The following is a 230,686-nucleotide window of genomic DNA, read 5'->3' as shown; positions in this document are numbered from 1 at the left end:
AGCTCATCCAGTGTTAACGGCGGCAATTACAGCTATAACAGTTGCAATTGGTATACTTGTTGGTATTTGCGCAGCACTTGCTCCGGTAATATTCTTAGCCACATCCGGTGCTATAACATTTGCAGGAGTTATGGCTGTTCTAACAAGCCCAATTACTTTAGTAGTTGCGGCAATTGCAGGATTAATTGCTATATGGGTATTATTCGGCGATAAAATAATGGCCATATACAACGAATATTTCAAACCTACAATAGATCAAATAGTAGCCATAATTGTTGGGACGTTACAGCCAGTATTTGATAAAGGATTTACACTCATAAAAGATATTGTTCAAGATGCATTTTCAATTATCCAGCGAGTTTGGAATGAAATACTATCACCTGTTTTCTCAAAAATTTCATCGATTATAGAAAATGTTCTTTTGCCGGCTTTTAAATTTGTATTTAGTGCTATTGGTAGCGTTGTATCAGATGCGTTCGATGGTATCAGAGTTGTATGGGATACTGTTTTAAAACCTATTCTAAATGGGATTATCGACTTCATTTCTGGTGTTTTCTCAGGAGACTGGGACAAAGCTTGGAAAGGAATAGTACAGATTTTTGATGGAGTTTTTAATGGGATAAAAGCAGCTGCCAAAGCACCGATAAATGCCGTAATTTCAATGATTAATGGATTAATAGAAGGGATTAACAGCATAGAAATGCCGGATTGGGTTCCGTTTGCAGGTGGAAGCAAACCGAATATCCCTACAATCCCAATGTTAGCGACAGGTGGACATGTTCTTGGTGACGGATCGTTTATTGCTGGTGAAGCTGGACCAGAGTTATTTACTAAGAGAGGTAATCGTGTTTCTGTAACACCTTTATCCTCAAGCGAAAAGTCCCTTGGCATTACAGGCACTATGAGTCGATTAATAGGTGATATGAGTTATTCAATGGCTAATTCTATGAAAGAATTATCTGGTTTGAAGAGTGTCATCAGTAATGTATATGGCAGTATGGCTAGTAGTTCACAAGCGATGAGTCGTAATGCAGCAAATACGGATGGAGCTTCCTCTACAAACGCTAGTAAATCTGATTCCTATAACTTTGCTGATATGTTTAGAGGTTCAACATTCGTAATTAGAGAAGAAGCGGATGTACAAAAATTAGCAGTAGAACTAGGAAAATATGTGAAGGCATCAGGAAGAAGGGTGGGACAACTGTGAGTTTAACGATAGACGGAAAACCTTTAAAACAATTAGGTTTAGCACTTTTACCTGGATTCCAACATCCCGCAGCTCCACCAATTCGCGACTATACTGTTTCTATTCCAGGTCGTCCTGGTGCTTATTACTTTGGTTCGGACATAGATCCTTTAGAGTTTAACTTGCCGTTAATTATTAAACCACAAGAGGATAGATATCAATTAGCGGCAGCTATCAGAAAAATGGTAGCTGTCTTTATTAATCCTTATGGCAAGCCAAAAGAAGTGAAGTTGATTTATGATTACGAACCAGATAAATATTATCTAGCTAGATATAGTGGCTCAATGCCGATTGAACGTTATTTAAGGATGGGTAAGTTTGAATTACCTATGATAGCCTATGATCCACATGCTTATTCAGTTATAGAAAGCGATAAGGATATCCTGTGGGAGGACGAAATTCCATTCATGTCGGATATCACTTTTGATTTTGGCGCTAATTCTTATACGATTACAGCCCCACAAATATTAAATATAGACAACCAAGGTTCTTTGGTTGTTAGACCAATCATTGAAATTACAGGCGATGCTGCAGCTTTAACTCTCATCATTAATGGCGAGAGTTTTTCTTTTGGAAGTTTTACAAATTCAACATTTTTAATCGATGCAGATCGATACGCAGCAATAAAAAATGGACAGAACTTCTTATTTCAACTTCAAGGTAACTTAGAAAATTTAGAACTTATGCCAGGCGCTAATGCAATACAAATAGGCGGTTCCAACCTCAATATAAACATTGCATTCAAATACCGCGCTAAATATATATAAGGTGGTGAAGGATATGGCTGATGCGCCTAAGTTATTACCAAAGGATACCCTAAAAACAGGCTATCCGAAAATAAACCAAGCGATTGATAATGCCAATGAAGCGATAAAACCAGCAACAAGAGGACGAATCGCTGATAACGCTGTTAACTTTGAAAAATTGAATGTTCCTGAAGCTCAAGTAATTAATAGGAATTACATTGAAGTTAACTATAAAACTCGAAAAATCACGATTCTAAGGAATTGTTATATAGCTTTAGAGAAATATGCATTTAATATATCACCTACACAGGTTGAAATACCTTTGCCTGATCCAGTGGATGATGGGGCACTACATTTATTGGTTTATAACCATCGTACAAGTGAATTAAGTTGTAAAAGATTTACTTTGGTAGGAGATAATGAAGTATCAATTGTTCGTCTTTATGCAAAGAAAGTATACGGTTCAAACTTTGAATTCATTACATTTATTAGTGATGACGACAATTACAACTATTTAACCGATAGAAAAATAATCGTTACAAATACCAATATCGCCTCAGATACGCTAGATTACACTCGTATCAATATGTATGAGACGACGATTATAGAAAAAGATAAAATTATAGTTGATTTGAAGAGTAAAAAGCTAGTCATTAAACCCAATACATTTTCTACTATGGGTAACGATATTTTTAATTTAAATCAAACAGGTACAAGTCTTTACATTGATCTCCCTTCTGACGCAAGATTATATGCACTTGTGGTAGATATAACAAAATCTCCTTATACAGTCTCGTTTGAAGTGTATAATGACAAGGCTAAATTTAAGAATAAACGGCTATTATTTTATTATTACAACAATGTTCCTTTAGGGAAAAATACAAGCTTTATTAAGGTAATAGGAGAAATGGGCGAGATTCTAACAATTAAGGAAATCATTCATAAACACTTGAATAACCCATTTGTTCGAACAATCATTAAGTTAATTGGAGATTCTATTACGGCTGGGTTATGTGGCACAGGATATAGTGCTACAGATAAACCTATTGGCAATACCGGGTATAAAACAAACGTTACGACTGCAGTATGTTGGGCTAATATGCTCAGGGATCATATTTTAGCTGAGTACAACCGTGAATTCGATGTTTCAGTTAATGACCCCAACATAGCTTTCTTAGCGGCAACGCATCAAATTGTTGAAAATAATGCAGCAACGTTTAAATGACAAGCTTTCTTCTCTAATACAACAACAAATAACGGCATACAGTTCACTTTTTATGGCGATCATTTCAGTATTTATCATGCTACTGTCGGCGGTGGTGGCATAATGGATATTTATATCGATGGGGTTAAGTGGGGAGAATTAGATACCTACGGAACGTATGCAGATAACGTCGAAAAACAAATTTCCGGTTTAACTCTAAGTGATCACTTAGTAGAAATTCGAGAAACGAATAGAAGGAATGCTGGTGCTTCAGGTAATTCGGTATATATTCAGGGGTTAAAAATTCCTAAAACAGCTGATGTTGTAAACTTCGGAATCAGTGGTAAACACTCTCAGTATTTGTATCAAAACAGAACGCAATTAATTGAAACTGATGATGATTTAATTATCATGCAAATTGGTACAAATGACCGTCATAATTTTAAAACAACAGCTGTAACAAAAAGTTACCAACGAGAGCTGATTAAATACATTCGTAAATTAGGAAAAGATGTAATCGTTATGGCGGCAAATCCAGTATCTGTTGCGAATGATATGGAACCAGTACGAAATTTCAAAATGGATGATGTAGACAGATCAATTCATCAGGTGACCAAAGAATTTAAGATGGATTACATTTCGAATTATAAAGGGTATATGGAATATGCAGTTAATACAAGCATAACTATCGACTCCCTGTTATTCGATGGATTACATCCGAACGATGAAGGCTATAAGGTCATGTTTGAACTTATAGCAAAGGGGCTTGGTTTAACATTATTAAGAGATGGTGTAAGCTATGCGTAAAATAAAACTCTACAACAAACAAATGCAGCACAAGGCATATCTTGAAAATGCATATAACATAAAGTACAGCCCGCCTCTCAATGAACTTTGGACGGCGGGTTTTTCATTACCTTTTACCGATCCTAAGCGAGAAGAAATTCAAACATTTGATTACGTAGAGATATTTGAAAACGGTAAACGTATCGGTTTGTTCCGTATTATGGATAGTGAAGAAGAAAGAGAAGTAAGTCAAAAAATAATAACTTATGACTGTGAGCACGTTTTATCCACTTTAATGGATAGCGTGCTTTTTGGTTATCACGAAAGAATTAATTTAACCACAAGAGAGAATATTGAGTATATCCTTAGCAAACAAAGGATAAAGCATTGGAAACTTGGTCAATGTGATTTTACAAAATATTTTCAATATAGTTGGGAAAACGAAGACACATTATTAGGCCCATTATATAGCATACCGAAGCCATTTGACGAGAAATTCCAATGGACATGGGACGATACTTCCTATCCTTGGACTTTAAATCTCGTGAAATATTCCGATGAAATTACAGGTGAACTTCGATACCGAAAGAATATGAAGGGGATTAAGCGCAAAGTAGAAGCTAAAGATGTCATGACAAGGATTTATCCGCTTGGTTATGGTGAAGGGGTAAACCAACTTACAATAAAAAGTGTGAATAATGGTCTTCCCTTTATTGATGCTCCTGATTTTGTCAGAGAGTTACATGATGGGTTTGATTATATTTGGGTAGATCGACGATTCGAGGACCCAAAAACCCTTTACGCTTCAGCAAAAGCGCTGTTATTAAAAGCGTGTATGCCAAAAGTTACGTATGAAATTGATGCAATAGATTATGAATTGATCGATCCATACAAAATAGAAAAGTATGAGACTGGCAAGCTAGTTCGATTATTCGATGAAGATTTTAATATATATGTCGATTTACGAGTAATGGACCGTCAAAAAGATGATGTCACCGGTAATCCTCTTGATGTAAAGCTTGTCTTAGAAAATAAGGTAACTGATTTAGGAACAATACAAGCTGATATTGAAAAACGTCAGAAAGTGAACGAGGTATATTCCCAAGGAACAACTAATATTGATAGTCAACCTTTCCAAGATAACTGTGACCCAGAACATCCAGCTATTATAAGGTTCCAAATACCTAATGATGTGAAAAATGTAAATCAATTGATACTGACATTTGAAACATTAAGATTTAGAGCATATGAGCGAGCTATTAAAGGTGGAGGAGCTGTTGTTGCTTCAACATCTTCTGGTGGCGCGACAGTTGGTTCTACAAGCTCTGGCGGAGCTACTGTTGGTTCAACAAGTTCAGGCGGAGCAAATGTTAGCTCAACGAGTGCTGGTGGTGGTACGGTGAGAGCATCAAGTAGCGGGGGAGACCATGTGCATAAGATGTTTCATGGCGGTGGTATTGTTCCTGCTGAACCTACAACTATTGGATTGTATACAGCTTTTTCTGATCCTGGAAGAAATACAGCAGCCTCCTTTTATGCTAAAGGAACTGGTTCTAGTTTCTATACACACGGTTCTAGCGGAAATCATACACACGATATATCGTTACCGGATCATAGCCATAATATTAGTATTCCTAACCATAGTCATAACATTAGTATTCCAAATCATACGCACGACATCAGTATTCCAAATCATACACACAATATAACTCTGCCAGATCATACACATGAAATCGAGTTTGGCATTTTCGAATTATATCAAACTCCATCAAAAGTGATGATTGAAGTTGATGGGAATATATTACCTTTTGATTCAATACGCGGACAAGATATTAATTTAATTCCTTATTTAGCAAAGGATAGCGAAGGGAAACTTCAGCGTGGCCGTTATGTGGAAATTAAAATTACACCAAATAGTTTAGCTAGAATAAACGCTACTGTTACAGGTCGTCTTTTTATTCAATCAAGAAGTGGTGGTACGTATTAAGATAAATCATCAAAATACAGAAGGAGATTGATAATATATGCAAACAATTGAAATCCATACACAAGGCGGATTAAAGCATAAAGTGCAGACTGAAGTATACAATGCAGAAACATTGAATACGAAACTAAATGACAACGATTTAATCACAGTATTAATTGGTGATTTCATTATCCAACGTATTGATGTTAAACGTATTATTCCATTAAATATCATTGATGTGGAAGGCGCTAAAAGGGTAGAAGTTCATACAAATGCTGGGAAAGTGATTGAGATTACAACAAACGATTATGATCCAATCTATCTAAACGAGCAATTAAACAATAATAATACAATTACAGTCGTAATTGGTGATTACATCTTCTCACGAATCGATGTGAAGCAAGTTGTCCCTGTCAAAGAAGAACCGAAAGAGCCGGAACAACCACCTGTAACAAAACCTGAGCAACAAAATGATTCAGTTCCTCCAACAGAATCTAATAGATCACAAAACGATGGCACGGGTGTAACGGAAGACCAAAACGAAACAATTACAACATCTAATTAACACTAAAATTTCAGGGTTCAGAAAAGAAAAAATATTTGTTGAAAAATAGTTGATTCTCCTTCTAAATGGAAATATATTGATGTAATATCAAAAAGTGAGATTTATTTCTAAAGGGGGCGTTATTAATGATGCTACATGAAGTTATTGCCGGGTATAAAGAAGGTAAATTCAAAGATGGAGAATTATTTCTCTATCAAAATAATTCAAGGATGTCAGCTACATTTAAATCGGGGAGTTTCATTTGGAGTGATGATCATGTAGCTGTTAGTTGTAAAAATCTTTTACAAGATGTGTGGACTTATCAGGAAAGAATAACAAATCAAAATTAAAATAGATTTCTAAACAAAGAGAGGCGAACTATCGTCTTTCTTTTTATTTTAAAAGGAGGTGAACAATTGGAGCGAGTTCATGATATCTTCAGAAGTCTTAACATAATTGATGTTTTTAACTCTACAACATTCAAACTTGGTTCACTAGTTGGCGGGGGATTAGGAACATTTTTAAGTATCATATATGGAAAATCTAACTTAATCTGGATTTGCATTCTGATGATGGTAGTTGCATTAGATTGGATCACAGGAAGTAAAGCATCTAAAATAGACGGATCGTATTCATCAGCATATGGAGTAGAAGGCATCGCGCGTACCGTGGTGCTTTTTTTATTGCCGTGTTTAGCTCACATGTTTGACATTGCCTTTAAATTACCTGATTTCTTTTTCTTTATGGTAACTGGCGGTTTAACATATCACATTTTTAACAGTTTCACGGCTAACTGTGTTCGTGTCGGGTGGGATAGATGGATTCCAACATGGTTATTAGAAAGTGTAGCAAGTGAAATTGAAGCGAAAATAAAACGTTCTGATACAAGAAAACGGAGGAAATAACGACGCAAGAGAAATTTAAGAATTATGGATTGTGGGTAGCATTGTTCGCACTGTTAGGGATGGTATTAATGGATACTGTCCCTCATTTTAATTTAGGAAGATATCAAGAATACGTAGATATGATTCTATACATTTTGATTGCTGCAGGTGTTGTATCTAATCCTACAGCTGGCAAATGGTTTGCTGATAAGAATAAAAAAGGAGATGTTGAATAATGGGTTGTTTTGCAGGATCAGGTGGTCATAATGAATTTGTTCCAGGTGCAAATAGTGAATATGGGATTGAGCATGTAGAAGATAGACGTTTCTTGGATGCTGTAGCGAATTATGTACAAGCAGCAGGATGGAAATATGTTAACTGTTCTGATGAGGTAGGGACGACTAAAACAGCAGTTTGGAGCAATGCAGCAAATAACCATTTACGTGTAGCAGATAGTGATGTAGATTTACAGTTTCATTTAAATGCCACTCCAGGCGGTACAGGTTGTGAAGTGTGGTTACATCCTTCATACGGAAATAGAGAATTGGCAGCAAAGATTTCAAAGGCAATGGCTGACGCATTTGGATTGAGAGACCGAGGCATTAAATTTTCTACTGACTTAGGTTGGATTAATAAAACTAAGACTGGATTACTTCCTGAAATTTGCTTTATCGATAATGAAACAGATATGCAAAAATATCGCGCTAACTTTGACAAGGCAGCTAAAGCGGTAGCTGAGGTTATTGTTGGCAAAACAATTCAATCAAGTGTAAATAATGAAGGGGTGGCGATTAGCGTGAATAAATTTAACAAAGTTGTTACGTATGAATTTGGGACAGCATTAGTACCTGAGATGTTAGGAATGATGGATGCTCTAGGTTATGAATCTCGTATCATTTCTGGCGGGGACAAGCAAGGTCTAGTAAGATTTGAGACAAATTACCGCCAAGGTAATGAACTAGATCGAGCAACAGCATGGTTAGACGCTAAAGGACTTAAATACTTCTATACAAAAGAATAGTTTGATGTATAACAAAGTCGCCCTTAATTGGACGGCTTTGTTATGTAATACGAAGAAAAGACCGCCTATTACAGGCGGTCGATTTTTACTAATGATTTTTTAATGCTTGTTTTAACGTTTCAACTGTTTGTTCAAGCCATTCTATAGGATTAAGTTTTAAAGAAGGAAAATAAATTTCAGTATAATATTCAATGAACGCTTCTTTTTCTTGCGTGGATAAATCACTTTTTAAAAATTCAGTTATGTACTTTACAGTATTTTCTATACACACTTTGTGAGCTTCTTCTATAAATTCATTTAAGGCTTTTTCTACTGTTCCCATATCTTGATGAAATGTTCCGTCTAAAAAATCACTTACTTCTTCATACATATAATCTTTATCATTCATAAGTATCCTCCTAAATTTCTATCTTACGGGATATCCTGTTCGAATATAACTTCCTTGTCCGTCTTTTTTTAAGATAATTTTAGCATTAGTTACCTCTAAAATATTTTCAGATCCTCTTACAATAGATCGACCAATAATTTCATCACCTCTATACCTAAACGCTAGAGTTGGCGGGCTGTAGGGATCATCTAACCATCTTTCTATTTTACGTATATTTCGAGGATTGGTTAACACTTCATCAGCAATTTTTTGGGCTATTTCTAAATTATTAAAAGATGAAGACCCTGTGATATCGGGATCGTCTTTTAAGCGTTGAGCCAATGCTTCATTAGATATTTCAACATGCTTTTCCATTAAATGTCCACCTTTGTCTTCGTGTTGCTTTAAATCACCATCAAATACACGTGGACTATATTGAGTTGATCTATCTATGTTTTCAGCAGATAAAATAGTATCTTCAGCTTTTCTAAAATCAGGTGTATCAAATGCAGAGCGTATATTATTTCCACCAGCTAAAGCAAACTCATTGCGATTACGATTGAATAAGGATGCAGCGTCTTGCAAGCTTTGATTAGCAGTTCGTGAAATCTCAGCTAATTTTGTGCCAGGGTTCAACATTGCAATTTTATCCACGCCTTTTGTTCCTACGAATAGTTGTCCAACAGCCAATATAGTATGACCAGCCGCGCTTCCATACCATTCTGCACCACTATACGAGTTACCATTGGTAACATCACGATTCCAAGAATCAGAAATTGTTTGTTTTATCGCATTGAACGTCTCGACTGGGTGAGAAACGGCCTCAATCGTGTTATTAAATGTGTCAATTGGATGGATAACTGCATCTGCAAGTCCTAATAATTCATCACCTATAGCGTCGCCCATTCCCTTTTTTAAGTGATAGGGGACACCTAATCCAGATTTTTCAAAAGCAGATTCGATTTCATCATCTATAGTGTCTTTTATTTTATTCACATCTTTATAAGCTACATCGATACCATGTTTAAATTTATCATATAAAGACTCATCGGAATTTTTTACTTTACTAAGATCCTCATAAGTTTCCTTGAGACCATGCCAAACCTTGTCACGTAAAGATCCATCATTTTTCTCACTATTTAACTTACCACACATTGCTCCTTCTTCAAGATTTCCGTCATATGAAGCATCTGTGGTACGGAATTTTTCGGCAATTCGTTTCAAATCCTCTTCCACTTGTATAATTGAATTGATAGCTGTAAAAGCTTTTGGTCTCGCATCATTGAACATTTGAACGAATTGTTGATTAGAGGCACCGATCCATTGAAAACACAAATGATCAATTTCATTACATAAATTATTATGTATAGATTCTAATGCGATTCTGGTATTACTTGCACGATTTGCGACTTCTTCTAGCATTTCAGGTGTTACTTTGATTTGAACCATTTTTTCCTCCCTTCCTCAATTAAAATTATGAGACAAAAAGAAAAAAATGTAAATACAGAAACTTTAGATTAATATAATAATATTCGCGTGAAATAGAATCTGCTTAATTGTAAATGAAGCCTATATATGTTAAATATTTCCTTACAAAAGAATAGTTTTATGAACAAAATTATTATCTGGTTCTATATGTAGATAATTATATATTGATTTTCATCTTTATAAATGTTAGGGTAAATATACACCGTTTCTTATTTATCTATGAGTACTGTCTGTAGAACGAATAGAATAATTTGGAAAAAATCCCCTTTTGTACCTATATGCAGAAGGGGATTTTAATATTTATGAGATTTAAAATTTACTTTTAGATAATGCTTTAAGTACTGGCTTTACAATTAAACCTATTAAACGAAAGCCTTTAAATATAGAGCGTACAACTTTCATGAAGATGCCCCCTAAAAGAAATTATATATTAAGTATGTATTATTTCTTTTCTTTAACTTCGTATTTAGCTTCAATAAAATTTAATACTTTACCTTTTGGATCATCATTTTCAAATTGAACTGCTGTAACTGTATGTACCCCTGGTTTTAATGTATCTTCACTTAAAATAATTGACGTTTGAGTTAATTCTGCGACTTGTAATGTTTCTTTGAAAATCTTATCAACATAAACAAATGTTTGTTTGTCTCCTTGGAAGTTAGCATAATCTATACCAAGATGCAGCATTAAATCATTATTATTTGCAAATAAAACTGGTGCATTTCCATTTTCAGAGTTTCCTGCGGGTGTACTAACTTTTATCTTTCCTTCTCCAACTGATGTGGCATCTTTAGGGAAAGGATACTTACTTGTTTTTTTATTACTAGTTTCTGATGTGCTACTTTGTGTTGTATTGTCTTTAGCTTCACTCTTGCTATCTGTAGAACCACATCCAGCTAAAAGTCCTATTGATAGTCCTGCAATAATTAATTTTTTCAAAGAATGTTCCTCCTAGTTGATGTTAATAACTGTATTATTATATCAAAAAACAAAGATATAGAGATTGTTTATGAAATAATAAAATGAATACTTTATGCTTAGAAAATTTTTCTTCCATATAAAATTATAACAATTTAACAAAACATGATTTCCATATATAATAGAAGAAATAAAAAAATCCTTCTTTTGTTATCACCCTGTTGGCGTCAACCTCATGCGCCTAATGGCAACAAAAAACATCTACTTCGTCCCATTCGGTCAAGATGCACCAGAGAAAAAACCGAACTCAATGGTAGCTCGCATGGAGCTACTGGAAGATACAGTGTTAGAAGCGCTGCAAGGGAAGCAATTGCAACCGGTTGTCGTAGAAAAATTCAGATATATGAATTAAAAAACGAAAAAAAACGGACAATTTTTGATGAAACCATCATTCTTACTGTAGAATATGATAAAATTAACGTTATTAAGATTAGAAGGGGTATTGTATACTCCTTCTGATTCTAAGTTATAGAAGGATTGGTATCTAGAAAGGGGCATAGTGATGGAAAAGCAAAAAACTTTTCATGTCGCTGTAGTTGGAGCAACCGGCGCAGTTGGTGAACAAATGTTAAATACTTTAGAGAAACGAGAATTTCCAATCGGGAAATTAACGTTACTTTCATCTAAACGATCTGCAGGTAAGAAACTTGTATTTAAAGGCGAAGAATTTACAGTTCAAGAGGCAACTCCTGAAAGTTTTGAAGGAGTAGATATCGCACTATTTAGTGCTGGTGGATCTGTATCAAAACAATTAGCGCCAGAAGCAGCAAAGCGCGGTGCGATTGTTGTTGATAATACAAGTGCATTCCGTATGACAGAAAACGTGCCACTTGTTGTACCTGAAGTAAATGAAAATGACTTAAAAGAACATAATGGTATTATTGCAAATCCAAACTGTTCTACAATTCAAATGGTAGTAGCTCTTGAGCCAGTTCGTCAGCAATATGGTTTAAAACGAGTAATCGTTTCCACATATCAAGCTGTATCAGGTGCTGGTGCGGCAGCGATTGAAGAACTTCATGAACAATCACAAGCAATCTTAAATGGTGAAGAAGTGAAGGCAAATGTTTTACCTGTATCAGGTGATAAGAAACATTTCCCAATCGCTTTCAACGCGATTCCACAGATTGATAAGTTCCAAGATAATGGATTTACATTTGAAGAAATGAAAATGATTAATGAAACGAAAAAAATTATGCATATGCCTGAATTAGAAGTAGCGGCAACATGTGTACGTTTACCAGTTGTATCAGGTCACTCTGAGTCTGTTTACATCGAAGTAGAAAAAGAAAGCGTAACAGTAGAAGAATTAAAGAACTTACTTGCAAATGCGGAAGGTATCGTTCTGCAAGATAACCCAGAAGAGCAATTATATCCAATGCCAGCTACTGCAGTAGGTAAAAACGAAGTATTCGTTGGAAGAATCCGTAAAGATTTAAATAACGATAAAGGATTCCATCTTTGGGTCGTATCTGATAACTTATTAAAAGGCGCTGCATGGAATTCTGTTCAAATTGCAGAGCGCTTAGTAAAATTACAATTAGTGTAAACGGCTAAGAGAAGGTGCAAAATATGAAAATTATTGTTCAAAAATTTGGTGGCACATCTGTACGTGATGAAAATGGACGTAAGCATGCGCTTCATCATATAAAAAAATCGCTAGATGCGGGTTATAAAGTAGTTACTGTCGTATCTGCTATGGGTCGTAAAGGTGAACCGTATGCAACGGATACTTTGTTGAGCCTTGTAAATCAAGAGGAATCTCACATTTCTAATCGTGAGCAAGATTTGTTATTATCATGCGGAGAATTAATCTCAGCAATCGTTTTCTCTAACATGTTAAATGAGAACGGTATAAAAGCAGCGGCATTAAATGGTGCACAAGCTGGTTTTGTAACAAATGATGATTTTACAAATGCTAAGATTATTGAAATGAATTGCGATCGTATACATGAAGAGTTAGAAAATGTAGATGTAATCGTCGTTACGGGATTCCAAGGGCAAACGAAAAAAGGTGATACGACAACACTTGGACGCGGGGGTAGCGATACTTCAGCTTCAGCGTTAGGTGTTGCGCTTCATGCTGAATTTATTGATATCTTCACAGATGTAGAAGGTGTTATGACTGCGGATCCTCGCATTGTAAAAGATGCACGTCATCTTCAAACTGTAACGTACAACGAAATTTGTAACATGGCATATCAAGGTGCAAAAGTCGTTCATCCACGTGCAGTTGAAATTGCGATGCATGCAAAAGTGCCTCTTCGTGTACGTTCTACGTATTCTGATAGTGAAGGTACACTTATTGCGGCATACGATGGTGCTACAAAAGGGCAGGATGTAGAAGAACGTCCTGTGACAGGTATCGCACATGTATCAAATGTAACGCAAATTAAAGTGCTTGCAAAAGAAACGGCATATGATTTGCAACAGCATGTATTTAAAGAAATGGCAAACGAAGGTATTAGTGTTGATTTAATTAACATTTCTCCTACTGGTGTAGCTTACACAGTAAATGATAATGTATCAGCTCGTGCTGTCGAAGTGTTAAAACAACTTGGATATGAGCCAATTGTGACAGAGCATTGTGCGAAAGTATCTATCGTTGGAGCAGGAATGGCAGGTATCCCAGGGGTTACTGCGAAAATCGTTACAGCTTTAGCTGAAAAAGGTATTCAAATTCTGCAATCGGCAGATAGCCATACGACAATTTGGGTTCTTGTAAAAGAAACGGATTTAGTGGAGGCTGTAAATGCATTACATAGTGCGTTTGAGCTTTCAAAAGAAAAGCAACTGGAACAATAAGGAGTGAGACCATGATAGATTTTGGGACAATTGCAACCGCGATGGTAACTCCGTTTGATAAAAACGGAAATATCGATTTTGCAAAGACAACGAAATTGGTAAATTATTTAATAGATAACGGTACAACAGCAATCGTGGTAGGAGGAACGACAGGAGAATCTCCTACATTAACTTCAGAAGAAAAAGTAGCGTTATATCGCCATGTCGTATCTGTTGTCGATAAAAGGGTGCCCGTAATCGCTGGAACAGGTAGCAATAATACGCATGCTTCTATTGACTTAACTAAAAAGGCGACAGAAGCTGGTGTTGATGCAGTAATGCTAGTAGCACCGTATTATAACAAACCGAGTCAAGAAGGAATGTATCAGCACTTTAAAGCAATTGCTGAAAGCACGCCACTTCCGGTTATGCTATATAACGTTCCAGGACGATCTATTGTACAAATCTCCGTTGATACAGTTGTTCGTTTATCAGAAATAGAAAACATTGTTGCGATTAAAGATGCAGGCGGCGATGTGTTAACAATGACAGAAATCATTGAAAAAACAGCGGACGACTTTGCAGTATACAGCGGTGATGACGGTTTAACGTTACCAGCTATGGTAGTTGGAGCGAAAGGTATCGTTTCTGTAGCATCTCATGTTATCGGAAATGAAATGCAAGAAATGATTGCAGCATTCCAAGCAGGTGAATTTAAGAAGGCGCAAAAATTACATCAATTACTTGTAAGAGTAACGGATTCATTATTTATGGCGCCAAGCCCAACACCAGTAAAGACAGCATTACAAATGGTTGGATTAGATGTAGGTTCTGTACGTTTACCACTTCTTCCATTAACAGAAGAAGAAAGAGTAACGTTACAATCTGTTATACAATCTATCCCTCGTTAATACAAAATGACCTAGTGTAGAACTAGGTCATTTTTTTATAGGATGAAAATCTTTTCTCACCTATATGTGTTCTTATTTAGATCATTAACCGTTTCTTCATTATGAATTGCAACATGTATAAGAAAATAATCGTCCTCTTGAAATGAAGCAAAAACGAAAGTGATTATAGAATAAACATTTGTACAAACGTAATAAACCACCACTTCTGTTTTTTTAGAAAAATCCCCTCAAATGTGACGTAATTCATAAAAAAACTCCATTTTGTAAGTGTTTTTGTTCAATTCTAGGAAAATAAGTCTTGAAAACACATATTATGAAATTAATTTAGTGTAATTATGGCTATTTCTTCAAAATAATATGGAGTATAAAATCGAAGTAAATATAAAGGAAATACGTTCAATACTTTTGTTATAATTCCGTTCTTTTACTTATTCTTTCGCACGATTTAACTTGTGTTCTATTTCTTGTATCAGGTATAATATGGCTAAGTAGCTTAGTACGGGTATGCTTAGCAAAATTGGTAAAAATTATAATTTGATTACATTTTCATATCATATCGAATAAGATATTTGATTTATATAATGAAAGAGAGGTGAAACCTGGTTTAAAAAATAAACAAGGACATGATATCGCATAACGGTAAGGACATTCGTCTTGGACGGTGAATATATGGTGGTTGTAGAGTTTCCCCTGGTGTCTCTGCAATTTTAGTGAAATCAGTGTTTGAAAGATTTTTAAACCAGGCAACAACATGAAGAGAAAAGAGAATGAGTCTGTTAAAGTATTTGCTCTTGGTGGAGTAGGTGAAATCGGGAAAAATATGTACTGTGTTGAAATTGATTCTGAAATCTTTATTGTGGATGCAGGGTTAATGTTCCCAGGAGATGAGATGTTTGGAATTGATATCGTTATTCCTGATATTACATATTTAGTGGAAAACCAAGAGCGAGTTAAAGGTTTATTTATTACTCACGGTCATGAAGATCATATTGGTGGTATTGTTTACGTACTTCGTAAATTATCTATTCCAGTGTATGCAACGAAATTAACAGTAGGACTTATACAAGAAAAACTTGGCGAAGCGGGTATGTTAGGCCGTGTAGACTTAAAAACAATCGATTCAAATTCAACAGTAGAGTTTAATACTACAACGGTGTCATTCTTTGGAACGACACATAGTATTCCAGATTCTGTTGGTGTTTGTTTCCATACATCAAAAGGTGCGATCGTATATACAGGAGACTTTAAATTCGATCAAACCCCAATTGGAAATAGTGGGGCAGACCTTGGGAAAATGGCTCAAATCGGAAATGAAGGCGTATTATGTTTATTATCTGATAGTACAAATGCTGAGCGTCCAGGCTATACAGGTTCTGAAAAAGAAGTTGGTGTAGAAATTTCTAAAGTGTTCTACGGCGCAGAAGGACGTATTATCGTTGCTTCATTTGCATCGAATGTACATCGCATTCAACAAGTATTTGATGCAGCTGCAGAAACAGGACGAAAAGTAGCGGTTGTAGGACGTAGTATGGTGAAGGTAGTAGATATTGCAAGACGTCTTGGTTATTTAGATGTTCCAGAAGGTATGGTTATTTCACTACAAGAAGTAGACAATTTCCCAGAGAAAAAGGTAGCTATTTTAACGACAGGTAGTCAAGGTGAACCGATGGCGGCCCTTTCTAGAATGGCGAAGCAAGCTCATAAACAAATTTCAATTCGTAAAGGTGATACGGTTATTATCGCGGCATCTCCAATTCCAGGTAATGAAATATCTGTATCGAAAATTATTGATTTGTTATTTAGAGCGGGAGCTGAAGTTGTTTATTACGGTGAAAGAAAAGTTCACGTTTCAGGTCACGGTAGCCAAGAAGAATTAAAATTAATGTTAAATTTAATGAAACCGAAATATTTTGTACCCGTACATGGTGAGTTCCGTATGCAAAAAGCACATGCATACTTAGCTGAAGATGTAGGTATTGCAAGAGAAAATATCTTTATCGTAGAAAAAGGCGATGTAATTGGTTTTGGTGACGATGAAGCGAACTTAGTTGGCAAAGTACAAGCTGGCAATGTGTTAATTGATGGATTAGGTGTAGGTGACGTTGGTAATATCGTTCTTCGAGATAGAAAAATGTTATCTCAAGATGGAATATTAGTAGTTGTTGTAACACTTGGTAAAGATGAAAAGAAAATTATCTCTGGTCCAGAAATCATTTCACGTGGATTTGTATATGTACGTGAATCAGAAGCGTTAATTGACCGCTCTACAGAGATTGTACGTATGATTGTTGAGCAATCAATTAAAGAATATTCAATTGAATGGTCTATGTTAAAACAAAATATTCGTGAATTATTAGGACAGTTCTTGTACGAAGAGACAAAGAGAAAACCTATGATTTTACCGATTATTATGGAAGTATAAAAAAGATCACCTTTACGGGTGATCTTTTTTCTTTTTAAACTCTATCGAATGAAATTTATAACTTAAGAAATAATAGTGATATACGAGTGAAAGGGGATGCGATATGACAGAACGTGATCGTTATACAAATGAAGAGAAAGAGGCTGAACCGAAAGAAACTGGAAAAGAAGCTTCAATAGTGGAAAAAATTCAACAGCTTGGACAAACGAATGTACCACAAATGAATGAATCACGTATTCATTGTTTAACAATTGTTGGACAGGTGGAAGGTCATGTTCAGTTGCCACCGCAAAATAAAACAACGAAATATGAGCATATTATTCCGCAAATTGTTGCGATTGAACAAAATCCGAAAATTGAAGGCTTGCTTTTAGTGTTAAATACAGTTGGAGGTGACGTTGAAGCTGGGCTAGCAATTTCTGAGATGGTCGCTTCACTTTCAAAACCGACAGTATCTTTAGTTTTAGGCGGAGGGCATTCTATTGGTGTACCGATTGCCGTTTCTACGGACTATTCATTTATTGCGGAAACTGCGACGATGACAATTCATCCGATTCGTCTAACAGGTCTTGTTATAGGTGTGCCGCAAACATTTGAGTATTTAGATAAAATGCAAGAAAGAGTCATTCGATTTGTGACGAAGCATTCGAAAGTAACGGAAGATCGTTTTAAAGAGCTTATGTTTGCGAAAGGGAATTTAACGCGAGATATTGGTACGAATGTAATTGGTGGAGATGCAGTGAAGTATGGCCTTATAGATGATGTCGGTGGTATCGGAAATGCGATTCGAAAATTAAACGAATTAATAGATGGTCGCGCGGATGATAGTGCAGAAGGGAAAATGTTACAATGATTTTATATACAATTATGCCAGAGCAACTCGTGTATCCAGCCGATTATTCGCAATGTGAAAGTCAAAAAGTCGTAAATATAAATGGTGTTGAATTAATGGTTTCAGAAGAAGAACATGGGTATTATTCGATTGTGCGTGTACTAAGTACGGATCCGTTTCACTACTTAGAGTTTGAGCCTGGACAGAAAATAACCTTTTAGCAAAAAGAAGGATTTTGTTTAGAAGCTATGGTATAATATAAAAAACAAGACGGTTGAGCAGCCATGAGAGGGCTGCTTTCTTCTGTTTATTTAACATTTTACAAGAAGTGTAAAAATAGAAGATATAGAGACCTGAAAAAATAGAGAAAACAGACATATAAGTAGAGTTTTTAGGAGGCTTTACATATATGTAGAACACGAGGTGAAGAAATGGCAAAACAAAAGCAAAGAGGGACGAAGGCAAAGGCAAGACGTACGATAAAGCCAACTTTGTATTATGAAATCGTCGGTTTAACTCTTTTTGCACTTTCAATCATTACGATTTTACAGCTAGGTGTTGTAGGGAAATCGTTTGTGTTATTTTTTCGCTTCTTCTTTGGTGAGTGGTACATAATTGGTGTGTTAGGTGTAATAGCTTTATCAGTTTCATTCGTTATAAAACGTGGATGGCCGAACCTTTTAAATAAACGGCTAATCGGTTTTTATTTAATAGTATTGGCGATATTAATGTTTAGTCATATTACATTATTTAACCTTCTTACGAAAGATGGAGCAGTGCAAAATACTTCTGTTATTGTGAGTACAAAAGATAATTTCTTTCTTGAAATGAAAAAAGGACCAGATAGTGTTCATTTAGGTGGTGGCATGTTTGGTGCGCTTATGTTCGCGACTTGTTACTTCTTATTTGACGAAGTAGGAGCCTATATTATTGGTATTATTTTAGTTATTCTCGGTATACTTTGTATAACAAATAAGCATATTGGAGAAGTATTAGCTCCAGTTGGTAGAATCCTTAGAAGTCAATTTCAAGTGATGCAAGGGGACTATAAAGACTGGAGAGCGAAAAGAACGGCTGAACAAACAGAAAAGAAAAAAACAACGAGAAGCACAAGGAGTAAACGTGCTGCAGAACAAGAAGAAATTGTTGAGCCGATGGAAGAAATCTCAATTGATCCTCCGATTATTTCAAATTTCACTGAAAATTATCCGGTAAATGAAGAAGAGGATAAACGAATTGAAGTAGAGGAAGAGGAGTTAATCACTTCGCCATTTGTCGAAGAAGCTCCGCCAATTGAAGAGCCGAAGAAAAAGCGTGGAGAAAAAATCGTTGAATCGCTAGAGGGAGAAACACAAGCTCCTCCTATGCAATTTTCAAATGTAGAAAATAAAGATTATAAGCTACCTGCACTTGATATATTGAAATTTCCAAAGAATAAGCAAGTTACAAATGAAAACGCGGAAATTTATGAGAATGCTCGTAAATTAGAACGTACTTTCCAAAGCTTTGGAGTGAAAGCGAAAGTAACAAAAGTACATAGAGGTCCTGCAGTTACAAAATATGAAGTGTATCCTGATATGGGAGTAAAGGTAAGCAAAATCGTCGGTTTAAGTGATGATTTAGCGCTTGCTTTAGCTGCGAAGGACATTCGTATTGAAGCACCTATTCCCGGGAAATCAGCTGTAGGAATTGAAGTTCCGAACTCAGAAGTTTCTATGGTAACGCTTAGAGAAGTTCTTGATTCTAAAGCTAATAATCATCCAGAAGAGAAATTATTAATTGGTCTTGGACGAGATATTACAGGTGAAGCTGTATTAGCCCGCTTAAACAAAATGCCTCATTTACTAGTGGCCGGTGCGACAGGTAGTGGGAAAAGTGTATGTATTAACGGTATTATCGTTAGTATTTTAATGCGTGCAAAACCACATGAAGTAAAATTAATGATGATCGATCCGAAAATGGTAGAGTTAAATGTATATAACGGTGTGCCTCATTTATTAACACCAGTTGTAACGGATCCGAAAAAAGCATCACAAGCATTGAAAAAAGTTGTGAGTGAAATGGAGCGCCGTTATGAGTTATTTGCTCATAGTGGCACGCGAAATATTGAAGGATATAATGACTATATAAAAGAGCATAATAATCAATCAGAAGCGAAACAACCGGAATTACCTTATATTGTCGTAATTGTGGACGAGTTAGCAGATTTAATGATGGTTGCTTCATCGGATGTGGAAGATGCGATTATGCGTCTAGCACAAATGGCTCGTGCGGCTGGTATTCATTTAATTATCGCAACGCAGCGTCCATCAGTTGATGTTATTACGGGAGTTATTAAAGCGAATATTCCATCGCGTATTGCATTCGCTGTATCTTCTCAAACAGATTCTCGTACAATTCTTGACGGTGGTGGTGCAGAGAAACTACTAGGTCGTGGAGATATGCTGTTTATACCAATTGGTGCATCGAAGCCTGTACGTGTACAAGGTGCGTTTTTATCAGATGATGAAGTTGAGAGAGTTGTAGAATATGTTATTGGTCAGCAAAAAGCGCAATATCAAGAAGATATGATTCCGCAAGATGTTCCTGATACGAAGCAGGAAGTAGAAGATGAATTATATGATGAAGCAGTTCAGCTCGTAGTGGAAATGCAAACAGCATCTGTTTCTATGTTGCAACGTAGGTTTAGAGTTGGTTATACGCGAGCTGCCCGTTTAATTGATGCAATGGAAATGAATGGTGTAGTAGGTCCGTATGAAGGTAGTAAACCACGAGAAGTGCTCATTAATGATGTACAAGAAAAAAGTTCATAAAAAAAGCCTAATTGTTTTTACAATTAGGCTTTTTTATATGCTGGTTTTGTTATATACTATATTCACCGATAAAGAAAGGGCTTACATTTAAAGTGGTTCTTTAGAATACGAATACTTTGATGTAGTTTTTTATAAATGTTCGATATTCAATGTAGAAAAATGTTAAATTTTGTTGACACGTATGGGAGCAAGTGGTAAGATTACTTCGAAAAGAATCACTGCCTCATATAATCTTGGAGATAAGGTCCATAAGTTTCTACCCAGCAACCATGAATTGCTGGACTATGAGGGGAAAAGTGTGTAACAAAGGATGTAAGAGATCTTTGTGCCGAACTTTTTCTCGAAATGAGGAATGTTTATGGTGCAAAGTTTTTTTTATGCAGTAAAGAGTGAAAATTTCATCTTGAAAAATTATTAATATTTATTCGACAATTGCGCTTGTTTTTAGTGTTTAGTAATTTTTATTATGTTGTAAGTTGAAAAAAGAGAAAAGAAGTCTTACATCAGAGGTCGAATAATTGAAATGCGGGGGAGTCTTATGTCAGTAAAATCCGATAGTCGTCACCTATATTTACGGGTGATTGATCACATCAAAGAAAAAATTAAAGATGGAGCTTACAAAGAAAGACAAAAGTTACCATCAGAGTTTGATTTAGCGAAAGAACTTGGCGTAAGTAGAGCGACTTTAAGGGAAGCGCTACGTATCTTAGAAGAAGAAAATGTTGTCATTCGTAGACATGGTGTAGGGACGTTTGTAAATGCTAAGCCGTTATTCTCTTCTGGAATTGAACAACTTTCTAGTATTACAGATATGATTTCTAGTGTGGGGAAAACACCAGGAACTATCTTTCTATCATCATCTACAACAAGTCTAACAGAAGAAGAAAAAGAGAAGTTTAATAGTGAAGATGGTTTTAATGCAGTGATGATCGAGCGTGTGCGTACAGCAGATGGGGAACCTGTTGTATATTGTATCGATAAACTTGCAAAAGAAATCTTGCCGGATTTATCGGGATACAACGAAGAATCATTGCTTACAGTGATACATAACAATACGCACAAACGTATCACATACGCAGTTGCTCATATTGAGCCAATTGGCTATCATCCGAAAATCTCACCGATTTTAGAATGTGAACCAGAGACAGCACTGCTAGTATTAAAACAAATGCACTATGATCAAAATGATGAGCCAATCTTATATTCTATCAATTATTTTAGAGCTGATAAGTTTAGCTTCCACGTACTAAGAAAACGTATGTAGGTGAGTTCCTTTTTAGGGAGGTGACAGCAAGAAGTTAGGGACAGCAGCGTATAAAAAAATAGACAAATCATTTCAGGAGGGGTTTCTAGTATGAAGAAAAAAACAGGCCTTTTATTATCATTAACATTAGCAGCAAGCACGGTGTTAGGTGCATGTGGTAACTCGGATAAGGCGAGCAGTGACAAGAAAGAAGATAAAGACTTCAAAGTTGGTATGGTAACGGATGTTGGGGGCGTGGATGATAAATCATTCAACCAATCTTCTTGGGAAGGTTTGAAAAAGTTTGGTAAAGATAATGGATTAAAGGAAAAGACAAATTATCGTTACCTACAGTCTGAAAAAGAAGCAGATTATATTCCAAACTTAAAGAAATTTTCAAAAGATAAGTATGATTTATCTTTCGGAATCGGTTATAAATTAGAAGGTGCAATTAAAGAAGTTGCAAAAGAATCTCCAAAACAACAATTCGCAATCGTTGATACTGTTGTAGATGCACCGAACGTAACAAGTATTACATTTAAAGATCATGAAGGATCATTCCTTGTAGGTGCGGTAGCAGCTATGTCAACAAAATCGAATAAAGTAGGATTTGTTGGTGGAATGAAAAGTGATTTAATTAGTAAATTCGAAAATGGATTTAAAGCTGGTGCAAAGGCAGTAAATCCAAACATTGAAATCGTATCTGAATATGCAGAAGCATTTGATAAACCTGAAAAAGGTACAGTTCTTGCATCAGCAATGTATGGTCAAGGTGTAGATGTAATTTATCATGCTGCTGGTGGTACAGGTAACGGTGTGTTCACTGAAGCGAAAAACCGTAAGAAAAAAGGTGAAAATGTTTGGGTAATCGGTGTTGACCGTGACCAACATCAAGAAGGTATGCCTGAAAATGTAACATTAACTTCAATGATTAAACGTGTGGATGTAGCTGTAGAAAAAGTAGCTAAAGAAGCAAAAGATGGAAAATTAAAAGGTGGAAAAATTGAAGCGTTTGGTTTAAAAGATGACGGTATTGGTATTTCAAAAACAACTGATAACGTGAAAAAGGTTAACCCTGAAATTTTAACAAAAGTAGAAGAGTTTGAAAAGAAAATTACAGATGGTGAAATTAAAGTACCGGCTACAGATAAAGAGTATAAAGAATATGAAGCTTCTCTAAAAAAATAAATAGAGAAATAGCAAAGGTTAGTTCATAGAACTAACCTTTGTATGTATAAAACTTCCAAATTGCTTAATAAGTTAATAGTGTAATAGGGAATGTTCCCTGTTAAAAGGAGGAACGAAATGGAATACGTAATTGAGATGAATAACATTACGAAAGTATTCCCAGGCATTGTAGCGAATGATGATATTACGCTGCAAGTAAAGCAAGGAGAAATACATGCTTTACTTGGAGAAAATGGTGCAGGGAAATCCACATTGATGAATGTACTATTTGGTTTGTACCAACCAGAACAAGGTGAAATTAAAATTAAAGGAAAGCCTGTAAAAATCACAAATCCGAATATAGCAAATGACCTTGGTATTGGAATGGTTCATCAGCACTTTATGCTTGTTCATAATTTTACAGTTACAGAGAATATTATTCTCGGAAATGAACCAAAGAAAAAAGGAAAAATTGCTGTTGACGAAGCTGCTAAAGAAATTCAAAAACTGTCTGAACAATACGGTTTAGCTGTAGATCCATATGCGAAAATACAGGATATTTCAGTTGGTATGCAACAGCGAGTTGAGATTTTGAAAACTCTTTATCGTGGTGCAGAAATTTTAATATTTGATGAACCGACAGCTGTGTTAACACCACAAGAAATTCATGAGCTAATTCAAATTATGAAAAAGCTTGTGCAAGAAGGAAAATCTATTGTTCTTATTACACATAAGTTGAAAGAAATTATGGAAGTTTGCGATCGTTGTACGATTATTCGTAAAGGAAAAGGGATTGGAACGGTTGACGTTGCAAATACGGATGAAAATAAACTTGCAGAATTAATGGTCGGACGTCAAGTGAATTTTAAAACAGAAAAAATAGACGCGAAACCAAAAGAAGAGGTACTTTCAATTGCAAACCTTGTTGTTCACGATGCACGTCAACTACCTGCTGTAAAAGGCCTTGACTTAACTGTTCGTGCGGGGGAAATTGTTGGAATTGCAGGGATTGATGGAAATGGACAAAGTGAATTAATAGAAGCAATTACTGGTTTACGAAAAGTTGAGTCAGGTTCTATTGCAATTAAAGGAAAAGAAATAACAAATTGGCCTGTTAGAAGAATAACAGAAGAAGGAATTGGTCATATTCCAGAAGATCGTCATAAACACGGCCTTGTTCTTGACTTTTCTGTTAGAGATAATATAGTGCTGCAAACGTACTATAAAAATCCGTTTTCAAAGAAAGGGATTTTGAATTTCAGTAAAATTACAGAAAAAGCAAAGGCACTTATTGAACAGTTTGATGTACGTACACCTAGTGAGCAAACGTTAGCACGCGCTTTATCTGGGGGGAATCAACAAAAAGCAATTATTGCACGTGAAGTAGACCGAAATCCAGATTTACTAATCGCGGCACAGCCCACACGTGGTTTAGATGTAGGAGCAATTGAATTTATTCATAAGAGATTAATAGAGCAAAGGGATAAAGGAAAAGGTGTATTACTTTTATCACTAGAGTTAGATGAAATCTTAAATGTTAGTGATCGAATTGCTGTTATTTATGAAGGGAAAATTGTAGCAATTGTTAATGCGAAAGAAATGAATGAACAACAGCTTGGATTGTTAATGGCTGGAGGAACAAAGAAGGAGCAGGTGGGTACAAATGGCTAAAAAACTTTTAACAGAACGAATGATAAATATTTTAGTCCCAGTACTATCCGTTATTTTCGGCTTACTTGTCGGAGCAATTGTAATGCTAGTTAGTGGTTATGATCCAATTGTTGGTTATAGTGCACTTTGGACAGGAATGTTCGGTAGCGCAAGTGCGATTGGTGAAACGCTTCGTACAATGATACCGCTTATTCTTGCCGGCTTATCAGTCGCGTTTGCATTTCGTACAGGTCTATTTAATATCGGGGTAGAGGGTCAATTACTAGTTGGCTGGCTTGCAGCAGTTTGGTTTGGTTATGCCGTCTCACTACCAGCTTTCCTTCATATTCCATTATCTATTTTATTTGCTGCATTGGTAGGTGGAATTTGGGGTTTCATCCCTGGATATTTAAAGGGGAAATTTCAAGTTAATGAAGTTATTGTAACAATTATGATGAACTATATTGCGTTATACGTAACATATGACATTATTAAGCGTTTCTTACATGAGGGTAATGATAAAACGTATGACATTAAAGAGAGTGCGTCATTATCTTCAGACTGGCTTGCTACCATCACTGACGGTTCACGCCTTCACTGGGGAATTATTGTAGCAATTTTAATCGCTATTTTAATGTGGTTCTTATTAGATCGAACAACTTTAGGTTACGAATTAAAGTCGGTAGGATTTAATCAACATGCTTCCAAATACGCAGGTATGAAAGTTTCTCGTAATGTAGTATTCTCTATGACAATTGCTGGTGCATTTGCGGGGATTGGTGGCGCGATGGAAGGATTAGGAACATTCCAAAGTATGACAGCAATGTCTTCGTTTACAGGAGTAGGATTTGACGGGATTGCCGTAGCCTTACTTGGGGGGAACAATCCGTTTGGTATTATCCTTTCAGCTTTATTATTCGGTGGTTTGAAAAGTGCTTCCCCTCAAATGAACTTTGAGGCAGATGTACCATCAGAGCTTATTAATGTAATTATTGCATGTATCATCTTCTTTGTTGCATGTAGTTATGTGTTAAGATGGGCGCTTACACGCATGAGCAAGGAGGGGAAATAAATGAGCTTTTTAGATATATTAGCCATTCTTGTGACGGGTACGTTATATACATCGGCACCTATAATTTTCACAGCACTAGGTGGTGTATTTAGTGAACGATCGGGTGTTGTAAATATCGGATTAGAAGGATTAATGCTATTTGGTGCATTTATTGGAGTTGTTACAAACTTATTAATGGGTGATACTTGGGGAACGATGACTCCGTGGATTGCGTTATTATTTGCGGCAATTGGTAGTGGTTTATTTGCATTACTTCATGCGGTAGCATCTATTACATTCCGAGCGGATCAAGTTGTAAGTGGTGTAGCGATTAACTTCTTATCTCTTGGATTAACGGTATTTGCAATTAAGAAGATTTTTGATAAAGGACAGACTGACTTTATTCAGTACCGTATTGAAAAGATTGACATTCCAGGCCTTTCGGATATTCCGGTTTTAGGGAAAATATTCTTCTCTAACGTACCAATAACGTCGTATATTGCAATTATTTTAGCATTCGTTGTTTGGTATGTTATTTATAAAACACCGTTCGGTCTTCGTCTTCGTGCGGTTGGTGAGCATCCAATGGCAGCGGATACGATGGGGATTAACGTATATAAAATGCGCTATATTGGCGTTTGTATATCAGGGGTGTTTGCTGGAATTGGTGGAGCAATTTTTGCAATGTCAATTTCTAATAACTTCTCAGGGGCAACTATTACTGGACAAGGTTTCTTAGCATTAGCTGCTATGATCTTTGGGAAGTGGAATCCACTAGGTGCATTAGGTGCAGCACTATTCTTCGGTTTTGCACAATCGTTAAGTGTAACAGGTGGAACAATTCCTGTATTAGATCAAATTCCGAGTGTTTTATTAACGATATTACCGTATGTATTCACAATATTAGCGCTTGTTGGTTTTGTAGGTCGTTCTGAAGCTCCGAAAGCATTAGGAACTCCTTATGAAAAAGGAAAACGATAAGTATAAAAAAGCTCGCACATTAGTGCGGGCTTTTTTACATAGACTATATTTAATACGGAATTTTACATTGTTCCTTACATATTCAAGTTTTTAGAAAGAGCTTAATGTAAGTATAGTGAGGAAGAAAAGTTGATTTTTTATTTCTAAAAACTGTATATTGAAGAGGAATATTCCTACATACGTAAAGGAGGGCTATAAATGAAACTAATGGAACAACAGTTACATGAGTTAGGTGGTTTGCGAGTACATATTATTCCAACTGATAAATATAAAACAAATACTTTTGTATTTCGTTTTAAGGCACCTTTAAATGAGGAGACGGTGACAGAGCGTGCCCTATTGCCATACGTATTGCAAAGTGCGACAGAAAAGCTTCCTTCTGTAATTCGTCTTCGTCAATATTTAGAAGAATTATATGGATCTTCTTTAGCAGTAGATGTAAGTAAAAAAGGAGAAGACCATATTATCTCTATTTATGTAGATATTGCAAATGAAGTTTATTTACATGATGCACCACCGCTATTTGAAAAAGCACTTTCTATGTTATCGGATATCGTTTTGCACCCAGCAACAGAGGGGAATGGTTTTCTACCTTCTATCGTAGAAAGTGAAAAGAGAGCGCTCTTGCAACGAATTGAAGCTACGTACGATGATAAAATGCGCTATGCAAACGAGCGTTTAATTGAAGAAATGTGTAAAGTAGAACCGTATCGTTTAAGTGCAAATGGGAAAAAAGAGAGTGTTTCTTCTATTACAAATGAAAGTTTGTATCAATATTATCAAAAAGTGTTAGCAGAGGATGAAATGGATCTATACATTATTGGTGATATTTCAGAAAACGCAGTGGATCTTGTAAGTAAGTATTTTTCTATTTCAGCGCGTCCTGCGAGAGAAAGAAATGTACTTCTTCATAAGAGAAATAATGAAGAAAAAGAAGTAGTTGAACAACAAGAATTAAAACAAAGTAAATTACACATCGGTTATCGTACGTTTATTACGTATAAAGATGAAGATTATTTTGCACTGCAATTGTTCAATGGATTATTTGGAGGATTTTCTCATTCGAAGTTATTCGTTAACGTTCGTGAAAAAAATAGTTTAGCGTACTATGCAGCATCCCGCTTTGAAAGTCATAAAGGCTTATTGTTTGTCATGTCAGGGATTGAAGCGAAAAATTATGAAAAAGCTGTTGAGATTATTAAAGAACAAATGCTAGCGATGCAAAATGGTGATTTTTCTGAAGAAGAGATGCATCAAACGAAAAGTGTTATTCAAAATCAAATATTAGAGGCGATTGATACACCACGCGGATTTGTGGAAATGCTGTATCATGGTATTATTTCAGATCGTACGCGTCCGGTTGAAGAATGGCTTACAGGTATTGAAAGTGTGACGAAAGAAGAGATTGTGAAAGTTGCTAAAAATATTGAACTAGATACAATTTACTTTTTACAAGGAACGGAGGGAGAATAAATGGAGAAAATTGTTTATGAGCAATTAAAAGAGACGCTCTATTATGAAAAACTTCCTAATGGATTAGATGTATATATTTTACCGAAGCAAGGATTTAATAAAACATTTGCAACGTTTACGACAAAATATGGTTCTATGGATAATACATTCGTACCACTAGGTAAAGAAGAAATGATTCGTGTGCCTGATGGAATTGCTCATTTTCTTGAGCATAAATTATTTGAAAAAGAAGATCATGATGCTTTCCAATTGTTTAGTAAACAAGGAGCATCGGCAAATGCTTTCACATCGTTCACAAGAACAGCTTACCTTTTTTCATGTACATCAAATGTAGAGCAAAATTTAAATACATTGTTAAACTTCGTACAGGAGCCTTACTTCTCTGAAAAAACAGTTGAAAAAGAGAAGGGGATTATCGGGCAAGAAATTCAAATGTATCAAGATAATCCGGATTGGCGCTTATACTTTGGGTTAATTGATAGCTTGTTTGTAAAGCACCCAATTAAAATTGATATTGCAGGGACAATTGAGTCTATTAGTAAAATTACGAAAGACCTATTATATGAATGTTATGAAACGTTTTATCATCCGAGCAATATGTTACTATTTGTTGTGGGTGCAATCGATCCAGAGGAAACAATGGATTTAGTACGTGAAAATCAAGGGAAAAAAGATTATAAAAATCAGTCAGAAATTGTACGTTCATTTGAAGAAGAACCAGATGAGGTAAATGAAAAGAAGAAGATTATTTCAATGCCTGTACAAACACCGAAATGTTTAGTTGGTATTAAAGCGACAAACTTAAAAGAAAAAGGGAAAGCCCTTTTAAAACAAGAAATTGCGCTTACGTTACTTTTAGATTATTTATTTGGTAAGAGCTCTGTTCATTATGAATCTTTATATAATGAAGGGCTTATTGATGATTCGTTCTCGTATGATTATACGGAAGAGAATAACTTCGGTTTTGCAATGGTAGGCGGCGATACGAAGCAACCTGATGAGCTGGAAGAGCGTTTGAAAGGTATTTTATTAAATACAAATTATGATCAATTAGATGAGGCGGCATTAGAACGAGTAAAGAAAAAGAAAATAGGTGGCTTTTTACGCTCCTTGAATTCACCAGAATATATTGCAAATCAATTTACACGATATGCGTTTAATGAATCTAGTCTGTTTGATGCATTGACTGTATTAGAAAGTTTAACGGTTCAAGATTTACAAGAAGTAGCCAAATTATTATTATCAGAAGAGAAAATGAGTGTTTGTCAAGTTTTACCGAAAAAATAAAAGGTTTCACAATAATACCCTCATCTTATCATTGATAAATTGTAAGATGAGGGTATTATTTATTTGTAGGAGAAAGATTTTATTGAGATAAGAGAGGAATTGTATGAAAAAGTATGCATTAGTAACTGGAGGAAGCGGAGGGATTGGCTCTGCTATTTCAAAACAATTAATTCAAGATGGATATACAGTATATGTTCATTATAATAACAGTGTAGAGAAAGTGAATGAGTTGCAGCAAGAATGGGATGAAGTGATTCCTGTTCAAGCCAATTTAGCTTCTGCTGATGGAGCAGAGCAATTGTGGGGGCAAATCGAACATCCTCTTGATGTTATCGTATATGCAGCTGGGAAGAGTATATTTGGACTCGTAACAGATGTAACAAACGATGAGTTAAATTATATGGTAGAACTTCAAGTGAAGAGTATATATAAAGTATTATCAATGGCACTGCCATCTATGATTCAGCGGAGAAGTGGTAATGTTGTACTTGTTTCGTCTATATGGGGACAAATTGGCGCATCATGTGAAGTGCTGTACTCGATGGTAAAAGGTGCGCAAAATTCATATGTAAAAGCTTTAGCAAAAGAAGTTGCATTAAGTGGAGTAAGAGTGAACGCGGTGGCGCCAGGAGCAATTGAAACGGAAATGTTAAATGTATTTTCAGAAGAGGATAAGAATGAAATTGCAGAAGAGATTCCTTTAGGACGATTAGGATTACCAGAAGAAGTAGCAAAAACAGTGTCATTTCTCGTATCACCAGGAGCATCTTATATAACGGGACAAATTTTCGGAGTGAATGGTGGGTGGCATTGCTAAAAATTTCTTACATAAAAAATGAAAAACTGTACAAATTAAGCATGATTCTATTACTAAGTAGTGAGGTGCTTACACATGTCAGTTTTAGATAATTTTGATCAATGGAAGAGCTTTTTAGGAGAACGTTTAGAACAGGCGCAAGGAAAAGGTCTTGATGGTGGTGCTGTATCAGATATGGCATTTCGTGTTGGTGACTATTTAGCAAATGAAGTAGAAGCACGCAACGATCAAGAGAAACTATTAGCTGAGCTTTGGAAAGTTGCTGATGAACAAGAGCAACATACAATCGCAAACTTAATGGTAAAGTTTGTACAGCATAAGTAAAAAATAGAGAGGAGATTCTCCTCTCTATTTTTTTTGTATAATAATAACGCAGGATAGATTATACATTTAGCTTCCCTATTAAGGTGAAATCATATAATATAGTACGTAGGTGTAAAGTAAGCAAGGGGAGTGATCTTGGATGATTGAATGGTATTTTGAATATGAAATACATAAAAACCGACCTGGCTTGCTTGGTGACGTTTCTTCGTTAATCGGTATGCTCGGCATTAATATTGTCACAATTAATGGTGTAGATAATGCACGACGTGGATTACTCCTTATGTGTGATAATCAAGAGCAAATCTCTAGACTTGAATCAATTTTAAATACGATGGATAATATAACGGTAACGAAATATCGTCCGCCAAAGCTAAGAGACAAGCTAGCGGTTAGACATGGTAGGTACATACAACGAGATGCAGATGATAAGAAGACATTTCGGTTTGTGCGTGATGAATTAGGGTTACTTGTAGACTTTATGGCTGAAATAATGAAAAAAGAAGGTCATAAACTAATCGGAATACGAGGAATGCCTCGTGTCGGAAAAACAGAATCCATTGTTGCTGCAAGTGTTTGCGCAAATAAAAGATGGTTATTTGTATCATCTACTCTTATTAAGCAAACGGTTCGTAGTCAATTAATTGAAGACGAGTATAGCGACGACAATATTTTCATCTTAGATGGAATCGTGTCAACAAAGCGTGCTAACGAAAGGCATTGGCAGCTTGTTCGTGAAATTATGAGATTGCCTGCAACGAAAGTTGTGGAACATCCTGATGTATTTGTGAGTCAGTCAGAATACACATTGGATGATTTTGATTATATTATCGAGTTGCGTAACGATTATGATGAAGAAATTCAATATAATTTAGTAGATGAAATTGAGCAAGGTACGCAAAATAATTTCTCTATGTTTGACTTTTAAAGAAATATTGAGGTGTTAGTAGTGACAGAATTAGGACAAAAGCTGAAAGAGGCAAGAGGAACGAAAGGCTTGTCTATTGATCAGCTGCATGAGATTACAAAAATTCAAAAACGCCATTTAGTAGCGATTGAGGAAGGCAATTATGATGTATTGCCAGGAGCTTTTTATGCGCGTGCATTCATTAAACAATACGCAGATGCGGTTGGATTAAATGGAGAGGAACTGCTTGTAGAATATCAGAGTACGATACCACAATCTGAAAAACGTGACGTTCCACAAGTATCAACAGGACAAAAAACGCAAGAAACAATGCAAAAATCTTCATCATGGCCAATTGCAGATCACATGCCGAAAATTTTAGTTGCACTGTTAGTAATCGCAGTTGGAGTGGTAATTTGGTTTGTTTTCCAAGCGTTAACTGGAAAAGATGATGAGAAAGTTCCGAATGCTCAAAGTGAGAAAATTGAAGTTAAAAAAGCGGAAAACTCTCCGTTAGATACGAAGAAAGATGAAGCGAAAGCGGAAGAGCCGAAAAAAGAAGAGCTAAAGAAAGAAGAACCGAAGAAAGAGGAACAACCAGCACAACCAACTGGACAAGAAGAAGTAAAAGTAGTTGGTACAACTGGTAAAGTATCTACTTTGGAAATTCATAACAATAAAACATTAGAACTGGAAATATCGGGTAAAGGTGCGAGTTATGTAGATGTTAAAGATGATGCGGGGAATGAGATTCTAAACGCTACAGTACAAGAGGGCCAAATAGAAAAACGTGATGTATCAACATTAAAAGAAGTGCGACTTAATATTGGGAATGCAACGAATGTTGAAGTTAAACTGAATGGCCAAGTGGTCGCTTATCCATTGGATCCAGAAAAAGAACTTCACCAAAGATTGGTGATAAAAAACCAAGGGATAGAGCAACCTGCACAATAACAGTCATCGCTTCGATGACTTTTTTCAATGAACAAATGTTTTTGATATGATGGAGGAATAGCTGTGAATTTACCAAATAAAATTACAATATCTAGAATCTTCTTAATTCCAATTTTTATGGTAATTATGTTAGCACCCTTTGATTGGGGTTCATACACAATTGGTGATGTTGATTTACCAATTCAACATTTAGTAGGAGCACTTATCTTTATTGTTGCTTCGGCTACAGATTGGATTGATGGACATTACGCAAGAAAATATAATCTTGTAACGAATTTAGGGAAGTTTCTTGACCCGTTAGCTGATAAATTACTTGTTTCAGCTGCACTCATCACGTTAGTGGAGATGCAATACGTACCAGCTTGGATCGTTATTATCATTATAAGCCGTGAGTTTGCGGTAACTGGCTTACGTCTAGTACTTGCTGGAACAGGAGAAGTAGTTGCAGCAAATCAGCTAGGTAAGATTAAGACATGGACACAAATTATCGCGATTGCAGCATATTTATTACACGATGTACCTTTAAATTTAATCCATATTCCGGTAGCTGACATCTTTATATGGATTGCATTAATTTTTACTGTTATTTCAGGATGGGACTATTTCTGGAAAAATAGAGCTGCTTTTGTAAACTCAAAATAGAAGTTTATGGGGGAATTGGGATGAATGCGGAGATTATTGCGGTTGGAACGGAATTATTACTTGGACAAATTGCAAATACAAATGCCCAGTTTTTATCTGAAAAGTTAGCTTCAATCGGCATTAATGTGTACTACCATACTGTAGTTGGGGATAATAACACGCGATTACAGCAGGCGATTGAAGTTGCGGAAAAACGTGCGGACATGCTTATTTTTACAGGTGGATTAGGCCCGACAAAAGATGATTTGACGAAAGAAACGATATCTTCTAGTTTGGATGGAGAGCTAGTGTATGATGAACAGGCATTAGCATCAATAAGCGATTACTTTAAGCGTACAGGTCGCGAGTTCACGGAGAATAATAAAAAGCAGGCGCTCGTTTTGGATGGAGCGACTGTATTTGCGAATGATCATGGTATGGCACCTGGTATGGGGTTAAATAAGAACGGAAAAGTTTATATTTTATTACCAGGGCCACCGAAAGAAATGAAGCCGATGTATGTAAGTTATGTAGAGCCTTTTTTACGTAACTTTACAACAGGAGAAAACATTTATTCTCGTGTGCTTCGCTTCTTCGGGATTGGGGAATCTCAATTAGAAGTGAAAGTTCAAGATTTAATTGATGGACAAACGAATCCGACAATCGCCCCTCTTGCAAATGATGGAGAAGTGACATTACGTTTAACTGCCAAGCATCAAAAGGCTGATGAAGCGGAGAAGCTCATTCAGCATACAGAAGATTTGATTTTAGAAAGAGTAGGAGAATTTTTCTACGGGTATGACCAAGAGTTTCTGCATGATAAGGCGATAGAGTTATTGAAGAAAAAAGAATTAACTTTAGCATGTGCGGAAAGTTTAACAGGTGGTCTCTTCGGTAATCAAGTAACAGAAAGTGCTGGTGTGTCTTCAATATTTAAAGGCGGTGTCATTTGTTATCATAATGATGTGAAGCAACATGTTTTACATGTAGCTGAGGAAGTGTTGTCTACTGAAGGTGCTGTTAGTAAAGAATGTGCTCGTTATCTTGCTGAAAATGTTAAAGAATTATTAAAAGCGGATATCGGAATTAGTTTCACTGGTGTAGCAGGACCAGATGCTTCAGAACATAAAGAGCCAGGAACAGTATTTGTTGGATTGGCGATTAAAGATGAACCAACTGTAGTCTTTCCTCTTAATTTAGGCGGAAGTCGTCAACAAATTAGGGAACGCTCAGTAAAATATGGGTTTTATCATTTGTATAAAAAGCTAGAAGAGATATAAGTCTCTTTTAGCTTTTTTTATGGTTAAATGCAGTTTTATTTAATGGAAAATAAAAAAATCGAATAAATGTTCGATTTTTGTTGGCAAATTGAATTGAAAATAGGTATAATAAGATTAGCAATTCAGTTAAGGAGGAATTTTGAATGAGTGATCGTCAAGCAGCGTTAGATATGGCGTTAAAACAAATAGAGAAGCAATTCGGTAAAGGTTCAATTATGAAATTAGGAGAACAAGCGGAGCGTAGAGTTTCTACAGTTTCTAGTGGTTCTTTAGCACTTGATGTGGCACTAGGGGTAGGCGGATACCCACGCGGCCGTATTATCGAAATTTACGGACCTGAAAGTTCAGGTAAAACAACAGTTTCATTACATGCAATTGCAGAAGTACAACGTCAAGGTGGACAAGCAGCGTTCATTGATGCAGAGCATGCAATGGATCCTGTATATGCACAAAAATTAGGTGTTAACATCGATGAATTACTATTATCACAACCTGATACAGGGGAGCAAGGTTTAGAAATCGCAGAAGCACTTGTACGAAGTGGTGCGGTTGATATTATCGTAATTGACTCTGTAGCAGCTCTTGTACCGAAAGCTGAGATCGAAGGAGACATGGGTGACTCACACGTAGGTCTACAAGCTCGTTTAATGTCTCAAGCACTTCGTAAGTTGTCAGGTGCAATTAATAAATCAAAAACAATCGCAATCTTTATTAACCAAATTCGTGAAAAAGTTGGTGTTATGTTCGGAAATCAACTACAAGTTGCTTAATCGTAAAGATTAAGGAGTTTACCATGGGTTTCCCTTGCTAGTGATAGCATGTTAAAAAACCTTGTGAACCTTATTGCCTAAGGGTGTAACTATTCATATAGTTGCTAACGGTGAAGCCCACCATTATTTAGGGTAATACCGTGCCAAGCTCCATGTTTATATGGGGAAGGTGTAGAGACTACCGAAAAGGACTTTTAGTTAACTGAGTAGGGTACGGCAGATGATAGGCTACTGCTGGAAGTGCAAGGCTCTCTGTAAAGAGATGAAGAGATAGTCCGGACTATAGAGATGGAAAATCTATAGATAGTGCCAGAAACAACTCCAGGTGGTCGTGCGTTGAAATTCTATTCAACTGTTCGTCTTGAGGTGCGTCGTGCGGAGCAATTAAAACAAGGTAACGACATCGTTGGTAATAAAACAAAAGTAAAAGTAGTTAAAAATAAAGTGGCACCACCATTCCGTGTTGCTGAAGTTGATATTATGTACGGAGAAGGTATTTCAAGAGAAGGCGAAATCTTAGATATGGCTTCTGAACTTGATATTGTTCAAAAGAGTGGTGCTTGGTACTCTTATAATGAAGAACGCTTAGGACAAGGTCGTGAAAATTCGAAGCAGTTCTTAAAAGAAAATACGGATTTAAGAGAAGAAATTGCCTTCTTTATTCGTGAGCATCACGGAATTAGCGAAGATTCTGGTGCTGAAGGTATGGAAGATCCAAATCTTCTTGATTAAAAATAAAAGACACGGCTTCGTGTCTTTTATTTTTGTATCATTATGAAAGCGTTGTATATCGTTGGAGATAAAATATTTAATCTACCTAAAAGATTATGTATAAAGAGGGATATATGCACGTTTTACATGAATAAACTGGAATTTACTAAGGTTTTCCAGGATAATATGCTGTCTGCTTTTTAAATTCATATATGAATTAGGGCTGAAGGTAAAGAAAGTAAAAGTAGACAACGCTTGACAATGAAAATTGCGATAGATACAATGAGAATGTATATTTTTTCTTATATACGAAACACTCTTCTCAAGAAGAGAAGTAATATTCGGAGTAAGACTTAAATCTTGCCGAAATAATAATATGACATTTTAATTGTGAAATGAAGAAAGTCCCTTAAAAAAGCGGGACGACGGTCTTTGCTGTATGTTGGTATTCAATGTACATGCCGACAGTCTTTTTTCATTCATAGCAAGGGGAGGTGAAATCATGAGTAGTACTACAGTTTGGATACTCATCTCCATTTTGCTTGCAACAGTCGGTGCAGTTGTTGGCTTTTTTGTTCGAAAGTCTATTGCTGAAGCGAAGATTAATGGTGCAGCTAATGAAGCGAAACGTATTATAGACGAAGCGAATCGCGAGGCTGAAGCACTTAAGAAAGAAGCGCTTTTAGAAGCAAAGGATGAAATTCATACACTTCGTACAGAAGCTGAATTAGAAATTCGTGACCGTAGAAGCGAATTACAAAAACAAGAAAATCGTTTAATGCAAAAAGAAGAGAACCTTGATCGTAAAGACGAAACGCTCGATAAACGCGAGCAACAGTTAGAAAAGAAAGAGGATTCTCTTGTAGCGAGACAACAACAGATTGAAGAGTTGGAAAGCAAAGTGGGAGAGTTAGTTCAAAAGCAACAAACAGAATTAGAGCGCATTTCCAATCTGACACGCGAACAAGCGAAAGCAATTATTCTTGGTAAAGTAGAAAGTGAAGTTTCTCATGAAATTGCCGTAATGGTAAAAGAAAGTGAAGTTCGTGCGAAAGAAGAAGCAGATAAGAAAGCAAAAGAGATTTTATCTCTTGCAATGCAGAGATGTGCAGCTGATCATGTTGCTGAAACAACCGTTTCGGTTGTAAATCTTCCAAATGACGAAATGAAGGGACGTATTATCGGACGTGAAGGTCGAAATATTCGTACGTTAGAAACGTTAACAGGTATTGACCTAATTATCGATGATACACCAGAAGCGGTTATCCTATCTGGATTCGACCCAATTCGTCGTGAAACAGCTCGTATCGCTCTTGATAAACTAGTACAGGACGGACGTATTCACCCAGCGCGTATTGAAGAGATGGTCGAAAAATCAAGACGTGAAGTGGACGAGTATATTCGCGAAGTCGGAGAGCAAACAACGTTTGAAGTGGGTGTTCACGGATTACATCCAGATTTAATTAAGATTTTAGGTCGTTTGAAATACCGTACAAGTTACGGGCAAAACGTCTTAAAACACTCTATGGAAGTCGCATATTTAACTGGACTTATGGCAGCAGAGCTTGGTGAGGATGAAAAACTAGCAAGACGTGCTGGTCTATTACATGATATCGGTAAAGCGATTGACCATGAAGTAGAAGGTAGCCACGTTGAAATTGGTGTTGAACTCGCAACGAAATATAAAGAGCATCCTGTAGTTATAAACAGTATTGCATCTCACCATGGAGACACAGAACCAACTTCTATCATTGCAGTTTTAGTTGCAGCAGCAGATGCATTATCAGCTGCAAGACCTGGAGCTCGTAGTGAAACACTTGAGAACTATATTCGTCGTCTTGAAAAGTTAGAAGAAATTTCAGAGTCTTATGAAGGCGTAGAAAAATCATTTGCAATTCAAGCAGGACGAGAAGTTCGTATTCTGGTAAAACCAGATACAATTGATGATTTAGAAGCTCATCGTTTAGCTCGTGATATTCGAAAACGTATTGAAAATGAACTGGATTACCCAGGACATATTAAAGTAACTGTTATTCGTGAAACACGTGCAGTGGAATACGCAAAATAAAGTGGTGAAACACCACTTTATTTTTTTGTGTTGGAATTGGTTAAAATAAAGGTAATTAGTAATACCTAGCATACAGGTGAAACATACTTATAATAGATATATTGTAAGGAAATCACTTGAAGCTATAGTAATAAAAAATGTAGTACATAGGAAGGGTAAGACATATGAGAATATTATTTGTTGGGGATGTAGTAGGATCTCCTGGTAGAGGTATGATTCAACAATACGTACCGGCATTAAAGAAGAAATATACACCTACAGTAACCATTATTAATGGAGAAAATGCAGCAGGTGGACGTGGAATTACGGAAAAAATATATCGAAACTTTTTAGAATGCGGGGCACAAGCGGTTACACTTGGAAACCATGCTTGGGATAACCGTGAAGTATTTGAATTTATTGATGATGCAAAATATCTTGCAAGACCAGCTAATTTCCCAGAAGGAACTCCAGGAAAAGGGCTTATCTTTGTGAACTGTAATGGAACAGAAGTTGCAGTAATTAATTTACAAGGACGTACATTCCTTCCTCCGATCGATTGTCCATTCCGGAAAGTGGATGAGTTAATTAACATTGCGAAAAAACGTACGAATATTATCTTTGTTGATTTCCATGCGGAAACTACAAGTGAAAAACAAGCTTTAGGTTGGTATGTAGATGGTCGTGCTACAGCGGTAGTGGGTACACATACGCATGTTCCTACAGCAGATAATCGTATTTTACCAAGCGGAACGGCATATATTACAGATGTTGGTATGACAGGACCGTACGATGGAATTTTAGGTATGGACCGTGAAGCGGTATTGAAGAAGTTTTTAACAAACTTACCAGTACGATTTGAAGTAACAAATGGTAGAACACAATTAAGTGCAGTGCTAATTGATGTGGATCCTAATACAGGAAAAGCTAAGAAAATTCAGCGTATCTTAATTAATGATGATCAGCCATTTTTCGAGTGATTTTTAACTAAAATTTAGATAAGTTATTATTTTTTTATTTTTTAGGAAAATTACAGAAATTTAGCAGGAATACGCGTCATTCCTCGTGAATATAAGTTAAAGTGAAATAATTGCTAATACTTTTTAAAGAAACGAGGAGGAAACGCGGAATGGAAATATTAAAAGTTAAAGCAACGTCGGTCCCTAATTCTGTAGCTGGTGCACTTGCAGGTGTTATTCGCGAACGCGGAACAGCAGAAATTCAAGCCATTGGTGCAGGTGCATTGAACCAAGCGGTAAAGGCAGTAGCAATTGCAAGAGGATTTGTAGCGCCTAGTGGTTTGGACCTGATTTGTATCCCAGCGTTTACAGATATTATGATTGATGGGGAAGAACGTACAGCAATAAAATTAATTGTAGAACCTCGTTAAGCTTAAACAACCTGTTTGCAGTATGCAAACAGGTTGTTTTTATAATGGAGGAATGAAAATGAAAATTTTTGATGCTCATTGTGATGTACTCCTTCAGTTATGGAGTGCGCAGGGGAAAAGGGATTTTAAAAATGATCCGCAATTACATATTACATTTGAACAGTTAAAGAGAAGAAAAGGGAGTATACAATGTTTTGCTATATATGTGCCAGAAACGGTAGCGTATGAAAAGCGGTTTGAAGCGGCATTACAAATGATAGATATTTTTTATAATGAAATTTTGTCACTACCGGGTATGAAGTTAATTCAGACAAAAGCTGATATTAGCATGTTAAAACAGGACGAGATTGGAGCAATATTAACATTAGAAGGATGCGAAGCAATTGGAAAAGATGCAATGAGGTTACGGTTGTTATATCGCCTAGGAGTACGCTCTTTTGGATTAACATGGAATTATGCCAATCTATTAGCTGATGGTGCGCTAGAGACGCGTGGGGCGGGTTTAACGACTTTTGGTAAACATGTTGTACAAGAACTTAATACGTTGCATGCATGGGCTGATGTGTCCCATCTGAATGAGAGAAGCTTTTGGGATGTGATAGAAGTTGCAGAAAATCTGATTGCCTCCCACTCAAATTGTATGAAACTTTGTCAGCACCCACGTAATTTAAACGATGAACAACTTAAAGCTCTTATAAAGCAAAATAGCATAATCGGTGTCACTTTCGTACCACAGTTTTTAACAAGTGAAAAACAAGCGAATATTGCAGATATAGTAAGGCATATTGAATATATTTGTTCATTAGGTGGGGAGACCAATATAGGATTTGGTTCAGATTTTGATGGGATATTAGAAACGGTTGTAAATGTATCTGCGTATCGAGATTATGAAAATGTAATTAATGAGCTCTGTAAACACTATGCTGCATCTACTGTAGAGCGATTTTTATATGATAATTTTGTTGATCGAATAAGCTTTTAAGATTTTTGTTTTAAAAATCCAGAAAAATTAGAATTAATTCATTTGATATTATTGCTTTTTTTAAGACCTAATACTAGAATGAAAAACAAAATAGCTTTATACTAAAGATTCAGGGAAATCAGAAGAGGCATAATTTGCGTCCGTTGTAGTTTATTTGTATAAAAAATGCTAAACTATTACTGTAAAAAATACACTACAATGAATGCAGCCAAAAGGGGTGTAGGAGATGATTAGTCAACTTTCATGGAAAGTTGGAGGCCAACAAGGTGAAGGAATTGAAAGTACAGGAGAAATCTTCTGTATTGCATTAAACCGATTAGGATATTACCTATACGGTTACCGCCACTTCTCATCACGTATTAAAGGCGGCCATACAAATAATAAAATTCGTGTAAGTACAACAGAAGTACGCGCGATCTCAGATGATTTAGATATTTTAATTGCTTTTGATCAAGAAACAATTGATTTTAACTTCCACGAACTACGTCCAGGTGGAATTGTAGTTGCAGATGCGAAATTCAATCCAACGATACCTGATAATACAGATGTAAATCTATATGTGATACCGTTTACAGATATTGCTTCAGAATTAGGCACATCATTAATGAAAAACATGGTTGCTGTTGGGGCATCAAGTGCGGTATTAGGATTAGATGAAACAGCTTATTTAGATGTTGTTGAAGAGATCTTTGGTCGTAAAGGAGTGCAAGTCGTTCAAAAGAATATGGACGCGATTAAGCGCGGCTCTCAATATATGAAAGAGTTGCTAGGTGAGAAAGTAAACATGATGCAGCTTGAAAAAGCTGATGGTAAAAAACGCATGTTTATGATTGGGAACGATGCAATCGCATTTGGTGCGGTAGCTGGTGGTGCTCGCTTTATGTCTGCATATCCAATTACACCTGCATCTGAAATTATGGAATACTTAATTAAAAAATTGCCGAAAGTTGGCGGAACAGTAATCCAAACTGAGGATGAAATCGCAGCTTGTACAATGGCAATCGGTGCAAACTATGCTGGTGTTCGTACATTAACTGCATCTGCTGGTCCGGGCCTATCTTTAATGATGGAAGCGATCGGTTTAGCAGGTATTACAGAAACGCCATTAGTAATTGTTGATACACAACGTGGTGGTCCAAGTACAGGATTACCAACGAAACAAGAGCAGTCTGATTTAATGGCGATGATTTACGGTACGCACGGTGAAATTCCAAAAATCGTAATGGCGCCAAGTACTGTTGAAGAAGCTTTCTATGATATTGTAGAAGCGTTTAATTTATCTGAAGAATATCAAGTACCTGTTATTTTCTTAACAGATTTACAGCTTTCTTTAGGGAAACAAACGGTAGAACCACTTAAGTTAGATAAAGTGGAAATTCGTCGCGGTAAGCTTGATTTAGAAGCAGAATTACCAGAACGTGAAAATAAAGCATACTTCAAGCGTTATGAAGTAACAGAAGATGGCGTTTCACCACGTGTTTTACCTGGTATGAAAAATGGTGTTCACCATGTTACAGGTGTAGAGCATGATGAAACTGGTAAACCATCTGAATCCGCAATAAACCGTAAAGATCAAATGGACAAACGTTTCCGTAAAATGGAGAACTTGAAGTTTAATACCCCTGTTTATAAAAATGTTAAGCATGAAGAAGCAGACGTATTGCTTGTTGGATTTAACTCAACACGTGGTGCGATCGAAGAAGCAATGGAGCGCTTAGAACAAGAGGGTATGAAAGTAAACCATGCTCATGTGCGTTTAATTCACCCGTTCCCAACAGCTGAAATCGATCCACTTGTGAAAAATGCGAAGCGTGTTGTAGTGGTAGAAAACAATGCAACAGGTCAACTTGCTAACATTATGAAAATGAATCTTGGTAACGGTGAGAAAATTTCTAGTCTTTTAAAATATGATGGGAACCCATTCTTGCCGAAAGAGATTTACAACGAATGCAAAAAAGGGGTTGTATTAAATGGCAACATTTAAGGACTTTCGTAACAGTGTAAAACCAAACTGGTGCCCAGGTTGCGGAGACTTCTCGGTGCAAGCTGCAATTCAACGTGCGGCAGCTAACGTTGGCTTAAATCCAGATGAACTTGCTGTTATTTCTGGTATCGGCTGTTCTGGTCGTATTTCAGGTTATATTAATTCATATGGTGTGCATAGTATTCATGGTCGTGCCCTTCCAATTGCACAAGGTGTGAAAATGGCAAACCGTGATTTAACAGTTATCGCATCAGGCGGTGACGGTGATGGATTTGCGATCGGTATGGGACATACAATTCATTCTATTCGTCGTAACATTGACATTACGTATATCGTAATGGATAACCAAATTTACGGATTAACAAAAGGGCAAACTTCACCACGTAGTGAAGCTGGATTTAAAACGAAAAGTACACCACAAGGTTCAATTGAACCTTCACTAAATGTTATGGAAATGGCTTTAACAGCTGGTGCAACATTTGTGGCGCAAAGCTTTTCAAGTGATTTAAAAGAATTAACACAAATTATTGAAGCGGGTATTAACCATAAAGGATTTTCATTAATTAACGTATTTAGCCCATGTGTTACTTACAATAAAGTGAATACTTACGATTGGTTTAAAGAGAATTTAACAAAACTAAGTACAGTAGAGGGATATGATCCGTCTAATCGCATGATGGCTATGCAAACGTTAATGGAAAATAACGGATTAGTAACAGGTTTAATTTATCAAAATACAGCGCAACCTTCATACCAAGAACTTGTAAAAGGCTATAGTGAGAAGCCTTTAGTTCAATCTGATTTAAATATGGATCAGAAAATGTTTGATGAACTTGTTGCTGAATTTATGTAATGTAAGAAGAAAAGGTTGCCATGTGGCAACCTTTTTTTATGAGTAAATATAAGGTAGTTATATTTACTTAGAAAATTCAGAATGGTAAAATAATATATAAATCGTTGTATGAAAATGGAAAGTTCATTGCTAATAAAATGTAAGATAAGACAGCGCCAATTTTTTGTTAAAATTGGCGAAACGCTTCATACTATGGTAATGTTTATAGGGATAAAGCAATATGCTTTTTAGTAGGACAAAAAGAAATACGAAAAGGGAATGTCTATTTGTGTGGGGAAGACTTCATTCTTATAGATGATTAGATTGGTTACTCAAGTTTCAAAGGACAAGTTATCTCTCAAGCTATCTAACCATTTTTGGGGTGGGTCTAAGCGCATTAAAATGGACTATAGAGTGTGTATAGTTAAGGGTGAAAGGAGATTACCGATGAACGAGCAACAACGATTAGCAAGTCAACAAGCAAATTCCGCTACGAAAAAAGAAGAGAAAGATTATAGTAAATACTTTGAAAGTGTATACCAACCACCTTCCTTAAAAGACGCGAAAAAACGAGGAAAAGAAGAAGTTAAAATTGAACGGGATTTTGGCTTACCTGAAGAGTTTCGCAATTTTGGTACAGGAAGAAAGTTTTATATTCGTACATATGGTTGTCAAATGAATGAGCATGATACAGAAGTGATGGCTGGTATTTTCACTGCACTTGGATATGAACCAACTTTTTCAACTGAAGATGCAGATGTAGTATTATTGAATACTTGTGCCATTCGTGAAAATGCTGAAAATAAAGTGTTCGGTGAACTAGGTCATTTAAAGTCACTAAAACGAAGAAATCCGGACCTTTTAATTGGTGTATGTGGTTGTATGTCTCAAGAAGAATCTGTTGTAAATAAAATTATGCAAAAAAATCAGCATGTAGATATGGTGTTTGGAACACATAATATTCATAGATTACCGTACATTCTAAAAGATGCAATGTTCTCGAAGGAGACGGTAGTTGAAGTATGGTCAAAAGAAGGAGACGTAATTGAAAACCTTCCGAAAGTACGCCGTGGCGATATTAAAGCTTGGGTAAATATTATGTATGGCTGTGATAAGTTCTGTACATATTGTATCGTACCGTATACACGCGGAAAAGAGCGAAGCAGACGTCCAGAAGATATTATCCAAGAGATTCGTCATTTAGCTGCGAATGGTTATAAAGAAATTACGTTACTTGGACAGAACGTAAATGCATACGGTAAAGACTTTGAAGATATAGAATACGGTCTTGGCGATTTAATGGACGAACTCCGTAAAGTTGATATCGCTCGTATCCGTTTTACAACGAGCCATCCACGCGATTTCGATGATCACTTAATTGAAGTGCTTGGAAAAGGTGGAAACTTAGTGGAACATATTCACCTACCAGTTCAATCTGGAAGCACAGAGATGTTAAAAATTATGGCGCGTAAATATTCGCGTGAGCATTATTTAGAGCTTGTAAGAAAAATTAAAGAAGCAATTCCAAACGCGGTATTAACAACTGATATTATCGTCGGTTTCCCAAATGAAACAGACGAGCAATTTGAAGAAACGATGTCGTTATATCGTGAAGTAGGATTTGATACTGCCTTTACCTTTATTTATTCTCCGCGCGAAGGTACACCAGCTGCAAAAATGAAAGACAATGTACCGATGGATGTGAAGAAAGAACGTCTTCAACGTTTAAATGCATTAGTAAATAAATTGGCAATTGAAAAGAACAATCGTTACAAAGGTCAAATTGTAGAAGTGTTAGTTGATGGGGAAAGTAAAAATAACGCGGAAGTACTTGCAGGTTATACTCGTACGAATAAACTTGTAAACTTCGTTGCTCCAAAATCTTTAATTGGTCAGCTTGTGAAAGTAAAAGTAACGGACGCAAAAACTTGGTCTCTTAACGGAGAATTAGTTGAAGAGCCGATTGAGGTGGAATAATAGATGAAAGCATATACGAAAGATGAAATTGTTGAGCAAGCGAAAGAATTAGCAAAAATGATCTCTGAAACAGAAGAAGTTGATTTCTTTAAGAAAGCAGAGGCGCAAATTCATAAAAATGAAAATGTAAAGCGCGCAATTGATGAAATTAAAGCGCTACAAAAACAAGCAGTAAACTTGCAGCATTATGGGAAATGGGAAGCTTTGAAAAAAGTAGAAGCTGAAATTGATGCATTGCAAGATAAATTAGATAGTATCCCAGTTGTACAAGAATTTAAATCTTCACAAACATATGTAAATGATTTACTACAGCTAGTTGCAAGTACGATTTCTAACAACGTAACAGATGAAATATTAATTTCAACTAATGGCGATGTATTAAAGGGTGAAACGGGCGCAGCGGTAGAAAGTAAAAAAGGAAATTGTGGTTGTTAAAGAGATGTCGAATTGACATCTCTTTTTTTAGTGGATTAAACGTAAATTCTTCTCAAAAAAAGAATGACACATTCCGCTATTGTCACGCATATGATTAAGTGAATAGTGATTGAGGAGGGTTACGAATGTCCGAATTTAGAGAGATTATTACAAAAGCAGTGGTTGGAAAAGGACGTAAGTATACAAAGTCAACGCATACATGTGAATCGAATAATGAGCCAACGAGTATTTTAGGGTGCTGGGTAATTAACCACTCGTACGAAGCAAGAAAGAGTGGAAAACATGTGGAAATTGAAGGTTTCTATGATGTGAACACTTGGTATTCATTTGATGGTAATACAAAGACAGAAGTTGTAACAGAGCGTGTAAACTACACGGATGAAGTGAGCATTGGGTATCGTGATAAAAACTTTTCTGGTGATGATTTAGAAATTATTGCTCGTGTTATTCAGCCACCAAATTGTTTAGAAGCTCTTGTATCACCAAATGGTAATAAAATTGTTGTAACTGTAGAACGTGAATTTGTAACAGAAGTAGTTGGCGAAACGAAAATTTGTGTAAGTGTAAATCCTGAAGGTTGCGTAGAGTCAGACGATGCCTTCCAAATTGACGATGATGAGTTTGAAGAATTAGATCCGAACTTTATCGTTGATGCAGAAGAAGAGTAATAGAAAGCTAGGGAGAAGTTCTTCCTAGCTTTTTACTTTGCATAAGTGGTACTTGAATGAACATGATTCCTAATGAAATGTGCTATAATGAAGAAAGACTCCTGAAATAGGAGATATGGATGTCCGTGAAGTGTGACATATATGAATATAGATTATTATGTAAGAATTATGGAGGATAAGTATGACGCAATATACGCCTATGATACAGCAATATTTAAAAGTCAAGGCAGACTATCAAGATGCCTTTTTATTTTTCCGCTTAGGTGATTTTTATGAAATGTTCTTTGAGGATGCTGTTAAAGCAGCCCACGAACTTGAAATTACATTAACGAGCCGAGACGGTGGTAGTAGTGAACGTATACCGATGTGCGGTGTACCGTATCATGCGGCTAAAAACTATATTGAACAACTTGTTGAAAAAGGATATAAAGTAGCGGTTTGTGAGCAAGTAGAAGACCCGAAAACGGCTAAAGGTGTAGTGCGCCGTGAAGTCGTACAATTAATTACGCCAGGAACGATGATGGAAGGGCGTACGATTGATGAGAAAGAAAATAACTTCTTAGCCGCGTTAACACATTTTGAAGATGGATCATATGCATTAGCTTGTAATGATTTAACGACTGGACAAAATACAGTAACGTTATTGACTGGTTCAGTAGAAGATATTTTATTAGAAGTGTATGCAACTGGTTCGAAAGAAATTGTTGTAGATTCTTCCTTTTCTAAAGATGAACTAAACAAATTAACTGAAACGTTAAAAATGACGATTTCATATGAAGATGCAACAGCAATTCCTGAAGGATTAGAACACCTTGTGAAAAATGTTTCACAAGCAAAGTTAATTAAAGCAGTTGGACGCTTATTTAACTATGTAATAAGAACGCAAAAACGTTCATTAGATCATTTGCAACCAGTGGAAATTTACTATACGAATCAATTTATGAAAATTGATGTGCATTCTAAGCGAAATTTAGAGCTGACAGAAACACTTCGAACGAAAGAAAAAACAGGATCATTATTATGGCTATTAGATAAGACGAAAACCGCTATGGGTGGTCGTATGTTAAAACAGTGGATGGAACGTCCGCTTATACAGAAAGAGCGAATTGAAGAGCGTTTGGAAATGGTTGAAACATTTGTTAATGATTACTTCTTACGCGAAGATTTAAAAGAAAAGTTAAAAGAAGTATATGATTTAGAACGTTTAGCAGGGAAAGTTGCATTTGGTAATGTCAATGCACGGGACTTATTACAGTTAAGACGCTCGTTACTTCAAGTGCCAGCTATTTTAGAAGCGATTAGTTTGTTAGATAACGCGTATGCAGCGAGATTAATTCAAGGCGCAGATCCATGTGAGAGCTTAACAGAATTACTAGGAAGAAGTATTCAAGAAAACCCACCGCTTTCTATTAAAGATGGAGATATTATTAAAGACGGTTATAATGACAAGCTTGATCAATATCGTTACGTTAGTAAAAACGGAAAAACGTGGATTGCTGAGCTTGAAAAACGAGAGCGTGATATTACAGGAATTAAATCGTTAAAAATCGGATACAACCGTATTTTCGGTTACTACATTGAAGTAACGAAAGCGAACCTCACAGCATTACCAGAAGGCCGCTATGAGCGTAAACAAACGCTTGCTAATGCGGAGCGTTTCATTACAGATGAACTAAAAGAAAAAGAAACATTAATCTTAGAAGCAGAAGAAAAAATTGTACAACTAGAATATGATTTATTTACAGCACTTCGTGAAGAAGTAAAAGTATTTATTCCGAAATTACAGCATTTAGCGAAAGTAATTAGTGAATTAGACGTACTGCAAAGTTTTGCGACAGTTAGTGAAGAAGAACAGTTTGTAAAACCTGTACTAACAACAAAGCGCGAAATCTTTATTAAAGATGGTCGTCATCCTGTCGTAGAAAAAGTATTGAACGGGAAATTGTATGTACCGAATGATTGTATTATGCCAGAGAATATGGATGTCTTTTTAATTACAGGACCGAACATGTCTGGTAAAAGTACGTATATGAGACAATTAGCACTTGTAACTGTTATGTCGCAAATTGGTTGTTTCGTACCAGCAACAGAAGCAGTATTACCTGTATTTGATCAAATCTTTACGAGAATTGGTGCAGCAGATGATTTAATTTCAGGTCAAAGTACATTTATGGTCGAAATGTTAGAAGCGAAAAATGCCATTGCAAACGCATCAGAAAGAAGTTTAATTTTATTCGATGAAATTGGACGGGGTACATCTACGTATGATGGTATGGCACTTGCACAAGCAATCATTGAACATATTCACGACCAAATTGGTGCAAAAACGTTATTCTCTACACATTATCATGAATTGACGGTGCTAGAAGAAAGTTTAGATCAACTGAAGAATGTACACGTTTCAGCTATTGAAGAGAACGGAAAAGTAGTATTCCTTCATAAAATTCAAGACGGGGCAGCAGATAAAAGTTACGGGATTCACGTTGCGCAACTTGCGGAGCTTCCAGATAGCTTGATCGTTCGTGCGAAAGAAGTGTTAGCACAACTAGAAGGACAGGAAGAAATTATTATTCCAAAGCGTACAGAAGTGAAAGTACAAGAAGTTACTCCAGAGCCTGTAGTTGTAAAAGAAGAACCAGTAGAAATACAAGAGACGAAAGTAGAGACTGAAGAAGAATCACAACTATCATTCTTTGGTGGAGAACAGTCTTCGAAAAAACAAGACAAGCCAGTTTTAGATGCAAAAGAAACGGCAGTGCTGACGCAAATTAAAAAAATTGATTTACTCGATATGACACCTTTAGAAGCGATGAACGAACTGTATCGCTTGCAGAAAAAGTTAAAGAAAGGATGAGTAAGTAGATGGGGAAAATTCGCAAACTCGATGACCAACTCTCTAATTTAATTGCGGCAGGAGAAGTAGTAGAGCGCCCTGCCTCAGTCGTAAAAGAACTTGTGGAAAATTCTATCGATGCGAATAGTACATCTATTGAAATCCACTTAGAAGAAGCTGGTTTATCGAAAATTCGCATCATTGATAATGGGGATGGCATTGCAGAAGAAGATTGCATCGTCGCTTTTGAACGACATGCGACGAGCAAAATTAAAGATGAAAACGATCTGTTTCGCATAAGAACACTCGGTTTCCGCGGTGAGGCATTGCCGAGTATTGCCTCAGTTAGTGAATTAGAATTAATTACTAGCACAGGTGATGCACCTGGTACACACCTTATTATTAAAGGTGGAGACATTATAAAGCAGGAAAAAACAGCGAGCCGAAAAGGAACAGATATTACAGTACAAAACTTATTCTTTAATACACCAGCGCGTCTTAAATATATGAAAACTATTCATACAGAGCTTGGGAATATTACAGATATCGTGTATCGTATTGCAATGTCACATCCAGAAGTATCGTTAAAGCTGTTTCATAATGAAAAGAAATTGCTTCACACATCAGGAAATGGTGATGTAAGACAAGTACTTGCATCGATTTACAGTATTCAAGTTGCGAAGAAGCTTGTTCCAATTGAAGCTGAATCTCTAGATTTCACAATTAAAGGTTATGTAACATTACCAGAAGTAACGAGAGCATCTCGAAATTATATGTCAACGATTGTAAATGGTCGTTACGTTCGAAATTTCGTATTAATGAAAGCTATTCAGCAAGGATACCATACATTATTGCCAGTCGGACGATATCCAATCGGCTTCTTATCGATTGAAATGGATCCAATGCTTGTTGACGTTAATGTGCATCCTGCAAAATTAGAAGTTCGTTTTAGTAAAGAACAAGAATTGCTAAAGCTTATCGAAGAAACATTGCAAGCAGCATTTAAAAAAATACAGCTCATCCCAGATGCAGGTGTAACAACGAAGAAAAAAGAAAAAGATGAAAGTGTGCAAGAACAGTTTCAGTTTGAGCATGCGAAGCCGAAAGAGCCATCTATGCCGGAAATCATTTTACCGACAGGCATGGATGAAAAACGAGAAGAACCACTGGCTGTGAAACAGCCAGCACAACTGTGGCAACCGCCGAAGCAAGAATGGCAACCACCACAGTCGCTCGTAAGAGAAGAACAAAGTTGGCAACCATCTACTAAACCGATAATAGAAGAACCGATTCGAGAAGAGAAATCGTGGAACAGTAACGATGAAGACTTTGAATTAGAGGAATTGGAAGAAGAAGTTCAGGAAATAGAAGAGATCGAAATGAACGGTAATGACTTACCACCACTTTATCCAATTGGACAAATGCATGGAACATATATTTTCGCTCAAAATGATAAAGGCTTATATATGATTGACCAACATGCCGCGCAGGAACGTATTAATTATGAATACTTCCGTGATAAAGTAGGAAGAGTAGCACAAGAAGTACAAGAGCTACTTGTACCATACCGTATTGACTTATCTCTTACTGAATTTTTACGTGTCGAAGAGCAGCTAGAAGAACTAAAAAAAGTTGGACTATTTTTGGAGCAATTCGGCCATCAATCCTTTATCGTTCGCTCGCATCCAACTTGGTTCCCGAAAGGTCAAGAAACAGAAATTATCGACGAAATGATGGAACAAGTTGTCAAACTAAAAAAAGTGGATATTAAAAAACTACGTGAAGAAGCAGCCATCATGATGAGCTGTAAAGCGTCCATTAAAGCAAATCAATATTTAACGAACGATCAAATATTTGCTTTACTGGAAGAACTACGTACAACAACAAATCCATACACATGCCCGCACGGAAGACCGATTCTTGTGCATCATTCTACTTATGAGCTGGAGAAGATGTTTAAGAGGGTTATGTAGGGATGCTGTGCGAAGGGAAAAATTAATTAGACTGGGGAAAAATTAACTAGACTGGGGAAAAATTAACTAGACTAGAGGAAAATTGATAAACATGAAGATTTTTTTGATATTATTTCAATAAAATTATGAAGCGGTTATGTGAAAAGGGGCAATAGTAACAAGTTGCCCTTTTTTATTTTATATGTATGTCTAAAGATACTTATTTGACGGAACTATTGAAATGTTTCTCGATTAGTAACTCTCTTGCTAAAAGTGCTGATGTTTCTAATGAGATTGCTTGCTCTGGTTTAAATTAATAAATAAGAATACCAATTAAACCTGTCGAAGAAAAAGCGTAATCTAATAAGAAATTATCTTATGATTGTTTCACAGTTGTATACTTGAAATAAATTTGTATTTACATACCCACCTATTTGTTTATCAAGACACATAAGTGGATATTTTTTAGTAATTAATATGTACAAATCACTTGGTGAATCCTGATCTAAACTAAAATGATATCTATTATTTTCATATATATATTGTGAGAATATTTGTTCGTTGGTACAATTGTGTTAGAAAAAATTAACTATTTTTCCAACAGGGGGCATTGCATGAGATCTACAGCCGACGTAATCCTTAACATATTCGAGGAAAAGTTACCAGAAATATATAAGACAAATAAGGTCAGACAATCCCAAGTTCAAATGGCTTTAGATATAGCGGAATTTCTTGATACAGATAAGAAAATGATGAGCACCTGTAGGAACAGGGAAATCATTGGCAGCGTTAGTACCGACCCTAGTATATAGAAAATATAACCTCTTACATAGCCGGAATATAATGTACGTCACAGCTACTATTAATCTACAGGGGCAATTAGAAAACGAGGAAATCCCACTATTAAGAAAATTAGGGTTCACCCAAAAAACTATAACCGCAAAGGGAATGTCACACTATTATTGCCATAGTAGGGCTAAACAGATGAATAAAAACGGTATGGATACTGTTAAATCTCGCAAATTCAAGAACATTGTACAGCATTTTTTCAATGGTAGTAAAACCGGACAAAGAAGTGAGCTAGCTAGTAAATTTGACTTTGAAATTGATCATGATATATGGAAACAAATCAATATGGAGTCTAGTTCACTTTGTAGAAATTGCAAGTTTGCATATAACTGTTCAACAAGAAAGCACCGTAATAATTTTAAATCCTCGGATAACCAATTAGTAATAACTAATCATGGACAACTAATTCAATCCCTATTAAACGATTTAGACTCTGATACAGCACATGAGTCAACATTGAAGACTGATATAGGAGTTATCATCATTGATGAGGCCCATGAATTTCAAGAAGCATTTATGAAAATAATCGAAAAAAGGATTAACATTCCTCAATTAAAATCAATAACTAATACGATTAAACGAAAAAATGAAAAATGGAAAAACTCAGTACAAAAGCTATTAAATTGGATACATAAAGTAAAAAAAGAACATCCAGAAATTGATAACGGAAATTTTAAACTTGATCCTAGCGCTATAGAAATATTTAATAATCTAAAAGATATACTTCATGCAAATTTACTTGTGTATAAAGATAATAGAGGACAAGAGCTGGAGGACCTATTACGCATTATAGATTTGTTTGTAAAAGAAAATAAATATACAACGTGGTTTAATTTAGAAGATAATGGGTTTTATGCCATAACAAATCATTTTAAAAAAGAGTTTAGACAACTTTTAAAGTACATGCAATCCAAGAATAAAATTATATTCATGTCTGGAACGTTAACCGTAGATTCAGATTTCTCATTTATAGAAAATAAATGGGGGATCAAACCGAATGAAGCTATTACTAAAAGCTTCAAAAGCCCCTTTGATTATAAAAATCAGGCCATAATATATATTCCAAAGGGTTTAGATCACCCAGTATCAAAAACATTCACCCAAACGGCATCTAAGCCTATTAAAGACCTACTTAATTTAACTGGTGGCCGAACACTTCTCTTAAATACCTCAAATAAGCAAAAAAATGAGTTTTATAGAGAGATACGAAATGAACTACAGGGGAAAGAAATTCCTGTATATAATCAAGGTGAGAATAGTACTGAAGTCTTAACACAGCTTTTTAAAGAGAATGAAACCAGCGTTTTAGTTGGCACTGGGAGTTATTTTTCAGGATTTTCAGTATCTGGTATGGCATTGACTTCAGTTATCCTTAATAAATTACCGTTTACATCCAAAGATGATCCTATAATAGATTTAATGAGCCAGGGGCTGTCTTACGAGGATAAAAATAATTTAGTTATAAACCCTATGATGGCAAACAAGTTAAATCAAGCAGTAGGTAGATTAATTAGAAATATTAATGATTATGGAATTATTACTATACTAGACTGTAGAATATTTCAATCACGATACTATGATAAGTATGGTCGATACGTTCAGAATTTGTTACGTAATCAAGGATATAGATTGACTAGCGAGTGGGAAGATGTCCGATCTTTTTATACCACAAAGTTATTAAATGGGGCTGCTGCAGAGTATATAGATTATGACAGAAGTTTATTAAGCATCGGACCAATGATAAAACAGAGCAGTAATAGAATAATAAAGGCTCATAAAAAAGCAATTAATCGTTCCAACACCCAAAAGAAAGCACGAGTCTCCCAGAATATAAATATTAATACTTCAAAAAGAAAAACAAATAAGAAAAAGGCGTCAAGATTAAAGGAACCTAATAATATAAAGAGTACCTCTACAATTGAACGAATAACTCTAAAACCTATGATTAAATCAACTGATAGGATGGAACAAGAACAAAAATTATACCTAAAATTTATATGTGCAAACTACAATATAATTATAAACAATAACGATTCTGTAGAAGATATATTTTCCAGATTGTGTCACGATCTACTTGTAATGAATCAATCACCGGAAAAATTGTTGGACAAATTTCCATATAGGGATAGTAAAGAGAAAAGCACATTTAAGCAATACCTATCAATTAAAACAAGTACTAATTCTAACAAAGAAGATAAAATAATAATTAAACAACAAAGGGCATTTTTGAGAAAAATAGCGGCAAGTGAAGAGGTCCCTTATATATATAAATCGGATGTCACAGAATCGTATAAGAAACTTTATCGCGAGTTAGTTCAACGATGGAAAGATACCAACAACTTAAAAAATCATTTTCCTTATAAAGATGAAGCTCAACATAACGAATTATACAGTTTTCATGAAGGGACAAAAAAAATAGAACTGCCTCTATGTACAGATTGGGGCTGCAGTGGTAAATGTAGTACAGAAGAACACAAGCGAATAGAAACGTATTTTATTAATAAATACGTTGCAACAACAGTCGTGTTCACAGATTCAAAGCGTATTAATATTACACCATCAAATATTCTAGAAAAAGAAGACTTTCGTCCAAAGAGCTTTCAATAAATAGTATTAAAATAACTCTCTCAATTACAGATTGGGGGAGTAAACTATAGTGACACGAACAAAAATTTAAGATTACACCTATTTTTGAGGAAGTATTTCCATACGCTGAAACTCTAAAAAGTACCTGGTTATTTCCTTCTCGAAAAGGTGATAAACCCATTAGTAAAATGTAAGCCTATCGACAGTTACAAAACGCCGGGGATTTTGCCAGTGTAGAATCTTTAGGCACTCATACAATGCGTAAAACGTTTGGGTATTGGTTTTACAAGCAATTGCTATGCTACAAGAAATATTGAATCATAATACACCACAAATTACACTAAGATACATTGGTATTAATAAAGAAGAAAAAGATAATATACATGATACATTTCGCATCTAATTTAACATGGTAAAATAATATTCGGATGAGAATCCAATACATATTATTACAATTTGGGAAAATCAATTAATTGAAAAATCTTTTATAGAAGCAAAGTTGTTAGAAAATGATGTTTATACTCATATTAAAACGTTAAAAACATACCGAAATTTATGTGCTCATCCTGTATTAAATTCAATGGATATTTTGTACAGACCAAATAAAGAACAAGCAGAATCATTAATAAAAAATATGCTAGAAGGGTTATTAACTAAACACCCTCTATTCACAAAAAATGTATTCGTTCCATTTATGGTCGAGATAGAAAGAATACAACATGATTTATCAAATCAGGAGCGCTTAGAAACCTATATAGAATCTAAATTTTTCGTTCACTTTAATAAAGAACTAACCGAATATATCTTTAAGAATCTTTGGAAAATTGTTTTTAAAAATGATGGGAAACGAGAAAATGATAATCGAAACATTAACTACAAGGTATTGCTAATTATATATAAAAAGTACAATGAAATTTTATTTAACTATATAAAAAAGAACCCAGATTATTTCAGTGACTTTTTGGATAAAGAAACTATCCTATCCAAGTTGTTTGATTTCCTATCACGATATCCTGAAATTTATTCTTTATTCAGAAATCACACACAAGAAATATTAAATAAGCGTGCGTCTAAAAAAACAGCTGGTTTATTAGAAGTGTTTTTGTTTCCGGATCTTTAAAGGATCACTTTAACGCAATTGAATCTAAAATTCATGGTCCTGGGAGTTATTATAACCAACCTTATATTCATCGTTACTACCTAAGAAGTGAAGATGTAGAAATTCTAAATGAATTAGCGAAAAAAGAAGACGTATTAAGTGAGTTTTATGATTTTATGATTAGTCATTATTATCATAGTGGGTCATTTAATAATGCAGTTCATACTTTTGAAATCTGTATAAAACCTTTCTACGAAGAATTTAATAAAGAACAATTCGAAACTTTATTACAAGAAGCAAACAGTAATCCACAATGCTATGAAGGGATGTTTGGAAATAGAAATAAAATCTTGCTTCCAACCGCTAAGAAAGTAATGTCTAACACAAATATAGAAGAGATTTATAAAAACATATTCTAATTTCATTTTTATAGGAATTTCTTAAAATAAATGTAGCAGTGATTATGTTGCTACATTTATTTTAAAACGACAGTTGCGTTAGGACATAAGAATACCAATGAAAATAGTTGTTATTGCAAAATAATTCATCAAAATCATTTAATTTTGAATACAACATAATTTGAAATGAATCAAAAATCCTCAACGTGTTTTTTCGGTTGTCTGGTGGTACGCCTTCTATAAGTTCTTCCAAAAGTCATTGTACATTTATAAATTAACCATTCATCAATTGTAGAAGTTAAAGCCGTTTTAATCTCTTCTTTTGTTGGAGTTTTTGCTGGTGCAGGCTTTTTAGTTGCACCATTTCTGCACAAAATGCCAGATCCATCTCTAGAATTTATGTATTGAGTAAATTCATTTAATTCCTTTAAAGAATTAAATAAATTTTCTGGTAGTCCTTTTTTATTTGTATTAAGTTTACTTGTTCCTAAACCTAAATCTGAAAGGATATTTTCAAAAATCTTATATGTATTTACTAATAGGTAAATAAATTGTTCTTCAGCAAGTGTTAATAAGATTATAACTTCTCTTACAATTGGTTCATCAATAATTAACTGTAGATAATCTTTGTATCTATTTGGTTCCGAATTCTTGTCCCTTTTCTCTAACTTGGAAAGTACACCTTCATCAAATGGATATGACAATTCTTCTAATATGATATCAAGGTCTTCTGAATAACTTTCATCTCTGATATTAAATCCGTTATCAAAGTAAAGTGTTGTTGCAGCTACAATCATATCTTTATCTAGTACCAACCGTAATCCATTGACCAACCGTAATAATGCTACATTCTTATCTATTTATCTATACTTATATTTTTTATAATTTATTATGAAATATATATTGATTTAAAGTTGATAAATTAAAGTGACGAATCCGCTACTTTTTTATTTTGAATAGAAAAAAGGAACCTGTAATGGCTCCTTTTCACAATGCTATCTTGTACTTATTGATTTTTCGCTTAACATCCATAAAAGCTAGGAATGCTGCAATAGCACAAAGACCTTTAAACCAAAGGAACTCGTAAGAAAATAGTCCACCAAAGAAAGCGACCGAGTGTACAAAACAAGTAATACCAAATAACCAAAGCATGAACTTTAATTCCTTTGAGGAATACTTATAGTTTTTAAATCTTTCCCACATTTGTATCAACTCCTATTGTCCTGATGTTCTGTAGTTTTTCTTGATAATATCTCGCATATTTAAGACAAAGAATAGAAGGAAAACCAAGGCTATGATACCGTTAACCCAGTAGTATGTATGTCCTGTTGTGAATCCAGTATAGAAAGAAAGGGAATTCCAAACAAAAAGGATTGTTGAACAGATAGTAGAGATCAATAATGAACTATAACTTCTCATGATTTTCACCTCGATTCAAATTTTTAGAACTTTTTATATAATTATACATTTAAATACAATAATTCACAAAATGAATTACCATGAAGAGGAGTTAGACAAATTACTTCATATATTAACAAACAGCCTTATAAAAGAACGTGAATTCGTTTATAATAAGAATTCACGTTCTTTTATTTTAGGGAGGAATCACAATTTATGACTATTCAATCCTACCGAATAGGATCATCTTATGTGTTGATTTACGGAGTTTTTCCGCTTTAGTAAGCTACATCAAAATGGGATTAGACCAAATGCATACAAAATTAGCTGTAGTAGGTGATGTAAATAGAAATAGTTCAATAGTTCTTTTCATCTACAATTTCAACACTCATTGAACTAAACCATATATGACCAGTACCTTTTAAAGACACTCCTACTGATAATGTTTCTATATTTTTTGGTATATCTAAAATCACACGATATTCTTCCCACGAATTTGTCGTACTTATGGGATCAGAATGTATATGATAAACCTCCCAAAGATCATTTCCCTGCTGCTCAGCCCTAATCCATAAACCAGCATATTCTTTAACTGCCTTTGTCATTATCATTCCTGAAAATTTAACCCTTTCACCTAAATATAAATTTTCATCCAAAAAATGAAAAACCGCAGCATAGCCTTCTTTATCTTCTAGAGAATACAAATTTTTCGAAACGTCGTTTGAATATTTCATATTAACATCATTGTATAAAATATAATTACCTGGATTCCGTCCACCTAATATCCATTCTGTTACTTTACTAGTCTTCATTATAATACCACCTTCTAATTCGTTAAATTTCATTATTCAATCAATCTATTCTAATTTTAATTATACTAATCAATCCTCTGTTATTTTTGATAATTTTTGCTAAATCCCATCATAGCCCCAAAATAAGTGCTTCTCTTATATTAAATGGAGAGGAACTAACAGATGTAATACTTCATTTGAGGAAAAAGAAAACAAACATGGAAATTAAACTGCGTAACAAAGTAGCATTTTAATTTTTAACGAAATAACTTTCAGGAGGATCTTATTGGTGAATCCAACGCACAATCGTTGTATGAGCAATGGATAAGTCCCGTTCCTCCACCATTTCGACTAAATCACGAAAACTGTGGTTGTACTGCAGGGATCATCTTACCGTTGATAAGATAACATCAGGTTGATAATGCTTCCACTTGAATACATGTTCTTCTTCCATACCAATCACACCTTTTTCAGAGTAATAGGATCCGTATATCAAAGCTTTAGAGATTACGTACACGTATATTAAAGTTTTTGTATCAGAACCCTCTAAATAGTAAAGATAAGTTCTTAATATAATATTTTAATTAGCATTTCATTTATTGTTTTATTTGTATTTTCTGAAAAAACATTGAAAAAATTGTAAAAAGAAAATATAATCTGTTTGAGGGGTCATTAATAAACATAATATTACATTTTTGTTCAAAAAAAGAAGGGGGCAATATGAGAAACTTAAAAGAAAACATGGTAGGTCTAAGTATGGAAAGCTTAAGGTATCAGAAATGGAGAGAATTTATGGGAGGATCAAAAACTAGGGATACATGAGTACATACTAAAAAAGCTTATTATAATAAGATATATAAAATAATTTATTAAAAAGAGTTATTTTGCAAAAAATAACAATAGGAGGAAAAATGAATATTTTCAAAAAATATTTTCTGAGTATAATTAGTATTATATTACTAGTTAGTTTTGTGCCAAATAACATCGAAGCAAAAGAAAGGGAATATTACTCTGTCCTTATAAAAGATAATGCAGACTTTAATGCTATTGTAAATAAGTTGAACAAAGATGATCAAAAAGTTATTTATTCTATACCAGAAGTTAAGTTAATTCAAATTGAGGGAGAAAAGGCTAAGGTCATATCTACTATTGGTTCGGAGAGTATTGAGGAGATTAATCAATCTAATGAAGGGATTAAAACATACACCGCCAACATTAATGATGAAAAAATATTAGGTAATGAATCTATATGGGATACACAATGGGATATGAGAAGAATTACCCATAATGGAGAGAGTTATAAACTTCACTCCCCATCAGGTAAGGTATCTGTAGCTCTTATCGATTCGGGTTACCCAGAAAATCATCCGGATTTTAAAAGTATTTCCATGGGAAAATCTAAAAATCTTGTACCAAAGGGTGGGTACAAAGGAAACGAGCCAGCGGAAACAGGAAATATAGATCAATTAACAGATTTAACAGGGCATGGAACCAGTGTTCTAAGTCAGATAAATGCTGATGGATTAATGAAAGGGGTAGCACCCGGCATACCTGTTAATATGTATAGAGTATTTGGAAAGGGTTCAGCAGATACAACTTGGATAATTAAAGGAATTATTGAGGCTGTAAAAGACGAAAATGATGTTATTAATATAAGTGCAGGCTCATATCTATTGAAAAACGGAAAATATTCTGATGGTAGTGATAATAATAGTGCCGAAATTAAAGCTTATAAAAAAGCTATTAATTATGCAAATAAAAAAGGAAGTATTGTTGTTAGTGCTTTAGGAAATGATTCAATAAATGTAAATAACAATAGCGAACTGTTAGGTTTTTTGAATAATCAAATAAAAGATAAAGGAAGAACAGCAATTGGAACAGTAGAAGATATACCTGCTCAGTTAGCTAATGTTATTTCTGTTGCTTCAACAGGACCGGATAAAGAAATTTCTTCATATTCAAATTATGGAAAGAATACAATAGATTTTACTGCCCCTGGTGGTGATATTAAGTTGTTAAATAAATTTGGTGCAGATGTATGGATGAGAGATGAAATGTTCAAAAAAGAAGCTATCCTTGTTGCACATCCTCAGGGAGGATACTATTATAACTTTGGTAATTCATTAGCAACACCTAAAGTGTCGGGTGCTTTAGCGCTAGTGATAGATAAGTATGGATATAAAAATAAGCCGAACAAAGCTATTGGTCATTTAAGGAGAAATAGTAATGCAGAAAATGAAATAGATTTGTATAAAGCACTTCAAGAATAATATATTTATAAAATATTATATTAATAAAGCCTGTAATGTTAATTTCGCACAAGTAACTCTCTTGCTGCTATCTAGTTGTACCCTCGTGTTAAAGGATGGTTTTTCGTCTCATAGGGAGCTATTAAGCTAACAAAAGCAGACAACTAAAAATGAGAAAATGAACATCTTTCGATTGAAAGTATGCAATATTCTGGTTCTGGTGCAAAGATAAAATAAAAGAGAATATAACTTATATATTTCTAGTGGAATTCTATTTTATGCTGTAGGGTCAAACAATCGATGAATGAATTTTTTCTGCTTGTGAACAGGCTGATAATGTTTTCACTTGAATAAATGTTTCTCTTCCATACCAATCGCACATTTTCTAGAGTAATAGGATCAATATATCCAAGCTTTAGAGATTACTTACACGTATATTAAAGTTTTTGCATCAGTCCCCTTTTTTCTTTAGTCATAGAAACACTCCTTTAGACAAAGGTATCCAAAAGGGGAAAGCTTCGCGACTTTTTTAAATCAACACTAGGTTTATCTTGATAGAATTCTTTTAAATAACAACATAAAACAAGATCGTAAGCGTTATGAAGAAGCAATAATCTTGTTTTATGTTGTTTTATTATATTTTTATATAAAGAAATAAAAACCTAGTGATTTACGGGACCTAACATTAAGAGAGAAGGAAGAGGAATGTCTGTAGATTGAGCTAGTAACCCATATCCATATCCAGCTAGCCCATTCATGAGTCCCTGAGTTTCTATTCTTTTAGAACTGAGTTGATCCATTCCTTTTAAATCTATGTCCTGTAATACATATTCAGTTAGAGAAGCTATTTTATTATTAAGGCTTGTATCATCTATTAATTGGCTAGCTATTTTTAAAATTTCTATCTGACCGAAATTCCCGTGACAAAGAGAATGATTACAGGCAACTCCTCTTTCTAGAGTTGTACTAATTGCAGTCAGAATTTCTTGGTCTATTAAGTTATCCTGATAGCCAATATCTTTTAAGATTAATCGACTTAGAAGTATTCCTGGAGCGCCATGGCACCAAGAGTATTGGAATGTATTATCTGTGAATGACCTCTTCCAATTCTTTTGCGAAGATACATAATTACCTCTTTCAAAACATAATCCTTTTTTTATGGTATCTAAAAGAGTTGGATCTTTGTTAATTGTATATAAACGAGCGAGCATAGACACAATTCCAGAGGTACCATGAGCAAAGCCTGTGTAAGCTATATTATCTAGAGGAGATTGCCAAGCGATACCTTTTCCAATAGTAACAGAGCTATTAATTATTTTATTAGCACAAGTTTCTGCTCCTTTTAAGGCATTTTGATAATCGGTAGTTTTGTATATAGATAGAAGTATGCCTAATACTCCAGCTAGGCCACTGGTTATGTCAATTTCCTCTACATGTTTTAGAGAGGCGTTTATTACATCTACTCCGTTATATACTTCTTCCTTTAGTTCCGAATCATTCCAACACTCTGCAATAATATACATACTGTAGAGGCAGCCAGCCCAGCCATCAAAAGCACCCAGGTGAACCAACTCATTAGGGTTAGTATTTTTAAATTGTTCTCTAATAGAGTTCAATGAAACATAACTAGCCTTTTTAAAATCAGTACGATTTGTTAGCTTAGACAAATATGAAAGAAATATGGCTACACCTGCATTTCCATTATATAAATCCACTCCAGTAGGACTAATACGCCAGTTAGATTCTTCTGTACCATCAAAAATGGTACTAATCCAACAATAGTCGGGGAGATTATTAACTTTTCCATTTATAGCTTTTGAAAGAATATACTCTCCAATTTTTACAGCCTGCTTGAGGTAATCGTTTTTTAAAATAGTTTTATCAGGTTGTTTTTCAAGGTTTATCTCAATGGATTCGTTACTATATTGTGAGTCCCCTGCTAGTACGGACATATGAATAATATTTAGTTGTAACGATAAATCATTTTTAGATAAATGAGTAATTTTTGATCTTATCAGTTCTCTATTACTTTTTTTAAAATAGTTATCTACTCTGTTTAATTTATCAATATAAAGATGAGGCTCATTGACTTTTGTGAAGAAAAAAGGTATGTCACCATTTAATAAATCCTTTTTCTCTTTTTTTACAATTATGTCGATATTATTTTTTTTAGGCTTATTAATATTAACTCTGTGTAAAAATAGATCCCGCGTAACCCCGTTTCTTAAAAAATCAGGGTGAAAACTTTGATTAAGCAATCGACTATATTGATTTGTGGGACGAAGTATAAAGCGTGTTTCTAGATTATTAAATTGTTCTAATTTATTTCTCATTATATTCTTATGATCCATAACCCATGTATATAATTCGTGGAATCCATATTTAATCTCCTCTATATAATCTGAATTTTTAATGGTTTCTCCGAGAATATAGGGGTTGTTTTTTTCAGATTTAATATTAAAGAAGTCTTTATCTAACCTTATAAGATCTGAGTTTAAATTAATTATTTTTTGTACTTTGTATGAAGATTTTTGTTCGAATTTTGCACCCATTCCACTTAGATCTACGCCCACGTTATTTTTATTTCCTTTTTCCAGGAAGGCTTGATGAGGTAACATCCCGATTGAATGCACGGATTTTTTTATGAGTTCATCAGCTTTTTGTATTGCAGTTTTGTTTTTTGCACCATCATTAAAATCAAAAAAGTTCTGATGCATTAAAGATTCCAAGTCTATGGGGACTGGATACTCAGAGTGAGCTATAATATTTTCATGGTGGAAGTCTGTAGCATTTAAGATGTACATTAAAGCCAATAAATTACCTGTTCTTATATAGAAGTCTTTTACTTGAGTTTCTTTTTTACATCCTAAATGTTCTATAAATTCAGTCCAACCATAGTTCTTTCTATCCAATACATTTATTTCAAAAAAATTATTTTTTGTAGCTTTTTGGGAGTTGAAAAATTTAATTAGCTCGTTATACTGCTGATCAATACATAATGAACGGGGCTTATATATAATTTTTTTCCCTGATTCAAATTCTATTAAAACAACACTTTTCCCGTTATGAGAATCACCTAAACCAAGATCGATGCCTTTAATCGCCCCTAATTCGTTACCTTGATTATAAATTAAATTTAAATCAAGTTTATCTCTTTGAGTATTTTCTATAATTTCTGAAATATATTCAGCCCATTTTTTTACGGTTTGTAATAATAATCGGAAAAGCACGGAATATTCATTGTGAAAGTTTTCTAAATAGTGTTTATCCGTAAGAGAATCATTTAAAAAAATATTATATCTTTCTTCTGGGGTGAGTTCATGATTGTTAGCCAAAATTCTTTTAACATTAATTTCAAGAATAAGTGTTTTATGACTAATTTGAAATAGCCTATTAATCAGATTTAATAGTGGACGGTCGAGAAAATTTTGATTACTTATACCTTTATCCTTTAGTTCTGAAAGACCCAATTCTAAAAAGGGGATAAAAAAAGTAGAGAAAGGAATTGATTTTTTAATTTTCATTTCAAAATTTTCTTCTAGATATTTTTTATTACCTAAAATATCGAAATATTTACTCCCTAAATCAACTATTTCATCATCTAACCTGAATGAAAAATCAGAATAATGATAATCATTCAAGCTTTCTAAGGAGATATTCGAAATAGCATTTATCGATTCAGCTAATAAGGATTTATCATTTTTAAAAAATTTAGCCCAATATAATTCTAATTTAAGATTTTCTTGCATTTGCTTATTATTAATGGATCGTTCATTGATATATGAACTATTTTTAAGTACGTTTTGCATTATAATCATCCTTATTTTAAAAATAAGGGCCGGTAATAATAACGGCCCTTTGAAAATACAAATATATTACTTAATTGTATGTAATTACAAATTGCAAGCGTAAGTACATTCTTTTGTATATGTGCAAAACATTCCGTTATTTCCTAAGAGTTTACTTAGATCCCCTGGATTTAAAATTAGAGAGCGGTTATCCACACCTTCTCCGCCAGCAATGTGAAGATCGTCTTCACTTATTTCTTCGAAAATATCCCCTACTGGATTTTCAATACCAAAACCTTGAGTCTGATTAATAGGATTTTTCCATTTTTTAATAATATTACTTTTTTCCATACATAAACCTCTCCTTTATTAGAAATATTTGGCATTTCAATTTATAGAATAATTCAAATGATTTTAAAAGTCAATTGATTATTAAAATATAGAAATATCACAAAAAGGGGGTTGTTTTTATATTTTGGGGAATGTTATCATTTAGTTGCGTTATAGAAAAATGGGAGGTTTTGGAATGTCTAGAGGCGATCTCAGAAGAACTAAAGAGAGTTGTTATGGTGTAATAGGAGAGGTTAAGGAAGAAGAATTGAAGAAAATGGCAGGGGCAGGGACTGAAGGGGTAGAACCTAGAGCAATCTATCATTCAATTACTTTTTGCTTTACTCTCGAGATTGGGAATCATAGCTGTTATCCAGCAAGTAAAAAATGTTAAAGGAGATGGGGATTTTGAATCATTCAAGTTATGTAAACAAAAAAAAATTAAGAGAAAACTTTAATTTTGAAGAGACAATTGGATTAGTTGATGAGAAGGAGCTAGCTCAATTATCAGGTGCTGGTAGTGAGGTTAACCCTAGAACTGCTTGGGCTTGTGTCATAACTGGCGTCCTATCTGCGGCGCAGTGTCCTTCTACAGCTTGTAGTAGCAGGTGTACAAAATAATTACTTATTATATAATCGTCTGCAAATCCTTAGATATAGGGATTTGCAGGCACTTAAGGAGTTGATATTATGAACACAAAGCTGGTTATAGATAAAGCACTCTTGAAAAAGGGTACTTATATAAATGAAAGAAAAATTAAAACAAATAAAATACAAAACATTAATATAGAATCCCCTAAGGCCAAATTATGGAGAAAATCAGGTAAATTTACAAAAGAAACCTTTCAAGAACGTTTAAAAGAATACAATTTGGATATGGGTGAGTTTTTAAATATTCTTGATGATGAGCAAGTGTCTCTAGGGAATGAAGAAATAAACTGGATTAATAGTTTAATAGAAGTATTAAATATTGAATACAGTTCAGAAAAGTACATCAAAATTACGAAAAAAATCGTCTTCAGTAATTTTGTATTGCCATTTATAGCTTATGCCGACAAACTTTTTATAAATAAAGCAAATTCGGTCAATGAGAATCTAGTAAACTGGGATTCAATACGTGAATCTATTCTATCTTCACTAGCTCTTCACTTAAGCGAAATTTCAGTTAAAATACTAATCAAGGAAATACATATCTCGAAACAATTAGGAGAACTTGAAGGTGCAAGTAGCGAATCGCGTTATAATTATTTTAATGAAGTAATGCTGAAAGATATTGATTTTATAACAGATATTCTAACTGCTTATCCTGTTTTAGCAAGATTGCTAGTAGAAAAAACTGAGAGTTATATTAATTCTCATACAGAGGCTTTAACTCGATATATAAAAGATTACCCTCTAATAGTGCAGCAATTTGGAATTGAAGGATTGGATCTAATAGATATTGAAAGTAATCACGGTGATTCACACAAAAATGGAAGAACAGTTATTATATTTAAATATAATAATGAAAAGAAATTGGTGTACAAACCACGTTCAATGAGTGTAGATGAACATTTTAATGACCTACTTGAATGGATAAATTGTAAGGAAAGAAAATTCGATTTTAAAGCACCCAAAACAAAGAACTGTGGTATATATGGTTGGCAAGAGTTTATTGATCATAAACCTTGTGAAAATTTAGAACAAGTAGAGTTATTTTATTATCGTCAAGGTGGATACTTGGCATTATTATATTTATTAAGGTCTAAGGATTTTCATCATGAAAACCTAATTGCACATGGATCACATCCTGTCCTAATTGATTTAGAGACTTTATTTGATAATGTGATCAGGTTTCAAGATTATGACCCTATTTTAGACGATATATCATCTGATTATCATGATTCGGTATTAGGGTCTGCAATGTTACCATTTAATTTCGCAAAACGAAAAGGAATGGATTTAGATTTTAGTGCATTAGGAACCATAGAAGAAGGAGAAATTGCAGAGTTTTCTAAAAACTATTCAATTGATAATGAAAACACGGATGAAATTAGACTGATAGAAGTACCTGTTGTTGCTGAAAAAAAGGCTAATTTACCTGTTTACAATAATAATTCTATACATTCGGATAAATACATAAAAATTATTGAAAGTGGTTTTCGTACATTATATACTTTTTTCCTTAGAAATAAAAAACAATTAACTTCAATAACCGGTCCAATTTATAAGTTTAAAAATGATGAAATTCGTCATGTATTTAGGGGGACTAACCTATACACAAACTTTATAGCTTGTGGAACTCACCCTGATTATTTGCAAGATGGACTTAGCAGGAATAGGCTATTTGATATCCTTTGGATCGATGTTAAAAATGAAGAGAGATATAGAAAATTCACTCATAGTGAATGTAATGATTTACTCAATCAAGATGTTCCATACTTTACTTTTGAATTCGGTGGTAGGGATTTAAAAAACAGTAAAGGAGATGTCATAACTAATTTTTATAACAAAACCAGTCTGAGTTTAGTACTAGAACGGTGTAAGGAACTCAGTTTAAATGATTGTAGACGCCAGCAAAGATATATACGTATGTCTTTATCAACATTAAATAAAGACAGAGGAGAAGGAATGACAAAGCCTACCCCAGGGGGAGAAGGAGATTTTGAACATATAGCCTTTTTAGAAGAAGCTACAAAAATTGGTGAAGAAATTGCTAATCATATAAAAAATCCTAAACATGAGGGGAAAATTAATAACTTTGCTATGTCAATTGATAAAAATAGTGAGAATGGGGGAGTTAATTTAAGTCCTTTAGATGAAGGGATTTATGATGGGCTAGCTGGTTTAGCATTATTTTTTGCTCAATTGGCGTATGAAATAAATGATGATTCCTATAAAAAATTAGCTGAAGATATATTTGATTATTCCCATAAAATATCTGATTATAATATGAAAAAAAACAACATTTCTGCTTATACCGGTTTGGGTGGAATAGTATATACAGCAGCTTATTTCCACTTATTATGGGGAGATAATAAATATAAAAAAATTGTGTTTGAATATTTAAAGTTAATAGATGACAGAATCGGAAGCAGCCCTTCACATGACTATTTAACTGGGGAAGCGGGGGCGCTTTTATTATGCCTACGTATTTATAAAAACTTTTCTCATAAAGAAGCTCTCTTAACCGCTATCAGGTGTGGTGAGTATTTATTTAAATCGTTATCTATAGAAGGTGAAATAGAGAATTTGTTAGCCGGTATGTCTCATGGAGCTTCAGGATATGCATGGCCACTAATGTTACTTGGATACGAAACAGGTGATAATAAATTCATCAGTATAGCAAATTCTTTAATAAAATATGAAAACACTTTATTTGACAAAGAAAGCCGAAATTGGATTGACCTAAGACCTAATGTCAAAGCTAAAACTAACTCCTTTTATTGGTGCCATGGAGCTCCAGGAATTGCACTAGCAAGAGGGCATATGCTGAGTTTAGTCAGTGATCAAAATTTTGGACAGCATACTTTAAAAGAAGATCTTCAGATAGCTATTGAAACTACACTTGAAAATGGATTTCATTCAAATCATTGTTTATGTCATGGCGATTTAGGTAACATAGATATTTTGTTAACTATAGCTAAAAATGGAAGTGATAAAGAGTTGTTAAAAAAAGTTCTAAACAAAGGATATGGAATATTAGAACAAGGGAAAAAAATGGGATGGATGAACGGGATTGATAAAAGGTCAGAAATGTATGGTTTTATGTTAGGTTTATCAGGCATAGGTTTTGAATTGTTAAGGTTATGGAATCCAAACATACCTTCTGTACTTGATCTAGAATTACCATCATAAAAGGAATGAAATAGATGAAAACTTATACTTCCAAGCATAAGAGAAAAGTTCCATTTATAGAACAAATGCAACAAACTGAGTGTGGACTTTGTTGTATGGCAATGATTGCCTCATATTATAAAAGTTCTTTTTCTTTATATGAAATGAGAGAAGCGACTGGAAATGGTAGGGATGGAACCTCTTTAAAACAAATGAGGGAATTGGCAAGGAATTTGGGTTTCGAAGCTAATTGGTACAAATTACAAACAGAGCAATTAGTAGATACAGAGGGCCCTGTAATACTTTTTTGGGATAATAAACATTTTGTTGTTTTAGAAAAGATTGTTAATAAAAATTATGTAATCGTTGATCCGGATGGAGGGCGAAAAAAACTTTCCAGAAGTGAGTTTGATAAATTTTTTACTGGATACACTTTAACATGTATACCAAAAAAAGATTTTATAAGAAAAAAAGCTAAAAGCGTATGGAAACCATTTTTAAAACTATTGATTAATAAACCAAAACTGTTAATTAGTGTAATAATAACTGCAATTTTATTGCAGTTATTTACATTAGGTGTCCCTATGATAATACAAAGTGTTATTGACAGGGTAATAATACCCTCGAGAGATAATTTACTTTCCATCTTCTTAATAGGGATTGTCTTTTTAGTGTTATTTCAATCAGGGGTAAGTTTTATCAGAGGGAAATTATTAATAACATTAAATAATTTTCTTGATCAAAAGATGATGACACAATTCTTCAGGCATCTTTTAAACTTACCGTATAGTTTCTTTCAACTGAGATCATTTGGAGATTTAATATTTAGGTCTAACAGTTTACTAAACATCAGAAACTTATTATCAAATCAACTTATTATGGGCACCTTAGATGTTAGTTTAATTATAGTAATTTTAATCTATATGATTAATAAATCTATATTAATGACAGCTTGGGTCGTATTAGTAAGTATGCTTAGTATACTATTGGTTCTCTTAAGTAAAAATATACTGTATCAAAAAAACCAAGATGAGATAACTAAAGCTACTAATGTTCAATCCTTCCAAACTGAATTATTATATGGAATTTTTGGTGTGAAAACTGCAGGTACAGAACGTTCAATGTATAATTCGTGGGAAAAACTATTTAATAAACTATTGCTAGCCTATCGAAAAAAAGGAAATGTGTTAAATTATATAAATACATTAAATGGTCTTTTGAAAATGTTAGGTCCTCTTATTGTACTTTGGTTAGGGGCCCAGCTAGTTTTTTCTGGGGAAATAACTTTAGGAGCACTAGTAGCTTTTCATTCACTTGCCATACAATTTTTTAATTTAACAGGGTCTGTTATAGATACTTTTAATTCATTTCTCGTGACCGATTCTTATTTACGTAGAGTACAAGATGTTTTAGATTCTCCACAAGAACGCAAACCCAAAAACCCTACAATTTTAAGAGCGTTGAGAGGGGAAATTGTCTTAGATAACGTGTATCTAAAATATGCTGAAAATCAAGAATATATTTTGAAAAATATAAACTTAAGGATAAATCCAGGACAAAAGGTGGCTTTAGTAGGTAAATCTGGAGCAGGAAAGAGTACATTATCTAGATTAATTCTTGGTTTATATGAACCAACTCAAGGAAGCATCTATTATGATGGACACAATTTGTTACATCTTGACAAAGAGACTTTCCGAAAAAAAATAGGTGTTGTGCCCCAAGATGTAAGTCTCTTTAATCGTTCAATCAAAGAAAACATTGCGTTACACCAACCGGATGCCACCATGGAAGACATAATTGAAGCTGCAAAAGTTGCAAAAATCCATGATGAAATTATGCTCATGCCCATGAATTATAATACTATCATATCTGAATTAGGTATGAATATTTCTGGAGGACAACGTCAACGTCTTGCGATTGCAAGGGCACTAGTGCACAAACCATCAATTCTGGTCTTAGATGAGGCAACAAGTTCGTTAGATCATGTGAACGAAAAAGAAATTGATGAGTATTTATCAAGTATTAATTGTACGCGAATAGTGATTTCACACAGGCTTACATCCCTTGTTAATTCAGATTTGATTTTGGTATTAGATAACGGGGAAATCATTGAGTCGGGTACTCATGTAGACTTAATAAATACAGGAGGATTTTATGCTCAATATTATCAGCGATTAGAACATACTGAAGAAAGTGTGTATTCTACAACCTAAATGTGAGCCCATTCGTAATTAGATTCAGTTTTGGTGCAAATATATAATGAAGAACATGAATAACAATAGATTTCTAATGGAATCCTCCCTTATGCTACTAGATTAAATACTTGATGAATGAGTTTTTTCTAATTTTGGACAGACTGTTTTTTAAAATTAAACCACTTCTTTTTAATCATATGCATAGCTTCGATACCACTTAATATAGAAATGGCTGTTTGATATGACTTAAATCCTAATATTCAACATACACGTTTCTTAATAAAACGATGATTCTGTTCCACGATGCTGTTCAGATATTTTATTTGTCCTACTCGGATGCCTTCTGGCATCTTTTTTCGTTTTTCAACTGTTAAATGGATGCTGGATAAGCTGGATTTTTATCTATCGTTATTACAAGAGGTCTGTTAACATACAAAAGGCGTTTGGCTGCTTTGACATCTCTCGTTTTACTAAGTAAAACGAGAGATGGTACTCCCATCTGAATCAGGTGCCCGAAACCATTTGCTTTTGATAATAATATATGGTTGAAATTGCACCAACGAGAAGTGAAAGAGAAATTATCATGATAATGTATTGTCTGAAATAGATGATACCAGCCGGCATCCATAAAATACATACAGTTAACAAAACAAGTAACGAACTATACATGTGATAACCTATTTTTAATTTAATTAAGTACGTCTTTTCATTCTCTAGCTTTATTTTTTTGAAAAATGTAAATATCACGACAATCGAAAATAACATGATAAATGTTGTCATACCTACAAATAAATTAAAATGGAGGATATCATTAGCTAACCAGTTTTCTAACCATTGAAAGATGAGCATGTTTCATCGTCCTTTCTTAAATTACTTCGACACCAAAATACTTGGTAATTCTTAGGTTTAATAAAAAAGATGATTCTGTTGCAAAGCTTCACATACTGATAATTCTGTTCGATGAGATTGTTTAAATATTTGATTGTACAATGGGTCCTGTGTTTATAGAAAACCTTTTCCTTTGCGCACAAAATATGCAGGTGCCTTATCTGTAGTGAGAGAACCATTGATTTTTACGAAGCTGAATATCGAATGTGTGTCCCTCTTATCTGTGTATAAAATGCCAAAAATTTCGCTAGAGTTATCTTCAAGGAATTTTCATAATATTTTTACGAAGGAGACCTCACACTCGAAATGTGTAAAATCATCGACTCCACTTTTTCTATCTATGTGCAATTTATCTTTTAAAAGACTACGCAAATTATCTCCTAAAGTTACAGCTCAAGTTATCTTTAAAAGTATACCTTTACAAACTTTGCAACGGAATCCTTTTGGTGATGCTTGGGCTAAAAAACATTTCAGAAACCTGATATTGCATAATCGCTTTCATATGTAACAATCATTTACCTCAGCTTAAGTTAATTCTTTCTTTTTCTTATTATATTGTGAATAGGAATATAGGAAGAAAAGGAATGCAATGATAAAAATCCATGGTGATAAAAAGCGAAGCATCGCAAATGGAGTTTCAAATAAAAAAGCACTCCAAAACGCTGTTCCTTCTTTTTCCCATAATCCTTCCGTTAAATAACTCACTTTAGGATTGAACAAATGAAAAAATGACGGACCGTTAAATAACACGACTGTGTACATAAAAAATATCATCGCACACGTAAGCGAATAGTTCGACAATCGCTTGTAAAAAGCGACTTGAGACGTTTGATCGGAGAACATTTCATCACGCCCATCCTCATTCTTTTGCCAATAGTGCATGCTACCGAAGCGACTACCATAAACATGCTCCCAGCCAAAATCTTCATGTATTGCGATGTATTCATTGTATTTTTCTCTGCTCATATAATCTTGAAAGTCAAGGCGCATTACTTTTTTAATATTTGTCTTTTTAAATGTATATATCCCAAACAGATTGACACTGGTACATGTATATCCTTGAGCAAGCATATCGTTTAACCAAAATTGTTCGTTTAAAACATTTGTAAATAACTTAAATTTCTTCATCGAACTACCTCATTTCATAGAGTGATAATATATGTTGCAACCTTCTTTTTTCTATGCCTAAAATTTCCTCTCCAGTCTGTGTAATTTGGTATATTTTACGTCTTCCTGTTTCACCTGGTACCAGTTCGATCCAATCTTGTTTACTCAAATTTTCGATTGCACCATAAAGCGTGCCAGCTGCTAAAATTACATTCCCTTGACTCAGTCGTTCTATTTTTTGCATAATTGCATAGCCATGTAATGGCTCTCGTAACGCTAATAAGATATAATGCATCGTTTCGGATAACGGCAGTAATCTATGCTTCATTTATTCACCTCATTTATTCACCTCATTTATTAAGTTCAACTATACAGTTTAACTTAATATATATTATATACAGTTTAGATATTCATTTCAACTAAATAGTTGAACTACACAAAAAACATACACTGATTTTAATCAGTGTATGTTATAACTAGAATTTTTAATTACAGAATGATTTTTTCTTCTTGCTCATTGGTGAAAAGGACTTTTACCTGAATAAATATTATTCAATCCTAATAGAGTAAAGGGTTCTCTTGGAAATAAAGGATACATACCAAAGAACAATAAGGATTGCTACCAGAATCGTTCTTTACGCTATTAATCCAAATAACTGATGAATACATCTATTCTGATTTTTTACAGACTGCTCCCTTAATTTAAGTTGACGTTTTTTGACCATATGCATGACTTCTATTCCAGCAATTATTGTTTCAGATTGCAGCAAATGTAAAAACTGAATATACCCTTTGCATTCAATTGTTAATAAGATATCTAAAATTTAAGATATTTTTTGAAAGCATTCTTTCCCATCCCCCCCGAAAAGAGATAGCTTTTCAAGCTATCTCTTTTTTATAAGTAGTTGATTATTTTTATTATTCTGAAAAGTACACCTTTTGAAGTACCTGAAACTCTACTCAATTTACCACTTCAAAGGGTACGCCTTTTGATGTAGTAATAATTTTATAAAAATCAATGTATCGAAAGATTCAAGAAAACCTTATGAAGGACTTCAAAAATACATAGACCTTTTGAATCATATATGAATTGTTGGGGGAAAGTTATCCTTCAAGTTAATGTTGCTTCCATAACCCACTTAAAATCATAATTTTTATATGAATATGTTAATAAGAATAACGGTATAGGTTATTAGAATTGAAAAACATATAAAAAAGTTATCCTTTTTAAACATGTTAGAGTAAAAAGGATAACTTTTTATATACAATGAAATTACAATTTAGAGTGTCTATTTGAAAATATGTTGCTTTTATTACTTAATGTGGTTATTTTTTACGAATTCAGAGAAATTATAAATAAACTTTAGGATAAATTGCAATTCATCAACATTTTTTTGATGTAGTAGAGAAGTAATAATACTAAGAGATTCCTCTCTTTGAGGATTATCGATTAAATTGATATTACCAAAGTTTAAAACTTTATCAGGTGAAACCTCTAGACCAACAGCAATTTTTTGTAGAGTAAGCATGGAAATGTTCCTTTCTCCACGTTCAACGCCACCAATGTAAGATTAAGTTATACATACCAGTTCTGGAAATTGAAAAATGGATAGAAAATAAAGTACTATTAGAAAGTATTTTAGATTTTTTGAGTGGAGATAAATGGGATATAGAATTCAGATCTCGAGAATTTACTGAAAAAGAAATCGAAGCTAAAAAGAGAATTGAAGAATTTAATGGTGAAAAGATTAATAAAGAAACGATTTGTATGTTTTCGGGAGGATTAGATTCCTTTATAGGAGCTATAGATTTACTTAATGAGCAAAGTTCAGTAAATAATTTATTATTTGTAAGTCATTATGGGGGCGGCAAAGGTGTAAGAGAATACCAAAAATTCTTATCAGAAAAACTAATAGCTCATTATGATTTAACATTAGATCATTTTAAATCATTTTTTGCTAGCGCCAAGAGGGGAGTAGAGGATACAACAAGAACTAGATCACTAATGTTCTTTTCTCATGCTATTGTAATTGCCACAGGCATGGAAGGGCAAGTGAATTTGTTAATCCCAGAAAATGGTTTGATATCTTTGAATATTCCCTTAACTAATTCTAGGTTAGGTAGTAGTAGTACTAGAACAACTCATCCTTATTATATGAGGCTATTACAAAAGTTAATTAATAATTTAAAGATTAATGTTAATATAAGTAATCCATATCAGTTTAAAACTAAGGGCGAAATGATTCAAGAATGCAAAAATATTGAGTTTTTAAAAGAAAATTTAAATTATACTATGTCATGTTCTCATCCGGATCAAGGAAGAATGGATGGGGAAACTGAAACATTGCATTGTGGATATTGCTTACCTTGTGTTATACGGAGGGCATCAATATTAAAGGCAGAAATTGAGGATGGGAGTAGATATAGAGATAGGGACTTTACCAGTGGTCCTACGGCAAGAACTAATCTTAATTCTTACAATATAGGTATTAAAAAACACAATAAAAAGTATGTATTCTTGAAAATACAGAATTCAGGACCTATTGAAACAAATATAGAGCAATTTATAGGTGTTTATAATAGAGGCATGGAAGAACTTAGCTCTTTATTGGAGGAGTATAATGAAGAAGTTTTATCATGATACACATCTGCATTTAGATTTATATAAAAATACTTATGAAATTATAGAGTATATAAATAAATATAAATCATATACAATTGCAGTTACTAACCTACCTATTTTATATGAAAGAGCAATGAAAATATTTCCCCAAAGTAAGTATATACGCTTTGCAGTAGGGTTTCATCCAGAGCTAATCCAACAATTTTCAGAGCAAATCCCGCTTTTTTATGAAAAAATAAAAAAAAGTAGATACATAGGGGAGATAGGATTAGATTTTAGTAAGAACAATCTAAATTCAAAAGAATTACAAATTCAAGTGTTTACAGAGACGGTTAAGATTTGTAATGAAATAGGTGGGAAGATTTTAACGATTCACTCTAGAAATGCTGCTGAGACGATTATAAATATAATAGGAGTAGATTTTAACGGGAAAATTATTTTGCACTGGTTTAGTGGTGGTTTGAAACAATTACACAGAGCTATTCAATACGGTTACTATTTTTCAATTAATCAAGAGATGTTGAGAAGTAAAAATGGTAGAGAAATAATTAGCCGGTTACCAGAGGAGCGAATATTAATTGAAAGTGATGGACCCTTTACTAGGGGAATAAATAAAGATTATAAAGTACAATTTATAGATGAAATTGTACAAGAGCTATCCCATATTAAAAATTATGATGTAGAGAAAGTATATGAATTACTTAAAAATAATTTTAAGGAGTTATTAAACTAGACACGAAGGAAATTTCATAGAGATTAGTTTAATTTTTGTATTGAAAATATATTTTATAAAAATTATGTAATAAATACGTATTGTATAGTAAAAAACTCAATTTAAATTTGTTAGAAGTGTGGTTTTGCTGTATGGTAATACAAATTATCTGCTAATTCTTCAATTATATATTAAATTATTAAATACTCTTGTTAATAGTTTGATCATATAGGACGAATAATTCCAGTTTTTAAGCAAGAAATAATATATATTTCTTGCTTTATTTAAAATGTAAATATAGAGAATTTTATTAATTAAGGATTCTTTTTATTGGGTACATTCAATTTTGTAAAGAGGGTTATTACTTTTCGTAAATTGACGTCAAACATTAATTATACCTATTACTTTGGAAGCAATTATTAGACATGAGGAGAGAGCGATTAATGAAATGAAAATAGAATTAACGCTAAATTATTTTATTTTTATTATATATAGATATATAATAAAAATAAAAAGTTAGGTGAATAAAGTGAATGAAATATTAAAACAAATTTCTAATTTTTTAGGTTTAGAAAATAATTCGTTAGAAGCGTTTATTTTGTTTATTGTGTTTTTTATTGCAGCTTGGTTAATTAAAGAGTTTAAAGATATTTACAGTAAAGAAAGAGAAACTTTATCATTAAAACAAATAGAAATGAAAGAAAAATTATCAAGCGTGAAATTATCTATAAAGTTATATAGAAGACAAGAAATAGAGATGAAAGATTTGTTAGAGTCTATCTTTAAAATTAATGCATATCTAAATCGTAATAAATATAAAGAACTAAAAAATATTTTAGAGGATATAGATAAAGATGATTTTGTAGATAAATTAGATGATTTTGTAACAAATCTATTAGATACAATAATGAATCAGACGAATATGCATATAATAAAAGAATATAGTATGGCTCAAGATGTTGAAAGGTTTTCTAGAAGAATGAAGGACATTGTGTTACCGATTATAGCTGCAAGTATTGTTATTTTTTGTTCTTGTGTCCTGTTAACATTTTATGCTTCAGGCAAGACTCCTTTTTGGGGAGCTATGCGCATGTACTCATTTATATTTTCTATATCTTTTCTCTCCATTTTTATCAACTCTTTGTTCAGCAAACAGGATGATATAAAAACTAGAATTTATTTTGGCATAGTAGCAGTTTTATCTACTCCACTTTTATTTTTCGAAAATATTTATTGTTTAATAATAACATTGTTAGGTATTTTGGGAGTTGTTCTTATTCGAAAATATAAGGATGAATAGAAAAGGTGATTTTGCAAATAGAGTTTAGAAATTGAATGTTTTCAGGTGTTGAATGCTGGAGAATTGTTATATAGAATAATGAGAGAGAATAAGGCTTCTTTAATTAAGTTTTTAATATAGTATAAGAATTCATAATTTATAACTCGAATTGTATTGACTGAATTAGGATAGAAGACATTTAGTTTAATATGAAAACAAAAAGGTAATTAATGTAAAGTAAAGATTAGTTAGACTGGAAACGAAAATCTAATTGATACAATAATTTTCAGTCTAACTAATTTTTCCTCTTGCACAATGAATCCATAGAAAGAGGTTTTAATTTACATACTTATCAGAATTATGTAAAGTGTAGATAAAACCATATAATGGGGTGTTCTTTATGTGTACTAGTTTGACATTACAGACAAAAAACGGTCAGCATCTTTTTGCAAGAACGATGGACTTCACATTAGATTTGAATCAAGAAGTAATAATCATTCCTCGACATTACCAGTGGAATAATATAACTGGTGAAATCATTAATACGAAACATGCTACGGTCGGAATGGGAATTAATCATCAAGGAAGGATCATTATGGCGGACGGAGTAAATGAAGCAGGTATGACATGTGCGACACTCTATTTTCCAGGATTCGCTACTTATAGTCAAAGTATAGATGACAACAAAACGAATCTCGCTCCATTTGATTTTGTGACTTGGAGTTTGACACAATTCAACTCTGTCAAAGAGTTAAAGAAATCTGTAGATAGCCTTACCTTTTTGGATATACCATTACCGGATTTAGGGCTTACGCCACCACTACATTGGATTTTAGCGGATAAATGGGGAGATTGCATTGTACTGGAGCCGACAAATGAAGGATTAAAAATGTATGACAACCCACTAGGGGTGATGACGAATAGTCCGGAGTTTAATTGGCATTTACAAAATTTAAGACAATATATAGGCCTTAAATCGCAGCCATTCGCGCCAACAGAGTGGAGTAACTTACCATTAAGTGCTTTTGGTCAGGGCTCGGGCTCAATGGGACTTCCAGGAGATTTCACCCCGCCATCAAGATTTGTGCGGGCAGCATATGGCAAACAAAACATTCAAGGTATAGATAGCGAAGAAGAGGGAGTATCGGCCCTTTTTCATATTTTATCAAATTGCGAGGTTCCTAAAGGCGGAGTAATAACAGAAGAAGGTGCATTAGATAATACTATATATACAAGCGTAATGTGTATGGAGTCCGGAACATATTATTATCATACCTACGATTGTAGACAAATTATAGCTATTCATTTATTTCATGAAAATTTAGATACAGATGAGATTAAAGCTTATCCGTTCCAACGAAAACAAAAAATATTTTATGAAAACTAAGTAGCTTTGAAACAATGGTTGGTGAATTTTTGAATATATATAATAGAGCAATAATGGCCTATAAAAAGTAGCAATCGGAAGGTATATAATTGATAATCTAATAAGTAACCCGAATAAATATCCCTTAAGAAATAAATAGACATAAAATATTCAAGGTATTATATAAATACAATCCAATGACTTCTAGAAGGTCATTAAAGTGCTATTAGGTGAAATAAACATGGACGTACGCCATTTATAAATAGTAAAGAATAAAAAAGGTATGGAAACTATCCATACCTTTTTTGTTCTTCCATTATCTATGTATAAAAAAGCGCTGTATATCAGCACTTTTTAAAAGTACATGAATTGTATAAGAAAGATTTATTTATTACCTATAACTATGCAAGGTCTAATATAGATTTTTATTTGATTAATTGCTTAAGAGCCTATCAGGTTATTTGTTTTTATTATTAATTTTTTCCGTATATAACACCTGTTCTTTATAGTGTTTTTTAATTGGGAAAGTATGTGTACCAGAGCCGTTTTTGAAATTTTTATTGATGGGGTTTTTTAGGGGGATTGTTGTAGTTTCAGTAAATTCATATGGGTAGTTTATTTTAGATTTATCTTCAAACATAAAAATGCCTCCTTTTAGGATTTCCTGAATTCTTTACTATAACATGATATGCATATGGATTTTTTTGGGACTAGTTATTTATATAGGTTAATCGAATTAAATTACGTAACTACTGAAATATTTCAAAGGAAAACAATATGAGAAATATATGAAAATGCCTTCTTTTATTGATTATTGAAGGAAGTATTGCATATATATTCGTTATAGATTGTTTTTATAATGTGATTCATATAGGGTTTTCCTGATAATATAATGGGGGAGATTATAGTGTTATTAGGTTATTAGGAACATTTAATGCTGTTTCATAACTGAAAGGGAATTGAAAAAAAACTGAAACTTTTCTCATAAAAATTCAATCTTACTTGAAAAATGAAAGGAAAATGAAATTTTCCAAAAGATATTCTTTGTTAAGATAAAAAGCATACATACAAAAAGTATTGACATATCTTAAAAATGTATTTTCAAGATATAGTGGGGGAAAAGATGAGAGTAGAAAAACAATTAATAAAAAAGATGTATTATGAAACATTCCTAATGGAGAATGAAACAAAACCACCGCTTGACGTGCTTGGAGAAGTTTATGTAAACGAAGAAAGAAATGAGATTTCTGATGGATCTTATATTCGTTTTGCACAAGGTGAATTTTATTATCGCCATCAAGATTTTGAAGCAGCTATTTTTAAATGGGAGAAAGTTAATAATGAATTAACACCATGGGCACAAAAAAATATTGCGGATGCTTATTTCGAGCTTAATCAATTACCAGTTGCTGAAAATGTTTATACTTCCATTACTACTGATAATATAATATTGATGACAGAAATTAGACTACAATTACTTTCTCTTTACATAGAGCAAAATAATTTTGACTCCGCTTTCGCTGTTATTAAAGAAGCAGTTTCTTTAAATCCGGATTATCCAAATGTAACAAAAATTGCCCGTTCTTTTTATGAGGAGCAGCAAGATTTTGATAGTGCAGTAGAGCTTGCTGTGAATGAGTTAATCCGAACAGAATCTTATCCGTGGTTTGAGGTTTTAAAAGGATATATCGATAAAAGATTTACTAAACATATTTCACCAGATTATTTCTATGAAGTATTAGTTACGTTAAATAATGTAGATCAAGTACAATTTACGCAAATGGTTTCATCACTTTGGAATAGTTATAAAAATGAACAAAATTATTTATTGTGGCTTAACACAATAAATGAATTTTTCTTACATATTGAAATAGAGTCGTCCGATATATGGGACAAAATTTCTTCTCTTTACGAAGAAACGTATTTTGAATTAATTCAAGGTCAATATATGCTTAAACAATTGGATGATATCATTCCGAACTTGTTAACAAATTGGTTAAAGGTAGTCAATCCACCTTATGCTGTATTTCCATCTGCCGCTGTATTGGCATGGGATGAAATCTTCCCATCCAAAATAGATTCAGTAAATATAAAACATGCGGAAAGCCTGTTGTTATATTCTATTAATCATGTGAATGGCTTAGAGTATAGTTTGCATCTTTTTGAATCTATTACAGAGTGGGCGCAAAATCATAATATAGAAATGGGTCACCGATTTAGATGGTTAGTTGGCGAACTCGCAGATTTAAGCACAACTCGCATTTTAGTAACAGGAACTTCAGGGAACGGAAAAACTACATTCATTAACTCGATATTAGGAGAAAATATAGTAGAAAAATCAATTTCAAATGTAGTAGTTTTAAAAAATGATGCTCATACAGAAATTAACGCCATAACAGACTCTGCAATTACAACAACGGAAGATATCTCTGATTATCATAATATGATGTCTCAACACCATCAAACATATAGAGATAGAGCATGTGTTGAATTTAAATTACCATGCAGATTTTTAAGTAAAAATAAACTTACATTTGTAGTTACACCTGGCTTTAATAGGAATAACGATACTAGAGATGATATATTCGAATATTTAAATTCTGTAGATGAATTACTATTCGTATTGAATGCGGATTCACCTTTTACTGACAAAGAACGTGACAGTCTATTAAGCATTCAAGAACATACACCAAATTTACAAATTCATTTCTTATTAAATAAAATCGATAACATATACAGTGAAGCAGAAGTGAAAAGAGTATTATCTGATACGCAAGCGAGAATAAATACATATTTCCCACATGCGAGAATTTTCCCTTACTCTTCGTTATATACAAGTAGTCAACAATTAAATGAGTTAACTGAGTTTATTCATTTTAACTTTTATCATAAAAATATTGATGCAGAACGTACTGAAAAGCTGTTGTTTTTCATTCGAAAAACAATTACATATCTTTTGGATAAACGTGTTGAGAAAGAAAATAATCTAGTGGATGCGATTAATTGGAATGAAGATATGCTAGTGAAACTAAATGGTAGCATTAATAACCTTACTGCTTTTGAGAAGGAAAAAATTCATTTCATTACACAGTCATATCGTACAATGAAAATGGAAATTACGAATGATCTTACTGAAAATATTCCGAAGATATTACAGAGTTGCTCTAATTTAATTAGTGAAGAAAGTGATTTCGGGCACATTGATACGGAACTAAATAAAGCAATGAATGAGAGAGTGCATAAATATTTAGAACAAACGGTATTACCTAATCTTGCTCTTTCTATGCAAAATTGGATTGAAGCTTCTAATAATGAGCTTCTTCAAAGTCAATCATATCTAGAAGAACTTAGTGAAGGACTTAATTCTTTATTTGGAGAAAATCGAATACAGTTAGCATGTGATTTTAAAGTGCTTGATGACTGGCGCAGAGATACGGACAGAATGACGACTAGAATACAAATGGATGAAATAAATATTTTACGTCGATTTACGCCAGCGCAATTTTTACTGAAAAGTGCCGGTAAATTATTTGGAGTTCTTCCTAAAAACAAAGCTATGCTATATAATAAATACAAGCAATATGTAGAAAATGAAGATTATACCGAGGTAACGGCTTCTATTATGAAGAAATTTTTCTTGCAATTTGAGCTGTTTGAAAACACGCAAGAGCGGGATATAAATATATTCTTTAGGAATCCATTTAACTCCTTGAAACAAGCTGTAGAAAATACGCAATTAGAAATACAAGAAAAACAAGAGATGTTACATAAAATGAAATCAAATCCTGAAGTTTATCATGATTCTATCATGCTCTTTGAATTGAGATTACGTCAATGTGAAGTAATTTTAAATATAGGTGATGATCATGCCTATACAGATGTAACTTTAGAAACAAGCGTAGAATAAAAGTAAAATATATGAGGTTTTTCATATGAAATTGCATCTTATGTTATAAGAGAGCAAAAGGGAGCAACTGTAATAAGTTGCTCCCTTTTCATATTTACATTATTTTTCAGTTTCTTTAATTTTAGTTTGTACTTCGCCAGTTTTCATTTTATTACTTTCTGAGAAACGTAATAAGTCGCCTTCAATAATTTTGTCAGACATTCGTAATTCATTTTGTGCACGGTTAATGAGTGCTTGTGCTTCTTTTTTTGGTAAATCTACAATTTTACCTGTTATGCGGTCATAGAAAGTGTTGTTTTTGTATGCATACTTGTCTGTAATAAAGCTACCGTCACGTAAAACGACAAAACCGGTATATTCATCTGAAAACATATCATGACCAAAACGAATATCGTTCGTAGTATCAATTCCTAATAAATTTAGAATAGTAGGTTTCATATCGATTTGTCCCGTAGGCTTTGAAATCGTTTGACCTTCTGTTTGTTCAGGGATATGAATATATAAAGGTGTACGTTGTAAATTTAAAGTGTCAAATTCTGTTATTTGATCTTTTTCTAAAAACTGTGCCATTGCACGATTATGTTTTTCAGAAATACCATAATGATCACCGTATAACACAATAATAGAATCATCATACATTCCCTCGGCTTTTAAACGCTCAATAAACTTTTTAATTGATTCATCTAAGTAACGTGCCGTTACGATATAGCGATCAAATACACCATTACCAGAGTTGTATGGTTCAATGAATTTTGTATCTTCATCATACGTAAATGGAAAATGGTTCGTTAACGTAAGGAAACGAGCGTAAAATGGTTGATCAACAGTTTTTAATATATCTACTGATTGATCAAAGTATTCGATATCTTTTAATCCCCAATTTAAATTTGTTTCGGGCGTAATTTTATAATCAAGTTCGTTATAGTAACGATCATAACCAAGGGCAGAGTACATGATATTACGATTCCAAAATGTTGCGTTATTCGCATGGAATACAGAAGTGAAATAACCTTGTTGACGTAAAATTTCTGGAGTCGCAGTATAATCATTGTTACCGTGTGTGAAAAATACAGCTCCTCGATTTAATGGATACAACGACGTATCGATTAGAAATTCAGAATCGGACGTTTTTCCTTGCCCAGTTTGGTGGAAAAAGTTATCAAAGTAATAACTTTCATTTATGAATTCATTCAAGAATGGTGTAACTTCTTGCCCGTTAACTGATGCGCCTATTAAGAAGGTTTGCAGGGATTCAAGAGTAACGACAATTACATTTTTTCCTTTCGCTGCACCAAACCTATTAGGATTCGGCTCACTTTGGTTTGCCTTTACGTAGTTTTCAGTTTCTTGTAATTTACTACTATCAGCAAGTGCCTTTTGTGATCCTGCTTTTACTTGCAGTGTTAAATCATATACTTGATGAGTGTATAGTCCTAAATTTTTAACGAGCATGACTCGGTCGAATGATCTCGTTAATAGTTCAGGTCGTTCTTTTTCTGCAAGATGTAGATTCGCAAAAAATACACCAATTGTTAAGAGAAAATATAACAAGCGTGCCGGATGAGTTACACGTCCTGTTTGGAAGACGAGTGCCTTCTTCTTTAACAAAATAAAGAAGAAAATAATGTCTACAAATGCGAGTATAATTTTGTAGTTCAATATTTCTATAATACTGCCGCCTAATTGGCCAAAGTTTGATGTTTGTCCAAGTACTGGTAACGTAACGAAATCGCTATAAAAATCATAGAACATGACATTCCCAACGAGTACGATTGTTAATAAGAAATTTATACATAGCGCTATATAATTTCTCTTTTCACCGGTTGCAAATAATGCTAATCCGACAAAAGCTAATGATGCAGCGAGTGGGCTAATAAATAAAATAAGCTCTTGTGTAGAAGACTCAATTTTTAAATCAAAACTGAATCTTGTAATAAGATATGTTTTTAACCATACTGCTAAAGCAATTATTAAAACAAAGCTTAAATTTTGCATTTGTAAATTAATTTTATTTTTCATTTTTACACCTTCTTTATACATTTTATTTAACCTTTGTTATATATTATGTTTTTATAACTATTGGAGTGTGATGAACCATTTAGCTTATGTTTTCTAAAGGTAATAATATGAAGTATTCATATACGTACAATGGGGAATTTTAAAGCGTAAATCTATTTTTTAGAAACAGAACAGAAAAAGTCATAGTTGTAGTAAAAAATACTTATAGACATCCTAACATATTAAACACTATGATGATGTTACAAAATATCGAACAAATGAAAGGGGAAATAAATAGAGGCTTTTAAAACTGTTGACATTCAATTTGTTGGAATTGAATGTCAACAGTTTTGAATACATAGCTATATGAAATATGTATCTCGTAAAATCCCGATTCCTGGTAGGGGAATCGTTAGTAAGTTATTACTATGGAAGTTAAAATATTTAATTGCAATCTTAATGAAGGAAATTAAATATGAGATAAATATTTTCCAACGTACAAGCCACTTGCAGCAGCTTGGGATAATGAATGAGTGACACCGGAACAATCTCCAACTAAAAATAGTCCATGCACACTTGTTTCAAAATGGTTATTGATTTTTATCGTAGGAGCATAGAACTTTCCGTCAATTCCATATAACAAAGTATCTTTATCAATCGGTTCTTGGATAAGTTGTTCTAAGCGTAATAAAAACCCTTTAAGCCCTTCAATATATAATGGAGGAATTTCTGTATGCAAATCGCCATAATCTCCTTGTAGTGTAGGATGTATACGGTTATGTTTTATGTCGGTCTCTGTTGTAGGCTGTTCATTTAGTAAGTCCTCTAAGCGCTGAATAACAATCCGATCTCTTCCTTGGTTAATGTTTTTAATAATTGAACTTGCGTATATATTTGCTTCTTTGAGAGTTGAAAAATAGCACGGGATAAATAAAGTGAAATTTAAGTTAGTTGTGCCAGTTCTTTTCTCTCGAAAATTTTGACCGTCAGGCATAACTAAACCTTCTTCGTACTTTCTAATAATACGTCCTTTTGGATTCATACAGTACGTAGTTGCTGTGAAGTGTTCATGCTCATAAGAAAGTTTAGTCTCAAATGTATCTTTTAATATAGAACGTAATTGGTGTTCGTTCATCTCTACTCTAATACCTAAATCTACTCGAGTTTGTTCCTGAGAAATATTTAGAGAAGTGCACAGTTCTTTTAACCAATCCGCTCCGGAACGTCCAGTTGCGAATACTAGTTGCTTAGATTGAATGGTTCCTTCATTTGTCTCTATTGTAAAATGATCTTTCTGTTTCATAATATGATGTACATCTATATGAAATTGTATATTTATTTTCGTAAGTAAAAATTCGTAGAGCTGCTGAAAAATGTCACTTGAAAGCGTAGTGCCAAGATGCCGTACTTCGGTTGTTAGCATTTGTAAACCACACAATTCAGCTCTCTTATTGAGAGTTGGATTTTCTGTAGAATATTTCGAAACAGAACTTCCTCCGAACTGACATAGAATTTCATCTACTTCAGCCATAAGTTGTATAAAGTCCTCTTTACCGACTTTTTGCTCAAGTTCGCCGCCAAATCCGTTTGTATAATTAAATTTCCCTTCAGATTTTCCTAACCCGCCAAACCCAAAATATTTATCACATGTAGTACAAGTACACGCTTTTCCTTCGTCTAAAGGGCAATGGCGATCTTGTAGAGCTTTCCCTTTATCAAGAATTAAAACCTTTTTGTTACTTTTAGCTAGTGAATAAGCCATAAAAATGCTACTTACTCCAGCGCCGATAATTGTAACATCATACATATTCTTTCACCTGCTAACGAATAGTTTGTTTTTTATTTCTCTAGTGTATATCAATTTTATGAAGTTAAGAAATAGCTTTTATTAATAAAGAGGTAGTTTTTGAACTTGATACTTTTTTAATTTCTCAGAGTGATGGAGTAAATACAAATGTCGGAAGGAATAGTTTTTAAAGAACACTATGTCATATGATTAATAAATTCTTACATATAAAAAACAGACCTTTTAAGTAAAGAGGTCTGTTAATGATTTCAACTCTTATTTAGCAAACGCGTGGTTACCAATTACTGCTACTGTTTGACGTGTCGTAATCCATTTGTCTGTTGATGTTTTTGGATTGTAAAAATAAAGCCAATCAGAATGTATTCCATTTGTGGATATAGCTTCTTCTACTGCCATTTTTGCTTCTGGGCTTGCAGGCTGATTAATTCTTCCATCTGTAACAGGAGTAAATGCATAGCCGTGTTTAATAGGTTCATAAATAACACCTGTTATTGTATTTGGAAAACCTTTTGCGTTTACACGATTTAGTATAACTTTTGCTACAGCTACTTTACCTTTATAGGATTCGCCACCGGCTTCAGCGGTAACTAAGCGTGCCATTAAGTCTTTTTCTTTTTCTGAAATGCTTGAGTTAATTTTTAAATGTTGTCCTGTATAAAGCTTGTTTCCGATTGTATTGTTAATTTGTTTTATAGATTGAACGGTAACATTGTAACGCTTTGCTATCGTTTCTAATGAATCTCCCTGTTGTACTTGATAAATAATTTGTCCAGAAATCTTCGCAGGTTTAGTGTTTTGACGAACGGTGATTTCATTTGAATTCGTGGACCCTGGAATATGTAACTGTTCACCAATAAAAGTTCGATCGTTGCCTTTATTATTAGCCTGTTTAATGGATTGTATTGAAACCCCGTATTGTTTACTAATGCCCCAAAGTGTATCATTCTTTTTTACTGTATGAATGGTAGATGCTTCAGCTGTACTTTGATGACATACGAATGTAATTACAGCTGCAGATAAAGGGAGTATTTGTTTTATTTTTAATAATTTCATTGTAAATCCTCCTAGGAAAAATAAGGTTAAACTGTTAAGTAATGTAGTTTTAGATGTGTATATGCGTAATATATTAATGTAAGTATATTAGCACATATAAAATGAATAATCACTATAAGTTTCTTATTCATGTAGTGTAGAGTCCGAATATGAAATATTGCATATGAAAATACATTGAAGTTCATATTTCTGATTACTATAATCTATTTAGTAGAAAGGGAATACATTATATAAATATAATAATTATAGACAAATATAATGATTATTAATTATTAATAGGAGGATTGATGTAATGAAAATATTTCAAAAAATGTGTGCGTCAACTGTAATCATTACAACACTTTTAGGAACAGGAGGCACTGTCAATAGTGTACATGCTGATTCTATAGAACAGCAGAGTAAATTAGAGATAGAACAAGAAACAGATAAGCAAATCATTGTAAAATTCAATGCGGATTTGAAATTACCATATGAAGATGGTATTGAAAAACAGATACAAGCTCAAGCAAGTGATAAAGTACTAGAAGATCTTTTGATAGAATATCCAAATGTAACATTCACTCGTTTATTCACATCTGTAAGTCCAGAAGAAATACAAAACCTTGAAGTGAAAGCACCCAATAATGTATCTACAAGTTTATTAAACTACTACATTCTTCAAACTCAAAATGGTGAGCAGAAAGAAGAACTAGTAGATAGGTTAAAGACATCTTCTTTAATAGAAGATGTGTATATGAAGAAACAAGAAAAAATAACGCCACCGGAAGTGCAACCATCAAGTGTAGCTCTTATTCCTAATAACAATCCTAGATATAAAAAACAAGGTTACCTTGATGCGGCACCATACGGTATTAATGCGCCTTTTGCCTGGGGAGTCCAAGGTGGTAATGGAAGTGATATAACCTTTGTTGATATGGAATATGGATGGCTATTAAATCATGAGGATTTAGTACATCAAAATATTGAATTAATGTCTGGAAGAAATATAGATCAGCATGTTGGACATGGAACGTCTGTACTAGGGATTGTATCCTCTGAGGATAATGAGGTTGGGAATATTGGGATTGCGCCAAAAGCGAAAGCGAAAGTGATTTCTCAAATAAGAGATAACGGACAGTATAATACAGCTGATGCAATATTAAGTGCTGTAAATCAGTTAGAAGCTGGGGATGTTTTATTATTAGAGGCACAAGCTTCCTTTGATGGATATGGTGATAAATATTTACCTGTTGAAATACAACCAGATATCTTTGATGCGATTCGTGCTGGTACAGATAAAGGTGTTGTCATTATAGAAGCTGGAGCAAATGGTTGGAATGATTTAGATCAATTTAAAGATAGAAATGGTAAACAAATTTTAAATCGTAATAGTAAAGATTTTAAAGATTCAGGTGCAATTATGGTAGGAGCAGGCTCTTCATCTTTCCCTCATGAGCGTATGTGGTTTTCGAATTATGGAAGCCGTATTGATGTGTATGGCTGGGGAGAAAACGTAGATACAACTACAGCTGAGCAAAGTCGAAGTGCTGTAAATCTTTATACATCTAGATTTAGTGGCACGTCGAGTGCTTCGCCTATTATTGCCGGAGCAGCGACTTTAGTACAAAGCATTGCTAAAGAAAATTTAGGACAACCATATAGACCGAGTGAACTAAGAGCAATATTAAGCAACCACAACACAGGAACAAAATCTAAAGATCCATATTCAGATAAAATTGGTGTTTTACCAGATTTGAAGTCTATACTAGTAGATTTAGGGTATGAACGAAGAGAACCGAACGGTGGGAATGAGTTACAAGTAACAGAAAATGAACCAAATAATGAACCTAGACAGGCAAATAAAGTCTCCTTTCATACACCAATGAAAGGAAAACTAGATAATCGTGATAAGGTGGATGTATTTACTTTCCAAATTGACTCACCAGAAAATATTAATATTTCTTTATTAAATGAACAAAACATTGGAATGACATGGGTACTTCATCATGAATCAGATTTAAACAACTATGTAGCATATGGTGAAAATGAAGGGAGTGTAGTTAAAGGAACTTATAATGCAAAGCCAGGTAAATATTATTTATATGTCTATAAGTATGAGAATAAAGATGGTTCATATGTATTGAACATAAAATAAACGAAAGGAACTTCAGATGAAGTTCCTTTAAATGTTTCTAATTTAGTATATGTGAATGATTTTTTAACTTTACTTCTATGCAATATTTCATATTGATAAAATGTTATTTATTTTTTATGAACTAGCTTATATTATATTCAATAAGTTTGATATAAAACAGAAAAAGGAGGAATAATAGTGAGCAATAATAATTTTATTTTGAAATTATTCATATGTATTATAATATTTAGCACATCTGTATTTGCTTTACATGATAAGCGAGTCGTTGCAGCTAGCCCTGTTAATGAGCTTGGAAATTGGTCAAAATGGATGCAACCTATACCTGATAACATCCCATTGGCACGAATTTCAATTCCGGGAACACATGATAGTGGTACGTTCAAATTACAAAATCCAATTAAGCAAGTATGGGGAATGACGCAAGAATATGATTTTCGTTACCAAATGGATCATGGAGCTCGTATTTTTGATATAAGAGGACGTTTAACAGATGATAATACGATAGTTCTTCATCATGGGCCATTATATCTTTATGTAACATTGCATGAATTCATAAGCGAAGCGAAACAATTTTTAAAAGATAATCCAAGTGAAACAATTATTATGTCTTTAAAAAAAGAGTATGAGGATATGAAAGGGGCAGAAGGTTCATTTAGTAGTACGTTTGAAAAAAATTATTTTGTGGATCCTATCTTTTTAAAAACAGAAGAAAATATAAAACTTGGAGAATCTCGTGGGAAAATTGTACTACTAAAAAGATATAATGGTAGTAATGAATCTGGAGGGTATAATAATTTTTATTGGCCAGATAATGAGACGTTTACGACAACTGTAAATCAAACTGTACATGTAACAGTACAAGATAAATATAAAGTGAGTTATGATGAGAAAGTAAAATCTATTAAAGATACGATAAATGAAACGATGAACAATAGTGAGGATTTAAATCATCTATATATTAATTTTACAAGCTTGTCTTCTGGTGGTACAACATGGAATAGTCCATATTACTATGCCTCTTATATAAATTCTGAAATTGCAAACCATATAAAACAAAAGAACCCTACAAGAGTAGGCTGGATTATTCAAGATTATATAAATGAAAAGTGGTCACCATTGCTGTATCAAGAAGTTATAAGAGCGAATGAGTCACTTATAAAAGAATAAAGATGATGAGAGTAAGAAGCGATAAAATACGTCGCTTCTTTTTGTTTTTCAAAAACCAACATTGGATATCATACTTTCATGATAGAAAAAAATAAAAACATACGATATAATCATACATATAAAATTTGTACCTATAAATTTTATATGTATGAATGAATTTGATTTGTTGTAATGAAATGGAGGTATATACTATGAAGTTTTCACATGATTTTTTATTCGGAGCTGCTTCAGCTTCTTACCAAGTAGAAGGTGCATGGAATGAAGATGGAAAAGGTGTTACGAATTGGGATGAGTTTTCAAAAATTCCTGGCAAAACATACAATGGAACAAATGGTGATGTAGCTGTTGATCATTATCATCGATATAAGGAAGATGTTCGCTTAATGGCTGAAATGGGGTTAGAATCGTATCGTTTTTCTATTTCTTGGGCGAGAATATTGCCGACTGGAGATGGAGAGGTAAATGAAAAAGGAATCGAATTTTATAACAACTTAATTGATGAATGTTTAAAATATGGGATTGTACCGTTTGTCACTTTATATCATTGGGATTTACCATTACCGTTAGAAAAAGATGGTGGATGGACGAATAAACGAACAGCAGAAGCTTTCGTAAAATACGCAGAAATTTGTTTTAAGGCATTTGGTGATAGAGTTAAACATTGGATTACTTTTAATGAGACAGTAATGTTTTGTGGATTAGGTTATTTAAAAGGTGCACATCCACCAGGAATACAAAATGATGTTCCAAAGTATTTTCAAGCGACGCATTATGTATTTTATGCGCATGCGAAAACAGTTGCGGTGTACAAGCAGCTGAAACAATATGGGGAAATTGGGATTACACATGTTTTCTTACCTGCTTATAGTGTGGATGGTCAAAAAGAAAATATACTGGCAGCAAAGCATGCGAATCAATATGAAACGTATTGGTATTATGATCCAGTTTTAAAAGGTGAGTATCCGTCTTATGTTGTACAACAATTAAAGAAAAAAGGATGGACTCCTAATTGGACGGTTGAAGAATTAGAAATCATTAAACAAAATGCTGAAAAGAATGATTTTATTGGCTTAAATTATTATCAACCAATACGAGTAGAAAGATACGATATGGATATAAATGGCGGGGAGCATTCTCGAGAAAACTCAACACTTGCTCCAGGTAATCCTTCTTTTGATGGTTTTTATCGAACAGTTAAAATGGATGATAAAACATATACGAAATGGGGATGGGAAATATCTCCCGAAGGTTTCTTAGATGGATTGCATATGTTGAAAGAGCGTTACGGTGATATAAAGATGTATGTAACGGAAAATGGACTTGGTGATGAAGATCCAATCATTGACGGAGAAATTGTAGATGTTCCGAGAATTAAATTTATTGAAGAGCATTTAAAAGTAATAAAGCGTGCAATTGAAGAGGGGATCAATTTAAAAGGTTATTATGCATGGTCAGTGATTGATCTTTTAAGTTGGTTAAATGGATACAAAAAGCAATATGGCTTTATTTTTGTCGATCATAATGATAACTTAAAACGTAAGAAGAAACTTTCGTTTCATTGGTATAAACATGTGATCGAAACGAGAGGAGAAGAGTTATAATAGATAAAAGAGTATTTTAGGAGAAAGTGTATGAGTGCAAAGTATAAACAGATTGCAGATGTGTTAGAGCAAAACATTCGAGACGGGCTTTTTAATGAAACGAAAAAACTACCTACAGAAGAAGCGTTAATGAATCGATTTGAAGTAAGCCGTAATACGATACGTAAAGTAATTAGTCAGCTTGTAAATAGAGGCTATATTTTTCAAGTGCAAGGTAGTGGCATGTTTTTACGCGAAACTTCTGTAACAGATTATATTAATTTAGGAAGTTTACGTGGATTAACGAAAAATCTCGTTTCGCAAAATATTGAAACGAAAGTGTTAGAGCTTGAAGTAATAGATGCGGACGAAGAAATCGCAAAGCGGATGCAATGTGAAGCTGGAACTAGGATATATTTTTTGAAGCGTTTAAGAATTGTAGATGGAAAACCATTCTCTATTGAAATAAGTTATTTCAAAAAGGATATTATTCCATATTTGAATGAAGAAATAGCATTAAGTTCTGTATACAGTTATTTCATTGAAGATTTACGATTAAATATTGGTTTTGCCGATAAAGTTATTAGTTGTGAAAAAGTAAATAAAGAAAATGCCCAGCTTTTAGAATTGAATGAAGGTGATCCGGCGCTTCTTATTGAAAATACAGTGTATCTTGTAAATGGAACAATTTTCGAGTTATCTCAATCAATGTTTCATTATGAAAAGACTAAACTTTTAAACCGAATTAATTTCAAATGAAAATTAGCATAAATAACCCTGCGAAAAAGCAACTGTTCATAAGTGATCAGTTGCTTTTTATTTTTAAAGTGGATGAGCAAAAAAACATAAAAGTGGTTGGTCCGTTTTTTACAAACATCCATTATGATAAGAGAAGAAAGGTAGTATGTTATTAACGTTTTGAAAGGGAAGTTCTTAATTAAAATAGACTGGCCTTAGAGAGGTGAAAATACAATGATTTTTGCAATTTCACTAGTGGTTATTATTGTAATTGGATCGCTGTTTGGGACCGTGCTAGTTGCACGAAATGTGGAGGAGAATTACGGCAAGTCCACAAAGAGAAATGTGAAAAATTTATCAACTATTTATATTCTTCTTCTTTTTGTACTACTTGTTGGGGTAACGTGGTATGCGGTAGTGATTTAATAGTTTTGAAAGAAAAAGGTTAATATTGTGTATGATGGAGGAGTATGATTTTGATAAAAAATGAACGCCACGTTTTAATTGTTTTTCCACATCCAGATGATGAGTCATATTGCGTGGCAGGTACAATTTTAGCTTATGCGCAGCGAAGAGTTCCTCTTACTTATGTTTGCTTAACGTTAGGTGAAATGGGGAGAACTATGGGAAATCCTCCTTTTGCAACACGTGAATCATTATATGCTATAAGAGAGAAGGAACTAAAGAAGGCTACAAATATTTTAGGGATTAAAGATGTACGTATGCTGGGATATCGTGATAAAACTCTTGAATTTGAAACGCCCGGAGAGTTAAGACGTGTCATACAAAAATGTGTAGAAGAATTGAATCCTTCGTTAGTCATTTCTTTTTATCCGGGATATGCTGTTCATCCAGATCATGATGCAACAGGAGAAGCAGTAGCCGAGGCGTTAGCTAATATTCCAGAACATAGAAGGCCAACATTTTATGCGGTAGCTTTTTCAAATAATCATGAAGCAGAAATAGGTCCTCCGCATTTTAAAAATGAAGTGAAAGAATATATTCCAAAAAAGCTCGAGGCATTGCAAGCACATGCATCTCAATTTGCGACGAAAGTAACGGAACTGAAAAGAGAGTATGAAGAAGGCGGACGAGAAACAGTTGAATGGTTAGAAGAAGAACCGTTTTGGATATATCCATTTAAGGATAAGAAAATGTGACTGATTTATACTATTATTACTTGACTAAGGGATAGTTCGTTTTAAGAGGGGGACAACAGGGTGGAATGGAAACCAAATCGTGCAGATAAGACGCCTGTATATAAACAAATAGCGGATTATATTGAAAGGGGTATTTCTTCAGGTGAGTTTCCTTCTGACAGTAAGTTACCTTCTGAGCGTATGTTAGCGAAAGAATTACAGGTGAACCGAAGTACAATAGTAGCTGCATATGAAGAATTAAAATCACTTGGAGTAGTAGAACGGCAAAAAGGAAGCGGGACACGGGTGAATACAGACATATGGGGTGTTTCACATAAACGAATACCGAACTGGGGTAGGTACGTTGAGGATGGATCGTTCTTACCTAATGTACCACTCGTTCAACAAATTAGAACGGAAACACAAAAAGACGACTTAATTAATTTAGCGAGTGGTGAATTGTCACCAGAATTGATTCCGAGCGATAGATTCCGAACGATTTTGTCGGAGAAAACATTTATGGAAAACCTCGGTTATGACCATCCACTTGGTAATGAAATGTTGAGAAAAACAATTGCAGCACATGTTCAGCAATATAAACAAATTGAAGCAGATTCGAATTCTATCCTTATTACATCTGGCGCACAACAGGCACTTAACCTTATCGTGCAATGCTTATTAAAACCTGGCGATGCGATTGCAATTGAAGATCCGTCGTATTGTTTTTCATTGCCGATGTTTAAATCTGCTGGCTTAAAAATATTCCATCTACCTGTTGATCAGCATGGAATGAATCCAGATGACTTAATTGATTTGCATAAAAAGCATCGTATTCGCATGGTATTTTTGAATCCAGATTATCAAAATCCAACGGGAACTGTGCTGTCATTAGCAAGGCGTAAAAAGATTTTAGAACTGTCTTGTGAATTTGGTATACCGATTGTAGAAGATGATCCGTATAGTTTAACTTCATTTAATGGAGAAGTGAATCCTACATTAAAATCAATGGATCAAAACGGGAATGTTCTTTATATAAGTTCATTATCAAAAATTGTTGCATCAGGATTACGTATTGGCTGGGTAATTGGCCCTACGCGTGTAATAGAACGTTTAGCGGATGCAAAACAGCAAGTTGATTTTGGCCATAGTGTATTTACGCAGTGGGTGGCAAATCAATTTTTAGAATCAGAAGATTTTCATGCACATATTACAATGCTCCGCAGACAATTGAAAGAAAGAAGAGATGTGTTAATTAGAAAGCTTGAAGAAATATTAGGGGACCAGGTTGAATTTTTTGTTCCAGAGGGTGGAATACATTTATGGTGCAAAGTGCAAGGAACGTTTGATGAATATCATTTATTAGGTGAATCTATACGAAATGGTGTAGCGTTTGTCCCGGGAAGTGTTTTAGGTACTAAAAATGAATATATTCGTTTTACTTTTGGGAGAGTAGATGTCGAACAAATTCAACTGGGAATTACGAGGTTTGCGGAAACGTTACATGAGATCTCATAATAGTGGTGCGTAATATTGAAATGAGGGAGAGAAATGAAGTACGCGGCGCTGTTACTGCAAGTAGGCGTGCTATATGTATTTAGCTTAGTTGGTACGTGGATTCAGGGAGTATTCCATCTATCAATGCCAGGAAGTTTAATTGGGATGTTAATGCTGTTTCTGCTCCTTTCTACTCGTATTTTACCATTAAAGTGGTTTGAGGAAGGTGCGGAAAAGTTACTCGTATTTTTACCGTTATTTCTAATTCCTTCGACAACAGGGCTGATGGAATTCGGGTCTTTTCTTTTCGGTAATGGGAGTATTATATTCCTGTTAGTAGTTGCAAGTACGGTAGTAACTTTAATTGTTTCAGGATATATAAGTCAATTATTAGTAACATCAAAAAAATAAAATCGACAAGGTGCACGATGCAAAATGGTCTTAATTATTATTACTGTAGTAATGTATGTATTGGCGACAAAGTTATATAAAAAAATTCCGTTTCTATTTATGTTACCGGTGTTAACAGTTACAGCGAGTATGATTTGCTTATTTTTAATTTTTGATATTTCTCATCATGAATATAGGGGAAATGGGGGAGATATTCTTTCCAGCTTATTAAGTCCTGCAATTGTAGCGTTAGCGATACCTTTATTTAAAGAGCGAAACATACTTATGAAAAACTTTTTGTCGATACTTATCGGTGTAGCGGTAGGTATAGTGGTTTTAACGAGTATGAATGTAGTGATTGGCGGGATGTTAAATATAGATAAGGAACTCATAGTAACGACACTGCCGCAATTAGCGACGATGCCTATTGCTATTTCATTAGCGGATCAAATTGGCGGTACTCCATCTATGACTTCTAGTTTTGTAGTTGTTGCAGGAATAACAGGTGCTATTATCGGACCAACAGTACTTAAGTTTTTCCGAATAACAAGTACGATTGGAAAAGGAGTAGGGATGGGCTGCGCATCACATATTATCGGTGTGAGTCGTCTCGTGAAGGAAGGCGAGAAAGAAGCGACAATCGGTTCGGTGACGATGATTGTAACTGGAATACTTATTAGTATATTCATACCGTATGGAACGAAATTTATATTTTAAATTATAATGGAGATGTTGAAAATGACAACATGGTTTATAGTTACATTATTTATTTTTGGAGCTATTAAAGTATTAGTTTCTAGTATGCCAACTTCTGTTGTAGAATCAATTATTAGTAGATTTGAATTACATCAAAAACTTGAGGAAGAGAATACCTCTATATCGATAGATGGAAAGAATATAGAGGGAGAAATGAAACGACAAGTTATTCATGAATTTAATGAAGCTTTATTTTTAGATAAACATTATTTCCCACCACATGGTGAAGGAACACCACTTGTTATTGATACGAAGAAAGGGAATAAAGAGATTAGATTTTCTCTATATAGCCATGAGGAACATGTTGATGTAATAAAGCAATATAAGAAGAAAATCGTTGCTTATCGTTTACGTTCAAAAAGTCTTCAAACTCTTGCACCATTAGCAATAACTGAAGAGTATGCTTAGGAAGAGATCTATAATGGTCTCTTTATTTTTGTATGAAGAGATATACTTTCCAAATGAAAGAAAAGAAAATCATATAGCCAAATAAAGAATATGTATGATTCCAATCTATATTATGAATAAAGAAACCGAAACTTTCAGCAACCTGTTCAAAAATGCTAGCACAAATACCTATTGAAATAATAAGTAGACTTCTAGAAATTGTAGATAATGTTTTGGAAATTTGTATAAAAACAGCTGTTAAAATCGGTAGTACAAACAAAGTAAAGCCAATGTTAACTGAAAATATAGAGGAGAATGGTCTAACTGGAAAGGAATATATTTGTTTCGCAACAAAGAAAGCATCTAGGCAAGTTCCGATAATAGAAGAGAGTAATATTGTAACTGCTAATGCTAGAAAATTATTCTTCTTCTCGAAGGAGGACGTTTTTCTTTGCAAGAATGGCGAGTTCAATTTTTTCGAGTGTTTTACAGTAGTCTTCTGTAATTTGTCCATTTATATTTTCCTCCTTATCTACTAAGTAATTTACAACTTGCCAGTCCGTAAACCAATCTTCATTGTCAACTTCTTCATGCTTCATATCTCGCCATGCATAGATGAGTGCAGGACTGTATATACGATAAGCGCCACTACGCAACTGGCATTTCTTTATTCGACGCTTATAAAACTCACGGGAAAAAGATTCATTGACACTTGAAAATAAATAAGGCCAGTAATCTTTCCTTGACCCTGTATGCGGATGGTGCTGGGCCCAGCTTATTATTTGAGATAAAACATGTGTGTCTCGAAATAATAATGAATACAACCTTTTTCCAATTAAGATTCGTTCGTGTAAGGAAGTGAAATGTTTCATTGTATCACCAAATAGTAATACTTTGTGTTTCTTATCATTTTCGTAGAATGGGAAAAGAATATGATTAAATTGAAAGAAATCAAAGAGTTTAAATCCAATACTATTAAGTACAGTCTTTTTAAATTGTATATTTTGAATCACTCTTTTTTCTAAGTAGTTTTGTTCATTAATAATAGTTGCAATGGCTAATGTTTTTTTGTTACCTGTTTTCCAAAAATCGTTCCACATCGTTTCCATAAATGTAGAAACATTTAGGTGAGGGAGAAGGTGAAATAGCTTTTGTGCTCTTTTTACACTTTGTTCATAAAGCAGAAATTGAGGATATACATCTTGGAAAATAAGCCAATTCCCTCTTTCTAAAAAAGAAAAAAATGTGATTTGATCTTTTTCTGATAAAATTTTCGTATATAAATCGCCCTTCAAATCAGTCATATTCCAACCGCCGTTACGTGATACCATATGCCCAAGTAGTGCCCAATGTATTTCTGGATATTGAATGTAAAATTGGTAGTATGCGCGTGTTCTTGTCACATTATTTTTATTTAGCTGTTCTGTTTGTATTTTTATGTTGTTGATGATGAGTTGCTCTTCTTTCGTTAATTTATACATTGTGCCAGAATGAATGAGCTTACTTTTTTGTTTCAATTCATTTTTTACATCGAATAGGGAGAGAGGCAGGGCTTGGGAAGGTCCGTTATATGTATGATTTGAATTACTTCGGTACATTCCATTACCTCCCTTTTCATAAAATTAAACATGATTACTGGCTATGAATCATTCTATTTATTTTATTACGAGTATAAGAAATAAATGAGCGGTGTTTTTTACAAGGATTTAGTTATCATGCAAAAAGTATAAAAAATCTTACTGTTGTAAGGTGAAATAAAAAACAGAAACTATGTTTAATAGTTTCTGTTTTTTATTTTTGTCAATTAAATGTAACAAACGATGATTATGATTTAAATCAATTGAAAATAATTCAATACATTTTATGAATACAAATTTAATTGAAATGTGTGGTAGGAGGAAAAGAAATGCTAAATAAAATAATTTTAATTACTGGTGGTACAGGTTCGTGGGGACATGAACTTATAAAACAACTATTAGAAAAATCACCGAAAGAAATTAGGATTTTTTCAAGAAATGAAACGATTCAGTTTGAAATGCAGCAACAGTTTATAAATGATGATAGATTAAAATTTATTATTGGAGATATTCGTGATAAAGATCAACTAGCATATGCTTGCCAAGGTGTACATTATGTATTCCATCTTGCAGCTTTAAAACATGTTCCAGTATGTGAGTATTATCCTTATGAAGCTATAAAAACCAATATAAATGGTACGCAAAATGTAATTGAAGCATCTATACAGATGCAAGTTGAGAAAGTTATATATGTTTCAACGGATAAAGCAGCTGACCCATCAAATACGTATGGGATGACAAAAGCAATTGGTGAGAAGTTAATGGTTCATGCGAATAGGCAAACGAAGAAAACAAAATTCATTTGTGTTCGTGGTGGAAATGTTTTGGGGACGAGCGGAAGCGTGGTACCACTTTTTAAAAAACAAATCAAAAAATCTTCACAAGTAGGGATTACCGATGCAAATATGACTAGATTTTTCTTAACGATTGAAGATGCTGTTGGATTGTTATTTAAAGCCTTATATCAGGGGAGAGGTGGAGAAATCTTTGTTATGAAAATGCCGGCATGTAAAATAACAGATTTAGCAGAAGTGTTAATTGAAGATTCGAAAAAGGGAAACGTGAAGGTAAAAGAAGTAGGGATAAGACCAGGGGAAAAATTAAGTGAAATGCTTTTATCTGAGGTAGAGAGTAAAACAAGTATAAGTTTTGATCAAAATTATTTTGTGGTACTACCGACTATTCCTATAGAAGGGCTTCAAGAATATTATGCTAGCTATCCGCTTGTGGATGTAAAGAGTTTTAGTTCTCAACAAGACTTACTTGCAAAACATGAGGTGAAACAAATGTTATTAAAAGGAGGGTTTTTACGATGAAAAAAAATGCGAGCCTTTTAATAACTGGTGCAAATGGTTTCACAGGACGCCATGCTTGCCAATATTTTTCAGAGCAGGGCTTTCATGTAATTCCTATGTTTCAAAATCGTGCACATAGAGAAAGTATTGGGAATGGTATTACTTGTAATTTAACTAATAAGAGCGAAGTAATGAGGGTAATGAAACAAATAAAGCCAGATTATGTATTGCATTTAGCAGGAAGGAATTCGGTCATAGAGTCTTGGACAGCTGCTCTTGAATATGTAGAGGTTAATGTAATAGGGACATTATATTTATTAGAAGCAATTAAGCAAGAAGCACCTCATTGTAGAACATTGGTTATAGGATCTGCTTTGCAAGCAGATTGTATGAGCAACATAAAAATTTCAAATCCATATAGTTTAAGTAAAACGATGCAAGTCATTATTGCAGAGGCGTGGAGTGAATTAATGAATTCAAATATTATCATTGCAAAGCCCACGAATTTAATTGGTCCAGGAATATCGAATGGCATTTGTTCAATTCTCGCAAAAAAAATGATAGATATAGAATCAGGTAGAAGTAAAGCTGTTATTGAAGTAAACAGTTTAAAAGATAGTAGGGATTTTTTAGATGTACGTGATGCGGTTAAAGCGTATCATGTGTTATTACGAGATGGGATAAATGGAAAACAATATAATATTGGTTCAGGAGTGAAACGATCTTTATTAGATGTACTAGAACAATATAAGGAATTAACACGATTGAATTTTTTTATAGATGAAACAGAGAAAAGTGGGAGCGACTCAAAGGAGATTTTAGTAATAGAGGATATAAGAAGGTTAGGGTGGATCCCAGAAATTCAATTTCATCAATCATTAAAAGATGTACTTGAGTATGTGAAGTGTAGTGACATTTGCATTCAATGAAAAATAAAAAGGGTGTAAGAAATATATGAATGGCTATAAAACAATAGATAATCAAAATACGCTAGTTCTTTTAATTGTTGATATGCTGGACTGGAAAAATGAAGAAGAGCATGTTTTGCGTATCTATGAGGCGATAAATAAATGTCGGGCTTATGTGGAAGGGAAAAAGGATGATAGGAAAAATCTAGTAATAGAAACGGGAACTAGGCTTGTAATCCAAGTCTTTGCTCAGTATGAATGTAGTGAGTATGGAAATGATTTTTATGATCTCATTAAAGACTTTTTGCAAGATATAGGATTTGAATTAAATGTTTATATAAATAATAGTAAGTTTACTTACATTTAATAGATTAGTATAAAACAAGATTTTTAATGATAAAGGTGGATATAAATTATGAATAAAAAGATTCTCTTTACTGGGGGCGGTACAGCCGGACATGTAATGATTAATATGGTATTGATTCCTAAATTCATGGAAAAAGGATGGGGAGTTGAGTATATTGGATCTCAAAATGGAATTGAAAAACTATTAGTTCAAAATGTTAAATACAATAGTATTTCAACGGGGAAGCTTAGGAGATATTGGGATTGGGAGAACTTTAAAGATCCTTTTAAAATAATAAAAGGTTGCATACAAAGTTATAAATTAATGAAACGGATAAAACCAGATGTTATTTTTTCGGCAGGAGGATTTGTTTCCGTTCCTGTAGTAATAGGAGCGTGGATGAATAAAGTACCCGTAATAATACGTGAACCGGACAGTACGTTAGGATTAGCAAATAAAATAGCATTACCATTTACTACAAAACTATGCACAACATTTCCTCAGACAGGAGAAAATGTAAGTAATGAGAAAAAGGTTTATGTAGGACCAATTGTAAGAGAAGAAATTGAGAGGGGCAACGTATTGCGGGGAAGAAGCTATTGTAAGTTTCAGCAAGATAAACCAGTATTGTTAATTATGGGTGGGAGTCAAGGTGCTCAATGGATAAATGATATGGTAAGGGGAAGTTTGGAAACATTACTATTAAATTTTAATATTGTTCATATGTGCGGTAAAGGGAAGGTCGATTCATCTATTGGCATGGAGGGCTATATACAATTTGAATATATAGGGGAAGAGTTGCCACATATACTAAATATGGCGAGTGTTGTAGTTTCGAGAGCGGGTTCTACTGCTATCTCTGAATTGCTATTCTTGAAGAAACCGATGTTGCTTATCCCGTTAACTAACAGTTCCAGTAGGGGAGATCAAGTTTTAAATGCTGAATATTTTTCTCGACAAGGATATGCAGAAGTTATATTCCAAGACAAAGTAAGTACGAATGCATTCATACATGCAGTAAATAAGTTGAATACAAATAAGGAGAGATACATTCAAAACATGAATGGCTATACGAAAACAAATGATGAGGGGATTCATCAATTAATCGATATAATAAATGAAGTGGTGAAGTAATAGAAATTTAAATAGAAAAAACAAAAGGAAAGAAGGTATCTTCTTTCCTTTTTACTATAGTTGTTCAAATTCATTATTACTTATCCCGATTAACTATGTACTATGGGTGAATCCCACTTTTTAGTAGCTCAGTAAATGCATTAATATGAATAGGTTTACTATAATAGTAACCTTGAATAAACTGACATTTGTTTTTTTGAAGGAAAGTTACGTGTTCTTTCGTTTCTACACCTTCAGCAATGACAGACATTCCTAATGTATTTGCTAATGTGATGATTGTTTTAATAATTTCCATTCCATCATCACATGTTTCAGACATTGTAATAAATTCTCTTGGAATTTTTAACGTATCGATTGGATATAAAGGTAAGTAAGCTAGTGAAGAATAGCCTGTACCAAAGTCGTCGATTGAAATGTGAATCCCTAAACTCTTTAGTGTACGCAATTTTATCAACGTTTCTCGCTCATCCATCATTGCAATTCGTTCTGTTAGCTCAAGATCGAGAGAACTTGCTGGTAAACCTGTATTTGCTAAAGTAGAAGAAATAGACTTTACAAAATCCTCTTGTTCAAATTCTTTAGCGGATAAATTTACACCTATTTTTAAATGTGAATATCCGAGTGAGTGCCAACGTTTCATTTGCTCACAGGCTTGCTGCAATGTCCATTTTCCTATTGGAATAATTTGTAGTGTTTCTTCTGCAATCGGAATAAACTCGTATGGAGAGATAACGCCTAATTCAGGATGATTCCACCTGATTAGAGCTTCTGCACCGATAATTTTATTAGATTTACTATCAACTTGAGGTTGATACAAAAGGAACAATTCTTCATTTTGTATTGCATTTGGTAAATCTTTTTCTAATCGTAATCGTCTTTCAATTTTCTTAGCGATAACATCATCATAAATAGAGACAGAGTTAAGTTCTTTTGCTTTCGCATCATACATGGCAACATTAGCGTTTTTCAGAAGTGTAGCGGTATCGATTCCGGAATGTGGATAAATAGCGATGCCGATACTAAGTGATAAAGTTAATGTATGCTCATGTATGACAAACGGTTTTTCTATACTTTCAAATAATTGGTTACATAACTCGAATAAGGAATCTTCGTCAGTATAATCTTCAATTAAGATAGTAAACTCATCACCACCGATTCTTGACAGATGAGTATGTGATGGAAGACAGGATTGGAATCGCTTTGCTACTTCTTCTAATATGTAATCTCCTGACGAATGTCCAAGTGTATCGTTAATTGCTTTAAAGCGATCTAAATCTAAGTATAATAATGCGAACTCACTGTCTGTTGTTTTCACATTTTTTATAACTCTTTTTAATTTCTTATGGAAAAAGGCACGGTTCCCAATTTTCGTTACAGTATCGTGGAATGCTAAATATTTTATTTCTTCTTGCTGCTTTTTTAGTGCAGTAATATCTTTCACCATAATATAACTTCCTGAAATTTGTCCGTCTATCATAATAGGAACGATGGTAACGTATAAAAAATAAGTAAAGCCATCTTTATATTGAGAACTAAGTTGTAAGGATGCCGATTCTTGTTGTTTCACTTTTTCTAATGCAGATGCTAGTTTATGTTTATCTTCTTCTAAAATAATCGAAAAACAAGTTTCACCGAGTAACTCATTCGTTGGTGCTCCCAGTAACATACTCCCAGCTTTATTTACATTTAAGAAGATTCCATGTAAATCAATCGTAAAAATAGGGTCAGGATGATATTCATATAGTGATTTGAATTTTTGTTGTTTTTGAGATAGAGCCTCTGATTTATAAACTAAATCAGAAGTTCGTAAAGTAACTTTTTCTTCTAGTTGAGCATTAAATGCCTGTAAACGTTTTGTTAGAGAATTGTTTTGCAGACGTACAATAGAATGACGAATGAGTACGAAAATAAAAGTAATACAATTTCCTGTAATGAGAGTAGAAGATGCTGTTTGTTCTTTTAATGTAAACCCAATTAGTATCGCAACAGCAAGATAGGGAAATACAACTAAAGCCTTTTTACCTATTATAGGGTTTACAATGAAATAATTTTTATGGCTATTATGGTCTTCTGAAATAGATCCAGCTATTGCTATAAGTAATATAGGTATTCTATATAAAAGACGTAATAATGTTATCGTTTCAGTCGATAAATGATTATTTAAGTAAAAATAAATATAGTTAAAAGTTGCAGAACTTATTAATACAAAAATAAAGATGTAAATTTTCCGTTTGGAATTAAAAATTGTTGGACGGAAAAAAAGACTAACACCTAGTAGAAGAAATAATAAATCTGCAATTGGATATAGAAATGAAAGGAAAACATCTCCTAGTGAAAGAGAGAATATATTTAAATTTGGTTGATTAAATAAATACCACTCCAATGTGAATATGGAAGTAAGTACGATGCATATATCACAAATAAAGAACGCTTTTTCCCATTTATCACATTCTTTTAAGATTTTATAGCAGAAAGCGATAAGACAGAAGAGTAGAAAAAACATGTAAAATACATCAGAAATAGTAAATCGATGTATTGGAATTTCGAAGAAGCTATCTTGATATGTATATACTATTTTCCCTAATAAAAAGCTACCGATTGCTATTGTGATACATATCCAAAACGGATTTGAACTAACTTTTTTAGAATATATAGAGTAAATGAGTGATACAAATGTAATGGCTTCAACGATAAGTGAAGCGAAGCGTACATCCGAATTTGAAAAATGAGTAGGGAACAGATAAAAAAATATAAAATAGATTGAATAGCATATTAATGTTCCAATTAATATATATAGTTGTAAATTTTTATTTAATTTCAATAAAATCACCTTCTTTAACTATGCACTTCATTCGTAATATCTATACATAATAATATTATTTAAGAATTGTATCAGATTTCCTTATAAAAATCATGTTTATACGGAAAGTGTTGAAAAATGTAATACTTCTTAAAGTTAAAAAAAGTATTGTTTTTAATAATATGTACTTCATCAAGATTTTAAATGGGAATTGTATATGTAGTCATCCTTTGAATTCTATAGGTTTTTTAATAGTTCGCAAGTGGATATGCATAATTGCATAAAGATAATACATTCAATGTTATAAAGTATGAACTAAACTTTTGTATGTATTTATTCTCATACTAATGAGGGATTTCAAAAAGATGTTGCGTATATACAATAATATGTAAGCATGTATAAAATTTTTAGTATGGGAGGAAGAGCATGAAGAACTGGGTAAAGTTTCGAACAGCGCGTCCAACTGATCAATTTGAAAAGGTTATAGAATTCTATGAAAAAGGATTAGGCTTAAAACGTATAGGTGAATTCTACAATCATGAAGGCTATGATGGGGTCATGTTTGGACTCCCAGATAAAGGGTATCATTTAGAATTTACAAGACATATAGATGGGAGCCCATGTCCAGCTCCGACAAAAGATAATTTACTCGTATTTTATATGCATGAGGATGGTGAAATGAAAAAGGTGAGTAAAAGGCTACATGCATTGGGTTATGACGAGGTCGAACCTGAAAACCCATACTGGAAAGACAAGGGGATAACGATAGAGGATCCAGATGGTTGGAGAATTGTCTTGATGAAAATAGAAGAATAGAGGGTAACGAAACTAATCAGAACAAGGTTTCAAATTATGATAGGATAAAAATAGAGCAGCTTCCTTCTAAGAAATAAAAATAGAAGGAAGCTTTTTGTTTGTAGTCTGAAAATTTAAATTTGACAATCAATTGTAAGGAATGTAAATTGAGAACGTGTATTCTTATAAATTTAATAGTGTTGCCATTCAAAAGGAATGTATAAATAGGGAGGATTTTTTATGTTATTTCGAATTGAAGATGCAGAAATATACTATGAAATCGTTGGAGAAGGAAACCCAGTCATTATCATACATGGTTGTGCTCCTGACCATAGGTTAATGATGAAATGTATGGAATCGGTATTTCAGAAATATGAAGGTTATAAGAGAATATATATTGATTTACCTGGAATGGGAAAATCAAATGCTCCACATTGGATAAATAGTTCAGATTGTATAGTAGAAGTGCTTATCACATTTATTGAGAAAATCATTTCTACTGAAGAATTTTTATTAGTAGGAGAGTCATATGGAGGCTATTTAGCCAGAGGAATACTCACAAATCTGTTTGAAAGAGTTAACGGATTACTATTAGTATGTCCTGTTGTTGTAGCGGATCCCGAAAAAAGGACTCTTCCAGATAAACAGGTAATTTTACAAGATGAGGAATTTTTAAATAAGCTCACTTCTACGGAAAGAGAGGAATTTTGTGAGTTAGCAGTGATAGCAAATGAATATACATATAAGCGATTTAAAGAAGAAATTAAACCGGGGTTAGATGTTGCTAATTATGAGTTTATTGAAAGGTTGCAAAAAAAATACTCTCTTACTATGGAGTTTCACCGTAAGAAATATGAGAAACCTGTTCTTTTATTAGCCGGAAAACAAGATATATCGGTAGGTTATCAAGATATTATAGAAATTATTGATGGTTACCCAAGAGCGACATTAGCGGTGTTAGATATGGCGGGACATAATTTGCAGATTGAACAACCTAAATTATTCGAGAGTTTAGTAGGAGAATGGATTACACGAACAAAACAACAAAATTTATAAAAAACGAATGAATATTTTCAAGGAAGAAGTATGAATACATATATTTATATGGTTAGGCACGGTGAATCACCAAAATTAGAAGAGGGTGAAAGAACACGTGGTTTAACTGAAAAGGGAAGTTTAGACGTTCATAGAGTAATAGATATATTAAAAACAGAAGGAATCGATACTTTCATCTCAAGTCCGTGTAAGAGAGCTGTATTAACGATAGAAAAAACGGCCAATTTCTATGAAAAAGAAATAGTAATATATGAAAATCTCAAAGAGTGTATGTTTTCCAGTGGAGATCAAGTTATATCAGATAAAGAAGTGTATCCACTTGTAAAGAAGATGTTCGCTAATCCGGACTTTGCACGAACCGAAAGAGAGTCATATGCGGATTGCCAAAGAAGAGTAGTGAAAGTGTTAAAAGAAATATTAATGGATTTTCAAGGACAAAAAATTGTAATTGGTACACATGCGTTTGTAATGACTTTAATGATGCACTATTTTGATAAATAATATGGTTTTGAATTTTTAATGAATACGTCAAAACCAGATATATATAAGATGGAGTTTAAAGATGAGCAATTAATGAATGTAGAGAGATTATGGAAAGCGGAATAAAATTGGTTGCATGTATTTTTTTTAAAAGTTAATTTTATAGTAAAATCTTCTTATTTGAATAGAAAGTATTTTTATCAACTATTTTTAGAATGTTAAATCAATAAGTAATTATTCAGTTTCTGAATAATATAATTGGAAGTTGGCTTAGGGAAACTATTTTAAATATGACAAAACTCCAAACTTTGGATTTCTATTCAATTGGAGAAAAAGATGTAGAATTTTGTCTTACGGTCCCCGTTTACTTTTCATTTCATTACATATAGGCTTTGTGGTGTAAGGGGGGACATTACCTTTACGCAAAATCTATAAGGAGGTCATTGTAATGAAAAAGATTAAAAAGTTTGCGGGAGTTGCTTTAGCGGGGACAATTGGATTAAGTGGACTACTGTTTTTAGAACCAAGTGTAAGTGCTGCGGAAGCACAGCAAGTGAAAGAGGAGAATTTCAATACAATTGATGTATCGATGAATCTAAATGAATTATACGTATTAAGTGGCAGAAGCATTGATGTTCTTTCTGGAGATAAAGAAGCAATTCAGCTAAATAAATACACAATTCGTTTTAGTAAACCTGGGAAGTATGTTATTAGGGTAAATGGTTGTATTTATAACGATGTATATACTTTTATTGTGAATGAGTAGTATATATTCTTAAATTGTGAGATAGAAAAGAAACACCCTATTTGCGGTGAGAATCGTAAATAGGGTGAATTCATTTGTATTAAGTTGTGTTTTATAAATTTTCATTAATTTGCTCTTTGTTTTTGTTTTGTAAAGTATGTAAGAGTGTTTGAAACATCTTAAATGATTGTTGAAAGATTGGACTTTGAATAAAGGTGTACAGAAAAGTTACGATGAAAACAGGGCCTCCTAGCATAAATCCAATAACTAGTACAACGCATTCTACAATGATTCGAGCACGGCTAATAGATAGACCTGTTTTATCGGAAATAGTAAGCATGAATCCATCGCGAGGTCCAGCGCCAATTCCAGCTGCAACATACATACCTCCACCGATACCTGTAATGGCAATACCAGAAAATAAAATGAGTAAGTTTATCCATAAATAATTACTAGCGTTTGGAAGAATATTTGATTGTAAGAAAAAGTCCATAATAGGACCGATAAGTAGTGCATTTAAAAATGTTCCCACATTTATATATTTTCGATCTACTAGTAAAGAAATGAGAACGAGACATAACCCACATATGACACTCCACGTACCAATTGTCCATCCAAACTTTTGGTAGAGAGCCATATTTAAAACTTCCCAAGGATGTAAACCGAGAAATTTAACTTTGACTGCAAGAGCATTTCCAAGGCCGAAAAAAATTAATCCTAAGAAAAAAAGAAAATGGCGAAAGAGAGTTAGCCTCATCTTTAATACCTCCTATATTTTATCCCGCATTATCGGGCAGCCTGATTGGTGAAGGCTGATAATCAATGGGGGATGAACGACCCCCACTGATTAAAGTTTCACATTATAATTATTTATGTTACTTGTTTAAGTCGTAGTGAGCAAATATTATGAATTTTTATTGTTTGTGAAAATGTAAAATGGAATATATATTTTCATAGCCGAAAAAGTTAAAATATTTCGTTTTAAGGATTATAATAGAGAAAGAAGAAAAAAAGGGAGTGAATGAATTTGAAACAGGAACTTATTGAAAGATTTACGAGATATGTAAAAATTGATACACAATCAAATGAAGAAAGTCATACAGTACCAACAACACCTGGACAAATTGAATTTGGTAAGTTATTAGTGGAAGAGTTAAAAGAGATTGGGTTAACAGAAGTGAAGATGGATGATAACGGGTATGTAATGGCAACACTTCCTGCTAATACGGATAAGGATGTTCCAGTAATCGGCTTTTTAGCACATTTAGATACGGCAACAGATTTTACAGGGAAAAACGTAAAACCACAAATCCATGAAAACTTTGATGGAAATGCAATTACGTTAAATGAAGAGCTAAATGTTGTGTTAACACCAGAACAGTTCCCAGAGTTACCATCATATAAAGGGCATACCATTATTACAACTGATGGTACGACACTTCTTGGAGCAGATGATAAAGCGGGTCTTACAGAAATTATGGTTGCAATGAACTATTTAATACATAATCCGCAAATTAAACACGGGAAAATTAGAGTTGCATTTACGCCGGATGAAGAAATTGGCCGTGGACCAGCGCATTTTGATGTAGAAGCGTTTGGTGCATCATTTGCTTATACGATGGATGGCGGTCCATTAGGTGGTTTAGAGTATGAAAGCTTTAATGCTGCAGGCGCTAAATTAACGTTTAACGGAACGAATACACATCCTGGAACAGCGAAAAATAAAATGCGTAATGCAACTAAACTTGCTATGGAGTTTAATAGCTATTTACCGGTAGAAGAGGCGCCGGAATATACAGAGGGTTATGAAGGATTCTATCATTTACTTTCTTTAAATGGTGATGTTGAGCAAAGTAAAGCGTATTATATTATTAGAGATTTTGATCGTGAAAATTTTGAAGCGCGTAAACATAACGTTGAAACGATTGTGAAGCAAATGCAAGAGAAGTATGGACAAGATGCAGTTGTTTTAGAAATGAATGATCAATACTATAACATGCTTGAAAAAATTGAACCAGTGAGAGAAATTGTTGATATTGCATATGAAGCAATGAAAAGTTTAAATATCGAACCAAACATTCATCCGATTCGTGGTGGAACAGATGGATCCCAATTATCGTATATGGGATTACCAACGCCGAATATTTTCACAGGTGGTGAAAACTATCACGGGAAGTTTGAGTATGTTTCGGTAGATGTTATGGAAAAAGCTGTGCAAGTTATTATAGAAATTGTAAGACGATTCGAAGAACAAGCTTAAACAGGAACCAAGTAGTGCAAATGCGCTACTTGGTTTTTTAGTATAATACTCGCCACAAATAAAAAGTTGCGTAAGATTCCCAGTTAATCCAATTTGCCGCAAAATCTTTTATTTCCTGTTTAGTCGGTTTACTTTCAGAACCTGTTATATATTTAATTGCATTGTGCAAGCCAACATCGTCAATTGGAAAAGCGGAAGGAAATCGTAAACAGCGCATTAAAACATAGTTGGCAGTCCACGGTCCTATACCATGTATAGCAGTTAATTGTTTTTCAGCTTGTTTCACGTCTTGTATTTGCAGTAAAGATTCTTTTGATAGTTTTCCTTCTGTAATTAGCTTTGCAATACCGATTAAATATTCGCACTTTCTAGCCGTCATTTTTAAGTTTTTGAGATCCTCTACATGTAAATTGGCAATTGTTTTAGGAGAAGGGAATATCCAATGTTTTCTATCATTCCACTCTACATAATTTCCAAAGTGTTCGACTAATCGTCTTTTTAGTGTATAAGCATATGTGAGGTTAATTTGCTGACCGATAATTCCCCAGGAAAGTGCTTCAAATAAGTCTGGAATACCTAAAGTACGAAGGCCATAATATTGTTCAATTGGTCTTTGAAGGAGTACATCATGTTTAGCTAATGTATAAAAGGGAGTTAAATCAGTAGTTAAATCAAACCACTCTTTCACATAGTTAGCTACAGCTTTGTGTACCGATTCTTCAGATGTATATAATTCTTCTAAAAAACGTATTTGAATATGTCCATCCGTATTCATACTAATTTCAACTAAAGAATTTACATCGTGAACAGGGATAACTTTATAAATTTTGTTATCTTCAATGTGGAACATACATTCATTGTTAGAACGCGATAGATAGCGTAAATTTTCTTGAAAACTAAATTCTGTTGGAACTGTTAAAGTTAATGAGCTAGTATGTTCTGCTGTCATATACATTTTACCCGCGACTTTTCTAATGTAAGCAATTCTTTCTTCATTTCTAATCCACCTCTAAATCCGGTTAGTTTACCATTCTTTCCAATAACACGGTGGCAAGGAATCGTAATAAGAATTGGGTTAGCGGCAATAGCAGTAGCAACAGCACGTACAGCAGTAGGTTTTTGTATTCTTTCGGCAATTTCTGAATAAGAATATATCTTCCCGTAAGGAATTTCACGTACCGCATTCCAAACAGATAATTGAAAGTCAGTTCCGTAAGCATCGATAGGGAATGTAAAAGTTTCTCGCTTACTTTCTAAATACTGGATAACTTCTTTCGTATATGTTTGTAGATAATCTGGATTACAGGTTAATATATGTCGTGGCAATTTTTTTCTAGCCCATGCATTTAATTCTTCTAAGCTTTCGTCTTGAGATCCAATGAAACATAGTCCATTTTCAGTTGCAGCAATATGAAATTGCCAATTCTTATGTGTAAGTAGCATCCAATATATAAATTTATTTTTGTAGGAATTCATTATTGTATCCCTCTTTCATTTCGTTCTTTTTTCGATATTCAGTAGGCGTAAATCCGGTTTTCTTTTTAAATAAAGTTGCAAAATACTCGGGATTTTCTACTCCGATAGCAGTACTAATTTCTTTAATGGATTGATTTGTTTGTAATAGCTGTTCTGCCGCTTTAACAATCCGGAATTGTTGTATATATTCTATTGGGCTTATTCCTGTCATTTTTTTGAAAGTACGTTGTAAATGAAATGGGCTACCATGGCACATTTCAGCAAGTATGTCGAGAGTTAATAATTCATCAAAGTGTTTCTCGATATAATCTTTAATTTGTTCTACCCACTCTTCATTAGGTAAAGTGATTCCGTTTGGCTTACAACGTTTGCACGGGCGAAAGTTTTCGCTTAATGCTTGCTCTGCATGATGAAAAATTCGTACATTGTTTCTATTCGGTATTCTTGATTTGCATGACGGTCGGCAAAAGATTCCGGTTGATTTCACAGCATAAAAGAATTTGCTATCATAGGAAGAATCATTAAGAATAATTGCTTGCCAATGCTCATTTGTTAACATAACTTCTTCATTTTGCAAAGAACATCACCTCTGAAATTAGTATAACCTGAATAAAGTACGTATGTATGTATTCACAAATGTAAGAGCAAGATTACAAAGGTGAAAATATGATTGTTTTTCTATTTTGTGATAGCATGAAATTTGGAAATAAGCATCAAGAGGAGGACTATAAGTGAAGTTAATTTCATGGAATGTAAATGGTTTGCGAGCAGTTATCGCAAAAGGTGGATTTTTAGAATATCTTGAGGAATCCAATGCAGATATATTTTGTTTACAAGAGATTAAATTACAAGATGGGCAAATTGATTTAAACCTAGATGGATATTATACATACTGGAATTATGCTGTGAAAAAAGGCTATTCAGGAACGGCTATTTTCACGAAAAAAGAACCGCTTTCTGTTACATACGGTTTAGGCATTGAAGAGCATGATCAAGAAGGACGAGTTATTACTTTAGAGTTCGAAGATTTTTACATGATTACGTTATATACACCAAATTCAAAACGAGGATTAGAGCGTTTAGATTACAGAATGAAATGGGAAGATGATTTCAGGGCTTATATTAAGCAATTAGATGAAAAAAAGTCCGTTATTTTTTGCGGAGATTTAAACGTTGCTCATAAAGAAATCGATTTAAAAAATCCAAAAAGTAATCGTAAAAATGCTGGATTCTCTGATGAGGAACGAGAGAAATTCACACGTATTTTAGAAGAAGGGTTTGTTGATACATATCGTTATCTTTATCCTGATCAGGAAGGTGCATATTCGTGGTGGTCGTATCGTATGGGAGCGAGAGCAAAAAATATTGGATGGCGTTTAGATTATTTTGTTGTTTCTGAAAGAATGAAAGACCAAATAACAGAGACGAAAATTAATAGTGAAGTGATGGGATCAGACCATTGCCCAGTTGAATTACATATAAATTTCTAAAAAAAGAAGTATCTCCCTAACATTAGGCGGATACTTCTTTTTTTATTCAGTTTGTTAAAATTTTTCAAATCTTTCTTGAAAAAATTGCATATTAAATATATACTTAGTAACGATAATCATTATCATTGAAAAAGATTATCAATGGATGAGGTGTAAAAGAATTATAGTTTAGGGGAAGTGAACGAGAATGAGTTCTGGATAGGATTATTAATCTAATGAAATATATATGTAAGACAAGTTTCATATAGTTAAATTTTATTGAAAATTCGAGAGGAGTTATATAAAGATGAATAAGAAGTTATTTACATTAGGGATGGTTACAGTTTTAAGTGTAGGGCTAGCAGCATGTAATAGTACGGATAAGACTTCAGGAGAGCAAAAGCAACAGACAAAAGCTACGGAAACGAAAAAAGACGAAAAAAGAAAAATTACATATTTAGGTAAAGAATATACAGTGCCAGCAAAAGTAGATAAAATTGCGACAGCTAGTTTAGAGTCAATGGAAGATGCAGCAGTACTTGGTCTTAAGCCAGTCGGTGCTATTACTGTAGGTGGTAAATTACCGAAGTATCTTGAGAAAGATTTAGAGGGTGCGAAATCTGTTGGTGAGAAAATGCAACCAAATTTTGAAACATTACTTCAATTAAAACCAGATGTTATTACATCAAGTACGAAATTCCCAGCAGAAACAGCTGAAAAGTTTACGAAAGTAGCTCCTACATTCCCGGTATCACACGTTTCAACAAATTGGGAAGATAACTTAAAGTTAATGGGAGAATTAACTGGTAAAAAAGATAAAGCAGAAAAAATTATTAAAGATTACAATGCAGATGCCGAAAAAGCAAAAGCAAAACTAGGAGATAAGTTAAAAGACAAAAAAGTTCTTGTTATTAGACTAAGAGCAAACGAATTATTTCTATATCCAGAAGGAGTATACTTCAATCCTGTAATTTATAAAGATCTTGGATTAACTGCTCCAGAACAACTTAAAACTGTAAAAGCACAAGAGAAAATTTCATTTGAAAAACTTGCTGAACTTAACCCGGATTATATTTTCTTACAATATGAGACAACTGAAAATAAAAACCCGAAAGTGCTAGAAGAAATTGAAAGCAATCCAATTTGGCAAAGTATGAATGCTGCGAAAGAAAAGAAAGTATTTGTAAACGTTGTAGACCCAATGGCACAAGGTGGTACAGCTTGGAGTAAAACAGCATTCTTAAAAGAAGCAGTGAAAAATTTATCTAAATAATACAATAAGTAAGGTGCGTTGAATGATATGCAGAAAACAAATGCAGTACCAGTGACTATATTATGTATAGCACCCATACTCATCTTATTTACAGTTATACTTTCGATTTTGTATGGGGCCAAAAGTATTGATGCTGAAACAGTGTGGAACGCATTATTTCATTTTGATTCAAGTGATGTAAATCATAATATTATTATTACTTCACGTTTACCAAGGGTAGTTGCTGCTCTTTTAGTCGGAGCATTTCTAGCCATATCAGGAGCACTTATGCAGGGGATGACAAGAAACTATCTTGCATCCCCTTCTATTATGGGTGTGACAGATGGGGCAGCTTTTGTTATTACACTTTGTATGATTTTTCTTCCGGGCATGTCATCGGTTGGTATGGTTTTATGTTCAATGATTGGTTCTGCACTAGGAGCAGGTATTGTGTTTGGTTTTGGTTCACTTCTTCAAAACGGCTTATCACCAGTCCGGTTAGCAATTATAGGGACAGTTATTGGAACGTTTTTAAGCAGCGTATCGGCTGCAATGGCTTCGTATTTCCAAATCTCTCAAAATATTAGTTTTTGGTTTAATGCAAAGTTAGACCAAGTGGACCCGAATATTATTAAAATTACGATACCGTTTGGAATAATTGGAATAATTTTAGCATTGTTAATATCAAAATCTATTACCATTCTTTCTTTAGGAGAAGAAGTGTCTATTAATTTAGGGCAGCGTACAAAACTAGTTAAAGCAATGGCTATTTTATCAGTTATTTTCTTAACAGGAACGGCAGTTGCTTTAGTGGGGAAAGTTGGTTTTGTAGGTTTAATTATTCCGCACATTACCCGCTTTATAATTGGAGTAGATTATAAATGGATATTGCCATGTGCAGGCGTTATTGGTGGGGTTTTCTTAGCGTTATGTGATGTTTTAAGTAGATTTGTAAATTATCCATTTGAAACGCCAATTGGAGTCGTAACATCTTTAATTGGAATTCCTTTCTTCCTTTATTTAATCCGTACAAGAGGAGGAGAGAGACATGCTTAAAAGTTCAAGCCAACGTTTTGGAATGACGATGGGGATTATTTTATTTTTAATACTATGTGCTATTTATATTAGTTTAACGAATGGTATGTTTGATATTACGATTACAGATGTATGTAAAACACTCTTTAGAATAGATCCAGTACCAGACCATGATTTAGTTATTTTTGAGTTCCGTCTTCCGCGCATTTTAATCGCTGGATTAGTAGGCTTAGGCTTAGGTGTTGCAGGTGCTGTAATTCAAGGGATTACGAGAAACGGACTGGCAGACCCAGGTATTTTAGGAGTAAATGCCGGAGCAGGAACAGCGATCGTCATCTTTATGTTTTTCTTTCAAGGACAATTAAAGAGCACCGACTGGGTTTCTATTATGATGATGCCAATGTTTGGTTTAGTCGGCGGATTAGGTGCAGCTATCATCATTTATCTGTTTTCTTGGAAAAACGGTAAGTTAGATTCGCAGCGTCTTTTATTAACAGGGATTGCAATTGGATCAGGATTTGGAGCATTTTCTATGTACCTATCACTCAAAATGAAGTCAACTGATTTCGAGATGGCTGCAGTTTGGGTATCGGGAAGTATATATAATGCAAACTGGAAGTATATTGTTGCAATGTTGCCGTGGCTTATCATATTAATTCCGCTTATACAAAAGAAAGCTTATTTATTAGATTTATTTCAATTGGAAGAAACGAGTATTACAAGTTTAGGTGTTTCAGTAGAAAGAGAGAAATCTATTTTACTACTAAGTAGTATCGGACTTGTTAGTGCATGTGTTGCTGTTTCAGGAAGTATTGGTTTCATTGGACTAATGGCACCGCATATAGCGAAAAGACTTGTCGGCATTCAGCATAAGCATATCATTCCTACGTGTGGAGTAATCGGTATGTTCCTTGTAATTGCTTCAGACTTTATTGCAAAAACAGTCTTCACACCTGTAGAGTTACCAGTGGGAATCGTTATTTCTATTGTCGGCGTACCGTATTTCTTATATTTACTTTATAAGGCGAAAGCGTAAGAGGAGGAATAAAAGTGAGTATTTTAAGTGCAAAAAATTTAGAAACGAGTTATGAAAAGCTTACAGTGTTTCGCGATTTAAATGTGGAAATACAAGAAGGAAAAGTAACGACAATTATAGGACCAAACGGGTGCGGTAAATCTACACTGTTAAAAACAATGGGAAGAATTTTAAAGCAAAAGAGCGGTAAAGTCTATTTACAAGGACAGGATTTAAATACAATTCCAACGAAAGAAATTGCGAAGCAGTTAGCTTTACTTCCGCAAACTCCAATTGCACCAGGAGAGCTGAAAGTAGAAGAATTAATTTCTTATGGACGCTATCCACATCGAAATAACGTAAATAAGTTAACTTCAAAAGATAAAGAGATGATTGATTGGGCCTTAGATATAACGAAAACATCTGAATTTAGAACGAGACAAATAGCAAATCTATCTGGTGGTCAAAGGCAAAAGGTATGGCTAGCGATGGCTTTAGCACAAGAGACAGAAGTGTTACTACTAGATGAACCAACAACATATCTTGATATGTCTCATCAATTAGATGTATTACAAATTGTGGAGAGGTTAAATAAAGAACATAATTGTACGGTCGTAATGGTACTACACGATATTAACCATGCAGCAAGGTTTTCAGATGAGATTATTGCAATGAAGGAAGGGGAAATCGTTACAACTGGTATCCCAGAAGAAATCATAACAAATGAAGTGTTAAAAGAAGTATTTCATATTGATGCGCGTGTCATGATTGATCCGTATAATGGGTCTCCTGTTTGTTTTGGGTACGATAGCGTTGGACTTCAAGAAGAGAAAGTTGAAATATATGTAATGAGTTAAAAAGGGGGGATATAAGATGAATACTACGATTGAAAAACAGCAGATTATAACATCTAATACGGAACAGTGGAAAATGTATTCGAAAATAGAAAGTAAGGAATATCAAATTTATATTTCAAAGCCGAGGCAACCAGCACCAGAGTCAGGCTATCCTGTTATATACGTATTAGATGGCAATGCCTTTTTTCAAACATTCCATGAAGCGGTTAAAATACAATCAGTTAGGGCAGAAAAAACAGGTGTTTCACCAGCCATTATAGTAGGTATTGGTTATCCGATTGAAGGGGCATTTTCAGGTGAAGAAAGATGCTATGATTTTACGCCTAGCGTAATTTCAAAAGATGCGCCTTTAAAACCAGACGGTAAACCGTGGCCTAAAACAGGAGGAGCAAATAATTTCTTTACTTTTATTGAAGAAGAATTAAAGCCGCAGATTGAAAAGAATTATGAGATTGATAAAAGAAAACAAACGTTATTTGGGCATTCACTAGGTGGTTTATTTGCTTTACATATACTATTCACAAACGCAAATGCTTTTCAAAATTATTTTATTAGTAGTCCGTCTATTTGGTGGAATAATCAATCTGTTCTTGAAAAAGAAGAGAATTTTATAAATGAATTAAACAGTGCCAAGTTTGAAACGGGAGTGTTCCTTACAGTTGGATCACTAGAACGAGAGCATATGGTTGTAGGGGCAAATGAATTATCAGAGCGCCTTTTCCAAGTAAAACATGATCAGTTTAGATTTACGTTTTATGAAGCTGAAGGGGAGAATCACGCATCTGTTGTGCCGACTTCTTTAAGTAAAGGGTTAAGATTTATTAGTCACGTATAATTTGGAATGATTGTCTAATAAAATGCAAACGAAAGGCTATGGGGAAATTCTCCATAGCCTTTCGTTTGTTCAAGTAGAATTGTCCTTTTTGAAAGTTTTGTTTCAACTTTTCGTCTAAAGAGACAAAAAGTTGTCACAATTCGGTCACAATTAGCATAAACATAAAATAGACGAAATGAACTTATTTCCAAAAAGGCTTAGTTCATTCCATTTATGATTAGTGGAGCTAAAAGAACGGATTAAAAGTTCACTATATTCTCAAGGAGGTAGATCGTATGAAAACTATTCTCGCTATCGCTGGGCTTATTTGGGTTTTATCACATGGCATTCCAATTTATGAGGGAGAACAAATTCGCAGTGCTCTAAATAAAAATTTTAATGAATATCACGTTATTGATCGGCAAGATAATGTTGTGACAGTTCGTGTAAATGACTGTTTTCATACGGTAACCGTTGAAGGAACTTCAGTAGTGAATGATACAAAAGTATGTGATCAGCAATAATTATATATAGGAAGAAAGAAGTCTCAATTTATACGTGTGGATTGAGACTTTTATATTTGTGATTGAAGTTTTTTTCATAAACAATTATTGACATAACGAGTTTATGTTGATAAAATTCAATTCATAAAATATAGATAATTTAATAGATTTCGAATCAGATGAAAATTAAATCTGATTTCTCTTATCCAGAGAGGTGGAGGGACTGTGCCCTATGAAACCCAGCAACCATCAATTTTTACATTGAAATGGTGCTAATTCCTGCAAAGCAAATGCTTTGAGAGATGAGAGAAAGGGATAGTATCGATATATGCATACAAACCTTTCTGCTCATTCTAAGGGCAGAAAGGTTTTTTGTTGTTCAAATGTGAGTGAAGACTATTCTGAGGGAAAATAGAGCGATTTATACAGTCCGTGTGCAGGAGGAATAACGATGTGAAAATCAATGAACCAATTTGTGCATGTCCTAGTGTTGTTCTAATAAAATGGATTATTGATTTGTTACAGCGTGAATTAATAAATAAATACATAAAAGAAGAAGGGTGTTTACAACATGAAAAAACTATTACTATCAGGACTTATTACAACGACAATTTTTGGTTTAGCTGCTTGTGGAGGAAAAAGTGAAGATAAGCTTGTTGTTGGTGCTTCTAATGTACCTCATGCAGTTATTTTGGAAAAAGCAAAACCATTACTTGAGAAAAAAGGTGTAGAACTAGAAATTAAAAAATTCCAAGACTACGTATTACCAAATAAATCATTGGCGAATAAAGAATTAGATGTAAATTATTTCCAAGGTATTCCGTTCTTAGAGAAAGAAATGAAAGACAAAAAATATGATTTTGAAGTAGCTGGAAAAATACACATTGAACCAATCGGTTTATATTCTCAAAAATATAAAAATCTAAAAGAGCTTCCAGATGGTGCAACAATTATTATGAGTAATGCAATTACTGATCATGGACGTGGTTTAGCGATTTTACAAAAAGAAGGTATTTTAAAAATTAAAGATGGTATAGATCCTGTAAAAGCAACCGTAAAAGATATTGCAGAAAATCCGAAAAATTTGAAATTCAAAACAGACATTGAGCCTGGTTTATTAACACAAATGTATAAAAATAAAGAAGGTGATGCTATTTTAATTAATGCTAACTATGCAATTGATGCAAAATTAAATCCAAGAAAAGATGCAATTGCGATTGAAGGTAAGGATTCTCCATATGTAAACGTAGTTGCAGTTCGTAAAGGTGACAAAGATAAGAAAGAAATTAAAGCACTTGTAGAAGTATTGCATTCGAAAGAAATTGAAGATTTTATTAATAAGGAATATAACGGTGCTGTTATTCCTGTAAAAGAATAACTTTGAAAACTAAGAAATTGTACTCTTTACAACTACGTATTTTATAACTGATGAAAATTAATTATTTTATTAAGGGCTACTAAGGTAGCCCTTTTATATTTGCAACGAGAAATTGTTAGGGAATGTACATTAATGGAGGCTTTAGTTGAAGAACATAGCACAAAAGTGAATAAACATTTTACTTTATTAAGTTCTGATGGAGAATGTAATGTTTTTTTGAAAAAGGAAAGGGTATCATGAAAATTGAGACTGAGAAGCTAATAAATTGTTAAGAATAAGCTTAGAGCGGAAATATACTCATATGGGGTATCATACATAGATAATTAATGCTATAATTGGTATACTCGTAAAAGCAATTGTTTTATTGGATGAAGAGAAACTTTAAGAAGGTGATAATATGGGTCATAAAGAGCATGAAGCGGTAACACATAGATCAGAAAAAGAAAAAGAACAAATTATAAATAGATTAAAGAGAATTGAAGGACAGGTCCGCGGTATTCAAAATATGATTGAAAATGATCGCTATTGTGTGGATATTTTAGTGCAAATTTCAGCGATTAATGCAGCGATGAAAAAAGTAGGAATGGGTGTATTAAAAAACCATACAAGTCATTGCGTTTCAGGTGCTATTAAAGATGGCAATGGTGACGAAGCAATTGAAGAATTAATGACTGTATTTGAACGTTTTTCAAAAGCGTAAAAACAAGCTAGTATGTAACTGGCTTGTTTTTTGTTTACTTTCATATAAGGTTTCGGGGTATTGATGTGAAAAAGTGTATGTAAAATAAACTTTTAGAAAATAATTGAAAAATCATGATACAAAACCATTGATTACCTTAGGGGGGTATGGTAAGATGTAATTGTGATTAACAAACAATGAAGAAACAAGAGGAGGATTTTAAATGGAACAGTTAACATTAAAAGTTGAAGGTATGTCTTGTGGACATTGTGTAAATTCTATTGAAAGCAGTGTGAAAGAACTAAACGGTGTTGAACAAGTGAAGGTTCAATTAGCAGAAGGCACTGTTGAAGTTACTATCGACTCATCAGTTGTAACGTTAAAAGATATCGTTGCTGTAATTGAAGATCAAGGATACGATGTTCAATAATTATTTTTTAGATATGGAAATAAATCGTACTTTATAGAAAGTACGATTTATTTTGCTAATAATTATACCTCATAAGGGTATATAGAGGTGAGAGACATGAATGAACAGAAAGAGGCCAATCTTCAAATATCAGGAATGACATGTGCGGCATGTGCGAATAGAATTGAAAAAGGTCTGAAAAAAGTAGACGGTGTTCATGATGCAAATGTAAATTTTGCACTTGAAAAAACAAAAATAATGTATGATCCTCAAAAAACAAATCCGCAACAATTTAAGGAAAAAGTTGAATCGTTAGGATATGGAATTGTAAGTGATAAAGCTGAGTTTACTGTTTCAGGGATGACATGCGCAGCATGTGCGAATAGAGTAGAAAAGCGTTTAAATAAGTTACAAGGTGTGAACGGAGCGACAGTAAATTTCGCTTTGGAATCGGCTACAGTAGATTTTAATCCTGATGAAATTAATGTAAATGAAATGAAGAGTGCAATTACGAAATTAGGATATAAATTGGAAGTGAAATCAGATGAGCAAGACGGATCAACTGATCATCGCTTACAAGAAATTGAGCGACAAAAGAAGAAATTTATCATTTCGTTTATTTTATCATTCCCGTTACTTTGGGCAATGGTAAGTCATTTCTCATTTACATCGTTTATTTATTTACCTGATATGCTTATGAACCCTTGGGTGCAACTAGCTCTTGCAACGCCAGTTCAGTTTATTATTGGTGGGCAATTTTATGTTGGGGCCTATAAAGCGTTACGTAATAAAAGTGCTAACATGGATGTTCTTGTGGCACTTGGAACGTCGGCCGCCTATTTCTATAGTGTATATTTAAGCATTCAATCTATCGGTTCTTCGGAACATATGACAGATTTATATTTTGAAACGAGCGCGGTACTTATTACACTAATTATTTTAGGTAAATTATTTGAAGCAAAAGCAAAGGGACGTTCATCAGAAGCAATTAAAAAGTTGATGGGTTTACAAGCAAAGACAGCTACAGTTGTACGAGATGGAACAGAAATGAAAATTTTAATCGAAGAAGTAGTAGCTGGTGATATCGTTTATGTAAAGCCTGGTGAAAAAATCCCGGTAGATGGAGAAATTGTAGAAGGAAAGTCAGCAATAGATGAATCGATGTTAACAGGTGAAAGCATTCCAGTTGATAAAACAATTGGGGATGTAGTAATCGGTTCTACAATGAATAAAAATGGATTTTTAAAAGTGAAAGCAACTAAGGTAGGAAGGGATACTGCATTAGCTCAAATTATTAAAGTAGTAGAAGAGGCTCAAGGTTCAAAAGCTCCTATTCAAAGGGTAGCAGATCAAATTTCAGGTATTTTCGTGCCGGTTGTAGTTGTAATTGCTATTATCACATTTGCAGTGTGGATGATCTTTGTTACACCAGGTGATTTTGGCGGAGCACTTGAGAAAATGATAGCAGTACTTGTTATCGCTTGTCCGTGTGCATTAGGTCTTGCAACGCCTACATCTATTATGGCTGGGTCTGGAAGATCAGCTGAGTATGGTATTTTATTTAAAGGTGGAGAGCATTTAGAAGCAACGCATCGATTAAATACAGTTATTCTAGATAAAACAGGTACTGTGACAAACGGGAAGCCCGTGTTAACAGATGTAATTGTAGCAGATGGATTCCATGAAGAAGAAATACTACGTTTAGTAGGTGCGGCAGAAAAAAATTCTGAACACCCACTTGCAGAAGCGATTGTAGAAGGAATTAAAGAAAAGAAAATTGATATCCCAAGTTCAGAAACGTTTGAAGCGATCCCGGGATTCGGTATTGAATCAGTTGTAGAAGGGAAACAATTATTAATTGGTACACGTCGATTAATGAAGAAATTCAATATTGATATTGAAGAAGTTTCTAAATCAATGGAAGAGCTAGAACGAGAAGGAAAAACAGCAATGTTAATAGCAATAGATAAGGAGTATGCTGGTATAGTTGCCGTTGCAGATACTGTAAAAGATACTTCAAAAGCAGCTATCGCAAGACTTAAGAAAATGGGTCTAGACGTTGTTATGATTACAGGAGATAATACACAAACTGCTCAGGCAATCGCTAAACAAGTTGGTATTGATCACGTAATTGCAGAAGTAGTACCAGAAGGAAAAGCAGAAGAAGTGAAAAAACTGCAAGCGCAAGGTAAGAAAGTAGCAATGGTTGGAGATGGAATAAATGATGCTCCTGCTCTTGCAACGGCGGATATCGGTATGGCAATTGGAACAGGAACGGATGTAGCGATGGAAGCAGCAGATATTACGTTAATCCGTGGTGATTTAAATAGTATTGCTGATGCAATCTTTATGAGTAAGATGACGATTAGAAATATTAAGCAAAACTTATTCTGGGCACTAGCTTATAATGGCTTAGGAATCCCGATTGCAGCGTTCGGCTTCTTAGCACCTTGGGTTGCAGGAGCTGCTATGGCATTTAGTTCTGTATCGGTCGTATTAAATGCATTACGATTACAAAGAGTGAAATTAAAAAAATAAAAATCTATATAGTAATTGCATAGGCTTATAAACAAAAACAATACTTTGAAATAAGTATTGTTTTTGTTTATATAGAAAGAAAAAAGATATAATAAAGCAGAAATATTGAATACTAGGTGGTAGACAAGTTAAATGATAGTTTAGTAAGGAGGTTCATATATGTTAAAAAATACGATCATTAGAACATTCTATAAAGAGGATTTAGAACAAGTATTACAGTTGTTCTATGAAACAGTTCATACAATTAATGCAAAAGATTATAACGTATTACAGCTACAGGCATGGGCACCAGAGCGACTAGATAGAGAAAGTTGGTTACATTCTTTAGAGAAAAATATTAGTTATGTAGCGGATGATAACGGTATGATAGTAGGATTTGGCGATTATAATGATGATCATTACGTAGATCGTTTATTTACACATAAAGATTATCAAGGGAAAAGGATAGCCTCATACATACTACAGAAGTTAGAAAAAGAAGCAGTGAACTTGGGGCGTGGAGAGATATATACAGAGGCGAGTATTACAGCAAAACCTTTCTTTGAAAGGAAAGGTTTTATTTGCATAAAGGAACGAAAGAAAAAGCATAATGGTCAGATTTTTATTAATTATGTAATGAAAAAAATAGCCCTCTCGTAAACGAGAAGGCTATTTTTTTCATTATTTTACAGCTTCTTTTAGTTCTTTACCAGCTTTGAAAGCAGGTACTTTAGAAGCTGCGATTTGCATTTCTTCACCAGTTTGTGGGTTACGGCCTGTACGAGCAGCTCTTTCGCGAACTTCGAATGTACCGAATCCGATAAGTTGTACTTTTTCACCAGCAGCTAAAGTGTTAGTGATTGATTCTACTACAGTTTGTACAACTACAGTAGCTTCTTTTTGAGAAATCTCAGCGTTTTGTGCTACGTTTTTAATTAATTCTGTTTTGTTCATGTTTTTCACCTCATATGTAAATAATGCTATTTAAGTTGTTATTATAACGTATAAAGCATTCGAGAACAAGTGTACGTACATATATTCGTAAAAAAAATGAAATTTGTAATATTTTTTAGAGCCATTGTATAGACGGTACATTTAAGCGGATACAGATTTTTTCTTTAATTCGGTTTGCTCTTTATTGGAAGGCAGTTTTTTATTATAAGATATGAAATAAGGTAATGCTACAAATAACATACCTCCTACTAAGTTTCCGAAGAAAACAAAAATAAAGTTTGGAAAATATTCGATCCAAGTTAAATGACCAGCAAAAATTGCAGCTGGAATGACAAACATATTAGCTACAACGTGTTGAAATCCAATTGCAACAAAAGTCATAACTGGGAACCAAATGCCGATAATCTTTCCGATAAATTCTTTACTTCCCATACTAAGCCAAACAGCTAAACAAACGAGCCAATTACATCCGATTGCAGAAATAAAGGCTTGCAGTGGTGTATCTTGAAGTTTAGCTTGCGCAATAACAACCGTTTTCGCTAAAAAAGCGCCCTCTGTTAATCCGACGATATGACCGAAAAAATAAGCAACGAATACAGCACCTATGAAGTTGCTAAACGTAACAATGACTAAATTTCGAATGAAGTGAAATAAGTCGATTTTTTTGTGAAGCCACGCCATTGAAACGGTCATCATATTGCCAGTTACTAGCTCACCGCCTGCAAGAATGACGAGTATAAGACCGATAGGGAATACAGCGGCACCTAGAAAACTAGTAAACGATCCCCAAGACTTTGGCATTGTTCCAATAACATGAATATCGAGTAAATATCCTAATGCTATGAAAGCACCACCAAAAAAGCCGAGAATTAGCATAGGGAGTAATGATAAATAAGCTTTTTTTCTTCCGGAATTAGTAGCAAGCTCCGTAATTTCTTCTGGTGTAAATACAGACATGAATAATCTCTCCTTAATAAAATGATGAAATAAATAGATGGAACATTTTTAAGAATCTATGTATTATAAAAATATGTTATGACTTCTGTATAAATTTGTCAAAGTGAGTAGGGTGAAATTGGATATAACTACATTGTTTATGTTGTCACACTAATGTAACAATAAGGCTTTAAAGTACTTCTAGAGGTGAGAACATGAATACACATCATGTAAAAAAAGAACAAAAGAAATCAATCGTCAAGATATTTATAATCAGTTTCATAAGTATAGTAATAATTTCAATAAGTTTGTATTTCTACGCGACAGAAATAGAGAGAAAACTAGTAACAGTTACGTGGAATGAAATAGAAGCTTCTACAATTCCTAAAGAGTTTAATAATAAGAAGATATTACAATTCTCAGATGTGCATTTAGGGCCAGAATTTACATTGAAACAACTAGAAAATTTGGTAGAGAAGATGAATACGTTGCATCCAGATATAGTAGTTTTTACAGGGGATTTAATAGATAAGTTTGGATCGTATAAGGCAGAAAGAGAAGAAGCGAAAGGCATTTTGCAGAAAATACATGCGTCCTTAGGGAAATATGCAGTGTTTGGGAATCATGATAGAGGCGGGGGCGGTAGTTTATTTTATAAAAAGTATATGGAGGAAGCTGGTTTCTCTGTGTTAGTAAATGAAGTGCAGAAAATTAAAGCGGAAAATGGCAAATATATTACAATATCAGGTTTGGATGATTTTTTATTAGGGAAGCCGCAAATAGACACGACTTTAAAACAAGTAAGGCAACAAGATTTCAATATGCTCTTAGTACATGAGCCGGATGTTGTAGACAAAGTAGCTCGTTACCCAGTTGATTTTCAAATGTCAGGACATAGTCATGGAGGACAAGTTCAAATTCCTTTTATAGGTCCATTAATTACTACAAAATTAGCTGAGAGTCATATTGAAGGTATGTATGAATTAGAAGGAAAGAATAAGCCGTTACATTTATACGTAAATCGTGGTATTGGGACAACCCGAATGCCTGTTAGATTTTGGAGTGTACCTGAACTTTCAGCATTTGTATTGAAGCAAAATAGTAACTAGACTACTTTAGATTAGTAGGAGGGCTTTCAAAGAAAGTCAGAGTGATGGAAAACCTTTAGGGGTTCCCATCACTCTGAATAAAAAACAACAATAGGTTAAATAACCTATTGTTGTTTTTTATTATTTTTCCAAGGGAATCGCATCAAAATATGTTCTATAGTTACTAGAGAATTCAAAGTTATTTTTTGCATCCCAATTAATAGACCAAGACATTAGGCCGCGGAATGCAGGGTAGCCACTCTGATTTGAAAGCTTATACTTTCCTCCGAAAGGAATTCCTTTAATGATATAATCTAAAGCTTTTTTCATTTCAGTTGGAGAAATATATCCGCCACTTGGAGCGGCCTCTGGTGCTGCAGGAAGTCCAATCATGACTTGATCCGAACGAAGGGCTGGGAAAATGTTATTTGCATTACCACCTACAGGAAAACCATGTAAGAGCATATCTGCCATAGCGACCTCGTAGTCTGCAGTACCTTGATTGTAGTTATTACCGTCCATTCCAATTCCGCTACCAGCGTTGTAGTGTTGAACGTGAATGTATGTTAGTTTGTCTTTCACTCCGTAAATAATCGGTAAATATGCACCCCATATGCTTCCATATGCGCTATATCCGCCTTGAACATAAGCTGTTTCAGGAGCCATACTTAATAGAAAATCTGGACCATAATGATCTGAGATTGTCCGAATAGCTGAAATAAGATTTACGATTTGAGGGGTCGTTGGGTTTTTGAAATTAGTGTCATTTCCGTTTAAGTAAATACCTGATTCAAGGTCAATATCTATTCCATCAAAACCGTATTTATCGATTAGAGATTGTAGAGAATTAATAAAACGTTGCTTAGCGGCATTGTCAGGAAGTAGAACGATCCCATTTTGTCCACCTATTGAAAGAACTACTTTCTTTCCTTTACTTTTTAAATAAGAAATATCTGATTTAAATTCTGCATCTGTACCGTACACAGGAGAAAATTCAACGGTGGAACGATCACCACCAGTCTCACCAAAGGAAACATTGATTACATCCCATTTTGGTGAAACGTCTTTTAATTTAATTATGCCAGTACCGTTATCGAAGTTATGCCAGTATCCAACGAGTAATTTTGAACCTAAATTGTTTGCTGCTTGTGCTTGAAAGGGGACTAGCGGTAGCAGTAAGAAAATGACTAAAGTACAACAAATGAATTTGAACTTGTTTAACATATCAACACTCCTATACAAAAAGTTGTCTAGATGTATAATCTTGTTTAATTAATAATATCTGAAAATTCATTCGTTTGTAAGCCAACTATAATTTTCTCAACAATTGTATATGGAAAATTATTAAACCTAATGTAATAATTTCTGTAGAAGCTTACATTACAATTGTTAAATTCAGAATATTTTGATATATTTTAGAGTATAGGACAAGGTTTTTCGCATAATACTCTTACATAAACTGAAACTTTAATCAGTGGGGGGGTTCATCCCCCGCTGATTATTAGCCCTCACCAATTGGGCTTTTACGGGCAGTAGATTCCCACCTAACTTCTTTGCTTCCACTGAATTTTGAGGTGGGGGTCTTACTGCCCGTTAATGCGGGGGAAATTTCAAAATTACGTTTGGAAGGGGATGTACAAGAGTTGGATAAAAATCTTAAGAAAGATCTAAAAATACGCCACATTACAATGATCTCAATTGGCGGCGTAATAGGAGCTGGTTTGTTTGTTGGGAGTGGTGCGGTTGTACATTCAGCAGGGCCAGGTTCTATCGTTTCATATGCATTAGCAGGGCTTCTAGTTATTTTCGTTATGAGAATGCTAGGAGAAATGGCAGCTATTAACCCGACAAGTGGTTCATTTGCAACATATGCACGAGAAGCAATTGGTCCATGGGCGGGTTATACAATTGGGTGGCTATATTGGTTTTTCTGGGTAATTGTTATTGCGATAGAAGCCACAGCAGGAGCTGGTATTATTCAATACTGGATTCCGGAAATCCCGCTTTGGTTATTAAGCCTAATATTAACGATTTTATTAACATTGACGAATGTTTTTTCAGTGAAATCATTTGGAGAGTTTGAATATTGGTTTTCTTTTATTAAAGTGATAAGTATTGTTTTGTTCCTTTGTCTTGGACTAGCTGTTATTTTAGGATTTGTACCAGGAACGGAAGCACCTGGCACTTCCAATTTAGTAGGACAAGGGGGATTTATGCCAAACGGTATAAGTTCGGTGCTACTTGGAATTACTGTCGTTATATTTTCATTTATGGGATCTGAGATTGTTGCAGTAGCTGCTGGAGAATCTGCTGAACCTGTAAAAGCAGTAAAAACAGCAACAAATAGTGTAATTTGGCGTATTCTCGTATTTTTTATTGGATCGATCGCTGTAGTTGTTACACTTCTTCCATGGAATTCAGCAAACATACTGAAAAGTCCGTTTGTAGCGGTACTGGAACATATAGGAATACCAGCTGCGGCACAAATTATGAATTTTATCGTTTTAACAGCTGTACTCTCTTGTTTAAATTCGGGTTTATATACAAACTCAAGAATGCTTTTTTCGATGGCAGAAAGAGGAGATGCTCCAAAGGCGTTTTTGAAATTGAACAGTAGTGGTGTTCCAGTTCGTGCCGTTTTATTCGGAACGTTCTTCGCTTATATTGGCGTTGTTTTTAGTTACATATCTCCAGATAAAGTCTTTTTATTTTTAGTGAATGCATCTGGCGGGATTGCGTTACTCGTTTATCTTGTTATAGCTATTTCGCATTTCAAGATTCGTAAAAAAATGGGAAAAGTAGAACGACAAAATTTGAAAGTGAAAATGTGGTTTTTCCCGTATGCAACGTATGTTACAATTGCCGCTATTATAGCAGTTTTAGTTGCGATGCTTGCAATTGAATCTTTACGTTCGCAGGCACTATTAACAATGCTTGTTACTGTTCTTATAATCATTTCTTATTTTATTTTTAATAGAAAGAAAAATAGTACAGTGTTGAATCCTAAGAGTAAGAATGAGGAATCTGTTCGCTTCTAATTTCTTGTTTTAGAAGAGAGTTACACCCAATCATTGCTATAAAAGAATCATATATAATCATAGAAACAAGTAATTACTATTGTCATAGTGAATATAAACTTTTTTCTTGACTTTTTATACGAAGGCGAGCAAAATGGTAAAAAAGGAAGGGGGGATGATGATGGAAGAGTATGTATTAGAGCTGTATAACCTGTTATATACGACAGAATGGCAAGATGTTGTTTCGTTTCTAGGAATCGTATTTTGCATGAAAATTGTAATTGTATATATGGAAGAGCAAGGTATGTTCTATTCCTTCTCATCCCCGTTCGATATGCAGCGCGAGCCGTTGCTAAACTATGCCAATGTGAATTACGAACAAATTCCTTTTGTTATTTTCTTTATGATTCGATTTATAACAGCAATTGTAAAGAAAAAGGAAAGTGACGATGAAGAGTACCACTCAACTTGTAATATAGCAAACGTTTTTTAAGCTAAATACAAGGAGGAGATTTATATGTGGTTTCGATTTCTTATGATTGGTTTCTTTTCATTAACAGCAATTTCATTAATGGGTTATCAAGTGTCTGAAATTTTTCAAGCATATAGCGATACATTTTTTAACAAAAACTAATCGCTTTGCTATTTGAATAATAAAGCGATAAAATCCTTCTTAAGAAGTTGTATTAAGAAGGATTTTTTCTTTGTCTTATCTTGCTGTGTCAAACTATTGTCACATTTACACTGTGAATAGTATGTTAAAATAGTGAGGTTACGTATACATATTTGAAGGAAGAGGGAGTGACCATTTTGGTGGATCAATCAACAAATCAGAAAAGCTATGCTCCTATTGTGATAACGCTTTCTGTAATTGTAAATGCGATTATTTTATTTTTGTTCTTTGGACCTGTTGGCTATGAAGGAGAATTACATTTTGATGTAACAATTTTACCAATGTTAAATGCAATTTTTAATAGCTTTACGTTCGTATTCTTATTAGCAGCTCTATACTCTATTATTAAGAAGAATGTGAAAATGCACCGTGGTTTCATCCTGGCAGCATTTACAACGACGTTGCTATTTTGTGTTTCTTATTTATCGTATCATTACTTAGCGCCAGCAACACATTTTGGCGGAGAAGGATTCATTAAATATGTGTATTTCATCATTTTAATTACACATATTATCCTGGCAGCAATTATTGTACCGCTTGCATTGTTTGCACTTGTATTTGGTTTTACAAATCAATTAACACGTCATCGTAAAATTGTACGTTGGACGATGCCAATTTGGTTATATGTAAGTTTATCTGGTGTTATTGTTTACTTAATGATCTCACCCTATTATCAATAAAAAATCTCAGCCTGTAGGCTGGGATTTTTTTGTTAGGCAAATATTTTTGTGAAATGAAAAAAATATGGTATACAAAAGTATAGTTACTTTTCATATAGAAGGGATGGTAAAGGAATATGCAAAATTTTGTATTTCGTAATCCAACGAAACTTATTTTCGGTAAAGGGCAATTAGAACAGTTGAAAACTGAAATTCCACAGTTCGGTAAAAAAGTTCTTCTCGTATACGGGGGAGGCAGTATTAAAAGAAACGGTATTTATGATAATGTAATTTCTATTTTAAAAGATATAAATGCAGAAGTATTTGAATTGACAGGCGTTGAACCGAATCCTCGTGTATCGACTGTAAAGAAAGGAATTCAAATTTGTAAAGATAATGGTGTTGAATTTATTTTAGCAGTTGGTGGAGGAAGTGTAATTGACTGTACGAAGGCAATTGCTGCTGGTAGTAAGTACGATGGAGATGTGTGGGATATTGTAACGAAAAAAGCTTTTGCTAGTGAGGCATTACCATTTGGTACTGTACTTACGCTTGCAGCAACAGGATCTGAAATGAATGCTGGTTCTGTCATTACAAACTGGGAAACGAATGAAAAATATGGCTGGGGTAGTCCAGTTACTTTCCCGCAGTTTTCAATTTTAGATCCAGTTCATACTGCGTCTGTGCCGAAGGATCAAACAATTTACGGTATGGTAGATATTATGTCGCACGTATTAGAGCAATATTTCCACAACGGAACAAATACAGAACTACAAGATCGTTATTGTGAATCTGTTTTAAAAACAGTAATTGAAACGGCTCCTAAGCTTTTAAATGATTTAGGAAATTATGAGCATAGAGAAACCATTTTATATTGCGGTACTATGGCGTTAAACGGCATTTTAGCGATGGGAGTAAAAGGAGACTGGGCCACTCATAATATTGAGCATGCAGTTTCTGCGGTTCATGATATACCACATGGGGGTGGCTTGGCGATTTTATTCCCGAACTGGATGAAGCATGTTGTAGATGAAAATGTAAGTCGTTTTAAACAGTTTGCTATTCGTGTATTCGATGTAGAAACGGATGGAAAGACTGATCGAGAGATTGCGTTAGAAGGGATTGAGGCGTTACGTCAGTTTTGGACTTCAATTGAAGCGCCGGTAACATTAGCTGATTACGCTATTGGAGAAAACGAAATTGATGTAATGGCGGATAAAGCGATGGCTTATGGCGAATTTGGTAACTTTAAAAAATTAAATAAAGACGATGTTTTAAGCATATATAAAGCTTCCCTATAAGTGAAGCGAGTAAAGGAACCCATTTGATATAACAATCAAATGGGTTTCTTTTTTGTTGTTTATAACTGTTAGTGACTGTTTTTGATTATTTATGAATGTTTATGGTTGATTTTTGTGATCGTTTTCATTATACTGTAATCAAAGAAGAGGTGAATAAAATGTTAACTCCTGAACGTCATCAAATGATATTGCAACTTGTAAAAGAGCAGAAGGTTGTTAAATTACAACAATTAGTAGAAAGAACAGAAAGCTCTGAATCAACAATTCGTCGTGATTTAGCGCAATTGGAAAAACAAAGGTTATTAAAAAGAGTCCACGGTGGTGCAGCTGTTTTAACAGGAAAAGGACAGGAGCCGACGATGGTTGAAAAATCATCCAAAAACATTCAAATAAAACAACAAATTGCGAAGTATGCCGCTAGCATTGTTGAACAAGGTGATTGCATTTATTTAGATGCAGGAAGTACGACATTTGAAATGATTCCATTTTTAATAAATAAAGATGTTACTGTCGTTACGAATGGACTTATGCATATTGAAGCTTTAGTTGAAAATAATATTCGTGCATATTTACTAGGCGGAATGATGAAAAGTAGGACGAAAGCTTTAATTGGTGCTATGGCACAGGAAAGTATGCAAAAGTATCGCTTTGATAAATGTTTTTTAGGCGCAAATGGTGTACATGAACAGTTTGGTTTTACAACTCCAGATCCAGAAGAGGCATTATTAAAACAAATGGCATTAACATTAGCGAACGAAGGATATTTCTTAATTGATGAAAGTAAGTTTTCAGAAGTTGCGTTTGCGAAAATTGCCAATGTTGAAGAGGCAAATATTATTACAAACCATTTAGAAATTGATTTAGAAAAATATAAAAGACAAACCAATGTAATTGAGGCTGATAAACAATGATCTATACAGTTACTTTAAATCCATCTATTGATTATGTAGTACAAGTTAATTCCTTTGATTTAGGCGCAGTCAATCGAGCAGAGAAAAATATGAAGTTTCCTGGAGGAAAAGGGATTAATGTTTCTCGCGTTCTCCATCGTTTAGGTGTGGAAAATGTAGCACTTGGATTTACTGGTGGATTCACCGGTCAATTTATTAAAGGTGTATTACAGGCGGAAGGCGTAATGACAAACTTCGTCCAAGTAGGCGGAGATTCCCGAATTAATGTGAAAATAAAAGGGCAAGAAGAGACAGAATTAAATGGGCAAGGTCCTAATGTGACAAATGAGCAATTTGAACAATTAATGAAACAAATCGAAAGTATGAAGCAGGGAGATTGCGTTGTGCTAGCTGGAAGTGTACCTGCATCTATCCCAACTACCTTTTATGAATCAATCGCAGCGCTCGGAGCTGAAAAAGGTATTCGAGTAGTAGTCGATGCGAGCGGAAGTGCACTGCAGCATGTAATTAAAAATAAGCCATTTTTAATAAAGCCTAATCATCATGAACTTGGTGAGTTATTCGATGTAGAGATTTCAACAGTAGAAGATATTTTACCGTATGGAAGAAAATTAATCGAACAAGGTGTAGAGCATGTGATCGTGTCAATGGCAGGAGATGGAGCTTTATTATTTACAGCAGAAGGTATATATGAAGCAACTGTTCCGAAAGGTGTTGTAATTAACTCGGTTGGGGCAGGAGATTCTCTCGTTGCAGGATTTGTTGGTAAATATGAACAGACAAAAGATATTGAAAAGGCATTTCAATATGGCGTTGCAACAGGGAGTGCAACAGCATTCTCAGCTGATTTATGTGAAAAGGAAAAAGTAGAAGAATTATTGTCGCAAGTAATCGTAGCTAAGCGATAGGGGGAAGCAACATATGAAAATTACAGAACTATTAAAAAGGGATACAGTTATTATGAATTTGACAGCTTCAAATAAAGAAGCTGTCATAGATGAATTAGTTGAGAAATTAAACGGCGCAAATCGTTTAAATAGTAAAGTGGAATTTAAAGAAGCTATTTTAAAGCGGGAGTCACAAAGTACAACTGGAATAGGGGAAGGGATTGCAATCCCTCATGCGAAAACAAAAGCTGTTAAGCAACCAGCGATTTGTTTTGGTAGAAGTGTAAGCGGTATCAATTATGAATCGCTTGACGGGCAACCAGCTCATTTATTTTTTATGATTGCTGCAAGTGAAGGGGCGAATAATACTCATTTAGAAACGTTATCGCGTCTATCTACATTATTAATGGATGAAGGGTTCCGTAAGCAATTATTAGAAGCAAAGGATGAAGAGGAACTTCTTCGTTTGTTTGATGAAAAAGAGAATGAAAAAGAAGAAGAGGTTGAAGTTGCAAAACCAGAAGGAAATGAACCCTACGTATTGGCAGTTACGGCTTGCCCAACTGGAATCGCTCACACGTATATGGCTGCAGATAGCTTGAAAGCAAAAGCAGCAGAGCTAGGAATCGCAATTAAAGTTGAAACGAACGGATCAACAGGTATAAAAAACGGTTTAACGAAAGAAGACATTGAACGAGCAACAGCTATTATCGTAGCAGCAGATAAACAAGTAGAAATGAACCGTTTTGCTGGGAAGCATGTCATTCAAGTACCAGTCGCTGATGGGATTAGAAAAACGGAAACACTTCTTAATCGAGCTGTAAAGCAAGATGCACCAATCTTTAAAGGTGTAAAAGAAGATGGAAAGGCAGAAAGTACGGAAAAAGAAAAAGGATTAGGAATTTATAAGCATTTAATGAACGGCGTAAGTAATATGCTTCCATTCGTTGTTGGTGGTGGGATTTTAATCGCATTAGCGTTTTCGTTTGGTGGTATAAAGGCGGAAGGTCCTTTAGCTGAATTGTTCATGTCTATTGGAGGAGGGAAAACAGGGGCGTTTTTATTCCTTGTACCAATTTTAGCTGGATTTATTGCAAGTTCTATTGCTGATCGACCTGGTTTTATGCCTGGTGTTGTAGGTGGATTTTTAGCAGCGCAAGCAAATGCGGGGTTTTTAGGTGGATTAATTGCTGGTTTCTTAGCTGGATATGTTGTTTTAGGGTTGAAAAAATTATTTTCAGGATTACCAGTACAGTTAGAAGGAATTAAACCTGTTTTGTTATATCCAGTCTTTGGATTGTTAATTACAGGAGTTGTTATGCAAAAAGTAGTAAACCCACCAGTAGTAGCATTAAATGAAATGCTAACAGGATGGTTAAATGGTTTGAACGGTACAAATGCTATATTATTAGGTCTTATTTTAGGCGGCATGATGGCAATTGATATGGGTGGTCCGATTAATAAAGCTGCATTTACTTTTGGTATTGCTGCAATAGAAGCGCAGAACTTTGGCGTACACTCTGCTGTTATGGCTGGTGGTATGGTACCGCCATTAGCGATTGCATTCGCAACTACTGTCTTTAAATCAAAGTTTACTGAAGCAGAACGTAAATCTGGTTTAACAAATTATATTATGGGCGCATCGTTTATTACAGAAGGTGCCATTCCATTTGCTGCGGCAGATCCGGTTCGAGTGATAGTAAGTTGTGTTGTTGGTTCAAGTATTGCGGGTGCATTATCTATGTTATTCCAAATTACATTACCAGCACCGCATGGTGGGTTATTTGTTATCGCATTAGTAAATAAACCGGTGCTATATATTTTCTCGATATTAGTAGGGACAGTTGTTTCAGCTCTTATGATGGGGATTTGGAAAAAGAAAATTAAATAACAGATGTAAAGGGGGGAGCTTTTATGAGCTGCTCCTTTTTATTACAAAAAAAGGAGTTAATAATTGGAGAATGATGGATTTTGGTAAAAGATGTAATGAAATATGATTTTTTTGTAACAAAAAAGTAATACTGTAATTTTTTCTGGAAAAAAATTCTGGTGCTTGTATGTGGAAAATATATGAAAACTATTGAAGATTCTATTAGAAATGGGATTCGTTAATATGGAAATTTATGTTACAACTCATTAATCGCATATTACGAATGGTTTGTAATTGTGTGATTTCGAAAAATCCTAAAAATCTGTTGCTATAATGAAAATACGAAAACAAAGCAAATGGAGGCTATTCATGAAAAAATTATTAGGTATAGCAACGGCGGCAGTTTTTGGTCTTGGGATTTTTGCAGGTTCTGCGAAAGCAGAAACGTTTGTAACAACAGACGTATTAAATGTTAGAGAAAACCCAACTGTAGAGTCTAAGCTTGTAGGTAAAATGTTAAGCGGAAATAAATTAGATGTTGTAAATACAGAAAATGGATGGACAAAAATTAAATTAAATGGTCAAGAAGCGTTTGTAAGTGCTGAATTTACAAAAAGTACATATTATGTGACGGCGGGCGTGTTAAATGTTCGCGCTGGAGCGAATACTGACTCAGAAATTCTTGGTAAACTGAATAAAAATGATATAATCGAAACGACAAATCAAGTTCAAAATGAATGGTTACAATTTGACTATAATGGAAAAACAGGATATGTTCACGTGCCATTTTTAACAGGGACGGCACCTGTAATTGAAAAGAAAGAAGTTGTAGCGCAAGAAGAAGCGCCAGTAAGAGTAAATACGCCGGTTAAGAATAATAAAGTAGTTAAGAACGAAGAGTCTGTTAAGAATGTAGAATCAAATAAACCTGTGGTAAAACAGCAGTCAACTACGAAACAAGTTGCGAAATCTACTCAAACAAGTGCACCTGCTGGTGGACGTGAAATAACAGTAGAAGCGACAGCGTATACAGCGCATCCAAGTGAGAATGGTACGTATGGTGGTCGTGTATTAACTGCAATGGGGCATGATTTAACAGCGAATCCAAATATGAAAGTAATTGCTGTTGATCCTAAAGTAATTCCACTTGGGTCAAAAGTATGGGTAGAAGGGTACGGAGAAGCGATTGCTGGAGATACTGGTGGTGCGATTAAAGGAAATCGTATTGATGTTCTAGTAGGCTCAGATGGTAGTGCGAATAGCTGGGGGCGCAAATCTGTAAAAGTAAAAGTTATAGAGTAGTGTATATGTATTAATATAAAAGGCGGTTGCTTGAAAGTGTGTAAGCAACCGCCTTTTATGAATCATTGAAAAGGATAAATAGTTTTACCTGTAATGATTTTATATGCACTGCAAAATTGATTTTGTATATACTCTGTATTTTTATTTTCAGAATGTAATGTGGTTTCTTGGAGAGTAGAATGAAAAGAACGTAGCAAACAATTTAAGGCGAAGTATAATTCTTCTTGTGAACAATTTTGTTCCTTTGTAGCAGTAGCTAAAATAAGGTCTTTTGTTAAAGATGAAAAATTTATGGAAGATTGTTCCATGGTCGACGCATCCCCTCAAACGTATTTTTACTCATGTATATGCGGAATTGGACAAACTATGTTCTTTTTTATTTATAATTTCATGTACCGAAATGAAAGAACTTGCAATCATGCCGTTAAAATTGGTAAGATTGGATATAATCAATAGATGGAGTACATTACATAAAGAGAGTTGAATGATATGGGAGAAGTGCAACGTGAAAAAGTTGCTGTCATCATTGGACCAACTGCTGTTGGAAAGACGAAGTTAAGTATTGATCTTGCCAAAGCGTTGAATGGTGAAATTATAAGTGGAGATTCCATGCAGATTTATCGTACGATGGATATTGGAACTGCAAAGGTGACGAAAGAAGAGATGGACGGAATTCCACATTATATGATCGATATAAAAAATCCGGAAGAATCATTTTCTGTTGCCGAATTTCAAGAACGTGTTCGTAAGCATATTCGAGAGATTACAGAACGTGGTAAATTGCCAATTATCGTTGGTGGAACAGGTCTGTATATACAATCCGTTTTATTCGATTATCAGTTTACGGATGAAGCTGGTGATACTATATACCGTGAACAAATGGAAAAGTTAGCAGTGGAACATGGTGTGGAGTATGTACATAAAAAATTACAAGAAGTAGACCCAGAAAGTGCTGAGCGTATTCACGCGAATAATGTCCGCCGTGTCATTAGAGCTTTAGAAATTTTCCGCACGACGGGTGAAAAAATGAGTAATCAACTTGAAAAACAAGAAAACGAGTTATTATACGATGTTTCCTTGATTGGCTTGACAATGGATCGAGAAATGCTATACGATCGCATTAACTTACGAGTTGATATAATGATGGACCAAGGTTTATTAGAAGAAGTAGAAGGATTGTATAATAGAGGGATACGAGAGTGTCAATCTATTCAAGCGATTGGGTATAAAGAGTTATACGATTATTTTGAGAATCGTGTCTCTTTAGAAGAAGCGGTATCACAATTAAAGACAAATTCACGTCGTTATGCAAAACGTCAATTAACGTGGTTCCGTAATAAGATGGATGTCACATGGTTTGATGTTACAGACGGTGAAAAAACGTCAGAAATTTTACGATACATAGAAGGAAAGATACAACTAAAGTCGAATAATAGTAAGTAGAGAAAAAGAGGAGGATTCGACATGAAGCAATCAATCAATATTCAAGATCAATTTTTAAATCAACTCCGTAAAGAGAATACGTTTGTTACGCTGTACTTATTAAATGGTTTCCAGCTTCGTGGATTAATTAAAGGATTTGATAATTTTACAGTCCTACTGGAAACGGAAGGTAAGCAACAGCTTATTTATAAACATGCAATTTCTACATTTGTACCACAAAAAAATGTTTCAATTGAATTAGAATAGTAATGAATTATTGTACATAACAAAAAAGAGCGAATTTCTCGCTCTTTTTTTATTTGCCATAAACAATACATAGTGAAATTTAAGCGATTCTAAATACAGTAAGGCGAATGTTAGTGTTTCCTGTTTCAGGAATTGTAATTTCGCTAAGGGTAGATTTGACAGAAATGTTTGCGCCAGCAGCTAATGTTTCGATTGTAGTAAATGAAAGTGAGTCGCCTATTAGATTTGAAGAGAAGTTGTCAGTTGCGACTGCTCCATTTATTGAAATTCCTACTCCGAGTGGAGCACATCCTGGTGTAGTTGTAGAGATGGATACGCTAATGACATAAATACCAGCGTTGATAACAGTGACTGTATCTGTGCCATTGAAGATAATGTTGTTTACGTTAATTGCAGTATTAAAAATGAAGTTGTTAAATTGGAGTACTGTTTGCTGAATGTTGTTTGTAACGACAATTGTTGCTACAGGGAAGCTAGGTCCAGTAGGCCCGGTAGGTCCAGTAACTCCTATACCAGTAGCGCCTGTTGGTCCTTGGATACCTTGAGGTCCAGTAGCGCCAGTAGCACCAGCAGGTCCTTGAATACCTTGAGGTCCAGTAGCGCCAGTAGCACCAGCAGGTCCTTGAATACCTTGAGGTCCAGTAGCGCCAGTAGCACCAGCAGGTCCTTGAATACCTTGAGGTCCAGTAGCGCCGGTAGCACCAGCAGGTCCTTGAATACCTTGAGGTCCAGTAGCGCCAGTAGCACCAGCAGGTCCTTGAATACCTTGAGGTCCAGTAGCGCCAGTAGCACCAGCAGGTCCTTGAGTACCCTGAGGTCCTTGAGGTCCAGTAACTCCTATACCAGTAGCGCCAGTAGCACCAGCAGGTCCTTGAATACCTTGAGGTCCAGTAGCGCCGGTAGCACCAGCAGGTCCTTGAATACCCTGAGGTCCGGTAGCGCCTGTTGGTCCTTGGATACCTTGAGGTCCAGTAGCGCCAGTAGCACCAGCAGGTCCTTGAGCACCCTGAGGTCCTTGAGGTCCAGTAACTCCTATACCAGTAGCGCCAGTAGCACCAGCAGGTCCTTGAATACCTTGAGGTCCAGTAGCGCCGGTAGCACCAGCAGGTCCTTGAATACCCTGAGGTCCAGTAGCGCCGGTAGCACCAGCAGGTCCTTGAATACCCTGAGGTCCAGTAGCGCCGGTAGCACCAGCAGGTCCTTGAATACCCTGAGGTCCGGTAGCACCAGTAGCACCAGCAGGTCCTTGAATACCCTGAGGTCCGGTAGCACCAGTAGCACCAGCAGGTCCTTGAATACCCTGAGGTCCGGTAGCACCAGTAGCACCAGCAGGTCCTTGAATACCCTGAGGTCCGGTAGCACCAGCAGGTCCTTGAGCACCTTGAGGTCCAGTAGCACCGGTAGCACCAGCAGGTCCTTGAATACCCTGAGGTCCAGTGGCACCGGTAGCACCTGTGTTACCTTGAACACCTTGAGGTCCGGTAGCACCTGTATTACCTTGAACACCTTGAGGTCCGGTAGCACCTGTGTTACCTTGAACACCTTGAGGTCCGGTAGCACCTGTATTACCTTGAACACCTTGAGGTCCGGTAGCACCTGTGTTACCTTGAACACCTTGAGGTCCAGTGGCACCAGTAGCACCAGCAGGTCCTTGAGCACCTTGAGGTCCAGTGGCACCAGTAGCACCTGTGTTACCTTGCGCACCCTGAGGTCCAGTGGCACCGGTAGCACCTGTGTTACCTTGAACACCTTGAGGTCCAGTAGCACCGGTAGCACCAGCAGGTCCTTGAATACCTTGAGGTCCAGTAGCGCCAGTAGCACCAGCAGGTCCTTGAATACCTTGAGGTCCAGTAGCGCCAGTAGCACCAGCAGGTCCTTGAATACCCTGAGGTCCAGTGGCACCGGTAGCACCTGTGTTACCTTGAACACCTTGAGGTCCAGTGGCACCGGTAGCACCTGTGTTACCTTGAACACCTTGAGGTCCAGTAGCACCGGTAGCACCAGCAGGTCCTTGAATACCCTGAGGTCCGGTAGCACCAGTAGCACCAGCAGGTCCTTGAATACCCTGAGGTCCAGTGGCACCAGCAGGTCCTTGAGCACCTTGAGGTCCAGTGGCACCAGTAGCACCTGTGTTACCTTGCGCACCCTGAGGTCCAGTAGCGCCGGTAGCACCAGCAGGTCCTTGAATACCCTGAGGTCCAGTGGCACCGGTAGCACCTGTGTTACCTTGAACACCTTGAGGTCCAGTAGCACCGGTAGCACCAGCAGGTCCTTGAATACCTTGAGGTCCAGTAGCGCCAGTAGCACCAGCAGGTCCTTGAATACCCTGAGGTCCAGTGGCACCGGTAGCACCTGTGTTACCTTGAACACCTTGAGGTCCAGTGGCACCGGTAGCACCTGTATTACCTTGAACACCCTGAGGTCCAGTGGCACCAGTAGCACCAGCAGGTCCTTGAGCACCTTGAGGTCCAGTGGCACCAGTAGCACCAGCAGGTCCTTGAGCACCTTGAGGTCCAGTGGCACCGGTAGCACCTGTGTTACCTTGAACACCCTGAGGTCCCTGAGGCCCGGTAGCCCCCGTAGCCCCCGTTGCGCCCGCAGGTCCTTGAGCCCCCGTTGCGCCCGCAGGTCCTTGGGCGCCTGTATTACCTTGAGGCCCTTGAGGTCCGGTAGCCCCCGTCGCGCCGGCTGGCCCAGTAGGTCCAGTAGGTCCTTGAATAAATGAAGCAGAATTAACTAGAGCGGTTTGTAATGCTGCTATTAATTTAAGAAGTTCTTGAAGTGTGCAAGGGTCGATTCGGAATAATTTTGTAATGTATAGTAAATAATTAATTAGATTTTGAAGCTCGATAAATACCGCACTTGCTACGAAAGTTGGATTTTTTAATATAGTTATTAAGTTTTTAATAATAGCTAACCCTTGTGCTTTCAGGGAGGAAGTAGCGTCTAGTGAACAAATAAATTTACTTAGTAGGTTCAATGTATCAATTAGATCTTCAATATTTTGAGGAGATGGATTTGCGAAAAGTTTTGGAATGATTTTTGTTAAATCAATAATGATTGCGCGGAATGTTCTAAGTTGTGCCTTAGTAACTGGGATTGATGGAGTATTTGGGATTCGTCCAGCGCTACTTGGAAAGCATGGTTTGGAGAATTTGTTCTGATTGTCGTTATAATGAGACATTAAATCTCTCCTTTCTCATGAGGATATGAACGAAACTCATCATAGTAGATGCAAAAATTAGTTAAATGGTCATAGTAAAATCGTTAGTTTAAAGAAAAAATAGAAAAAACGCCTTAGGATAAGGCGTTTTTTCTATTTTCTGCGTATTGATAATATCGTTTGAGTGAAACCTTGGATTTGAAACCAGCTAGTTTTATAATTTCTGACTCGGGGGTTTCTTTTTTTATTAAGTTTAAAATATAGGTGTTACGAAAATGTTGTCCTGAGATTCCTTTTCGTAAATTAGCTCTAGATACTTCAAGGCGAATCATTTTTTGGATAGCGATTTCTGTTAATCCCTTTGGTGCATCATTTTCGTATACCCATCTGTATGTTCCGCGATTAAAATCAAATGCAATAAATAATGGATCATTACTATGGTATTTTGGACGAACGGGCTCTGGGATGCTTTTGTAATAAGTATACAGTTGTTTTTTGTCTTCGTTAGTTAATGTAATTGTTCTTTCTACCCCTGCGGTTGCTGGGATAGATAATGTATTCGTTTCAAAGTGGACGTGATTCATAGTTAATGCTGTAAGTTCCTGTAAGGATAATCCATAGTCAATTAGTAAATTTAAAATAGCGATATTACGATCCATCAATAAAGGGCGTACAGGACGTTGCTTTTCTGAAAGTCCTTCTAATGAAGTGACTATATGTTTTAATCTTTTTTCTTCATCAGATGAAATGAAATCTTCATTGCGGAGTGTGCGGTCTGGTTGAATAGAAATTTCCATGTTCTTTAATGGGTTAGGGATGTTTAGAAAGTGATGCATTCTATTTAATACAATAAATACACGGTGCATCGTTTTCTCTGAGTAATGTCGATTCTTTTTTAAGTCGGAAAAGTAATCTTCGTAGTCTTTTGTACAAAGTGTAGCCCATATATTACTGGAAGGGAGCTTTTTGTTTTTTTCTAACCAATGTCCGAAATCTTCAATGTCATAAACATAACGTTTAATGGTTGAAGGTTTTCGGCCTTTATTCAATAAAAAAATAGAAAAGGCTTGTATTGTATCATGGAATTCCGTTGTCTCCATAGTCCCACCACCTTCATTATTTCTTATATTATAGCAAACTTTTCTGAAAATAGTCATTTGCAAAGGAGACAAGAATAATAATATTTGGTGAGTGGATAAAATGAGGTGATTGTATGGAACAATCGATGCGAAAGAAAAATAATAATCAAATTAACATTGTGTTAAATCATCGAAAAAAAATTTCTTTACCGGCCGCAGAAAATAAAACGGAAATTTCAAGTGAAACTACTACAAAACATGAGATGCTGCAAAGAATTGAAGAAGAGATGGGAAAGCTCGTTGGGATGGATGATATAAAGAAGATAATAAAAGAAATATATGCTTGGATTTATGTGAATAAAAAAAGACAAGAAATAGGATTAAAGTCTGAGAAACAAGTACTTCATATGTTATTTAAAGGGAATCCAGGTACAGGGAAGACAACTGTTGCTAGAATGATAGGGAAATTGTTATTTGAGATGAATATTCTATCAAAAGGGCACTTAGTTGAAGCTGAACGTGCCGATCTTGTAGGAGAGTACATCGGTCATACAGCTCAAAAGACAAGAGATTTAATAAAAAAAGCGATGGGAGGGATTTTGTTTATTGATGAGGCGTATTCATTAGCCCGAGGAGGAGAAAAAGATTTTGGAAAAGAAGCAATTGATACGCTGGTAAAACATATGGAAGATAAACAACACGGGTTTGTGTTGATTTTAGCTGGTTATTCAAGAGAGATGAATCATTTTCTTTCATTGAATCCAGGACTGCAATCCCGTTTTCCATTTATAATTGAGTTTGCGGATTATTCAGTAAATCAACTGTTAGAAATAGGGAAGAGGATGTATGAAGAACGTGAATATCAGTTATCGAAAGAGGCTGAATGGAAATTTAGAGATCATTTACATGCTGTAAAGTATTCGTCGCAAATTACATCGTTTAGTAATGGACGATATGTCCGGAATATTGTTGAAAAATCGATTCGTACACAAGCCATGCGGTTGTTGCAAGAGGATGCGTACGATAAATATGATTTGATTGGAATATCAAGTAGTGATTTGATGCTTGAAGAGGAGACGCACAGTACGTAAACTGTGCGTCTGTTTTTTCTGTATAAGTGCTTTTATTATTTTTTTGCTTTTTCTTGATAAGATTTATGGAAGTGTTCCATTTTAGCGCTTTTTTCGTGTGCAGAAGTAGGGTCATGTCCAATTTGTCCTACTGAGCTTTTTTGAGCCCCTTTATTAACGTGGTTTGTCATTTGTATTCACCTCACTTTGAGAATTAGTATAAACATTATGTAAAGAAAAACTCATTAGAAAAGAAAAACCTCTTTACAATCTGTAAAGAGGTTGGATTGCTATTTATGCATTGAACGTTCGTTTGTGTCGATGCGTCTATGCGGTAAATGCCATTTGTAATGAATAGAAATCATGCGGAAGCAAACAATTAAAATGAATAAGGTGTATAGAGCCCAATCGCTAACAATAATGTGAGCGCCGATTAAGAAGCCTGCCAGAATCGTCCAAAAAGCATATACATCAGCTCGAAGAACGAGAGGTTTTCTACGGGCTAAAAGATCGCGGATAATACCGCCGCCAATGCCAGTTAAAACGGCTGCTACAATTGTAGCGCTAATTGGTAAATTTAATTTTTGAGCGTATAATGCCCCTTGTACGGCAAATGCTGATAAGCCAATAGCATCAGTGATATTTTCCCACTTTTTCCAGTGTCTAATTAATTTATTTGGAAAAAGAAAAATAATTGTCATTGATAAAAGTGCGATTTGGAATAACATGTCTTGTTGCCAAAACGCGACAATCGGATAACCGATTAATAAATTACGAAGGGCACCTCCCCCAAATGCGGTTGCCATTCCTAAAATATACACCCCGAAAATATCATAATCCTCTTCCATTGCGACAATGGCTCCGCTTAATGCGAAAGCGATTGTGCCTATGATGCTAAAAATCTCCCATGCCATGAATTTTCTCCCCCGCTAACTAGATGAAATGTGCTTCCTCTGCTATTATATTAGAAGGTTTAAATTTCGAAAAGGATGAGTGAACATATTTGATGGAAGAAAAAGAAAAAGTCATATTAGTGGGCTGTCAATTGCCGCAAGATGATGATGAAAAGTTTATGCATTCCATGAAAGAGCTTGCATCGCTAGCGAAGACTGCACGAGCAGAATTGTTAGTGTCTACAACGCAAAAACGACCGAAGTTTCATCCGGCGACTTATATAGGTAAAGGTAAATTAGAAGAGCTTACAATGTTAACTGAAGAATTAGAACCGGATGTTATCGTATTTAATAACGAATTATCGCCGAGTCAAATTCGGAATTTATCCTCAGTGTTAGATGGGAGGGTAATTGATCGAACACAACTCATATTAGATATTTTTGCGCAACGTGCGAAGTCGAGAGAAGGTAAGCTTCAAGTAGAATTAGCTCAGTTGCAATATACAATGCCGCGTCTTATGGGGCAAGGATTGTCTTTATCGCGTCTTGGTGGTGGTATTGGAACGAGAGGACCGGGCGAGACGAAACTTGAGACGGATCGTCGTCATATTCGATCACGCATTGATGAAATAAAGAAACAACTTGCGGTTGTTGTGGAACATCGAAAAAGATATCGTGAGAGAAGAAAAGATAATAAGGTATTTCAAGTTTCATTAATAGGTTATACAAATGCGGGAAAATCTACACTGTTTAATAGATTAACGGAAGCTGATACATTTGAAGAAAACTTGTTGTTTGCAACGCTAGATCCGACGACAAGGAAGATGCCGTTACCCTCTGGTTATACAGTATTACTAACTGATACGGTTGGTTTTATACAAGATTTACCTACGTCATTAATTGCTGCTTTTCGTTCGACGTTAGAAGAAGCGGGTGAAGCGGATGTTATTTTACATGTTGTTGATTCTGCAGATCCTAATTATGTAGGGCACGAGAAAACGGTAAAATAATTATTGTCAGAACTTGAAATTAATCATATTCCTATTATTACTTTATATAATAAAAAAGATGAGTTACATCAAAACTTTATTCCGTTTCCGAAAAATGACTTCTTAATGACTAGTGCTTTTGAAGAAAATGATCTATTACATATAAAAGAAGCGATAGAAACGAAAATGAAGGAAGAAATGAATCGGTATCATGTGGAAATTCCTCCGAGTGAAGGTAAGTTGTTAACGCTATTAAAGACGGAAACACTATTAACAAAGATGGAGTTTTTAGAAGATAAATTTGTATATGATTGTGATGGGTATATTTTTACTCATTCATCGCTTAATGTGCAATTAAAGAGATTTTTAGTGGAAGAAGGAGAAAATAAAAATGTTTGATCGTTTGAAAAATGGAGAAAAAATTGCTCCAATCGTAAAAGAAGTAGAGAGCCAAATTACAGAAGTACATAAACGTGCGGATGAAGTAATTGAAAGTAATCAGTTTCGTGTGTTAGAAAGTTTTCGTAAACATAAAATTAGCGATTCGCATTTTATTCCGACGACAGGTTACGGTTATGATGATATTGGTCGTGATACGTTAGAAAAAGTGTATGCAGATGTATTTGGAGCGGAAGCTGGCCTTGTTCGTCCGCAAATTATTTCAGGTACGCACGCTATTTCTACAGCGTTATTCGGTATTTTGCGTCCAGGAGATGAGTTATTGTACATCACTGGCAAGCCGTATGATACGTTAGAAGAAATCGTTGGTGTACGCGGAAAAGGCGTAGGTTCATTTAAAGAATATAATATTGGCTATAATGCAGTTCCGCTTACTGAAGAGGGGCTTGTTGATTTTGAAGCTGTTGCAGCTGCTATTCATAGTAATACGAAGATGATTGGTATTCAGCGCTCGAAAGGTTATGCTACTCGTCCGTCATTTACTATTTCTCAAATTAAAGAGATGATAGCGTTTGTCAAAGAAATTAAACCGGATGTTGTTGTATTTGTAGATAACTGTTATGGCGAGTTTATTGAAGAGCAAGAGCCATGTCATGTTGGTGCAGATTTAATGGCAGGTTCGCTTATTAAAAACCCAGGTGGTGGAATTGTTAAAACTGGTGGTTACATTGTTGGTAAAGAACAGTATGTTGAGGCGTGTGCATACCGTTTAACATCTCCAGGAATTGGTGCGGAAGCAGGGGCATCTTTATACAGTCTACAAGAAATGTATCAAGGATTCTTCTTAGCACCACATGTAGCGGGACAAGCGCTAAAGGGTGCGATTTTTACAGCTGCATTTTTAGAAAAGTTAGGAATGAATACATCACCAGCATGGAATACGCCGAGAACAGATTTAATTCAGTCTGTTCAATTTGATGATAAAGATCGCATGATTGCATTCTGCCAAGCGATTCAATATGCATCTCCGATTAATTCTCACTTCACTCCGTATGCCAACTACATGCCGGGGTATGAAGATGATGTAATTATGGCTGCGGGAACGTTTATTCAAGGTGCAAGTATTGAATTGTCTGCGGATGGTCCAATTCGTCCGCCGTATGTTGCTTACGTGCAAGGTGGGTTAACTTATTCACATGTGAAAATTGCGATTTGTTCTGCAATTGATGCATTAATTGAAAAAGATTTATTAAAAATCTCTTAAAGGGAAGCTGTCGATTTCGACAGCTTTTTTCGCATAAAAGTAATGATTTATTTCATTAGAAAAAAGAATGAAAAAATTTATAAAAAATCATGTAAGAAAAGCTAACATCTATTGACACTAAACATAACATGGTATAAAATGAGAAGCAGTTAAGGCGAAGGAGGAACTGAAACGATGAAAGAAGATAGACGTTCTGCCCCGCTGTTTCCTATTGGTATTGTTATGGATTTAACACAATTGTCTGCACGTCAAATTCGCTACTATGAAGAGCATAATCTTGTTTCTCCAACCCGTACAAAGGGGAATCGTAGGTTATTTTCATTTAACGATGTAGATAAGTTGTTAGAGATTAAAGATTTATTAGATCAAGGCTTGAATATGGCTGGTATTAAACAAGTGTTACTAATGAAAGAAAATCAAACAGAAGCAGTGAAAGTAAAAGAAGAAACGAAAGAAATTTCAAAAACTGAGCTTCGCAAAATACTTCGAGACGAACTACAACATACAGGTAGATTTAATCGAACTTCATTGCGACAAGGTGACATTTCAAGGTTTTTTCACTAAAGACAACTGATTCTGAAGGTGTTTAGAGGGACTAAGGAGGAATTTATAATGGCTAGGTACACAAAAGAAGATATTTTCCGTTTGGCGAAAGAAGAGAATGTAAAGTATATCCGCTTACAATTTACGGATCTTTTAGGAGTAATTAAAAACGTAGAAATTCCAGTGAGCCAATTAACAAAAGCTCTTGATAATAAAATGATGTTTGATGGATCTTCTATTGAAGGTTTCGTACGTATTGAAGAATCTGATATGTACTTATATCCAGATTTAGATACTTGGGTTATCTTCCCTTGGACAGCTGAAAAAGGTAAAGTAGCTCGATTAATCTGTGATATTTACAATGCAGATGGTACTCCATTTGAAGGAGATCCACGTAACAACTTAAAACGTGTATTAAAAGAAATGGAAGCTTTAGGATTCTCAGATTTCAATCTTGGACCAGAGCCAGAATTCTTCCTATTCAAAGTAGATGAAAAAGGAAATCCAACATTAGAATTAAATGATAACGGTGGATACTTCGACCTTGCGCCGATGGATCTAGGGGAAAATTGTCGTCGTGATATCGTTCTTGAACTTGAAGAAATGGGCTTTGAAATTGAAGCGTCTCACCATGAGGTTGCTCCAGGGCAGCACGAAATTGATTTCAAATATGCAAATGCAATTCGCTCATGTGATGACATTCAAACATTCAAACTTGTTGTAAAAACAATTGCTCGTAAACACGGTTTACACGCAACGTTTATGCCAAAACCATTATACGGTGTGAACGGTTCAGGTATGCACTGTAACTTATCACTATTCAAAAATGGTGAGAACGTATTCTTCGATCAAAACGGTGATTTACAATTAAGTGATGATGCTCGTCACTTCATCGCAGGTATTTTAAAACACGCACCAGCATTTACAGCGGTAGCAAACCCAACTGTAAACTCTTACAAGCGTTTAGTACCTGGATACGAAGCTCCTTGTTACGTAGCATGGTCTGCACAAAACCGTAGCCCATTAGTACGTATCCCTGCATCACGTGGTATTAGCACACGCGTAGAAGTACGTAGTGTTGACCCAGCTGCAAACCCATATTTAGTAATGGCTACATTATTAGCAGCAGGTCTTGATGGAATTAAAAACAAATTAACTCCACCAGCTGCAGTAGACCGTAACATCTATGTAATGACAAAAGAAGAGCGCGAAGAAGCGGGTATCGTTGATTTACCAGCAACATTAGCGCAAGCTTTAGTTACATTACAATCGAATGAAGTAGTATGTGGTGCACTAGGTGACCATTTACTTGAGCACTTCATTGAAGCGAAAGAAATTGAGTGGGATATTTTCCGCACACAAGTTCACCAATGGGAACGCGATCAGTATATGTCTCTATACTAAGAGAGGGAAAAGCCTTGATACTACGGTATCAGGGCTTTTTTATTTGTCCGAAAATATAGAGGCTTGTGAAATGAATTGAATAGGTGCCCACAAAACGCCCGAAAAAATCATTGTGGATTATTAAAAATGCATGCTAGCTATGAATGAAAATGTGCAAATTGAACTATGGTGAGGATGTATTTGATTCGGAAATTAAGTATTGAAAAATACAGTACCTTGCAATAAATAATACTAAGTGGTATATTATGGATGTGATAAGTACCGTGTATTGAACAGTACTGAAATGAGAAAGGGGGATTGACCTTGAACGTTCAGTTTAAAAAAGGTGTGTTAGAACTGTGTGTACTGGCACTTGTGAAACGTAAAGATTGTTACGGTTATGAACTTGTTCAGCAAATCTCAAATAAATTTTTAATATCGGAAGGGTCAGTGTATCCTTTATTACGTCGTTTAACGAAAGAAGGGTATTTTCAAACGTATTTGAAAGAATCTACGGAGGGACCGCCTCGTAAATATTATCAACTAACTGAGCAAGGGGAAGCGCAACTGAATTTGTTAGTAACAGAGTGGCGTGATTTTGCAAAAGGCGTACAAGAAATTATTGAAGGGGTGGAATGGGATGAGTAAAGAACAGTTTCTTAAGGAATTATCAAGTCATCTTAGAAAGTTACCGGAAGAAGAGAGGAAAGATATTTTATTTGATTATGAAGAGCATTTTCAGTTTGGGAAAGAAGAGGGAAAAACTGAATCGGAAATAATAAAGGGCCTTGGTTCTCCGAAAATAATTGCGAAAGACTTACTTGCGATGTATCGATTTGATGAAATGAAAAAAGATCCGTCAACTTCAAATGTGACAAGAGCTGTCATGGCAGCGATTGGACTTAGTTTGTTTAATTTCATTATTGTGTTAGGCCCGTTAGTTGCAATTATCGCTTTTATATTTTCCTTTTGGGTCGGTGGGATTGCTAGTGTAGTGACACCATTCTTCGTTATTGGAAAAGTATTTATGGGTACTTTTATATGGTTGGATGTATTCGTTAGTATAACGTTTGTTGGAGTAGGTTTGTTGTTATGTATGATCGCTTATTATAGTACGAAGTGGTTTAAAAGGTTATGCGTACGTTATGTCATATGGAACTTCAAAATGATAAAAGGGGAGTAGATGATGAAAAAAATATTGTTAGTAGCAATCGCTTGTATCATTATTGGAGTTATAGGGATTTCACAAACATATGAAAAAGCAGTACAAACTGCAGAAGAAGGAAATAAAGAAGACGTAATTAAAAACGAAACAATAAAAAATATAGAAGTTAAGTTAGATGCTGGGGATATTGCTATCCAAAAATCTTCTGACTCTTCTTTTTATGTAAAGCAATCAGGGGATGTACGTAAACAAAAGATCCGTATCGCTGAAGATGGTGACACATTAAAAATTATTGGGGAAAGAGAAAAAGGTGCTTCATTTGATTTTTCTTTTTACGATTTTAAGTTTCAAACGTCAACAGTGACTATATTTATACCAGAACGTTCTTACAAAGAGATAAAAGTAAATTCATCCGCTGGACAAATAGAAATAAGTGATGTAAACAGTGATCATGTAACTGTTGGGACCCTCGCTGGAGAAGTAGATTTGAAACATGTCACAGCAAAAAGTGTGGAAGGATCTTCAAAAGCTGGAGAGCTGAGCTTTAAAAAGGTAATAGGAAAAGTAACTGCGAAAACGGCTAGTGGAGAAGTGCATATTATGGATCATGATCCTAAATATGATGTAGAGGCAAGCTCAACTGCTGGGGATGTAGATATTACTTTATTAGAAAAACCACAAGATGCAGTTATAACTGGGCAAAGTGCAGCTGGCGAAGTGATGATTTTTAATGAAGAAAATAAAAATGTAACAATTGGAAATGGTAGTAAAAAGATTAGTGGTAAAACAGCTGCTGGTGATGTGACGATTGAAGCTCGATCATAAGAAATGGAATGTATGAAAATCTATCAAAATACAAAAAAGAAGATAATAACCGTATATAAATAAGGTTATTATCTTCTTTTTTTATTTTTAATGTAAATCACGATATACGCCAATTACTTTTCCGATAACTGACACTTGTTTTAAAATGATAGGCTCTAATGAAGAGTTTTCCGGCTGTAGACGGAAATGGTCTTTTTCTTTATAGAAACGTTTAACAGTTGCTTCGTTATCTTCTGTTAAAGCGACTACAATTTCACCATTATATGCAGACTGTTGTTGGCGAACAACAACTAAATCTCCATCGAAAATACCAGCTTCTATCATACTATTTCCAGAAATACGTAACATAAATACTTGGTCTGCTCCAGCAACAATGCTAGCTGGAAGTGGGAAGTGATCTTCTACACTTTCAACTGCTGTAATCGGTAATCCAGCAGTAACTTTTCCGACAATTGGAACTTGAATAACAGATTGTGTTTCTGTATCCATTCGATCGTCACCTAAAATTTCAATTGCACGTGGTTTTGTTGGATCGCGTCGAATGTATCCTTTTTCTTCTAATCTTGATAAATGTCCGTGCACTGTAGAACTAGAAGCGAGGCCGACTGCTTGACCGATTTCACGTACGGAAGGTGGATATCCTTTTTCTTGTACTTTTAGCTTAATAAAGTCGAGAATGTCTTGCTGGCGTTTCGTTAACTTTTCCATGTTTTCTAACACCTCGTTTTCTTTCATTTTTCTTATTAATAAGTATAACATGCGAAAAAACATTCTACAAACATAAGTTCGAACAAAAGGCGAATTTATGTTAAACTGGAGGGAAATAATAGTGAGAAAGAGGGGTTCATAATGAATGCAATTATTTATGCGCGTGTGAGTACAACAAAAGAAGCACAAGAAACGTCATTATTACGTCAAAAAGATGAATTATTGCATTTAGCAGAGCGCTATCAAATGAATGTTACTAAGGTGATTGAAGAGCAGGCTAGTGGCTATACAATTGAGCGTGATGGCATATTAGAAGTGCTAGATACAATTCGAGATGAACAAATTGATGTGCTACTTATACAAGATGAAACGCGCCTGGGTAGGGGAAATGCAAAGATTGCACTAATGCACTGTTTACATAAAGAGGGAATAAAAGTATACACGCATACGCATAATGGAGAATTACAATTGTCGGATTCTGATTCGATGGTATTAGATATTATTGGTATTGTTGAAGAGTATCAAAGAAAGATTCATAACTTAAAAATTAAACGTGGTATGCAACGAGCAGTAGAAAAAGGCTATCGTCCAGAAAATAATTTAAAGAACCGTCATTTAAGTGTAGGACGAGAGAAGAAAGAAGTGCCGATTGAGGAAATTGTACGTTTGCGCAAGAGTGAACTTACTTTCGAAGAAATTGCAGCAACGCTTCGCGGCTTTGGTCATAATGTTTCAAAAGCGACTGTACATCGTAGATATGTAGAGTATACAAAGCAATTGCTTGATAAAGAAGAGTAACTATTGTATGATAATAATCAGTTTTGATTAGAAGGGGGATTCGAGATGCTTAGTCACGAACTCGTTGAACGCATTAACTTCTTAGCGAAAAAAGCAAAAGCTGAAGGTTTAACTGAAGAAGAACAACGTGAGCGTCAATCGCTACGTGAACAATATTTAAAAGGATTTCGTCAAAATATGTTAAACGAACTTAAAGGAATTAAAGTCGTTAATGAACAAGGTACTGACGTTACACCGGCGAAATTAAAAGCTTTAAAAAAGCAAGATAATGCAAAATTAAACTAAAAGATGGGCGAAGCCCATCTTTTTTATTTATTATATTCGTTAGTTAATAACTTTCCAGTTGTTATTAACCGTTGCCTCTATCTTTTTATTTTTCAAAATATAATTAGCGATCAGTTCAGACATATCTGTTGGTATGTCTTTTATTACGGGCTTATTTTGGAACATAAAGAAGTTTCCTCCGCCGCTTGCGCGATAATTATTCATAACGACGTCATATTCTTCATCCATATTAAGAGGAGCGCCTTTGTATTGTAAAGATTTGACCCTTTCGCCAATAGGTTTGGAAATGTTTAATATGTACGAAATCCCTTCCCACATATCGTAATTATAGTGTTGTGGCTTTGGTTCTAGGAAGATAGGGTTTACGATGATAGATCCATCTGCATGTAATGTGAAATAAGAAGCAGAGAGTTCTAAGGCATCTTTTATATCCGCTCCAGTTATTCTAATTACTTGTAATGTATTTGGATAAATATAATTAGAAACGATGTCACGCATTGTTACATATTTTGGGAAACCTGGAGATGTATTATGGAATAAGCTTGTACAAGAAATAGAAACATTAGCTATATCCATCTGTATCTTATTTATAAATTCAATAAAAGGATGGTCTTGTAAACGAGTTTGCATAGCGTCTGAAATTTGCATGTCCCCATAGATGAATCCAATAGGTTGATCGAGCCAATTTTGTGTTTTCTCTTCATAATCGGCAACTAAGGAAAGAAGATGTTGGTCCGCCGCAAATCCTTGCACGGGCAATAATTGTGAATAACTCTCTTTTTTAACCCATTTTTGTTCTGTTTTTTCAAATGTTACTGTTATTTTTCCAACGGAATGTCCATTACATCCGGTCTGTAAAATTGTTACACCGTTTATTACGGTGTCAGAGATTTCTCGGTGTTGGTGGCCTGTTAGCAAAATATCTATTCCTTCAATATCATGGCACATTGCATATCCTTGGTTTTCACCTGTTAAAACTTCAGTCGGTACCCCAGTTTGTAAATCGCGTTCAAATCCTCCATGATACGCTACGACTAATAAATCTGGTTTCTCGTGTTCGTGAATGTAAGAAACCCACTTTTTTGTTGATTCTAATGCATCTTCAAATTGTAAATCTTGAATGTGATGGGGTTGTTCCCAATTAGGAATGTAATGCGTTGTCACCCCTAAAATAGCAATTTTTATATTTGATTCCATCTGTTTTATTATATATGGTTTTCCGAAATAAGATTCTTTTCTGTTTTTATCTAAAATATTTGCTGATAAATACGGGAAGTTGGCAGTAGAAATAGCATGATTTAATACATCCATTCCATAATTAAATTCATGATTTCCAATCACTGCAGCGTCATAACGTAAATAGTTTGCTATTAATGACATTGGGTTTTTCTTATCTTTTTCATATGTAGCGTAATGATAAGTAAAGGGTGTTCCTTGTATGAAGTCACCGTTATCAATTAACAGGACGTTTCTATTTTGGGAACGTTCTTTTTTTATAAGAGTAGAAATTTTAGCTAAACCGATTTCAGCTTTGGAGTTATCTTGGTAGTGAATTGGATAAACAGTACCATGTATATCACTTGTTAATAAGATGTTTAAAGTTACAATTTGATTTTGATTCAATATCATTCACCTTTTCTATTATTATCTACTAGTTAAGCATATCAAATATATGAAGAGAATTTTAATGAGAGTGTATAGAATGTGTAAAGATTCTGTAAATAAGCAATTATTAATAAAAATGTGTGATATATTTCTTCATGTTTACGGAAGGTAATTTATAACAATAGAAATGGAGGCATTAATATGTTTAAAAAAGTTTTTGCAATGAGTACGACAGTTGTACTAGCGGCGGGATTATTAAGTGGTTGTGGAACGAAGGAATCAAGTGCAAGTAAAAATGAAGATACAAAAAAAGGTTATGTACCAAAGACTTTAAATGTTCAATTTGTTCCTTCTCAAAATGCAGAAACGTTAGAGGCGAAGGCTAAACCACTTGAGAAGCTATTAAGTGATAAATTAAATATTCCGGTAAAAGTTAGTATTTCAACGAATTACAACACAATTGTAGAAGCGATGACATCTAAGCAAGTAGATGTAGGCTTTTTACCTCCAACAGCGTATGTGCTAGCACATGAGAAAAAGGCTGCAAACGTAATTTTACAAGCGCAACGTTTTGGAGTAGATGATGAAACAGGAGCACCTACAAAGGATTTAGTAGACTTTTATAAATCTGAGTTTGTAGTTAAGAAAGATTCAAACATTAATAGTGTAAAAGATTTAAAAGGTAAAAAAATTGGTTATCAAGATGTAACGTCATCAGCGGGATATGTATGGCCTGCAGCTGTATTGTTAAAAGAGGGAATTGATCCGCTAAAGGATGTGAAACCTGTTACATTAAAAGGTCACGATCAGTCGCTTATTGCTCTTTTAAATGGTGATGTAGATGCAGCTGTTGTATTCCAAGATGCTCGTAATATTGTAAAAAAAGATTATCCAAATATATTTGATCAAACGAAAATAGTGAAATTTACAGAGAAGATTCCAAACGATACGATTTCAGTACGCTCTGATTTAGATGCAGAGTGGAGTAAGAAATTACAAGATGCTTTCATTGAAATAGGAAAGAATGAGGAAGGTCACAAAATCATTAAAGAAGTATATTCACATGAAGGATATGTTAAATCCGATGATAGTAAATTTGATATCGTTCGTGAATATGGAAAGAAAGTAAAAACGCAATAATACATATGGAAATGGCGGCTAACTGGAAGGATATGTTTTCAGTTAGCTTGCAGTTTTGAATACATAGAAGGTAGGTAAGATGAGTGATAGAGTTTCGAAATGTCTCTAAAGTGTATCCGAACGGTACAAAAGGGTTGAATCATATAAACTTGAACATTCAAAAAGGTGAGTTTGTTGTAATGGTAGGGCTGTCCGGTGCTGGAAAGTCTACACTTCTAAGATCAGTAAATCGCCTTCATGAGATTACAGAAGGTGAAATCATGATTGAAGGTGAGTCTATTACTGCTGCGAAAGGAAAAGGTTTACGCCGCATGCGCCGGGATATTGGTATGATTTTTCAAAGTTTTAACCTTGTAAAGCGATCAACGGTATTGAAAAATGTATTAGCTGGACGTGTTGGGTATCATTCGACTTTGCGTACAACGTTAGGTCAATTTCCAAAAGAAGATTTGGAGCTTGCCTTTCAATCGTTGAAGAGGGTGAATATTTTAGAAAAAGCATATGCACGAGCTGATGAATTATCAGGAGGGCAACAGCAACGTGTATCGATTGCTAGAGCGTTGGCGCAACAAGCAAAAATCATATTGGCAGATGAACCTGTTGCATCGTTAGATCCGCTAACAACAAAGCGAGTATTAGATGATTTGAAAAAAATTAATGAAGATTTTGGGATTACAACAATTGTAAACTTACACTCTATTGATTTAGCTAGGCAATATGCGACTCGTATTATTGGATTACATGCGGGTGAAATTGTTTTTGATGGTTCAGTAGAAGAGGCGACAGATGAAAAGTTTGCTGAAATTTATGGAGACGTTGCGCAGAAAAGTGAATTATTAGAGGTGGCAGTTAAATGAATGACGTGACGATATATTTGAAAGCGATACCGAAGCCGCCGAGTAAGTTGAAACATATGTTAACGGCTATTCTAGTCATTTTGCTGTTGTGGGGAAGTTGTGTACAGGTCGACGCATCATTTTCAAAACTAGTAGTGGGTTTTCCTAATATGATTGATTTGTTAAAAGAGATGGTGCCGCCTGATTGGAGTTATTTTCAAGTTATTACAACAGCGATGTTAGATACAATACGTATGGCGATTATTGGGACGACTTTAGGAGCGATTTTAGCTATTCCACTGGCACTATTTGCGGCAAGTAATGTATTTACTAGTACATTCTTGTACGGTCCAGCTCGATTGGTTTTAAATTTTATCCGAACGATACCAGATTTATTATTAGCGGCAATTTTTGTAGCTATTTTTGGAATAGGACCACTTCCAGGTATTTTGGCTCTTACTTTTTTCTCAATTGGGCTCGTGGCAAAATTATTATATGAGTCAATTGAATCGATTGATCCAGGTCCATTAGAAGCGATGACAGCAGTAGGAGCAAATAAAGTACAATGGATTGTCTATGGGGTAATTCCGCAAGTGAAAGCGCATTTTGTCTCCTATGTTCTTTATACATTTGAGGTAAACGTACGTGCAGCAGCTGTTTTAGGTTTAGTAGGGGCAGGCGGTATCGGATTATATTATGATCGTACACTTGGATTTTTACAATATGAACAAACTGCATCTATTATTATCTATACTCTTGTTGTTGTATTGTTAATTGATTATGTAAGTACATTGTTGCGGGAGAAATTATAATGAGTAAAACGACGTTAATTGTACCAAAATCGAAGAAACCGAGTGTGTATCGCTGGTTTATTTTTGTAGCACTTACATTTGTTTATGTGTGGGCTTTTTCAGGCGTACCGCTAGAGGGAATCAAGGATACGGCGGGAGAAATTACAAAAGCAATTATGACAGGTGTATTGAATCCAGATTGGTCGTATGTATCTTTGCCGGATGGTGAAGATTTATTACATGGTTTAATTGATACGTTGGCAATTGCGATATTAGGTACATTTATTTCTGCCTTTTTATCTGTTCCATTCGCTTTTTGGGCAGCAACGAATATGAGCAGTGGGAAATTAACCTCAGGAACTGGGAAATTTGTACTTAGTTTTGTTCGTACATTTCCTGAATTAGTTATGGCTCTTTTATTTATAAAAGCTGTTGGACCAGGATCTTTTGCCGGAGTTTTAGCTTTAGGATTACACTCTATTGGGATGTTAGGAAAACTATATTCAGAAGGAATTGAAAATATAGATAAGGGACCGACGGAAGCGTTACTAGCAACAGGTGCGAATCGGTTTCAAATACTTTGGTATGCAGTATTGCCACAAGTATTACCGGATTTTCTATCGTATACGTTATACAGGTTCGAAATTAATGTACGATCCGCTGCTATTTTAGGTGTTATTGGAGCAGGTGGGATTGGCACGCCTCTAATTTTTGCGCTGAGTTCACGCAATTGGTCTCGTGTAGGAATTATTTTATTAGGCATCATTTTAATGGTTATTATCATTGACTTTATTTCAAGTTCAATACGGAAGAAAATTGTATAAGTTATTTTAAAAGCACCTACAAAAGGTGCTTTTTTATACTATAAGAATAATGAATGTAGACATTATGGAATAACAGGGGGGATATTTTGGCTTTACAACATGAGTTTGTATTTGTTTCGAATGAAAAAAAGGATTGGATTTTAAAGATATAGATTGGATTGAATTTTGTTTTTTTTATATAAAGAGGAGGCAACGATAGATGAGTGTGTTGTATTAAGTGATGAGATAATCGTATATCTATTAGATTTTATCCATTGGATCCCGACCTATTATCCAGCGAAAAAGCAGAAGGGTTCGGAATTCACTATTATGGTATTACGAAAATAGAACAGCGAGGGGCAGTGGTAGCAGAACAGTTATTTTGTTCGCTAGTTAGTATGTTTTCTTTAGCGCCAGAAATAATCGAATTGACAGGAGAGTTTCAATGGGAAAATGATAATAATACGGATGGAGAATATGCAAGATACGTATTTGGTCGAAATAAATTATGCCAAGATTTACAGTCGTTTATTCGTTTGCTTCGCAGAGTGAAAAATGGGGAAGGATATATTTTGCACTATGGAATTTGAAATTAACGTATAAATATACAGATAATTCTCTTTCTTTTTAAAATAAAAACAATGAAAAAGTATGTCATATTGAATGCCCATACATTCGCGAAATCATTGATTTTTTTATGAAAAATCAAAAAAACATCAACATATTTGTCGATACATGTTGTATAATCTTGCGTGGGAAGCTATCATATAAATGTATAAAACGTTTACTAATATAAGCGAAGGGAAGAATAGCATGTCACATTCAATCGAACAACTTTCTATCAACACGATTCGCACATTATCCATCGATGCGATTGAAAAAGCAAACTCTGGTCACCCAGGAATGCCAATGGGTGCAGCACCAATGGCTTATACATTATGGACTCAATTTATGAAACACAATCCAAATAACCCAACGTGGTTTAACCGTGATCGTTTCGTATTATCTGCAGGTCATGGTTCAATGTTATTATACAGCCTACTTCACCTATCTGGTTATGATGTAACAATGGATGACTTAAAGAACTTCCGTCAATGGGGAAGCAAAACTCCAGGACATCCTGAGTATGGTCATACAGCTGGTGTAGATGCAACTACTGGTCCACTTGGACAAGGTATTTCAACTGCTGTAGGTATGGCAATGGCTGAAAGACATTTAGCTGCTAAATATAACCGTGATGCGTATAATGTAGTAGATCATTATACATACGCTATTTGTGGTGATGGAGATTTAATGGAAGGCGTTTCTGCTGAAGCATCTTCATTAGCTGCTCATTTACAATTAGGTCGTCTTGTTGTGCTTTACGATTCAAACGATATTTCATTAGATGGCGATTTAAATCGTTCATTCTCTGAAAGTGTAGAAGATCGTTACAAAGCATACGGATGGCAAGTAATCCGTGTTGAGGATGGAAACGATATTGAAGCTATCGCGAAAGCAATCGAAGAAGCGAAAGCTGACGAAAAACGCCCAACGCTAATTGAAGTAAGAACGACAATTGGTTTCGGTTCTCCAAACAAATCAGGAAAATCAGCTTCACATGGTTCTCCACTTGGTGTAGAAGAAACAAAGTTAACGAAAGAAGCATACGCTTGGACTGCTGAGCAAGATTTCCATGTAGCAGAAGAAGTATATGACAACTTCCGTAAAACAGTACAAGATGTTGGTGAAACTGCACAAGCAGAGTGGAACACGATGCTAGGTGAATATGCACAAGCATACCCAGAATTAGCAAACGAACTACAAGCTGCAATGAATGGCCAACTTCCAGAAGGTTGGGAGAAAAACTTACCAACTTATGAACTAGGATCAAAAGCAGCAACTCGTAATTCTTCAGGTGCTGTAATTAATGCAATTGCAGAGTCTGTACCATCATTCTTTGGTGGATCTGCTGACCTTGCTGGTTCTAACAAAACATACATGAATAACGAAAAAGACTTTACAAGAGATGATTACAGCGGTAAAAACATTTGGTACGGTGTTCGTGAGTTCGCGATGGGTGCAGCAATGAACGGTATTGCACTACATGGCGGTTTAAAAACTTACGGTGGTACGTTCTTCGTATTCTCAGACTACTTACGTCCAGCAATTCGTCTTGCAGCATTAATGCAATTGCCAGTCACGTATGTATTCACACACGACAGTATCGCTGTTGGTGAAGATGGTCCAACACATGAACCAATCGAGCAATTAGCAGCGCTACGTGCAATGCCAAATGTATCTGTTATTCGTCCAGCTGACGGTAACGAATCTGTTGCAGCTTGGAGACTAGCTCTAGAATCTACAAACAAACCAACTGCTTTAGTATTAACTCGTCAAGACCTTCCAACATTAGAAGGTGCAAAAGAAGATACGTATGAAAAAGTAGCAAAAGGTGCATATGTAGTTTCTGCAAGCAAGAAGGAAACAGCTGATGTAATCTTACTTGCAACTGGATCTGAAGTAAGTCTAGCTATTGAAGCACAAAAAGCTCTAGCGGCAGACGGCGTTGACGCATCTGTTGTCAGCATGCCATCTATGGATCGCTTTGAAGCTCAAACAGCTGAGTATAAAGAGTCTGTATTACCAAAAGCGGTAACAAAACGTTTCGCAATCGAAATGGGTGCTACATTCGGATGGCACCGTTACGTAGGTCTTGAAGGAGATGTGTTAGGTATCGATACATTCGGTGCTTCTGCTCCTGGTGAGAAGATTATGGAAGAGTATGGATTTACTGTAGAGAACGTTGTTCGTAAAGTAAAAGAAATGCTTTAATGATTTTAGAAAAATCTCTCCGGCATGGAGAGATTTTTCTATGTAAATGAGTTTTTTCGACAGAAAAAGTTTTTTATCTCTCCGCAGTCAGACAATCATTGCAAATTTTCTTCTATATAATGAAGAGAAAAGGTTGTCCAGATTGGGAGGCGAAAGATGAAAACGTATGAATTGTATTTAATTCAAGAGGATATTGCGAAAGCTTACTTTGGTCGTGAATATTTATTTTTTGATTTATTTGCTCGATTTTCAGAATCTGGGTCCCTTTCGGAGAAAAAAGTGTTATATAAACAAATGATGTATATAACGATGCCATTACAAGTAATGAAAATTCATCATAAATTAGAACAAGCTTTGCGTGTTCTTGGTAAATATGATCGAACACATCATACACATACACTTTATACAGGAGCGGAATATGGCGAAATAATGGTGAAACCACACTATATTCGCATGAATACCTCTGGAAATGTCTCTATGGAAACGACTTTCTTTGAGGTGCTAAGGAAGTGTGAATTAACATTTTTAGCTATGGATTATGAAAATACAAAGTACGGATGGTTGAATCCTCTAAAACAAGTACGAACATATGTGTAAAAAATGTCGAATTGTATCTTGTCTTATTGAAAAGGTTTTAGTACACTGTAAGGTAGACAACATGAAGGAGGAAAATATATGCCAATTTGGTTAGGTATTCTAGTGGGCGTAGTAGCACTAGTAGCAGGCGTGGCGTTAGGATTTTTCATTGCCCGCAAATACATGATGAATTACTTACAAAAAAATCCACCAATTAACGAACAAATGTTAAAAATGATGATGATGCAAATGGGACAAAAACCTTCCCAAAAGAAAATCAATCAAATGATGAGCGCGATGAACAAGCAACAAATGAAATAAGCGCTAAAAGACACTCGCTAAGAGTGTCTTTTCTTTTTGTTAGTTATAGAGTTTAAAACTTTTAAAAATTCTGTATTTTTGATAAACTGAAAACATCGCTCATTTTAAGGAAGGGGGAAAAATATGAAAGTGTTTATGAATTTAGCTTGGTTTTTTAAACAAGAAAAACGAGCGTACATAACCGGAATTATTTTATTATTTGGCGTTGCACTTTTAGAACTTGTCGCACCAAAAGTGATTGGGATTGTTGTAGATGAAATTAATGATGGAACATTAACGACTGATAAGTTACTAAAATGGGTTGTACTCTTAGTAGTCGTAGGTATTACGATGTACATATTACGTTACGTGTGGCGTATTATGATTTTCGGATCTTCATTAAAGTTAGCTCGCCAATTACGTAAAAATTTGTATGAACATTTTACAAAGATGAGTCCATCTTTCTATCAGTCAAATCGCACAGGTGATTTAATGGCGCACGCGACCAATGATATTCAAGCAATTCAGCAAACTGCTGGAGCGGGCGTTTTAACACTTGTTGATTCATTAGCTGTTGGGGGATGTGTACTCGTAGCGATGGGCTTTACAATTAGTTGGAAGTTAACATTGTTAAGCTTAATTCCTATGCCAATTGTAGCAATTTCAACAAATTATTATGGAACGTTATTGCATAAAAGGTTTCATAAAGCGCAGCAATCGTTTTCGGAAATCAATGATAAAGTGCAAGAGAGTATGAGTGGGATGAAGGTAATTCGATCGCTTGGACAAGAGAAAGAAGATTTACATGCATTTCGAAAAAAGTCAGAAGATGTCGTACATAAAAATATGTTAGTAGCACGTATTGATTCGTTGTTTGATCCGACAATCTCTCTTATCGTTGGATTTTCTTTTTTAATTGCAGTGTGTTACGGATCCGTATTAGTTGTGAGAGGTGAATTAACTGTAGGTGACCTTGTTACATTTACAACGTATTTAGGTACACTAGTTTGGCCAATGTTAGCGTTTGGATGGCTGTTTAATATTATGGAGCGTGGACGTGCTTCGTATGACCGTGTAGAGAAAATTCTCTCTCAAAAATCAGATGTAGTAAATAGAGAAAATGCTGTGCATACAATAGCGAGTGGTGATGTTTCATTTGCGGTCAATTCGTTTTCGTATAAGAAAAATGAACTGTTACATTTAACGGATATTCACTTTGATTTGAAAAAAGGGGAAACGTTAGGCATTGTAGGGCGTACAGGTGCAGGGAAAACGACTTTATTAAAATGTTTAATCCGTGAGTATGATCATTTTAATGGTGAATTAAAAGTTGGAGAGCGGGATATTCGCGATGTAACACTTTACGGTGTCCGTTCTGCCATTTCATATGTGCCGCAAGATCATTTTTTATTTTCAGCAAGTATTGGGGAGAATATCGCCTTCGGAAAGGCGGATGCTACATATAATGAAATTACCCGTGCTGCAGAGATTGCTTGTATTCACAATGATATCCTTCAATTTTCAGAAGGGTATGAAACAGTAGTAGGGGAAAGAGGCGTTTCGTTATCTGGAGGCCAAAAACAAAGGATTTCTATTGCGCGTGCTTTATTAACGGATGCTGAAATTTTAATTTTGGATGATTGTTTATCAGCGGTAGACGCAAAAACAGAAGAAACGATTTTAAATGCATTAAAGAGGGAAAGAGCAGGGAAAACAACGATTATTACTGCTCATCGCTTAAGTGCAATTCAACATGCCAATCTTATTCTTGTTGTGGATGAGGGCAGAATTGTGCAACGAGGTACACATGAACAACTAATGAAAGAACATGGTTGGTATAAAGAAATGTATGAGAGCCAGCAGTTAGAAGCATTAGTCGAGAAAGGAGGCGTATGATGGCTGAGAAAAAACAGAGCGATTTAAGAAGATTGCTTTCTTATATGAGGCCATATAAAGGACTGTTAGCATTAGCATTTTTATTTCTAGTTGGTGCAACTGTAACGGAAATGATGGGTCCTTTTTTAATTAAACAATTTCTTGATGAACACTTAGTACCACGTAACTTTGATCAATCAGCACTTGTTACTCTATTTGTAGTGTATATTGTTGCTCACTTATTAAAAGTATTATTTACTTATTTAGACTTGTTATATTTTCAAAATATCGCTTTTAAAATTGTTCAAGATATGCGTGTTGAAGTATATGAGCATGTTCAAAAGTTGTCATTAAGTTTCTTTGATCGTACGCCGATTGGTACGCTCGTATCGCGCATAACGAATGATACAGAAGCAATTAAAGATTTTTATGTTAGTGTATTATCAACATTTGTTAAAAATATCGTATTTTTAGTAGGGATTTTAGTAGCGATGTTTTTATTAAATGTAAAATTAGCGCTATTTTCTCTCGTATTAATTCCGATAATGTTTGCGATTATGGTGCTATATCGCCGGAAAAGTGCAGCTTTTTATTTAGAAGTCCGTAATCAATTAAGTGTGTTAAATGCAAAGTTAAACGAGTCCATTCAAGGGATGAATATTGTTCAAGTGTTCAGACAAGAAAAGCGCATGAGAAAAGAGTTTGAAGAAGTGAATACTAAACATTATAGTGCAGGGCGACGTACATTAAAATTAGATGCATTGCTTTTACGTCCAGCAACTGATTTAGTTCATATTGTAGCTATTGCGTTAGTACTTGGTTTATTTGGAATTGATGCTTTGAAGAGTCCTGTTGAAGTAGGCGTTTTATATGCATTTGTTAACTATATACATCGTTTTTTCCAGCCTGTAAATGAGATGATGATGAAATTATCATTTTTCCAACAGGCACTGGTTTCATCATCACGTGTATTTCATTTAATGGATGAGAAAGATTTAGCGCCAGTTCAAAAAGGGGATGGAAATCCTCAAGTTATTAATGGAGATATTGAATTTAAAAATGTTACTTTTTCGTATGATGGAAAACGTGATGTTTTAAAAAATGTATCATTTCACGTGAAACAAGGGCAAACGGTTGCTTTCGTTGGACACACTGGTAGTGGAAAAAGTACCATTATGAATTTGTTAATGCGATTTTACAATATTAAGTCCGGAAATATTGTAATAGATGGTGTAGAGTTAGAGAAATTTGAAGAACAAGAAATTAGAAAGAAAATAGGACTTGTATTGCAAGATGCATTTTTATTTGCGGGAAATGTAAAACAAAATATTCGTATGTATAATGAAGAAATTACGGATGAAGAAGTAAAAGAAGCGGCAAAATTTGTGCAAGCGAATACGTTTATTGAAAAATTACCAGAGCAGTATGAAACGGAAGTAGTAGAAAGAGGAGCTGCATTTTCTAGTGGTCAACGACAATTAATTGCTTTTGCTAGAACGATAGCAACGAATCCGAAAGTATTAGTATTAGATGAAGCAACAGCAAATATTGATACAGAAACTGAAGATGCGATCCAAACAGCGTTACAGAAAATGCGAAAAGGACGGACGACGATAGCAATTGCACACAGATTATCTACCATACAAGATGCAGATCAAATCTTTGTTATGCATGATGGAGAGATAGTAGAAAGAGGGACACATCAAGAATTACTGAGTGAACAAGGGTTGTATTATAATATGTACTTGCTACAAAATAAAGGGAGTTTGCAAAAGGCCTTGTAAAATTACAAGGTCTTTTGACTGCGTGTGAACTTTTTACAAAAAATATAGGAATAACATAGTATAATGTAGTAGAAATGTGAATGAAAAATAGTAGGGAATGAAATAAAGGAGAAAAATATATGGATTATGTGCTAATAGGTGTAATTTTATTATTATTAGCTGCGGTATTCGTGCTGTTTTATAAAAATAAACAGCTAGAATCAGAGAGTCAGCAAGCGGAATTTGAAAAGAAACAAGCAATTGAAACGTACGAAAATGAAATTGCAGCTACGGTTACAGAACATAAAGAACAACAAAATACATTGAAAAATATGGAACAGAAGAAATACAATGATTTACAAATAAGTGCAGCTAGAGAACTTGAAAATATGCGTATGATGAAAAATCAATTAGCTGTGCAACATAGTAAAGAACGCAGTGAAATGCAAGAAAAACATAGTAATGAAATACATATGTTTCAAAAGTTAATTGCAGATTTGCGAGAGTATACGAAAACTGGAGCTGAAGTGAGTACACACGAAACATTACAATATATGAAGCGTGGTTTCGTAGAGCAAGGCATAATACAAGATCATGAATTTCATATTATGCCGAATGTTTTTATTAGAAATCAGCAAGGTGGAAATGATTTTCGAATTCATCATCTTGTTTTAAGTAAAACGGGTATGTATGTACTTGAGACGAAAGAATGGACAGGGAAATTAATTCATGGTTTAACGAAAGAAAATGCTAGTATATATTCATTTATGATTGATGAAATTGGCAAGTATCAACAAGAAGTAGAGAAAGAAGAGACGCTTGAATATATTACAGGTGAAGATTCATTAACGATACAAGTGAAAAATGAAGGGAACCCAGTATATAGAGCGAAGAAACTATCTCATATTCTATACAATTGTTTGAAAGAAATGCAAGTTGATATTGTAAAGGAAAACGTAAAACCGATTGTATATTTTTATAATGAGAATGGGAAAGAAGTGCTAGATCTTTCTGAAGAAAAAACGCTGAGATTAAAAGATAGAGAGCAAATTGTAACGTTCTTTAGAAATGAATTCTTAACGGGAAAAGTAATATATACAGGTCAAGAGTTAGAAAAACTTCGAGAAACCATTAATCGAATGAATTATATAATGAATTAAAAAGAGGTGGGCTTTCTGAGTGCTATATTAAGGGGTATTTTGTATGTTTATATTTGTTTGTATATACTCATGTATCTTGCTTTTATGTTTATTATTGGTATGGCTCATACGTCATTAAGTGTAACGAGCGTTTTTATAATAGTCATGCCATTTGTTTTATTAGTTATGATTCAAAAGTCGATCTTATATGTTGCTAAAAATCGTAATGAAGAAAAGAAGCAAATGTCGGGAGTGTTAATAGTAGCACTTGTTCCGTTAGTAGTATGTACTGCACAATTAAGTATGAATACATACACTTCAATGTTTAACCAAGATCGGTGGTTACATGCTGAAGATAAACGGGTACATATGGTAGATGATCTAATACAAAAATATAAATTAACAGGAAAATCAAATGAAGAAATTACACAATTATTAGGAACGCCTACTGAAACGAGAAATGGAGAAAACGGGGTTATCACTTCGTACTATCTGGGAACTGAACGTGGCTTTATTCCTATAGATAGTGAACATCTTGTTTTACAATTTGATAGAAATGGGAAAGTTGTGGAGTATAAGGTGCAAAGAGATTAAAGAACCGTAGAGAAGCTATATATTATAGCTTCTTTTTTATATTCCAATATAGTAAATGTAGGTAAATAGTAGTCATTCCTATCTATACGAATTGGGATAAGTCTGTTATATTGTAAATGGTTATGTTGCTTAATAGTTTACTAGATAACCTATATTTTGGTTAAGGAGGGGAATTTTAACACGGATTTAATGATATGCGTGTTAAGTAGTATGATGAAAAAAGGATTTTATAATGTTTTAGCTGCATCAATTGTATTTAGTATGGTAACGATTCCAAATTATTCCTATGCTAACGAACTTGACAAAACGGTTACAGTTTCACCTGATGAACAAGCTTTAAAAAGTATTGAAAACCATATGAAAGATGAAGATGGTCGAGGAGAAGATCAAGGAGTAAGAAATGAAGTGCAAGGTGAGTTTCTTGTACATATAGTGAAAGAAGTACCTTTATATGATTCTAGTAATTTTCAAAAAGAGACAGGGGTTCGTATTTCGAACCAAGTCGTAAAAGCTGAGAAGAGAAAAGGAAACGCTTACTATGTTCAAACTTCATCAGGAACTGGGTGGATACAAAATAGTGATGGGAATGTAGAAGTTAAAGAAATTCACCCGTTATTAAGTGAGAAATTAGTTGTAAATGAAGAAACCTCTACATACACTGAACCATTTGCTTCATACAAAGAAGAATATGTACTGAAGCCACAAACTATTCAAGCAATTGGCCAGGCGGGAGAATGGTTCCAAGTAAAAATAAATAATGAGATGAAATGGATTCATTCACCTTCAGCAAAATTTGAAGGAACAAAAGCTTCGCTTATACAAGACGCAGCACCAACACGTACAAAATATGCAGCAGCTATGTATGCTGCGCCAATAGAAGAGAAAACAGCAGATATTTATGGTGTACCTTTAAAAGAAATGATTGTACCGAAAGGAAATGAAAATATTCGTCCGGGTTATGCGATGAATCCGAAGTATATTACGATTCATGAGACAGATAATTACAGTGTTGGGGCAAATGCTAGAAACCATGCGATATATTTATATAACCAAGCAACGGGAACGGAAGATCGTTCAGCGTCGTGGCATTTTACGGTAGATGATAAAGAGATTTATCAACATCTTCCATTAAACGAAAATGCTTGGCATGCTGGAGATGGAGCAGAAGGAACTGGAAATCGAGAATCCATTGCGATTGAAATTGCTGTAAACGAAGATGGTGATTATAATAAAGCTGTTGAAAATGCTCGTAAACTAGCAGCTTATTTAATGGGGGAATTAAATATTCCTTTAGAAAATGTGAAAAAACATCAATTTTGGAGTGGGAAGATTTGTCCAGCCATTATGATTAAAAATAATGGCTGGGAACCATTCTTACAAGGAACAAAAGCTTATTATGATGCGAACCATAAGGATGATATAACAGGTGGTTGGTACGAAGCAGACATTCGTGAATTAGATAAACGAGGTATTATGGTTGGGGATGGGAAAGGTTCTTATTGGCCAGAACGTCTTGTGACACGTGGTGAATTTGCGAACTTCATTTCAAGATCGTTGCAGTTACCTGAAGGGTCATCGAACTTTAGTGACTTAAATACAGCACATCCATCGCTAATAGATGGTATTAATCGTGCAGCAAGTGCCGGGATAATAAGTGGTAGAGGAAATGGTATATTTGCTCCAAACGATACGATTAAACGAGATGAAGCTGTTATCATGATTGACCGTGCACTACAATATAAAAAAATTAAAGGTAACTTAGTTCCACTGCCATTCTCAGATCAAGATTTAGCATATGATAAACAAGCTGTACAACGTGTTTATGGATTAGGTATTGTAAAAGGAAATGAAAATAATGAATTTATGCCGAAAGGTTCTGCAACGCGTGGAGAATCGGCAGCATTTATTAATAGAATGTTAAAAGTAATAGAAAGTAAATAATGAAAATGCATTCGCTTTTGCGAGTGCTTTTTTATTTTTCAATATGTTACGGAAGGGAGGGGAGGTTTTTGAGTGGAATAAGGAATGAAAGCGGAGGTGATGCATATATATAGATGCGTTGGATTGTTTTTAACGAGCTATTTGCGAGCAGCCTGATTGTAAACACATACTGGTTAAAGTTTTACTTTATCATATTGTATAAATGAAAAGGAGGTAAGACGGTGAAAGCTATACCGACTGATGTCCTGAGTAAAGAATTGATGGAAAGAAAAGGCGTTATATCTATTACAGTAAAGGAATTTGAAAAAATCGAAGTAGCTGGAGTAGTAGTTGCTGGCCCCGCGGTTATTTTAATTAATCAAGATTAGTACATAGTATTGAAATAAAAAGTATCCTAGACGGATGCTTTTTATTTATATGTTTTTGAAGTTTTCAATGGTTATGACACCAGTTTTCGCTGGATGTATGTTATTGATGGAATGAAAATAATATAGCAAACTAATATGTTTTACGAATGAATTATGTAAGTAATTCATATTTCCCATATAAAAGGATTTGCTTTAATATAATGAGTGTAAAGTTCGAGTATTCGAAGTACTACTTGAATTATATCCCTATCCCTTTTCTAAAAATGCGAACAAGTTTTGCCCTATTCTATTCAATAATTAATTGCATAGAAATATATTGTTCGATGACCATTATGGAACGTACATAATGGGAAAATCCCGATCCTTAAAGAGGATGCCCCTAATCTTCATGTGAAAATATGATCGGAGAAGAAAGCTGACCAATTCATGGTCGGCTTTCTTTTTGTTCAAAAGTTATTTCTTCTTTAATTTCTGTTTGCAATAATACAGCTTTTCCAAAACGACGTTTACATTCCGCACGCACTTTTTCAATGGCTAGTAGCTGAGTAGTGGCGGGAACTGTTACGATAGCTTGGCGAGGTTTTCGATTTTCTTCACAAAAGACACATTCCACAACATATTTAGAAATCATATTTTCATCCTTCCGTTTTTAATTTCTAAGAAGGGATTGTCTATGAAGTTGATGTAATCTTTCGTCAATGTCTTGCTATTTTCCTCTTTTTTCAAGGAGAAAATAAAAAAGAAGACGAATAGTAGTAGGGGAGGGATGTATATGGAAAGATGGATAGGTTGTGCAGCGGTATGTGTAAATGAAAAAAATGAAATTCTAATGGTGTTACAAGGACCAAAGGGGGAAGAAAAAAGGTGGTCTGTTCCAAGTGGCGGGCTTGAAAATGGAGAAACACTAGAAGAATGTTGTATTCGAGAAGTTTGGGAAGAAACAGGTTACAATGTGGAAGTTGTAAGTAAAATATACGAAAAAGAAGGTATTACATACGGGGTTCCTGTATACGTTCATTATTATGTTGTTAAAAAAATAGGCGGTAGTATGAAAATCCAAGATCCAGATGAGTTAATACATGAAATTGCTTGGAAGAGGATAGCTGAAATGAAGGAATTAACGCTATCTTTTCCTGAGGATTATGAGATTTTAAATAAATATATAAATAAAAAAGCGAGTATTTAAACACTCGCTTTTTAATGTATCCACGATAAAAAAAGCGGAACGATAACTAAACTAGCTCCTGCTGTTAAAAGCATAGATAAACTTGAAATTGTTCCTTCTACAGGGCCGATTTCGAATGCTTTTGATGTACCAGTTCCATTCGCGCTCGTGCCTAACATAATACCTTTAGCAATCGCTGTTTTAATACGGCATATACGTATGAGAGAAGGTCCGAGCAACGCTCCTGTCAACGCGGTTAAAACAACGAATACGGCTGTTAATTGTGACATACCACCAATCATTTCTGAAATAGCCATTGCGATTGGTGTCGTTACAATATGAGGCGCTAAACTATGTTCTAACGATGAATCAATTTGAAAATAATTCGCTAGTAGTGCGGAAGTAATAACTGATAAAAAAGAACCGACAATGACATTAAGTAAAATAGCCATTCCGTGTTTCTTGAGTAAATCAAAGTATTTATAGATTGGCCATGCAAAAGCAACTGTTGCAGGTTTTAATAATTCTGTTAACCATTGACCGCCTGTTTCGTATGTTTCATAAGGTGTGTCTAGTCCGAGTAATAAAGCAATTAAAATAATAGGGCAGACGAGAATAGGAGAAAGTAAGCTCCAATTCCAGCGTTTATACATTTTCTTCGATATCCAATATGTGAATAGTGTTAATAATAAACAAAGAAAGCCGATCATTGCACGGATCCTTTCCGCTTTAGTAGCAATTCTGTTAAAAGTCCTGTAACGAGAGTGACACAAAGTGTACTAATCATAATAATTAAAATGAGATCGATTCCATATTGTGATAGTGTATCTTTGTAGCGTATGACAGCGACCGCAGAAGGAATGAAAAATAAAATAAGTTCTTTTAATAAAAAGTCTGCTCCGTCCTGTATCCACTCTTTTTTCACTAGGTTAAATTTTAATGAAATTAATAATAAAAAAATACCGATTATACTTCCTGGAACTGGGAGGTGTGCCTGTTTTGCAATCCATTCACCTGTCCAAGCGAAACAAAATAATAATAAGATTTGTCCGCTTAATTTCCACCATTTCATACAGTAATCACCTCTTTCTTTTTTTACATAAAAATTGTAAAAAAGAATTAACAATTTCTACTATACGTTCATTCAAAAAATTTGTCTAATATATAAATTATATGTTATTAATATATTAGATATATTAATCGAAAGTGAAAAGGGTGTCCAAAATGGAATTACGGCATTTGCAATATTTTGTTGTAGTGGCAGAGGAGTTACACTTTGGACGGGCAGCTGCTCGTTTGCAAATGACACAACCGCCGCTTAGTCAACAAATTCAGCAATTAGAAAAAGAAATGGGAGTCATGTTATTTTCAAGAACGAAGAGAAAGGTTGAATTAACAGAAGCAGGCGAAATGTTTTTAAAAGAAGTAAAAAAAGCGTTTGAACAAATTGAAAAAGCAGTAGAGATTGCACAAAGTGCCCAAAGGGGAGAAGTGGGCTCGCTTTCAATTGGTTTTGTAGGTGCGGCGATATATGATATTTTACCATCTATCGTAAGGGAGTATAGAAAGAAATTTCCGAGAGTGTCTGTTGCACTACATGAACTGTCAACACCAGACCAAGTGCATGCGCTTCACGATAATCGTATTGATATTGGCTTTTTACGTCCACCAATTCCAACGCAATTACTAGAATTAGAACCAATTCAAAAGCTTTCTTGTACGTTATGTTTACCGAAGGCACATCCACTTGCTGAAAAGGAAGAAATACATATTGAAGATTTAAGAGATGAACCGTTTGTATTTATTACGAGACCAGTATGGCCAGCATTATATGATACAATTTTATCACTTTGCCGTGAAGTTGGGTTTAGTCCACGTATCGTACAAGAAGCAACAGAATATCAAACAGTTATGGGGCTTGTGGCGGCAGGAATCGGAATTACGGTAATACCTGTATCAGCAAATAAATTGTATAAAACAGAAGTCGTATATAAAGAATTATGTGATTCTAATTTTGTTGCAGAAATGTCAGTAGCTTACAAGAAAATGAATACTAACCCAGAGCTTTTAGAGTTTTTGAAAATTGCAAGAGAGAAGAAAAGAATTGAAGTAGAGGATGAGATTAATTAAGTTATTAAAAAGTACACCTCATTAAACACTAAAGCGGAAATGCAATACTATTGCATTTCCGCTTTAGTGTTCTTTTTTAGTTCTATGCTAAAGAGATAAACATGTTCGTTTTCTTGTAATAGTTGGTCAATAGAGTTTTTTTCCTCAAGCATTAGCACTCTTACGGTTTCATTATTCGTTTTTATAATAGCCGCTAATGTCGTTTTTTGATTGTATGTTAAGTTAATAGCAGATTGAATAGTAGTAGATGTAGAGCTATTTATGTTTGGTGGTGTTTCTTCAGGAACGAGCATGGAACTACTTTCAATATTAACATACCAATGTTTTTGCGCTTGTACATCTTTATCGAGTTGGGATTGAGGTGGCAAAAAAGAAAGCTTTACTTTCTTTTTTGGAAAACGTGAGGTAGTTATGTTCGCAATTTCGTTTGTTTTTTTACCATTTTGATAATAATCAATCGTAGCATGTATTTCATCTTGTTTATTTTTTAGTGTAACGTTATAAAACATGCTGCCTCCTTCTTGAAAAGGAGTCATTTGTAAAATAGAAGATTGCTCTTCTGTTAATTTATATGGCTCAACAATGGCAACTTCATTATTTTTAAGTGGGTTACAATTAGTGAGAAATAATAAAGACAAGGTTAATAGTAATTTCATACGCATGTAATCCCCTTCCTTTTTACAATTATATTCTTAATATGATTTTTTTACCATTTTATTTTCTAGGACTAAAGACTTAGAACGAATTCAGGTTGTGGTGCGATGTTTAAAATGTCATATTTTTATACACTGGTAGTATAGAATGAGTTTGTTATGAAGTAAGGTAGGGGAAGAATACATGTCTTTATGTCAGTTAGTGAGGAAAAATATAAGAACATTTGCTGCCAAGAGGATGAAGCAATTTATGTGGATTGCTATAAGTACTATGATTTTGTTTTTTATGATATCGCTCCAGTTTAATAAAGGAGCGATTGGGGAATTACGGACTACACTTTTATTTCAAATGTGCTTTTACACGCTGTTTATTGTATTTATTTTTATATGTATTTTTACTACATATAAAATAACGCTTTCTCTTCTGCACGTGAGGAAAGAGGAAATTATATCTTATGTAGCAGAGAATAGGAAGAGAAATGACGTACTATGTGTATTATGTCAGGAGCAATTATTTATTTATGGAGGAGCGTTTGTTTTTGGGTTAGTTAATGGGATGTTATTTTTGAAATTATTTACGATTATCTTTATGAAAATAACAGGAATACAAGGGATAAATAGTGCACCGATTACAATATATGCAATAGTAGTTGTTAGTATCATTATGATCGTTATTCTCTTATTATCGATGGTGCAATGTTTTCGATTTGTTCAAAGTTTACAAGATAAAAATTCATTGCATTTCAAGGAAAAGGCATGAGGAACCATGCCTTTTTCTATTTTACACATAAAAATAATCATGTTACAGTGTAAAGACCTGAAAAAGAATGGGAAGGAAAGGTTGTATAGAATGACAAACGAACAATCAATTGTAAAGGTCGAGCGGTTAACGAAGCGAATCGGTTCAAAGACACTTGTAGAAAATATTAGTTTTGAAGTTAAAAAGGGTGAAGTAGTTGGTTTGCTCGGACCAAATGGCGCTGGAAAAACGACTTTAATGAGAATGATGGTCGGCATGATTCGTATGACAGAGGGCGAAGTTTGGATTGATGGTCAATCTGTAAAACAGCAATTTGAAAGTACTGCTTCGAAAATTGGAGCAGTAATTGAGACACCGGAATTTTATCCTTTCTTAAGTGGCTATGAAAATTTAAAATATTTCGGACGAATGAATGGGAACGTGACAGAAGAACGTATCGATGAAGTAGTGAAATTGTTAGGAATGGGACAAGTAATTGACCGCAAAGTAAAAGCATATTCACTCGGTATGAGACAACGTTTAGGAATTGCTCAAGCGCTTATTCACGATCCAGATGTATTAATATTAGATGAACCAACGAATGGATTAGACCCTAGTGGAATACATGAGATGAGAATGTACATAAAAAAAATTGCGCATGAACAAGGAAAAGCGGTACTTGTATCTAGTCACTTGCTTTCAGAAGTTGAATTAATGTGTGATAGAGTTATCATTATTCAGCACGGAGAATATGTCGCGACGCAAAATATTCAGCATAATCAAAGTGAAGAGATGGAGACAATCCGTATACGTGTAGATGATGCGAATAAAGCAGCAGAAATGTTAGAACAAGATGTTTTAATAAAAGGTAATGATCTACTTATTCATGTAAAAGATGAAGAAATCCCAAATGTTATTCGTACATTGCTTGAGAAAAACATTCAAGTGTATCGTGTATATGAAGAAAGAAAAACGTTAGAAGAGCAATTTTTAGAATTAACAGGGGGAAAAGATATTGTTTAATTTAGTGTATAACGAACTGTATAAAATATTTAAGCGGAAGCGAACGATTATTCCATTTGCGGTTATTGCAGTATTAATAATCGGATTAGGATGGGTTACGGTAAAGTATTTGGAACCGGAAACAAAAGGATGGAAAGCGGATTATACAGAACGAACTGTAGAAATTGAGAAAAAGCTAGGCATGAAAAAAGAAGCTATTTTAGCAGAACGATCTGGGGATGAGCTTGTAAAGGAATATCAGCTCAAGATGAAGCATTTAGATACAGGTACAGCACCGGCAAGTAGTTCTCCACTTTCTTTCATGAGAGATACAGGTTTTATCGTATTTCCAATATTACTCCCGTTTATCCTCGTGTATGCAAGTACAATTTTTGCGAATGAATATAGCTGGGGAACATATAAATTTTTAACGATACGACCAGCGAGTCGCTTTAAAATTTTGACAGCTAAATTTTTAGCAATTGTGATATTTGCAGCGTTATTGTTTATATTTAATATGATTTTTTCCATTTTATGTGGGCTTGTTATTTATAAATTCCAGCAGCCTGCATGGAGCGAGTTTATATTCCAAGGTGGAAATATTATAAAACAAAATATTTTTGTAGAAGCTAGTAAGTATTATATTTTATCGTGGTTGCCGACGATTGTGTACGCAGCATTTGCATTTATGATTTCTGTGCTAACAAGATCTAGCGGAGGTGCGATTGGTATTTCACTATTTCTCGCTTTATCAGGAAACATCGCATTACTAGCAGCAACTAGATATGATTGGGCGAAATATTTATTGCCAGCAAACACAGATTTATACAGTATTGCAAAGAATGGCAGTTTTATTGATGGAGTAACGTTCCCATTTGCTTCATGTATGTTATTACTATATTTATTTGTATTTTTAAGTATCTCCTATACCGTATTTTTAAAACGCGATTTAACTTAATCAAAGAGAGCCGTTAAGTATTTCTTAACGGCTCTCTTTTTTTATGAAAATTGTTTAAGGGCTTTTTCAGCTAGCAAAGCGAAGTATTCTGCACTTATAGGTAACGCTCGCTCGTCTACTGTAAAAGCGGGGTGATGCCATTCTTGTGTACCACTCGTTCCCATAAAGATAAATGAACCAGGTATTTCTCGTTGATAAAAAGAAAAATCTTCTCCGGCCATTGACGGGGTAGGAGAGATGATATTTAAATTCATTTTTTCGGCAACTTGGATAGATAAATTTGTTAGAGATGTATCGTTATGAACAGCAGGAGGACCTGCAAAAAAACGAAATTCTGTTTTTACACCTAATGCATCAGAAACTCCTTGAATAATACGTTTCATTAGTGCTGGAATCTTTTCGCGTGTTTCATTTTGGAATGTACGTACAGTTCCTTCCAGCGTAGCTTTTTCAGGAATAACGTTCCACGTATTTCCTGAATGGATATTTGTGACACTAACGACGGCATTATGAGAGGAACTTATATTTCGGCTTATAATTGTTTGGAGTGCCATCACAATTTGAGAAGACGCGACAATAGGGTCTACCCCAGCATCTGGTACAGCTGCATGTGTACCAACTCCGTGAATTTCAATTTCAAATCGATCAACCCCGGCCATGAGTGGACCATCTTTAATACCGATTGTACCGACTGGTAAATCAGGTTTGTTATGCATACCGAAAATAGCTTGTACGCCATGTAAATGCCCAGCTTCAATGACTTTGCAAGCGCCATTGCTACTTTCTTCAGCTGGCTGGAATATAAAGCGTACCGTTCCACTAAGAGAAGTTTCTTTTTCCTTTAATAAATAAGCTGCACCAATAATAGCAGCTGTATGAAAATCATGCCCACAAGCATGCATTTTACCGTGAATTTTTGAAGCATACGGCAAATCTGTTTCTTCTTGAATAGGAAGGGCGTCAATATCAGCACGGATTGCTATAATTGGTCCGCTATGATTCCCAGAAATTTCAGCAATAACGCCTGTTTCTAAACTTGAATTTATAATCGTAATGTTTTTCTCTTCTAACCAATTCTTTATAGCTTTCGTCGTTTTAAACTCTTCGTATGATAATTCTGGATGCTCATGTAAATTTCGACGAATAGAAATTAGCGTCTCAGTTAATTGCTCTAGATTTGCTGCCACTTATAATGCCCTCTTTCTTAAATAAAGTATTTACATTAAGTATACAATAAGAAAAGAGAGGATTCTCAAATGAAAATCCTCTCCCGTTTTATCCCGCTTTAATGGGCAGTAAGACCCCCACCTCAAAATTCAGCGAAAGCAAAGAATTTAGGTGGGGGATCAACTGCCCATAAAAGTCCGATTGGTTCAACTAATAATCAGTGGGGATGAAGCCCCCACTGATTAAAGTTTCACTTTATGCTGCCAATTTTTTGTGGGTATGATGTTTGCGATAGCGTCCACGCATTGCATAGGCAATTTGCGGGATTGCAATACCGATTAAAATAAGTGATACACCGAACCATTGTGAAGATAGCACAGCTTCTTTTAAAACGAATACAGACATAATTGTTGTAACTGGTAATTCTGCGGCACCAAGAATAGTTGCTAAGCCAGAACCAATCTTTGGAATGCCAATTGTAAAGGCGATAGAAGGAATAACGATACTAAATGTTCCTAATCCTAAACCGTATTTCCAAAGTCCTTCTGAAATTGCACCGTTAAAAATAAATGTTGGCGGGAATACGATCATTACTAAAGTTAAAGCGCCAGCCATTAAGAGAACACCACGTGGTAAGGAAGGTACTTCAACAGCAACTTTTCCGCTCACAAAAATGTATGTTGCAAATGTAACAGCAGATAATAAACCTAATATGATTCCAGTCGTATCGAAATCACCTGCTGATTTTTCTAGTAATCCACTTGATAAAAATGTACCTGCAAGTAAGAAAATAACGGAAATCACTTTTTCTCTTGAAGGTAATGTTTTTGTTGCCACTGCTTCAATAATAATTCCGACCCAAACGAATTGGAATAAAAGTATGATTGCAATAGATGCTGGTACAGTTTTTAATGAAGCATAATAAAAAATTCCGGTGAAACTTGCAGATGTACCTGCAACGAATAAAATTAACGCTTGTTTTAATGGAACACGATGTCTAGAAAATAGAAGTGTAATAGCAAGCAAAATAATCCAACCGAACAAATATTGGCTGCCAATTACCTCTCCAAGTGAAAATCCTTCTGCATATGCAAGTTTAACGAAAATAGCTAAAATCCCATAACTACACGCTCCTAATAAAACTAAAAGAGAATAACGAAGCATGAAAAATTCCTCCCATCTATATGAACTTGTTCCGTAACGGACATATATAACTAGAGGGAAGTATACAAAATTAAAAATGAAGGGTCAAATAAAAGAAAAGTATGACATTTTATAGAATAATAAAAGTATGATATTTATGCATAATCTTGAAATTAGTAATAATAGAAGTATTATAAAATCGGCTTTGTATTGTATAAAGACAGCATTTGAAAAAAATATTTTTTAGGGAGATAAAAGGGTAGTCCATTATAGTGTGCTAATCATTTGAGAAACTACGTTACCTTTGTTATGTTAATATCAATTAGAGAAGTTTCGTAGTTCAATTGAGATTTCTCTATATAATAGAAGGAAATGAAAACGTTTTTTAGAAACTGTGTGAAAGGGTAGTTTTTCTTATTATCACGTTGGAAAAGTGATTTCACGAATTGTTCATAGTATTTTTATATGTTTTTGCTACAATATGTAAGGAGAGGAGTGGAACAATGCAAGATATTAGTATTTTTTTAGCGTTTGGTGCAGGGTTTTTATCATTTATTTCCCCGTGTTGCTTACCCCTTTATCCGGCATTTTTATCGTACATAACAGGTATGTCGGTTTCTGAGTTGAAAGAAGAAAATGCAATGCTTCGCAAAAGGAGTATGATACATACAGCGTTTTTCTTACTTGGATTTTCAATTATATTTATTGCAATTGGATTTGGTACAAGTTTTATTGGAGGCATCTTTACAAATTATAAAGATTTAATTAGACAGTTAGGTGGTATATTTATCATCGTATTCGGTCTTATTATTGTCGGTGTGTTTAAGCCGAAGTTTTTAATGCAAGATCGTAAATTCACGTTTAAAAATCGTCCGAGTGGTTATTTTGGATCTGTTCTAATTGGATTGGCATTTGCGGCAGGATGGACGCCTTGTACAGGACCTATTTTAGTATCGGTTATTGGCTTAGCAGCAACGAATCCAGAATCAGCAATGATTTATATGATTGCATACATACTTGGATTTGCTATCCCGTTTTTCGTACTATCATTCTTTATTACGAAAATGTCTTGGATTAAAAGAAACAGTATGAAGTTCATGAAAATCGGGGGATACGTTATGATTATCATGGGTATTTTCTTATACTTTAACTGGATGACGAAAATTATCGTATATTTCTCAAGTTTATTTGGTGGTTTTAAGGGTTTTTAGTATTATTCTGTGAAAATGTTGGAAATACTAACGGAAAAGCATATAATGAAAGTATATTTTGCATATAGCCACAAAAAAGGATGAGAAAATATGAACATAGTTGTTTTATCTAGTATCGTTGCTGTTTGTATGGCTGTTGGTGCGATGTTTATTCGTTTAAAAGCAGCTAAGAAACCTGCAACATTGAAAAAAATTATACTTCCACCATTTTTTATGAGTACGGGAGCATTGATGTATGTTTTTCCTGAATTTCGATTAACTCCAGCAGAAATGTTAGAAGCAATTGGTGTCGGTTTGTTTTTCTCTATTTTTCTTATTAAAACATCTAAATTTGAAATTAGAGGACAAGAGATTTATTTGAAGCGTTCAAAAGCCTTTGTTTTTATATTAATTGGATTACTTGTCGTGCGAATTGTATTTAAAACATACTTAAGCCAATCTCTTGATTTAGGACAACTTAGTGGCATGTTCTTCTTACTCGCGTTCGCAATGATTGTGTCATGGAGAATTGCGATGTACCGTTCCTTTACGAAATTGCAAAAGGAAATGGAAAAAGAAGATGGTTTTTATAATGAAAAAGATATGAAACTAACGTGAAGTATATATTTGTACAGAAAAAACAGCGTCTTTGACGCTGTTTTTTTATTGATATTATTAATAATTTTTTGTTCCAATCGCAACGTATAAATTGTTTAGTCTTGCTGTTAACTGGTTTGAAAAATGAAGATTATTTTGCTAATAAAGTTTTATAATTCGAATAATCAATCTCTTTTTCTTGTAGTTTTTTTACTAAAAATTTATGATCACGCTTCGGTGTAGCAATAATATACCCTTTAATAATTAAATCTTGTGTAATTTGAGAGGCTTTTTCTTGTAATGCCAGTTCTCCAATTTTGCCAGCAATTTTTGATTTAGCAACATCGCGAAATAGTTCTGGAACAGGACTTACGAGCTCTTCTAACAATTGTTTTTGTTCGTCATCCCATAAATGCCTAGTTTTATTAATATAGTGCTCTTCCCAATCTAAAATAGACATACCATCTTCTTTTGGTAATCGTTTTAAAAATTTTCTGAACATAAAGTATCCACCGATAGACATAAGTCCTAATAAAATAACAGTCCATAGCACAATAAACCAACTGAACCATCCTTCGAGCAAGTATATCCCCCCTTAATGATTGCGGTTTTCTATTATTCATATTATAAACAGTGAGATTCATAGAAAGCAAGAACGCTTGGTCATTTTGACCAAGCGTTATCATTTAAACAAAGTATAGTTGTTCCACACATAAATTATTATTATCATCTTCTACATATTCAATGATTAATGTGCCAACTTTACGATCTTTATCTTCAGTTGTGAAAATAGAGTAAGAAGTAAAACGTGCTGTTGATAGGCCGCTTATATGTGTAGGTAAAGAAATGTAGTCGTTATCGCGGAAGAATTCCATCAGTTCAATATCCTCAAATTCTTTTCGGTCAACTTGTTTGTTTGTATAGCGGCGTTGAAGTTGTTTTAAAGACTCATTCCAAGAAATTGCTTTTGTATCGTATACCATTGTCTTATCTCCTTACTGTATGTAATCATTAAGAACATACGTTCTAAACTAGTATACTCTTTTTATTAGAAAAGAGAAAGCAAAAAATAATGTAAGCTCGGATTTCCAAGCTTACATTATTGATGCGTCCGTCATAATCTCTATTTTTTATTATAAGTTACATAAGAATAAGAAACAAGATGATATATATATTGTTGATGGTTTTCAAAATTCTGTATATTATAAGTGTACGAAAGTGCAAGGGAATGAGAGGAATGGCATATGTAATTTCACTCCAAGGACCGATGGCAAGTGGGAAAACAACATTGGCTAAAAGATTAGAACGATGTGGGCTTTCGGTTATATATGAAAATCCTTATCCAATTGTAGAAAAGCGAAAACAATTAAATTTGGATATGAATTCAAAAGAAGGGTTTATAGTAAATCAAAAAATGTTTATAGAAGCTAAAATAAAGGAGTTTCAAAATGCGAAGGGTTCAGACGTTATTTTTGATCGTGGACCTGAAGATATTGAATTTTATACACTTTTTTATCCAATGATTATAGGGAAAGAGTGGGATATAGAAACTGAATTGAAAGATGAATTATATAAATTAAGAGAATGCCGTTCAGATTCTATTTTTTATTTAGATGTGACGAAAAAGAATGTATATGATAGAAAAAATAATGATAGAACAAGAAACAGAAGTACATTTGAGGAGCAATTTAAATTAGTAGAAACTGAAAAAGATTGGTATAAACAATTTCCTGTAACTTATGTGGACACGAATAGATTAACAGCAGAAGAATTAGAGGTATATTTTATGGATTGGTTAAAGGAGAGAGGGATATGAAAAAAAATACTTTTATTTGTATACCCAACATTTGCGGAGTTTGAAATAACAGTAGCAACGGCATTGCTGAAAAATAAATATAAAATCATTACAGCTGGCTTAACGAACGAATCGATTATAAGTGAAACAGGTTTGCAAGTCCAACCACATATGGAATTAAGTGAAGTGCGTGTAGAAGAATATGAGGGAATTATTATTCCAGGTGGGGATGCAATACATATGAAGGATTCAGAAGTACTCTTTTCAGTCATTCGTCAATTTCATGAACAAGAAAAATTAGTAGCTGCTATTTGTGCTGGACCGTATGCGCTAGCACAAGCAGGCTTATGCAAAGAAATCTCGTATACGGTGACTATGGATTATAGAAAATTAGATTGTTTTCCAGTAGAAAATTTTGTGTATGAAGAAGTTGTGCAACACTCAAATATAATTACAGCACAGGGGCATGTATTTGTGCCATTTGGAATAGCGATTGCCTCTTATTTTGGGGTAACAAACGAACATAATATAAATTTTTACAGCGGTAAGGGGAATGTGATGATGGAGGAGCTGTTGCCTGAGAATGTATAAAAGCTAGCATTGGCTAGCTTTTTTCTTTTTGGCATCGATAAATGGCTAACGTTTTCGGATCGCGCCATATACCGTTATGAAGTGACAATTCATTTTCTACTTCTTCTTTTAGCCATTCCTTCATTTCGGCGTGAAGATGTGTATTATCAGGTATATTTAGTGATGGAAACATGCTAGAAATATAGTTTACAATTGGAGTAGCATGATGAAAAACGAGAGTATTATGAATAACTGCTTCTTCAACAGTTGGAAAAACAGACTGTAATATCTCTTTACCATTTTCCAAACAAAATGGCGTGACTGAAGATGTTGTTTTCGGTAAATCAAATGCGTCTAACATGCGGTTACACATTTCAACTATACGAGGTAATGTAACGTCAGAATTTGTTGTAGCTAAAAGTGAGCCACCAGGACGTATTACTTTATGGAATCCTTGGACTGTTTTTTCGACGTCTTTCATGTGGTATAACATATGTCTTGCGACGATCCAGTCGTAGCAATTAGCTTCGAAAGGAAGTTTACCAGCGTCACCTAGCCTCCATTCAATTATGCTATTTTTTATTGTAGCTTCAGAAAGCATCGTTTTCGATTGATCCAAACCTGTTAAATGTCCTGTATGACCGTTAGTTTGTAAAAGGGAAAGAAAACTCCCGTTAGCGCACCCAACCTCTAATATTTTCTCGTCTCCTTGAAGTTGTAAATGATTCATGACGACTTCATCTAAATTCACATGTTTTTCTTCATAATGTTTATGCGTATCGATACGAGTTTGTAAATGGTTGCTTACGTTGTATTGGCGTTTTACATCATTCATCTTTTCGCATTCCACCTTCGTGCAAAATTGCTGAATTGCGTGCGTTAATACGTCGGTTTTCTTTAAACCTTCGTAATGAAGTGCAGATTCAAACCTTTCAAGTAATTTTTCTTCAATTCGAAAATGAATATCTTTTCGTTTTGTCAATGAAATCTCGCTCCTTTGCATCTGTTATTGAGACTATAGCACGCCTGAAAAAAATGTGTAAATAATTTGTGTACACAAAGGGAGGAGATGAAAAAATTGTTTGAATGTGAGTTTAAACTATTGACGATTTAAACGTTTTCATATATTCTTAAATTAAGAAATATTCAAATAATTAAAAGAAATGAGAGAGTCACATGCTTCTTCAAGGAACACATCGAATTGGTCGTATGGCCATGCTGTTGGCACTTGCGGATGAGAATGAAAGCCCTGTATTATCTATCCCGAAAGGTTGGAAGTATTGTACGGGGAAAGTGGGTTCGATGAATTCGCAAAAGGTTGTAGCAGCAATGGAAACAGCGGCTAAAAGCAACCAAGTTATTGAAACAGACGTTTACAGAGAAACACATGCACTTTATCATGCAATTATGGAAGCTTTGTACGGAGTGACGAGAGGTCAAATTCAGTTAGCAGACGTTCTTCGTACAGTAGGACTTCGATTTGCGATTGTGCGCGGTACACCATACGACGGAAAAAAAGAAGGCGAATGGGTTGCTGTTGCATTATATGGAACGATTGGTGCACCTGTAAAAGGATCTGAGCATGAGGCGATTGGTTTAGGAATTAATCACATATGATTTGCCCATAGTCTATTAGTTAGAAGGGGGCCTTACTTTTTTAGGACAGAAGTCTGTCTTAAAAAGATAAGGTCCCCTTTTGCCTTTTTAAGGAGGAAAAAAGAATGATTACGTTAACAGGACACACATTGACAATTGAAGAAATGAAGAGGTTGTTACTTGAGGGGGAAGGTGTAACAGCTTGTCCAAATAGTATGCAAAAGGTGGCGGAGTGCCGCGAAGTAGTTGAGAAAATTGTAGAGGACGGAAAAGTTGTTTACGGTATTACAACTGGATTTGGAAAGTTTAGTGACGTGCTTATTCAAAAAGATGATGTAAAGGCACTTCAACACAATTTAATTCAGTCACATGCATGTGGGATAGGCGATCCGTTCCCTGAAGAAGTATCACGCGGCATGTTAATTTTACGAGCGAACACGATGCTTAAAGGCGTATCTGGCGTTAGACCGCTTGTTGTAAATATGCTTCTTGAGTTTGTAAATCGTAAAATTCATCCAGTCGTTCCGCAACAAGGTTCACTTGGTGCGAGTGGCGATTTAGCGCCATTATCTCATCTTGCGCTCGTATTATTAGGCGAAGGTGAAGTGTTCTATAAAGGAAAACGCGTTCATGCGATGGTGGCTCTTACAGAAGAAGGTCTTGAGCCGATTGAACTTGAAGCGAAAGAAGGGCTTGCATTAATCAATGGTACGCAGGCGATGACAGCGCAAGGAGTTCTTTCTTATATAGAAGCGGAAGCAACGGCATATCAAGCTGAATTCATTGCTTCGATGACAATTGAAGGGTTACAAGGCATTATTGATGCATTTGATGAAGATGTTCATAAAGCACGTGGTTATAAAGAGCAAGTGGAAGTAGCGAGCAGAATTCGTGACATCCTTCATGATAGTAAATTAACAACAAAACAAGGAGAACTACGTGTACAGGATGCCTATTCACTTCGCTGTATTCCGCAAGTACACGGTGCTTCTTGGCAAGTTTTAAATTATGTCAAAGAAAAATTAGAAATTGAAATGAATGCAGCAACAGATAATCCACTAATCTTTGATGGTGGGGAAAAAGTAATTTCGGGCGGGAATTTCCATGGTCAACCGATTGCGTTTGCGATGGACTTCTTAAAAGTAGGAATGGCGGAACTTGCAAATATTTCAGAGCGTCGTATTGAGCGTTTAGTAAATCCGCAATTAAATGATTTACCGCCATTTTTAAGTCCAGAACCAGGACTTCAGTCTGGTGCGATGATTATGCAATACGCAGCAGCATCACTAGTTTCTGAAAATAAAACGTTAGCACATCCGGCGAGTGTGGATTCAATCCCGTCATCAGCTAACCAAGAAGATCACGTAAGTATGGGAACAATTGCTTCACGCCATGCACATCAAATTATTCAAAACGTAAGACGTGTTCTTTCAATTGAAATGATTTGTGCGATGCAAGCTGCAGAATATCGCGGTATTGAAAACATGAGTACAGTGACGAAAAGTTTCTACCATCAAGGTCGTCAGCAAGTGCCTTCTATTACAAATGACCGTATATTCTCAACGGATATTGAAAATATTGCGCATTGGTTAAAAACGAATTATTCGATCAAAGAAAGATTAGATGTAAACGCAGCACTATAAAATGAGAAAAGGGAGAGATTGAAATGGAAAAAGTTAAACAAACAATTCGCGCGCCAAGAGGTACGGAGTTACAAACGAAAGGGTGGGTTCAAGAAGCTGCACTCCGTATGTTAATGAACAATTTAGATCCGGAAGTTGCTGAAAAGCCAGAAGAATTAGTTGTATATGGTGGAATCGGCCGTGCAGCTCGTAACTGGGAAAGCTACAATGCAATTGTAGATTCATTAAAAACGTTAGAAAGCGATGAAACATTACTTGTTCAATCAGGAAAACCAGTTGCAATCTTTAAATCACATGAAGATGCACCTCGCGTTCTTTTAGCGAACTCAAACTTAGTACCGAAGTGGGCGAACTGGGATCACTTCCGTGAACTAGAGAAAAAAGGTCTTATGATGTATGGACAAATGACAGCAGGTAGCTGGATTTACATTGGAACACAAGGTATTTTACAAGGAACATATGAAACGTTTGGCGAAGCGGCACGTCAACATTTCGGTGGTTCATTAAAAGGTACATTAACACTTACTGCTGGTTTAGGTGGTATGGGTGGTGCGCAACCTCTTGCTGTAACGATGAATGGCGGTGTTGTTATCGCTATTGATGTTGATAAGCGCAGCATCGATCGTCGTATTGAAAAGAGATACTGTGATATGTATACAGAATCATTAGAAGAAGCATTAACGGTTGCGAACGAGTATAAAGAGAAGAAAGAACCGATTTCAATTGGTTTATTAGGAAATGCGGCAGAGATTTTACCAGAGCTAGTGAAGCGTAATATTACGCCAGATTTAGTTACAGATCAAACATCTGCTCATGATCCATTAAACGGTTATATTCCAGTAGGTTACACATTAGAAGAAGCAGCAAAACTTCGTGAAGAAGATCCGGAGCGCTACGTACAATTATCAAAAGAAAGCATGACAAAACATGTAGAAGCAATGCTTGCTATGCAAGCAAAAGGTGCAATTACATTTGATTATGGAAATAACATTCGCCAAGTTGCTTTCGATGAAGGTTTGAAAAATGCATTCGATTTCCCAGGATTTGTTCCAGCATTTATCCGTCCATTATTCTGCGAAGGAAAAGGACCATTCCGCTGGGTAGCACTTTCTGGTGATCCAGAAGATATTTATAAAACAGACGAAGTAATTTTACGTGAGTTTGCTGATAATGAACATTTATGTAACTGGATTCGTATGGCACGTCAGCAAGTTGAGTTCCAAGGTCTTCCGTCACGTATTTGTTGGCTTGGTTACGGTGAGCGCGCGAAATTTGGTCGCATCATTAATGAAATGGTGGCAAATGGTGAATTATCAGCACCGATCGTTATCGGCCGTGACCATTTAGATTGCGGATCAGTAGCATCTCCAAACCGTGAAACAGAAGCGATGAAAGACGGTAGTGATGCAGTAGCAGACTGGCCAATTTTAAATGCATTAATTAACAGTGTAAACGGTGCAAGCTGGGTATCTGTTCACCACGGTGGCGGCGTTGGTATGGGTTATTCACTTCACGCTGGAATGGTTATCGTTGCAGATGGAACGGAAGCAGCAGCAAAACGTATTGAGCGCGTATTAACTTCTGACCCTGGTATGGGTGTAGTTCGTCACGTTGATGCAGGATATGACTTAGCTGTGGAAACTGCGAAAGAAAAAGGCGTTAACATTCCGATGATGAAATAAGGAGGAGAAAACATGCTGGACACTTTACTAATAAATATCGGTCAATTACTAACAATGGATCAAGAAGATGGCTTGTTAAGACGGGAAGCGATGAACACGCTTCCTGTTATCGAAAACGGTGTGGTTGGAATTGAAAATGGTGTAATTACTTTCGTTGGAACAGCGGAAGAGGCGAAAGGATTACAAGCGAAAGAAGTTATTGATTGCGGCGGGAAAATGGTTTCTCCTGGTCTTGTTGATCCGCATACTCACCTTGTATTTGGTGGGTCTCGTGAAAATGAAATCGCACTAAAATTACAAGGAGTTCCGTACTTAGAAATTTTAGAAAAAGGCGGAGGTATTCTTTCAACGGTAAATGCAACGAAACAGGCGTCGAAAGAAGAACTTGTTCAAAAAGCGAAATTCCATTTAGACCGTATGCTATCTTTCGGAGTTACAACCGTAGAAGCGAAGAGTGGTTACGGATTAGATGATGAGACAGAATGGAAACAATTAGAGGCAACTGCACAATTACAAAAAGAGCATCCAATCGATTTAGTTTCTACATTTTTAGGTGCTCATGCAGTTCCGAAAGAGTATAAAGGTAGATCGAAAGAATTTTTACAATGGATGTTAGACTTGCTGCCAGAAATGAAGGAGAAGCAATTAGCTGAATTTGTTGATATTTTCTGCGAAACAGGCGTCTTCTCTGTTGAAGAGTCAAAAGAGTTTTTATTAAAAGCGAAAGAGCTTGGCTTTGACGTGAAAATTCATGCAGATGAAATTGATCCTCTTGGTGGTGCGGAAGCAGCGGCTGAAATTGGTGCAGCATCAGCCGACCATTTAGTTGGCGCTTCTGATAAAGGAATTGAAATGCTTGCAAACTCTAATACAGTAGCTACTTTATTACCAGGAACAACTTTCTATTTAAATAAAGAAAGCTTTGCCCGCGGTCGTAAAATGATTGATGAAGGTGTTGCAGTTGCGTTAGCTACAGACTTTAACCCAGGTAGCTGTCCAACTGAAAACATTCAGCTTATTATGAGCATCGCAATGTTGAAGCTGAAAATGACACCAGAAGAAGTTTGGAACGCGGTAACAGTTAACTCTTCTTATGCTATTAATCGAGGCGATGTAGCTGGGAAAATTAGAGTTGGTCGTAAGGCAGATTTAGTTTTATGGGATGCGTACAATTATGCTTACGTACCGTATCATTACGGCGTAAGTCATGTAAATACAGTATGGAAGAATGGTAATATCGCATATACAAGAGGTGAACAATCGTGGAGCACGGCCACTATTTAAAGAAAAATGCAAAGTTTATTGATCGTGAAGTGACGAAATGGAGTGAGATGATTAAAGATTGGGAGGAAGGTGTAGAAATATTCGGTGCAGCCTTAATTGGAGCACCACTTTCTAAACCATCTATTAGTCATTCAGGAGCAAGTTTTGCTCCAAAAACAATTCGTGCGATGTTAGATGCATATAGCACGTACGCAATTACAGAAGAACATGATATGAAAGAAAGTGTCTTATATGATTGCGGCGATATTACGATGCATGTGACGGATATAAAAGAAAGTCATAACCGGATTGCGAAAACAGTTGGTCATGTAACGAAAGTAAATCCGAACATGATACCAATCGTTCTTGGCGGTGATCACTCGATTAGTTTTCCGAGTATAACAGGATTTGCAAACAGTAAAGGAAAGATCGGTATCATTCAATTTGATGCCCATCATGATTTACGTAATTTAGATGATGGTGGTCCGTCAAATGGTACCCCTTTCCGTAGTTTACTAGAAAATGGTGTCATTACAGGAAAACAACTCATTCAAATCGGTATTCGTAATTTTTCAAATGCACGAGCGTACCATGAATACGCAAAAGAACATGGGGTGACAGTGTATACAATGAAAGATGTACGAGAGCTAGAAATAAAAGATATTATGACGGAAAGTATTGAAGTATTAAGAAAGCAAGGTGTGACTTCTATTTACATTTCTCTTGATATGGACGTATTAGATCAAGCATTCGCACCAGGTTGTCCAGCAATTGGCCCTGGTGGAATGGATAGTATGACTTTACTTGATGCGATTGAATTCCTTGGTAAAGAACCGCTTGTGCAAGGTATGGATATTGTAGAAATCGATCCAACCCTTGATTTCAGAGATATGACGAGTCGAATAGCTGCGCAAGTGATTATGAGTTTTCTTTTAGCGAGAGAAACAGTCCGTAAGCAGGTTAGTATATAGGTGTGAAGTTAATAGAGAATTTTTACCGATTCCGTATAAAAAAACACATTACTACTCATATGTAGTAATGTGTTTTTATGTAAAAAGAGAAAGTGAAATTAGAGTGTATATATGTGCGGGAAAGTTAAGAAGATTGTGGGTTTTAAGTGATATTTTACGAGGTTATTTTTTAAGTTTGAAAGGATTGACACTAAAAATAATTTTATGATAAAATAAAAATTTTGCTAAAAAAATAAATATATGTTAAGATTGAGAAGGTTACCATATATGGAGGTGGATTATTTGTTTCAAATTGGCGATAACATTGTTTATCCAATGCAAGGAGCAGGTATAATTAAAGCCATAGAAGAGAAGGAAATCGCAGGGAAAAAACAAAAATATTATGTTATAAAAATGTCGGCTAGTAATATGGAAATAATGATTCCTGAAGGGAAAATATTGAATTCAAATATACGACCAGTAACGGATATCACGGCATTAATACACATAATAGATATTTTTCAACATGGAGAATCAGATAGATTACTTACGTGGAAACAAAGGTATAAATTGAACACTGATAAAATAAAAACGGGTAAAATGCAAGAAGGTGCTGAGGTTGTGCGTGATTTAATGCGTATACAGAAAGAAAAAGCACTTAATGCAAGCGAAAAGAAAATGCTAGATAATGCACATGAATTTTTGATTAGTGAACTGGGATTAATTGAAGGTATCACAGAAAATCAAATAAAAAGCTTTTGTTAAGGTTTATTACAAATAATGTATTGCATCCCAAAAAAGGTTTTGAATTTTTTGGGAACGAAATTATAGACAATCAATCATTTCAAAGACATTCAACTCTTTCAAACCACTTTTAGAGCATTAACCTCTTTTGTTATTACTACAATCAAATCCATTTTTATTTTTTAATTCTTTACGAATGTTCGAAGTTTAATCAAACACTTCGATAGAATAGTTACTTGATTTTTGCAATCCTGATTCACACTGGCACGGACGAGGAGCCGTAAGGATGAAAGAGAGGTAGGGCTTTCATTGTTTTAGGTATATAAGTTATTATTTTTAGAAGAATACTGAACCATGTCCACTTCTATTGATAAGGGATTTTTTATATGTGAAGAGATAATAATTCTTTATATAAAAGAGATAAAGAAATTGATACCCATATATGGTCAATTAAAAAAGGTTTCCTACTAAGGAAACCTTTTTTAGTTTATTTATAGCATTCTATTTGTTTGATATTCGAATGTTTTGTGTTTAAAGCGTATAAATTGACGTTACTATCTAAAAGTAAGTATGATGCGATTATAGTAAGAATATTTTTAGGGGGAAGAAAAATGAAAAGTTCAAATAATAAAGCAGCAAGTATTTATGAAGGAACAAATATAAACGCTTGGGGATCTTTTGAAAACATTGAAGAAACGAAGTTGTTTGATCCGATTCAAATTGAATCTTGGTCTCTTCGTAATCGTATAGCAATGGCACCGATGACGAGATGTTTCGCGAATCATGAAACGGGAGTCGTTGGTACTGATGTAGTTGAGTATTATAGAAAGCGTGCAGCTGATGGAGTTGGAATCATTATTACAGAGGGAATCGTCATTAGCCCAAGAGCAAAAGGGAATCCGGGAGTACCAGGAATTTATACACAAGAACAAATTGATTCGTGGAAGCCTGTTACAGAGGCAGTACATAAAGAAGGTGGAACGATTATTGCTCAAATATGGCATGTTGGACGTATGAGTCATCACGAAATAATTGGTGGGCAAATGCCGCAAGCACCGTCTGCTATCGCTGCAGAAGGAAATGTTCCACGTTTTCGTAAACCGTTTGATACGCCAGAAGCAATGACGTTAGAAGAAATACAAGAAGTGATCGGTCAATACGCACAAGCTGCGAAGAATGCGATCGAAGCTGGATTTGATGGAGTAGAAATCCACGGTGCACACGGATATTTAATTGATCAATTTACTTATGAGTTTGCAAATAAGCGTACTGATAAATACGGCGGTGACTTAAAGGAAAGATTAACGTTTATGAAAGAAGTAACTGAGGCTGTAATAGAAGCTGTTGGAGCTGATAAAACACTTCTTCGCTTCTCTGCTTTCAAAGGTGATAATCCTACTTATATGTGGGAAAATCCTGAACTTGCAATTGAATCATTTGTAAAAATGTTCAAAGAAGTTGGGTTAATGATGATTCACCCTTCAACAATGAATTATACGGCAGTTATTGCTGACGGAAAGAATTTTCATCAATTAGTAAGAAAATATTGGGATGGTACGATTGTAGGAGTAGGGAATTTAAATCCGAAAGAAGCTGAAGAAGCGTTGCAAGAAGGAACGATTGATGTAGCGGCATTCGGAAGACCGTTAATTGCTAATCCAGATTTTGTTCATCGAATTAAAAATGCTGAAAGTTTAGTTGAATATGATGCCAAAGAGCATCTTGCTACATTAATTTGAATAAAGATAAAAGGAGAACACATCAGGTGTTCTCCTTTTATTATGGATTTCCATAGGAGGAAGCGGAATGAGTGAAACGCTACTCGTTATTATTAGTATATTGCTCTTATTGATGCTACTATTAATCATTTTTTTTATTATTACATTTTTCATTAAAAAACGGACGTATCATTCTATATTAAAGCTGCATCCATACTTAGGGAGGATGCGCTATTTACTTGAAAAGATAGGACCGGAATTTCGGCAATATTGGTTTGATCATGATACGGATGGAAAACCTTTTTCACGTTATGATTTTCAAAGTGTAATGTTTCTTGCAAAGTATCGTTCTGAAATACTCGGTTTTGGATCAAAACGAGATTTTGATGCATCTGGCTATTATATTGCTAATACATTATTTCCGATATTAACAGATGAATTAAGTGTGAATGTAACGCAAGAACGTGAAGGGAAAAAGTATGTAATTCATAAAGAAGGGTTATTTTCACGAAGAGAAAAATTGACAGCGGATACAACGAATCTTTGGTTATATGAAGAAGACGATGCAATTATCGTCGGTGAAAACCGTAAATACCCATGGAAACTGTATGGTATGTTTGGTGCATCAGCAACGTCTTACGGTGCGATTGGCGAAAATTATATTTTAGCGAGTGGGTTTGGCGCGAAGATGGCTGGCGGTTCGTGGATTAATACGGGAGAAGGTGGTGTAATACCAGAACATTTACATACAGGTGTAAATATTGTTGCACAAATTGGTCCAGGATTATTCGGGTATTGTGATGAGGATGGTAATTTTTCAATGGAGAAGTTTATGGAGAAAGCGAAAGAAAGTAATATTAAAGCATTTGAGTTGAAATTTGGGCAAGGTGCGAAAATACGTGGTGGCCATCTAGAAGGACAAAAAGTAAATGCAAAGATTGCTTCTGTTCGGAATGTACGAGAAGGCGAGACAATTAATTCACCAAATCGATTTTCATTTTTAAATAATGCAGCAGATACACTTTATTTTATTCAGCGTTTGCAAGAAAACGGCGGTAAACCAGTCGGTATGAAAATTGTAATTGGACAGCAAGAGCCGCTAGAAGACTTATTCAAAACGATGAAAGAGTTAAACATCTATCCAGATTTCATTACCATTGATGGTTCAGAAGGTGGATCAGGAGCAACGTATAAATCGATGGCAGATAGTATGGGGATGCCGCTTATTCCAGCATTACTAACTTGTATTGATACAGCGAATCATTATGGTGTTCGGAACAAATTCAAAGTGTTTGCTTCGGGGAAATTAATTACACCAGATAAGGTGGCGATTGCTTTAGCAATTGGAGCAGATGCCGTAAATTCAGCACGCGGATTTATGATGGCAAGTGGCTGTATAATGGCACTTCAATGTAATTCCGGTCAATGTCCATCTGGAGTTGCTACGACAAATCCGCACTATCAAAAAGCGTTAGATCCGTATGAGAAGAAATGGCGCGTAATGAATTATGTTGTTAGTATGAGATATAGTTTGTTCTCACTTGCGGCAGCAGCTGGAGTAAAGAGTCCGCGTCATTTCACGAGAGAGCATATTGTGTTTAAAGATGAGGTGGGGCGGGTAGTTCCTCTTTCAGAATTGTTTCCTACTAGTAAATAGAAGATAAGCTACTAAAAGTCATATATTCGTATGGCTTTTTTCTTTTAAAAATGTGTCTGATAAAAGAATGAAAACAAGGTATGAAAAAATGACGTTTTACTTTCTGAATATTTTTACTTTAATTCCTTTTAAAACCCGGGTAATCCACTGGGATAAAGGCGTTTATAGAGGTTTTCACATGTAGTGAAAAAGGCTTGTTCACTTGAAAGAACAAAAAATGTTTGGTAAGGTAGGGAACCATAAGCGAAAACAAGAAAATAGAAAAAGTCATTTTTCGAAATTTTGAATGGCTTATGTAACTAAGGGAGAGATTTGGTGAAGATTGAGATTATGGTTTCGCTTGCTATTTATATGGCAGGTATGTTGTATATCGGTTATTGGTCTTATAAGAAGACATCCGATTTATCAGATTATATGTTAGGCGGAAGGGGACTCGGTCCAGCAGTTACAGCTTTATCAGCTGGTGCTTCTGACATGAGTGGTTGGATGCTAATGGGATTACCTGGTGCGATGTATGCAACAGGATTATCAAGTGTATGGATTGCGATAGGTTTATTAATAGGTGCTTATGCAAACTATTTAATTCTTGCCCCGCGTTTGCGAACGTATACAGAAGTGGCAAATGATTCAATTACGATTCCAGACTTTTTAGAGAATCGATTTAAAGATCGTACGAAAATACTTCGTTTTGTCTCCGCTATCGTCATTTTAGTATTTTTCACATTTTATGCGTCGGCTGGTTTAGTATCAGGTGGACGTTTGTTTGAAAATTCTTTCAACCTTGATTATAAAATTGGTTTATTTGTAACTGTCGGTGTCGTAGTTGCTTATACACTATTCGGTGGTTTTTTAGCAGTAAGTTGGACCGACTTTGTGCAAGGGTGTATTATGTTTATTGCTCTTGTATTAGTACCAATTGTTGCTTTTACAGATGTGGGGGGTGTAACAGAAACATTCAATACAATTAAGCAAGTTGATGCATCGCGTTTAGATATGTTTAAAGGGACTACAATTCTTGGTATTATTTCATTTTTAGCATGGGGTCTTGGGTATTTTGGTCAACCGCATATTATTGTCCGCTTTATGGCAATTACCTCTATTAAAGATTTAAAAACATCTCGTAGAATCGGTATCGGTTGGATGACAATTTCAATTATAGGCGCAATGCTTACTGGTTTAATTGGTATTGCTTATTACACTAAAAATAATGCGACATTACAAGACCCAGAAATGGTCTTTGTAACATTCTCAAATATTCTATTCCATCCGTACATCACTGGGTTTTTACTATCAGCTATTTTGGCTTCGATTATGAGTAGTATTTCCTCGCAATTACTTGTTATTTCAAGTGCTGTAACGGAAGATTTCTATAAAACATTTTTCCGTCGTAACGCAAGTGATAAAGAACTTGTATTTATCGGTAGACTGTCAGTATTAGTAGTAGCTATGATCGCAGTTGTTTTAGCTTATCATCCAAGTGATACAATTTTAACACTTGTTGGTTATGCTTGGGCAGGATTTGGTTCAGCATTCGGACCTGCAATTTTATTAAGTTTATATTGGAAAAGAACGAACAAATGGGGCGTTCTTGCAGGAATGATTGTAGGTGCAGTAGTTGTAATTACTTGGGTACAAATTCCAAGTTTAAAAGCGACTATGTATGAAATGGTACCTGGATTCTTCTGTAGCTTATTAGCTGTTATTATTGTAAGTTTAGTAACAAAAGAACCTGTGAAAGCAATTCATCGTGAATTTAATGAGATGGAAGCAGTGCTTGAAGAGGAAACGAAATAATTAGCGAAGAGAGTAAACTGGCGTTTACTCTTTTTTTATCCCACTTTAACGGGCAGTAAGATCCCCACCTCAAAATTCAGCGAAAGTAAAGAATTTAGGTGGGGGTCGGGCTGCCCATTAAAGTCCGATTGGTTCAACTAATAATTAGTGGGGGATGAAGAAAACCCCCACTGATTAAAGTTTCACTTTATTTAAAATGAAAATAAGGAGATTATTGACAACTAAAAGTAAGTAACTTATAATTAATTTGAGTTCAAGGTAATTTGTGCTTTGAATAAAGATTTCAAATGAAGTAAATATTTTTTAGGAATTATCTCGAATTTGAGATAATTTCGATAAATTAGACATTTTCGTTGGATTTTATAATCGATATCTCGAATTCGAGATAAAATTATCATGACGGATTTTACTTTGCAGTATGGACAAAATGAATAATGAATTTTAATGTATAAAAATTTTTATAAGGGACTAAAAAGGAGTGAACGAAATGGAAAAGAAAACAATGGGGATTCATCATATTACAGCAATCGTAGGGCATCCAAAAGAAAATGTAGATTTTTATGCTGGTGTATTAGGGTTACGTTTAGTGAAACAAACTGTGAATTTTGATGATCCGGGCACGTACCATCTTTATTTTGGGAATGAAGGAGGAAAACCTGGAACAATTATTACGTTTTTCCCATGGGCTGGTGCTCGTCAAGGCGTTATTGGGGATGGGCAAGTAGGCATTACGTCTTATGTCGTACCAAAAGGTGCAATGGAGTTTTGGGAACATAGATTAAAAAAATTCGATGTTGCATATACAAAAATGACTCGATTTGGAGAGCAGTATTTAGAATTTGATGATCCACATGGTTTGCATATAGAATTAGTAGAAAGAGAAGAGGGCGAATTAAATAATTGGACTTTTGGAGAAGTTACGCCAGAAGTAGCAATTAAAGGATTTGGCGGTGCTGTTCTTTTATCTGCACAACCTCAAAAAACTGCTGAATTGTTAGAGCATGTTATGGGTCTTGAGAAAATTGGAGAAGAAGGTGAATTCGTTCGATTCCGTTCTTCTGCTGATATTGGGAATGTTATCGACTTGAGGTTGTCAACAATCGGGCGTGGTCAAATGGGTGTTGGTACAGTTCATCATATTGCTTGGAGAGCGACTGACGATGATGATCAACTAGACTGGAAAGAGCATGTGACTCGTTTTGGATATCACGTAACACCTGTACAAGATCGAAATTATTTTAACGCAATTTATTTTAGAGAACACGGGGAAATCTTATTTGAAATTGCAACAGACCCTCCTGGTTTCGCCCATGACGAATCGTTAGAGACGATGGGTGAGGAATTAAAGTTACCGGAGCAATATGAATCACATAGAAAACAAATTGAACAAACACTTCTACCATTTGAAGTGAGAAATTTAGATTAAAGTGATTGAAAGGGGAAAAGGATTATGATGAAACATGTTTTTCAAAAAGGAAAAGATACGTCAAAACCAGTGTTGTTATTACTTCATGGTACAGGAGGTAATGAATTAGATTTATTACCACTTGCAGAAATAATTGACCTAGAAGCATCTGTATTAAGTGTTAGAGGGAATGTATTAGAAAATGGCATGCCACGTTTCTTCCGTAGATTGGCAGAAGGCATTTTTGATGAAGAAGATTTAATTTTCCGTACGAAGGAATTAAATGAGTTTTTAGATGAAGCTGCAAAAACATATGAATTTGATAGAAATAACATTGTAGCTATCGGTTATTCAAATGGAGCAAACATTGCTGCAAGCTTATTATTCCATTACGAAAATGCATTAAAAGGCGCTATGCTTCATCACCCAATGGTGCCTAGAAGAGGAACACAATTGCCTAATTTAGCAGGAAAATCCGTGTTTATTGCTGCTGGGACAAATGACCCGATTTGTTCATCAGCAGAATCAGAGGAATTAAAGGTACTATTAGAAAATGCAAACGCTAATGTAACAATGCATTGGGAAAATAGAGGACATCAATTAACAATGAGTGAAGTAGAAAAAGCGAAAGAATGGTATGAAAATACAGTATTATAAAAGTAAATAGAAGCATCTGCTAATGGTTGCAGATGCTTCTTTCTTTATTTACGACTGGATTGCAAGATGAGATGAAGAAAGCGGTAATTGAATATCAACGATCGTACCTTTATTTAATTCGCTTGCAATGTGTAATTTACCATGATGTTCCTCAATTATTTTGTAACACATCATTAATCCTAGTCCCGTTCCCTTTTCTTTTAAACTGTAAAATGGTTCGCCTAGACGAGAGATACGATCTTCTGGGATACCACAACCTTCATCGATAATCCGTATTAAAATAAAGGTATCATCTAATGGTTTTGTTTGGATGTAAATATTCCCGCCATTTGGCATCGCTTCTATCGCATTTTTTAATATATTTATAAAAACTTGTTTTAATTGGTTACCATCACATTGAATATCATATTTGTAATCAAAATGATCCATAATAATATGGACACTATGCATAATAGCAGTTGGTAAAATAAATGTAACTACCTCTTCAATTAAAGCTTGTATATTACAAGTTTGGATAGATAATACTTGTGGTTTAGACATCGCCATAAATTGACTAGTGATAGATTCCATCTGTGAAATCTCACTTAACATAACATCGATATACCATTTTTGCTCCTCATTTATTTCAGGGAGTAGCAATGTTAGAAAACCTTTTAGAGAAGTGAGTGGATTTCGAATTTCATGGGCGATTCCAGCTGTCAGTTGTCCGACTACTGCGAGCTTTTCTGATTTTCGTAATAACTTTTCCGTTTCTTTTAGCTCGGTAACGTCTCTTCCCATTACGATAAGACCTTTTCGCGAGCCGTCAGGATGATAAAGTGGAACTTTCGATATACTTAAGATTAGGTCGGAATCATCTCTATGAATAATGAATTCCTCACCATGAAGAATTTGTCTTTGTTGCCATGCTAGTTCGTCGACTTCTTCACAATGTAAAAAAGCTTCTCGGTAAGCTTCGTTATATTGAATGAGTTCACTATCTTTTTTCCCGTGATAAGGTACATGGTGGAAATTGAAACAAGAAAGTGCATAGTCATTTGCTTCAAGCCAGCGTCCTTCATGATCCTTAAATATAACAAACGCAGGCATGGAGTCCACTAATGTACGTAATCTCTTCTCACTTTCTTTTAGCATATTCTCAATTCTTTCTGATTTTTCAAGAGGTTTCATAATGGCATATACGCCAGTTAGACGATTTTGGACAAAAATAGGAACTAGTTTTGTTACGACGTCTAATAAGAAACCATTTTTATGATAAATAGATAAAATATACTCTTGTTGATTATCCGCTTCCGTATTCTTTATATTTTGTAATACTTGCTCAGAAATATGGGCTTCTAAAATAGAGGTAATATTTTTCTGTTCTAATTCTAAAGAAGTATAACCTAATATTTTTTCGGCAGAAGGATTTATATGTAAAATAATGCCCTCCAAATTTAATGAAATAATACTATCAGGATTATGTTTGAACAGAGATGCGTACATTTCTGTTAATGAACGATCTTGTATATGGTTTCGCAAACGTCTAGAAATGTTCGGATGACGTTTTCTTTGAGTTGATGAAAATTTTTTACGACTCATAATAGCTCCTCCGTACAAATAGCATCTAAAAAGATTTGTCTATTCATAACTATAATATAGATGTAACGTGTATTTCTATAAAAAATGGAAGTTATATAATAAATTTTGTTTTCTTTATTTTTTGCAAAGTGAGTGCCAGGTGGTAATAAGGGGAGCTTATATTGTTTTATAAACCTTTTGTAAGTTACAGGAGTAGGTTTTCCTTATAACATTAGGGTAGAAGAGGGGGAGAGAAAATGAGAAATTATATTCAAGGGATCGATCATGTACAAGTAGCTGCGCCTGTAGGGTGTGAAGAAGAAGCACGAGCGTTTTATGGTGAAACAATAGGTATGGAGGAAATCCCGAAGCCAGAGGAATTAAAGAAGCGTGGTGGATGTTGGTTTAAGTGTGGAAATCAAGAGATTCATATTGGAGTTGAGCAAAACTTCAATCCAGCTAAAAAGGCGCATCCAGCTTTTTATGTTTTAAAAATAGATGAATTTAAACAAGAGTTAATAAAAAAAGGTATTGAAGTGATAGATGATCATGCACGACCAGATGTAATTAGATTTTATGTGTCAGACCCGTTCGGAAATCGAATTGAATTTATGGAAAATAAAAACTAGGTGGAAATCCACCTAGTTTTTTAACCTTTTCTAAACAATCCTAATACTTCAACCGTTTCGGTAATGTTAACGAATGCATGAGGGTCAATTTCAGAAATTGTTAATTTCATACTTGCTAATTCTTCACGAGAAACAACGGTCATAAGTACACGTTTCTTTTCGCTAGAATAAGCACCTTCGCCATCAAGTAATGTAATTCCACGTATAACAGTTGAAAGAAGTTGTTTTTTCATTTTTTCTGCTTCATTTGTTACAATCATAAGTGTAACCTTCCGATGTTTCGTATGAATAGCATCGATAACTTTACCAGTTACATAAATCGAAAGTAAGCTTGTAAGAGCAACATCCCAAGTGAAGAAGAATCCTGCAATGATTACAACGACTGCATTTAAAACAATAAGGAATCCGCCAAGTTTAATATCTCTTTTGCGAGACAACAACATACCGATAATATCAAATCCACCAGTTGATCCATTACAGTTAAAAACAAGACCGATACCAGCTCCGGCAATGACACCACCAAAGATAGATGATAAAAGCGGATCTGTTGCGACGACTTTCACTGGAACATAGTATAATGCAACAGATAATACAATAACAGAGATAATCGTGTTAAAAATTACTTTTTTTCCAAGACCTATGTATCCTAAAATAAGGATAGGTAAGTTTAATACAAAGTTAATAATACCTGTGTTTACAGGAGTTACAATCCCTAAAATAATAGCAATTCCGCCAATTCCACTACTTAAAATTTTGTGGGGGATAAGGAAAAGATTAAAGGCAATCGCAATAATAATAGAACCAATAATAACACCAAGAAATCTGACCATCTCTTTCCCGTCCTTCACTAAAAAATTCATATTATTTCAAGATTATATATGATATTGAAAGTTTTGGGTAAAAACAGTTTATTTCGGGAAATTAGATTAATCAAAAGAATTTGAGTATTTTATTATTTGAAAGGGGATACAGTTGTGAAGATAAAAACATATCAACAGAAAAGCCCGTTGAAGCAAGAATGTGAGGATTCTTATTTTTGTAATGAAGAAAAAAAGATGTATGGTGTATGTGACGGTGCAACACCACTTGTCCCATTTCGTGATGAAAAGGGACATAATGGAGCATACATCGCTTCGCATTTATTTGCAAGTTATTTTGCTTCATTACGTGAAAATCATAGTTTACCAGTTGCAGTTGCAAAAGCAAATGAAGCATTGCAAAGAAAAATGTTAGAATATGAAGTAGACACGAGAAAAAAAGAGCATTTGTGGTGCACATGTATTGCGGCAGTGCAAATAGATGGGGAGAAAATTGAATACGTACAGTTAGGGGACTGTATGATTGTCGCAATACTTCAAAATGGAACGATGCAAGTATTAACGAAAGACACAGTTGAAGGAATTAGTAAACGAGCAAAAAAGAAAAGAGAAGAAGATCGTAAAAAGGGATTATCTGTACCGGAAGAACATGTTTTTCAAGATGTGCGAGAACAGTTAAAATATAATCGTTATCTTGCAAATGTGAAGGATGGGTATTCCGTTGCGAATGGAATGAAAGAAGCGATTCATTATTTGCAGCATGGGGAATTACATATAGATGAAGTGAGTGGGATTTTTATTTGTTCAGACGGATTATTCCACCCAGATTGGCCACTCGAACAAACTGTTGCATATATAAGAAAGAATAGTATAAATGAATATGTAGCAATTATTGAAGAGCTAGAAGGGGAAAAGAAAATACGACCAGATGATAAAACAATTATGATCATTGATTTTTAAGGGAGATGTTCAAATGGAAATTAAATGTGTTAATTTAACATTTCAAGATGAATTAGTTCCTTTAGAAAAAGTGAATAAACTGATTATCCATCATACATCCGAAGATGGATGGGATGTGTATAAAACACATGAATTTCATCAAAAAGTAAGAGGATGGAGCGGAATCGGTTACAATTATTTTATTGAAGAAGATGGAACTGTAATCGAAGGACGAGGTTTACATATTGGAGCACATGCGAAAGATAATAATAGAGATACAATTGGAATATGTATGACGGGTAATTTTGATAAATATGATCCAACTACCGCACAAATGAATGCATTATATTCTTTATGTAAAATGTTTATGAAACAGTTTGCTATAAAGAAAGAAAATATACTCGGTCATAGGGAGCTAGAAGGCGTTACAAAAAGTTGTCCTGGAAAGCGTTTTTCTATGGTAGAGTTAAGAAACGTACTATCTTACATATAGAGGAGTAATAAATGATGATGAATATAAAAATACCAAATGATAAAAAAGAAGAACTAGTAGCACAAATTCAGCAATTTTTCGTTGAGGAAGATTTAGATGAAATTGGGCGCTTCCAAGCAGAGCGTTTAATAGAAGAAATGATTAAATTAGTAGGACCATTTGCATACAATCAAGCAATTGGAGATGCTAGAAAGCTTGTAACAGAGAAATTATCTAATATTGAAGAAGATTTATATGTATTAGAGAAGAATGAAGGGAAGTAACCTTTCTCTAATTATAAAATAAGTATTTGCCACGGCTTCTTTCCGATATTTTATTTGGAAAGGACTATGAAATTGTTTTTGAACATATAAAATAAACTTTTTCTTTTTTACCAAAAGGGATCCTATAATTTAAAAAACGTTATTCTTTCTTAACAAGCTAGATGAGAAAGAATAACGTTTTTTTAGATTGAGATTAAAAATATATTATGTTAATTTTATCTTTTTTTAATAGTTTATTTATGGGCAATTTATAGTTGCTATTTATAATTTCTATATACAACAGCTATGGATATTACGAAAAAAAACTTGGAGGTGTAAGCGATTAGCTGTAATCAAAATTTAAAACATGAATTGCTCACATAGAATCTTATTTTGGAAGATAAGTGGTGTAATTCTTTGTTAAATGAAGGGATTGGGAAACTATGAATAAAACAATTTTAAAAACATGTATCATATCAGCAGTTTTAGGTGGAAGTTTATTAAGTGAAACGAATGGAGAGGTGAAAGCAGAAGCGGTTACACCAAACACGAATCATACTGGTGTATTCAAAGATGTTCCAAAGGGGCACTGGGCATATGAGGCGATTCAGCAATTAACAGGTGAGAAAATCATTTTTGGCTATGATGATGGAAGATTTGGTTTTGGAGATAACGTAACACGCGAACAGGTTGCAGCTTTAATGTATCGTTATTTTAATATGGAAGAAAACAAAAATTACCAAAATCCATACGGTGACGTAAGTGAAGATTCAACAAGCTATATAAAGGAAATTTTATCGTTAACAGAAATGGGGGTTTTTAAGGGGGATGAGCATGGAAACTTTAGACCAAAGGCATCGTTAACACGCGCAGAAATGGCGCAGGTTCTTACAAATGCTTTTCATTTAAAAGCAAAGAGTGATCACACTTTTACTGACGTTTCAACGAACTCATGGGCAAGAAATGCAATTAGTGCTGTTCAAACAAATAATATTACAAAAGGAGTAGGAGAAGGGAAGTTTGCTCCAAGTATGGATGTGACACGTGAACAATACGCACAATTTTTATATAAAGCAATACAAGAAACTGAGCAAACTAAACAAACGAAAGGGCAACTACTAGCTAGCATACTTGGTGAAACAAATTGGCAAGGGACAAAAGTCTATGACAAAGATCATAATGATGTGACGAAAGAAAATCAAAATTTCATTGGGCTTGCAAAATATGATGTTAAAACTGCAAGGTATGAATTTTTTCATGCAAATACAGGAGAGAGTCGTAATGATAGCGGTACCTTTTTTATAACGAATGATGGAAAGAAAAGAGTATTAATTTCTGAAACGCAAAATTATCAAGCAGTTGTTGAATTAACGCAATTAGATAAGGAGAAATTTACATATAAAAGAATGGGGAAAGATGCAAAAGGGAACGATGTAGAAGTGTTTGTTGAACATGTTCCTTATCATGAAAAAGAACTTTCTTTTACGCGACCTGATAAAAGTTTAGAAAGCTCGACGGGGAAAATAGTTACGGACGTTGATGGAGATGAAATTTTATCTAGTACACTATGGAATGGAACGGTAGTATTAGACGAACAAGGTAATAATGTAACAAAATATAACTCAAACTTTATTAGTCTAGCAAAATACGATAAAAATACAAATAAATACGAGTTTTTCAATGTGAATACAGGTGAAAGTCGTGGAGACTATGGTTTCTTTGATGTTGTACATGGTAATAAAATAAGGGCTCACGCTTCGTTAGGAAATAATAAATATGGTGCTGTCCTTGAACTTACTGAGCTAAATAAAGAGAAATTTACGTATACAAGACTAGGGAAAGATGCGAATGGAAAAGATATAAAAATCTTTGTTGAGCACGAACCGTATACAGGTGACCTAAAACCAAATTTCACAAAGTAAGATGTAAAATAGTTGTTTATAGACAAAAAGATACCTTCAGGCATCTTTTTGTCGTTTTAAAATGATTTTATGGGCAAATATAAACTTTAGTAACTTACTACTTGCCCAATCGTACATCCTGGTTCTTTTTTATTTATTCTCTTTATGCTCTTTATATTCATTAACTTTCTCTTTTACATTACTGACAGTATCTTTAGCAGTGCCTTTTACTTTATCCCATTTTCCTTCAGCTTGTAATTTTTTGTTGTCAGTTACTTTCCCGACAACTACTTTTACTTCACCCTTTACCTTATCAATAGCACCTTCTACTTTTTCTTTTAAACCATGATTATGTTTAGTCATACATTTCTCCTCCTTGTAGTTTGATTAGAATTCTCTTTTCATATTGCAAGTTGAATGATGTATCTAGTTTGAATATTCAAATGATTAATGATATAGAAAAAGAATTGTCATAAAATGTATAAGATTGTAATGCAAGGAGAAGGAATGTTAATTATATGTCTTTTGCAGTCCATATTGATTTTGTATAAGCAATTTTCATATGGGCACGTTCCAAATTGTTTTGACTGCTGCTACCAAAGCGGGCTTGTCCAACTATCAAATGACAGTTTGTCGCTATAGCTTTTTCTATTCGTTTTTGAATTAATGCAGTATGACAGCCTTTACGTTGAAATTCTGGCAAAGTAGCAGAAGCAGCTAATGAAGCAATCCCATTATTTATGTACAGGACACCAATGCCTGCAGGAGTATTTTGAATTTCTGCTATGAAAAAATGCCATCCTGGTTTATCGTAAAGAATTTCGTTATTATGGCGAACTCCATCTTTTGTAAAGGATGGCATATTAAATCCGCGTACATATATGTCTGCAAAAATATGAAATTCATTTTCTTTCAGTTGGCGTACTGAAATGTTAGAAGGAAGCAGAGATCGATCTTCTCTCGGTATACTATATAAAGCTGTATGGAAGTTGGATTGGTAAAATCCTTTTTCAGATAAGTGTTGAAATAATTCAGTTGTACCTTGAGCGGGTGTAATTTCAAAACGACAAGGAATTTGTAGCGATTGATAATAAGAAATGATTTCATCTATCTCATCTGTATTTGTAAATGTAATACCTTTTACCGTATTAAAAGCTGGACCAGCAATTACTTTTGATGAAAAAGCAGTGGCACTCCCGAACTTTTTCATTTGTAATTGCATTGGATTACCGTTTATTGCTTGCAGTAACGCTAATCTAGAAGAGAGCATATGTATTTCTGCGTTTTCAATTTCTTGAGCTGTATTAAGCGTCATAATCGTACTCATAAAATTCCTCCGTCAATAAATATATTTCATAGTACATATACGATGTTTGTTCTAAGATTCCTGTTGAAATGTAAGAGAATAAGAGGTTTTTTGGAAGGGAAATGGAAGTGAATTGTCGAAGGGAGTAGAAACAGATTAAAGGTGGTGCTCTCATGAAACAGAAAGACGTGCAGACATGCTCTAATTGTGGTTCTCAAAATATAGGAGAAGGTGAGTTTGTCGGTTATGCACAAATACGGAAAAAGGAGACGATGTTCACATCTTCACCAGTAGATGCTTATATTTGTACAGATTGCGGAAATGTCCTTTTATTAAAAGTACGACATTATGAAAAGTTTAAGCAGAAGCCGTTATGATTATTGAAAAGTGTTTTTATTAGAGAAGTTAATAGGAATAATATTTTACATATATATGAATACGCCTTATATAAAGAGATGACAACATATACTGTGTGGGATGCTTATTAATCGTTGCACAACATACAAAAATGTATAGAAGAAATTGTGAATTAATATGAGAAAGAAAATTAGCCCTTCTTGGAATATTTCATATCGAAAACTCCTTTAAATGAATAAGGGAGTTTTTATTTTTTATAACAATAATTACCTTTAATTGTTATAATTGGTTATTGATATAGGGTGTTTTTATTCACGCCATAATCATAAAAGAAAACTAGCTAAATTGTATAGAAAATGACTATATAACACAATCGCAACTGTAAGTTGACAAAGTGCAACCGCAGGAAGATAGAGATAAGGGCAATGTTTACATACAATTTAGTTAAGAAAACAAAGGAGGACACACATATGGGGTTTGGTGAAAAGCTTTTTAAATTAAGAAAGGAAAAAGGCCTTTCTCAAGAAGCATTAGCTGAGAAATTAAACACAACAAGGCAAGCGGTTAGTAAATGGGAAAACGGTCAAGGTTTTCCTGAAACTGAAAAGTTAATAATGATTGGAAATGTATTTGAAGTATCACTCGACTATTTATTAAAAGAAACTGCTGAGCAAAGTAATGAAAATGTGGAGGGCTATTACGTAAGTCAGGAAATGGCAGAAGGGTATGTAGTGTATGGACAAAAAATCTCTAAATATATTGCATTAGGATTTAGTTTGCTCATTTTATCGACAATACCGTATTTATTATTTAAAGAAAATGCAACAATGTCGACATTCCTTGTCATTATTATTGCTGTCCTTGGAATTGGAGCAATGATGGTACCTGCAACGATAGAAGAGAGCCGATACAATGTATTGAAAAAGGAAGAACTATTATTTGATCAAAACTTTCTAAAAGAATTGACAAAAAGATATGCGATTATTAAGAAAAAGTATGCAGCAGTAATAATCATTGGATTTTGTTTTATAGCTGCAGGCGCAATCCCGTTTTTGTTTGAGAAAAAGCATATCACTTCAGGAGAATTAGTGCAGTATTACCCTTACTGTGTTGTACTTATTGCAATTGGAGTCTATCTTTTTGTTCGTGTGTTAGGAGTATTAGAGGTGTATCGAATTTTAGTAGAAAATAAAGAATATAGTAATCGTCTTATTTTTAAACTGAAAAAGAAAGTGAGAGAAAAAGTGAATAATTTTTAATAGGAGAAAACATATTTTTATTAAAAGTTAAGATAGGAGTGTAATGATGTCAAATCTTCTAGAAATTGAAAATTTAAGTAAATCATTTGGAAATAAAATTGTTTTAAGAGATGTTTCCTTCAATGTGCCGTCTGGATCAATTGTTGGATTCATTGGTAACAATGGAGCTGGGAAATCAACAACCTTTAAAACAGTATTACAATTAATTTCTAAAGATAATGGTACAGTGAAAATATTTGGTAAAGAAAATATAAATAAAGATGCCAAGAATAAGGAAAAGATAGGAGTCGTATTCGATGCTATGAATCTACCGACTCATCTTACAATAAAGCAACTAAACAAAGTTTTTGAAAAGATGTTTGAATCTTGGGATAGAGAAAATTTTTACCGATTAGTTCATTCTTTCTCTTTACCTACTAATGAAAAAGTAGGTAGGTTTTCCCGTGGAATGTCGATGAAACTATCTATAGCTGTTGCATTGTCGCATAATGCCAAATTATTAATCCTAGATGAAGCGACGGGAGGTCTTGATCCTTCATCTAGGGAGGAGGTATTAGAGGAATTAAAAAGTTTTGTGAGTAAAAGTAATGGTGGTATACTACTTTCTTCTCATATTATGAGTGATGTAGAAAAAATAGCTAGCCATCTTATCATTATAAAAGATGGAGAAATTTTATTGAATGAAGAAAAGGATAAGGTTTTGGACAATTATGCCATTGTAAATGTTGATGAAGAACAACTAACTTTAATCAACAAAGATATAGTTGTGGTGAAAAGGAATAATGGTTCTTATTTCAATGTACTTGTATCAGATGTGCATAAACTACCAAATGGGATTGCTCATAGAACCATTTCGATAGAAGAAATAAGTGTTTTATTAACGAGGAGTGAAAAATAAATGAAAGGTTTATTATTGACAAACTATTATTTAGTGTATCGAACTTTCTTTATGTTTATGGGAATAGCGATAGTAGGATCGGGATTTGTTTTTTATTTTGGTAATGCTTCAATGTACCGTTTAATCGCTACGCTCATTATCTTATTTGCTACGATTCCTGCACTTGAAGTTATTAAATATGAGAGGAAGTCGGGGTATGAAAAATATGTACTTACTTTACCGGTTACTAGAACTAACATTGTACAAAGTCACTATCTTTTCTATTTTTTAGTTGTAATTATTGGTACTTTACTATCGTACGGCATATTTTATGTACATGGTTTCGTTTCAGATACACCAATTGATGATGGTATATTTAAGAGTGTTTCTTTAGGGACGTTCATCATTCTTAATGCCGGAGCAATAGCTTATCCGCTTCTCTATGTTTTTGGAGCAGAAAAATCTGATGCTATTACAATTGGAGGCGCATGCGGGGGACTTGTTACTTATTTTGGATTACAAAGTGTAATTGGCTTTCTAATAGAACAATTTCCAATATCAAATTTAAATTTATCTGTATACGTTTCAATTCTATATACAATATTTGGCGTTATCATATACATCTTTTCTTTTGTTATTTCGGTATTTATATATCGTAAGAAGGAGTTTTAGTATGTTTTCTCTTAGTATTTTCTAAATTATTTCCAAAAAATAATTCAGAAAATACAGAAAAATATAGTAGTTATTTGTAGAAGTCTGTTATAATAAACAAAAAATGAAAACGCTTTAAAGGGGGATATAACCAATATGATGATGAATGTACCGCTAACAATTAGTTCTATGATGGAAAGAGCAGAAAAACTGTTTTCAAAGAAAGAAATTGTTTCACGGACACATGATACAATTACGACGTTAACGTATAAGCAGTTAGGTGAAAGGACGAGAAGGCTTTCCAGTGCGTTAAAAAAATTAGGAATTAAAGAAGGCGAGCGTATAGGAACGTTAGCGTGGAATCATCATCGACATGTGGAAGCATATTTTGCTATTCCTGGTATTGCTTCCGTTTTACACACAATTAATATTCGTTTATCTCCTCAACATATTTCATATATTATTCAGCACGCAGAAGATCGCATGCTACTTATTGATGAAGATCTCGTACCACTCGTTGAAAATATTCAATCACAACTATCAACTGTACAAGCTTACATTATTATGACTGATAAAGATGAACTTCCAAATACTACGCTAGAACCTGTATATCATTATGAAAAGCTATTAGAAGAAGGCGATCCAAATTTCCAATTTGTAAAAGATATTGATGAAAATACACCTGCTGGTATGTGTTATACGTCAGCGACTACAGGAAATCCAAAAGGTGTTGTATATACGCATCGTAGTACTGTACTGCATTGCATGGCACTCGGTTTAGCGGATACAGCTGCTTTATCGGAAAGTGATGCAGCAATGGCGATTGTACCGATGTTCCATGTGAATGCTTGGGGACTTCCTTTCGCTGCTACTTGGTTTGGATCAAAACAAGTTCTTCCAGGACCGATGTTTACGCCAAAAATTTTATTAGAAATGATCCAATCTGAAAAAGTGACGTTAGCTGCTGGTGTGCCAACAATTTGGCTCGGTGTATTACAAGAGTTAGAAAATAATAGTTACGATTTATCTAGTATGACGAGAATACTATGCGGTGGTGCAGCTGCACCGAAAAGTGTTATTAAAGCATTTGAACAGAAATACAATGTTCCGTTCATCCATGCATATGGTATGACCGAAACAAGCCCACTCGTAACACTTGCACGTTTAAAAAGTTATGAAACAGAATTATCATATGAAGAGCAATTAGAAATTAGATCAAAACAAGGGTATCTTGTCCCTGGTGTAGAGATGAAAGTAGTCGGTACAAATGGTGAAGTGAAGTGGGACGGTACGGAGATGGGAGAACTATGTTTACGAGCGCCATGGATCGCTGAAAGCTATTATAACGATGAGCGTACTGTCGAAGGTTTTCGTGATGGTTGGTTATATACAGGAGATGTTGTCACAGTGGACGAGGAAGGCTGCGTGAAAATCGTTGACCGTACGAAAGATGTTATTAAAAGCGGAGGCGAGTGGATTTCTTCAGTTGACCTTGAAAATGCTTTAATGGCACATGATGCTATATTTGAAGCAGCTGTCGTTGCCGTTCCTCATCCGGAGTGGCAAGAGCGACCAGTTGCATGCGTCGTTCAAAAGAAAAATAGTACAGTAACAAAAGAAGAAATATATGGATTTTTAAAACCACAATTTGCGAAGTGGTGGTTACCAGACGATATTGTATTTATGGAAGAAATACCGAAAACATCTGTTGGGAAGTTTTTAAAACAAGCACTTCGGAAAGAACTTGAGCATTTGCATAAAGAGAAATAATGGAATTTACATTTGTAAACTTATGATTAAAACAAGTTGACAAATGCTAGATAGAAAGATAATATAACTCCTATAATATGTTATCTAAAAGTCGTTTTAAGTTTACAAATAGGAGAAGCACATATGAATACAAAAAACTTAGTTTTCGTCGCTTTATTTAGTTCTATTATGGGAGTGTTAGGATTAATACCTCCGATTGCTCTTGCTATTACACCAGTTCCGATTACATTACAATCACTCGGTGTTATGCTTGCTGGTGGATTGTTAGGCTCACGTCTCGGTGCGTTAAGTCAGCTTATTTTCTTACTTATTGTAGGAGTTGGAGCACCATTGCTTGCTGGTGGGCGCGGTGGTCCAGGTGTATTTATTGGACCAAGTGCAGGATATTTACTTGGTTATATCGTTGGAGCGTTTGTCATTGGTTATTTAATTGAGCGCTTACGTGAAGTTTCTATAATAAAGGTATTATGTATTAATATAATTGGTGGTATTTTTGTAGTTTATGTATTTGGCATTACTGTACAAGCTTTCTTAATGGGTGTTTCCGTATGGGAGACGATGAAAGTGAGTGCTGTGTTTTTACCAGGTGATTGCCTAAAAGCGATTATAGCAGCGATTCTCGTAACGAAATTACATCGTTCATTGAAACATATAATTACGCCTGCTCTAAAGAGCGAGAAATATACAAATGCGGGATAAGAAAGAAAAGAAACACGTTCATTGCGTGTTTCTTTTTATTATTTTGTAGAGAAAGGGACAAATTATATGGGAATTACAAAAGAATATAAAAAACATGCCTTTTTACAACCAAATAAAATAGCGATAAAGGAAAATAATCGAGTTTTAACATATAAAGAGTGGTTTGAGTCAGTGTGTAAAGTAGCAAATTGGTTGAATGGAAAAGAATCGAAGAATAAAACGATAGCAATTGTATTAGAAAATCGTATAGAGTTTTTACAACTATTTGCTGGTGCTGCTATGGCCGGATGGGTTTGTGTGCCATTAGATATAAAGTGGAAACAGGATGAGCTCAAAGAAAGAATTGCAATCAGTAATCCGGATGTGATTGTGACAGAACGATATAAGATAAATGATCTACCTGGTGAAGAAGGAAGAGTAATAGAAATCGATGAGTGGAAAAGAATGATAGAGCACTATCTGCCTACATATCAGCCTGTAGAAAATGTACAAAATGCTTCGTTTTATATGGGATTTACATCAGGATCAACTGGAAAAGCAAAAGCGTTTTTACGTGCACAACAATCGTGGGTTCATAGTTTTGATTGTAATATACATGACTTTCATATGAAAAAAGAAGATTCTATTTTAATAGCTGGGACGCTCGTTCATTCTCTTTTTTTATACGGTGCAATAAGTGCATTACATATAGGACAAACGGTGCATATTATGAGAAAGTTTATTTCAGATCAAGTGCTGGATAGGTTAGAAATAGAACATATTTCTGTCATGTATACAGTGCCGACAATGCTAGAATCTTTATATAAAGAAAATAGAGTAATAGAAAATAAAGTGAAAATTATTTCGTCAGGAGCGAAATGGGTAGCTGAAGCGAAAGAAAAAATTAAGAGTATATTTCCTTATGCGCAAAAATATGAATTTTACGGTGCGTCGGAACTAAGTTTTGTAACAGCACTAATTGATGAAGAAAGCGATAGAAGGCCAAATTCAGTAGGGAAACCTTGTCACAATGTGGAAGTTCGAATATGTAATGAAGCAGGAGAAGAAGTACAGAAAGGTGAGATAGGAACTGTTTATGTAAAAAGTGATCAGTTTTTTATGGGATACATATTAAATGGGATTTTAGTTCCAGAGATGAGTACGGATGGTTGGATGACGGTACGGGATGTAGGGTATGAAGATGAAGAAGGGTTTATTTATATTGTCGGTAGAGAGAAGAATATGATTTTATTTGGAGGAATTAATATTTTCCCAGAAGAAATAGAAAGTGTATTACATGAACATCCAGCTGTAGATGAAATAGTTGTAGTTGGTGTGAATGATAGTTATTGGGGTGAAAAGCCTGTCGCCATCGTAAAAGGAGGCGCTACGAAGCAACAATTAAAAAGTTTTTGCTTACAACGATTATCCTCGTTTAAAATACCGAAAGAATGGCATTTTGTAGATGAAATACCGTATACAGACAGCGGTAAAATCGCTCGTATTGCAGCAAAAAATATGATTGGAAATCGGGAGAAGATATATGAATAGAGCGGTTATAGTAGAAGCGAAAAGAACGCCTATTGGTAAGAAGAATGGGATGTTGAAAGATTATGAAGTTCAGCAATTAGTAACGCCGCTTCTTACTTTTTTAAGTAAAGGAATTGAGAGAGAAATAGAAGATGTCATATTAGGTAATGTTGTTGGGCCAGGGGGGAATGTTGCGAGATTATCTGCTTTAGAAGCAGGACTTGGTCATCATATTCCTGGTGTAACGATTGATCGGCAATGTGGTGCCGGATTGGAAGCGATTCGCACCGCATGTCATTTCATTCAAGGCGGGGCAGGTAATTGTTATATTGCAGGAGGAGTAGAGAGTACAAGTACATCACCTTTTCAAAATAGAGCGCGATTTTCACCAGAAACAATTGGTGATCCTAATATGGGAGTGGCGGCTGAATATGTTGCAGAGCGTTATAATATAACGCGAGAAATGCAAGACGAATATGCTTGTCTTAGTTATAAACGGACATTGCAAGCATTAGAAAATGGATATTTACAAGATGAAATACTTTCTTTTAATGGATCTTTTGACGAAGCTATAAAACGAGAAATGAAGTATGAAAGACTGATTAAAAGAACAAAGCCTGCATTTTTACAAAATGGTACAGTAACGGCAGGTAATTCGTGCGGTGTAAATGATGGGGCATGTGCCGTTCTTGTAATGGAAGAGGGGCAAGCTCGAAAATTAGAATACAAGCCTGTACTTCGTTTCGTTCGTAGTGCTGTAGTTGGAGTGGATCCAAATCTTCCGGGGACTGGTCCGATATTTGCGGTGAACAAATTATTAAACGAAATGAATATAAAAGTAGAGGACATCGATTATTTTGAAATAAATGAAGCGTTCGCTTCAAAAGTTGTTGCTTGTGCAAAGGAGTTACAAATTCCTTTCGAAAAATTAAATGTAAATGGTGGGGCAATTGCGCTCGGTCACCCGTACGGTGCATCTGGTGCTATGCTTGTAACACGTTTGTTTTATCAGGCACAAAGGGAGTATATGAAATATGGAATTGCGACATTAGGAATTGGTGGTGGAATAGGGTTAGCGCTATTATTTGAAAAAGTAGAAGACTAGAAAAGAACTAGTTTTCTACTTTTTGAGGAACATAGGCATTGCTACCAGGTTTTGCTTTTATTTCATTCCAAGCAGCAATAGCATCAGCGTTTGATTTTCCTTTATTATTTGGATCTTCGAAGAAGTCGCGAATAAAGCGATTGTATTCAAACTGCACGCTGATCGTTGTTTTATAAGAAGGATCTTTTTTTCGCTCGTTTTCTTCATACCAAAACGTTATCGCATCTTCATATGTTTTTCCAACATTCTCTTTAAAAAACTTTTGAAGAGCTACTGTAAAGCGGAAGTTTGCTCCGATTTTTTCTTTGAAAAAAGCACGAACATCTTCACTACAGCGGTGATTGTTAGTAATAACAGTTTGCAGGGAAAGATCTTTATAGGATAGGGGGGGGTTACTCAACTTTTGGCCGGAGCCGTTTTTTAATATTTTCCCAGTATGTAAATAATGGGAGATACGCTCGGTTATTTCGATCTTAGAGCCACTAGCTGGCAAATCATGGTCACGACAAAATGTTTGCAGTTCTGCTTTTAACCAATAATAGTTTTGGAAATCTGTAAGTGATATAGATTTTGTTAAAGGTGGACGCATAGATATAAAAACTTCTTTCTTCCATAATTTCCTTTAATTATAAAACATACGTTCTTTTTGTGGAAGGATTAATTTGTAAATATAACGGGAAGAGGAGATTGCATATGGAAAATGTAATGCAAGTTCGAGTTACGGGAATTTTAATTGAAGATGAAAAGGTATTACTAGTAAAGCAAAAAGTTGCTAATCGGAATTGGTCTTTACCTGGAGGAAGAGTAGAGAACGGTGAAACGTTAGAAGAAGCAATGATTCGAGAAATGAGAGAAGAAACAGGGTTAGAAGTTAAAATTAAGAAGCTACTCTATGTTTGTGATAAACCGGATGCTAGCCCATCTTTATTACATATTACGTTTCTGCTTGAAAGGATTGAAGGTGAAATTACGCTACCTTCTAACGAGTTTGATCATAATCCGATTCATGATGTGCAAATGGTACCGATTAAAGATTTAAGTCAGTATGGTTTTTCGAAAATTTTTATCACTCTTATAAGTGGCGGTTTTGCAAATGCAGGGAGTTATCAAGGGTTGAAACAACATATAGGCCTGTAAATATAGTTGAAGGATAGCAGTTAGCTATCCTTCATAGACATGTTTTACACTGCTGACTGTAAAGAAGAAACAAGTTGATTTAAAAACTCTTCCCCGGTCATAATCGCTTTTCCGCCGCCGCGCGCACTCTTTTTATTTCCGCCACCTTTTCCTTCAATTGCAGGAAGAGCATCTTTTAAAAGTGCGTTCATATCAAGCGTGACTGTTTTTCCGCAAGCGAGGATGCATTGTAGTTTGTCCTCATTTTGAATAACGAAATATGTAATGGCATGCTCTTGTTGTTCTGTAATAATAGCAGAAAGTTTTGCGATTTCTTGCATAGAACGATTTGTAAATACTTGAGAAATAAGTATGCTAGTATGTATTTCGGCAGGTTGTTGCAGTAGTTCATTTGCCTCTGCATATAATAATTTTTCATTCATTGTTTGTATTGCTTTTTCGTTTTCTTTTTGAGAAGTAAGAAGTTGTGCTACTTTTGCTGGAATATCACTCTCGCTACTGTTTAATTGTTTAGAAACATCCTTTATAATTTGTTGCTGTTGCCCCATAAGTTTTAGTGTGCGCCAGCCAGCTATAAACGTTAATCGTATGCCGCCTTTATTACGCTCCCATCCTAGTACTTGAATAGGACCTACTTCACCTGTACGTTTCGGGTGTGTTCCGCCACAGCCGTTATAATCAAAGTTTTCGATAATAACAACGCGTATATTTTCTGTCATAGTCGGTTCTTTACGAAGGGGTAATGTTTTCGCTTCTTCTAAGTTCATCCACAGGGTACGGATTGGATGGTTTTCGAAAACAATTTTGTTTGCAATTTGTACCACTTCTTCAACCGTTTCTGCATGAAGATTTTCTGTTTCTAAATCGATTGTTACCGTTTCTTTACCAAGATGGAATCCAATCGTAGGTATGTTAAAATGGTCCCAAAAAGCAGCAGATAAAATGTGCTGAGCCGCATGTTGCTGCATATGATCAAAACGACGCTCCCAATTAATTTTACCTTCTACTTCTTCGGTATGTAATTGTTCTGTAGTGAAGTGAGGGATTTCTTCATTGACTTCTTCAACATCGAGTACAGCAATGTCATTTAAAGTTCCAGTATCATGGGGCTGCCCGCCACCTGTCGGATAAAATGCTGTTTCGTTTAAAACAACGTATAAGTTACCGTTTTTATCATAATCTTGCTTTATAATTCTAGTAGTAAAGTCTTGCTTATAAGCGTCAGTGTAATATAATTTTTGCTCCAATTTTTTTTCCCCTTTCGTGTTCACTAGTTTCATTGTAAAGCAATCGAAATTAGTTTCCTAATATTTCAGAAGAAAGAAACTATTTTTAGAATTTTCTTGCTATAATAAGAGGAAGAAAATGCGGGGGTGGAATGAATATGTTATATGAAAACGGCGTAGATAAACTGCTTAGTTTAAGCAAAAATATTTCTGAATTGTACCGAGAATTAAATGAAATGACCCGGATTTTAACGGACTGTAATCGAGAAAGTGTGAAGTTTGATCGGTTATATGTAAAAGAGGTAATGTGGAAGAAAGAAGATGTAATAGAGAAATATGACCAGCTACTTGTGCAACTTTGTATAAATGAATGCTTTGATCTAAAAAGTGTCATTACAGGGGAATATAAGTATACATATGAAGAAGTAGAAAACATCGTTTTACAATTTAATGAGAAGTATAATGTCGCAATTTTAATTAAAGATGTTTGTAAAGAACTACAGTTTACATATGGCATAGATATGGATATAACGAGAACAGCGAGGGTATCAACAGCGCAAGTATAAAAAGGGAAAAGAAAGCAGATCCTTTGCTTTCTTTTTTTATGTAAGAACAGGGAGAGTAGGTTTTTAAGATGAAGGGGAAGTTGCAAAATATTCATCCGTTAGGAATGACAATTATAATAGGGACTTTATTTGCGAGGTTCGCCACGTCAATGAGTATTCCTTTTTTAGCAATTTATTTAACGACTGTGAAAGGCGTATCAGCTGGAATGACGGGTGCTATTATCGGAACGAGTGCACTTGTTGGAGTGTTTGCTAGTTTTATCGGAGGGAATTTATCTGATCGATTCGGACGAAATATGATTATAATATGGTCTATGATCGTTTGGGTGTTTGTATTCATTGGTTTTTCACTTGCAGATCATGTTTTAAGTTTCTTTTTATTAAATGCTTTGAATGGATTATGTAGGTCCTTTTTTGAACCGACGTCAAGAGCGTTATTATCAGATTTAACGAAACCTGAGTATCGTTTACTAGTATATAATTTGCGTTACGGTGCAATCAATGTTGGAGTGGCGATTGGCCCACTTGTCGGGTTACAGATTGGAAGCGCAAAATCAACAATTCCGTTTTTAGTAGCAGCTGGAGTATACATTCTATATACAGCTATATTAGCGTTCCAATTTAAGAAGTATCCGATTGAAAAAAAGAAAGTAACTACAGAAAAGCCTGTCACGATGTTAAATGCAATTCGCATTTTGCGAAAGGATGTCGTTTTTTTAGTTGCGTTGGTTGGTATTATTTTGAGTAATTGTGGTTTTTCTCATTTAATGACGACAGTATCTCAATATTTTGCAAATGCACATATATTTCAGGATGGAGTGAAATTATTTTCATATATGCTAGCTTTAAATGCGATTGTTGTAGTCGTAATTCAATACCCTGTTATTCAAATTTGTAAAAAGTATACACCGTTAGTATCCATAATGGTGGGAACTTTATTTGTGAGCGGAGGATTGTTTGGATTTGGAATAGTAGAATCTATGCTAGGTGCTGCTATGTGCACAATTATTTTTACAATTGGAGAAGTTCTCATGTTTTCAATGACGGACGTATTTATAGATGGTATAGCTGTTTCGCATTTAAAAGGCACATATTTTGGAGCAATGGGATTTTCAGGAATTGGAGCAGTAATTGGTCCATGGTTCGGGGGAGTACTTCTCGATTACTACGGGTACCAAAATGGATTTATTGTTTTTTCAGCGCTAGCTATATTTGCAACTGTAGCATTTCCTGTACTTTTAGTTACAAAAGGTTTATTGAAAAAAAGGGATGATAGAAATTGTAATTTAGAACTACATGCGAAATAAAGTGAAACTTTAATCAGTGGGGGGTGTTCATCCCCCACTGATTATTAGTTGAACCAATCGGACGTTTACGGACAGTTGATCTCCCACCTAACTTCTTTGCTCCAACTGCATTTTGAGGTGGGAGTTTTACTGTCCGTTAACGCGGGATAAAATAAGCCCCAGCAGACGGCTGGGGCTTATTTTTGTATTTATTTTACTTCTCAATTTGAAAAAGAACTTTTTCTTCATGTTTATTAGCAACTTCATTTTTGGAGATATGAATGGCTAAATATCCATTCTCTAAGCAGGCTAGCATCTTCTTATAAATAATAGTAGCGGGTAAAGGAATGATCCGCTGTAAAGAACTATTATTATGAAGTATGCAAATATTTAGGCCTGTCTTCATCTTTTCAATGACTACATTTTGTTCGGATACATTTGGTACATCTGTTTCCAAAATGTATTCTTGTTCAGTTTCGCAAAGGTCAATATGAATTTGATTTGGGAAACTAAAGTTACTACAAGAGTCAGAACAAAACTGATCCATCCATTCTTCGAAACCATCAACATGAAAAAGACAATCCTTCTTTTTCTTGCCCATGTAAGACACCCTCCGTAAAATCTCAATTCATACTATGTTATGCATGAATGAAGTAGGGGTGAAGAATAAATGGAAAAATATAAACATTGTATGTGGTAAAGGCAGCTAGTGTGAACCTTTAGTTTTACATATCATGATGTGCATGATGTTTTTGGCGTGAATGGTTACGGTTTTTTACTTTATGAGATCCGCTTAATGGTTCAGGTTGTCCCTTTTTTTCTTTTGCTTCACGATTGTTTTTGCTCATTGTATGTGACACCTCCTCTTTCTCTTTAGAATGAGAGAAGTTTGCAAATTTATACGAGAATGTTTTTAGAAAAAAAGGTAAAGATAATTGGGACTAACTATTATGGAAAGGGGATTATATAATGCCATATCATAAAGATAAACAGCAAGCTTTTCAAGCAGCGCAGCAAGGAGTTACACAAGCAGAGCATGCATATAACAACATTGTGAAAAATAATCCAAACTACGGTCATGATTTAAAAGAGTTACGCCAAGAGGTTCAGGAGGCGTATGAACAGATTCAAAATGCGTTAGAAGTAGCTTCGGAAACACAACGCCCACAACTTGAGCAATACGAAAATAATCTCCAAAATATTATGCAACATGTAGATCAATTAGAAAAGTAAATGAGGTTGTTGTGTATTCGACAACCTCTTACTTTAATGAACATTATGCGAAAACAGAAAATTTTTCTATTCGTTTTTTCTTTATTATGCGCAGTACATATATTTCAAATTGAAAAAGTGGAAGCGAAAATGTTGCTCAGAAAAGAGCTAGAACCAACTGGCTATGTAACGTGGGAAGTACCTAATAATGAAAAGATTATTGCCATTACATTTGATGATGGCCCAGATCCAACTTATACACCGCAAGTTTTACATTTATTACGTCAATATAAAGCAGAAGCAACATTTTTTATGATTGGATTTCGAGTGCAGCGTAATCCATATTTAGTGAAACAGGTGTTAAAAGAGGGACATGAAATTGGAAATCATACGATGAATCATTTGTATGCGAGTAATTCATCGGATGAAAAATTAGAAAATGATATTTTAGATGGAAAGAAATTTTTTAAAAAATGGGTGAAAGAACCTTTGCTATTCCGTCCACCTGGCGGATATATTAACGATGCTGTATTTAAAACAGCGAAAGAAGCAGGTTATCAAACTGTTCTATGGTCATGGCATCAAGACCCACGTGATTGGGCAAATCCAGGGGTAGAATCTATCGTAAATCATGTAGTGAAACATGCTAAAAGTGGAGATATCGTATTGTTACATGACGGGGGAAATGATCGTAGTCAAACAGTAGCAGCGCTAGCAAAAATTTTACCTGAACTGAAAAAGCAGGGCTATCGATTTGTAACGGTTTCGGAATTGTTACGTTATAAACATTAGAAAAAATCCCAAAAGGTGAATGTTCCTTTTGGGATTTTTCGTTACTGGTTCTTTTTGCGTTTCTTATTATTTTGTCGTTCTGCAGCAGTTAAGTTTTCATTTGCAAACTCTTCGTTATAACCAGCACCTTGTCCTTGGGCAGATGCCGCATTCATTCCTGAAATAGTATGATTTGCTTTTCTTTTACCCATTTTATTTCACCTCTATAACTTTTTTGTAAGTTGCATGATGAGCAGTTCATAGTATGTATGAACTGTAAAGAAAGCGCTAATAGAGCACTTTACTTTATGGTAATAGTATTCATAAGGAACATGAACACTATTCAAATTTAGAAACATAAAGAAAACTTATGATAATCTATAAGTTTCTTATTATTTACTTATTTAGAAAGTTGTAATAAGATATTATCGTAAGGTATTGAAAAGTTTGTCTACATTTTATATTCAGACAACTTAGTCACGTTTAACAGGGGGGAAACATAATGGTCAAACATAATCCATTTCAATCACGCGCAACTTTTGAAGTAGATGGAAAAACGTATCATTATTATGATTTGAAAGCGCTTGAAAACGCAGGGGTTGGCAACGTATCTCAATTACCATATTCCGTGAAAGTTTTACTTGAATCAGTACTTCGTCAAGTAGACGGACGTGTAATCACAGAAGAGCATGTTACAAATTTAGCGAAATGGGGAACGAAAGATGTGCAAGATATCGATGTTCCATTTAAACCATCTCGTGTAATTTTACAAGATTTCACTGGTGTTCCAGCTGTTGTTGATTTGGCTTCGCTTCGTAAAGCAATGGCAGACATGGGTGGGGATCCTGATAAAATTAATCCGGAAATTACTGTAGACCTTGTAATTGATCACTCTGTACAGGTTGATAGAGCGGGTACGGCAGACGCGCTTGCATTCAACATGGACTTAGAGTTTAAACGTAATGAAGAACGTTATAAATTTTTAAGCTGGGCACAAAAATCATTTGATAACTATCGTGCAGTTCCACCAGCTACAGGTATTGTACACCAAGTAAACCTTGAATATTTAGCACCAGTTGTTCATGCTGTAAAAAATGCTGAAGGTGACTTAGTTGCATACCCAGATTCATTAGTTGGAACAGACTCACATACAACAATGATTAACGGTATCGGTGTTCTTGGATGGGGCGTTGGTGGTATTGAAGCAGAAGCAGGAATGCTTGGACAGCCTTCATACTTCCCAGTACCTGAAGTAATCGGTGTGAAATTAACTGGTACACTTCCAAGTGGTACTACAGCAACTGACGTTGCATTAAAAGTAACGCAAGTATTACGTCAAAAGGGTGTAGTTGGTAAATTCGTTGAGTTCTTCGGTAATGGACTAAAGAGCATGCCTTTAGCTGACCGTGCAACAATTTCAAACATGGCACCAGAATACGGCGCAACTTGTGGATTCTTCCCAATCGACGAAATTTCATTAGAATACTTACGTTTAACAGGTAGAGATGAAGAGCAAATTCGCGTTGTTGAAGAATACTGTAAAGCGAACGGATTATTTTATACAGCAGACAGCAAAGATCCAATTTACACTGATCTTGTTGAAATTGATTTAAATACAATTGAATCTAACCTTTCTGGACCGAAACGCCCACAAGATTTAATTCCACTTTCAGAGATGAAAGATGCGTTCCACAAAGCTGTTTTAGCGCCAGTTGGAACACAAGGACTTGGATTTAATGAGCAAGAGTTCGATAAAGAAGTGAAGGTTACATTAGAAGATAAAGAAGTAACGATGAAAACAGGTGCAATTGCAATCGCTGCAATTACAAGTTGTACAAATACATCAAACCCATACGTATTAATTGGGGCAGGTTTAGTTGCGAAGAAAGCAATTGAAAAAGGACTTAAAGTACCTGAGTACGTAAAAACATCATTAGCACCAGGATCTAAAGTTGTTACTGAATACTTAGATAAATCAGGTTTAACAACATATTTAGATCAATTAGGTTTCCAAACAGTTGGTTACGGCTGTACGACTTGTATCGGTAACTCTGGTCCATTAGCGCCAGAATTAGAAGAAGCAATCGCAGCAAATGATTTACTTGTAACATCTGTTTTATCTGGTAACCGTAACTTTGAAGGTCGTATTCACCCTCTTGTAAAAGCAAACTACTTAGCATCACCACCACTTGTTGTGGCATATGCACTTGCAGGTACTGTTGATATTGACCTGAAAAATGATGAAATCGGTAAAGATGCAAATGGCAATGCTGTTTACTTCAACGATATTTGGCCATCAGCTAAAGAAATCGAAGATGTAGTTCAAAGCGTTGTTACATCTGAACTGTTCAAGAAAGAATATGCACAAGTATTTAATAGCAATGAGCGCTGGAATGAAATCCAAACTTCAAATGAAGCTTTATATACTTGGGATAATGATTCAACATACATTCAAAACCCACCATTCTTTGAAGGATTATCTAAAGAACCAGGTGAAGTTGAAACGTTATCAGGCTTACGCGTAGTTGGTAAATTTGGTGACTCTGTAACGACAGACCACATTTCACCAGCAGGTTCAATCGGTAAGCACACACCAGCTGGACGCTACTTATTAGAAAACGGCGTACAACCAGTTGACTTCAACTCTTACGGTTCTCGTCGTGGTAACCATGAAGTTATGATGCGTGGTACATTCGCGAACATCCGTATTAAAAATCAAATCGCACCAGGAACAGAAGGCGGATATACAACATATTGGCCAACTGGTGAAGTAACGTCTATCTATGATGCTGCTATGAAATATAAAGAAGATGGCACAGGCCTTCTAGTTGTTGCTGGTAAAGATTACGGTATGGGAAGTTCTCGTGACTGGGCTGCGAAAGGTACAAACTTATTAGGTATTAAAGCAGTAATCGCAGAAAGCTTCGAGCGTATTCACCGTAGTAACTTAGTGTTAATGGGTGTGTTACCACTTCAATTTAAAGATGGCGAAAGCGCTGAAACGTTAGGTCTTGTCGGTAACGAGTCATTTGAAATTCAAATTGACAAAACAGTTAGACCACGCGATCTTGTAAAAGTAGTTGCAACTGATGCAGATGGCAACGAAAAACAATTTGAAGTAGTAGCTCGTTTCGATAGTGAAGTTGAAATTGACTACTACCGTCACGGTGGTATCTTACAAATGGTTCTTCGTGAGAAAATTGAAGAATCTAAAGTATCGAACTAAATAATTGAAATGAACGATAAGGAAGCTAACAACTGTTAGCTTCCTTATTTTATGGAAAGGGATGAAACCAAGTGGTTTCATCCCTTTCTTTTTACTATAAAAATGGAGGGAATATCATGAAAGAATATAAAAGAATATTGTTACCGCTACGACAAGAGAAAATATTGGTGATAGCAGCTGTATGTAGTGGACTATTTGCAGCTATTTTAAATTTATCCCGTTCAATATTCATGGGGCTAATTATAGACAATCTTATTCAACGAGAGTTAAAGGGAACGTACCTTTACATTACTTTGTTTGCAGTTAGTCGCTTGTTGATGTGGGTGAACAATCTTTCATTTGATTATATAAGCTCCAAAGCAAGTCAACGAATATTGCGAAAGACGCGTATAGATGTATTGCGGCATTTTTTCTTATTATCATTTGGAGAGAGTGAGAAGATTAAACAAGGAGAGTTAGAGACGTTAGTTGTGTCTGATATTCCGAATTGGGTTAGATTATATGGTTCTATATTCATAGAATATATACACGCTATTGCGCAATTTGTAGGTGCGTTCATAGCACTACAACGTATAGATATAAAGTTCATATTGTGGGTAACTCCGTTTTTATTTTTAAGTGCAGTTGTTCCAATGATTATGGGGAAAAAGGTAAGAAATATTGCAAGCATTGCTCAAAACAATCAGTCAAGTGTTGTAGAGATGGTGTCACAGTTTATAAAAGGAGTACAAGATTTACGTAGTTTGCAAAAAGAAAAGTGGGCCATTCGCTTATTTAAAGGAGTTACAGCACAATCTTATAAAACAGAAGTAAAGAAGACGATGGTGCAACACTGCATTGGAGTAGTTGGAACAGTGATTGAAACAGGAGTATATATCGTTGTTCTCATTATAGGTGCGCAGAAAATAATGAAGGGGGAAATGGTAGTTGGTTCACTTGTTGCCGTGTTAGCCACAATTGAAATGCTCTTTTTTCCAGTTCGTTACGTTGGCGATTTATTAATGATGACACAAGTTGCAGTCGCTTCGGCAAATAGAGTTTTTTCTTTTTTAGATAAACGAGGGGCAGATAGTAAGGTAGAAAGAGCGATGGGGATAACGATAACAAATGTTTCATTTCAGGAAAGCGATGGAGAGAAATGCAGAATTCATAATGTTGATTTGCAAATTCAACCTGGTGAACTCGTTATGATTGTGGGGGAAAGTGGTGCAGGAAAAACAACGCTTTTAAAATTAATGACAGGTTTGTATAAACCATCTAATGGTAGCATTGTTTATTATGGTAATGAGGCACGTATGACGACAATGTGGCAAGAACCTCGATTCTTTCGGACGACAGTAAAAGAGAATATGTATTTCGGAGAAGTATATTTAGAAAATCAGTTAGAAAAAAATATTGAACTTGTTAATGTAAAACCGATTATTAGAGATTTATCAGAAGGGATTGAAACTGTACTACATAAAAGCGGAGAAGAGTTTTCGGGAGGGGAAAGAAAACGACTTGCATTATTGCGAGCACTTGGTTCAAATCCAAATCTTATTATTTTAGATGAACCGACTGCGGGATTAGATCCGAGCAATCAAGAAATTGTTTGGAATATGATAGAAGGATTAGGAAGTGAGGTCACGAGAATTGTGGCAACACATGATGTTGAGAGGGCGGTACTAGCAGATCGTATTGTCATAATGAAAGAAGGAAATATTGTTGTATGTGAGAGTCCTGAAAAATTAATAAATAGTCATTCATTTTTTAAGAGATGTGAATAAAGATAAGAGCATTGCTCTTATCTTTATTCAGCGTCATTTAGTTGATACTCGATAGATTCGGAGTGATTTAGATCAACGTTAAAAGTAGTAGTCATAAGGAAAGTGGCAATTCCAAGAATTAAGAAAAGGACGAATGAGACTAGAGAGACGTAGAGACAAATACGTCCTACTTTCTTTTTTTCAAGATCTTTACTAAAGAGTGAAATGATCCATGTAATAATACCGACTGGGTATAAAAGAAAACTAAGAATATATAATGTTGTTTTTTCGAATGAATTCATAAACAATCCCCCTTTTGTTGTAGGTTTATAACTACGAGAGGAAAAAGGTGAATGGGTCCATAAGAAGATAAGCAACACTTCATCTGTTTTTCTAATTATATGATAAAAAGGAAAAAATCACAATTAAAATAAGAATATTCTAATTATTTCGACTGTGAATATTTCCAAGCTTGTCCGTATAAGCTAAAATAAGGTATAGAGTATTTGAGTGATTAAGTTATTAGAAGATAAACACGTTAGGGTGATATAAAATGTGGCGGAAGCTTACGATTATTGTAGTGTTACTTTGTTTAGCGGGATATGCAGCTTATGAACAGTTTGGTAAAAACGATCAGGCGGTACAAGGAGAGCAAGAAAAAAGTGAAGCTGCTATGAAAGAGATGATTGCAAGTAATGGTATTGAAATAGGGAAGAGTGCACCAGACTTTACATTAACGAAGTTAGATGGAACGAATGTAAAGTTATCAGATTTAAAAGGAAAGAAAGTGATTGTAAACTTTTGGGCAACGTGGTGTGGGCCTTGCCAGCAAGAAATGCCGGATATGGAGGCTTTTTATAAAGAACATAAAGAAAACGTAGAAATTTTAGCAATAAATTATACGCCTTCAGAAAAAGGTGGGGGAGTAGAAAAGGTAAGCAATTTTGCGAAGGAGAAAGGAATTACTTTTCCTATTTTATTCGACAAAAATATTGATGTGACAACAGCGTATAAAGTCATTACGATCCCAACTTCGTATTTTATAGATACGAAAGGTGTCATTCAAGATAAGTTTATTGGACCGATGACGCAAAAAGAGATGGAGAAACGGATTGCTAAATTAAAATAACGGTGAAAAGGTAGAGGTGGAAAGTTACCATTTCTGCCTTTTCTTTTTCACGTAGTGATAGCAGCATGTTATGATAAAAGAAATATAAACGTTTAGAGGTAAAGGAGTGTTTGGCGTGGGGGATGTATCCTTACCGTTAGATTATGTTGTAATTGATTTTGAAACAACAGGATTTAACCCTTATAATGATAAAATTATTCAAGTCGCAGCAGTGAAATATCGTAATCATGAATTAGTAGACCAATTTGTTTCCTATGTGAATCCGGAGCGTTCAATTCCAGACCGAATAACGAGTTTAACAGGTATTACAAATTATCGTGTTTCGGATGCACCAACGATTGAAGAAGTGTTACCTTTATTTTTAGCATTTTTACATACAAATGTAATTGTCGCTCATAATGCATCTTTTGATATGCGCTTTTTGAAAAGTAATGTGAATATGCTTGGTTTACCGGAACCTCAAAATAAAGTGATTGATACTGTGTTTCTAGCAAAGGAATATATGAAGCACGCGCCTAATCATAAACTTGAAACGTTAAAGCGAATGCTCGGAATTCGTTTAAGTTCTCATAATGCATTTGATGATTGTATTACTTGTGCAGCTGTTTATCAAAAATGTGCCTCTATTGAAGAAGAGGCGAAAAGGAAATCGAATAGGGAAGTGCTTGATGAAACAGCAGTATATGAAGCAGTAAAAGGGATACTTGTACGAAATAAACGTGATATTGAATGGGTTCGTTGTATGAATGTAGGAAGCTATTTAGATATAAAAGCTTTTTATCCAGTTATGAGGGTAAAAGTAAAAGGGCGAAAGAAATACATGTTAACAGAAATATTAGAAGATGATGTGAAAGAAATATGTACGAGTTTAAAATGTGAACCGGCGTTAAAAAGTGAAGTTGGTAATACGAGGATTATGCTTAATAGCTTAGAGGACGTCCTGAAATTAGAAAGTTATATTTTAGAACAGTATGATTTTGTACTGCAAGCGCTGCATGATTATAAACAAAGTGAAATGAATGCAGATGAAAAGTTAAAAGAGTATTTAAATATTATGGTATGAAAAACTCCGTGTACGTTTTATTGTACACGGAGTTTTTTTAGGAGTACTAAAACATAAAATTTTCTCACAAATCTGATTAAAGAATTTTTCCTTTGCTCATACTATGTAATAAGAAAGCGAAGGAGAGAGGGTGAACAGCATGAGAAGAAGTCGCCGTAAATCGTTTGACGAGCTTGTGAAAGAAAATAAACAACAATTATTAAGCGATCGCGATGCAATCGATCGTATTGAAGAGCGTATTGAAAAACGTTATGAAATGAAACTTTTTAAGCAAGCTGAATAATTCTTAACACTAGTACGATACTAGTGTTAAGGAGGCGATAGTAATGGGTAATCCGAAAAAGAATTCAAAAGACTTTGCACCGAATCATATTGGAACACAATCAAAAAAAGCTGGTGGCAATAAAGGAAAGCAAATGCAAGACCAAACGGGCAAACAACCGATTGTTGATAACGGTTAAAGAAGGAGAATGTCATCATTCTTCTTTTTGTGACGGATTTTTAATAGTAAAAAAGGGCTGACTTTTGTCAGCCCTTTTTCGTAATTGTGAAGTTTTCAACGAGTAAACGCCAATTTTGTGGAAATGGCAAGCCAATCTTCCAATAACTAATACCGCCAATGCCTTGTTCTTTCATTAAATTGAATTTACTTTGAATAGATCTCGCATCTTCAAACCAAACTTCGTGTTGTACACCGTTTTCGTCAAAGTAATTGAAATGTGGAGCTTGAGCTGTGAAATCATAGCGGATAGGAACATTGTATTTACGAGCAAGTGCAACAGCTGCAACAGAGCTAACTGCTTTTGCTGGTGGATTTCCTTGTTTGAACGGAAGTTTCCAATCAAATCCGTATAAATTTTGCCCCATCATAATTTTTTGGGGAGGCATTTGAGATTTTGCGTATTGAAGTACTTCTTTTACAGGACCGATAGGAGAGATTGCCATCGGTGGTCCGCCCTGCCATCCCCAGTCATATGTCATAATGACGACGAAATCAACAATTTGTCCTTGTGCTTTATAATCGTGAGCTTCGAAAAATTTACCCTTTTGATTGGAACTTGTTTTCGGTACAAGCGTTGTACTTAATGTGTATCCGTTAGGTAAGCGTGTTTTCACATTTCGTAAAAAACGATTATACGCTTCGCGATCTTCGGGTGCAACACTCTCGAAATCAAAATGAATATCTCGCATACCGTACTTTTCAGCAGTTTGCAAAATGTTTGTAATAAATTTGTTTTGGATTGTTGCGTCCCGTAAAATAACTGATGTCAGATCGGCACTGAAATTTCCATTTTCAATATTTGTAATAACGAGCATAGGGATGGTGTTACCTTGCGTTGCAATATTAGCGATTTTAGCTGTTTCAGTTGGTTCTTTTAATGTACCATCTCTTTTTGCCTCGAAACTGAAATAAGCTAAATATGTTAAAAATGGATTAATGGCACGTGTAGCATTAACTAAACTTTCTTTAATGGGTATAGTGGAAGGTTGTAAATAAGCGATGGATTCTACTGCTCGTTTCGTCCCTTTCGGTATATATAATTGCTGCCCAACGTGGAGAATGGATTTTAAAGATAAGTTATTCACTTTAGCTAAACTAGCGAGAGGAACGTTATATGTTTGAGAGATTCGATATAGGCTATCGCCAGGCTGTACATAATAATTATTCCCTTTCGTATTCACGATCAGAGCCTGACCAACAACGAGTGTTTCAGCTGGATTTAGTCCATTATCTTTTACTATTTCGTCAGGTGTTGATCCATATTTTGATGCCAAGCTATATACGCTATCACCGCTACGAACAGTTACAATTTGAATCATATGCTTGCTCCTTTCGGTAAAAGATTCACTGTTTTTATTTTATTTTTGATTCCACTGTATTATGATTAAATGTATGCAAGGCAGCAGAAGTGAAAGAAGGCGAATACATATGTTTGTAGCAGAACATGAAGTTGAAATCCGTTATGCGGAAACAGATCAAATGGGTGTTGTTTACCATTCAAACTATTTAGTGTGGCTTGAATTAGGCCGTACGAAACTTATACAAGATTTAGGGTTTTCATATGTTGAAATGGAGAAAGAGGGCATTATTTCTCCTGTATTAGACTTACAAATTTCATACCGTAAAGCGATGCGTTACGGTGAAAAAGCAATTGTGAAAACGTGGGTGGACACTGTGAGCCCGCTTCGCGTTGTATATGGATATGAAATTTATAATGGTGAAGGTGATCTTTGTATTACTGCAAGTACGACAAATATTTGCGCGAAAAAAGAAGGATTCAGGCCTGTATCGTTTAAAAAGTTCTATCCTGAGTGGTATGCGAAATATGAGGAAATTAAGAAAAAATAAAAAAGCGTGGCAGATGCCACGTTTTTTTATTTTTCATAATTAAATTGCGGGAAATCATCACCGTCGTTAAATGTAACAGATAAATTATGTCCATCGA

Annotated in this window: 215 protein-coding genes, 14 pseudogenes and 2 riboswitches (2 of these 231 only partly in view); of the genes and pseudogenes, 171 read left to right on the top strand and 58 right to left on the bottom strand. The window is 34.8% G+C overall.

Annotated features, from left to right (window positions below; translation table 11 throughout):
* From AAG068_RS18845 to AAG068_RS18800, 10 genes and pseudogenes are all read left to right on the top strand, one after another.
* Window positions 1-1,207: pseudogene (locus AAG068_RS18845) on the top strand (tape measure protein); its annotated part reaches 227 nt to the left of the window's first position; the annotation flags it as partial.
* Window positions 1,204-2,013 carry a distal tail protein Dit gene (locus AAG068_RS18840; protein ID WP_342715446.1) on the top strand — a complete coding sequence of 270 codons (810 nt, stop codon included), beginning with the start codon at window positions 1,204-1,206 and terminating at the stop codon, window positions 2,011-2,013. The pseudogene AAG068_RS18845 and the gene AAG068_RS18840, both read left to right, overlap by 4 nt.
* Window positions 2,014-2,026: 13 nt before the next feature.
* Complete coding sequence (locus tag AAG068_RS18835; RefSeq protein WP_342715444.1) at window positions 2,027-3,217, top strand: hypothetical protein; 1,191 nt, start codon at window positions 2,027-2,029, stop codon at window positions 3,215-3,217.
* A gap of 102 nt (window positions 3,218-3,319) precedes the next feature.
* Window positions 3,320-4,003, top strand: coding sequence for an SGNH/GDSL hydrolase family protein (locus AAG068_RS18830; protein ID WP_342715443.1), 684 nt, complete (start codon window positions 3,320-3,322; stop codon window positions 4,001-4,003).
* Complete coding sequence (locus AAG068_RS18825) at window positions 3,996-5,969, top strand: phage tail spike protein (protein WP_342715442.1); 1,974 nt, start codon at window positions 3,996-3,998, stop codon at window positions 5,967-5,969. Before AAG068_RS18830 ends, AAG068_RS18825 begins: the two co-directional genes overlap by 8 nt.
* A 37-nt stretch (window positions 5,970-6,006) precedes the next feature.
* Complete coding sequence (locus AAG068_RS18820; RefSeq protein WP_342715441.1) at window positions 6,007-6,513, top strand: hypothetical protein; 507 nt, start codon at window positions 6,007-6,009, stop codon at window positions 6,511-6,513.
* Window positions 6,514-6,638: 125 nt separating this feature from the next.
* On the top strand, window positions 6,639-6,842 hold the full coding sequence (locus AAG068_RS18815; RefSeq protein WP_342715440.1) for a hypothetical protein: 204 nt from the start codon (window positions 6,639-6,641) through the stop codon (window positions 6,840-6,842).
* A gap of 66 nt (window positions 6,843-6,908) precedes the next feature.
* Window positions 6,909-7,397, top strand: coding sequence for a phage holin family protein (locus tag AAG068_RS18810; protein ID WP_342715439.1), 489 nt, complete (start codon window positions 6,909-6,911; stop codon window positions 7,395-7,397).
* Between the two features lie 29 nt (window positions 7,398-7,426).
* Entirely contained in the window at window positions 7,427-7,612 is a 186-nt protein-coding gene (locus AAG068_RS18805; RefSeq protein ID WP_342719828.1) for a hypothetical protein, read from the top strand.
* Window positions 7,612-8,397 carry an N-acetylmuramoyl-L-alanine amidase C-terminal domain-containing protein gene (locus AAG068_RS18800; protein WP_342715438.1) on the top strand — a complete coding sequence of 262 codons (786 nt, stop codon included), beginning with the start codon at window positions 7,612-7,614 and terminating at the stop codon, window positions 8,395-8,397. Before AAG068_RS18805 ends, AAG068_RS18800 begins: the two co-directional genes overlap by 1 nt.
* 88 nt (window positions 8,398-8,485) lie before the next feature.
* On the opposite strand, the gene AAG068_RS18795 is transcribed toward AAG068_RS18800, so the two are convergent.
* The 3 genes from AAG068_RS18795 to AAG068_RS18785 form a co-directional block, all read right to left on the bottom strand.
* Window positions 8,486-8,785: a contact-dependent growth inhibition system immunity protein gene (locus tag AAG068_RS18795; RefSeq protein ID WP_000998176.1), complete on the bottom strand. Its 300-nt coding sequence runs from the start codon at window positions 8,783-8,785 to the stop codon at window positions 8,486-8,488.
* Window positions 8,786-8,803: 18 nt separating this feature from the next.
* Window positions 8,804-10,213, bottom strand: coding sequence for a WXG100 family type VII secretion target (locus AAG068_RS18790; protein WP_342715437.1), 1,410 nt, complete (start codon window positions 10,211-10,213; stop codon window positions 8,804-8,806).
* Between the two features lie 480 nt (window positions 10,214-10,693).
* A complete protein-coding gene (locus AAG068_RS18785; RefSeq protein WP_342715436.1) occupies window positions 10,694-11,191 on the bottom strand; it encodes a hypothetical protein in 498 nt (165 codons plus the stop codon).
* 202 nt (window positions 11,192-11,393) lie between these two features.
* On the opposite strand from AAG068_RS18785, the pseudogene spoVFB reads away from it, so the two are divergent.
* From spoVFB to AAG068_RS18595, 38 genes and pseudogenes are all read left to right on the top strand, one after another.
* A pseudogene (gene spoVFB / locus AAG068_RS18780) lies at window positions 11,394-11,582 on the top strand (dipicolinate synthase subunit B); the annotation flags it as partial.
* Window positions 11,583-11,732: 150 nt separating this feature from the next.
* On the top strand, window positions 11,733-12,779 hold the full coding sequence (asd, locus tag AAG068_RS18775) for an aspartate-semialdehyde dehydrogenase (RefSeq protein WP_342715435.1): 1,047 nt from the start codon (window positions 11,733-11,735) through the stop codon (window positions 12,777-12,779).
* 23 nt (window positions 12,780-12,802) lie between these two features.
* Window positions 12,803-14,035: an aspartate kinase gene (gene dapG / locus AAG068_RS18770; RefSeq protein ID WP_342715434.1), complete on the top strand. Its 1,233-nt coding sequence runs from the start codon at window positions 12,803-12,805 to the stop codon at window positions 14,033-14,035.
* 11 nt (window positions 14,036-14,046) lie between these two features.
* On the top strand, window positions 14,047-14,925 hold the full coding sequence (gene dapA, locus AAG068_RS18765) for a 4-hydroxy-tetrahydrodipicolinate synthase (protein WP_342715433.1): 879 nt from the start codon (window positions 14,047-14,049) through the stop codon (window positions 14,923-14,925).
* A 751-nt stretch (window positions 14,926-15,676) separates the two neighbouring features.
* Window positions 15,677-17,347, top strand: coding sequence for a ribonuclease J (locus AAG068_RS18760; RefSeq protein ID WP_000823085.1), 1,671 nt, complete (start codon window positions 15,677-15,679; stop codon window positions 17,345-17,347).
* 103 nt (window positions 17,348-17,450) lie between these two features.
* Window positions 17,451-18,200 (top strand): translocation-enhancing protein TepA, encoded by a 750-nt coding sequence (gene tepA, locus AAG068_RS18755; RefSeq protein ID WP_342715432.1) that lies wholly within the window; start codon window positions 17,451-17,453, stop codon window positions 18,198-18,200.
* Window positions 18,197-18,400 carry a YlzJ-like family protein gene (locus AAG068_RS18750; protein WP_000605026.1) on the top strand — a complete coding sequence of 68 codons (204 nt, stop codon included), beginning with the start codon at window positions 18,197-18,199 and terminating at the stop codon, window positions 18,398-18,400. The genes tepA and AAG068_RS18750 overlap by 4 nt, the downstream gene beginning before the upstream one ends.
* Window positions 18,401-18,610: 210 nt before the next feature.
* Complete coding sequence (locus AAG068_RS18745; RefSeq protein WP_342715431.1) at window positions 18,611-20,992, top strand: DNA translocase FtsK; 2,382 nt, start codon at window positions 18,611-18,613, stop codon at window positions 20,990-20,992.
* A gap of 203 nt (window positions 20,993-21,195) precedes the next feature.
* Window positions 21,196-21,297: riboswitch (purine riboswitch) on the top strand.
* 233 nt (window positions 21,298-21,530) lie between these two features.
* Window positions 21,531-22,256 carry a GntR family transcriptional regulator gene (locus AAG068_RS18740; protein WP_000114176.1) on the top strand — a complete coding sequence of 242 codons (726 nt, stop codon included), beginning with the start codon at window positions 21,531-21,533 and terminating at the stop codon, window positions 22,254-22,256.
* A 90-nt stretch (window positions 22,257-22,346) separates the two neighbouring features.
* Window positions 22,347-23,423: a BMP family lipoprotein gene (locus tag AAG068_RS18735; RefSeq protein ID WP_000730604.1), complete on the top strand. Its 1,077-nt coding sequence runs from the start codon at window positions 22,347-22,349 to the stop codon at window positions 23,421-23,423.
* Between the two features lie 117 nt (window positions 23,424-23,540).
* Window positions 23,541-25,073 (top strand): ABC transporter ATP-binding protein, encoded by a 1,533-nt coding sequence (locus AAG068_RS18730; RefSeq protein WP_342715430.1) that lies wholly within the window; start codon window positions 23,541-23,543, stop codon window positions 25,071-25,073.
* Entirely contained in the window at window positions 25,066-26,124 is a 1,059-nt protein-coding gene (locus AAG068_RS18725) for an ABC transporter permease (RefSeq protein WP_342715429.1), read from the top strand. Before AAG068_RS18730 ends, AAG068_RS18725 begins: the two co-directional genes overlap by 8 nt.
* Window positions 26,125-27,084, top strand: coding sequence for an ABC transporter permease (locus AAG068_RS18720; protein WP_000008857.1), 960 nt, complete (start codon window positions 26,125-26,127; stop codon window positions 27,082-27,084).
* Window positions 27,085-27,282: 198 nt separating this feature from the next.
* A complete protein-coding gene (gene yfmF / locus AAG068_RS18715) occupies window positions 27,283-28,557 on the top strand; it encodes an EF-P 5-aminopentanol modification-associated protein YfmF (RefSeq protein WP_098670307.1) in 1,275 nt (424 codons plus the stop codon).
* A complete protein-coding gene (gene yfmH / locus AAG068_RS18710) occupies window positions 28,558-29,844 on the top strand; it encodes an EF-P 5-aminopentanol modification-associated protein YfmH (protein ID WP_342715428.1) in 1,287 nt (428 codons plus the stop codon).
* A 103-nt stretch (window positions 29,845-29,947) separates the two neighbouring features.
* On the top strand, window positions 29,948-30,661 hold the full coding sequence (gene ymfI / locus AAG068_RS18705; RefSeq protein ID WP_342715427.1) for an elongation factor P 5-aminopentanone reductase: 714 nt from the start codon (window positions 29,948-29,950) through the stop codon (window positions 30,659-30,661).
* 75 nt (window positions 30,662-30,736) lie between these two features.
* Window positions 30,737-30,985 (top strand): DUF3243 domain-containing protein, encoded by a 249-nt coding sequence (locus AAG068_RS18700; protein WP_000114454.1) that lies wholly within the window; start codon window positions 30,737-30,739, stop codon window positions 30,983-30,985.
* 139 nt (window positions 30,986-31,124) lie between these two features.
* Window positions 31,125-31,910 carry a DUF3388 domain-containing protein gene (locus AAG068_RS18695; protein ID WP_000574107.1) on the top strand — a complete coding sequence of 262 codons (786 nt, stop codon included), beginning with the start codon at window positions 31,125-31,127 and terminating at the stop codon, window positions 31,908-31,910.
* A 21-nt stretch (window positions 31,911-31,931) separates the two neighbouring features.
* Window positions 31,932-32,843, top strand: a complete 912-nt coding sequence (locus tag AAG068_RS18690) for a helix-turn-helix domain-containing protein (protein WP_342715425.1) — start codon at window positions 31,932-31,934, stop codon at window positions 32,841-32,843.
* Between the two features lie 63 nt (window positions 32,844-32,906).
* A complete protein-coding gene (pgsA, locus tag AAG068_RS18685) occupies window positions 32,907-33,485 on the top strand; it encodes a CDP-diacylglycerol--glycerol-3-phosphate 3-phosphatidyltransferase (protein ID WP_001052973.1) in 579 nt (192 codons plus the stop codon).
* Window positions 33,486-33,505: 20 nt separating this feature from the next.
* Entirely contained in the window at window positions 33,506-34,744 is a 1,239-nt protein-coding gene (gene cinA, locus AAG068_RS18680) for a competence/damage-inducible protein CinA (RefSeq protein WP_342715424.1), read from the top strand.
* Between the two features lie 143 nt (window positions 34,745-34,887).
* Window positions 34,888-35,496 (top strand): annotated as a pseudogene (gene recA, locus AAG068_RS18675) (recombinase RecA); the annotation flags it as partial.
* Between the two features lie 327 nt (window positions 35,497-35,823).
* Window positions 35,824-36,246, top strand: a pseudogene (locus AAG068_RS18670) (recombinase RecA); the annotation flags it as partial.
* Between the two features lie 481 nt (window positions 36,247-36,727).
* Complete coding sequence (rny, locus tag AAG068_RS18665) at window positions 36,728-38,293, top strand: ribonuclease Y (RefSeq protein WP_342715423.1); 1,566 nt, start codon at window positions 36,728-36,730, stop codon at window positions 38,291-38,293.
* A 164-nt stretch (window positions 38,294-38,457) separates the two neighbouring features.
* The gene (locus tag AAG068_RS18660; RefSeq protein ID WP_144614469.1) at window positions 38,458-39,252 is read left to right on the top strand and encodes a TIGR00282 family metallophosphoesterase; all 795 of its coding nucleotides are present in this window, start codon (window positions 38,458-38,460) and stop codon (window positions 39,250-39,252) included.
* A gap of 149 nt (window positions 39,253-39,401) precedes the next feature.
* Complete coding sequence (spoVS, locus tag AAG068_RS18655; protein ID WP_000404341.1) at window positions 39,402-39,662, top strand: stage V sporulation protein SpoVS; 261 nt, start codon at window positions 39,402-39,404, stop codon at window positions 39,660-39,662.
* Window positions 39,663-39,684: 22 nt separating this feature from the next.
* Window positions 39,685-40,644, top strand: coding sequence for a dipeptidase (locus AAG068_RS18650; protein WP_342715419.1), 960 nt, complete (start codon window positions 39,685-39,687; stop codon window positions 40,642-40,644).
* 226 nt (window positions 40,645-40,870) lie between these two features.
* Complete coding sequence (locus AAG068_RS18645; protein WP_342715418.1) at window positions 40,871-42,628, top strand: 2-oxoacid:acceptor oxidoreductase subunit alpha; 1,758 nt, start codon at window positions 40,871-40,873, stop codon at window positions 42,626-42,628.
* On the top strand, window positions 42,615-43,481 hold the full coding sequence (locus AAG068_RS18640) for a 2-oxoacid:ferredoxin oxidoreductase subunit beta (protein ID WP_000190154.1): 867 nt from the start codon (window positions 42,615-42,617) through the stop codon (window positions 43,479-43,481). The genes AAG068_RS18645 and AAG068_RS18640 overlap by 14 nt, the downstream gene beginning before the upstream one ends.
* Window positions 43,482-43,907: 426 nt before the next feature.
* Window positions 43,908-45,437 carry a tRNA (N6-isopentenyl adenosine(37)-C2)-methylthiotransferase MiaB gene (gene miaB, locus AAG068_RS18635; protein ID WP_342715417.1) on the top strand — a complete coding sequence of 510 codons (1,530 nt, stop codon included), beginning with the start codon at window positions 43,908-43,910 and terminating at the stop codon, window positions 45,435-45,437.
* 3 nt (window positions 45,438-45,440) lie between these two features.
* Complete coding sequence (locus tag AAG068_RS18630) at window positions 45,441-45,872, top strand: RicAFT regulatory complex protein RicA family protein (RefSeq protein WP_060631942.1); 432 nt, start codon at window positions 45,441-45,443, stop codon at window positions 45,870-45,872.
* 125 nt (window positions 45,873-45,997) lie between these two features.
* On the top strand, window positions 45,998-46,540 hold the full coding sequence (cotE, locus tag AAG068_RS18625) for an outer spore coat protein CotE (RefSeq protein ID WP_098670298.1): 543 nt from the start codon (window positions 45,998-46,000) through the stop codon (window positions 46,538-46,540).
* A 181-nt stretch (window positions 46,541-46,721) separates the two neighbouring features.
* The gene (mutS, locus tag AAG068_RS18620; RefSeq protein WP_342715416.1) at window positions 46,722-49,394 is read left to right on the top strand and encodes a DNA mismatch repair protein MutS; all 2,673 of its coding nucleotides are present in this window, start codon (window positions 46,722-46,724) and stop codon (window positions 49,392-49,394) included.
* Window positions 49,395-49,402: 8 nt separating this feature from the next.
* Window positions 49,403-51,346 carry a DNA mismatch repair endonuclease MutL gene (gene mutL / locus AAG068_RS18615; protein ID WP_342715415.1) on the top strand — a complete coding sequence of 648 codons (1,944 nt, stop codon included), beginning with the start codon at window positions 49,403-49,405 and terminating at the stop codon, window positions 51,344-51,346.
* Between the two features lie 759 nt (window positions 51,347-52,105).
* Window positions 52,106-54,781, top strand: a complete 2,676-nt coding sequence (locus AAG068_RS18610) for an ATP-dependent DNA helicase (protein WP_342715414.1) — start codon at window positions 52,106-52,108, stop codon at window positions 54,779-54,781.
* Between the two features lie 71 nt (window positions 54,782-54,852).
* A pseudogene (locus AAG068_RS18605) lies at window positions 54,853-55,163 on the top strand (tyrosine-type recombinase/integrase); the annotation flags it as partial.
* A 96-nt stretch (window positions 55,164-55,259) separates the two neighbouring features.
* Window positions 55,260-55,880: a hypothetical protein gene (locus AAG068_RS18600; RefSeq protein WP_342715413.1), complete on the top strand. Its 621-nt coding sequence runs from the start codon at window positions 55,260-55,262 to the stop codon at window positions 55,878-55,880.
* A gap of 155 nt (window positions 55,881-56,035) precedes the next feature.
* Window positions 56,036-56,278 (top strand): hypothetical protein, encoded by a 243-nt coding sequence (locus AAG068_RS18595; RefSeq protein ID WP_342715412.1) that lies wholly within the window; start codon window positions 56,036-56,038, stop codon window positions 56,276-56,278.
* 170 nt (window positions 56,279-56,448) lie between these two features.
* Here the strand turns inward: AAG068_RS18595 and AAG068_RS18590 are convergent, their stop codons facing one another.
* The 3 genes from AAG068_RS18590 to AAG068_RS18580 form a co-directional block, all read right to left on the bottom strand.
* Entirely contained in the window at window positions 56,449-57,090 is a 642-nt protein-coding gene (locus AAG068_RS18590; protein ID WP_342715411.1) for a hypothetical protein, read from the bottom strand.
* Window positions 57,091-57,244: 154 nt separating this feature from the next.
* The gene (locus AAG068_RS18585) at window positions 57,245-57,460 is read right to left on the bottom strand and encodes a hypothetical protein (protein ID WP_342715410.1); all 216 of its coding nucleotides are present in this window, start codon (window positions 57,458-57,460) and stop codon (window positions 57,245-57,247) included.
* A gap of 12 nt (window positions 57,461-57,472) precedes the next feature.
* Entirely contained in the window at window positions 57,473-57,676 is a 204-nt protein-coding gene (locus AAG068_RS18580) for a hypothetical protein (protein WP_342715409.1), read from the bottom strand.
* A gap of 191 nt (window positions 57,677-57,867) precedes the next feature.
* On the opposite strand from AAG068_RS18580, the pseudogene AAG068_RS18575 reads away from it, so the two are divergent.
* Window positions 57,868-58,023 (top strand): annotated as a pseudogene (locus AAG068_RS18575) (DNA repair protein); the annotation flags it as partial.
* On the opposite strand, the gene AAG068_RS18570 reads toward AAG068_RS18575, so the two are convergent.
* A complete protein-coding gene (locus AAG068_RS18570) occupies window positions 58,012-58,467 on the bottom strand; it encodes an AraC family transcriptional regulator (protein WP_342715408.1) in 456 nt (151 codons plus the stop codon). The pseudogene AAG068_RS18575 and the gene AAG068_RS18570 overlap by 12 nt on opposite strands.
* A 265-nt stretch (window positions 58,468-58,732) precedes the next feature.
* A pseudogene (locus AAG068_RS18565) lies at window positions 58,733-58,900 on the bottom strand (IS6 family transposase); the annotation flags it as partial.
* Between the two features lie 457 nt (window positions 58,901-59,357).
* Between AAG068_RS18565 and AAG068_RS18560 the strand changes: the two are divergent.
* Complete coding sequence (locus tag AAG068_RS18560; RefSeq protein WP_342715407.1) at window positions 59,358-60,716, top strand: S8 family peptidase; 1,359 nt, start codon at window positions 59,358-59,360, stop codon at window positions 60,714-60,716.
* A gap of 641 nt (window positions 60,717-61,357) precedes the next feature.
* Here the strand turns inward: AAG068_RS18560 and AAG068_RS18555 are convergent.
* Window positions 61,358-64,504: a type 2 lanthipeptide synthetase LanM family protein gene (locus tag AAG068_RS18555; protein WP_342715406.1), complete on the bottom strand. Its 3,147-nt coding sequence runs from the start codon at window positions 64,502-64,504 to the stop codon at window positions 61,358-61,360.
* Window positions 64,505-64,588: 84 nt separating this feature from the next.
* Window positions 64,589-64,834: a plantaricin C family lantibiotic gene (locus AAG068_RS18550; RefSeq protein WP_342715405.1), complete on the bottom strand. Its 246-nt coding sequence runs from the start codon at window positions 64,832-64,834 to the stop codon at window positions 64,589-64,591.
* Window positions 64,835-65,009: 175 nt separating this feature from the next.
* Between AAG068_RS18550 and AAG068_RS18545 the strand changes: the two genes are divergently transcribed.
* The 4 genes from AAG068_RS18545 (at window position 65,010) to AAG068_RS18530 (ending at window position 70,842) form a co-directional block, all read left to right on the top strand.
* Complete coding sequence (locus AAG068_RS18545; RefSeq protein ID WP_342715404.1) at window positions 65,010-65,207, top strand: hypothetical protein; 198 nt, start codon at window positions 65,010-65,012, stop codon at window positions 65,205-65,207.
* Between the two features lie 14 nt (window positions 65,208-65,221).
* Complete coding sequence (locus AAG068_RS18540) at window positions 65,222-65,434, top strand: class II lanthipeptide, LchA2/BrtA2 family (RefSeq protein ID WP_342715403.1); 213 nt, start codon at window positions 65,222-65,224, stop codon at window positions 65,432-65,434.
* A gap of 69 nt (window positions 65,435-65,503) precedes the next feature.
* Entirely contained in the window at window positions 65,504-68,650 is a 3,147-nt protein-coding gene (locus AAG068_RS18535; protein ID WP_342715402.1) for a type 2 lanthipeptide synthetase LanM family protein, read from the top strand.
* Between the two features lie 14 nt (window positions 68,651-68,664).
* Window positions 68,665-70,842 (top strand): peptidase domain-containing ABC transporter, encoded by a 2,178-nt coding sequence (locus AAG068_RS18530; protein ID WP_342715401.1) that lies wholly within the window; start codon window positions 68,665-68,667, stop codon window positions 70,840-70,842.
* 128 nt (window positions 70,843-70,970) lie between these two features.
* Here the strand turns inward: AAG068_RS18530 and AAG068_RS18525 are convergent.
* From AAG068_RS18525 to AAG068_RS18495, 6 genes and pseudogenes are all read right to left on the bottom strand, one after another.
* Window positions 70,971-71,372, bottom strand: a pseudogene (locus tag AAG068_RS18525) (DDE-type integrase/transposase/recombinase); the annotation flags it as partial.
* Window positions 71,329-71,673: a hypothetical protein gene (locus AAG068_RS18520; RefSeq protein ID WP_342715400.1), complete on the bottom strand. Its 345-nt coding sequence runs from the start codon at window positions 71,671-71,673 to the stop codon at window positions 71,329-71,331. The pseudogene AAG068_RS18525 and the gene AAG068_RS18520, both read right to left, overlap by 44 nt.
* Window positions 71,674-72,237: 564 nt before the next feature.
* Window positions 72,238-72,840, bottom strand: a complete 603-nt coding sequence (locus AAG068_RS18510; protein WP_342715399.1) for a DUF2812 domain-containing protein — start codon at window positions 72,838-72,840, stop codon at window positions 72,238-72,240.
* A 4-nt stretch (window positions 72,841-72,844) separates the two neighbouring features.
* Complete coding sequence (locus AAG068_RS18505) at window positions 72,845-73,147, bottom strand: PadR family transcriptional regulator (RefSeq protein ID WP_342715398.1); 303 nt, start codon at window positions 73,145-73,147, stop codon at window positions 72,845-72,847.
* Between the two features lie 307 nt (window positions 73,148-73,454).
* Window positions 73,455-73,574: pseudogene (locus AAG068_RS18500) on the bottom strand (IS6 family transposase); the annotation flags it as partial.
* 558 nt (window positions 73,575-74,132) lie between these two features.
* Window positions 74,133-74,390: pseudogene (locus AAG068_RS18495) on the bottom strand (helix-turn-helix domain-containing protein); the annotation flags it as partial.
* On the opposite strand from AAG068_RS18495, the gene qatC reads away from it, so the two are divergent.
* The 4 genes from qatC to AAG068_RS18475 all read left to right on the top strand — a co-directional run bounded on the left by qatC (window position 74,390) and on the right by AAG068_RS18475 (window position 78,820).
* The gene (gene qatC, locus AAG068_RS18490) at window positions 74,390-75,460 is read left to right on the top strand and encodes a Qat anti-phage system QueC-like protein QatC (RefSeq protein WP_342719786.1); all 1,071 of its coding nucleotides are present in this window, start codon (window positions 74,390-74,392) and stop codon (window positions 75,458-75,460) included. The pseudogene AAG068_RS18495 and the gene qatC overlap by 1 nt on opposite strands.
* Window positions 75,441-76,175, top strand: a complete 735-nt coding sequence (gene qatD / locus AAG068_RS18485; RefSeq protein WP_342715397.1) for a Qat anti-phage system TatD family nuclease QatD — start codon at window positions 75,441-75,443, stop codon at window positions 76,173-76,175. Before qatC ends, qatD begins: the two co-directional genes overlap by 20 nt.
* Window positions 76,176-76,683: 508 nt before the next feature.
* Complete coding sequence (locus tag AAG068_RS18480; protein WP_342715396.1) at window positions 76,684-77,454, top strand: hypothetical protein; 771 nt, start codon at window positions 76,684-76,686, stop codon at window positions 77,452-77,454.
* 379 nt (window positions 77,455-77,833) lie between these two features.
* The gene (locus tag AAG068_RS18475) at window positions 77,834-78,820 is read left to right on the top strand and encodes a choloylglycine hydrolase family protein (protein WP_088064271.1); all 987 of its coding nucleotides are present in this window, start codon (window positions 77,834-77,836) and stop codon (window positions 78,818-78,820) included.
* A gap of 436 nt (window positions 78,821-79,256) precedes the next feature.
* Here the strand turns inward: AAG068_RS18475 and AAG068_RS18470 are convergent, their stop codons facing one another.
* Complete coding sequence (locus tag AAG068_RS18470) at window positions 79,257-79,439, bottom strand: hypothetical protein (protein ID WP_342715395.1); 183 nt, start codon at window positions 79,437-79,439, stop codon at window positions 79,257-79,259.
* Window positions 79,440-79,922: 483 nt separating this feature from the next.
* Here AAG068_RS18470 and AAG068_RS18465 point away from each other — a divergent pair, with 483 nt between their 5' ends.
* On the top strand, window positions 79,923-82,706 hold the full coding sequence (locus AAG068_RS18465) for a dynamin family protein (protein WP_342715394.1): 2,784 nt from the start codon (window positions 79,923-79,925) through the stop codon (window positions 82,704-82,706).
* Between the two features lie 99 nt (window positions 82,707-82,805).
* On the opposite strand, the gene AAG068_RS18460 is transcribed toward AAG068_RS18465, so the two are convergent.
* The 3 genes from AAG068_RS18460 to AAG068_RS18450 form a co-directional block, all read right to left on the bottom strand.
* Window positions 82,806-84,725 (bottom strand): LTA synthase family protein, encoded by a 1,920-nt coding sequence (locus AAG068_RS18460; RefSeq protein ID WP_342715393.1) that lies wholly within the window; start codon window positions 84,723-84,725, stop codon window positions 82,806-82,808.
* Between the two features lie 448 nt (window positions 84,726-85,173).
* Window positions 85,174-86,511: an NAD(P)/FAD-dependent oxidoreductase gene (locus AAG068_RS18455; protein ID WP_342715392.1), complete on the bottom strand. Its 1,338-nt coding sequence runs from the start codon at window positions 86,509-86,511 to the stop codon at window positions 85,174-85,176.
* A gap of 255 nt (window positions 86,512-86,766) precedes the next feature.
* On the bottom strand, window positions 86,767-87,564 hold the full coding sequence (locus tag AAG068_RS18450) for a cell wall hydrolase (RefSeq protein ID WP_342715391.1): 798 nt from the start codon (window positions 87,562-87,564) through the stop codon (window positions 86,767-86,769).
* A gap of 292 nt (window positions 87,565-87,856) precedes the next feature.
* Between AAG068_RS18450 and AAG068_RS18445 the strand changes: the two genes are divergently transcribed.
* The 10 genes from AAG068_RS18445 (at window position 87,857) to AAG068_RS18400 (ending at window position 97,370) form a co-directional block, all read left to right on the top strand.
* Entirely contained in the window at window positions 87,857-89,698 is a 1,842-nt protein-coding gene (locus AAG068_RS18445; protein ID WP_342715390.1) for a S8 family peptidase, read from the top strand.
* Between the two features lie 177 nt (window positions 89,699-89,875).
* The gene (locus tag AAG068_RS18440) at window positions 89,876-90,865 is read left to right on the top strand and encodes a phosphatidylinositol-specific phospholipase C (protein ID WP_342715389.1); all 990 of its coding nucleotides are present in this window, start codon (window positions 89,876-89,878) and stop codon (window positions 90,863-90,865) included.
* A 191-nt stretch (window positions 90,866-91,056) separates the two neighbouring features.
* Window positions 91,057-92,466 (top strand): glycoside hydrolase family 1 protein, encoded by a 1,410-nt coding sequence (locus tag AAG068_RS18435; protein ID WP_342715388.1) that lies wholly within the window; start codon window positions 91,057-91,059, stop codon window positions 92,464-92,466.
* A gap of 30 nt (window positions 92,467-92,496) precedes the next feature.
* Entirely contained in the window at window positions 92,497-93,204 is a 708-nt protein-coding gene (locus tag AAG068_RS18430) for a GntR family transcriptional regulator (RefSeq protein WP_342715387.1), read from the top strand.
* Between the two features lie 213 nt (window positions 93,205-93,417).
* On the top strand, window positions 93,418-93,609 hold the full coding sequence (locus tag AAG068_RS18425; RefSeq protein ID WP_000575326.1) for a hypothetical protein: 192 nt from the start codon (window positions 93,418-93,420) through the stop codon (window positions 93,607-93,609).
* A 53-nt stretch (window positions 93,610-93,662) separates the two neighbouring features.
* The gene (gene bshB2 / locus AAG068_RS18420) at window positions 93,663-94,343 is read left to right on the top strand and encodes a bacillithiol biosynthesis deacetylase BshB2 (protein WP_342719785.1); all 681 of its coding nucleotides are present in this window, start codon (window positions 93,663-93,665) and stop codon (window positions 94,341-94,343) included.
* Window positions 94,344-94,403: 60 nt separating this feature from the next.
* A complete protein-coding gene (locus AAG068_RS18415) occupies window positions 94,404-95,837 on the top strand; it encodes a PLP-dependent aminotransferase family protein (RefSeq protein WP_342715386.1) in 1,434 nt (477 codons plus the stop codon).
* A 33-nt stretch (window positions 95,838-95,870) separates the two neighbouring features.
* Complete coding sequence (locus AAG068_RS18410) at window positions 95,871-96,227, top strand: CidA/LrgA family holin-like protein (protein ID WP_342715385.1); 357 nt, start codon at window positions 95,871-95,873, stop codon at window positions 96,225-96,227.
* 24 nt (window positions 96,228-96,251) lie between these two features.
* Window positions 96,252-96,923: an LrgB family protein gene (locus AAG068_RS18405; protein WP_342715384.1), complete on the top strand. Its 672-nt coding sequence runs from the start codon at window positions 96,252-96,254 to the stop codon at window positions 96,921-96,923.
* 21 nt (window positions 96,924-96,944) lie between these two features.
* Window positions 96,945-97,370: a YfmQ family protein gene (locus AAG068_RS18400; RefSeq protein ID WP_342715383.1), complete on the top strand. Its 426-nt coding sequence runs from the start codon at window positions 96,945-96,947 to the stop codon at window positions 97,368-97,370.
* Window positions 97,371-97,392: 22 nt separating this feature from the next.
* Here the strand turns inward: AAG068_RS18400 and AAG068_RS18395 are convergent, their stop codons facing one another.
* Window positions 97,393-97,806 (bottom strand): CBO0543 family protein, encoded by a 414-nt coding sequence (locus AAG068_RS18395; protein ID WP_342715382.1) that lies wholly within the window; start codon window positions 97,804-97,806, stop codon window positions 97,393-97,395.
* Entirely contained in the window at window positions 97,769-98,947 is a 1,179-nt protein-coding gene (locus tag AAG068_RS18390) for a DUF2515 domain-containing protein (protein WP_342715381.1), read from the bottom strand. The genes AAG068_RS18395 and AAG068_RS18390 overlap by 38 nt, the downstream gene beginning before the upstream one ends.
* 308 nt (window positions 98,948-99,255) lie before the next feature.
* Here AAG068_RS18390 and AAG068_RS18385 point away from each other — a divergent pair, with 308 nt between their 5' ends.
* The 4 genes from AAG068_RS18385 to AAG068_RS18370 are packed head-to-tail and all read left to right on the top strand — an operon-like array spanning window position 99,256 to window position 102,609.
* Entirely contained in the window at window positions 99,256-100,242 is a 987-nt protein-coding gene (locus AAG068_RS18385; RefSeq protein WP_342715380.1) for a UDP-N-acetylglucosamine 4,6-dehydratase family protein, read from the top strand.
* A complete protein-coding gene (locus tag AAG068_RS18380; RefSeq protein ID WP_342715379.1) occupies window positions 100,239-101,150 on the top strand; it encodes an NAD-dependent epimerase/dehydratase family protein in 912 nt (303 codons plus the stop codon). The genes AAG068_RS18385 and AAG068_RS18380 overlap by 4 nt, the downstream gene beginning before the upstream one ends.
* Window positions 101,151-101,175: 25 nt before the next feature.
* On the top strand, window positions 101,176-101,496 hold the full coding sequence (locus AAG068_RS18375; RefSeq protein ID WP_342715378.1) for a DUF6572 domain-containing protein: 321 nt from the start codon (window positions 101,176-101,178) through the stop codon (window positions 101,494-101,496).
* Window positions 101,497-101,544: 48 nt separating this feature from the next.
* A complete protein-coding gene (locus AAG068_RS18370; RefSeq protein WP_342715377.1) occupies window positions 101,545-102,609 on the top strand; it encodes an undecaprenyldiphospho-muramoylpentapeptide beta-N-acetylglucosaminyltransferase in 1,065 nt (354 codons plus the stop codon).
* A 100-nt stretch (window positions 102,610-102,709) separates the two neighbouring features.
* Here the strand turns inward: AAG068_RS18370 and AAG068_RS18365 are convergent, their stop codons facing one another.
* Window positions 102,710-105,430 (bottom strand): EAL domain-containing protein, encoded by a 2,721-nt coding sequence (locus AAG068_RS18365; RefSeq protein ID WP_342715376.1) that lies wholly within the window; start codon window positions 105,428-105,430, stop codon window positions 102,710-102,712.
* 405 nt (window positions 105,431-105,835) lie between these two features.
* Here AAG068_RS18365 and AAG068_RS18360 point away from each other — a divergent pair, with 405 nt between their 5' ends.
* The 4 genes and pseudogenes from AAG068_RS18360 to AAG068_RS18345 all read left to right on the top strand — a co-directional run bounded on the left by AAG068_RS18360 (window position 105,836) and on the right by AAG068_RS18345 (window position 108,506).
* Window positions 105,836-106,225: a VOC family protein gene (locus tag AAG068_RS18360; protein WP_342715375.1), complete on the top strand. Its 390-nt coding sequence runs from the start codon at window positions 105,836-105,838 to the stop codon at window positions 106,223-106,225.
* Window positions 106,226-106,444: 219 nt separating this feature from the next.
* Entirely contained in the window at window positions 106,445-107,260 is an 816-nt protein-coding gene (locus AAG068_RS18355; protein ID WP_342715374.1) for an alpha/beta fold hydrolase, read from the top strand.
* Between the two features lie 30 nt (window positions 107,261-107,290).
* A pseudogene (locus AAG068_RS18350) lies at window positions 107,291-107,866 on the top strand (histidine phosphatase family protein).
* Between the two features lie 322 nt (window positions 107,867-108,188).
* Window positions 108,189-108,506, top strand: coding sequence for a hypothetical protein (locus AAG068_RS18345; protein ID WP_048530391.1), 318 nt, complete (start codon window positions 108,189-108,191; stop codon window positions 108,504-108,506).
* A gap of 91 nt (window positions 108,507-108,597) precedes the next feature.
* Here the strand turns inward: AAG068_RS18345 and AAG068_RS18340 are convergent, their stop codons facing one another.
* On the bottom strand, window positions 108,598-109,242 hold the full coding sequence (locus tag AAG068_RS18340; RefSeq protein ID WP_342715373.1) for a YczE/YyaS/YitT family protein: 645 nt from the start codon (window positions 109,240-109,242) through the stop codon (window positions 108,598-108,600).
* Window positions 109,243-109,512: 270 nt separating this feature from the next.
* Here AAG068_RS18340 and pepT point away from each other — a divergent pair, with 270 nt between their 5' ends.
* Complete coding sequence (gene pepT / locus AAG068_RS18335; RefSeq protein WP_342715372.1) at window positions 109,513-110,745, top strand: peptidase T; 1,233 nt, start codon at window positions 109,513-109,515, stop codon at window positions 110,743-110,745.
* Between the two features lie 37 nt (window positions 110,746-110,782).
* Here the strand turns inward: pepT and AAG068_RS18330 are convergent, their stop codons facing one another.
* The 3 genes from AAG068_RS18330 to AAG068_RS18320 are packed head-to-tail and all read right to left on the bottom strand — an operon-like array spanning window position 110,783 to window position 112,798.
* On the bottom strand, window positions 110,783-111,694 hold the full coding sequence (locus tag AAG068_RS18330) for a DNA-3-methyladenine glycosylase family protein (protein ID WP_342719784.1): 912 nt from the start codon (window positions 111,692-111,694) through the stop codon (window positions 110,783-110,785).
* Window positions 111,691-112,221, bottom strand: coding sequence for a methylated-DNA--[protein]-cysteine S-methyltransferase (locus AAG068_RS18325; protein WP_342715371.1), 531 nt, complete (start codon window positions 112,219-112,221; stop codon window positions 111,691-111,693). Before AAG068_RS18325 ends, AAG068_RS18330 begins: the two co-directional genes overlap by 4 nt.
* On the bottom strand, window positions 112,202-112,798 hold the full coding sequence (locus AAG068_RS18320; protein ID WP_098667958.1) for a bifunctional transcriptional activator/DNA repair enzyme AdaA: 597 nt from the start codon (window positions 112,796-112,798) through the stop codon (window positions 112,202-112,204). Before AAG068_RS18320 ends, AAG068_RS18325 begins: the two co-directional genes overlap by 20 nt.
* 154 nt (window positions 112,799-112,952) lie before the next feature.
* Between AAG068_RS18320 and AAG068_RS18315 the strand changes: the two genes are divergently transcribed.
* The 12 genes from AAG068_RS18315 to AAG068_RS18260 all read left to right on the top strand — a co-directional run bounded on the left by AAG068_RS18315 (window position 112,953) and on the right by AAG068_RS18260 (window position 124,809).
* Window positions 112,953-113,711, top strand: a complete 759-nt coding sequence (locus tag AAG068_RS18315) for an exodeoxyribonuclease III (RefSeq protein WP_342715370.1) — start codon at window positions 112,953-112,955, stop codon at window positions 113,709-113,711.
* A gap of 286 nt (window positions 113,712-113,997) precedes the next feature.
* Window positions 113,998-114,963, top strand: coding sequence for an iron-hydroxamate ABC transporter substrate-binding protein (locus tag AAG068_RS18310; RefSeq protein ID WP_342715369.1), 966 nt, complete (start codon window positions 113,998-114,000; stop codon window positions 114,961-114,963).
* 27 nt (window positions 114,964-114,990) lie between these two features.
* On the top strand, window positions 114,991-115,998 hold the full coding sequence (locus AAG068_RS18305; protein WP_342715368.1) for a FecCD family ABC transporter permease: 1,008 nt from the start codon (window positions 114,991-114,993) through the stop codon (window positions 115,996-115,998).
* Window positions 115,991-117,013 carry a FecCD family ABC transporter permease gene (locus AAG068_RS18300; RefSeq protein ID WP_342715367.1) on the top strand — a complete coding sequence of 341 codons (1,023 nt, stop codon included), beginning with the start codon at window positions 115,991-115,993 and terminating at the stop codon, window positions 117,011-117,013. Before AAG068_RS18305 ends, AAG068_RS18300 begins: the two co-directional genes overlap by 8 nt.
* 14 nt (window positions 117,014-117,027) lie before the next feature.
* Window positions 117,028-117,849 carry an ABC transporter ATP-binding protein gene (locus tag AAG068_RS18295; protein WP_342715366.1) on the top strand — a complete coding sequence of 274 codons (822 nt, stop codon included), beginning with the start codon at window positions 117,028-117,030 and terminating at the stop codon, window positions 117,847-117,849.
* Window positions 117,850-117,865: 16 nt separating this feature from the next.
* Window positions 117,866-118,684 carry an alpha/beta hydrolase gene (locus tag AAG068_RS18290; protein ID WP_342715365.1) on the top strand — a complete coding sequence of 273 codons (819 nt, stop codon included), beginning with the start codon at window positions 117,866-117,868 and terminating at the stop codon, window positions 118,682-118,684.
* 275 nt (window positions 118,685-118,959) lie between these two features.
* Window positions 118,960-119,187, top strand: a complete 228-nt coding sequence (locus tag AAG068_RS18285) for a hypothetical protein (RefSeq protein WP_000849106.1) — start codon at window positions 118,960-118,962, stop codon at window positions 119,185-119,187.
* 178 nt (window positions 119,188-119,365) lie between these two features.
* Window positions 119,366-119,475, top strand: a riboswitch (SAM riboswitch).
* 262 nt (window positions 119,476-119,737) lie between these two features.
* Window positions 119,738-120,544, top strand: a complete 807-nt coding sequence (metQ, locus tag AAG068_RS18280) for a methionine ABC transporter substrate-binding lipoprotein MetQ (RefSeq protein ID WP_342715364.1) — start codon at window positions 119,738-119,740, stop codon at window positions 120,542-120,544.
* A gap of 397 nt (window positions 120,545-120,941) precedes the next feature.
* The gene (locus AAG068_RS18275) at window positions 120,942-121,244 is read left to right on the top strand and encodes a metal-sensing transcriptional repressor (RefSeq protein WP_000509876.1); all 303 of its coding nucleotides are present in this window, start codon (window positions 120,942-120,944) and stop codon (window positions 121,242-121,244) included.
* Window positions 121,245-121,446: 202 nt separating this feature from the next.
* Entirely contained in the window at window positions 121,447-121,653 is a 207-nt protein-coding gene (gene copZ / locus AAG068_RS18270) for a copper chaperone CopZ (RefSeq protein ID WP_166702093.1), read from the top strand.
* Window positions 121,654-121,749: 96 nt separating this feature from the next.
* Window positions 121,750-124,170: a heavy metal translocating P-type ATPase gene (locus AAG068_RS18265; RefSeq protein ID WP_342715363.1), complete on the top strand. Its 2,421-nt coding sequence runs from the start codon at window positions 121,750-121,752 to the stop codon at window positions 124,168-124,170.
* Window positions 124,171-124,329: 159 nt separating this feature from the next.
* A complete protein-coding gene (locus AAG068_RS18260) occupies window positions 124,330-124,809 on the top strand; it encodes a GNAT family N-acetyltransferase (RefSeq protein ID WP_342715362.1) in 480 nt (159 codons plus the stop codon).
* Between the two features lie 21 nt (window positions 124,810-124,830).
* On the opposite strand, the gene AAG068_RS18255 is transcribed toward AAG068_RS18260, so the two are convergent.
* Together AAG068_RS18255 and AAG068_RS18250 are read right to left on the bottom strand one after the other, a co-directional pair.
* Window positions 124,831-125,103, bottom strand: coding sequence for an HU family DNA-binding protein (locus AAG068_RS18255; RefSeq protein WP_001043904.1), 273 nt, complete (start codon window positions 125,101-125,103; stop codon window positions 124,831-124,833).
* Window positions 125,104-125,244: 141 nt separating this feature from the next.
* Window positions 125,245-126,060 carry a formate/nitrite transporter family protein gene (locus AAG068_RS18250; protein WP_342715360.1) on the bottom strand — a complete coding sequence of 272 codons (816 nt, stop codon included), beginning with the start codon at window positions 126,058-126,060 and terminating at the stop codon, window positions 125,245-125,247.
* A 194-nt stretch (window positions 126,061-126,254) separates the two neighbouring features.
* Here AAG068_RS18250 and AAG068_RS18245 point away from each other — a divergent pair, with 194 nt between their 5' ends.
* Window positions 126,255-127,148, top strand: a complete 894-nt coding sequence (locus AAG068_RS18245) for a metallophosphoesterase (protein ID WP_342715359.1) — start codon at window positions 126,255-126,257, stop codon at window positions 127,146-127,148.
* A gap of 120 nt (window positions 127,149-127,268) precedes the next feature.
* Here AAG068_RS18245 and AAG068_RS18240 read toward each other — a convergent pair whose 3' ends face one another.
* Window positions 127,269-128,351: a chitinase gene (locus AAG068_RS18240; RefSeq protein ID WP_342715358.1), complete on the bottom strand. Its 1,083-nt coding sequence runs from the start codon at window positions 128,349-128,351 to the stop codon at window positions 127,269-127,271.
* A 419-nt stretch (window positions 128,352-128,770) separates the two neighbouring features.
* Here AAG068_RS18240 and gabP point away from each other — a divergent pair, with 419 nt between their 5' ends.
* The 8 genes from gabP (at window position 128,771) to entD (ending at window position 137,747) form a co-directional block, all read left to right on the top strand.
* The gene (gabP, locus tag AAG068_RS18235) at window positions 128,771-130,165 is read left to right on the top strand and encodes a GABA permease (RefSeq protein WP_342715357.1); all 1,395 of its coding nucleotides are present in this window, start codon (window positions 128,771-128,773) and stop codon (window positions 130,163-130,165) included.
* A gap of 133 nt (window positions 130,166-130,298) precedes the next feature.
* Entirely contained in the window at window positions 130,299-130,637 is a 339-nt protein-coding gene (locus AAG068_RS18230) for a hypothetical protein (RefSeq protein WP_342715356.1), read from the top strand.
* 317 nt (window positions 130,638-130,954) lie between these two features.
* Window positions 130,955-131,497: a DUF420 domain-containing protein gene (locus tag AAG068_RS18225; protein WP_000228314.1), complete on the top strand. Its 543-nt coding sequence runs from the start codon at window positions 130,955-130,957 to the stop codon at window positions 131,495-131,497.
* A 116-nt stretch (window positions 131,498-131,613) separates the two neighbouring features.
* On the top strand, window positions 131,614-132,777 hold the full coding sequence (locus tag AAG068_RS18220) for an iron-containing alcohol dehydrogenase (protein ID WP_098671326.1): 1,164 nt from the start codon (window positions 131,614-131,616) through the stop codon (window positions 132,775-132,777).
* A gap of 158 nt (window positions 132,778-132,935) precedes the next feature.
* Window positions 132,936-133,688 carry a DeoR/GlpR family DNA-binding transcription regulator gene (locus tag AAG068_RS18215; protein WP_342715355.1) on the top strand — a complete coding sequence of 251 codons (753 nt, stop codon included), beginning with the start codon at window positions 132,936-132,938 and terminating at the stop codon, window positions 133,686-133,688.
* Complete coding sequence (gene pfkB, locus AAG068_RS18210) at window positions 133,685-134,596, top strand: 1-phosphofructokinase (RefSeq protein ID WP_342715354.1); 912 nt, start codon at window positions 133,685-133,687, stop codon at window positions 134,594-134,596. Before AAG068_RS18215 ends, pfkB begins: the two co-directional genes overlap by 4 nt.
* Before the next feature lie 13 nt (window positions 134,597-134,609).
* A complete protein-coding gene (locus tag AAG068_RS18205) occupies window positions 134,610-136,466 on the top strand; it encodes a PTS fructose transporter subunit IIABC (protein ID WP_342715353.1) in 1,857 nt (618 codons plus the stop codon).
* A gap of 348 nt (window positions 136,467-136,814) precedes the next feature.
* Complete coding sequence (entD, locus tag AAG068_RS18200) at window positions 136,815-137,747, top strand: cell wall-binding protein EntD (protein WP_342715352.1); 933 nt, start codon at window positions 136,815-136,817, stop codon at window positions 137,745-137,747.
* Window positions 137,748-137,809: 62 nt separating this feature from the next.
* Here the strand turns inward: entD and AAG068_RS18195 are convergent, their stop codons facing one another.
* Complete coding sequence (locus AAG068_RS18195) at window positions 137,810-138,055, bottom strand: hypothetical protein (protein ID WP_342715351.1); 246 nt, start codon at window positions 138,053-138,055, stop codon at window positions 137,810-137,812.
* Between the two features lie 181 nt (window positions 138,056-138,236).
* Between AAG068_RS18195 and miaA the strand changes: the two genes are divergently transcribed.
* Both miaA and hfq read left to right on the top strand, forming a co-directional pair.
* Complete coding sequence (miaA, locus tag AAG068_RS18190; RefSeq protein ID WP_342715350.1) at window positions 138,237-139,190, top strand: tRNA (adenosine(37)-N6)-dimethylallyltransferase MiaA; 954 nt, start codon at window positions 138,237-138,239, stop codon at window positions 139,188-139,190.
* Between the two features lie 21 nt (window positions 139,191-139,211).
* Window positions 139,212-139,436: an RNA chaperone Hfq gene (hfq, locus tag AAG068_RS18185; RefSeq protein ID WP_000813896.1), complete on the top strand. Its 225-nt coding sequence runs from the start codon at window positions 139,212-139,214 to the stop codon at window positions 139,434-139,436.
* Between the two features lie 79 nt (window positions 139,437-139,515).
* Here the strand turns inward: hfq and AAG068_RS18180 are convergent, their stop codons facing one another.
* A complete protein-coding gene (locus tag AAG068_RS18180) occupies window positions 139,516-142,620 on the bottom strand; it encodes a Gly-Xaa-Xaa repeat protein (protein WP_342715338.1) in 3,105 nt (1,034 codons plus the stop codon).
* 113 nt (window positions 142,621-142,733) lie between these two features.
* Window positions 142,734-143,699 (bottom strand): tyrosine-type recombinase/integrase, encoded by a 966-nt coding sequence (locus tag AAG068_RS18175; protein ID WP_001978463.1) that lies wholly within the window; start codon window positions 143,697-143,699, stop codon window positions 142,734-142,736.
* A gap of 113 nt (window positions 143,700-143,812) precedes the next feature.
* Here AAG068_RS18175 and spoVK point away from each other — a divergent pair, with 113 nt between their 5' ends.
* On the top strand, window positions 143,813-144,769 hold the full coding sequence (spoVK, locus tag AAG068_RS18170; RefSeq protein ID WP_061658077.1) for a stage V sporulation protein K: 957 nt from the start codon (window positions 143,813-143,815) through the stop codon (window positions 144,767-144,769).
* A 35-nt stretch (window positions 144,770-144,804) separates the two neighbouring features.
* On the opposite strand, the gene AAG068_RS18165 is transcribed toward spoVK, so the two are convergent.
* Together AAG068_RS18165 and AAG068_RS18160 are read right to left on the bottom strand one after the other, a co-directional pair.
* The gene (locus AAG068_RS18165; RefSeq protein ID WP_342715337.1) at window positions 144,805-144,939 is read right to left on the bottom strand and encodes a hypothetical protein; all 135 of its coding nucleotides are present in this window, start codon (window positions 144,937-144,939) and stop codon (window positions 144,805-144,807) included.
* A 99-nt stretch (window positions 144,940-145,038) separates the two neighbouring features.
* Complete coding sequence (locus tag AAG068_RS18160; RefSeq protein ID WP_061658078.1) at window positions 145,039-145,662, bottom strand: trimeric intracellular cation channel family protein; 624 nt, start codon at window positions 145,660-145,662, stop codon at window positions 145,039-145,041.
* A gap of 92 nt (window positions 145,663-145,754) precedes the next feature.
* Between AAG068_RS18160 and hflX the strand changes: the two are divergent.
* The 7 genes and pseudogenes from hflX (at window position 145,755) to AAG068_RS18125 (ending at window position 152,209) form a co-directional block, all read left to right on the top strand.
* Window positions 145,755-147,029 (top strand): annotated as a pseudogene (gene hflX, locus AAG068_RS18155) (GTPase HflX).
* On the top strand, window positions 147,022-148,293 hold the full coding sequence (locus AAG068_RS18150) for an aminotransferase class I/II-fold pyridoxal phosphate-dependent enzyme (protein WP_342715336.1): 1,272 nt from the start codon (window positions 147,022-147,024) through the stop codon (window positions 148,291-148,293). The pseudogene hflX and the gene AAG068_RS18150 overlap by 8 nt, the downstream one beginning before the upstream one ends.
* A 174-nt stretch (window positions 148,294-148,467) precedes the next feature.
* The gene (gene glnR / locus AAG068_RS18145; RefSeq protein WP_000656783.1) at window positions 148,468-148,857 is read left to right on the top strand and encodes a transcriptional repressor GlnR; all 390 of its coding nucleotides are present in this window, start codon (window positions 148,468-148,470) and stop codon (window positions 148,855-148,857) included.
* 48 nt (window positions 148,858-148,905) lie between these two features.
* On the top strand, window positions 148,906-150,240 hold the full coding sequence (glnA, locus tag AAG068_RS18140; RefSeq protein ID WP_098759997.1) for a type I glutamate--ammonia ligase: 1,335 nt from the start codon (window positions 148,906-148,908) through the stop codon (window positions 150,238-150,240).
* A 303-nt stretch (window positions 150,241-150,543) separates the two neighbouring features.
* On the top strand, window positions 150,544-150,867 hold the full coding sequence (locus tag AAG068_RS18135) for a PadR family transcriptional regulator (RefSeq protein ID WP_001102617.1): 324 nt from the start codon (window positions 150,544-150,546) through the stop codon (window positions 150,865-150,867).
* The gene (locus AAG068_RS18130; protein ID WP_342715332.1) at window positions 150,860-151,402 is read left to right on the top strand and encodes a DUF1700 domain-containing protein; all 543 of its coding nucleotides are present in this window, start codon (window positions 150,860-150,862) and stop codon (window positions 151,400-151,402) included. Before AAG068_RS18135 ends, AAG068_RS18130 begins: the two co-directional genes overlap by 8 nt.
* Window positions 151,403-152,209, top strand: a complete 807-nt coding sequence (locus tag AAG068_RS18125) for a DUF4097 family beta strand repeat-containing protein (RefSeq protein WP_342715331.1) — start codon at window positions 151,403-151,405, stop codon at window positions 152,207-152,209.
* A gap of 87 nt (window positions 152,210-152,296) precedes the next feature.
* On the opposite strand, the gene lexA is transcribed toward AAG068_RS18125, so the two are convergent.
* The gene (gene lexA, locus AAG068_RS18120; protein WP_342715330.1) at window positions 152,297-152,917 is read right to left on the bottom strand and encodes a transcriptional repressor LexA; all 621 of its coding nucleotides are present in this window, start codon (window positions 152,915-152,917) and stop codon (window positions 152,297-152,299) included.
* 141 nt (window positions 152,918-153,058) lie between these two features.
* Between lexA and AAG068_RS18115 the strand changes: the two genes are divergently transcribed.
* Together AAG068_RS18115 and AAG068_RS18110 are read left to right on the top strand one after the other, a co-directional pair.
* Complete coding sequence (locus AAG068_RS18115) at window positions 153,059-153,715, top strand: YneB family resolvase-like protein (protein ID WP_000991471.1); 657 nt, start codon at window positions 153,059-153,061, stop codon at window positions 153,713-153,715.
* A gap of 45 nt (window positions 153,716-153,760) precedes the next feature.
* Window positions 153,761-154,000: a DUF896 domain-containing protein gene (locus AAG068_RS18110; protein WP_000948565.1), complete on the top strand. Its 240-nt coding sequence runs from the start codon at window positions 153,761-153,763 to the stop codon at window positions 153,998-154,000.
* Between the two features lie 39 nt (window positions 154,001-154,039).
* Here AAG068_RS18110 and AAG068_RS18105 read toward each other — a convergent pair whose 3' ends face one another.
* Window positions 154,040-155,623 carry a bifunctional metallophosphatase/5'-nucleotidase gene (locus tag AAG068_RS18105; protein ID WP_342715329.1) on the bottom strand — a complete coding sequence of 528 codons (1,584 nt, stop codon included), beginning with the start codon at window positions 155,621-155,623 and terminating at the stop codon, window positions 154,040-154,042.
* A gap of 183 nt (window positions 155,624-155,806) precedes the next feature.
* Between AAG068_RS18105 and AAG068_RS18100 the strand changes: the two genes are divergently transcribed.
* The 14 genes and pseudogenes from AAG068_RS18100 to AAG068_RS18035 all read left to right on the top strand — a co-directional run bounded on the left by AAG068_RS18100 (window position 155,807) and on the right by AAG068_RS18035 (window position 170,545).
* A complete protein-coding gene (locus AAG068_RS18100; protein ID WP_342715328.1) occupies window positions 155,807-156,745 on the top strand; it encodes a phosphate/phosphite/phosphonate ABC transporter substrate-binding protein in 939 nt (312 codons plus the stop codon).
* 83 nt (window positions 156,746-156,828) lie between these two features.
* The gene (gene phnC, locus AAG068_RS18095) at window positions 156,829-157,602 is read left to right on the top strand and encodes a phosphonate ABC transporter ATP-binding protein (RefSeq protein ID WP_342715327.1); all 774 of its coding nucleotides are present in this window, start codon (window positions 156,829-156,831) and stop codon (window positions 157,600-157,602) included.
* Complete coding sequence (gene phnE / locus AAG068_RS18090) at window positions 157,599-158,393, top strand: phosphonate ABC transporter, permease protein PhnE (RefSeq protein WP_342715325.1); 795 nt, start codon at window positions 157,599-157,601, stop codon at window positions 158,391-158,393. Before phnC ends, phnE (AAG068_RS18090) begins: the two co-directional genes overlap by 4 nt.
* A complete protein-coding gene (gene phnE, locus AAG068_RS18085; protein ID WP_342715324.1) occupies window positions 158,393-159,196 on the top strand; it encodes a phosphonate ABC transporter, permease protein PhnE in 804 nt (267 codons plus the stop codon). Before phnE (AAG068_RS18090) ends, phnE (AAG068_RS18085) begins: the two co-directional genes overlap by 1 nt.
* A gap of 86 nt (window positions 159,197-159,282) precedes the next feature.
* Window positions 159,283-159,765, top strand: a pseudogene (locus AAG068_RS18080) (coproporphyrinogen III oxidase).
* Window positions 159,766-159,988: 223 nt separating this feature from the next.
* A complete protein-coding gene (gene tkt, locus AAG068_RS18075; protein ID WP_342715323.1) occupies window positions 159,989-161,989 on the top strand; it encodes a transketolase in 2,001 nt (666 codons plus the stop codon).
* Between the two features lie 156 nt (window positions 161,990-162,145).
* A complete protein-coding gene (gene sirA, locus AAG068_RS18070) occupies window positions 162,146-162,586 on the top strand; it encodes a sporulation inhibitor of replication protein SirA (protein WP_000860645.1) in 441 nt (146 codons plus the stop codon).
* A gap of 78 nt (window positions 162,587-162,664) precedes the next feature.
* Window positions 162,665-162,886 (top strand): YneF family protein, encoded by a 222-nt coding sequence (locus AAG068_RS18065; RefSeq protein ID WP_001123317.1) that lies wholly within the window; start codon window positions 162,665-162,667, stop codon window positions 162,884-162,886.
* A gap of 123 nt (window positions 162,887-163,009) precedes the next feature.
* Window positions 163,010-164,761 carry an ABC transporter ATP-binding protein gene (locus AAG068_RS18060; protein WP_342715313.1) on the top strand — a complete coding sequence of 584 codons (1,752 nt, stop codon included), beginning with the start codon at window positions 163,010-163,012 and terminating at the stop codon, window positions 164,759-164,761.
* Window positions 164,761-166,524: an ABC transporter ATP-binding protein gene (locus AAG068_RS18055; protein WP_342715312.1), complete on the top strand. Its 1,764-nt coding sequence runs from the start codon at window positions 164,761-164,763 to the stop codon at window positions 166,522-166,524. Before AAG068_RS18060 ends, AAG068_RS18055 begins: the two co-directional genes overlap by 1 nt.
* A 119-nt stretch (window positions 166,525-166,643) precedes the next feature.
* Complete coding sequence (locus AAG068_RS18050; protein WP_342715311.1) at window positions 166,644-167,663, top strand: nuclease-related domain-containing protein; 1,020 nt, start codon at window positions 166,644-166,646, stop codon at window positions 167,661-167,663.
* A 6-nt stretch (window positions 167,664-167,669) separates the two neighbouring features.
* Entirely contained in the window at window positions 167,670-168,236 is a 567-nt protein-coding gene (locus AAG068_RS18045) for a hypothetical protein (protein ID WP_342715309.1), read from the top strand.
* A gap of 213 nt (window positions 168,237-168,449) precedes the next feature.
* Window positions 168,450-170,177, top strand: coding sequence for an S-layer homology domain-containing protein (locus AAG068_RS18040; RefSeq protein ID WP_342719783.1), 1,728 nt, complete (start codon window positions 168,450-168,452; stop codon window positions 170,175-170,177).
* Window positions 170,178-170,398: 221 nt separating this feature from the next.
* Window positions 170,399-170,545: a BC1881 family protein gene (locus AAG068_RS18035; protein ID WP_342715308.1), complete on the top strand. Its 147-nt coding sequence runs from the start codon at window positions 170,399-170,401 to the stop codon at window positions 170,543-170,545.
* A gap of 424 nt (window positions 170,546-170,969) precedes the next feature.
* Here the strand turns inward: AAG068_RS18035 and AAG068_RS18030 are convergent, their stop codons facing one another.
* Window positions 170,970-171,176 (bottom strand): DUF3903 domain-containing protein, encoded by a 207-nt coding sequence (locus AAG068_RS18030; protein ID WP_342715307.1) that lies wholly within the window; start codon window positions 171,174-171,176, stop codon window positions 170,970-170,972.
* Between the two features lie 141 nt (window positions 171,177-171,317).
* Between AAG068_RS18030 and AAG068_RS18025 the strand changes: the two genes are divergently transcribed.
* Window positions 171,318-171,731 carry an NUDIX hydrolase gene (locus AAG068_RS18025; RefSeq protein ID WP_342715306.1) on the top strand — a complete coding sequence of 138 codons (414 nt, stop codon included), beginning with the start codon at window positions 171,318-171,320 and terminating at the stop codon, window positions 171,729-171,731.
* 11 nt (window positions 171,732-171,742) lie between these two features.
* Here the strand turns inward: AAG068_RS18025 and AAG068_RS18020 are convergent, their stop codons facing one another.
* Window positions 171,743-172,420: an LrgB family protein gene (locus AAG068_RS18020; protein ID WP_342715305.1), complete on the bottom strand. Its 678-nt coding sequence runs from the start codon at window positions 172,418-172,420 to the stop codon at window positions 171,743-171,745.
* The gene (locus AAG068_RS18015; protein WP_000872364.1) at window positions 172,417-172,782 is read right to left on the bottom strand and encodes a CidA/LrgA family holin-like protein; all 366 of its coding nucleotides are present in this window, start codon (window positions 172,780-172,782) and stop codon (window positions 172,417-172,419) included. Before AAG068_RS18015 ends, AAG068_RS18020 begins: the two co-directional genes overlap by 4 nt.
* A gap of 152 nt (window positions 172,783-172,934) precedes the next feature.
* Here AAG068_RS18015 and alsR point away from each other — a divergent pair, with 152 nt between their 5' ends.
* Entirely contained in the window at window positions 172,935-173,840 is a 906-nt protein-coding gene (alsR, locus tag AAG068_RS18010; protein WP_306182191.1) for an acetoin biosynthesis transcriptional regulator AlsR, read from the top strand.
* 47 nt (window positions 173,841-173,887) lie between these two features.
* Here alsR and AAG068_RS18005 read toward each other — a convergent pair whose 3' ends face one another.
* Entirely contained in the window at window positions 173,888-174,502 is a 615-nt protein-coding gene (locus tag AAG068_RS18005; RefSeq protein WP_342715303.1) for a histidine kinase, read from the bottom strand.
* Window positions 174,503-174,677: 175 nt separating this feature from the next.
* On the opposite strand from AAG068_RS18005, the gene AAG068_RS18000 reads away from it, so the two are divergent.
* The 3 genes from AAG068_RS18000 to AAG068_RS17990 all read left to right on the top strand — a co-directional run bounded on the left by AAG068_RS18000 (window position 174,678) and on the right by AAG068_RS17990 (window position 177,192).
* Window positions 174,678-175,253: an ABC transporter permease gene (locus tag AAG068_RS18000; RefSeq protein ID WP_342715302.1), complete on the top strand. Its 576-nt coding sequence runs from the start codon at window positions 174,678-174,680 to the stop codon at window positions 175,251-175,253.
* 90 nt (window positions 175,254-175,343) lie between these two features.
* Complete coding sequence (locus tag AAG068_RS17995; RefSeq protein ID WP_342715301.1) at window positions 175,344-176,255, top strand: ABC transporter ATP-binding protein; 912 nt, start codon at window positions 175,344-175,346, stop codon at window positions 176,253-176,255.
* Window positions 176,248-177,192 carry an ABC transporter permease gene (locus AAG068_RS17990; RefSeq protein ID WP_342715300.1) on the top strand — a complete coding sequence of 315 codons (945 nt, stop codon included), beginning with the start codon at window positions 176,248-176,250 and terminating at the stop codon, window positions 177,190-177,192. Before AAG068_RS17995 ends, AAG068_RS17990 begins: the two co-directional genes overlap by 8 nt.
* Before the next feature lie 41 nt (window positions 177,193-177,233).
* Here AAG068_RS17990 and AAG068_RS17985 read toward each other — a convergent pair whose 3' ends face one another.
* Entirely contained in the window at window positions 177,234-178,379 is a 1,146-nt protein-coding gene (locus AAG068_RS17985) for a M20 peptidase aminoacylase family protein (RefSeq protein WP_342715299.1), read from the bottom strand.
* A 235-nt stretch (window positions 178,380-178,614) separates the two neighbouring features.
* Entirely contained in the window at window positions 178,615-179,523 is a 909-nt protein-coding gene (locus AAG068_RS17980; protein ID WP_000947030.1) for an EamA family transporter, read from the bottom strand.
* Between the two features lie 323 nt (window positions 179,524-179,846).
* Here AAG068_RS17980 and AAG068_RS17975 point away from each other — a divergent pair.
* The 3 genes and pseudogenes from AAG068_RS17975 to AAG068_RS17965 all read left to right on the top strand — a co-directional run bounded on the left by AAG068_RS17975 (window position 179,847) and on the right by AAG068_RS17965 (window position 181,310).
* A pseudogene (locus AAG068_RS17975) lies at window positions 179,847-179,989 on the top strand (peptidase T).
* Between the two features lie 16 nt (window positions 179,990-180,005).
* On the top strand, window positions 180,006-180,713 hold the full coding sequence (ccdA, locus tag AAG068_RS17970) for a cytochrome c-type biogenesis protein CcdA (RefSeq protein WP_001152682.1): 708 nt from the start codon (window positions 180,006-180,008) through the stop codon (window positions 180,711-180,713).
* Window positions 180,714-180,803: 90 nt separating this feature from the next.
* Window positions 180,804-181,310 (top strand): CcdC family protein, encoded by a 507-nt coding sequence (locus AAG068_RS17965; protein ID WP_001028639.1) that lies wholly within the window; start codon window positions 180,804-180,806, stop codon window positions 181,308-181,310.
* A 130-nt stretch (window positions 181,311-181,440) separates the two neighbouring features.
* Here the strand turns inward: AAG068_RS17965 and AAG068_RS17960 are convergent, their stop codons facing one another.
* Window positions 181,441-181,872 (bottom strand): DUF2621 domain-containing protein, encoded by a 432-nt coding sequence (locus tag AAG068_RS17960; RefSeq protein ID WP_000889382.1) that lies wholly within the window; start codon window positions 181,870-181,872, stop codon window positions 181,441-181,443.
* A 103-nt stretch (window positions 181,873-181,975) separates the two neighbouring features.
* Window positions 181,976-182,272 carry a hypothetical protein gene (locus AAG068_RS17955; protein WP_000262403.1) on the bottom strand — a complete coding sequence of 99 codons (297 nt, stop codon included), beginning with the start codon at window positions 182,270-182,272 and terminating at the stop codon, window positions 181,976-181,978.
* A 254-nt stretch (window positions 182,273-182,526) separates the two neighbouring features.
* On the opposite strand from AAG068_RS17955, the gene AAG068_RS17950 reads away from it, so the two are divergent.
* Together AAG068_RS17950 and AAG068_RS17945 are read left to right on the top strand one after the other, a co-directional pair.
* Window positions 182,527-183,105 carry an AAA family ATPase gene (locus AAG068_RS17950; RefSeq protein WP_342715298.1) on the top strand — a complete coding sequence of 193 codons (579 nt, stop codon included), beginning with the start codon at window positions 182,527-182,529 and terminating at the stop codon, window positions 183,103-183,105.
* A gap of 6 nt (window positions 183,106-183,111) precedes the next feature.
* Window positions 183,112-183,675 carry a DJ-1/PfpI family protein gene (locus AAG068_RS17945; RefSeq protein ID WP_342719782.1) on the top strand — a complete coding sequence of 188 codons (564 nt, stop codon included), beginning with the start codon at window positions 183,112-183,114 and terminating at the stop codon, window positions 183,673-183,675.
* A gap of 13 nt (window positions 183,676-183,688) precedes the next feature.
* Here the strand turns inward: AAG068_RS17945 and AAG068_RS17940 are convergent, their stop codons facing one another.
* Window positions 183,689-184,636: a class I SAM-dependent methyltransferase gene (locus AAG068_RS17940; protein WP_342715297.1), complete on the bottom strand. Its 948-nt coding sequence runs from the start codon at window positions 184,634-184,636 to the stop codon at window positions 183,689-183,691.
* 194 nt (window positions 184,637-184,830) lie between these two features.
* On the opposite strand from AAG068_RS17940, the gene hutP reads away from it, so the two are divergent.
* From hutP to AAG068_RS17885, 11 genes are all read left to right on the top strand, one after another.
* Window positions 184,831-185,271 carry a hut operon transcriptional regulator HutP gene (hutP, locus tag AAG068_RS17935; RefSeq protein WP_000926516.1) on the top strand — a complete coding sequence of 147 codons (441 nt, stop codon included), beginning with the start codon at window positions 184,831-184,833 and terminating at the stop codon, window positions 185,269-185,271.
* Window positions 185,272-185,375: 104 nt separating this feature from the next.
* Entirely contained in the window at window positions 185,376-186,893 is a 1,518-nt protein-coding gene (gene hutH, locus AAG068_RS17930; protein WP_342715292.1) for a histidine ammonia-lyase, read from the top strand.
* 23 nt (window positions 186,894-186,916) lie between these two features.
* The gene (gene hutU / locus AAG068_RS17925) at window positions 186,917-188,575 is read left to right on the top strand and encodes a urocanate hydratase (RefSeq protein WP_000416706.1); all 1,659 of its coding nucleotides are present in this window, start codon (window positions 186,917-186,919) and stop codon (window positions 188,573-188,575) included.
* Between the two features lie 12 nt (window positions 188,576-188,587).
* Entirely contained in the window at window positions 188,588-189,859 is a 1,272-nt protein-coding gene (hutI, locus tag AAG068_RS17920; protein WP_098670040.1) for an imidazolonepropionase, read from the top strand.
* A complete protein-coding gene (gene hutG / locus AAG068_RS17915) occupies window positions 189,838-190,809 on the top strand; it encodes a formimidoylglutamase (RefSeq protein WP_342715290.1) in 972 nt (323 codons plus the stop codon). The genes hutI and hutG overlap by 22 nt, the downstream gene beginning before the upstream one ends.
* Window positions 190,810-191,091: 282 nt before the next feature.
* Window positions 191,092-191,553: a CarD family transcriptional regulator gene (locus AAG068_RS17910; RefSeq protein WP_342715288.1), complete on the top strand. Its 462-nt coding sequence runs from the start codon at window positions 191,092-191,094 to the stop codon at window positions 191,551-191,553.
* Between the two features lie 590 nt (window positions 191,554-192,143).
* Window positions 192,144-193,271 carry an alkene reductase gene (locus tag AAG068_RS17905; RefSeq protein WP_342715287.1) on the top strand — a complete coding sequence of 376 codons (1,128 nt, stop codon included), beginning with the start codon at window positions 192,144-192,146 and terminating at the stop codon, window positions 193,269-193,271.
* A 67-nt stretch (window positions 193,272-193,338) separates the two neighbouring features.
* Complete coding sequence (locus AAG068_RS17900; RefSeq protein ID WP_342715286.1) at window positions 193,339-194,907, top strand: FMN-binding glutamate synthase family protein; 1,569 nt, start codon at window positions 193,339-193,341, stop codon at window positions 194,905-194,907.
* Between the two features lie 315 nt (window positions 194,908-195,222).
* The gene (gene putP / locus AAG068_RS17895; RefSeq protein WP_342715285.1) at window positions 195,223-196,701 is read left to right on the top strand and encodes a sodium/proline symporter PutP; all 1,479 of its coding nucleotides are present in this window, start codon (window positions 195,223-195,225) and stop codon (window positions 196,699-196,701) included.
* Window positions 196,702-197,188: 487 nt separating this feature from the next.
* Window positions 197,189-198,127: a ring-cleaving dioxygenase gene (locus AAG068_RS17890; RefSeq protein ID WP_342715284.1), complete on the top strand. Its 939-nt coding sequence runs from the start codon at window positions 197,189-197,191 to the stop codon at window positions 198,125-198,127.
* 24 nt (window positions 198,128-198,151) lie between these two features.
* A complete protein-coding gene (locus AAG068_RS17885; RefSeq protein ID WP_342715283.1) occupies window positions 198,152-198,763 on the top strand; it encodes an alpha/beta hydrolase in 612 nt (203 codons plus the stop codon).
* Between the two features lie 48 nt (window positions 198,764-198,811).
* On the opposite strand, the gene AAG068_RS17880 is transcribed toward AAG068_RS17885, so the two are convergent.
* Window positions 198,812-200,344, bottom strand: coding sequence for a BA3702 family sensor histidine kinase (locus AAG068_RS17880; RefSeq protein WP_342715282.1), 1,533 nt, complete (start codon window positions 200,342-200,344; stop codon window positions 198,812-198,814).
* A 236-nt stretch (window positions 200,345-200,580) separates the two neighbouring features.
* On the opposite strand from AAG068_RS17880, the gene AAG068_RS17875 reads away from it, so the two are divergent.
* Window positions 200,581-200,952 (top strand): VOC family protein, encoded by a 372-nt coding sequence (locus AAG068_RS17875; RefSeq protein WP_342715281.1) that lies wholly within the window; start codon window positions 200,581-200,583, stop codon window positions 200,950-200,952.
* 20 nt (window positions 200,953-200,972) lie between these two features.
* Here AAG068_RS17875 and AAG068_RS17870 read toward each other — a convergent pair whose 3' ends face one another.
* Complete coding sequence (locus AAG068_RS17870; protein WP_342715280.1) at window positions 200,973-201,782, bottom strand: YitT family protein; 810 nt, start codon at window positions 201,780-201,782, stop codon at window positions 200,973-200,975.
* 126 nt (window positions 201,783-201,908) lie between these two features.
* Here AAG068_RS17870 and AAG068_RS17865 point away from each other — a divergent pair, with 126 nt between their 5' ends.
* From AAG068_RS17865 to AAG068_RS17850, 4 genes are all read left to right on the top strand, one after another.
* Window positions 201,909-202,730, top strand: coding sequence for a protein phosphatase 2C domain-containing protein (locus tag AAG068_RS17865; RefSeq protein WP_342715279.1), 822 nt, complete (start codon window positions 201,909-201,911; stop codon window positions 202,728-202,730).
* Between the two features lie 13 nt (window positions 202,731-202,743).
* Complete coding sequence (locus tag AAG068_RS17860; RefSeq protein ID WP_144488125.1) at window positions 202,744-203,202, top strand: peptidoglycan recognition protein family protein; 459 nt, start codon at window positions 202,744-202,746, stop codon at window positions 203,200-203,202.
* A gap of 11 nt (window positions 203,203-203,213) precedes the next feature.
* Entirely contained in the window at window positions 203,214-203,465 is a 252-nt protein-coding gene (locus AAG068_RS17855; protein ID WP_001994665.1) for a DUF2164 domain-containing protein, read from the top strand.
* A 422-nt stretch (window positions 203,466-203,887) separates the two neighbouring features.
* The gene (locus AAG068_RS17850) at window positions 203,888-205,366 is read left to right on the top strand and encodes a DUF4822 domain-containing protein (protein ID WP_342715278.1); all 1,479 of its coding nucleotides are present in this window, start codon (window positions 203,888-203,890) and stop codon (window positions 205,364-205,366) included.
* A 129-nt stretch (window positions 205,367-205,495) separates the two neighbouring features.
* On the opposite strand, the gene AAG068_RS17845 is transcribed toward AAG068_RS17850, so the two are convergent.
* Window positions 205,496-205,708, bottom strand: a complete 213-nt coding sequence (locus AAG068_RS17845; RefSeq protein WP_342715277.1) for a CsbD family protein — start codon at window positions 205,706-205,708, stop codon at window positions 205,496-205,498.
* 151 nt (window positions 205,709-205,859) lie between these two features.
* Window positions 205,860-206,672, bottom strand: a complete 813-nt coding sequence (locus AAG068_RS17840) for a GNAT family N-acetyltransferase (protein WP_342715276.1) — start codon at window positions 206,670-206,672, stop codon at window positions 205,860-205,862.
* Between the two features lie 152 nt (window positions 206,673-206,824).
* Here AAG068_RS17840 and AAG068_RS17835 point away from each other — a divergent pair, with 152 nt between their 5' ends.
* From AAG068_RS17835 to AAG068_RS17800, 8 genes are all read left to right on the top strand, one after another.
* Window positions 206,825-207,028 carry a hypothetical protein gene (locus AAG068_RS17835; RefSeq protein WP_000810212.1) on the top strand — a complete coding sequence of 68 codons (204 nt, stop codon included), beginning with the start codon at window positions 206,825-206,827 and terminating at the stop codon, window positions 207,026-207,028.
* 450 nt (window positions 207,029-207,478) lie between these two features.
* Entirely contained in the window at window positions 207,479-208,267 is a 789-nt protein-coding gene (locus AAG068_RS17830) for a helix-turn-helix domain-containing protein (protein ID WP_342715274.1), read from the top strand.
* A 46-nt stretch (window positions 208,268-208,313) separates the two neighbouring features.
* A complete protein-coding gene (locus AAG068_RS17825) occupies window positions 208,314-209,165 on the top strand; it encodes an ABC transporter ATP-binding protein (RefSeq protein ID WP_342715273.1) in 852 nt (283 codons plus the stop codon).
* Entirely contained in the window at window positions 209,166-209,816 is a 651-nt protein-coding gene (locus tag AAG068_RS17820; protein ID WP_342715272.1) for an ABC-2 transporter permease, read from the top strand.
* Window positions 209,817-209,951: 135 nt separating this feature from the next.
* Entirely contained in the window at window positions 209,952-211,565 is a 1,614-nt protein-coding gene (locus AAG068_RS17815) for a long-chain fatty acid--CoA ligase (RefSeq protein WP_342715271.1), read from the top strand.
* 123 nt (window positions 211,566-211,688) lie between these two features.
* Window positions 211,689-212,264, top strand: coding sequence for a biotin transporter BioY (locus AAG068_RS17810; RefSeq protein ID WP_342715270.1), 576 nt, complete (start codon window positions 211,689-211,691; stop codon window positions 212,262-212,264).
* 66 nt (window positions 212,265-212,330) lie between these two features.
* Window positions 212,331-213,794 (top strand): acyl-CoA synthetase, encoded by a 1,464-nt coding sequence (locus tag AAG068_RS17805; protein ID WP_342715269.1) that lies wholly within the window; start codon window positions 212,331-212,333, stop codon window positions 213,792-213,794.
* A complete protein-coding gene (locus tag AAG068_RS17800) occupies window positions 213,787-214,878 on the top strand; it encodes an acetyl-CoA C-acyltransferase (protein ID WP_342715268.1) in 1,092 nt (363 codons plus the stop codon). Before AAG068_RS17805 ends, AAG068_RS17800 begins: the two co-directional genes overlap by 8 nt.
* Window positions 214,879-214,885: 7 nt before the next feature.
* Here AAG068_RS17800 and AAG068_RS17795 read toward each other — a convergent pair whose 3' ends face one another.
* Window positions 214,886-215,467 carry a DUF6434 domain-containing protein gene (locus AAG068_RS17795; RefSeq protein ID WP_342715267.1) on the bottom strand — a complete coding sequence of 194 codons (582 nt, stop codon included), beginning with the start codon at window positions 215,465-215,467 and terminating at the stop codon, window positions 214,886-214,888.
* A 104-nt stretch (window positions 215,468-215,571) separates the two neighbouring features.
* On the opposite strand from AAG068_RS17795, the gene AAG068_RS17790 reads away from it, so the two are divergent.
* Entirely contained in the window at window positions 215,572-216,015 is a 444-nt protein-coding gene (locus AAG068_RS17790; protein WP_098346158.1) for an NUDIX hydrolase, read from the top strand.
* Window positions 216,016-216,059: 44 nt separating this feature from the next.
* Here the strand turns inward: AAG068_RS17790 and AAG068_RS17785 are convergent, their stop codons facing one another.
* Window positions 216,060-217,262, bottom strand: a complete 1,203-nt coding sequence (locus AAG068_RS17785) for an alanyl-tRNA editing protein (protein ID WP_342715266.1) — start codon at window positions 217,260-217,262, stop codon at window positions 216,060-216,062.
* A gap of 137 nt (window positions 217,263-217,399) precedes the next feature.
* On the opposite strand from AAG068_RS17785, the gene AAG068_RS17780 reads away from it, so the two are divergent.
* Window positions 217,400-217,807 carry a hypothetical protein gene (locus AAG068_RS17780; RefSeq protein WP_000965145.1) on the top strand — a complete coding sequence of 136 codons (408 nt, stop codon included), beginning with the start codon at window positions 217,400-217,402 and terminating at the stop codon, window positions 217,805-217,807.
* 68 nt (window positions 217,808-217,875) lie between these two features.
* Window positions 217,876-219,114 carry an MDR family MFS transporter gene (locus AAG068_RS17775; protein WP_342715265.1) on the top strand — a complete coding sequence of 413 codons (1,239 nt, stop codon included), beginning with the start codon at window positions 217,876-217,878 and terminating at the stop codon, window positions 219,112-219,114.
* A gap of 193 nt (window positions 219,115-219,307) precedes the next feature.
* Here AAG068_RS17775 and AAG068_RS17770 read toward each other — a convergent pair whose 3' ends face one another.
* Window positions 219,308-219,694, bottom strand: a complete 387-nt coding sequence (locus tag AAG068_RS17770) for an Hsp20/alpha crystallin family protein (RefSeq protein WP_142337733.1) — start codon at window positions 219,692-219,694, stop codon at window positions 219,308-219,310.
* Between the two features lie 124 nt (window positions 219,695-219,818).
* A complete protein-coding gene (locus AAG068_RS17765; RefSeq protein WP_000042141.1) occupies window positions 219,819-219,941 on the bottom strand; it encodes a small acid-soluble spore protein P in 123 nt (40 codons plus the stop codon).
* A gap of 121 nt (window positions 219,942-220,062) precedes the next feature.
* On the opposite strand from AAG068_RS17765, the gene AAG068_RS17760 reads away from it, so the two are divergent.
* Window positions 220,063-220,326 carry a hypothetical protein gene (locus AAG068_RS17760; protein WP_342715263.1) on the top strand — a complete coding sequence of 88 codons (264 nt, stop codon included), beginning with the start codon at window positions 220,063-220,065 and terminating at the stop codon, window positions 220,324-220,326.
* A 45-nt stretch (window positions 220,327-220,371) separates the two neighbouring features.
* Window positions 220,372-221,097, top strand: a complete 726-nt coding sequence (gene pdaB / locus AAG068_RS17755; RefSeq protein WP_342715262.1) for a polysaccharide deacetylase family sporulation protein PdaB — start codon at window positions 220,372-220,374, stop codon at window positions 221,095-221,097.
* A 41-nt stretch (window positions 221,098-221,138) separates the two neighbouring features.
* Here the strand turns inward: pdaB and sspO are convergent, their stop codons facing one another.
* The gene (gene sspO, locus AAG068_RS17750; protein WP_000518051.1) at window positions 221,139-221,288 is read right to left on the bottom strand and encodes an acid-soluble spore protein SspO; all 150 of its coding nucleotides are present in this window, start codon (window positions 221,286-221,288) and stop codon (window positions 221,139-221,141) included.
* Window positions 221,289-221,578: 290 nt separating this feature from the next.
* Between sspO and acnA the strand changes: the two genes are divergently transcribed.
* Window positions 221,579-224,302 carry an aconitate hydratase AcnA gene (acnA, locus tag AAG068_RS17745; RefSeq protein WP_342715261.1) on the top strand — a complete coding sequence of 908 codons (2,724 nt, stop codon included), beginning with the start codon at window positions 221,579-221,581 and terminating at the stop codon, window positions 224,300-224,302.
* 116 nt (window positions 224,303-224,418) lie between these two features.
* Window positions 224,419-226,068, top strand: coding sequence for an ABC transporter ATP-binding protein (locus AAG068_RS17740; protein ID WP_342715260.1), 1,650 nt, complete (start codon window positions 224,419-224,421; stop codon window positions 226,066-226,068).
* A 23-nt stretch (window positions 226,069-226,091) separates the two neighbouring features.
* Here the strand turns inward: AAG068_RS17740 and AAG068_RS17735 are convergent, their stop codons facing one another.
* Window positions 226,092-226,349 (bottom strand): hypothetical protein, encoded by a 258-nt coding sequence (locus AAG068_RS17735; RefSeq protein ID WP_342715259.1) that lies wholly within the window; start codon window positions 226,347-226,349, stop codon window positions 226,092-226,094.
* Window positions 226,350-226,600: 251 nt separating this feature from the next.
* On the opposite strand from AAG068_RS17735, the gene AAG068_RS17730 reads away from it, so the two are divergent.
* From AAG068_RS17730 to sspN, 4 genes are all read left to right on the top strand, one after another.
* Window positions 226,601-227,176 carry a TlpA family protein disulfide reductase gene (locus AAG068_RS17730; protein ID WP_342715258.1) on the top strand — a complete coding sequence of 192 codons (576 nt, stop codon included), beginning with the start codon at window positions 226,601-226,603 and terminating at the stop codon, window positions 227,174-227,176.
* A gap of 115 nt (window positions 227,177-227,291) precedes the next feature.
* Complete coding sequence (locus tag AAG068_RS17725; RefSeq protein WP_342715257.1) at window positions 227,292-228,239, top strand: 3'-5' exonuclease; 948 nt, start codon at window positions 227,292-227,294, stop codon at window positions 228,237-228,239.
* Window positions 228,240-228,378: 139 nt separating this feature from the next.
* On the top strand, window positions 228,379-228,522 hold the full coding sequence (locus tag AAG068_RS17720) for an FbpB family small basic protein (protein ID WP_001254697.1): 144 nt from the start codon (window positions 228,379-228,381) through the stop codon (window positions 228,520-228,522).
* A gap of 43 nt (window positions 228,523-228,565) precedes the next feature.
* Entirely contained in the window at window positions 228,566-228,700 is a 135-nt protein-coding gene (gene sspN / locus AAG068_RS17715) for an acid-soluble spore protein SspN (RefSeq protein ID WP_000527987.1), read from the top strand.
* Window positions 228,701-228,767: 67 nt separating this feature from the next.
* On the opposite strand, the gene AAG068_RS17710 is transcribed toward sspN, so the two are convergent.
* Window positions 228,768-230,060: a glycosyl hydrolase family 18 protein gene (locus AAG068_RS17710; RefSeq protein ID WP_000614837.1), complete on the bottom strand. Its 1,293-nt coding sequence runs from the start codon at window positions 230,058-230,060 to the stop codon at window positions 228,768-228,770.
* A gap of 109 nt (window positions 230,061-230,169) precedes the next feature.
* Between AAG068_RS17710 and AAG068_RS17705 the strand changes: the two genes are divergently transcribed.
* On the top strand, window positions 230,170-230,589 hold the full coding sequence (locus tag AAG068_RS17705) for an acyl-CoA thioesterase (protein WP_087954624.1): 420 nt from the start codon (window positions 230,170-230,172) through the stop codon (window positions 230,587-230,589).
* A gap of 26 nt (window positions 230,590-230,615) precedes the next feature.
* Here the strand turns inward: AAG068_RS17705 and AAG068_RS17700 are convergent, their stop codons facing one another.
* A protein-coding gene (locus AAG068_RS17700; protein ID WP_001054449.1) for a HesB/YadR/YfhF family protein crosses the window boundary here: on the bottom strand, window positions 230,616-230,686 show its 3' end. Its footprint extends 220 nt past the window's final position; the window shows 71 of its 291 coding nt (coding positions 221-291); its start codon lies off the right edge, out of view — the gene reads right to left on this strand; it ends in the stop codon at window positions 230,616-230,618.

Source organism: Bacillus paramycoides, from assembly GCF_038971285.1.
In the GTDB taxonomy this organism is placed as follows: domain Bacteria; phylum Bacillota; class Bacilli; order Bacillales; family Bacillaceae_G; genus Bacillus_A.
This window is presented reverse-complemented; position numbering and strand designations above follow the sequence as displayed.

Bases quoted from the DNA above. Each gene is read 5' to 3' on its own strand.
- AAG068_RS18835 (WP_342715444.1), top strand. From the start codon at position 2,027: ATGGCTGATGCGCCTAAGTTATTACCAAAGGATACCCTAAAAACAGGC.
- AAG068_RS18830 (WP_342715443.1), top strand. From the start codon at position 3,320: ATGGATATTTATATCGATGGGGTTAAGTGGGGAGAATTAGATACCTAC.
- AAG068_RS18825 (WP_342715442.1), top strand. From the start codon at position 3,996: ATGCGTAAAATAAAACTCTACAACAAACAAATGCAGCACAAGGCATAT.
- AAG068_RS18820 (WP_342715441.1), top strand. From the start codon at position 6,007: ATGCAAACAATTGAAATCCATACACAAGGCGGATTAAAGCATAAAGTG.
- AAG068_RS18815 (WP_342715440.1), top strand. From the start codon at position 6,639: ATGATGCTACATGAAGTTATTGCCGGGTATAAAGAAGGTAAATTCAAA.
- AAG068_RS18800 (WP_342715438.1), top strand. From the start codon at position 7,612: ATGGGTTGTTTTGCAGGATCAGGTGGTCATAATGAATTTGTTCCAGGT.
- AAG068_RS18795 (WP_000998176.1), bottom strand. From the start codon at position 8,785: ATGAATGATAAAGATTATATGTATGAAGAAGTAAGTGATTTTTTAGAC.
- AAG068_RS18790 (WP_342715437.1), bottom strand. From the start codon at position 10,213: ATGGTTCAAATCAAAGTAACACCTGAAATGCTAGAAGAAGTCGCAAAT.
- asd (WP_342715435.1), top strand. From the start codon at position 11,733: ATGGAAAAGCAAAAAACTTTTCATGTCGCTGTAGTTGGAGCAACCGGC.
- dapG (WP_342715434.1), top strand. From the start codon at position 12,803: ATGAAAATTATTGTTCAAAAATTTGGTGGCACATCTGTACGTGATGAA.
- dapA (WP_342715433.1), top strand. From the start codon at position 14,047: ATGATAGATTTTGGGACAATTGCAACCGCGATGGTAACTCCGTTTGAT.
- AAG068_RS18760 (WP_000823085.1), top strand. From the start codon at position 15,677: ATGAAGAGAAAAGAGAATGAGTCTGTTAAAGTATTTGCTCTTGGTGGA.
- tepA (WP_342715432.1), top strand. From the start codon at position 17,451: ATGACAGAACGTGATCGTTATACAAATGAAGAGAAAGAGGCTGAACCG.
- AAG068_RS18750 (WP_000605026.1), top strand. From the start codon at position 18,197: ATGATTTTATATACAATTATGCCAGAGCAACTCGTGTATCCAGCCGAT.
- AAG068_RS18745 (WP_342715431.1), top strand. From the start codon at position 18,611: ATGGCAAAACAAAAGCAAAGAGGGACGAAGGCAAAGGCAAGACGTACG.
- AAG068_RS18740 (WP_000114176.1), top strand. From the start codon at position 21,531: ATGTCAGTAAAATCCGATAGTCGTCACCTATATTTACGGGTGATTGAT.
- AAG068_RS18735 (WP_000730604.1), top strand. From the start codon at position 22,347: ATGAAGAAAAAAACAGGCCTTTTATTATCATTAACATTAGCAGCAAGC.
- AAG068_RS18730 (WP_342715430.1), top strand. From the start codon at position 23,541: ATGGAATACGTAATTGAGATGAATAACATTACGAAAGTATTCCCAGGC.
- AAG068_RS18725 (WP_342715429.1), top strand. From the start codon at position 25,066: ATGGCTAAAAAACTTTTAACAGAACGAATGATAAATATTTTAGTCCCA.
- AAG068_RS18720 (WP_000008857.1), top strand. From the start codon at position 26,125: ATGAGCTTTTTAGATATATTAGCCATTCTTGTGACGGGTACGTTATAT.
- yfmF (WP_098670307.1), top strand. From the start codon at position 27,283: ATGAAACTAATGGAACAACAGTTACATGAGTTAGGTGGTTTGCGAGTA.
- yfmH (WP_342715428.1), top strand. From the start codon at position 28,558: ATGGAGAAAATTGTTTATGAGCAATTAAAAGAGACGCTCTATTATGAA.
- ymfI (WP_342715427.1), top strand. From the start codon at position 29,948: ATGAAAAAGTATGCATTAGTAACTGGAGGAAGCGGAGGGATTGGCTCT.
- AAG068_RS18700 (WP_000114454.1), top strand. From the start codon at position 30,737: ATGTCAGTTTTAGATAATTTTGATCAATGGAAGAGCTTTTTAGGAGAA.
- AAG068_RS18695 (WP_000574107.1), top strand. From the start codon at position 31,125: ATGATTGAATGGTATTTTGAATATGAAATACATAAAAACCGACCTGGC.
- cinA (WP_342715424.1), top strand. From the start codon at position 33,506: ATGAATGCGGAGATTATTGCGGTTGGAACGGAATTATTACTTGGACAA.
- rny (WP_342715423.1), top strand. From the start codon at position 36,728: ATGAGTAGTACTACAGTTTGGATACTCATCTCCATTTTGCTTGCAACA.
- AAG068_RS18660 (WP_144614469.1), top strand. From the start codon at position 38,458: ATGAGAATATTATTTGTTGGGGATGTAGTAGGATCTCCTGGTAGAGGT.
- spoVS (WP_000404341.1), top strand. From the start codon at position 39,402: ATGGAAATATTAAAAGTTAAAGCAACGTCGGTCCCTAATTCTGTAGCT.
- AAG068_RS18650 (WP_342715419.1), top strand. From the start codon at position 39,685: ATGCAAACAGGTTGTTTTTATAATGGAGGAATGAAAATGAAAATTTTT.
- AAG068_RS18645 (WP_342715418.1), top strand. From the start codon at position 40,871: ATGATTAGTCAACTTTCATGGAAAGTTGGAGGCCAACAAGGTGAAGGA.
- AAG068_RS18640 (WP_000190154.1), top strand. From the start codon at position 42,615: ATGGCAACATTTAAGGACTTTCGTAACAGTGTAAAACCAAACTGGTGC.
- miaB (WP_342715417.1), top strand. From the start codon at position 43,908: ATGAACGAGCAACAACGATTAGCAAGTCAACAAGCAAATTCCGCTACG.
- AAG068_RS18630 (WP_060631942.1), top strand. From the start codon at position 45,441: ATGAAAGCATATACGAAAGATGAAATTGTTGAGCAAGCGAAAGAATTA.
- cotE (WP_098670298.1), top strand. From the start codon at position 45,998: ATGTCCGAATTTAGAGAGATTATTACAAAAGCAGTGGTTGGAAAAGGA.
- mutS (WP_342715416.1), top strand. From the start codon at position 46,722: ATGACGCAATATACGCCTATGATACAGCAATATTTAAAAGTCAAGGCA.
- mutL (WP_342715415.1), top strand. From the start codon at position 49,403: ATGGGGAAAATTCGCAAACTCGATGACCAACTCTCTAATTTAATTGCG.
- AAG068_RS18595 (WP_342715412.1), top strand. From the start codon at position 56,036: ATGATTAGTCATTATTATCATAGTGGGTCATTTAATAATGCAGTTCAT.
- AAG068_RS18585 (WP_342715410.1), bottom strand. From the start codon at position 57,460: ATGTGGGAAAGATTTAAAAACTATAAGTATTCCTCAAAGGAATTAAAG.
- AAG068_RS18580 (WP_342715409.1), bottom strand. From the start codon at position 57,676: ATGAGAAGTTATAGTTCATTATTGATCTCTACTATCTGTTCAACAATC.
- AAG068_RS18570 (WP_342715408.1), bottom strand. From the start codon at position 58,467: ATGAAGACTAGTAAAGTAACAGAATGGATATTAGGTGGACGGAATCCA.
- AAG068_RS18560 (WP_342715407.1), top strand. From the start codon at position 59,358: ATGAATATTTTCAAAAAATATTTTCTGAGTATAATTAGTATTATATTA.
- AAG068_RS18555 (WP_342715406.1), bottom strand. From the start codon at position 64,504: ATGCAAAACGTACTTAAAAATAGTTCATATATCAATGAACGATCCATT.
- AAG068_RS18550 (WP_342715405.1), bottom strand. From the start codon at position 64,834: ATGGAAAAAAGTAATATTATTAAAAAATGGAAAAATCCTATTAATCAG.
- AAG068_RS18545 (WP_342715404.1), top strand. From the start codon at position 65,010: ATGTCTAGAGGCGATCTCAGAAGAACTAAAGAGAGTTGTTATGGTGTA.
- AAG068_RS18535 (WP_342715402.1), top strand. From the start codon at position 65,504: ATGAACACAAAGCTGGTTATAGATAAAGCACTCTTGAAAAAGGGTACT.
- AAG068_RS18530 (WP_342715401.1), top strand. From the start codon at position 68,665: ATGAAAACTTATACTTCCAAGCATAAGAGAAAAGTTCCATTTATAGAA.
- AAG068_RS18520 (WP_342715400.1), bottom strand. From the start codon at position 71,673: ATGCTCATCTTTCAATGGTTAGAAAACTGGTTAGCTAATGATATCCTC.
- AAG068_RS18510 (WP_342715399.1), bottom strand. From the start codon at position 72,840: ATGAAGAAATTTAAGTTATTTACAAATGTTTTAAACGAACAATTTTGG.
- AAG068_RS18505 (WP_342715398.1), bottom strand. From the start codon at position 73,147: ATGAAGCATAGATTACTGCCGTTATCCGAAACGATGCATTATATCTTA.
- qatD (WP_342715397.1), top strand. From the start codon at position 75,441: ATGAAGAAGTTTTATCATGATACACATCTGCATTTAGATTTATATAAA.
- AAG068_RS18475 (WP_088064271.1), top strand. From the start codon at position 77,834: ATGTGTACTAGTTTGACATTACAGACAAAAAACGGTCAGCATCTTTTT.
- AAG068_RS18470 (WP_342715395.1), bottom strand. From the start codon at position 79,439: ATGTTTGAAGATAAATCTAAAATAAACTACCCATATGAATTTACTGAA.
- AAG068_RS18465 (WP_342715394.1), top strand. From the start codon at position 79,923: ATGAGAGTAGAAAAACAATTAATAAAAAAGATGTATTATGAAACATTC.
- AAG068_RS18460 (WP_342715393.1), bottom strand. From the start codon at position 84,725: ATGAAAAATAAAATTAATTTACAAATGCAAAATTTAAGCTTTGTTTTA.
- AAG068_RS18455 (WP_342715392.1), bottom strand. From the start codon at position 86,511: ATGTATGATGTTACAATTATCGGCGCTGGAGTAAGTAGCATTTTTATG.
- AAG068_RS18450 (WP_342715391.1), bottom strand. From the start codon at position 87,564: ATGAAATTATTAAAAATAAAACAAATACTCCCTTTATCTGCAGCTGTA.
- AAG068_RS18445 (WP_342715390.1), top strand. From the start codon at position 87,857: ATGAAAATATTTCAAAAAATGTGTGCGTCAACTGTAATCATTACAACA.
- AAG068_RS18435 (WP_342715388.1), top strand. From the start codon at position 91,057: ATGAAGTTTTCACATGATTTTTTATTCGGAGCTGCTTCAGCTTCTTAC.
- AAG068_RS18430 (WP_342715387.1), top strand. From the start codon at position 92,497: ATGAGTGCAAAGTATAAACAGATTGCAGATGTGTTAGAGCAAAACATT.
- AAG068_RS18425 (WP_000575326.1), top strand. From the start codon at position 93,418: ATGATTTTTGCAATTTCACTAGTGGTTATTATTGTAATTGGATCGCTG.
- AAG068_RS18410 (WP_342715385.1), top strand. From the start codon at position 95,871: ATGAAGTACGCGGCGCTGTTACTGCAAGTAGGCGTGCTATATGTATTT.
- AAG068_RS18405 (WP_342715384.1), top strand. From the start codon at position 96,252: ATGGTCTTAATTATTATTACTGTAGTAATGTATGTATTGGCGACAAAG.
- AAG068_RS18400 (WP_342715383.1), top strand. From the start codon at position 96,945: ATGACAACATGGTTTATAGTTACATTATTTATTTTTGGAGCTATTAAA.
- AAG068_RS18390 (WP_342715381.1), bottom strand. From the start codon at position 98,947: ATGTACCGAAGTAATTCAAATCATACATATAACGGACCTTCCCAAGCC.
- AAG068_RS18385 (WP_342715380.1), top strand. From the start codon at position 99,256: ATGCTAAATAAAATAATTTTAATTACTGGTGGTACAGGTTCGTGGGGA.
- AAG068_RS18380 (WP_342715379.1), top strand. From the start codon at position 100,239: ATGAAAAAAAATGCGAGCCTTTTAATAACTGGTGCAAATGGTTTCACA.
- AAG068_RS18375 (WP_342715378.1), top strand. From the start codon at position 101,176: ATGAATGGCTATAAAACAATAGATAATCAAAATACGCTAGTTCTTTTA.
- AAG068_RS18370 (WP_342715377.1), top strand. From the start codon at position 101,545: ATGAATAAAAAGATTCTCTTTACTGGGGGCGGTACAGCCGGACATGTA.
- AAG068_RS18360 (WP_342715375.1), top strand. From the start codon at position 105,836: ATGAAGAACTGGGTAAAGTTTCGAACAGCGCGTCCAACTGATCAATTT.
- AAG068_RS18355 (WP_342715374.1), top strand. From the start codon at position 106,445: ATGTTATTTCGAATTGAAGATGCAGAAATATACTATGAAATCGTTGGA.
- AAG068_RS18345 (WP_048530391.1), top strand. From the start codon at position 108,189: ATGAAAAAGATTAAAAAGTTTGCGGGAGTTGCTTTAGCGGGGACAATT.
- AAG068_RS18340 (WP_342715373.1), bottom strand. From the start codon at position 109,242: ATGAGGCTAACTCTCTTTCGCCATTTTCTTTTTTTCTTAGGATTAATT.
- AAG068_RS18330 (WP_342719784.1), bottom strand. From the start codon at position 111,694: ATGACAGCAGAACATACTAGCTCATTAACTTTAACAGTTCCAACAGAA.
- AAG068_RS18325 (WP_342715371.1), bottom strand. From the start codon at position 112,221: ATGAATTCCTACAAAAATAAATTTATATATTGGATGCTACTTACACAT.
- AAG068_RS18310 (WP_342715369.1), top strand. From the start codon at position 113,998: ATGAATAAGAAGTTATTTACATTAGGGATGGTTACAGTTTTAAGTGTA.
- AAG068_RS18305 (WP_342715368.1), top strand. From the start codon at position 114,991: ATGCAGAAAACAAATGCAGTACCAGTGACTATATTATGTATAGCACCC.
- AAG068_RS18300 (WP_342715367.1), top strand. From the start codon at position 115,991: ATGCTTAAAAGTTCAAGCCAACGTTTTGGAATGACGATGGGGATTATT.
- AAG068_RS18290 (WP_342715365.1), top strand. From the start codon at position 117,866: ATGAATACTACGATTGAAAAACAGCAGATTATAACATCTAATACGGAA.
- AAG068_RS18285 (WP_000849106.1), top strand. From the start codon at position 118,960: ATGAAAACTATTCTCGCTATCGCTGGGCTTATTTGGGTTTTATCACAT.
- metQ (WP_342715364.1), top strand. From the start codon at position 119,738: ATGAAAAAACTATTACTATCAGGACTTATTACAACGACAATTTTTGGT.
- AAG068_RS18275 (WP_000509876.1), top strand. From the start codon at position 120,942: ATGGGTCATAAAGAGCATGAAGCGGTAACACATAGATCAGAAAAAGAA.
- copZ (WP_166702093.1), top strand. From the start codon at position 121,447: ATGGAACAGTTAACATTAAAAGTTGAAGGTATGTCTTGTGGACATTGT.
- AAG068_RS18265 (WP_342715363.1), top strand. From the start codon at position 121,750: ATGAATGAACAGAAAGAGGCCAATCTTCAAATATCAGGAATGACATGT.
- AAG068_RS18260 (WP_342715362.1), top strand. From the start codon at position 124,330: ATGTTAAAAAATACGATCATTAGAACATTCTATAAAGAGGATTTAGAA.
- AAG068_RS18255 (WP_001043904.1), bottom strand. From the start codon at position 125,103: ATGAACAAAACAGAATTAATTAAAAACGTAGCACAAAACGCTGAGATT.
- AAG068_RS18250 (WP_342715360.1), bottom strand. From the start codon at position 126,060: ATGTCTGTATTTACACCAGAAGAAATTACGGAGCTTGCTACTAATTCC.
- AAG068_RS18245 (WP_342715359.1), top strand. From the start codon at position 126,255: ATGAATACACATCATGTAAAAAAAGAACAAAAGAAATCAATCGTCAAG.
- AAG068_RS18240 (WP_342715358.1), bottom strand. From the start codon at position 128,351: ATGTTAAACAAGTTCAAATTCATTTGTTGTACTTTAGTCATTTTCTTA.
- AAG068_RS18230 (WP_342715356.1), top strand. From the start codon at position 130,299: ATGGTAAAAAAGGAAGGGGGGATGATGATGGAAGAGTATGTATTAGAG.
- AAG068_RS18220 (WP_098671326.1), top strand. From the start codon at position 131,614: ATGCAAAATTTTGTATTTCGTAATCCAACGAAACTTATTTTCGGTAAA.
- AAG068_RS18215 (WP_342715355.1), top strand. From the start codon at position 132,936: ATGTTAACTCCTGAACGTCATCAAATGATATTGCAACTTGTAAAAGAG.
- pfkB (WP_342715354.1), top strand. From the start codon at position 133,685: ATGATCTATACAGTTACTTTAAATCCATCTATTGATTATGTAGTACAA.
- AAG068_RS18205 (WP_342715353.1), top strand. From the start codon at position 134,610: ATGAAAATTACAGAACTATTAAAAAGGGATACAGTTATTATGAATTTG.
- entD (WP_342715352.1), top strand. From the start codon at position 136,815: ATGAAAAAATTATTAGGTATAGCAACGGCGGCAGTTTTTGGTCTTGGG.
- AAG068_RS18195 (WP_342715351.1), bottom strand. From the start codon at position 138,055: ATGGAACAATCTTCCATAAATTTTTCATCTTTAACAAAAGACCTTATT.
- miaA (WP_342715350.1), top strand. From the start codon at position 138,237: ATGGGAGAAGTGCAACGTGAAAAAGTTGCTGTCATCATTGGACCAACT.
- hfq (WP_000813896.1), top strand. From the start codon at position 139,212: ATGAAGCAATCAATCAATATTCAAGATCAATTTTTAAATCAACTCCGT.
- AAG068_RS18180 (WP_342715338.1), bottom strand. From the start codon at position 142,620: ATGTCTCATTATAACGACAATCAGAACAAATTCTCCAAACCATGCTTT.
- AAG068_RS18175 (WP_001978463.1), bottom strand. From the start codon at position 143,699: ATGGAGACAACGGAATTCCATGATACAATACAAGCCTTTTCTATTTTT.
- spoVK (WP_061658077.1), top strand. From the start codon at position 143,813: ATGGAACAATCGATGCGAAAGAAAAATAATAATCAAATTAACATTGTG.
- AAG068_RS18165 (WP_342715337.1), bottom strand. From the start codon at position 144,939: ATGACAAACCACGTTAATAAAGGGGCTCAAAAAAGCTCAGTAGGACAA.
- AAG068_RS18160 (WP_061658078.1), bottom strand. From the start codon at position 145,662: ATGGCATGGGAGATTTTTAGCATCATAGGCACAATCGCTTTCGCATTA.
- AAG068_RS18150 (WP_342715336.1), top strand. From the start codon at position 147,022: ATGTTTGATCGTTTGAAAAATGGAGAAAAAATTGCTCCAATCGTAAAA.
- glnR (WP_000656783.1), top strand. From the start codon at position 148,468: ATGAAAGAAGATAGACGTTCTGCCCCGCTGTTTCCTATTGGTATTGTT.
- glnA (WP_098759997.1), top strand. From the start codon at position 148,906: ATGGCTAGGTACACAAAAGAAGATATTTTCCGTTTGGCGAAAGAAGAG.
- AAG068_RS18130 (WP_342715332.1), top strand. From the start codon at position 150,860: ATGAGTAAAGAACAGTTTCTTAAGGAATTATCAAGTCATCTTAGAAAG.
- AAG068_RS18125 (WP_342715331.1), top strand. From the start codon at position 151,403: ATGATGAAAAAAATATTGTTAGTAGCAATCGCTTGTATCATTATTGGA.
- lexA (WP_342715330.1), bottom strand. From the start codon at position 152,917: ATGGAAAAGTTAACGAAACGCCAGCAAGACATTCTCGACTTTATTAAG.
- AAG068_RS18115 (WP_000991471.1), top strand. From the start codon at position 153,059: ATGAATGCAATTATTTATGCGCGTGTGAGTACAACAAAAGAAGCACAA.
- AAG068_RS18110 (WP_000948565.1), top strand. From the start codon at position 153,761: ATGCTTAGTCACGAACTCGTTGAACGCATTAACTTCTTAGCGAAAAAA.
- AAG068_RS18100 (WP_342715328.1), top strand. From the start codon at position 155,807: ATGTTTAAAAAAGTTTTTGCAATGAGTACGACAGTTGTACTAGCGGCG.
- phnE (WP_342715325.1), top strand. From the start codon at position 157,599: ATGAATGACGTGACGATATATTTGAAAGCGATACCGAAGCCGCCGAGT.
- phnE (WP_342715324.1), top strand. From the start codon at position 158,393: ATGAGTAAAACGACGTTAATTGTACCAAAATCGAAGAAACCGAGTGTG.
- tkt (WP_342715323.1), top strand. From the start codon at position 159,989: ATGTCACATTCAATCGAACAACTTTCTATCAACACGATTCGCACATTA.
- sirA (WP_000860645.1), top strand. From the start codon at position 162,146: ATGAAAACGTATGAATTGTATTTAATTCAAGAGGATATTGCGAAAGCT.
- AAG068_RS18065 (WP_001123317.1), top strand. From the start codon at position 162,665: ATGCCAATTTGGTTAGGTATTCTAGTGGGCGTAGTAGCACTAGTAGCA.
- AAG068_RS18060 (WP_342715313.1), top strand. From the start codon at position 163,010: ATGAAAGTGTTTATGAATTTAGCTTGGTTTTTTAAACAAGAAAAACGA.
- AAG068_RS18055 (WP_342715312.1), top strand. From the start codon at position 164,761: ATGGCTGAGAAAAAACAGAGCGATTTAAGAAGATTGCTTTCTTATATG.
- AAG068_RS18050 (WP_342715311.1), top strand. From the start codon at position 166,644: ATGGATTATGTGCTAATAGGTGTAATTTTATTATTATTAGCTGCGGTA.
- AAG068_RS18040 (WP_342719783.1), top strand. From the start codon at position 168,450: ATGAAAAAAGGATTTTATAATGTTTTAGCTGCATCAATTGTATTTAGT.
- AAG068_RS18030 (WP_342715307.1), bottom strand. From the start codon at position 171,176: ATGATTTCTAAATATGTTGTGGAATGTGTCTTTTGTGAAGAAAATCGA.
- AAG068_RS18025 (WP_342715306.1), top strand. From the start codon at position 171,318: ATGGAAAGATGGATAGGTTGTGCAGCGGTATGTGTAAATGAAAAAAAT.
- AAG068_RS18020 (WP_342715305.1), bottom strand. From the start codon at position 172,420: ATGATCGGCTTTCTTTGTTTATTATTAACACTATTCACATATTGGATA.
- AAG068_RS18015 (WP_000872364.1), bottom strand. From the start codon at position 172,782: ATGAAATGGTGGAAATTAAGCGGACAAATCTTATTATTATTTTGTTTC.
- alsR (WP_306182191.1), top strand. From the start codon at position 172,935: ATGGAATTACGGCATTTGCAATATTTTGTTGTAGTGGCAGAGGAGTTA.
- AAG068_RS18005 (WP_342715303.1), bottom strand. From the start codon at position 174,502: ATGCGTATGAAATTACTATTAACCTTGTCTTTATTATTTCTCACTAAT.
- AAG068_RS18000 (WP_342715302.1), top strand. From the start codon at position 174,678: ATGTCTTTATGTCAGTTAGTGAGGAAAAATATAAGAACATTTGCTGCC.
- AAG068_RS17995 (WP_342715301.1), top strand. From the start codon at position 175,344: ATGACAAACGAACAATCAATTGTAAAGGTCGAGCGGTTAACGAAGCGA.
- AAG068_RS17980 (WP_000947030.1), bottom strand. From the start codon at position 179,523: ATGCTTCGTTATTCTCTTTTAGTTTTATTAGGAGCGTGTAGTTATGGG.
- ccdA (WP_001152682.1), top strand. From the start codon at position 180,006: ATGCAAGATATTAGTATTTTTTTAGCGTTTGGTGCAGGGTTTTTATCA.
- AAG068_RS17965 (WP_001028639.1), top strand. From the start codon at position 180,804: ATGAACATAGTTGTTTTATCTAGTATCGTTGCTGTTTGTATGGCTGTT.
- AAG068_RS17955 (WP_000262403.1), bottom strand. From the start codon at position 182,272: ATGGTATACGATACAAAAGCAATTTCTTGGAATGAGTCTTTAAAACAA.
- AAG068_RS17950 (WP_342715298.1), top strand. From the start codon at position 182,527: ATGGCATATGTAATTTCACTCCAAGGACCGATGGCAAGTGGGAAAACA.
- hutP (WP_000926516.1), top strand. From the start codon at position 184,831: ATGCTTCTTCAAGGAACACATCGAATTGGTCGTATGGCCATGCTGTTG.
- hutH (WP_342715292.1), top strand. From the start codon at position 185,376: ATGATTACGTTAACAGGACACACATTGACAATTGAAGAAATGAAGAGG.
- hutU (WP_000416706.1), top strand. From the start codon at position 186,917: ATGGAAAAAGTTAAACAAACAATTCGCGCGCCAAGAGGTACGGAGTTA.
- hutI (WP_098670040.1), top strand. From the start codon at position 188,588: ATGCTGGACACTTTACTAATAAATATCGGTCAATTACTAACAATGGAT.
- AAG068_RS17905 (WP_342715287.1), top strand. From the start codon at position 192,144: ATGAAAAGTTCAAATAATAAAGCAGCAAGTATTTATGAAGGAACAAAT.
- AAG068_RS17900 (WP_342715286.1), top strand. From the start codon at position 193,339: ATGAGTGAAACGCTACTCGTTATTATTAGTATATTGCTCTTATTGATG.
- AAG068_RS17890 (WP_342715284.1), top strand. From the start codon at position 197,189: ATGGAAAAGAAAACAATGGGGATTCATCATATTACAGCAATCGTAGGG.
- AAG068_RS17885 (WP_342715283.1), top strand. From the start codon at position 198,152: ATGATGAAACATGTTTTTCAAAAAGGAAAAGATACGTCAAAACCAGTG.
- AAG068_RS17880 (WP_342715282.1), bottom strand. From the start codon at position 200,344: ATGAGTCGTAAAAAATTTTCATCAACTCAAAGAAAACGTCATCCGAAC.
- AAG068_RS17875 (WP_342715281.1), top strand. From the start codon at position 200,581: ATGAGAAATTATATTCAAGGGATCGATCATGTACAAGTAGCTGCGCCT.
- AAG068_RS17870 (WP_342715280.1), bottom strand. From the start codon at position 201,782: ATGGTCAGATTTCTTGGTGTTATTATTGGTTCTATTATTATTGCGATT.
- AAG068_RS17860 (WP_144488125.1), top strand. From the start codon at position 202,744: ATGGAAATTAAATGTGTTAATTTAACATTTCAAGATGAATTAGTTCCT.
- AAG068_RS17855 (WP_001994665.1), top strand. From the start codon at position 203,214: ATGATGATGAATATAAAAATACCAAATGATAAAAAAGAAGAACTAGTA.
- AAG068_RS17850 (WP_342715278.1), top strand. From the start codon at position 203,888: ATGAATAAAACAATTTTAAAAACATGTATCATATCAGCAGTTTTAGGT.
- AAG068_RS17845 (WP_342715277.1), bottom strand. From the start codon at position 205,708: ATGACTAAACATAATCATGGTTTAAAAGAAAAAGTAGAAGGTGCTATT.
- AAG068_RS17840 (WP_342715276.1), bottom strand. From the start codon at position 206,672: ATGAGTACGATTATGACGCTTAATACAGCTCAAGAAATTGAAAACGCA.
- AAG068_RS17835 (WP_000810212.1), top strand. From the start codon at position 206,825: ATGAAACAGAAAGACGTGCAGACATGCTCTAATTGTGGTTCTCAAAAT.
- AAG068_RS17830 (WP_342715274.1), top strand. From the start codon at position 207,479: ATGGGGTTTGGTGAAAAGCTTTTTAAATTAAGAAAGGAAAAAGGCCTT.
- AAG068_RS17825 (WP_342715273.1), top strand. From the start codon at position 208,314: ATGTCAAATCTTCTAGAAATTGAAAATTTAAGTAAATCATTTGGAAAT.
- AAG068_RS17820 (WP_342715272.1), top strand. From the start codon at position 209,166: ATGAAAGGTTTATTATTGACAAACTATTATTTAGTGTATCGAACTTTC.
- AAG068_RS17815 (WP_342715271.1), top strand. From the start codon at position 209,952: ATGATGATGAATGTACCGCTAACAATTAGTTCTATGATGGAAAGAGCA.
- AAG068_RS17810 (WP_342715270.1), top strand. From the start codon at position 211,689: ATGAATACAAAAAACTTAGTTTTCGTCGCTTTATTTAGTTCTATTATG.
- AAG068_RS17805 (WP_342715269.1), top strand. From the start codon at position 212,331: ATGGGAATTACAAAAGAATATAAAAAACATGCCTTTTTACAACCAAAT.
- AAG068_RS17800 (WP_342715268.1), top strand. From the start codon at position 213,787: ATGAATAGAGCGGTTATAGTAGAAGCGAAAAGAACGCCTATTGGTAAG.
- AAG068_RS17795 (WP_342715267.1), bottom strand. From the start codon at position 215,467: ATGCGTCCACCTTTAACAAAATCTATATCACTTACAGATTTCCAAAAC.
- AAG068_RS17790 (WP_098346158.1), top strand. From the start codon at position 215,572: ATGGAAAATGTAATGCAAGTTCGAGTTACGGGAATTTTAATTGAAGAT.
- AAG068_RS17780 (WP_000965145.1), top strand. From the start codon at position 217,400: ATGTTATATGAAAACGGCGTAGATAAACTGCTTAGTTTAAGCAAAAAT.
- AAG068_RS17775 (WP_342715265.1), top strand. From the start codon at position 217,876: ATGAAGGGGAAGTTGCAAAATATTCATCCGTTAGGAATGACAATTATA.
- AAG068_RS17770 (WP_142337733.1), bottom strand. From the start codon at position 219,694: ATGGGCAAGAAAAAGAAGGATTGTCTTTTTCATGTTGATGGTTTCGAA.
- AAG068_RS17765 (WP_000042141.1), bottom strand. From the start codon at position 219,941: ATGAGCAAAAACAATCGTGAAGCAAAAGAAAAAAAGGGACAACCTGAA.
- AAG068_RS17760 (WP_342715263.1), top strand. From the start codon at position 220,063: ATGCCATATCATAAAGATAAACAGCAAGCTTTTCAAGCAGCGCAGCAA.
- pdaB (WP_342715262.1), top strand. From the start codon at position 220,372: ATGCGAAAACAGAAAATTTTTCTATTCGTTTTTTCTTTATTATGCGCA.
- sspO (WP_000518051.1), bottom strand. From the start codon at position 221,288: ATGGGTAAAAGAAAAGCAAATCATACTATTTCAGGAATGAATGCGGCA.
- acnA (WP_342715261.1), top strand. From the start codon at position 221,579: ATGGTCAAACATAATCCATTTCAATCACGCGCAACTTTTGAAGTAGAT.
- AAG068_RS17740 (WP_342715260.1), top strand. From the start codon at position 224,419: ATGAAAGAATATAAAAGAATATTGTTACCGCTACGACAAGAGAAAATA.
- AAG068_RS17735 (WP_342715259.1), bottom strand. From the start codon at position 226,349: ATGAATTCATTCGAAAAAACAACATTATATATTCTTAGTTTTCTTTTA.
- AAG068_RS17730 (WP_342715258.1), top strand. From the start codon at position 226,601: ATGTGGCGGAAGCTTACGATTATTGTAGTGTTACTTTGTTTAGCGGGA.
- AAG068_RS17720 (WP_001254697.1), top strand. From the start codon at position 228,379: ATGAGAAGAAGTCGCCGTAAATCGTTTGACGAGCTTGTGAAAGAAAAT.
- sspN (WP_000527987.1), top strand. From the start codon at position 228,566: ATGGGTAATCCGAAAAAGAATTCAAAAGACTTTGCACCGAATCATATT.
- AAG068_RS17710 (WP_000614837.1), bottom strand. From the start codon at position 230,060: ATGATTCAAATTGTAACTGTTCGTAGCGGTGATAGCGTATATAGCTTG.
- AAG068_RS17705 (WP_087954624.1), top strand. From the start codon at position 230,170: ATGTTTGTAGCAGAACATGAAGTTGAAATCCGTTATGCGGAAACAGAT.